This is a genomic window from Burkholderia sp. PvR073, assembly GCF_054055695.1.
This window is the reverse complement of sequence record NZ_JBSRXO010000001.1, coordinates 1091408-1319968: the sequence shown is the minus strand read 5'-3', so window position 1 is coordinate 1319968 and position 228561 is coordinate 1091408. Positions and strand designations below refer to the sequence as shown.

The 228561-nt window shown below is 66.2% G+C and carries 205 protein-coding genes and 2 pseudogenes (2 of these 207 only partly in view); 105 read left to right on the top strand and 102 right to left on the bottom strand.

Annotated features, from left to right (window positions below):
* Positions 1-518: the final stretch of a peptide MFS transporter gene (locus ACVK00_RS05875; protein ID WP_284893334.1), read on the top strand. 1006 nt of this gene lie to the left of the window's left edge; 518 of the gene's 1524 nt are visible here — the last part of the coding sequence; its start codon lies beyond the left edge, outside the window; the stop codon is at positions 516-518.
* Positions 519-638: 120 nt separating this feature from the next.
* Positions 639-845 carry a hypothetical protein gene (locus tag ACVK00_RS05870; RefSeq protein WP_105832592.1) on the top strand — a complete coding sequence of 69 codons (207 nt, stop codon included), beginning with the start codon at positions 639-641 and terminating at the stop codon, positions 843-845.
* Positions 846-900: 55 nt separating this feature from the next.
* Here ACVK00_RS05870 and ACVK00_RS05865 read toward each other — a convergent pair whose 3' ends face one another.
* The 3 genes from ACVK00_RS05865 to ACVK00_RS05855 form a co-directional block, all read right to left on the bottom strand.
* A complete protein-coding gene (locus tag ACVK00_RS05865; protein WP_284893331.1) occupies positions 901-2025 on the bottom strand; it encodes an OpgC domain-containing protein in 1125 nt (374 codons plus the stop codon).
* 397 nt (positions 2026-2422) lie between these two features.
* The gene (gene rarD, locus ACVK00_RS05860; protein ID WP_284893327.1) at positions 2423-3322 is read right to left on the bottom strand and encodes an EamA family transporter RarD; all 900 of its coding nucleotides are present in this window, start codon (positions 3320-3322) and stop codon (positions 2423-2425) included.
* A gap of 12 nt (positions 3323-3334) precedes the next feature.
* Entirely contained in the window at positions 3335-3631 is a 297-nt protein-coding gene (locus ACVK00_RS05855; protein ID WP_041491699.1) for an acylphosphatase, read from the bottom strand.
* 199 nt (positions 3632-3830) lie between these two features.
* Between ACVK00_RS05855 and hpnA the strand changes: the two genes are divergently transcribed.
* Entirely contained in the window at positions 3831-4838 is a 1008-nt protein-coding gene (hpnA, locus tag ACVK00_RS05850; RefSeq protein WP_284893322.1) for a hopanoid-associated sugar epimerase, read from the top strand.
* Positions 4839-4946: 108 nt separating this feature from the next.
* Positions 4947-6347 (top strand): phage tail protein, encoded by a 1401-nt coding sequence (locus ACVK00_RS05845; protein WP_284893319.1) that lies wholly within the window; start codon positions 4947-4949, stop codon positions 6345-6347.
* A gap of 102 nt (positions 6348-6449) precedes the next feature.
* Here ACVK00_RS05845 and ACVK00_RS05840 read toward each other — a convergent pair whose 3' ends face one another.
* Positions 6450-7637, bottom strand: coding sequence for a glycosyltransferase (locus ACVK00_RS05840; protein ID WP_175671704.1), 1188 nt, complete (start codon positions 7635-7637; stop codon positions 6450-6452).
* Between the two features lie 432 nt (positions 7638-8069).
* Here ACVK00_RS05840 and ispH point away from each other — a divergent pair, with 432 nt between their 5' ends.
* On the top strand, positions 8070-9011 hold the full coding sequence (ispH, locus tag ACVK00_RS05835; RefSeq protein ID WP_011659818.1) for a 4-hydroxy-3-methylbut-2-enyl diphosphate reductase: 942 nt from the start codon (positions 8070-8072) through the stop codon (positions 9009-9011).
* A 12-nt stretch (positions 9012-9023) separates the two neighbouring features.
* Positions 9024-10184, top strand: coding sequence for an adenosyl-hopene transferase HpnH (gene hpnH, locus ACVK00_RS05830; RefSeq protein WP_011659819.1), 1161 nt, complete (start codon positions 9024-9026; stop codon positions 10182-10184).
* Between the two features lie 157 nt (positions 10185-10341).
* Here hpnH and ACVK00_RS05825 read toward each other — a convergent pair whose 3' ends face one another.
* The 3 genes from ACVK00_RS05825 to ACVK00_RS05815 all read right to left on the bottom strand — a co-directional run bounded on the left by ACVK00_RS05825 (position 10342) and on the right by ACVK00_RS05815 (position 11864).
* Positions 10342-10602: a hypothetical protein gene (locus ACVK00_RS05825; protein ID WP_166723231.1), complete on the bottom strand. Its 261-nt coding sequence runs from the start codon at positions 10600-10602 to the stop codon at positions 10342-10344.
* Positions 10603-10783: 181 nt separating this feature from the next.
* Entirely contained in the window at positions 10784-11263 is a 480-nt protein-coding gene (locus ACVK00_RS05820; protein ID WP_284893309.1) for a hypothetical protein, read from the bottom strand.
* A gap of 223 nt (positions 11264-11486) precedes the next feature.
* Complete coding sequence (locus ACVK00_RS05815) at positions 11487-11864, bottom strand: hypothetical protein (protein ID WP_228910028.1); 378 nt, start codon at positions 11862-11864, stop codon at positions 11487-11489.
* A gap of 493 nt (positions 11865-12357) precedes the next feature.
* Between ACVK00_RS05815 and ACVK00_RS05810 the strand changes: the two genes are divergently transcribed.
* A complete protein-coding gene (locus ACVK00_RS05810; protein WP_175784171.1) occupies positions 12358-12711 on the top strand; it encodes a DOPA 4,5-dioxygenase family protein in 354 nt (117 codons plus the stop codon).
* 101 nt (positions 12712-12812) lie between these two features.
* Positions 12813-13244 carry a nuclear transport factor 2 family protein gene (locus ACVK00_RS05805; RefSeq protein WP_228908614.1) on the top strand — a complete coding sequence of 144 codons (432 nt, stop codon included), beginning with the start codon at positions 12813-12815 and terminating at the stop codon, positions 13242-13244.
* Positions 13245-13271: 27 nt separating this feature from the next.
* Here the strand turns inward: ACVK00_RS05805 and trhA are convergent, their stop codons facing one another.
* The 5 genes from trhA to ACVK00_RS05780 all read right to left on the bottom strand — a co-directional run bounded on the left by trhA (position 13272) and on the right by ACVK00_RS05780 (position 18642).
* Positions 13272-13892 carry a PAQR family membrane homeostasis protein TrhA gene (trhA, locus tag ACVK00_RS05800; RefSeq protein WP_006761278.1) on the bottom strand — a complete coding sequence of 207 codons (621 nt, stop codon included), beginning with the start codon at positions 13890-13892 and terminating at the stop codon, positions 13272-13274.
* 213 nt (positions 13893-14105) lie between these two features.
* Complete coding sequence (locus ACVK00_RS05795; protein WP_006761279.1) at positions 14106-14312, bottom strand: YbdD/YjiX family protein; 207 nt, start codon at positions 14310-14312, stop codon at positions 14106-14108.
* A 12-nt stretch (positions 14313-14324) separates the two neighbouring features.
* Entirely contained in the window at positions 14325-16403 is a 2079-nt protein-coding gene (locus ACVK00_RS05790) for a carbon starvation CstA family protein (protein ID WP_284893297.1), read from the bottom strand.
* Between the two features lie 279 nt (positions 16404-16682).
* Positions 16683-17111, bottom strand: coding sequence for a PRC-barrel domain-containing protein (locus ACVK00_RS05785; protein WP_228908616.1), 429 nt, complete (start codon positions 17109-17111; stop codon positions 16683-16685).
* Positions 17112-17511: 400 nt separating this feature from the next.
* Positions 17512-18642 carry a 3-deoxy-7-phosphoheptulonate synthase gene (locus ACVK00_RS05780; protein WP_012367089.1) on the bottom strand — a complete coding sequence of 377 codons (1131 nt, stop codon included), beginning with the start codon at positions 18640-18642 and terminating at the stop codon, positions 17512-17514.
* Positions 18643-18904: 262 nt separating this feature from the next.
* Between ACVK00_RS05780 and ACVK00_RS05775 the strand changes: the two genes are divergently transcribed.
* Positions 18905-19459, top strand: a complete 555-nt coding sequence (locus ACVK00_RS05775; protein WP_284893290.1) for a hypothetical protein — start codon at positions 18905-18907, stop codon at positions 19457-19459.
* A gap of 28 nt (positions 19460-19487) precedes the next feature.
* A complete protein-coding gene (locus ACVK00_RS05770; protein WP_284893287.1) occupies positions 19488-19910 on the top strand; it encodes a hypothetical protein in 423 nt (140 codons plus the stop codon).
* Positions 19911-19994: 84 nt separating this feature from the next.
* On the opposite strand, the gene ACVK00_RS05765 is transcribed toward ACVK00_RS05770, so the two are convergent.
* Positions 19995-20705: a YceH family protein gene (locus ACVK00_RS05765; protein ID WP_228908618.1), complete on the bottom strand. Its 711-nt coding sequence runs from the start codon at positions 20703-20705 to the stop codon at positions 19995-19997.
* Between the two features lie 411 nt (positions 20706-21116).
* On the opposite strand from ACVK00_RS05765, the gene ACVK00_RS05760 reads away from it, so the two are divergent.
* Positions 21117-21881, top strand: coding sequence for an SDR family oxidoreductase (locus ACVK00_RS05760; protein ID WP_284893284.1), 765 nt, complete (start codon positions 21117-21119; stop codon positions 21879-21881).
* A gap of 17 nt (positions 21882-21898) precedes the next feature.
* Here the strand turns inward: ACVK00_RS05760 and ACVK00_RS05755 are convergent, their stop codons facing one another.
* The 3 genes and pseudogenes from ACVK00_RS05755 to ACVK00_RS05745 form a co-directional block, all read right to left on the bottom strand.
* Positions 21899-22603: an MOSC domain-containing protein gene (locus tag ACVK00_RS05755; RefSeq protein ID WP_284893281.1), complete on the bottom strand. Its 705-nt coding sequence runs from the start codon at positions 22601-22603 to the stop codon at positions 21899-21901.
* Positions 22600-23495, bottom strand: a pseudogene (locus tag ACVK00_RS05750) (dihydrodipicolinate synthase family protein). The gene ACVK00_RS05755 and the pseudogene ACVK00_RS05750 overlap by 4 nt, the downstream one beginning before the upstream one ends.
* 50 nt (positions 23496-23545) lie before the next feature.
* On the bottom strand, positions 23546-24328 hold the full coding sequence (locus tag ACVK00_RS05745; RefSeq protein WP_284893278.1) for an aldolase: 783 nt from the start codon (positions 24326-24328) through the stop codon (positions 23546-23548).
* 134 nt (positions 24329-24462) lie between these two features.
* Here ACVK00_RS05745 and ACVK00_RS05740 point away from each other — a divergent pair, with 134 nt between their 5' ends.
* The gene (locus ACVK00_RS05740; protein WP_228908623.1) at positions 24463-25005 is read left to right on the top strand and encodes a helix-turn-helix domain-containing protein; all 543 of its coding nucleotides are present in this window, start codon (positions 24463-24465) and stop codon (positions 25003-25005) included.
* Between the two features lie 31 nt (positions 25006-25036).
* The gene (gene hutC, locus ACVK00_RS05735; RefSeq protein WP_165754016.1) at positions 25037-25774 is read left to right on the top strand and encodes a histidine utilization repressor; all 738 of its coding nucleotides are present in this window, start codon (positions 25037-25039) and stop codon (positions 25772-25774) included.
* 100 nt (positions 25775-25874) lie between these two features.
* Here the strand turns inward: hutC and ACVK00_RS05730 are convergent, their stop codons facing one another.
* Positions 25875-26723, bottom strand: a complete 849-nt coding sequence (locus tag ACVK00_RS05730) for a phytanoyl-CoA dioxygenase family protein (protein WP_284893274.1) — start codon at positions 26721-26723, stop codon at positions 25875-25877.
* A gap of 48 nt (positions 26724-26771) precedes the next feature.
* The gene (locus ACVK00_RS05725; RefSeq protein WP_284893271.1) at positions 26772-27575 is read right to left on the bottom strand and encodes an ABC transporter substrate-binding protein; all 804 of its coding nucleotides are present in this window, start codon (positions 27573-27575) and stop codon (positions 26772-26774) included.
* 467 nt (positions 27576-28042) lie between these two features.
* Here ACVK00_RS05725 and ACVK00_RS05720 point away from each other — a divergent pair, with 467 nt between their 5' ends.
* From ACVK00_RS05720 to ACVK00_RS05710, 3 genes are all read left to right on the top strand, one after another.
* Complete coding sequence (locus ACVK00_RS05720; protein WP_165754018.1) at positions 28043-28522, top strand: helix-turn-helix domain-containing protein; 480 nt, start codon at positions 28043-28045, stop codon at positions 28520-28522.
* A gap of 200 nt (positions 28523-28722) precedes the next feature.
* The gene (locus ACVK00_RS05715) at positions 28723-29208 is read left to right on the top strand and encodes a nucleotidyl transferase AbiEii/AbiGii toxin family protein (protein ID WP_284893267.1); all 486 of its coding nucleotides are present in this window, start codon (positions 28723-28725) and stop codon (positions 29206-29208) included.
* A 117-nt stretch (positions 29209-29325) separates the two neighbouring features.
* On the top strand, positions 29326-30192 hold the full coding sequence (locus tag ACVK00_RS05710; protein WP_228908628.1) for a LysR family transcriptional regulator: 867 nt from the start codon (positions 29326-29328) through the stop codon (positions 30190-30192).
* A 66-nt stretch (positions 30193-30258) separates the two neighbouring features.
* Here ACVK00_RS05710 and ACVK00_RS05705 read toward each other — a convergent pair whose 3' ends face one another.
* Both ACVK00_RS05705 and ACVK00_RS05700 read right to left on the bottom strand, forming a co-directional pair.
* On the bottom strand, positions 30259-30747 hold the full coding sequence (locus ACVK00_RS05705; RefSeq protein ID WP_228908629.1) for a nuclear transport factor 2 family protein: 489 nt from the start codon (positions 30745-30747) through the stop codon (positions 30259-30261).
* A gap of 64 nt (positions 30748-30811) precedes the next feature.
* Positions 30812-31996 (bottom strand): amidohydrolase family protein, encoded by a 1185-nt coding sequence (locus tag ACVK00_RS05700; RefSeq protein ID WP_284893261.1) that lies wholly within the window; start codon positions 31994-31996, stop codon positions 30812-30814.
* A gap of 629 nt (positions 31997-32625) precedes the next feature.
* Between ACVK00_RS05700 and ACVK00_RS05695 the strand changes: the two genes are divergently transcribed.
* A complete protein-coding gene (locus tag ACVK00_RS05695) occupies positions 32626-33240 on the top strand; it encodes a glycine zipper 2TM domain-containing protein (protein ID WP_284893259.1) in 615 nt (204 codons plus the stop codon).
* Positions 33241-33506: 266 nt separating this feature from the next.
* Positions 33507-34013, top strand: a complete 507-nt coding sequence (locus ACVK00_RS05690; RefSeq protein WP_228908632.1) for a GNAT family N-acetyltransferase — start codon at positions 33507-33509, stop codon at positions 34011-34013.
* A 52-nt stretch (positions 34014-34065) separates the two neighbouring features.
* Here ACVK00_RS05690 and ACVK00_RS05685 read toward each other — a convergent pair whose 3' ends face one another.
* Positions 34066-36060, bottom strand: coding sequence for a glycoside hydrolase family 28 protein (locus ACVK00_RS05685; RefSeq protein WP_284893257.1), 1995 nt, complete (start codon positions 36058-36060; stop codon positions 34066-34068).
* A gap of 325 nt (positions 36061-36385) precedes the next feature.
* On the opposite strand from ACVK00_RS05685, the gene ACVK00_RS05680 reads away from it, so the two are divergent.
* Positions 36386-37744 carry an aspartate aminotransferase family protein gene (locus ACVK00_RS05680; protein WP_354123228.1) on the top strand — a complete coding sequence of 453 codons (1359 nt, stop codon included), beginning with the start codon at positions 36386-36388 and terminating at the stop codon, positions 37742-37744.
* A gap of 58 nt (positions 37745-37802) precedes the next feature.
* Here the strand turns inward: ACVK00_RS05680 and ACVK00_RS05675 are convergent, their stop codons facing one another.
* From ACVK00_RS05675 to ACVK00_RS05650, 6 genes are all read right to left on the bottom strand, one after another.
* Complete coding sequence (locus ACVK00_RS05675; RefSeq protein WP_354123227.1) at positions 37803-38813, bottom strand: serine hydrolase domain-containing protein; 1011 nt, start codon at positions 38811-38813, stop codon at positions 37803-37805.
* Entirely contained in the window at positions 38792-39088 is a 297-nt protein-coding gene (locus ACVK00_RS05670) for a hypothetical protein (protein WP_354123226.1), read from the bottom strand. The genes ACVK00_RS05675 and ACVK00_RS05670 overlap by 22 nt, the downstream gene beginning before the upstream one ends.
* Entirely contained in the window at positions 39088-40284 is a 1197-nt protein-coding gene (locus tag ACVK00_RS05665) for a serine hydrolase domain-containing protein (protein ID WP_284893250.1), read from the bottom strand. Before ACVK00_RS05665 ends, ACVK00_RS05670 begins: the two co-directional genes overlap by 1 nt.
* Before the next feature lie 64 nt (positions 40285-40348).
* A complete protein-coding gene (hydA, locus tag ACVK00_RS05660; RefSeq protein ID WP_284893247.1) occupies positions 40349-41764 on the bottom strand; it encodes a dihydropyrimidinase in 1416 nt (471 codons plus the stop codon).
* A gap of 10 nt (positions 41765-41774) precedes the next feature.
* Positions 41775-42503 (bottom strand): maleate cis-trans isomerase family protein, encoded by a 729-nt coding sequence (locus ACVK00_RS05655; RefSeq protein ID WP_284893246.1) that lies wholly within the window; start codon positions 42501-42503, stop codon positions 41775-41777.
* A gap of 63 nt (positions 42504-42566) precedes the next feature.
* The gene (locus tag ACVK00_RS05650; RefSeq protein WP_228908639.1) at positions 42567-43865 is read right to left on the bottom strand and encodes an MFS transporter; all 1299 of its coding nucleotides are present in this window, start codon (positions 43863-43865) and stop codon (positions 42567-42569) included.
* Positions 43866-44037: 172 nt separating this feature from the next.
* Between ACVK00_RS05650 and ACVK00_RS05645 the strand changes: the two genes are divergently transcribed.
* Positions 44038-44751: a GntR family transcriptional regulator gene (locus ACVK00_RS05645; RefSeq protein WP_175714230.1), complete on the top strand. Its 714-nt coding sequence runs from the start codon at positions 44038-44040 to the stop codon at positions 44749-44751.
* A gap of 66 nt (positions 44752-44817) precedes the next feature.
* Here ACVK00_RS05645 and ACVK00_RS05640 read toward each other — a convergent pair whose 3' ends face one another.
* Together ACVK00_RS05640 and ACVK00_RS05635 are read right to left on the bottom strand one after the other, a co-directional pair.
* Complete coding sequence (locus ACVK00_RS05640) at positions 44818-46002, bottom strand: M20 aminoacylase family protein (RefSeq protein ID WP_284893243.1); 1185 nt, start codon at positions 46000-46002, stop codon at positions 44818-44820.
* A gap of 38 nt (positions 46003-46040) precedes the next feature.
* The gene (locus ACVK00_RS05635) at positions 46041-47285 is read right to left on the bottom strand and encodes a diaminopropionate ammonia-lyase (protein WP_284893240.1); all 1245 of its coding nucleotides are present in this window, start codon (positions 47283-47285) and stop codon (positions 46041-46043) included.
* A gap of 182 nt (positions 47286-47467) precedes the next feature.
* Here ACVK00_RS05635 and ACVK00_RS05630 point away from each other — a divergent pair, with 182 nt between their 5' ends.
* Positions 47468-47944 (top strand): Lrp/AsnC family transcriptional regulator, encoded by a 477-nt coding sequence (locus ACVK00_RS05630; protein ID WP_284893237.1) that lies wholly within the window; start codon positions 47468-47470, stop codon positions 47942-47944.
* A 2-nt stretch (positions 47945-47946) separates the two neighbouring features.
* On the opposite strand, the gene ACVK00_RS05625 is transcribed toward ACVK00_RS05630, so the two are convergent.
* From ACVK00_RS05625 to ACVK00_RS05590, 8 genes are all read right to left on the bottom strand, one after another.
* The gene (locus tag ACVK00_RS05625; protein WP_175741035.1) at positions 47947-48564 is read right to left on the bottom strand and encodes a 3'-5' exonuclease; all 618 of its coding nucleotides are present in this window, start codon (positions 48562-48564) and stop codon (positions 47947-47949) included.
* Positions 48565-48795: 231 nt separating this feature from the next.
* On the bottom strand, positions 48796-50517 hold the full coding sequence (locus ACVK00_RS05620) for a tannase/feruloyl esterase family alpha/beta hydrolase (protein ID WP_284893234.1): 1722 nt from the start codon (positions 50515-50517) through the stop codon (positions 48796-48798).
* A 28-nt stretch (positions 50518-50545) separates the two neighbouring features.
* Positions 50546-51694 (bottom strand): porin, encoded by a 1149-nt coding sequence (locus tag ACVK00_RS05615; protein ID WP_284893232.1) that lies wholly within the window; start codon positions 51692-51694, stop codon positions 50546-50548.
* Between the two features lie 63 nt (positions 51695-51757).
* Positions 51758-52963 (bottom strand): 3-(3-hydroxy-phenyl)propionate transporter MhpT, encoded by a 1206-nt coding sequence (mhpT, locus tag ACVK00_RS05610; protein WP_284893230.1) that lies wholly within the window; start codon positions 52961-52963, stop codon positions 51758-51760.
* 229 nt (positions 52964-53192) lie between these two features.
* Positions 53193-55100: a feruloyl-CoA synthase gene (locus ACVK00_RS05605; protein WP_284893227.1), complete on the bottom strand. Its 1908-nt coding sequence runs from the start codon at positions 55098-55100 to the stop codon at positions 53193-53195.
* A complete protein-coding gene (locus ACVK00_RS05600; RefSeq protein WP_284893225.1) occupies positions 55097-56545 on the bottom strand; it encodes an aldehyde dehydrogenase in 1449 nt (482 codons plus the stop codon). Before ACVK00_RS05600 ends, ACVK00_RS05605 begins: the two co-directional genes overlap by 4 nt.
* Positions 56546-56592: 47 nt before the next feature.
* Complete coding sequence (locus ACVK00_RS05595; protein ID WP_105832604.1) at positions 56593-57423, bottom strand: p-hydroxycinnamoyl CoA hydratase/lyase; 831 nt, start codon at positions 57421-57423, stop codon at positions 56593-56595.
* A 222-nt stretch (positions 57424-57645) separates the two neighbouring features.
* Entirely contained in the window at positions 57646-58149 is a 504-nt protein-coding gene (locus ACVK00_RS05590; protein WP_175656803.1) for a MarR family winged helix-turn-helix transcriptional regulator, read from the bottom strand.
* A gap of 334 nt (positions 58150-58483) precedes the next feature.
* Here ACVK00_RS05590 and ACVK00_RS05585 point away from each other — a divergent pair, with 334 nt between their 5' ends.
* Both ACVK00_RS05585 and ACVK00_RS05580 read left to right on the top strand, forming a co-directional pair.
* Positions 58484-59710, top strand: a complete 1227-nt coding sequence (locus tag ACVK00_RS05585; protein ID WP_354123225.1) for a DUF6402 family protein — start codon at positions 58484-58486, stop codon at positions 59708-59710.
* On the top strand, positions 59677-60081 hold the full coding sequence (locus ACVK00_RS05580) for a hypothetical protein (protein WP_284893219.1): 405 nt from the start codon (positions 59677-59679) through the stop codon (positions 60079-60081). The genes ACVK00_RS05585 and ACVK00_RS05580 overlap by 34 nt, the downstream gene beginning before the upstream one ends.
* Before the next feature lie 276 nt (positions 60082-60357).
* Here ACVK00_RS05580 and ACVK00_RS05575 read toward each other — a convergent pair whose 3' ends face one another.
* From ACVK00_RS05575 to ACVK00_RS05540, 8 genes are all read right to left on the bottom strand, one after another.
* Positions 60358-61257, bottom strand: a complete 900-nt coding sequence (locus ACVK00_RS05575) for an SMP-30/gluconolactonase/LRE family protein (RefSeq protein ID WP_284893217.1) — start codon at positions 61255-61257, stop codon at positions 60358-60360.
* Between the two features lie 56 nt (positions 61258-61313).
* Positions 61314-62333, bottom strand: a complete 1020-nt coding sequence (araH, locus tag ACVK00_RS05570) for an L-arabinose ABC transporter permease AraH (protein WP_011659859.1) — start codon at positions 62331-62333, stop codon at positions 61314-61316.
* 35 nt (positions 62334-62368) lie between these two features.
* Positions 62369-63931: an L-arabinose ABC transporter ATP-binding protein AraG gene (gene araG / locus ACVK00_RS05565; RefSeq protein WP_228908649.1), complete on the bottom strand. Its 1563-nt coding sequence runs from the start codon at positions 63929-63931 to the stop codon at positions 62369-62371.
* 20 nt (positions 63932-63951) lie between these two features.
* Entirely contained in the window at positions 63952-64956 is a 1005-nt protein-coding gene (locus tag ACVK00_RS05560) for an arabinose ABC transporter substrate-binding protein (protein WP_284893210.1), read from the bottom strand.
* A gap of 81 nt (positions 64957-65037) precedes the next feature.
* Positions 65038-65967, bottom strand: a complete 930-nt coding sequence (locus ACVK00_RS05555) for a Gfo/Idh/MocA family protein (protein WP_284893208.1) — start codon at positions 65965-65967, stop codon at positions 65038-65040.
* Positions 65968-65991: 24 nt separating this feature from the next.
* On the bottom strand, positions 65992-66921 hold the full coding sequence (locus ACVK00_RS05550) for a dihydrodipicolinate synthase family protein (RefSeq protein ID WP_354123224.1): 930 nt from the start codon (positions 66919-66921) through the stop codon (positions 65992-65994).
* A gap of 52 nt (positions 66922-66973) precedes the next feature.
* Positions 66974-68332: an MFS transporter gene (locus tag ACVK00_RS05545; protein ID WP_228908653.1), complete on the bottom strand. Its 1359-nt coding sequence runs from the start codon at positions 68330-68332 to the stop codon at positions 66974-66976.
* Positions 68333-68662: 330 nt separating this feature from the next.
* Positions 68663-70414: an IlvD/Edd family dehydratase gene (locus tag ACVK00_RS05540; protein ID WP_284901642.1), complete on the bottom strand. Its 1752-nt coding sequence runs from the start codon at positions 70412-70414 to the stop codon at positions 68663-68665.
* Positions 70415-70528: 114 nt separating this feature from the next.
* On the opposite strand from ACVK00_RS05540, the gene ACVK00_RS05535 reads away from it, so the two are divergent.
* Positions 70529-71479, top strand: a complete 951-nt coding sequence (locus tag ACVK00_RS05535; protein WP_105784726.1) for a LysR family transcriptional regulator — start codon at positions 70529-70531, stop codon at positions 71477-71479.
* A 115-nt stretch (positions 71480-71594) separates the two neighbouring features.
* Here the strand turns inward: ACVK00_RS05535 and ACVK00_RS05530 are convergent, their stop codons facing one another.
* A complete protein-coding gene (locus ACVK00_RS05530) occupies positions 71595-72071 on the bottom strand; it encodes an OsmC family protein (protein WP_284901640.1) in 477 nt (158 codons plus the stop codon).
* Positions 72072-72162: 91 nt separating this feature from the next.
* On the opposite strand from ACVK00_RS05530, the gene ACVK00_RS05525 reads away from it, so the two are divergent.
* The 3 genes and pseudogenes from ACVK00_RS05525 to ACVK00_RS05515 all read left to right on the top strand — a co-directional run bounded on the left by ACVK00_RS05525 (position 72163) and on the right by ACVK00_RS05515 (position 75256).
* Entirely contained in the window at positions 72163-72804 is a 642-nt protein-coding gene (locus ACVK00_RS05525) for a GntR family transcriptional regulator (protein ID WP_284901638.1), read from the top strand.
* A gap of 155 nt (positions 72805-72959) precedes the next feature.
* Positions 72960-73058, top strand: a pseudogene (locus ACVK00_RS05520) (hypothetical protein); the annotation flags it as partial.
* Between the two features lie 92 nt (positions 73059-73150).
* Positions 73151-75256, top strand: coding sequence for a TonB-dependent siderophore receptor (locus ACVK00_RS05515; protein WP_284901636.1), 2106 nt, complete (start codon positions 73151-73153; stop codon positions 75254-75256).
* A gap of 137 nt (positions 75257-75393) precedes the next feature.
* Here the strand turns inward: ACVK00_RS05515 and ACVK00_RS05510 are convergent, their stop codons facing one another.
* Positions 75394-76413: a LacI family DNA-binding transcriptional regulator gene (locus ACVK00_RS05510; protein ID WP_284901634.1), complete on the bottom strand. Its 1020-nt coding sequence runs from the start codon at positions 76411-76413 to the stop codon at positions 75394-75396.
* Between the two features lie 190 nt (positions 76414-76603).
* On the opposite strand from ACVK00_RS05510, the gene ACVK00_RS05505 reads away from it, so the two are divergent.
* The 5 genes from ACVK00_RS05505 to ACVK00_RS05485 all read left to right on the top strand — a co-directional run bounded on the left by ACVK00_RS05505 (position 76604) and on the right by ACVK00_RS05485 (position 82967).
* On the top strand, positions 76604-77752 hold the full coding sequence (locus ACVK00_RS05505; protein ID WP_284901632.1) for an ABC transporter ATP-binding protein: 1149 nt from the start codon (positions 76604-76606) through the stop codon (positions 77750-77752).
* Between the two features lie 8 nt (positions 77753-77760).
* A complete protein-coding gene (locus ACVK00_RS05500; protein ID WP_354123223.1) occupies positions 77761-79752 on the top strand; it encodes a beta-galactosidase in 1992 nt (663 codons plus the stop codon).
* 62 nt (positions 79753-79814) lie between these two features.
* Positions 79815-81074 carry an ABC transporter substrate-binding protein gene (locus tag ACVK00_RS05495; protein WP_284901628.1) on the top strand — a complete coding sequence of 420 codons (1260 nt, stop codon included), beginning with the start codon at positions 79815-79817 and terminating at the stop codon, positions 81072-81074.
* Between the two features lie 60 nt (positions 81075-81134).
* Complete coding sequence (locus ACVK00_RS05490) at positions 81135-82094, top strand: carbohydrate ABC transporter permease (RefSeq protein ID WP_284901626.1); 960 nt, start codon at positions 81135-81137, stop codon at positions 82092-82094.
* Between the two features lie 21 nt (positions 82095-82115).
* Complete coding sequence (locus tag ACVK00_RS05485; RefSeq protein ID WP_006753189.1) at positions 82116-82967, top strand: carbohydrate ABC transporter permease; 852 nt, start codon at positions 82116-82118, stop codon at positions 82965-82967.
* A 400-nt stretch (positions 82968-83367) separates the two neighbouring features.
* On the opposite strand, the gene glcC is transcribed toward ACVK00_RS05485, so the two are convergent.
* Entirely contained in the window at positions 83368-84138 is a 771-nt protein-coding gene (gene glcC / locus ACVK00_RS05480; RefSeq protein ID WP_284901624.1) for a transcriptional regulator GlcC, read from the bottom strand.
* A 223-nt stretch (positions 84139-84361) separates the two neighbouring features.
* Between glcC and glcD the strand changes: the two genes are divergently transcribed.
* The 11 genes from glcD (at position 84362) to ACVK00_RS05425 (ending at position 96664) form a co-directional block, all read left to right on the top strand.
* Complete coding sequence (gene glcD, locus ACVK00_RS05475; protein ID WP_354123222.1) at positions 84362-85861, top strand: glycolate oxidase subunit GlcD; 1500 nt, start codon at positions 84362-84364, stop codon at positions 85859-85861.
* Positions 85861-86949, top strand: coding sequence for a glycolate oxidase subunit GlcE (gene glcE, locus ACVK00_RS05470; protein ID WP_284901620.1), 1089 nt, complete (start codon positions 85861-85863; stop codon positions 86947-86949). The genes glcD and glcE overlap by 1 nt, the downstream gene beginning before the upstream one ends.
* 24 nt (positions 86950-86973) lie before the next feature.
* A complete protein-coding gene (gene glcF / locus ACVK00_RS05465; protein WP_284901618.1) occupies positions 86974-88194 on the top strand; it encodes a glycolate oxidase subunit GlcF in 1221 nt (406 codons plus the stop codon).
* A 22-nt stretch (positions 88195-88216) separates the two neighbouring features.
* A complete protein-coding gene (locus ACVK00_RS05460) occupies positions 88217-88621 on the top strand; it encodes a GlcG/HbpS family heme-binding protein (RefSeq protein WP_228908666.1) in 405 nt (134 codons plus the stop codon).
* Between the two features lie 36 nt (positions 88622-88657).
* The gene (locus ACVK00_RS05455) at positions 88658-90832 is read left to right on the top strand and encodes a malate synthase G (RefSeq protein WP_284901616.1); all 2175 of its coding nucleotides are present in this window, start codon (positions 88658-88660) and stop codon (positions 90830-90832) included.
* 485 nt (positions 90833-91317) lie between these two features.
* Complete coding sequence (locus ACVK00_RS05450; RefSeq protein ID WP_284901615.1) at positions 91318-92880, top strand: sensor domain-containing diguanylate cyclase; 1563 nt, start codon at positions 91318-91320, stop codon at positions 92878-92880.
* A 130-nt stretch (positions 92881-93010) separates the two neighbouring features.
* Complete coding sequence (locus ACVK00_RS05445; protein WP_284901613.1) at positions 93011-94390, top strand: cache domain-containing protein; 1380 nt, start codon at positions 93011-93013, stop codon at positions 94388-94390.
* Positions 94391-94418: 28 nt separating this feature from the next.
* Positions 94419-95063, top strand: coding sequence for a response regulator (locus ACVK00_RS05440; RefSeq protein WP_284901611.1), 645 nt, complete (start codon positions 94419-94421; stop codon positions 95061-95063).
* 205 nt (positions 95064-95268) lie between these two features.
* Positions 95269-95832 (top strand): PAAR domain-containing protein, encoded by a 564-nt coding sequence (locus tag ACVK00_RS05435; protein ID WP_284901609.1) that lies wholly within the window; start codon positions 95269-95271, stop codon positions 95830-95832.
* Complete coding sequence (locus tag ACVK00_RS05430; protein ID WP_284901608.1) at positions 95832-96425, top strand: type VI secretion system amidase effector protein Tae4; 594 nt, start codon at positions 95832-95834, stop codon at positions 96423-96425. The genes ACVK00_RS05435 and ACVK00_RS05430 overlap by 1 nt, the downstream gene beginning before the upstream one ends.
* 50 nt (positions 96426-96475) lie before the next feature.
* Positions 96476-96664, top strand: coding sequence for a hypothetical protein (locus tag ACVK00_RS05425; protein ID WP_006753204.1), 189 nt, complete (start codon positions 96476-96478; stop codon positions 96662-96664).
* A gap of 418 nt (positions 96665-97082) precedes the next feature.
* On the opposite strand, the gene ACVK00_RS05420 is transcribed toward ACVK00_RS05425, so the two are convergent.
* Positions 97083-97679, bottom strand: a complete 597-nt coding sequence (locus ACVK00_RS05420) for an MlaC/ttg2D family ABC transporter substrate-binding protein (protein ID WP_284901606.1) — start codon at positions 97677-97679, stop codon at positions 97083-97085.
* A 330-nt stretch (positions 97680-98009) separates the two neighbouring features.
* Here ACVK00_RS05420 and hpnN point away from each other — a divergent pair, with 330 nt between their 5' ends.
* Together hpnN and ACVK00_RS05410 are read left to right on the top strand one after the other, a co-directional pair.
* Positions 98010-100643, top strand: a complete 2634-nt coding sequence (hpnN, locus tag ACVK00_RS05415) for a hopanoid transporter HpnN (RefSeq protein WP_284901604.1) — start codon at positions 98010-98012, stop codon at positions 100641-100643.
* The gene (locus ACVK00_RS05410; RefSeq protein ID WP_284901602.1) at positions 100636-101652 is read left to right on the top strand and encodes an MlaA family lipoprotein; all 1017 of its coding nucleotides are present in this window, start codon (positions 100636-100638) and stop codon (positions 101650-101652) included. The genes hpnN and ACVK00_RS05410 overlap by 8 nt, the downstream gene beginning before the upstream one ends.
* A 109-nt stretch (positions 101653-101761) precedes the next feature.
* Here the strand turns inward: ACVK00_RS05410 and ACVK00_RS05405 are convergent, their stop codons facing one another.
* The 5 genes from ACVK00_RS05405 to ACVK00_RS05385 all read right to left on the bottom strand — a co-directional run bounded on the left by ACVK00_RS05405 (position 101762) and on the right by ACVK00_RS05385 (position 107161).
* Positions 101762-102469 (bottom strand): phosphorylase, encoded by a 708-nt coding sequence (locus tag ACVK00_RS05405; RefSeq protein WP_284901600.1) that lies wholly within the window; start codon positions 102467-102469, stop codon positions 101762-101764.
* 3 nt (positions 102470-102472) lie between these two features.
* Entirely contained in the window at positions 102473-104446 is a 1974-nt protein-coding gene (shc, locus tag ACVK00_RS05400) for a squalene--hopene cyclase (RefSeq protein ID WP_228908677.1), read from the bottom strand.
* Positions 104447-104461: 15 nt separating this feature from the next.
* On the bottom strand, positions 104462-105715 hold the full coding sequence (gene hpnE / locus ACVK00_RS05395) for a hydroxysqualene dehydroxylase HpnE (RefSeq protein ID WP_228908678.1): 1254 nt from the start codon (positions 105713-105715) through the stop codon (positions 104462-104464).
* Between the two features lie 4 nt (positions 105716-105719).
* Positions 105720-106568 (bottom strand): presqualene diphosphate synthase HpnD, encoded by an 849-nt coding sequence (hpnD, locus tag ACVK00_RS05390; RefSeq protein WP_006751673.1) that lies wholly within the window; start codon positions 106566-106568, stop codon positions 105720-105722.
* A 260-nt stretch (positions 106569-106828) separates the two neighbouring features.
* Positions 106829-107161 (bottom strand): hypothetical protein, encoded by a 333-nt coding sequence (locus ACVK00_RS05385; RefSeq protein ID WP_166726255.1) that lies wholly within the window; start codon positions 107159-107161, stop codon positions 106829-106831.
* 217 nt (positions 107162-107378) lie between these two features.
* Here ACVK00_RS05385 and ACVK00_RS05380 point away from each other — a divergent pair, with 217 nt between their 5' ends.
* A complete protein-coding gene (locus tag ACVK00_RS05380) occupies positions 107379-108263 on the top strand; it encodes an alpha/beta fold hydrolase (RefSeq protein ID WP_284901596.1) in 885 nt (294 codons plus the stop codon).
* A gap of 44 nt (positions 108264-108307) precedes the next feature.
* On the opposite strand, the gene ACVK00_RS05375 is transcribed toward ACVK00_RS05380, so the two are convergent.
* From ACVK00_RS05375 to ACVK00_RS05365, 3 genes are read right to left on the bottom strand one after another with little or no spacing between them, the layout of a single operon-like run.
* Positions 108308-109270, bottom strand: a complete 963-nt coding sequence (locus ACVK00_RS05375) for a GGDEF domain-containing protein (protein WP_284901594.1) — start codon at positions 109268-109270, stop codon at positions 108308-108310.
* Positions 109267-109893: a chemotaxis protein CheC gene (locus ACVK00_RS05370; protein ID WP_166726258.1), complete on the bottom strand. Its 627-nt coding sequence runs from the start codon at positions 109891-109893 to the stop codon at positions 109267-109269. The genes ACVK00_RS05375 and ACVK00_RS05370 overlap by 4 nt, the downstream gene beginning before the upstream one ends.
* Positions 109886-110254, bottom strand: coding sequence for a response regulator (locus ACVK00_RS05365; RefSeq protein ID WP_040138947.1), 369 nt, complete (start codon positions 110252-110254; stop codon positions 109886-109888). Before ACVK00_RS05365 ends, ACVK00_RS05370 begins: the two co-directional genes overlap by 8 nt.
* A gap of 466 nt (positions 110255-110720) precedes the next feature.
* Here ACVK00_RS05365 and ACVK00_RS05360 point away from each other — a divergent pair, with 466 nt between their 5' ends.
* Positions 110721-112961, top strand: a complete 2241-nt coding sequence (locus tag ACVK00_RS05360; protein WP_284901585.1) for a hybrid sensor histidine kinase/response regulator — start codon at positions 110721-110723, stop codon at positions 112959-112961.
* A gap of 45 nt (positions 112962-113006) precedes the next feature.
* On the opposite strand, the gene ACVK00_RS05355 is transcribed toward ACVK00_RS05360, so the two are convergent.
* Positions 113007-113561, bottom strand: a complete 555-nt coding sequence (locus tag ACVK00_RS05355; RefSeq protein WP_228908683.1) for an NADPH-dependent FMN reductase — start codon at positions 113559-113561, stop codon at positions 113007-113009.
* 366 nt (positions 113562-113927) lie between these two features.
* Between ACVK00_RS05355 and ACVK00_RS05350 the strand changes: the two genes are divergently transcribed.
* Positions 113928-114524: an RNA polymerase factor sigma-70 gene (locus ACVK00_RS05350; protein ID WP_354123221.1), complete on the top strand. Its 597-nt coding sequence runs from the start codon at positions 113928-113930 to the stop codon at positions 114522-114524.
* Positions 114505-114744, top strand: a complete 240-nt coding sequence (locus tag ACVK00_RS05345; RefSeq protein WP_228908684.1) for a zf-HC2 domain-containing protein — start codon at positions 114505-114507, stop codon at positions 114742-114744. Before ACVK00_RS05350 ends, ACVK00_RS05345 begins: the two co-directional genes overlap by 20 nt.
* A 508-nt stretch (positions 114745-115252) precedes the next feature.
* Here ACVK00_RS05345 and arsC read toward each other — a convergent pair.
* The gene (gene arsC, locus ACVK00_RS05340; RefSeq protein ID WP_175660153.1) at positions 115253-115609 is read right to left on the bottom strand and encodes an arsenate reductase (glutaredoxin); all 357 of its coding nucleotides are present in this window, start codon (positions 115607-115609) and stop codon (positions 115253-115255) included.
* A 1020-nt stretch (positions 115610-116629) separates the two neighbouring features.
* Here arsC and parA point away from each other — a divergent pair.
* A complete protein-coding gene (gene parA, locus ACVK00_RS05335) occupies positions 116630-117292 on the top strand; it encodes a ParA family partition ATPase (protein WP_006751663.1) in 663 nt (220 codons plus the stop codon).
* A 23-nt stretch (positions 117293-117315) separates the two neighbouring features.
* Positions 117316-118377, top strand: a complete 1062-nt coding sequence (locus ACVK00_RS05330; protein WP_228908687.1) for a ParB/RepB/Spo0J family partition protein — start codon at positions 117316-117318, stop codon at positions 118375-118377.
* 90 nt (positions 118378-118467) lie between these two features.
* Here ACVK00_RS05330 and ACVK00_RS05325 read toward each other — a convergent pair whose 3' ends face one another.
* The gene (locus tag ACVK00_RS05325; RefSeq protein ID WP_012365031.1) at positions 118468-119832 is read right to left on the bottom strand and encodes a replication initiation protein; all 1365 of its coding nucleotides are present in this window, start codon (positions 119830-119832) and stop codon (positions 118468-118470) included.
* Between the two features lie 1823 nt (positions 119833-121655).
* On the opposite strand from ACVK00_RS05325, the gene ACVK00_RS05320 reads away from it, so the two are divergent.
* Entirely contained in the window at positions 121656-122837 is a 1182-nt protein-coding gene (locus ACVK00_RS05320; protein ID WP_228910030.1) for a DNA-binding protein, read from the top strand.
* Positions 122838-122976: 139 nt separating this feature from the next.
* Here ACVK00_RS05320 and ACVK00_RS05315 read toward each other — a convergent pair whose 3' ends face one another.
* The 3 genes from ACVK00_RS05315 to ACVK00_RS05305 form a co-directional block, all read right to left on the bottom strand.
* Positions 122977-123990 (bottom strand): tyrosine-type recombinase/integrase, encoded by a 1014-nt coding sequence (locus tag ACVK00_RS05315; protein WP_228908688.1) that lies wholly within the window; start codon positions 123988-123990, stop codon positions 122977-122979.
* 102 nt (positions 123991-124092) lie between these two features.
* On the bottom strand, positions 124093-124470 hold the full coding sequence (locus tag ACVK00_RS05310) for a DUF2471 family protein (protein ID WP_284901576.1): 378 nt from the start codon (positions 124468-124470) through the stop codon (positions 124093-124095).
* A gap of 129 nt (positions 124471-124599) precedes the next feature.
* Positions 124600-125211: a helix-turn-helix domain-containing protein gene (locus tag ACVK00_RS05305; protein ID WP_284901574.1), complete on the bottom strand. Its 612-nt coding sequence runs from the start codon at positions 125209-125211 to the stop codon at positions 124600-124602.
* Positions 125212-125372: 161 nt separating this feature from the next.
* Between ACVK00_RS05305 and ACVK00_RS05300 the strand changes: the two genes are divergently transcribed.
* The 4 genes from ACVK00_RS05300 (at position 125373) to ACVK00_RS05285 (ending at position 129463) form a co-directional block, all read left to right on the top strand.
* On the top strand, positions 125373-126572 hold the full coding sequence (locus ACVK00_RS05300; RefSeq protein ID WP_284901572.1) for a glycine C-acetyltransferase: 1200 nt from the start codon (positions 125373-125375) through the stop codon (positions 126570-126572).
* A 13-nt stretch (positions 126573-126585) separates the two neighbouring features.
* A complete protein-coding gene (gene tdh / locus ACVK00_RS05295) occupies positions 126586-127614 on the top strand; it encodes an L-threonine 3-dehydrogenase (protein ID WP_228908692.1) in 1029 nt (342 codons plus the stop codon).
* A 699-nt stretch (positions 127615-128313) separates the two neighbouring features.
* Positions 128314-128928, top strand: a complete 615-nt coding sequence (locus ACVK00_RS05290; protein ID WP_354123220.1) for a TetR/AcrR family transcriptional regulator — start codon at positions 128314-128316, stop codon at positions 128926-128928.
* A 55-nt stretch (positions 128929-128983) separates the two neighbouring features.
* Complete coding sequence (locus tag ACVK00_RS05285; RefSeq protein WP_011659911.1) at positions 128984-129463, top strand: nuclear transport factor 2 family protein; 480 nt, start codon at positions 128984-128986, stop codon at positions 129461-129463.
* Positions 129464-129978: 515 nt separating this feature from the next.
* Here the strand turns inward: ACVK00_RS05285 and ACVK00_RS05280 are convergent.
* Positions 129979-131064 (bottom strand): tartrate dehydrogenase, encoded by a 1086-nt coding sequence (locus ACVK00_RS05280; RefSeq protein WP_284901566.1) that lies wholly within the window; start codon positions 131062-131064, stop codon positions 129979-129981.
* Between the two features lie 117 nt (positions 131065-131181).
* Between ACVK00_RS05280 and ACVK00_RS05275 the strand changes: the two genes are divergently transcribed.
* Positions 131182-132105 (top strand): LysR substrate-binding domain-containing protein, encoded by a 924-nt coding sequence (locus ACVK00_RS05275; RefSeq protein WP_228908695.1) that lies wholly within the window; start codon positions 131182-131184, stop codon positions 132103-132105.
* 159 nt (positions 132106-132264) lie between these two features.
* Here ACVK00_RS05275 and argC read toward each other — a convergent pair whose 3' ends face one another.
* Positions 132265-133212 (bottom strand): N-acetyl-gamma-glutamyl-phosphate reductase, encoded by a 948-nt coding sequence (gene argC, locus ACVK00_RS05270; RefSeq protein ID WP_284901563.1) that lies wholly within the window; start codon positions 133210-133212, stop codon positions 132265-132267.
* Positions 133213-133331: 119 nt separating this feature from the next.
* Here argC and ACVK00_RS05265 point away from each other — a divergent pair, with 119 nt between their 5' ends.
* Entirely contained in the window at positions 133332-134216 is an 885-nt protein-coding gene (locus ACVK00_RS05265; RefSeq protein WP_012365043.1) for a LysR family transcriptional regulator, read from the top strand.
* A gap of 144 nt (positions 134217-134360) precedes the next feature.
* Here the strand turns inward: ACVK00_RS05265 and ACVK00_RS05260 are convergent, their stop codons facing one another.
* The 4 genes from ACVK00_RS05260 to ACVK00_RS05245 form a co-directional block, all read right to left on the bottom strand.
* Positions 134361-134825 carry a signal peptide protein gene (locus ACVK00_RS05260; RefSeq protein ID WP_284901560.1) on the bottom strand — a complete coding sequence of 155 codons (465 nt, stop codon included), beginning with the start codon at positions 134823-134825 and terminating at the stop codon, positions 134361-134363.
* A gap of 60 nt (positions 134826-134885) precedes the next feature.
* Positions 134886-136103, bottom strand: a complete 1218-nt coding sequence (locus ACVK00_RS05255) for a patatin-like phospholipase family protein (RefSeq protein WP_166725198.1) — start codon at positions 136101-136103, stop codon at positions 134886-134888.
* Between the two features lie 129 nt (positions 136104-136232).
* Positions 136233-137018: a 3-hydroxybutyrate dehydrogenase gene (locus tag ACVK00_RS05250; protein WP_105788036.1), complete on the bottom strand. Its 786-nt coding sequence runs from the start codon at positions 137016-137018 to the stop codon at positions 136233-136235.
* Positions 137019-137070: 52 nt separating this feature from the next.
* Positions 137071-137811 carry an acetoacetate decarboxylase gene (locus ACVK00_RS05245; protein ID WP_006755415.1) on the bottom strand — a complete coding sequence of 247 codons (741 nt, stop codon included), beginning with the start codon at positions 137809-137811 and terminating at the stop codon, positions 137071-137073.
* 448 nt (positions 137812-138259) lie between these two features.
* On the opposite strand from ACVK00_RS05245, the gene ACVK00_RS05240 reads away from it, so the two are divergent.
* On the top strand, positions 138260-138841 hold the full coding sequence (locus ACVK00_RS05240) for an undecaprenyl-diphosphatase (RefSeq protein ID WP_166726439.1): 582 nt from the start codon (positions 138260-138262) through the stop codon (positions 138839-138841).
* 35 nt (positions 138842-138876) lie between these two features.
* On the opposite strand, the gene ACVK00_RS05235 is transcribed toward ACVK00_RS05240, so the two are convergent.
* The 3 genes from ACVK00_RS05235 to ACVK00_RS05225 all read right to left on the bottom strand — a co-directional run bounded on the left by ACVK00_RS05235 (position 138877) and on the right by ACVK00_RS05225 (position 140794).
* A complete protein-coding gene (locus tag ACVK00_RS05235; RefSeq protein ID WP_228908701.1) occupies positions 138877-139101 on the bottom strand; it encodes a hypothetical protein in 225 nt (74 codons plus the stop codon).
* 119 nt (positions 139102-139220) lie between these two features.
* Positions 139221-140042, bottom strand: coding sequence for a siderophore-interacting protein (locus ACVK00_RS05230; protein WP_228908702.1), 822 nt, complete (start codon positions 140040-140042; stop codon positions 139221-139223).
* A gap of 38 nt (positions 140043-140080) precedes the next feature.
* Complete coding sequence (locus ACVK00_RS05225; protein ID WP_228908703.1) at positions 140081-140794, bottom strand: PadR family transcriptional regulator; 714 nt, start codon at positions 140792-140794, stop codon at positions 140081-140083.
* 957 nt (positions 140795-141751) lie between these two features.
* Here ACVK00_RS05225 and ACVK00_RS05220 point away from each other — a divergent pair.
* From ACVK00_RS05220 to ACVK00_RS05205, 4 genes are all read left to right on the top strand, one after another.
* Positions 141752-144535 (top strand): type VI secretion system Vgr family protein, encoded by a 2784-nt coding sequence (locus ACVK00_RS05220; RefSeq protein ID WP_228908704.1) that lies wholly within the window; start codon positions 141752-141754, stop codon positions 144533-144535.
* An 11-nt stretch (positions 144536-144546) separates the two neighbouring features.
* Positions 144547-146721 (top strand): T6SS effector phospholipase Tle3 domain-containing protein, encoded by a 2175-nt coding sequence (locus tag ACVK00_RS05215; RefSeq protein WP_228908705.1) that lies wholly within the window; start codon positions 144547-144549, stop codon positions 146719-146721.
* A 149-nt stretch (positions 146722-146870) separates the two neighbouring features.
* Entirely contained in the window at positions 146871-148355 is a 1485-nt protein-coding gene (locus tag ACVK00_RS05210) for a type VI lipase adapter Tla3 domain-containing protein (RefSeq protein ID WP_228908706.1), read from the top strand.
* A 19-nt stretch (positions 148356-148374) separates the two neighbouring features.
* Positions 148375-148635: a PAAR domain-containing protein gene (locus ACVK00_RS05205; RefSeq protein WP_027790130.1), complete on the top strand. Its 261-nt coding sequence runs from the start codon at positions 148375-148377 to the stop codon at positions 148633-148635.
* A gap of 71 nt (positions 148636-148706) precedes the next feature.
* On the opposite strand, the gene ACVK00_RS05200 is transcribed toward ACVK00_RS05205, so the two are convergent.
* The 3 genes from ACVK00_RS05200 to ACVK00_RS05190 are packed head-to-tail and all read right to left on the bottom strand — an operon-like array spanning position 148707 to position 152414.
* The gene (locus ACVK00_RS05200) at positions 148707-149828 is read right to left on the bottom strand and encodes an aromatic ring-hydroxylating oxygenase subunit alpha (protein WP_284888523.1); all 1122 of its coding nucleotides are present in this window, start codon (positions 149826-149828) and stop codon (positions 148707-148709) included.
* A complete protein-coding gene (locus ACVK00_RS05195; RefSeq protein WP_228908708.1) occupies positions 149822-151402 on the bottom strand; it encodes a GH3 family domain-containing protein in 1581 nt (526 codons plus the stop codon). Before ACVK00_RS05195 ends, ACVK00_RS05200 begins: the two co-directional genes overlap by 7 nt.
* Positions 151403-151415: 13 nt before the next feature.
* Positions 151416-152414, bottom strand: a complete 999-nt coding sequence (locus tag ACVK00_RS05190; RefSeq protein WP_229050617.1) for a fatty acid desaturase family protein — start codon at positions 152412-152414, stop codon at positions 151416-151418.
* Between the two features lie 50 nt (positions 152415-152464).
* Between ACVK00_RS05190 and ACVK00_RS05185 the strand changes: the two genes are divergently transcribed.
* Together ACVK00_RS05185 and ACVK00_RS05180 are read left to right on the top strand one after the other, a co-directional pair.
* Complete coding sequence (locus ACVK00_RS05185; protein WP_228908710.1) at positions 152465-153349, top strand: metal-dependent hydrolase; 885 nt, start codon at positions 152465-152467, stop codon at positions 153347-153349.
* On the top strand, positions 153346-154266 hold the full coding sequence (locus ACVK00_RS05180; RefSeq protein ID WP_228908711.1) for a hypothetical protein: 921 nt from the start codon (positions 153346-153348) through the stop codon (positions 154264-154266). The genes ACVK00_RS05185 and ACVK00_RS05180 overlap by 4 nt, the downstream gene beginning before the upstream one ends.
* Here the strand turns inward: ACVK00_RS05180 and ACVK00_RS05175 are convergent.
* Together ACVK00_RS05175 and ACVK00_RS05170 are read right to left on the bottom strand one after the other, a co-directional pair.
* The gene (locus ACVK00_RS05175) at positions 154254-155360 is read right to left on the bottom strand and encodes a hypothetical protein (RefSeq protein WP_228908712.1); all 1107 of its coding nucleotides are present in this window, start codon (positions 155358-155360) and stop codon (positions 154254-154256) included. The genes ACVK00_RS05180 and ACVK00_RS05175 overlap by 13 nt on opposite strands.
* Positions 155361-155364: 4 nt before the next feature.
* Positions 155365-156054 (bottom strand): hypothetical protein, encoded by a 690-nt coding sequence (locus tag ACVK00_RS05170; RefSeq protein ID WP_228908713.1) that lies wholly within the window; start codon positions 156052-156054, stop codon positions 155365-155367.
* Here ACVK00_RS05170 and ACVK00_RS05165 point away from each other — a divergent pair.
* The 7 genes from ACVK00_RS05165 (at position 156053) to ACVK00_RS05135 (ending at position 166866) form a co-directional block, all read left to right on the top strand.
* A complete protein-coding gene (locus ACVK00_RS05165) occupies positions 156053-157612 on the top strand; it encodes a fatty acid desaturase family protein (protein WP_284888525.1) in 1560 nt (519 codons plus the stop codon). The genes ACVK00_RS05170 and ACVK00_RS05165 overlap by 2 nt on opposite strands.
* Positions 157613-158298: 686 nt before the next feature.
* A complete protein-coding gene (locus ACVK00_RS05160) occupies positions 158299-158532 on the top strand; it encodes a hypothetical protein (RefSeq protein WP_228908715.1) in 234 nt (77 codons plus the stop codon).
* 200 nt (positions 158533-158732) lie between these two features.
* The gene (locus ACVK00_RS05155; RefSeq protein ID WP_228908716.1) at positions 158733-159734 is read left to right on the top strand and encodes an FHA domain-containing protein; all 1002 of its coding nucleotides are present in this window, start codon (positions 158733-158735) and stop codon (positions 159732-159734) included.
* Entirely contained in the window at positions 159731-163780 is a 4050-nt protein-coding gene (locus tag ACVK00_RS05150) for a TOMM system kinase/cyclase fusion protein (RefSeq protein ID WP_284888526.1), read from the top strand. Before ACVK00_RS05155 ends, ACVK00_RS05150 begins: the two co-directional genes overlap by 4 nt.
* Positions 163781-163813: 33 nt before the next feature.
* Positions 163814-164158 carry a BMA_0021/BMA_0022 family TOMM bacteriocin gene (locus ACVK00_RS05145; RefSeq protein ID WP_006749244.1) on the top strand — a complete coding sequence of 115 codons (345 nt, stop codon included), beginning with the start codon at positions 163814-163816 and terminating at the stop codon, positions 164156-164158.
* Positions 164159-164174: 16 nt separating this feature from the next.
* Positions 164175-164537: a BMA_0021/BMA_0022 family TOMM bacteriocin gene (locus tag ACVK00_RS05140; protein ID WP_228908719.1), complete on the top strand. Its 363-nt coding sequence runs from the start codon at positions 164175-164177 to the stop codon at positions 164535-164537.
* Between the two features lie 91 nt (positions 164538-164628).
* Positions 164629-166866 carry a TOMM precursor leader peptide-binding protein gene (locus ACVK00_RS05135; protein WP_284888527.1) on the top strand — a complete coding sequence of 746 codons (2238 nt, stop codon included), beginning with the start codon at positions 164629-164631 and terminating at the stop codon, positions 166864-166866.
* A gap of 120 nt (positions 166867-166986) precedes the next feature.
* Here ACVK00_RS05135 and ACVK00_RS05130 read toward each other — a convergent pair whose 3' ends face one another.
* Positions 166987-167562: an AidA/PixA family protein gene (locus ACVK00_RS05130; protein ID WP_284888528.1), complete on the bottom strand. Its 576-nt coding sequence runs from the start codon at positions 167560-167562 to the stop codon at positions 166987-166989.
* A gap of 281 nt (positions 167563-167843) precedes the next feature.
* Between ACVK00_RS05130 and ACVK00_RS05125 the strand changes: the two genes are divergently transcribed.
* Positions 167844-167975 (top strand): betaine-aldehyde dehydrogenase, encoded by a 132-nt coding sequence (locus ACVK00_RS05125; protein ID WP_284888529.1) that lies wholly within the window; start codon positions 167844-167846, stop codon positions 167973-167975.
* Positions 167976-168161: 186 nt separating this feature from the next.
* Here the strand turns inward: ACVK00_RS05125 and ACVK00_RS05120 are convergent, their stop codons facing one another.
* Positions 168162-169112: a helix-turn-helix domain-containing protein gene (locus ACVK00_RS05120; RefSeq protein ID WP_284888530.1), complete on the bottom strand. Its 951-nt coding sequence runs from the start codon at positions 169110-169112 to the stop codon at positions 168162-168164.
* A gap of 425 nt (positions 169113-169537) precedes the next feature.
* On the opposite strand from ACVK00_RS05120, the gene ACVK00_RS05115 reads away from it, so the two are divergent.
* A complete protein-coding gene (locus ACVK00_RS05115; protein WP_284888531.1) occupies positions 169538-171136 on the top strand; it encodes a GMC family oxidoreductase in 1599 nt (532 codons plus the stop codon).
* Between the two features lie 41 nt (positions 171137-171177).
* The gene (locus tag ACVK00_RS05110) at positions 171178-172665 is read left to right on the top strand and encodes an NAD-dependent phenylacetaldehyde dehydrogenase (protein ID WP_284888532.1); all 1488 of its coding nucleotides are present in this window, start codon (positions 171178-171180) and stop codon (positions 172663-172665) included.
* A gap of 69 nt (positions 172666-172734) precedes the next feature.
* Here the strand turns inward: ACVK00_RS05110 and ACVK00_RS05105 are convergent, their stop codons facing one another.
* The 5 genes from ACVK00_RS05105 to ACVK00_RS05085 form a co-directional block, all read right to left on the bottom strand.
* Entirely contained in the window at positions 172735-173826 is a 1092-nt protein-coding gene (locus ACVK00_RS05105; RefSeq protein WP_284888533.1) for a porin, read from the bottom strand.
* Positions 173827-174009: 183 nt separating this feature from the next.
* Positions 174010-174732 carry an SDR family NAD(P)-dependent oxidoreductase gene (locus ACVK00_RS05100; protein ID WP_284888534.1) on the bottom strand — a complete coding sequence of 241 codons (723 nt, stop codon included), beginning with the start codon at positions 174730-174732 and terminating at the stop codon, positions 174010-174012.
* Positions 174710-175831, bottom strand: a complete 1122-nt coding sequence (locus ACVK00_RS05095) for a 2,3-butanediol dehydrogenase (protein ID WP_228908728.1) — start codon at positions 175829-175831, stop codon at positions 174710-174712. The genes ACVK00_RS05100 and ACVK00_RS05095 overlap by 23 nt, the downstream gene beginning before the upstream one ends.
* 1 nt (position 175832) lies before the next feature.
* The gene (locus tag ACVK00_RS05090) at positions 175833-177134 is read right to left on the bottom strand and encodes an MFS transporter (protein ID WP_284888535.1); all 1302 of its coding nucleotides are present in this window, start codon (positions 177132-177134) and stop codon (positions 175833-175835) included.
* Positions 177135-177152: 18 nt separating this feature from the next.
* The gene (locus ACVK00_RS05085; RefSeq protein ID WP_228908730.1) at positions 177153-177686 is read right to left on the bottom strand and encodes a 2,4'-dihydroxyacetophenone dioxygenase family protein; all 534 of its coding nucleotides are present in this window, start codon (positions 177684-177686) and stop codon (positions 177153-177155) included.
* A gap of 186 nt (positions 177687-177872) precedes the next feature.
* Between ACVK00_RS05085 and ACVK00_RS05080 the strand changes: the two genes are divergently transcribed.
* Positions 177873-178838 carry a helix-turn-helix domain-containing protein gene (locus ACVK00_RS05080; RefSeq protein ID WP_284888536.1) on the top strand — a complete coding sequence of 322 codons (966 nt, stop codon included), beginning with the start codon at positions 177873-177875 and terminating at the stop codon, positions 178836-178838.
* A gap of 204 nt (positions 178839-179042) precedes the next feature.
* On the opposite strand, the gene ACVK00_RS05075 is transcribed toward ACVK00_RS05080, so the two are convergent.
* On the bottom strand, positions 179043-179990 hold the full coding sequence (locus tag ACVK00_RS05075) for an aldo/keto reductase (RefSeq protein ID WP_284888537.1): 948 nt from the start codon (positions 179988-179990) through the stop codon (positions 179043-179045).
* A gap of 356 nt (positions 179991-180346) precedes the next feature.
* Here ACVK00_RS05075 and ACVK00_RS05070 point away from each other — a divergent pair, with 356 nt between their 5' ends.
* The 4 genes from ACVK00_RS05070 to ACVK00_RS05055 all read left to right on the top strand — a co-directional run bounded on the left by ACVK00_RS05070 (position 180347) and on the right by ACVK00_RS05055 (position 186298).
* The gene (locus ACVK00_RS05070) at positions 180347-182851 is read left to right on the top strand and encodes a type VI secretion system Vgr family protein (RefSeq protein ID WP_354123219.1); all 2505 of its coding nucleotides are present in this window, start codon (positions 180347-180349) and stop codon (positions 182849-182851) included.
* Positions 182852-182864: 13 nt separating this feature from the next.
* The gene (locus tag ACVK00_RS05065; RefSeq protein WP_354123218.1) at positions 182865-183767 is read left to right on the top strand and encodes a DUF4123 domain-containing protein; all 903 of its coding nucleotides are present in this window, start codon (positions 182865-182867) and stop codon (positions 183765-183767) included.
* A gap of 83 nt (positions 183768-183850) precedes the next feature.
* The gene (locus ACVK00_RS05060; protein ID WP_284888540.1) at positions 183851-184537 is read left to right on the top strand and encodes a DUF3304 domain-containing protein; all 687 of its coding nucleotides are present in this window, start codon (positions 183851-183853) and stop codon (positions 184535-184537) included.
* Positions 184538-184573: 36 nt separating this feature from the next.
* Positions 184574-186298 carry a T6SS phospholipase effector Tle1-like catalytic domain-containing protein gene (locus ACVK00_RS05055; RefSeq protein WP_228908736.1) on the top strand — a complete coding sequence of 575 codons (1725 nt, stop codon included), beginning with the start codon at positions 184574-184576 and terminating at the stop codon, positions 186296-186298.
* 88 nt (positions 186299-186386) lie between these two features.
* Here the strand turns inward: ACVK00_RS05055 and ACVK00_RS05050 are convergent, their stop codons facing one another.
* Positions 186387-187007: a LysE/ArgO family amino acid transporter gene (locus ACVK00_RS05050; RefSeq protein ID WP_011659942.1), complete on the bottom strand. Its 621-nt coding sequence runs from the start codon at positions 187005-187007 to the stop codon at positions 186387-186389.
* Between the two features lie 106 nt (positions 187008-187113).
* Between ACVK00_RS05050 and ACVK00_RS05045 the strand changes: the two genes are divergently transcribed.
* Positions 187114-188007 (top strand): LysR family transcriptional regulator ArgP, encoded by an 894-nt coding sequence (locus tag ACVK00_RS05045; protein WP_228908737.1) that lies wholly within the window; start codon positions 187114-187116, stop codon positions 188005-188007.
* Between the two features lie 140 nt (positions 188008-188147).
* Here the strand turns inward: ACVK00_RS05045 and fnr are convergent, their stop codons facing one another.
* The 3 genes from fnr to ACVK00_RS05030 all read right to left on the bottom strand — a co-directional run bounded on the left by fnr (position 188148) and on the right by ACVK00_RS05030 (position 190557).
* Positions 188148-188897 (bottom strand): fumarate/nitrate reduction transcriptional regulator Fnr, encoded by a 750-nt coding sequence (gene fnr, locus ACVK00_RS05040; protein WP_284888541.1) that lies wholly within the window; start codon positions 188895-188897, stop codon positions 188148-188150.
* Positions 188898-189054: 157 nt separating this feature from the next.
* Positions 189055-189522, bottom strand: a complete 468-nt coding sequence (locus ACVK00_RS05035; RefSeq protein ID WP_228908739.1) for a universal stress protein — start codon at positions 189520-189522, stop codon at positions 189055-189057.
* 624 nt (positions 189523-190146) lie between these two features.
* Positions 190147-190557 (bottom strand): DUF3005 domain-containing protein, encoded by a 411-nt coding sequence (locus tag ACVK00_RS05030; RefSeq protein WP_284888542.1) that lies wholly within the window; start codon positions 190555-190557, stop codon positions 190147-190149.
* Positions 190558-190835: 278 nt separating this feature from the next.
* Between ACVK00_RS05030 and ACVK00_RS05025 the strand changes: the two genes are divergently transcribed.
* Positions 190836-191069, top strand: coding sequence for a hypothetical protein (locus tag ACVK00_RS05025; RefSeq protein ID WP_011659947.1), 234 nt, complete (start codon positions 190836-190838; stop codon positions 191067-191069).
* Positions 191070-191207: 138 nt separating this feature from the next.
* Complete coding sequence (gene epsC, locus ACVK00_RS05020) at positions 191208-192128, top strand: serine O-acetyltransferase EpsC (RefSeq protein ID WP_284888543.1); 921 nt, start codon at positions 191208-191210, stop codon at positions 192126-192128.
* A gap of 32 nt (positions 192129-192160) precedes the next feature.
* Here the strand turns inward: epsC and ACVK00_RS05015 are convergent, their stop codons facing one another.
* The 3 genes from ACVK00_RS05015 to ACVK00_RS05005 all read right to left on the bottom strand — a co-directional run bounded on the left by ACVK00_RS05015 (position 192161) and on the right by ACVK00_RS05005 (position 194621).
* Entirely contained in the window at positions 192161-192964 is an 804-nt protein-coding gene (locus ACVK00_RS05015) for an SDR family oxidoreductase (protein ID WP_166722100.1), read from the bottom strand.
* Entirely contained in the window at positions 192964-193593 is a 630-nt protein-coding gene (gene folE / locus ACVK00_RS05010; protein ID WP_006749275.1) for a GTP cyclohydrolase I FolE, read from the bottom strand. Before folE ends, ACVK00_RS05015 begins: the two co-directional genes overlap by 1 nt.
* A gap of 101 nt (positions 193594-193694) precedes the next feature.
* On the bottom strand, positions 193695-194621 hold the full coding sequence (locus ACVK00_RS05005; RefSeq protein WP_284888544.1) for a LysR family transcriptional regulator: 927 nt from the start codon (positions 194619-194621) through the stop codon (positions 193695-193697).
* Positions 194622-194737: 116 nt separating this feature from the next.
* On the opposite strand from ACVK00_RS05005, the gene pobA reads away from it, so the two are divergent.
* The 7 genes from pobA (at position 194738) to ACVK00_RS04970 (ending at position 201741) form a co-directional block, all read left to right on the top strand.
* A complete protein-coding gene (gene pobA, locus ACVK00_RS05000; RefSeq protein ID WP_175659896.1) occupies positions 194738-195970 on the top strand; it encodes a 4-hydroxybenzoate 3-monooxygenase in 1233 nt (410 codons plus the stop codon).
* 144 nt (positions 195971-196114) lie between these two features.
* A complete protein-coding gene (locus tag ACVK00_RS04995) occupies positions 196115-196831 on the top strand; it encodes a 3-oxoacid CoA-transferase subunit A (RefSeq protein ID WP_228908743.1) in 717 nt (238 codons plus the stop codon).
* Positions 196832-196850: 19 nt separating this feature from the next.
* The gene (locus ACVK00_RS04990; RefSeq protein WP_012365076.1) at positions 196851-197507 is read left to right on the top strand and encodes a CoA transferase subunit B; all 657 of its coding nucleotides are present in this window, start codon (positions 196851-196853) and stop codon (positions 197505-197507) included.
* A gap of 88 nt (positions 197508-197595) precedes the next feature.
* Positions 197596-198978, top strand: a complete 1383-nt coding sequence (locus ACVK00_RS04985) for a 3-carboxy-cis,cis-muconate cycloisomerase (protein WP_284888545.1) — start codon at positions 197596-197598, stop codon at positions 198976-198978.
* Positions 198978-199763 (top strand): 3-oxoadipate enol-lactonase, encoded by a 786-nt coding sequence (gene pcaD / locus ACVK00_RS04980; RefSeq protein WP_284888546.1) that lies wholly within the window; start codon positions 198978-198980, stop codon positions 199761-199763. The genes ACVK00_RS04985 and pcaD overlap by 1 nt, the downstream gene beginning before the upstream one ends.
* 10 nt (positions 199764-199773) lie before the next feature.
* On the top strand, positions 199774-200160 hold the full coding sequence (gene pcaC, locus ACVK00_RS04975; RefSeq protein ID WP_006749282.1) for a 4-carboxymuconolactone decarboxylase: 387 nt from the start codon (positions 199774-199776) through the stop codon (positions 200158-200160).
* A gap of 222 nt (positions 200161-200382) precedes the next feature.
* The gene (locus ACVK00_RS04970; RefSeq protein WP_284888547.1) at positions 200383-201741 is read left to right on the top strand and encodes an MFS transporter; all 1359 of its coding nucleotides are present in this window, start codon (positions 200383-200385) and stop codon (positions 201739-201741) included.
* A gap of 124 nt (positions 201742-201865) precedes the next feature.
* Here the strand turns inward: ACVK00_RS04970 and ACVK00_RS04965 are convergent, their stop codons facing one another.
* From ACVK00_RS04965 to ACVK00_RS04950, 4 genes are all read right to left on the bottom strand, one after another.
* The gene (locus tag ACVK00_RS04965; RefSeq protein ID WP_006749284.1) at positions 201866-202114 is read right to left on the bottom strand and encodes a hypothetical protein; all 249 of its coding nucleotides are present in this window, start codon (positions 202112-202114) and stop codon (positions 201866-201868) included.
* Positions 202115-202221: 107 nt separating this feature from the next.
* Positions 202222-202839 (bottom strand): LysE family translocator, encoded by a 618-nt coding sequence (locus ACVK00_RS04960; protein WP_011659957.1) that lies wholly within the window; start codon positions 202837-202839, stop codon positions 202222-202224.
* 153 nt (positions 202840-202992) lie between these two features.
* The gene (locus ACVK00_RS04955; protein ID WP_435521281.1) at positions 202993-203853 is read right to left on the bottom strand and encodes an alpha/beta fold hydrolase; all 861 of its coding nucleotides are present in this window, start codon (positions 203851-203853) and stop codon (positions 202993-202995) included.
* Between the two features lie 344 nt (positions 203854-204197).
* Positions 204198-205850: a GMC family oxidoreductase gene (locus ACVK00_RS04950; protein ID WP_284888549.1), complete on the bottom strand. Its 1653-nt coding sequence runs from the start codon at positions 205848-205850 to the stop codon at positions 204198-204200.
* Positions 205851-206591: 741 nt separating this feature from the next.
* Here ACVK00_RS04950 and ACVK00_RS04945 point away from each other — a divergent pair.
* Entirely contained in the window at positions 206592-207305 is a 714-nt protein-coding gene (locus ACVK00_RS04945) for a winged helix-turn-helix transcriptional regulator (protein WP_284888550.1), read from the top strand.
* 373 nt (positions 207306-207678) lie between these two features.
* On the opposite strand, the gene ACVK00_RS04940 is transcribed toward ACVK00_RS04945, so the two are convergent.
* Positions 207679-208587 carry a LysR family transcriptional regulator gene (locus ACVK00_RS04940; protein WP_284888551.1) on the bottom strand — a complete coding sequence of 303 codons (909 nt, stop codon included), beginning with the start codon at positions 208585-208587 and terminating at the stop codon, positions 207679-207681.
* Between the two features lie 121 nt (positions 208588-208708).
* Between ACVK00_RS04940 and ACVK00_RS04935 the strand changes: the two genes are divergently transcribed.
* The 7 genes from ACVK00_RS04935 (at position 208709) to ACVK00_RS04905 (ending at position 214783) form a co-directional block, all read left to right on the top strand.
* Positions 208709-209422 carry a type 1 glutamine amidotransferase domain-containing protein gene (locus ACVK00_RS04935; protein WP_284888552.1) on the top strand — a complete coding sequence of 238 codons (714 nt, stop codon included), beginning with the start codon at positions 208709-208711 and terminating at the stop codon, positions 209420-209422.
* Positions 209423-209431: 9 nt separating this feature from the next.
* A complete protein-coding gene (locus ACVK00_RS04930; RefSeq protein WP_354123217.1) occupies positions 209432-210286 on the top strand; it encodes a type 1 glutamine amidotransferase domain-containing protein in 855 nt (284 codons plus the stop codon).
* A 57-nt stretch (positions 210287-210343) separates the two neighbouring features.
* Positions 210344-211138 carry an SDR family NAD(P)-dependent oxidoreductase gene (locus ACVK00_RS04925; protein WP_284888554.1) on the top strand — a complete coding sequence of 265 codons (795 nt, stop codon included), beginning with the start codon at positions 210344-210346 and terminating at the stop codon, positions 211136-211138.
* Between the two features lie 428 nt (positions 211139-211566).
* Complete coding sequence (thrS, locus tag ACVK00_RS04920) at positions 211567-212775, top strand: threonine--tRNA ligase (protein WP_284888555.1); 1209 nt, start codon at positions 211567-211569, stop codon at positions 212773-212775.
* 409 nt (positions 212776-213184) lie between these two features.
* Positions 213185-213736 (top strand): DUF4142 domain-containing protein, encoded by a 552-nt coding sequence (locus ACVK00_RS04915; RefSeq protein WP_284888556.1) that lies wholly within the window; start codon positions 213185-213187, stop codon positions 213734-213736.
* On the top strand, positions 213681-214082 hold the full coding sequence (locus tag ACVK00_RS04910) for a cupredoxin domain-containing protein (protein ID WP_435521261.1): 402 nt from the start codon (positions 213681-213683) through the stop codon (positions 214080-214082). Before ACVK00_RS04915 ends, ACVK00_RS04910 begins: the two co-directional genes overlap by 56 nt.
* Positions 214079-214783, top strand: coding sequence for an RNA polymerase sigma factor (locus tag ACVK00_RS04905; protein WP_284888558.1), 705 nt, complete (start codon positions 214079-214081; stop codon positions 214781-214783). Before ACVK00_RS04910 ends, ACVK00_RS04905 begins: the two co-directional genes overlap by 4 nt.
* Positions 214784-214829: 46 nt before the next feature.
* Here the strand turns inward: ACVK00_RS04905 and ACVK00_RS04900 are convergent, their stop codons facing one another.
* Together ACVK00_RS04900 and ACVK00_RS04895 are read right to left on the bottom strand one after the other, a co-directional pair.
* Positions 214830-215609: an alpha/beta hydrolase family protein gene (locus ACVK00_RS04900; RefSeq protein ID WP_228908756.1), complete on the bottom strand. Its 780-nt coding sequence runs from the start codon at positions 215607-215609 to the stop codon at positions 214830-214832.
* Positions 215606-216706, bottom strand: coding sequence for a DUF3182 family protein (locus ACVK00_RS04895; protein ID WP_354123307.1), 1101 nt, complete (start codon positions 216704-216706; stop codon positions 215606-215608). The genes ACVK00_RS04900 and ACVK00_RS04895 overlap by 4 nt, the downstream gene beginning before the upstream one ends.
* Between ACVK00_RS04895 and ACVK00_RS04890 the strand changes: the two genes are divergently transcribed.
* Positions 216593-216850, top strand: a complete 258-nt coding sequence (locus ACVK00_RS04890) for a hypothetical protein (protein ID WP_284888700.1) — start codon at positions 216593-216595, stop codon at positions 216848-216850. The two genes, ACVK00_RS04895 and ACVK00_RS04890, sit on opposite strands and share 114 nt — an antisense overlap.
* A gap of 98 nt (positions 216851-216948) precedes the next feature.
* On the opposite strand, the gene ACVK00_RS04885 is transcribed toward ACVK00_RS04890, so the two are convergent.
* The gene (locus ACVK00_RS04885) at positions 216949-218127 is read right to left on the bottom strand and encodes a chromate transporter (protein WP_284888559.1); all 1179 of its coding nucleotides are present in this window, start codon (positions 218125-218127) and stop codon (positions 216949-216951) included.
* Positions 218124-219101 (bottom strand): chromate resistance protein ChrB domain-containing protein, encoded by a 978-nt coding sequence (locus tag ACVK00_RS04880; protein WP_284888560.1) that lies wholly within the window; start codon positions 219099-219101, stop codon positions 218124-218126. Before ACVK00_RS04880 ends, ACVK00_RS04885 begins: the two co-directional genes overlap by 4 nt.
* Positions 219102-219275: 174 nt before the next feature.
* Here ACVK00_RS04880 and ACVK00_RS04875 point away from each other — a divergent pair, with 174 nt between their 5' ends.
* From ACVK00_RS04875 to ACVK00_RS04865, 3 genes are read left to right on the top strand one after another with little or no spacing between them, the layout of a single operon-like run.
* Positions 219276-219548, top strand: coding sequence for a metal/formaldehyde-sensitive transcriptional repressor (locus tag ACVK00_RS04875; RefSeq protein ID WP_011659988.1), 273 nt, complete (start codon positions 219276-219278; stop codon positions 219546-219548).
* Between the two features lie 11 nt (positions 219549-219559).
* Positions 219560-220825 (top strand): CDF family Co(II)/Ni(II) efflux transporter DmeF, encoded by a 1266-nt coding sequence (gene dmeF / locus ACVK00_RS04870; RefSeq protein WP_354123216.1) that lies wholly within the window; start codon positions 219560-219562, stop codon positions 220823-220825.
* 2 nt (positions 220826-220827) lie between these two features.
* Positions 220828-221013, top strand: coding sequence for a DUF1289 domain-containing protein (locus tag ACVK00_RS04865; protein ID WP_228908760.1), 186 nt, complete (start codon positions 220828-220830; stop codon positions 221011-221013).
* A 120-nt stretch (positions 221014-221133) separates the two neighbouring features.
* Here the strand turns inward: ACVK00_RS04865 and ACVK00_RS04860 are convergent, their stop codons facing one another.
* Complete coding sequence (locus tag ACVK00_RS04860) at positions 221134-223281, bottom strand: TonB-dependent receptor (protein WP_284888562.1); 2148 nt, start codon at positions 223279-223281, stop codon at positions 221134-221136.
* Between the two features lie 153 nt (positions 223282-223434).
* Between ACVK00_RS04860 and ACVK00_RS04855 the strand changes: the two genes are divergently transcribed.
* From ACVK00_RS04855 to ACVK00_RS04845, 3 genes are all read left to right on the top strand, one after another.
* The gene (locus ACVK00_RS04855) at positions 223435-224640 is read left to right on the top strand and encodes an MFS transporter (protein ID WP_284888563.1); all 1206 of its coding nucleotides are present in this window, start codon (positions 223435-223437) and stop codon (positions 224638-224640) included.
* 334 nt (positions 224641-224974) lie between these two features.
* Positions 224975-226282 carry a dicarboxylate/amino acid:cation symporter gene (locus ACVK00_RS04850; RefSeq protein WP_228908763.1) on the top strand — a complete coding sequence of 436 codons (1308 nt, stop codon included), beginning with the start codon at positions 224975-224977 and terminating at the stop codon, positions 226280-226282.
* Between the two features lie 436 nt (positions 226283-226718).
* On the top strand, positions 226719-228561 hold the 5' portion of the coding sequence (locus ACVK00_RS04845; RefSeq protein WP_284888564.1) for an NHL repeat-containing protein. It continues 92 nt past the right edge of the window; 1843 of the gene's 1935 nt are visible here — the first part of the coding sequence; it begins with the start codon at positions 226719-226721; its stop codon lies beyond the right edge, outside the window.

Genomic DNA, 228561 nt, shown 5'->3' with positions numbered 1-228561 from the left:
CGTTCTCGAAGAGCGGCCGTGACCTGCCGGTCGCGGCGAAGTACGCCTTCGGCTTCGGCGCGGTGGCGGCCGGCTACCTGGTGTTCACGATCAGCGGCCGCTACGCGGTGGACGGTCGCGTGTCGTCGTGGTTCATGGTGTGGGGCTACGGCCTCTACTCGCTCGGCGAACTGCTGGTGAGCGGCCTCGGCCTCGCGATGATCGCCCGCTACGTGCCGGCGCGCATGAGCGGCTTCATGATGGGCGCGTATTTCGTCGCGACGGGTGTGTCGCAGTATCTCGGCAGCGTCGTCGCGAACTTCGCGCAGATGCCGTCGCACGACCTGCCGGCCACCGACTCGCTGCCGCTCTACCTGTCGCTGTTCGAGAAGCTCGGCTGGCTCGCCGCGATCGGCATGCTGCTGGCGCTGCTGCTGCTGCCGATGATGAACCGCCTGTCGCGCCAGCATCAGCGCTGCACGGACGAGCGCCGCGAGGAAGAAGCGGTGCAGGCGCAGGCGATGGCCTCGGCTCAGTAAGTACTATCCCTCGGCGTGCGGCGTGCACGCCACATTCTCCCGCCGGCGCGGCCAGCACGTCCTACACTGGTTGCAACGGCGCAACCGTTCCATCGCGGTGCGCACTGGCGGGAGAAGATCATGAAAAGCAAAACGACTCGGCTCTTGAGGATACTGTCGGACATCCGGCACGCGCAGCGCTGCACCGCATTGCGCGCGGCCCGGGCCGCGGCCGAAGCCGACGCCGTACTCGCGCAGGAGGACGATCCGAAGTCCGACGAACGCGACGACGCCGAATCCGACGACGCGACGGCGGCCCCCCGCTCCCGCATCGGCTCACCTCACTGAGCGCCCCGACGCCGCGCGGCCCCTTGCGAGCCGCCTGCGCGCGCTCCCGCGCCGCTCATGCGGCCGCGCCGCGCCAGCGCGCGAACCACGATCCCGACCCGGCCACGGCCATCATCAGCCCGACCGCGCACGCGTCGGCCGCGAGGCCCACGCCGATATGCCGCAGCTCGGCGCCGTTCGCGACCGGATGCAGCAGCGAATCGATCACGAGCGAGATCGCCGCGCCCGCGACGAAGCAGATCAAGCCGCGCCGGCCGATCGCGACCACGGGCTGCACGGCGTGCGCAATGCGCGCGATCCAGCCGTAGCGCACGCAATCGGCCATCAGCCACGCGAGCGCCGCGAAGCTCACGATGCGCGGCAGCGCGAGATCGCGCTTGAGCACGCCTTCCGGCACCGGCAGCCCCGAGAACAGCTTGTAGCTCGCGCAGCCGAGCACGATCGCGCACGCGACGCCGGTCGCCGCGGCGCTCCAGCGCCCGAGCGCGACGTGCCGATAGAACGGCTGGCTGCGCGCGAGCACACCGCCGACGAACATCAGCTGCCACGCGAACGGGTTGAAGCTCCAGCGGAACGCATCGGTGTCCAGCAGTTCGGGGCCGAGCCAGCCGGCCGCGAGCCACGACGCCGCGCTGAACGCGACGAGCAGCCACGGGTGGCGGCGCGCGAACGGCACGACGACCGGCGACGCGAGCGCGAACAGCACGTACATCGGCAGCACCGACGCGAGATACGGCTGGCGCTGGAACGTGAGCAGCTCGGCCGCGCCGGTGAGCGGCGACGCGAGCATCACGCTGACGTCGTCGAGCGCGAGGTTCGGCGCGTCGATCCCGTAATGGTCGAGCACGGCGGACACGACGAGCATCAGCGTCGACGTCGCGAGAAACGCGCGATAGATCTGCATCGCGCGGTGCACGAACCGCCGCTGCGCGGCGCGCGCGCCGTGCCGGTCGGCGATCGCGCCGTAGGCGCTCGCGGTCGCGAAGCCGCCGAGGAACACGAACACCTCGGCCGCGTCGCACACCGCGAACGCGTGCAGCGTCACGCGCGACAGCACGCTCGCACTGATGTGATCGACGACGATCATCAGCAGCACGATCCCGCGGAAGAAATCGACTTCGATCAGGCGGCCGCCGCGCGCCGGCGCAGCCGGGGTGGCGGGCGACATGCTCAGCGACATGGCCGCACCTGCGCGAGGACGGCGCGGCATGCACCGGTGGAGGATTCGGAAGGGAGAAGGCGCAGCCGATCAGCAGCGATACGCGTATGCTCGCATCGCGCCAACCCGGCCGGCCCGGCACGGAGATGACCGTTCATGGAAAAGCCGCATACGAAGAGAAGACGGTCAGGTCAGTCTAGCGGCCGGTCGGGGGATACCCTAAGTAACAAAATGCAACGGAATCTTCTATTCGATTACACGCGTGACAGCGACGAGTCGAAGCTGGCGACGCGGCCAGCGTGACGTCAGTGCGTCGCCAGTTCGACGCCAGGATCGCGGGATTCGACGCGACGAACGCGCAAGGCGCAGCCCGTTTCCGCGCGGCCGTCGTGCCGCGGGAGATGACGCTGAGCGACGCTCAGCGACGCGCGGGCAGGCGCCGCATCAGCATCGCGCTGTGCCACGCGGTCAGCGCGACGGCGACCCAGATCGGCCCGTACGTCGCGAGCTGCGCGACGCTCAGCGTCTCGCCGAGCAGCAGCAGCGACACCGCGACGAGCAGCACGGGCTCGACGTAGCCGAGGATGCCGAACAGCGCCATCGGCAGCATCCGGCTCGCCTTCAGGTAGCTCGCGAGCGCGAGCGTGCTGAGCACGCCGAGCCCGGGCAGCAGCACGGCCCACAGCAGCGGATGGCTGGCGACCGGCGTCGGACTCGTCGACACCATCGCGAGCGCGACCGGACACAGCAGCACGATCTCGACCGCGAACGCGGCCAGCGAATCGGCGTTGATCCGGCGGCGCAGCACGAAATACGGCGGATAACCGAGTGCGACGACGAGCGTCGGCCACGCGAATGCGCGCGTCGCCCACACTTCGTGCGCGACGCCGAGCGCCGCGAACGCGACCGCCGCCCATTGCAGCGGATCGAGCCGTTCGTGATAGTAGAAGCGGCCGACGAGCACCATCGTCAGCGGCAGCAGGAAATAGCCGAGCGACACTTCGAGCATGCGCCCGTGCAGCGGCGCCCACAGGAACAGCCACAGCTGCAGGCCGAGCAGCGCCGCGCTCACCGGCAGCGCGATCAGCAGGCGCCAGTCGCGCACGCTGCGTCGGACGAGCTCGACGAGCGCGGGCCAGCGGCCGCGCAGCGCGATCAGCGCGAGCGCGCCCGGCGCGGTCCACACGATGCGCCACGCGAAGATGTCGAGCCCCGTGAACGGCGCGAGCAGTTTCGCGTAAGCGGACATCAGCGCGAACAGCGTCGACGCCATCACCGACAGCACGATGCCGCGCCCGGCCTCCGGATACCCCGTCATGTTGTTTTCGCCTTACTGCTGCTGGAAGCGATCGAAGCGCCTTTCGATCAGACGTTCCTCGAACGTGACCTCGGTCACGCGTGCGGCCGGCGGCCCGTGGCGCAGCCACGCGAGCATCCGGTCGATCTGCGCGCCGGGGCCCTGGATCATCGCCTCGACACTGCCGTCCTCGAGATTCGCGACCCAACCGCGCAGCTTCAGCGCATGCGCCTCGCGCACCGTCGCGTGACGGAAGCCGACGCCCTGCACGACGCCGCGCACCCGCACGTAGTAGGTCTCGATCCGTTCGTCCAGTTCATTACGGCTCATCGCGTCGCCCTCCCGTTGCATTCAAGCCCGGCATTGTAGTCGCGTCGGCCGCTTCCTACACGCGCCCGGCAGGCCGGCCATCGGCCGCCGCCCGGAGCCGCCGCCCGCGCGGCGCTCGCGTCGCCGGGCGCGCCGACCACGTACAATCTCGCCGACGCACAACCGCCGCGCCGCCCGCGCGCGGCCCTGAAGGAAACGCATGACTGATACCTCCCGCGATCTCGTTCTCGTCACCGGCGCGTCCGGTTTCGTCGGCTCGGCCGTCGCACGCATCGCGCAGCAGAAAGGCTATGCGGTGCGCGTGCTGGTGCGCCCGACCAGCCCGCGCACGAACGTCGCGGATCTCGACGCCGAGATCGTCACCGGCGACATGCGCGACGAGACGTCGATGCGCGCCGCGCTACGCGGCGTGCGCTACCTGCTGCACGTCGCGGCCGACTACCGGCTGTGGGCGCCGGATCCGGACGAGATCGAGCGCGCGAACCTCGAAGGCGCGGTCGCGACGATGCGCGCGGCGCGTGCCGAAGGCGTCGAGCGGATCGTCTACACGAGCAGCGTCGCGACGCTGAAGGTCACGAGCGCCGGCGATCCGTCCGACGAAAACCGGCCGCTGACCGCCGAGCAGGCGATCGGCGTGTACAAGCGCAGCAAGGTGCTGGCCGAGCGCGCGGTCGAGCGGATGATCGCCGACGAAGGGCTGCCGGCCGTGATCGTCAACCCGTCGACGCCGATCGGCCCGCGCGACGTGAAGCCGACGCCGACCGGCCGCATCATCGTCGAGGCCGCGCTCGGCAAGATTCCCGCGTTCGTCGATACCGGCCTGAACCTGGTGCACGTCGACGACGTCGCGCACGGCCACTTCCTCGCGCTCGAGCGCGGCCGGATCGGCGAGCGCTACATCCTCGGCGGCGAGAACCTGCCGCTGCAGCAGATGCTGGCCGACATCGCGCAGATGACGGGCCGCAAGGCGCCGACGATCGCGCTGCCGCGCTGGCCGCTCTACCCGCTCGCGCTCGGCGCGGAGGCCGTCGCGAAGTTCACGAAGAAGGAACCGTTCGTGACCGTCGACGGGCTGCGGATGTCGAAGAACAAGATGTATTTCACGTCCGCGAAGGCCGAGCGCGAGCTCGGCTACCGCGCGCGTCCGTACCGCGAAGGGCTGCGCGACGCGCTCGACTGGTTCCGCTCGGCGGGCTACCTGAAATAGCACAGCGCGGCGTGTTTCACGCCGCTTTGCGCACTTTGTTACACGTCGCTGACGGACCGGCACCGGCGCAGCGGTTAAAATCGCGGGTCTTACGCAGAGAAGACACGCATGAACCTGAACGATCAGATCGATTCGCTCAACGCGGGCGTCGATCAGCTGCTCCACGATCACCATGCCGCGCAGCAGGCGGCACGCAGCGCGGAAGCGTTCGCGCGCGCCGCCGCGGCGGAAGCCCAGGCCGCCGCCGAGCGTCACGCCGCGGCGGAGACCGAAGCACTGGCCGCCGCGCAGCGCCACACGGCCGCAACCGCCGACGCCACAGCCGCGCAGCAGCGCCACGCCGATGCCACCGCCGCGGCCGAAGCCGCCGCTCAACGCCACAACGAAGCCGCCGCGCAGGCCGAAGCCGCCGTCCAGCGGCACACCGAAGCGACCGCGCTGACCGAAGCGCTCGCGCAGCGTCACGCGGATGCGGAAGCCGCGTCGCAGCGCCATGCGGCCGCGATCGCAGAAGCCGAGGCGGCCGCGCAACGTCATCACGCCGCCGCGACCGAAGCGGAAGCCGCCGCGCAGCGCCATGCCGCCGCCACCGCGGAGGCCGCGGCCGCCGCGAAACGCCACGCGGATGCGACCGCCGAAGCCGAGGCCGCGACGCAACGTCACGCGGCCGCGATCGCCGAGGCCGAAGCGCTCGCGCAGCGTCACATGCAAGCGATTGCTGAAGCGGAAGCCGCCGCGCAGCGCCACGCCGATGCGACCGCCGAAGCGCAAGCCATCACGCAGCGCCATACCGAAGCCATCGCGCAAGCCGACGCGGCCGCGCAACGCCACGCGCAGGCAACTGCCGAGGCCGAGGCCGTCACGCAACGCCACAGCGAAGCGATCGCGCAGGCCGAAGCGGCCGCCGAACGTCACGCGAAGGCGATCGCCGACGCGGAAGCGCTCGTCGAAGCCGTCGTGAAGGACGCCGCGACGAGCCCGGCGGCGTCCGATACCGCGACGGTAGTCGCGGCCGAAGTCGTCGAACCGGCCGTCGAACCGGCCGTCGAACCCGCTGCCGCGCCAGTTGCCGCCGATGAAGGCGCTGCGGCGCCGGCCGACGCGAGCACCGCCGTCGTCGCGACGAACGCCGCCGACAGCGCGATCGAAGTCGTCCCCGTCGAAGCAGCGGACGCGCCCGCGGACAAGGCGACGCTGCACGTCGCACGCCCGTCGCAGAACGAACTGACGCTGACCGTCAACGGCCAGTCGATCACGCTGCACCCGGAGCAGCTGGGCCAGCTGATCGAGGAACTCGCGCAAGCGCGCGCGTCGATGCAACCGGAACCGCCGCCCGGCATCCCGGCCGGCTGGCGCTTCGTGACGACGAAGAACCCGATGATGGCCGTGCAGAAGCAGTCGAACGGCGACCGCCTGCTGGTCGCGCGCCACACCGGCTACGGCTGGGTGCCGTTCACGTTCTCGCCGGACGTCGTGATCCAGATGTACATGATGCTGACGCAGCGGTAAGCGCCGCCGCCGCAAACAAAACAGCCCGATCGGTTCGCACCGATCGGGCTGTCTGCTTTTTGAAGTCCGGAGGTCAGCCGGCACACGCCGGCGTCATTCAGTTCAACGCTCCACCGGCGCCTGCACCCGCGCCTTCCACTGGCCGCCCTTGCCGCGCCAGTAGCGCCACGCGGACGCGAACGTCGCACCGACGTAGAACAGCGCGACGAGCGGCAGCGCGGGCGCCCACAGCGGCGAGCGCCGGTAGTAGCGCAGCATCGGCGCATACGCGGTGCACATCGACGCCCACGCGAGCCACGCCGGCCATGCGCGCGCGCCGTAGACCAGCGCGGCGACGGGCGGCACGAGGTAGATGATCGTCATCCCGAGCAGCGTGCCGGCGAGCAGCAGCGGCGAATAATGGAGCTGCGTGAACGCGGTGCGCGCGATCATGTTCCAGATGTCGCGCCAGCTGTCGTACGGACGCAGCGACACGCTGCGCTCGGCCAGATCGAGCCGGATCGGATGCCGGCCGCTGCCGCGATGCTTGATCTGCGCGGCGAGGCTGCAGTCGTCGATCAGCGCGCCGCGGATCGATTCGATGCCGCCCGCCTCCTCGAGCGCGCTGCGCTTGACCAGCATGCAACCGCCCGCGGCGCCGGCCGTCCGGTTGCGCGGATTGTTGATCCACGAGAACGGATAGAGCTTCGCGAAGAAGAACACGAACGCCGGGATCAGCGCCTTCTCCCAGAACGAATCGCAGCGCAGCCGCACCATCAGCGACACGAGATCGCGCTGCTCGGCCTGCGCGCGCGTGACGAGCTGGGCGACGGCGTCGGGCGGATGGCCGATGTCGGCATCCGTCAGCAGCAGGTAGTCGGCCGGCAGCCCGAGCGTGCGCACCGCCGCGATGCCCTGCGACTGCGCCCATACCTTGCCCGACCAGCCGGACGGCAGCGGCTTCGCGGCCAGCACCGTCAGGCGCTCGGCGCGGTTGATCGCGAGCGCGGCCGCACGGGCCGCGTCGGCGGTGCCGTCGTCGCTGTGGTCGTCGACGATGATCAGATGAAAATCGCCCGGATAGTCCTGCTCGAGCAACGACGTCGCCGCCTGGGCGATCACGTCGACCTCGTTACGCGCCGGCACGACGGCGACGACGGCCGGCCAGCCGGCCTCGGCCGCGGCGCCGCGCGCCTGCGGCGGCAGCGCCCGCGCGGGCCGCGCACGCCAGAAGCCACCGCGCGCGACGAGCAGCACGATCCAGATCAGCAGCGACAGGCCGGACACCAGGAAGGTAATCGCCAGCATCATCGGCAAGCCTCCTGCCGGACACCGGCGCGAACGGCCCGGCCGCCCGCGGCGCATGAGCGGTCGAGCATATTGAGGGTCGGAGTAAAAACGCCCATGACCGCACAGGCGGCAGGGCGATACGCGTAAGAATCGACGGTCATCGAATGGCCTTGAAATGAGCGCGACGCCGGGCAGCCGGTCCGGCTGCCCGCGAAAGCGCGCAGTTTACCGGGTTCCGCGCGCGCCAGCGCCGACGCGGCTCTGCTATGGATGCAACACGGTGGATACAGCACCAGAGCACGGACGGCCCGATAGGGTTAAAATGCGCGATTAATTCGGGGTTCCGGGGCCTGGCCTGGCCGGTTCGTTCCTGCCTTCATAACATCAAGCCGGGGCGAGCGAGCCGTGCCAGCTCCTCGAACCCCGGCGTCTGTCGTCGGAGTTCGCTCATATATGCGAGTCATCCTTGCCCAGCCCCGCGGCTTCTGTGCGGGGGTTGTCCGCGCAATCGAGATCGTCGATCGCGCGCTGCAACAGCACGGCGCGCCGGTCTATGTGCGTCATGAGATCGTGCATAACCGGCATGTCGTCGAAAATCTGCGTAATAAAGGGGCACGATTCGTTGAGGAGCTCGACGAGGTGCCGCACGGCGCCGTGGCGATCTTCAGCGCACACGGTGTCGCCCAGACGGTCGAGCGCGACGCCGAAACGCGCGGGCTCGACGTGCTGGACGCCACCTGCCCGCTCGTCACGAAGGTGCACGTGCAGGGCCGCCAGTACGTCGCGGCGGGCCGCCGGCTGATCCTGATCGGCCACGCGGGCCATCCGGAAGTCGAAGGCACGATCGGCCAGATTCCGGCCGAGGTGATCCTCGTGCAGAGCGAGGCAGAAGTCGATACGCTGACGCTGCCGGTCGATACGCCGGTCGCGTACGTCACGCAGACTACATTGTCGGTCGACGACACGCGCGGCATCATCGAAGCGCTGCAGCGCCGGTTCACCGACATCGTCGGCCCGGACACGCGCGACATCTGCTACGCGACGCAGAACCGCCAGGCCGCCGTGCGCGAACTGAGCGGCCAGGTCGATGTGCTGCTGGTCGTCGGTGCGACGAACAGCTCGAACTCGAACCGCCTGCGCGAGATCGGCACCGAAAGCGGCGTGCCGAGCTATCTCGTCGCCGACGGCTCGGAAGTGAAGCCCGAATGGTTCGCGGGCGTGCAGACGGTCGGCCTGACCGCCGGCGCGTCGGCACCCGAGGAAATGGTTGAGGATGTAATCGGCGCGCTGCGCGCGCTGGGGCCCGTCGATGTCACGACGATGGCGGGCCGTGAAGAAAAAGTCGAATTCAAGTTGCCGGCGAAGCTTACGCAAGCTGTCGCCCGCGAAGTTTAAGGAGGACAACTCTTGTCTATTCCGCTGCTCCAGCAAGTCCGCGTCGGCGCATACATCATGCGTCAACACCTGTCCGGCAACAAACGCTATCCGCTCGCGCTGATGCTCGAGCCGCTGTTCCGCTGCAACCTCGCGTGCAACGGCTGCGGCAAGATCGACTATCCGGACCCGATCCTGAACCAGCGCCTGTCCGTCGAGGAATGCCTGGGAGCCGTCGACGAGTGCGGCGCGCCCATCGTGTCGATCGCCGGCGGCGAGCCGCTGCTCCACAAGGAGATGCCGGAGATCGTCAAGGGCATCATGAAGCGCAAGAAATTCGTGTACCTGTGCACGAACGCGCTCCTGATGGAAAAGAAGATGGACGACTACGAGCCGAATCCGTACTTCGTCTGGTCGGTCCACCTCGACGGCGACAAGGAGATGCACGACCATTCCGTGTCGCAGGAAGGCGTGTACGACAAGGCGGTCGCGGCCATCAAGGAAGCGAAGCGCCGCGGCTTCCGCGTGAACATCAACTGCACGCTGTTCAACGATGCGATCCCCGAGCGCGTCGCGAAGTTCTTCGACACGCTCGAGCCGATCGGCGTCGACGGCATCACCGTGTCGCCGGGCTACGCCTACGAGCGCGCGCCGGATCAGCAGCACTTCCTGAACCGCGACAAGACGAAGAACCTGTTCCGCGAGATCCTGAAGCGCGGCGAAGGCGGCAAGCGCTGGTCGTTCAGCCAGTCGTCGCTGTTCCTCGACTTCCTGGCCGGCAACCAGACGTACAAGTGCACGCCGTGGGGCAACCCCGCACGCACCGTGTTCGGCTGGCAGAAGCCGTGCTATCTGGTCGGCGAAGGTTACGTGAAGACCTTCAAGGAACTGATGGAAGACACGAACTGGGACAACTACGGCGTCGGCAACTACGAGAAGTGCGCGGACTGCATGGTTCACTGCGGCTTCGAAGCCACGGCCGTGATGGACACGATCTCGCATCCGCTGAAGGCGCTGCGCGTGAGCAAGAAGGGCATCAAGACGGACGGCCCGTTCGCACCGGACATCTCGATCGCGAAGCAGCGTCCGGCCGAGTACGTGTTCTCGCGCCACGTCGAGATCAAGCTCGACGAAATCCAGCGCGCCGGCAAGGGCAAGCTGCAGAAGCCGGCGAAGTCGGCAACGGCGGCTTAAGCGCGTGTCGCTGCGCGGGGGCTGACGCCTCCGCACGGGCAGGCGGCAAGGAAGCGCCACGGAGTTCGCTCCGTGGCGCTTTTGTTTTGTCGGGCCTCGTCAAGGGGACCGCCGGGCATCCGCGCACGCATCGGAATGCGCACGCCGCTCGCCCAGGCTAGTGTCGCGACTCCGCCGCCGCGATCAGCTGCCATGCGGTCGGGCCGGGATCGAGCAGCGGGTCGGACGGCGGATCGAGATCGTGCCGATGGGTTTCCTCGGACGGCAGCGTCTGCCACTTCGCAATGCCGATCTCGTCGCCGCACACGGTGCATCGATAGATGCCCGCGATCTTCACTTCGCTACCCGGCGGCAGGTTCTCGCGGAATGCGCGGCCGATTCCGCACGTGAAGTAGCCGCCGATCCTGTATAGCGCCATCGCTCCTCCTGGCCGAAACGAATGCGTTCGCGCCGACACGCACGATCGTCGCAAACGCGAGGATGGATCGTCATCGACCGAACCCGTTCGGCTCCTGTCGTGACATTAGACGGCGAGCGTCAGCCCCCGTGAATGGGACTCGTACGAAACACGGCCCGGGCGTCGGTCGCGTTGCCGCCGCTCAATGCAGAACGGCCGGCTCCCGCATCTTCGCCGCCGCGTGCGCGACCAGTGCCGGCTGTTCGGCCGACGCAAACGTGCAGACGTGATTCCATAGCTCGGCGAGCCGATGTCGCGTGAGCGTCGCGACGCACGCGTCGTTCGCGGCGAGCACGCGCTCGAGCACCGCGCATTCGTCGTCGCGCAGCGTCCATGCACCGCTTTGCGCGGCGCGCGCCACGCTCGCGTCGAGCACGCGCTCCGCCTCGACGCAGAGGTCGATGCTCGCATCGGGGGATACCGCATCGTCGAGCGCGAGGAACACCAGATAGACGCTCGTGCGCAGCCGCATCAGCAACGTTTCGCTGCCGTGCTCGCCGCGCAGCGCGACGAGCGCCATGTGGCATTTCAGCGAAATGTCGCGCACATGCGCGGGCGGCAGCGGCAGCAGCCACTCGCGCGTCAACGGCGGGCGGCGACGGCCTTTCCGGACGGCCTTCATGATTCGTCCTCGCTTGCGGCAACGTCGTCCGCATCGAATGCCGGCCACCCGGTGCGGCACGCGACCGCACCGCGGCTTGCGTCGCGATTGCCGCTCGCGCGGCGCCGTGCGCCGTACACGTCGTCCCGCCGCCGCGTCGCGCACGCCGCTGGCAGCCGGCGAATCAGCGACGCGCGCAACGCAGCGGGGAGTCGGTTCGCGCATGCCATGCTCGTCTCCCGCATCAGAACGTGTTCTCGCCCTTCAGGTAGTACGCGGTCTTCACGAAGAACGCCTTCACCGGATGGCCGCTCTGCGCGTCGCGCGCCGCACGCAGTTGCATCGCCGCCTTCTCTTCCTGCGAGCGGTCGGGCAACGGGTTGCGCACACGTTCGAGCGCACGCTGCATCGCGAGCGGATAGTTCTGGTTGCCAGCTGTCGTCGCACGATAGCCGGCGCGCGTCATCTGCATCAGCTGCACGTCGGTCTCGGCACGCGCCGCCTTCCAGTTCAACGGTGCGGCGTTCGACTGCGACTCGGTGTCGACGGACTGCGCGAAGCTCGCGACGGGCAGCACGGCAAGCGCGCCGGACAGGACAGCAAGGGAAACAAGGGATCGCATCATGGCCTCCAGATGGTTGCTTCCGCATCGATCTTGATGATCGATGCGGTGCAATCATCGTATGACGCGTGGCCATGCGCTTGAATAGCCGATTCCGCAATTGATATTTTCGGCACCGGCACCCGGGGCGCGATCCGCGCATTTCGCCACTGCCGCCTGACCGGAATTTCTTTATTTCATTCAACTACCTGATCGCGTTTTCGCAGACGATTCGAAGCGGCACGTGAATCGCCGTTGCAGTTTTCGAAATGACATATTGCCGTCGAGATTTCGGCCGAAGCTTGGCCCGGCAAGGCTTTCGGCGCGATGCAGGATGCGTGAACTCACGCGAGAAAAGTCTCGTCGAACGAGCCGGTTTCCCTGACGCGCGACAAATCCTCCGCGCCGATTTACCGCTCCGCGACAAGACGTGTCCGACAAGTAAGCGCGATAATTGAGCATTGGCCGTATGTCACGGCTCTCATGCCTTCCCTATTCTTCATTCGAGTCCGCCATGTCCGCCATCGACACCACCGCCATCGACAGTTGGCACGCACACGTCTACTTCGACGCCGCGAGTCGCGACGCGGCCTGGGCGTTTCGCCTCGTCGTCGAAGAACGGTTCGGCGCGATCATCGAGCTCGGCCGCTTTCACGAACGCCTCGTCGGCCCGCATCCGGCGTGGTCGTACCAGATCGCGTTCGACGCCGCGCGGTTCGACACCATCGTGCCGTGGCTCGTGCTGAATCACGGCGCGCTCGACATCTTCCTGCATCCGAACACGAACGACGAACTGCGCGACCACCGCGACAGCGCGGTGTGGATCGGCAAGTCGCATGAACTGAATCTCGGCGCGCTGGGGGGCTGACGGGCGGCTTGCGCGACATCCACGTTTCGGTTCGCGCTGAAACGTCCGGGGGTGTTGCCTCAATACAGTGGTTCCGTTATCCACGCTTGCCGGAACCCGTCATGACACACGCCGACACCGATGCGCAACGCATCCATCAAGACTGGCACGCCGCCGTCGTCGCACGCGACCTCGACGCGCTGATGTCGCTGTACGCGGACGACGCGATCCTCGAAACGCCGCTGATCGTCGTCACGCTGCCCGATCAGGGCACGGGCGTGCTGCACGGCAAGGCCGCGATCGGCGCGTTCTTCGCGGCGGGCCTGCGCAATCCGGGCAACAAGCTCGGACGCTGGCACCGCACGGGCCTGTTCTTCTCGAACGGGCGGCAACTCATATGGGAATATCCGCGCGAAACGCCGGAAGGCGATCAGGTCGATCTCGTCGAGGTGATGGATCTGCGCGACGGGCTGATCGCGCATCACCGCGTCTACTGGGGATGGGTCGGGTTCATGGCGCTGCGCGGCGCGGCACAAGCGGCCGGGCGCGAATGACGCGCACCGTGCCGTCCGCGCTCGCGCTCACGCAACGTACATCGCGACACTGACGAACTGGCACAGGCTGCCGGCCAGCACGAAAAGGTGCCAGATGCCGTGCCCGTGGCGGATGCGCTCGTCGTTGATGAAGAAGTAGATGCCCGCGCTGTAGATGACGCCGCCGGCCACGAGCCATGCGGTACCCACCGGCGGCAACGCATGGATCAGCGGGCGGATCGCGACGAGCGCGAGCCAGCCCATCAGCACGTACAGCACCATCGACACGATGCGCGTGCGCCGTCCGAGCGTGAGCTCCTGCGCGATCCCGAATGCGGCGAGCCCCCAGCTCACGCCGAACAGCGACCAGCCCCACGGGCCGCGCAGCGTGACGAGCGCGAAGGGCGTGTAGCTGCCCGCGATCAGCAGATATATGGCCGAATGGTCGCACTTCTGCAGGATCGCCTTGAGCCGCGGGTTGCGCACGCTGTGGTACAGCGTCGAGATCGCGTACAGCAGGATCAGCATCGCGCCGTACACGCTGAAGCTCACGATCTTGTAGGGATCGCGATCGAGCGCGCCCATCGTCACCAGCGCGACCAGCCCTGCCACCGACAACACCGCGCCGACGAGATGGGAAATGCTGTTGAAACGCTCACCGACATGCACGACGGATTCTCCTGCGCGGATTCATCGGAAAAAGCAAAAACCCTATGATACCGGCGCGGCGAGCGAGCCATGCTGAAGCCGGTCAAACGCCGCGGCGACGGCGGCGCCCGCGCGCGCCGCCCGGCCCCAAAAGAAAAAAGCGCCGCGAATGCCTTCGCGGCGCCTCCTGGTCCGTCACCGGACCGCCCTACCGGGCGGCTTCACCGGCCCGGTTCAGCAACACTTCCCCGCCCCCGACCCGTACCGCGCATTCTGACGCTCGCGGAAGAATTCCTCGTACGTCATCGGCTCGCGGTCCGGATGGGTTTCGCGCATGTGCGCGACGTAGGTGTCGTAGTCGGGCAGGCCGACCATCAGCCGCAACGCCTGCCCGAGGTAACGCCCCGCGCTGCGCAGGTCGCCGCCGAGATCGCTGAACATCGCGGCCTCCCGTTATCGTCCGCTGCCGAGCGCCTGCGCGGCCGGCATCGACTCGTACGGCGTCTCGCGCACGGTCGGCTTCGACTCGCGGCGCGCGCGCAGCACGGCGAGCAGCCCGTACACAGCGATCGCCACGACGACGAAGATGAACAGGCCGGCCAGCGCCGCATCGATGTAGTCATTGAAGATGATCCGCTGCATCTGCGCGATCGACTTCGCCGGTGCGAGCACCTTGCCTTCGTCCACCGCGGCCTGCAGCTTCGCGGCGTGCGCGAGGAAGCTGACCTTCGGATTCGAATCGAAAATCTTCTGCCAGCCGGCCGTCAGCGTGCAGATCAGCAGCCACGCGGTCGGCACGATCGTCACCCAGGCGTAGCGCTCACGCTTCATCTTGAACAGCACGACGGTGCCGAGCACCAGCGCGATCGCGGCGAGCATCTGGTTCGAGATGCCGAACAGCGGCCACAGCGTGTTGATGCCGCCGAGCGGATCGACCACGCCCTGGTACAGGAAGTAGCCCCACGCGGCCACGCACAGCGCGGTGGCGACCAGGTTCGCGGGCAGCGACTCGGTGCGCTTGAGCGCCGGATGGAACGTGCCGAGCAGGTCCTGCAGCATGAAGCGGCCCGCGCGCGTGCCGGCGTCGACGGCCGTCAGGATGAACAGCGCCTCGAACAGGATCGCGAAGTGATACCAGAACGCCATCATCGCTTCGCCGCCGATCACCTGGTGCAGGATGTGCGCCATGCCGACGGCCAGCGTCGGTGCGCCGCCCGCGCGCGCGATGATCGTCGTCTCGCCGACGGCCTTCGCGGTCTGCGTCAGCATGTCGGGCGTCAGCACGAAGCCCCACTGCGTGACCGTGTTCGCGACGGCTTCCGGCGTCGAGCCGAGCACGGCCGCCGGCGCGTTCATCGCGAAGTAGATGCCCGGCTCGATCACGCACGCGGCGACGAGCGCCATGATCGCGACGAACGATTCCATCAGCATCGCGCCGTAACCGATGAAGCGCGCGTTGGATTCGTTGTCGATCAGCTTCGGCGTCGTGCCCGACGAGATCAGCGCGTGGAAACCCGACACCGCGCCGCACGCGATCGTGATGAACAGGAACGGGAACAGGTTGCCCGACCACACCGGGCCGGTGCCGTCGACGAACTTCGTCAGCGCGGGCATCTTCAGTTCCGGTGCGACGACCAGGATGCCGATCGCGAGGCCGAGGATCGTGCCGATCTTCAGGAACGTCGACAGGTAGTCGCGCGGCGCGAGCAGCAGCCACACCGGCAGCACCGATGCGACGAAGCCGTAACCGATCAGGATCCACGTGAGCTGCGTGCCGTTGAACGTGAACCACGCGGCGAGCGTCGGCGAATCATGCACGTGCTGGCCGAACGCGATCGATGCCATCAACAGCACGAAGCCGATGATCGACACTTCGCCGATGCGGCCCGGACGGATGTAGCGCGTGTAGACGCCCATGAACAGCGCGATCGGAATCGTCGCGGCGACGGTGAACGTGCCCCACGGCGAATTCGTCAGCGCCTTCACGACGATCAGCGCGAGCACCGCGAGGATGATCACCATGATCAGGAACGCGCCGAACAGCGCGATCACGCCGGGCACCGTGCCGAGCTCCATCTTGACGAGGTCGCCGAGCGAGCGGCCGTCGCGACGCGTCGAGATGAACAGCACGATGAAGTCCTGCACCGCGCCGGCGAACACGACGCCGGCCAGGATCCACAGCATGCCGGGCGTGTAGCCCATCTGCGCGGCGAGCACGGGGCCGACGAGCGGCCCGGCGCCGGCGATCGCGGCGAAGTGATGGCCGAACAGCACGTACTTGTTGGTCGGTACGTAGTCGAGGCCGTCGTTGTACTTGACCGCCGGGGTCATCCGCAGCCCGTCGAGCTGCATGACCTTGCTGGCGATGAAGCGGCTGTAGAAGCGATATGCGATCAGATACACGCAGACTGCGGCGATCACGATCCATAGCGCGCTGACACGTTCGCCGTGCCCAAGTGCGATCGTCCCGAACGCGAATGCGCCGAGCAGCGCGATCGCGATCCAGAGCAGGGTACTGGAAGCCCGATTCATGGCGTCTCCTGGTCTCCAATGTGTTTTTGAGTGGATGCGGCGTGGTGCCGAACCCGCGTGACGTCGATGCGTCGTGCCGCGTCTTGTGAAAGCCGCGGCGGTGGGCCGTAGTATTCCGCGCGATGGGGGCGGCTTACAAGCGCACAACTACGTATGCGGGGCTACGTAGAATTACGTAGACAGGGGGGATGAGGGTGCGCGGCGGTGCTGGATCGCCGCGCGGCACGACGTGACACTCGGCCGGCCCGGCACATCGCGCACCGGGCCGGGCCGCTTGCATCAGTGCTTGTCGTCGACCTTCTTCGGCTTCGGCGGCGACGGCACCTTCGCATACTGGAACGCCGGCGTCGCCTTCAGCGCATCCTTCGTCGCGCCCGGCAGGTAGATGTTGCCGTTGCGCACGTCGAGCGACCCGATCGGCACCGCGACGTCATGCGCGGCCACGCCGAGGAAGCCGCCGGCCGACACGATCGCCGCCGACACCGAGCCGTCCGGCGCGACGATCAGGTCGCGCACCGTGCCGACTTTCTGGTTCGCGTCGTTGTACACGACCTTGCCGAGCACGCTCTTCTTCACGCTCCAGCCTTCGAGCAGCGCCTGCGATTGCTCGACGGTCACGCTGAGCGGCTGCGCGCCGGCGATCTGCGCGTGCGCGCTGACGCTCGATGCGAGGATGGTTGCTGCGATGAGGGTCTTGTAGAACTTCATGTAATTTGCACTCCGGTTCGGTTGTTGTTGATTCCGGGAGCGAAGCGACGCGGGCGCAACGGCTGATCGGTGAGCACCCCGCGCTTCGTCGGTCGCGTGGCGGTCGGCCGCGCCGCCACTGCGTGTGTGCATGACGGACCGGCATGGCCGGGCCGCAGCGTGCAGCACGGCTTCATGGTAGCGACATTCGCCGGATCGTGCGTCCAGCGTGCAACGCGGCAGGCGGAGCGAGCCGGAGCCAGATCAATGACCCTGCGGATAGTTGGTGCGCGCGGCGCGGAAAAAGCGACGTCGCGGCCTGTCGATCAGGAGAACATGGCAAACAGTCAACCGGCGTCACCGGTGCATCGAACTGCGCGGCCGGCGCCACCCCGCCGCCCTGCCCCGCAGCCACGCCGCGTCACGCGTTACGCGAATACACCCGGCGATGCCGCACCGCCTCGGCCAGCACGTCGAGCACCGGCTCGGTCTGAGACCAGCTCAGGCATGCATCGGTGATCGACACGCCGTACTGCAGCGGCACACCCGGCTTCAGGTCCTGACGCCCGGCCTCGAGATGGCTCTCCACCATCACGCCGACGATCCGGTGCTCGCCCTGCCCCAACTGTCGCGCGAGATCCTGCGCGACGTCGATCTGCCGTTCATGCGACTTGTTCGAGTTCGCATGCGAGCAATCGACCATCACCTGCTCGCGCAACCCGCTCTTGCGCAGCACCGCGCAGCTCGCCTCGACATGCTCGGCGTCGTAGTTCGGCCCGTTCTTGCCGCCGCGCAGGATCACGTGCGCGTCGTCGTTGCCGCGCGTCTCGAAGATCGCGGCCATCCCCATCTTCGTCATCCCCATGAACGCGTGGCTCGCGCGCGCGGCGACGATCGCGTCCGACGCCACCTGCACGCCGCCGTCGGTGCCGTTCTTGAAGCCGATCGGGCAGCTCAGCCCCGACGCGAGCTGGCGATGGCTCTGGCTCTCGGTCGTGCGCGCACCGATCGCGCCCCACGCGATCAGGTCGGCAATGTATTGCGGGCTCAACAGGTCGAGGAATTCGGTCGACGCCGGCAGGCCCAGCGCGTTGATGTCGAGCAGCAGCTGCCGCGCGGCGCGCAGCCCTTCGTTGATGCGGAAACTGCCGTCCAGGCGCGGATCGTTGATGTACCCCTTCCAGCCGACCGTCGTGCGCGGCTTCTCGAAGTACACGCGCATCGTGATCAGCAGGTCGTCCTTCAGCGCATCGGCGGCGGCCTTCAGGCGGCGTGCGTAGTCGAGCGCCTGGTCGTGGTCGTGGATCGAGCACGGGCCGACGACGAGCAGCAGCCGGTCGTCGCGGCCGTGCAGGATGTCGCCGATCGCGCGGCGCGTGTCCTCGACGAGCGTCTGCGTGGCGGCCGGCACCGGCAGTTCGTCCTGCAGCAGCGCGGGGGAAATCAGCGGACGCACGGCGCCGATGCGGACGTCGTCGATGCGCGTGGTGTCCTGCGTCGCGTCGGCGCTGCCTACCTCGCGATCGTGGGAAGGATTGTCGAGGTTCTGCATGGGAATTCTCCGGGGGACGTCTGGAATGATTGGCAGCCTCGATTATGGCACTCGCGCAAGGCGGCGCGCCGCTCGCGCAGCACTTCCGCGCGAGCGCGCACCTCGCGACGCGAGCCGGCCGTTCGGCCGAGTGGTCGCACGTCACCGAAGTACCGTACGATCATCGCTGTCCGCTGCCGATTCGGGCCCTCGTTCGACGTAGGCGGCACGACGCCCCATCCGTCCGTGATTGATCGTTCGCAACTTGACCCGACCCGCGAAGATGACCGTATCCGAACTGCTCAGCGCCATCCGCCAGCCCTACGCCGACCTGCTCGCGCAAACGGCGGCGCAACCGGCGGCCGTCGTCGAACCGGCCTACCGTAAAGCCGACGGCACGCTGGCCACCGAAGGCCCGCTCGCGCTGCCATGCCGCGCCGACCTCGTTCACACCGGAGGCGAATCGGCCGGCCAGCCGGCGATGGTCGACTCGACCGCGCAACTGGATTTCGAGCCCTTCGCGTTCGAACTCGAAACGGCGGCCGTGTCGATCCGGCCGTTCGTGTGGGACTGGGTGACGGTCGAAGCCGACGGTCTCGACGAAGCCGCGGCCACCGACGCGTTCAAGGCATGGTTCTTCGCGTGGTTCGACACCGACGACGCGCGCGTGCCGGCCGAGGACGGCCTGCACGGCGTCGTTCACTATCTGTCGGAGCCGGCGCGCACGGAGCACGGATGGCGGGTCAACGCGGATCTCGGTTCGGCGCCGGGCGCGGCCGTGGAAGACCTGCTGTTCCGGCTCGTCGACGCAGGCGCCACGCGAATCAGCATCGGCTGAATCGCCTCTCCCTCACTCACCTGCCAACATGAAAAAAACATTCGCCGCGTTGCTGCTGTGCATCGCATTGCCCGCGTCGGCCGAGGTCAGCACGGAAGTGCTGTGCTTCAGGACGACCGGCGACAAACCCGTGCGATTCGAGCTGCGCACGTATTACGACGACGTGGCCAAGTGGCAAGGCGGCGTCGTCCGGTATGCGAAATCGAAGTCGGCCATTCCGCTGCTGTTCAAGCACGAGGATCACGAAGAACTCGCGGAAGGCCGCCCGTACCAGTACACGACAACGTGGTGGGAAATGGTCGACGGCAAGATCAACGGCGAATATGAAATGATGAGCCAGGGTGCGATCGTCTATTCGATGACGTACACCAATGCGCGTACCGGCAAGAAGACCGATTTCGCGTGGGCGCAGGACGTCGATGCGTCCGCGAAGACGGGGTGCCGCTGGTGATCCGGATCGGGCGGTATCGCGACGCGAGGCTGTCAACCGGCGCGCCCGCTTGCGCGCCGGCGCGAGGTTGACTCGAGCAGCCCGTCAGCCCGCGTCGCCCGGCGCGTCGACGTCGATCCCGAGTTCGGTCGCCATCCGCTGAACGAGCGCGTTCAGCCGCGCCACTTCATCCGCAAGCCGCTTCTGCTCGGCCTTCAGCGCCTCGAACTCGGACGGCGGAACGGAATCCGTGCCGCCACCGGTATCCGGACCGGCGAAGTCGGCGATGTTCACCTCGCCGCACATCAGGTGCATCCAGCGGTTCTCGCGCGCACCGGCCGCACGCGGCAGCCGGATGACGAGCGGCTGCGCACGCGCCGCGAGTTCGTCGAGGAAGGCCTCGACCGACGAGATGTCCGCGAAGCCGTGCAGGCGCGCGCTGTTCAGGCGCAGTTCGGCGGCCGTCTGCGGGCCGCGCAGCAGCAGGATCGTCAGCAGCGCGATCGCCTGGCTCGGGATGCCGAGCACGCGATTCATGTTGTGCTCGAAACGCGGCACGCGGCTGCTGCTGCCCTCCATCACGAGGCTCAGGTGCTTGAGACTGTCGAGCGCGGCCGTGACTTCGTCGTCGCTGACGTTCATCACCGGCGAGCGTGCGGTTTTCTGGTTGCAGCCCGCGGTCAGCGCATTCAGCGACAGCGGATAGGTGTCCGGCACCGTGTGCTGCTTCTCGACGAGCACCCCGAGAATGCGGGCCTCGAGAGGCGTGAGTTCGCGCAGGGCGCGTGGCGTGGGCATATCCGGCGTGGTGTTCATGGATGGCGTCGCAGCGTGCAGCAGGTGAAGGGAAACGTCGCGGCCCGTCCGGCGTCGCGAACGGGCGAGCCATATGATAGCTCGCGACGTGGGGGCCGGCGCCACTTGCCGCCGCGCCGCGCGCACTTGCCGCAGACGGCTTTCGTCCAACGTATCGGGCGTGCGGCGGCGCGCGACGATGCGTGCATTCGGCGCCGCGCATTCACGCCGCGCGGCCGCGCCTGGCATCGCTGCGCGTTTGCGCGTCGTGCAAGCCGGCGCTACGATACGCGTTCAGCCGGAGAGGCGCCGCCGCACGCGGCCGCCTTCGCACGCCACGCCGGCACCGCGCATCGCCCGTCCCCGCACGCCGGGTTGCCGCGCATGCGCGTCACTCGTCAACACGGTTCAACCGTTCACTCGCTCACCACCATGACCACATCCTCTTCAGCGCCGAACGTGCGCGCCATCGTCACCGGACACACGCGCGGCCTCGGCGCGTCGCTCGCGGAACAACTGCTGCAGGAAGGCATCGCCGTGCTCGGCGTGTCGCGCAGCCGTCATCCGTCGCTCGCCACGCAGGCCGGCGACCGATTCGCCGAAATCGAACTCGACCTGTCGGATACGTCGGCCGTCGCGGCGTGGCTGGCCGGCGACACGCTGCGCAGCTTCGTCGACGGCGCGTCGATCGTGCTGCTCTTCAACAACGCGGGCATCGTCGATCCGATCGGGCCGCTCGACGCGCAGGACCCGGCGCTCGTCGCACGCGCGGTCGGCCTGAACGTCGCGGCGCCGCTGATGCTGTCGGCCGCGCTCGTGCAGGCGGTATCGGCGCGAACCGAATGCCGGATCCTGCACGTGTCGAGCGGCGCCGCGCGCAACGCATACGCGGGCTGGAGCGTCTATTGCGCGACCAAGGCCGCGCTCGATCATCACGCACGCGCCGTCGCGCTCGACGCGAACCGCGCGCTGCGGATCTGCAGCGTCGCGCCGGGCGTCGTCGATACGGGGATGCAGGCGACGATCCGCTCGACCGGCGAAGCGAACTTCCCGATGCGCGAGAAATTCGACCAGTTGAAGGCGAGCGGCGCGCTGTCGACGCCCGAGGCCGCCGCGCGGCACCTGATCGGCCATGCGCTGAGCGACGCGTTCGGCGCCGAGCCGACGACCGACGTGCGGAACCTGCCGGCCGGCTGAGCCGCGCACGCGGCGCGTCAGCCTTCGAGCCGCTTCGTCCAGTCTTCGACCTGCCGCTCCGTCCGGCGCTTGTCGAGCATCTTGCGCCAGCCGGGCGGCAATACCGGAACGCCGCACAGCGCATCGAGCGCGGCCATGTCGAGCGTGCGCCGGTACAGCACGTCGAGCACCGTCGACAGCGGCCATTGCGGATACCGGCGCTCGTGCAGCGCCAGCACATCGCCCGGCGCCACCCAGCCTTCGTCCAGCACACGGTAGTACCAGCCGGTCCGGCCGCTTTGCTGCACGAGCGCCGCCATGCGCGGATGGTCGAAGCGCGCATTGAGCTTCCAGCACGGCTGCCGCGACTGCGACACCTGCAGCACGGCGCCGCCCAGCGTGAACACGTCGCCGAGACACACGTCGTGCTCGGTCACGCCGTGCGTCGACAGGTTCTCGCCAAATGCGCCCGGCCGCCCGAGCACGTCGCGCGCCCCGATCTGCTCGGACCACCACGCATAGTGATCGTACGCATAGTGATGGACCGCCTTGTCGGGGCCGCCGTGATGCCGCGCATCGGCCTGCCCGTCGCCCGCAAAGCCGAGCGCGCCGAGCCACAGACGCGCGTCGACCGGCTGCTTGTCGATCGCACTCAGGTGCGGCGTGCCGGCCAGCGGCCGGCTCGTGCCGACCCGCACCGCGGCGATGGCGACCGCGATCGCCGGCCGCGCGTCGCCGCTCATGCCGGCACACCGTCCGGCAGCGCCGCAAGCAGGCGTTCGAGCTCGCGCGTACGCACGTCGCCGAGCGGCAACAACGGCCGCCTCGGGTCGCCCGCGTCGAAGCCGCGCAGCCGCAACCCGGCCTTCACGGTCACCGGCAGGCCGCCGTCGACGATGAACCGCAGCAGCGGCAACTGCGCATGAAAAACCGTCCTGGCGCGCGCCAGGTCGCCCACGCGCATCGCGTCGACCAGCGCAATCGGCAACGCGGCATTCAGGTTCGGCGCGGCCGTGCACCATCCGGCCGCGCCCGCGGCCAGCGCGGCGAGCGCCATCGGATTGCTGCCGTTGTAGAACGGGATCGTCCCGTCGCTCAACTGCGCGAGCCGGTGCATCCGCCCGATGTCGCCGGTGCTCTCCTTGACCATCGTCACGTTGTCGACGGTCCTGCAGATCGTCGCGATCAGGTCGGGCGACATGTCGACGCCGCTCGTCGCGGGTTGTTGTACAGCATGATCGGGATGCCGATGGCGTCGCCGATCGCGCGGTAATGCGCGACGATCTCGTCGTTGCCGAGCTTCCAGTACGACACGGGCAGCACCATCACGGCATCGGCGCCGGCCTGCTCGGCGAAGCGCGCGCGGCGCACCGCACCGGCCGTCGTGAGATCGGAAATGCCAACGACGGTCGGCACGCGCCGGCGCACCGCGCGAATCGACGCGGTGGCGACCGTCTCCCATTCGGCGTCGGACAGGTACGCACTCTCGCCGGTACTGCCTAGCGGCGCGATCGCGTGGACGCCATCGGCGATCAGGCGCTCGATCAGCGCATCGAGCGCCGGCAGGTCGATGCCGCCGTCGGCAGAGAACGGCGTAACCGGATAGGCGATGACGCCTTGCAGCAGGATGGACACGATGTGGATTCCTCAATGATGGATGGACGAGACGGAAGCCATGCGCCCGCTCATGCAATACAGTCCCGATGCGTGCGCAATGCGCGACGCGCGTAGTAATCGAACGTCACGGCATCGCGCTTCGGCTTCGAAATCCAGTCGTGCGCTTCCTGCGCGAGCGCCGGCGGAACCGGCTTGATCTCGCCGGCCGACATCGCCAGCAGTTGCAGCTTCGCGGCCCGCTCGATCAGCAGCGCGAGGATGCAGGCTTCCTCGATCGTCCTGCCGACCACGAGCTGGCCGTGATGCGACAGCAGGATCGCGCGCTTGCCGCCGAGCGCCTTCGAAATGATCTCGCCTTCCTCGTTGCCGACCGGCACGCCGGGCCAGTCCTTCAGGAACGCGCAATCGTCGTACAGCGGGCAGGTGTCCATGTGCGACACGACGAGCGGCTGCTCGAGCATCGACAGCGCCGCGACATGCGCCGGATGGGTATGGATGATGCAGTTCACGTCCGGGCGCTCGCGATAGATCCACGTATGGAACCGGTTGGCCGGGTTCGGAATGCCTTCGCCGTCGACGACGTCGAGATCCTCGTTGACGCGCAGCAGGTTCGCGGCCGAGATCTCGTCGAAGCCGAGCCCCAGCCGCTGCGTGTAGTACGTGCCGGCGTCGCCTCCGCGGCAGGTGATCTGCCCGGCCAGGCCCGAATCGTGACCGGCGTCGAACAGGATCCGGCACGTGAGCGCGAGCTTTTGCCGCGCGGACCAGCCGCTGTCGCCCACCTCGTTCTCGAGACGCCGCTCCGCCAGCGCGACCAGCGCCTCCTTCGTCAAATTCAGCGTTTCCGCCATGTTCACCTCCTGAATGGATCGGATCTGCCGCGCCGTCCGCGGCCGTGTCCGTGGACACGCAAGACACACGATACACCACAGGACACTTTGTGTCATGCGTTACAATCGATTTTTCGAAGAACACCCGGCGCCCCATGACGATTCGCCTGAAGCTGCTCAGAAAACAGAAGGGCTGGACGCTCGATGTGCTGGCCGACGAGACCGGCCTGACCAAGAGCTACCTGTCGAAAGTCGAGCGCGGCCTGAGCGTGCCGTCGATCGCGGTCGCGCTGAAGCTGTCGAAGGCGCTGAACATCGACGTCGAGCAGCTGTTCTCGGAAAGCCACAACCGCGAGCTGATCACGGTCACGCGCGCCGGCGAGCGCACGGCGATGGGTGCGACGGCCGACAGCCACGCGCACCGCTTCGAAAGCATCGCGGCCGGCGTCGCGCCGAAGAAGATGCTGCCGTTCGTCGTGCATCCGCCGCACGAATTCGTCGCGTCGACGTTCCGCGAGCACGAAGGCGAGGAATTCCTGTTCGTGCACAAGGGGCGCGTCGAAATCGAATTCCCGAACGAGACGGTGCAACTCAAGACCGGCGATTCAGTCTATTTCAACGCACTCATCCCGCACCGCACGCGCAGCCTCGGCGCCGCGCAGGCGGAGATCCTGGTCATCGTCAGTCACGACGACTAGCCTCGTCACTTCTTCGCGCAAGGATCTTCCGATGGTCACCAAGGCCACCGCACCGTTCCAGCAGATCAAGACGCTCGTTCGCCAGAATGTCGATGCGGGCGACTGGCGCCCGGGCGACCGCATTCCGTCCGAACTCGATCTCGCCGCGCAATTCGGCGTCGCGCGCATGACGGTCAACCGCGCGCTGCGCGAGCTGACCGAGGAAGGCGTGCTGAAGCGCATCGCGGGCGTCGGCACCTTCGTCGCCGAAGTCAAGCCGCAGTCGAACCTGCTGATGATCGCGCACATCCGCGACGAGATCCGCGCGCGTGGACACGAATATCGCTGCCGCGTGCTCAGCCAGTCGCGCGAGCCCGCGTCGTTCGACGTCGCGGCCGCGTTCGGGCTGGCGGTCAACACACCGGTCTTTCACGTGGTGTGCGTGCACGAGGAAAACGGCCGCCCGATCCAGCTCGAGGATCGCTACGTGAATCCGGCCGCCGCGCCCGAATTCATCGATCAGGACTTCCAGGCCGAGCCGCCGTCCGAATACCTGTTCAACAACGTGTCGCACTACGAACTGGAGATCGAGCACGTCGTCGACGCGGCGCTGCCGACGAGCGAACAGGCGCGGCTGCTCGACATGCGCGCCGACGAACCGTGTCTCACCCTCACCCGCCGCACCTGGACGAACGGGCTGCCCGTCACGTTCGTACACTTCCTGCATCCGGGCAACCGCTACCGGCTCGGCTCACGCTTCAAGCCGGGCGCCGGACGTCACCAGACCTGAACCTGCTTCGGCACCTGAAAACGACCACGCGCGGCGACCGCTTCATCGCGAAACGGCCGCCGCGCGTGTGACGTCGCTCGATGTCGTCGATATTCGCCGCTCAGATCGTCCCGACCTGCCCCGCGTCGCGCGTCCACACGACCGGAAACAGCGGATGCTCGAGCGGCACGCCCTCCGGCAGTTCGTCGGCCAGCCCCGGGAAATCGGGCGACGTCTTCCAGCGGCGCGGCGCGTGACGGATGTCGTCGCCGACGAAGCGGATCGAGAACGCGCGCCGGCGGTTCTGCGTACCGCCCGACGCATGCAGCGTCAGCATCCGGAAGCACACCATGTCGCCGGGCTCGAGCGCCCAGTGGCGAATCGGGAATGCCGAGCGGTCGGCCTCGATGTCGGGCAGGTCGGCGAGGCTGCCTTCGGGGAACCACTTCGCCTCCTTGTCCATGAACGTGCGCGGCATCAGCCATGGCCCCTGGTGCGAACCCGCGACGAATTCCAGCGTCGATTCGAGCGGCACCGGGTCGACCGGAATCCACATGCTGACGTTGTCGTCGCCTTCGATGTTGTAGTACGGCTGGTCCTGGTGCCACGGCGTGCGCTGCCGCGTGCCGGGCTCCTTCACGAGCAGATGGTCGTGATGCAGGCGAACAGTCTTCGTGCCCATTAGCGCGGCGGCCACCGACGGCGCGGGCGACCGCACGATGAAGTCGCGGTATGCATCGTTGTGCCGCCAGTTGCAGAAGTCCTCGAAGAACCAGCCCGGATCGTCGGGTCGGCTCGCGACCTTCGCACGCTCGCTCGGCTGCGCGAGGTTCGCGTCGATGCCGGCGCGCAGCGCGGCCACTTCGTCGGGCGAGAAAATGCCCTTGATGCACACCGCGCCTTCGTCGCGGAAGGCGGCGATCAGTTCGGACGTCACGGCTTTCGCGACGCGGTCCTGGATACTCGTCATGGCTTGCCTGTCGATTGAATGAAGCACGGGATCACGGGGGGCATGGGGTCACGGCGCGCTGGTCAACTGCTGCTTCGCCCCGTAGATGTCGAAGTCGAAGTATTTCGCGGCGATCTTCTGGTACGTGCCGTTCGCGCGGATCGCGGCGATCGCGTCGTTCAGCCGCTTCTTCATGTCGGCGTCGCCCTTGCGCACGCCCATCGCGACGCCGTAGCCGGTGATGCGCGCGTCGGTCACGTCGGGGCCCGCGAACGCGTAGCCCTTGCCGCGCGGCGTCTTCAGGAACGAATAGCCGGCCTGCGTCTTGTCCTGGAAGGTCGCGTCGAGACGGCCATTCACCAGATCCTGATACACCTGGTCCTGGTTCTGGTACGACACGATCGTCACGCCCTTGGTCGCCCATTCGGCCTTCGCGTACGCCTCCTGCGTCGTGCCCTGATCGATCCCGATGCGCTTGCCGGCGAGCGACGCCGCGGTCGGCAGCAGCTTCGAGCCGGCCGGCGCGACGAGCGCACCCGGCGACGCGTACAGCTTGTTCGAGAAGTCGATCTGCTTGAGCCGCTCGTCGGTGGCCGTCATCGCGGACATGATCACGTCGAACTTGCGCGCGCGCAGCGCCGGAATCATCCCGTCGAAGCCCTGCTCGACCCACACGCACTTCGCGCGCAGCTGCTCGCAGATCGCATTGCGCAGGTCGATGTCGAAGCCGGCGAGCGAGCCGTCGGGCTGCTTCGCCTCGAACGGCGGATAGGTGGGATCGATGCCCCAGCGAATCGTTGCCGTGTCCTGCGCGAACGAGACGAGCGGCGCGAACGCCAGCGCGGAAACGATCAGCTTTGCAGTGCGGTTCATGGTGTGTCCTTGTGGTCTCGACGCGGCGGGCAAGCGCCGGGCGTCCGTTGGGGAGCGTCGTGCCGGCAGGCCCGGCGCGGTACGCGAAAGACTGGGACTTCGATGAAACTGCGATGCAGTCTAGACCGCTCAATTTTTGAGCGCAAGCGGGGAGAGCGGGTTGGCGGAGGCTCCAGGGTTAAATCAGGACGAAGGGCTGGATTGATGATCGAGAAATAGCCGAATTCGCGGGATTTTCCTTGTGTTTCTAGTGTTTACCCGGCGTGATGTTTGGCTGCCACAGAACGAGTTTTCGCGGATATCCGCCGGAGGCGAATGTCTATACAGCGCGGTTCATCGAGACATTTTTCACCTGCGCCGCCCATGCACCCTATACCGCACCACCAACCATGGGTGGCGACGAGCCTCGTCGAGATGTAAGATATACTTTACATTCACGCGCGATAAACCTGCGTCCGGAGGTCAACATGCAACTCTATGAAATCGGCCAGGCCGTTGCAAAACGGAGGGCCGAACTCGACCTCACACAGGCCCAGCTTGCGAAACTCGCCGGATTGTCTCGCCTCACGGTGAACCAGCTTGAAACCGGCAAGATCAAGGATCTTGGCGTCAACAAGCTGATCCCGCTGCTCGGCGTGCTCGGCATCGAACTCCAGGCACAGCCAAGGCCGGCCCAAAGCGGCCTCTACAAGGCGGTTGTGAGCTCAAACGTCAGCTATAGAGGTGAATTGACCGAGCGACTGCTGGCCGACGCGTTGACCACGGGACAGATTCCCGCAGGATACGAATCGCAGATCTCCGTGATCCTCGACGAAGTGCCGTTGCCGGTGGTGGTGAAGGCCGCCGAAGAAGCTGCCGCACGCTCCGGCACGCCGCTTCGCGCCATCTGGAAGAACCTTGCCGCATGGTCGAAGGATCTTCATCTGTACCGGGAGGTATGGGCATGATTGCACCAGCCGCTTTGCCCGACGGCCCGTGGCAAGGCCTTTTCCGTCACGCACTGACACTCATCGACGAGATACGGAAGCACGGCACGTCCCGTCCGTTCTGGACCTTCGGCGGTGGCACCGTCCTCATGCTGCGTCACTGACATCGTGTCAGCAAGGACATCGACATCTTCGTACCCGACCCGCAGTATCTCGGGTACGTGAACCCGCGCATCAGCGACGCCGCATCGGACATCACGAGCGAATACGAGGAACACGCCGGCTTCGTGAAACTGGTGTTGCCCGACGGCGAGATCGACTTCGTGGTTTCCCGCAACCTGATGTCCCCCGGTTATGACGAATGGACGCTGATGGACCACGTCGTCAAGGTCGAGACTTCAGCGGAAATCGTCGCCAAGAAAATGTGGCATCGCGGAGATCGGCCCACCGCGCGAGACCTGTTCGATCTCTGTCTGGTCATCGAGCGGGAACCGGAGAGCTTGATGGACGCAAGCGCATTTCTCGTTCGTCATCGCGAGACCTTCCTGAGTCTGCTCGACGAGCGCCGTGCATTCGTGCAGTCGCGTTTCGACGATATCCGGACCCTCGGCTATACGCCGTCGTTCGACTACTGCGTGAATCTGGCCAGCGAGTTCCTCAGACAGCTTCCCGACACCAGCACCGCCCGCAAATCGCCCCGGCGCTGACCCTACCTCCAGCAGCCCCGTGTCCGGCGAACCCACGATTGCCCGCGGTCCCTGGCCATGCTAAAAGTCGTCGCACGCATTTGGAAATGAAATGCTCGAATCCAGAAAAGTGCAGAAATGAATCGACCTTTGTTCGACCTCGACCTGTTGCGCGCACTCGTGATGGTCGCCGATTGCGGCAGCTTCACGACCGCGTCCGCGCGCCTGCATTCGACGCAGTCGACGGTCAGCCAGAAGGTGCGGCGGCTCGAGGAGATCGCCGGGCATCGCCTGCTCGACCGCGGCACGCGCGACGTGCGGCCGACCGATGCCGGCGTGACGGTGCTCAGCTACGCGCGGCGCATGATCGCGCTGAACGACGAGATGCTGGAAGCGCTGTCGGGCGCGACCGTCGCGCTCACGATCCGGCTCGGCGTGCCCGACGATTTCGCGGCGGGCCGCACGACCCATGCGCTCGCCGCGTTCAAGCGCGATCATCCGCAGGTGAAACTCGAAGTGACGTGCGGGCTGAGCCGCGACATCTGCGCGGCCTACGATCGCGGCGAGCTCGATCTCGTGCTGATCAAGCAGCGGCGCGACAGCCGCGAGGCGGTGGTGCGCTGGCCGGAGAAGCTGCGCTGGATCGACAGCGCGCGGCATCCGACGATCGAACTCGACCCGGTGCCGCTCGTCGTGTTTCCGCCGCGCGGGCTCTATCGCGACGACATGATCAAGGCGATCGAGGAACGCGGCCGCCGCTGGCGAATCAGCTTCACGACGTCGAGCCTGAGCGGCATCCAGGCGGCCGTCGCGGACGGGCTCGGCATCAGCGTGCTGCCCGCGCGCGTGGTGACCGACGAACACGTGGTGCTGACCGACGAGCACGGCGGCTTCGCGCCGATCGAGAACATGGACATCGCGATCCTGCATCGGCCGACGGCCGATCCGATGGTCAGCGAACTGACGAAAGCGCTCGCGGCGATGCTCGAACACGAGCCGGAATAAGCGCAGCCGTCGCGATGCGGATCGGCGTCGACGGAGCAGCGGCGTAACCGTGGAAGACCGCGCCCGTCAGAACATCGTGTTCCCGTTCGCCGCATGTTCGGGCACCGGCTGGTTCACGTCCCAGTGCTCGACGATCTTGCCGTGCTCCAGCCGGAAGATGTCCATGATCGCGCTACCGCGCGTGCCGGGCTCGCGCACCGCATGCACGTGCAGGATCACGTAGTCGCCGTCGACGAACGCGCGCTTGATCTCGCTGTGCGACTGCGGATATTTGTCGCGCAGGAACGCGACGAACTTGCGGAAACCGTCGCGGCCGTCGGCCGCGTTCGGGTTGTGCTGCACGTACTGGTCGCCGACATACGCGAGCGCGGCATCGGCATCCTTCTCGTTCAGGCCTTTCTCGTAGAACGCCAGCACCGTGCGGCGATTCGCTTCCTGCTGCGCTTGATCCGGTCCGGCCGCCGCCGCGTGCGCGGCCGTCACCGCGAACGTCGCCGCGGCCATCCATCGCGTCCATCGCGCGGCGCGTGCCGCCATCGTGCGTGTGTGTCGCATCGTCGTCTCCCGCAGGATCAGGCTGAAAGAGCCCGATCATACCCGGCGCGATGCGGCACCGGGCTCAGACCAGCACGCCGTCGCGCGCGACGATCCGCCCCGACGACACGACGAGCCGGCGCGTCGGCCGCGCGACGACGGCCTCGGCGAACGTCAGCGCATCGACGAGCACGACGTCCGCACGCTTGCCCGCCTCCAGCCCGTAGTCGGCGAAGCCGCAACCGCGCGCCGCGCTGTGCGTCACGCAGTCGAGTGCGACTTCGAGCGCGTCGTCGCGACGGAAATCGTTGCGCATGCCGATCAGCATCGCGCGCTCCAGCATGTCGGGCGAACCGTACGGCGTCCACGTATCGCGCACGCCGTCGTTGCCGCCGATGACGGTCACGCCGGCCGCGCGGCAGGCGACGACCGACGGCACGGGTACCGCGGCCGGCGCGGTCGTGACGATCGCGACGCCGAGTTCGGCCATCCGCGCGAGCAGCGCGTCGCGCTCGCGGTCGGCAACGTCGCCGAGGCAGAAGCCGTGGCTGATCGTGACCTTGCCCTGCATGCCGAGCGCGGCCGTGCGCTGCAGGATCAGGTCGAGCGAGTACGCGCCCATCGACCCGCGCTCGTGCAAGTGCAGGTCGAGCCCGCGGCCGTGGTGCTCGGCGATTCCGAACAGCACGTCCACCGCTTCGACCGGATCGCCTTCGATCGCGCACGGGTCGAGGCCGCCGAGCAGGTCGGCGCCCGCGCCGAGCGCGTCGGACAGCAGCGCGGCGGTGCCGGGCCGCTTGAGCACGCCCGACTGCGGAAACGCGACGATCTGGATGTCCACCTGGCCGCGCAGCGTCTCGCGCGTCGCGAGCACGCCGTGCAGATGCCGCAGCCCGGCATCGGTATCGACGTCGACGTGCGTGCGGATGCGCGTCGTGCCGGCCGCGAGGAACGCGCGTGCCAGCGCGAGCGACGCGGCGCCCGCATCGTGACCACTCGTCGCGCGGTAGTTGCGCTCGTTCTCGATGCGGTCGACGAGGCGCGGCCCCACCGCGTTGCGATACCACGGCATGCCCCAGTGGGTCTTGTCGAGATGCGTGTGGCCTTCGACGAGGCCGGGCAGCGCAAGCGCGAGCGCGCCGTCCTCGATCGCGCAGCCCGCGGGCGCGTCGAGCGACGGGCCGACGCGCGCGATGCGCTCGCCTTCGATCAGGATGTCGAGCGCTTCGTCGGCGTGCGTGCGGACGTTGCGGATCAGCAGGTTCGTCATGTCGGTTCCGGGGTGGTCGGTCAGAGCAGGGCCGTCACGATGCACGCACCATGACGGCGGTCAGGTCGTGATCGCGTGAAACGCAGCGCCGGCGCGGACAGGGGAAGCAACCGCGGCCGGCGCAGCGCGACCGGTGGCAGGGAATGCGGTCACGATATCGGACGGGGCCGACCGAGGCCAATTAAATGTCGCGATGCCGCGCATTCGATTTCGCGATGCGCGGCGCGCATGCTCGGCTGACCGGGCGCGACGATGGGGCGGGATCGCGGCGGAAGCGGCGGAAGCGGCGGAAGCGGTGGAAGCGGTGGAAGCGGCGGTAGCGGTGGAAGCGGTGGAAGCGGTGGAAACGGCGGAAACGGCGGAAGCAGTGGAAGCGGCGGAAGCGGCGAAAAGGCCAACCGTCGCGCAGCGCGCCGCGTCACCGGAATATGAGCGCCGGGAGGCCACGTCGCGCCGTGTCGGGCGCCCACTTCAACGCCCCGCCGTGCCGGCGAGTTGCTCGGCAACAGACTTTACACGTTGTTACCCGGCCGCACCGGACGCGCATCCGCCCATTCCTTATACTCACGCCGAGTTCGCCACCCGTCCCGGAATCTGTCGGCGAACACGTTGCCGATGCAGGAACCATCATGATGCGCATGCCTTCCACGAAGACCGTTCTGTTCGCCTCGCTCGTCGCCGTGGCGGCGCTCCCGCTGACCGCCTGCGTCGCACCTGGCTACTATGGTGCGCAACCAGGCTATCCGCAGCAGCAATACGCGACGCCCGGCTACGCGCAGCCCGCGTATTCGCAACCCGGCTACGTGCAGCCGCAGCAGCCGGCCTATCCGAATCAGGCGCCGCAGTACGACCAATACGGCAACCCGCAGCCTTACGGCGGCCAGTACGGCAACGGCTACGGCGCGCAATACGGCACGGTCGCGAACATCCAGCCGGTCAACGGCTCGGTCGGCACGTCAGGCGTGGCCGGCACCGTCGTCGGGGCGCTGGTCGGCGGCGTGCTGGGCAACCAGTTCGGCCGCGGCCACGGCCGCGATGCGGCTACCGTGATCGGCGCGCTGGGCGGCGCCGTCGCCGGCAACCAGATCGGCCAGCAGATGGGCGCGGCCCAACCGCCGAGCAGCTACCGGATCGACGTGCGGGTCAGCGACGGCTCGACGCGCTCGTTCGACGTGCAGTCGCCCGGCGACCTGCGCCCGGGCGATCGCGTGCAGATCAACGGCAATCAGTTGTCGCGTTATTGATCCAGACCGCATGCGCCTGACCTGATCGGGCGCATCGCGCGGATTGCGCGCCCTCGACGCCGCGCGCCGCCGCGGCGCGCCAGCGAGCGCGCTCCACTTCATCTCCTTCCTTCTGTCTGCGCAGCACGCTTGCCGCGCAGACACGTCACCGCCAGCTTCCGCACACCGCCGATACTCGCGCGCGCAACCCGTTTGCGCTTAGCATTGTCGATGCCCTGCCGCGCATCGCGCAGCAGATTCCGACACCCCAACAAGAACCGCATCCGATGATCACGATCCGCCTGCTCGACGCCGCCGATGCGGCGCAGTTTCAGTCCGTGCGCCTGCGCGCAATCGACACGTCGCCGACCTCGTTCCTGCCGACCCGCGACGAAGAAGCCGGCATCACGGTCGACGAATTCGCGACGCGCATCACGCCGAGCGGCGTGCGGGCCGTGTTCGGCGCGTTCGACGGCGCAACGCTCGTCGGCATCACGGGCGTGCGCCGCGATCCACGGGCGAAGGTCGCGCACAAGGCGGTGATCTGGGGCGTGTTCGTCGATCCTGCGTATCGCGGGCGCGGCATCGCGCAATCGCTGCTCGACAGCGCGACCGCGCATGCATCGCAAGCCTGGCAATGCAGGCAACTGATGCTGTGCGTCAACGAGATCAACGGCACCGCCGAACGCCTGTACGCATCGCAAGGGTTCGTGCGGTTCGGCACGGAACCGCGCGCGCTGCTCATCGACGGCCGCTTCTACGACGAGCACCACATGGTCAAGACGCTGGCGTAACGCGTTCGCATGCATCGACCGGCCGCACGCGAACGCGTGCTCGCGCGTTACCTCACCGCGTGTCGGTAACCGTCATGTTGACGGCCTGCCCGGCGATCGTCACGTTCGTCAGCGTCATCGCGCTCACGTTGAACGCGTAGATCGGCCCCGGCGACGTGACGGTCGGCGTGCCCGACGCGACCGGCGTGCCGAAGTCGCAGTTGCTGATCGTCACGCCGGAGATCGGCTGCACGGCCGGCGTCGGCGGCGTGCCGTTGTAGTCGAACGCGACCGGCCCCTGCGCGACGATCGCCTGGAAGCACGACGCGGTCACGCCGTTCAGCGTCACGTTGCTCGCTTTCACGTCGGAGATCGTCACGTTCTGCACGACCGGCGGCCGCGTGCGCACGGCGTCGTTCGCGGGCTGGTAGTCGCAGTCGAACGTGACGATGCCGCCCTGCGCGGCCGACGGATTGCCTGCCGACGGCGTCACCACGCCGAGCGGCACGCTCGCGTTGACCGGGCTGCCCGCGAGCAGCGCGCTACCGTAGCCCCCGCCCTTCAGCGTCACGCCGTTCGGCAGCGTGACGCCCTTCACGTGGAAGTCCTTCACGTAGCCGCCCCGGTTCATGTTCGTCTTCACGCGAATCGCGATGTTCAGCGGGTTGGTCTGCCAGTTCGCGTTCAGCATCGACAGGTTGGTCGCGTAGATCTGCTCGACGCCGCCGCCCATCTCGCTGCCGAGCGTGATGCCGCCGTGCCCGCTGTTCATCGTGCAGTTGCGGATCAGGTGCCGCTTCGCGGGGCCGTATTCCGTGTCGCGGTCCTTGCCCGACTTGATCGCGATGCAGTCGTCGCCGGTGTTGAACGTGCAGCCTTCGCACAGCACGTCGGTGCACGCGTCCGGATCGAAGCCGTCGTTGTTCGGGCCGATGCTGTTCGTCGTCACGCCGCGCATCACGACGTTGCGGCTCGCGGTCGGATGGTGCTGCCAGAACGGCGTGTTCTGCGTCTGGTAGTGCTCCATCAGCACGTTGGTGCAACCGATGAATTCGACCATGCACGGCCGCAGGTAGTGACCGAGGCCGAAGATGCGCTGCTCGACCGGCACGCCGGCCTCGGACAGCGCGGGCAGGTAGTTCTGATCCTGCTGCCACGGCGTGACGGGCGACGTGAGCAGCGCATAGAGCGCGTCGGGGATCGCGGGCGCGACGATCCGCAGGTCGACGTTGTTCGGATTCGCATAGTTCTGGGCCGGCACCGTCGCGCCGGCACCGTATGCACCCGACGAACCCTTGTAAGTCCACCAGCACACGCTGCTGCTGCCGGCGCCGGCGAACGGCGTCATCGCCTGTCCGTTCAGCACCGACGTCGGCCCTTCGCCGGTCAGCGCGATGTTCGTCGCGTTGCGCGCATAGACGGGTGCGCCGTAGTTCAGGCAGTCGTTCGCCTGCCAGCGGCTGTAGTACAGGCGGCCGTTCGCGCCGCAGTCGACCGGGCCGTCCTTCGCGTAGTCGGCCGGGTTCGGGCTGAAGTAGATCGTGCAGTTCGCGCTGAGGTGGAAATTCACGTTGCTCTGCAGCACGATCGGCCCCGCGCAGTACCAGTTGCCGGGCGGCACGACCACGCGGCGGCCGCCTGCGCGCACGCACGCGTCGATCGCCGCGAGAAACGCCGGACGCGAGTCGAACGCGCCGGGCGCGGTCGTCAGTTCGGAACCGGGGCTGACCGGAGATTTCGCCGCCGGGTAAGGCGACGTCTGCGCGACGGTCGCGCACGCGCGTGCGCCGTAGTGCGTGACGTCGAAGTCGTGCCTGCGGAACGCGAGACGCGACACATGCGCGAGCGATGCCGCGATGCGCGCCGCCGCACCGTGCTCGCCCCAGATCAGGTCGACCGCCGCATGGGGCGACGTGCCGGCCGCAAACGCGCGGGTCGCCGCGAGCGGTCCGCCGAGTGCGGCGCCGCCAGCGAGCGCGCCGGTCCAGCCGATGAAGTCGCGACGCGATACACGCCGCGACGCGGGCGATCGGACAGACGAAGACGAACGGCGACGGTTTGCGGCCATGGGCACTCCTTCAATGGTGGGGGGATCGATGCGCCGGACGGCGGATCACGATTCATACGTCGTCGCACTACATCGCGCAGTCTAGACGCGATCGAAGCCGCGGATGTATCTGTCGTTTACCCTGTTTTTACCGGCTTAACATCGAATATGTGAGCACACACTCACTTCTTGATCCGCACACAAAGATATATGTTGTCGTATCTTTATGCGCAAAAACTCGATGTCTGACGGCGACGCGGTCGAGCCCGAATCGACCGCGTGCGTGGAATATGACAAGCTCGCGGAGGCCTCACCCGTCCATTCCAACCCGTCACAGGAGCCTCAATTGCAGACCCGACACGGCGTCGACCTCATCCGCGCCCGCGCGCTGTTCGATCGCGAGCGGCGTGCATTCACCGAAGCCATGCCGACCTCCCGCGCGTTGTCCGCGGAAGCCGCCGAGCATTTGCTGTTCGGCGTGCCGTTGCACTGGATGCAGGACTGGTCGACCCCGTTCTCGCTGGTCGTGAAGGAGGCGCGCGGCGCGACCTTCACCGACGTCGACGGTCATCGCTACGCGGACTTCTGCCTCGGCGACACCGGCGCGATGTTCGGCCATGCGCCCGAGCCGGTCGCGCGCGCGCTCGCCGACCAGGCGACCCGCGGCTACACGACGATGCTGCCGAGCGAGGACGCCGCCTGGGTGTCGCGCGAACTCGCGCGCCGCTTCCGGCTGCCGGTCTGGCAGTTCGCGCTGAGCGCGAGCGACGCGAACCGCTTCGTGCTGCGCTGGGTGCGCGCGGCCACCGGCCGCAACACGATCGTCGTGTTCAACGGCTGCTATCACGGGACCGTCGACGACGTGTTCGTCGATCTCGTCAACGGCCGCCCCATGCAGCGCGACAGCCTGCTCGGGCAATCCTACGACCTGCTCGCGAACACGCGCGTCGTCGAGTTCAACGATCTCGACGCGCTCGAAGCGGCGCTGAAGGACGGCGACGTCGCATGCGTGCTCGCCGAGCCCGCGATGACGAACATCGGGATGGTGCTGCCGGAGCCGGGCTTCTGGGAGGCGGCGCGCGCGCTGACGCGCCGCTACGGCACGCTGCTCGTGATCGACGAAACGCATACGATCAGCAGCGGCCCGGGCGGCTACGCTGCCGCGCACGGCCTGGAGGCGGACGCGCTGGTGGTCGGCAAGCCGATCGCCGGCGGCGTGCCGTGCGCGGTGTACGGTTTCAGCGCCGAATTCGCGGAACGCGCGAAGCAGGCGAAGCTGAACGCGCCGCCCGGCCATTCCGGGATCGGTACGACGCTCACCGCGAACATGCTCGCGATGCGAGCGATGCGCGCGACGCTCGCCGAAGTCGCGACCGACGCCGCGTATGCGCACATGTTCGAACTGGCCGCGCGACTCGCCACCGGGCTCGAACAGGCGATCGCGAAACACGGTCTGCCGTGGTGCGTGACACGCATCGGCGCGCGCACCGAGTTCCAGTTCTCGCCCACGCCGCCGCGCAACGGCACGATCGCGGGCGAACAGCTCGACAGCGAACTCGAGCACATCGTGCATCTGTACCTGCTGAACCGCGGCGTGCTGATCACGCCGTTCCACAACATGATGCTCGTGTGCCCGCAGACGACGGCCGACGACGTCGACACGCTCGTCGCGCAATTCGACGCGTGTCTGGGCGAGCTGGCGTGATGTGACGACCGGCGCGTCGAGCTCGCCGGCATGCGCGAGCCCGACGCCTGCACCCAAGCTACTTCGGCAGATCCGTCGGATCGACCTGCGTGCCCGGCACGCCTGCAGTGCGTGCGCTCACTTCAAGCTCGTCGCGCAACGCCGCGCGCGTATCGCCGCCGCCCGGACCCTGCGCCGACGCAGCGCCACCGTCGAGCGCCGGCAGGATGTAGCCGTTCACCATCCGGCGGAACAGCTTCACGTTCTCCGCGTCGCGCAGGCCGCCGTCCACCGGCAGCACGCCGGTCATCACGATCACCGTATTGCGCTTCGGCAGCACCGTGATGAATTGCCCCTTGAAACCCATCGCGTCGAATTCGGGCTCGCGCTCGACGATGTTGTTGATCCACCAGTAGTAGCCGAAATGCGGCGACACGCGCGGCGCCGTCATCTGTGCGATCCACGCTTGCGGCACCACCTGCCGCCCCTGCCAGCGCCCGCCGTCGAGCACGAGCATGCCGATCTTCGCCATGTCGACCGCGCGCAGCCGCAAGCCCCAGCCGGCCGACACGAGCCCCGTGCGGTCCGCGCGTTCCCATGCGGCCCGCTTCATGTCCAGCGGGCCGAACAGATGCGTCTGCGCATAGCGCTCGACGGGCTCGCCGGCCGCCGCGCTCAACATCGCCGATGCGAGGATCGGGTTCACGTCGGTGTACTCGAACGCGGTGCCGGGCGCGACCTTCGGTGCGGCCGACGCGGCGAGCTTCAGCCGGTCCGGCGCGGTGTAGTAGATCGGATCGTCCTTCGGGCTGAAGTCGTAATGCAGCCCGCTCGACATCGACAGCACGTGCGTCAGCGCGATGCCGCGCTTGTCCGCGAGCGCGCCGCCGAGGTCGGGGCGCCATGCGGCGAGCCGCGCGGCCACCGGCTCGTCGAGATGCACGGCCCCGCGATCGACCAGGATGCCGGCGACGAGCGACGTCACGGCCTTCGTCACCGAGTACAGCTCGTAGGTCGAATCGCGCGACGCATTCGCACCGTAGCGCTCGAAGATCAGCTTGCCGTCCTTCACGACGAGCAGGCTGTACACGTCGAGCTTCTGCTCGCGGATCCAGCGCGACAGGTCGACGAGCTTGCGCGAATCGACGCCGGCGTCTTCGGTGCGGCCGCCGCGAGGCCGGTTTCATGCAGCGGCGGCAGCGCGTCGGCCGCGTGCGCCGCAGACAGCATCGGCACCGGCGAAAGCGCACCGCCGCCGATCAGCAGCGCCGCGAGCCGCGCGAGCAGCCGGCGCACGAGAGGCGCTGCGGGCCGCCGCGCATCGGGCCACGCGGGTAATTGGCCAATGACGTTCGTGATCCTCATCAAATCTCCGGTGCATCGTTGAACGCGGCGGCGGTACCGGGCACGCCCTTCGTCTGCCGGCTGCGCGCCAGTTCGTCGCGCAGCGCCTGCGTGGCCTGCGCGCTTTCGACCGGCGGCCGCGCCGGCGTGAGCGCCGGCAGGATGTAGTCGCCGACCATCCGCCGATACAGGTTCAGATAGGTCGCATCGCGCAGGCCGCCGTCCGTCGGCAGCAGGCTCGTCATCACGACGACCGCGCGCTGCGCGGGCAGCACCGTGATGAACTGCCCCTTGAAGCCCATCGCGCCGAATTCCGGCGTGCCGTGCTCGACGACATGACTGATCCAGCAGTAATAGCCGTAATCGGCCGCGGCAGGCGACGGCGTCGTCATCTGCCGGACCCAGCCGGCCGGCACGATCGGCTTGCCGTTCCAGCGGCCCTGGTCGAGCAGCAGCATGCCGATCTTCGCCATGTCGATCGCGCGCAGCCGCAGGCCCCAACCGCCCGCCACCGCGCCGGTACCGTCGGCGCCACTCCAGCGGTAGTGCGCGAAGCCGAGCGGCGCGAACAGCCGCTTGCGCGCGAAGTCGTCCTCGCGCTCGCCCGCGGCGATCGACACGGCCGTGCCGACCAGCACCGGGTTCACGTCGATGTAGTCGAAATGCGCGCCGGGCGGCTGCTCGGCACGGCTCGTCACCGCGACGCGCAGCCGGTCGGGCGCGTCGTAGTACAGCGGGTCGGTGCCTTCGCGCGTCGTGTAGCGCAAGCCGCTCGACATCGACATCAGGTGCCGCAGTTCGATGTGCTGCTTGTCCGCGAGTTCGCTCGCGAGATCGGGCCGCGCGGCGCCGATCAGCGGCGCGACCTTCGTCGACGGGCCGAGCTTGCCCTCGCCGTCGAGGATGCCGGCGAGCAGCGCGGTGATCGTCTTCGTCACCGAATAGAGCTCGTAGTTGTTGTCGCGCGTGAGGCCGTCGCCGTAGCGCTCGAACACGATCTTGCCGTCCTTCACGACGACGAGGCTGCGCACGTCCATCCGGTCGCGGCGCAGCCATTCGGACATCCGCACGAGCGGCGCCGAATCGACGCCGACCGCTTCGGGCACCACGCTCGGCGGATCCTGCGGCGCGCCACCGGCGGCCAGCGCCGGGCCGCCGCACGATCCGGCGACGATCGCGACGGCCGCGATGCCGCGCATTGCTTGGGAAACGCTCATCGTTGCTCCTGTTGAAATGCGCAACCGCCGTCTCCGGCGGCACGTCACATCACGTGCCGTGACGTCAGTCGAGACACGGTTTGCCGGCCGGCAGGAACTGTCCGCGCCCCGGCTCCGCCGCGAGCAGCCGGCCGTCCTCCACGAGCAGCTCGCCACGCGACAGGCAATGACGCGGCCAGCCCGTCACCTCGATCCCTTCATAAGGCGTGTAGTCGACCGCATGATGAAGCGACGCATTCGCGATCCGCACGCGCTTGTCCGGATCCCAGACGACGATATCCGCATCGGCGCCGACCGCGATCGTCCCCTTGCGCGGATACAGCCCGTACAGCTTCGCGGGCCGCAGCGACGTCAGCTCGACGAACTGGTGCAGCGATAGCCGCCCGTGGCGCACGCCGTCGAACAGCAGCGGCAAGCGCGTCTCGAGCCCCGGAATGCCGTTCGGAATATGGTCGAACGAAACGGCATGGCCGCCCGGATGCTTGCCGCACGGATCGTCATAGTTGAACGGCGCATGGTCGGACGAAAACACCGAAAACACGCCCTGCTTCAGCGCCTTCCACACGGCCTGCTGGTTCGCCGGGTCGCGCGGCGGCGGACTGCACACGCACTTTGCGCCTTCGTAGCCGTCGTGACCGCCGTGACCGAGATCGTCGGCCGTCAGGTACAGGTACTGCGGGCAGGTTTCGGCCAGGATCGGCAACCCGCGCGACTGCCCCCAGCGGATCTGCTCGATCGCTTCCGCACCCGACACGTGCACGATCAGGATCGGCACGTCGACCAGTTCCGCGAACGCGATCGCGCGATGCGTCGCCTCGCGCTCGACCACGGCCGGCCGCGCATGCGCATGGAAATGCGGCGCGACGTGGCCGTCGCCGAGCAGCCGCTCGGTCAGCCAGCCGATGCAGTCCGAGTTCTCCGCATGCACCATCACGAGCGCGCCGTGCTCACGCGCGACCGACAACACGTCGAGCATCTGCCGGTCGTTCAGCTTCAGGTCGTCGTAGGTCATGTACACCTTGAACGACGTATAGCCGTTCGCGATCAGCCGCGGCAGCTCCTCGGCCAGCACATGCGGCGTCGGATCGGCGACGATCAGGTGAAAGCCGTAGTCGATCAGCGCGCGCCCTTGCGCGCGCCGGTGATAGTCGTCGACGGCCGCCTGCAGCGACTGCCCCTTCGCCTGCGCGGCGAACGGAACCACGGTGGTCGTGCCGCCGCACAGCGCGGAGCGCGTGCCGGACAGGAAGTCGTCGGCCATCTTCAGTCCGTCGGGCATCGGCTGGTCGAGATGGCAGTGCGCATCGACGCCGCCCGGCATCACGAGCATCCCGCTCGCATCGAGCTCGCGCGGCGCGCGCGGCAGCCCGTGGCCGAGCATGGCCACGCGCCCCGCGCGGATGCCGATGTCGCACGAGAACCGGTCCGCCGCCGTCACGACGTCCGCGTGACGGATTACGAAATCGAGATCGTTCGACATGACGCGCGCCTCAGATCACGTCGCTGAAGAGACGCCCCCAGCCCTTCACTTGCCGCGTGTCGTAGTCGGCGAGCTGCAGCGACTTCCACACGACGGTCGAGATCGTGTCGTAGATCGGGATGCCCGTCTCTTCCTCGAGCGCGGGCACCAGGTGCGCGGCGTTCAGGTTCGTGCAGAAGATCGAGATCGCGCGCGGGCCGGCCTTCGCGACTTCGCGCACCATTGCGCCGATCTGGTCGCCCGTCACTTCGGAGAACGAGAAATTGACCTTCAGGTTCAGGTGGCGCTCAGCGATGCAGTCCAGGCCCGAGCGGCGATAGTTGTCGACGATCTTCGCCTGCACGTCGTCGAGATACGGCGTGACGAGGCCGAACTCGTGCGCGCGGGTCTTCTTCAGGATCTCGTTGAGCGCGAGCACCGAGGTCGTGGCCGGAATGCCGGTCGCTTCGGTGATGCGCTCGCACAGCCGCTCGTCGGCCTCGAAGCCGAGCCAGCCGGACGACGTGCCGTTCCACGCGATCACGTCGACCTTCGCATCGGCGAGCAGCATCGCGGCTTGGATGATCTTGTCGTCGTCGAACTGGCCGAGCGCCTGGCCCGTCAGCGAGATCTCGGTGACCGGAAAGCGCGCGAAGTGCGCGGACACGCCCGGCAGCCCGGCGACCATCGCGCTCGTCAGCGGCTCGAGCGACGTGTTGGAGGAAGGCGTGAGCATGCCGAGCAGGGTACGTTTCTTCATGATGAGGTTCTCTCTACCAGTGAATGCAATCAATGCGGTGAAAAGGGTCGGTCAAGGGGTCGGTCAGACCGGGAGCTTGTTTTCGTAGTCGATCGCGCTGGAGCACACGAGCAGGCCGACGCCGGCCGCCGCGAACACCATCAGCGCAAGGAAGTAGGAACCGGTGAACTGCACAATCGCGCCGACGAGGATCGGCACGGTGACGCCGCCGAGGTTGCCGCCGAGGTTCATGAGGCCGCCGAGGAAGCCGATCTTGTTACGCGTGCCGAGCGACGACGGGATGCACCAGTACAGGCCGCACCAGCGCAGGAAGAACAGCGTCGACGACAGCAGCGCGACGCACACCACCGGGCTCTTCACATAGGCGACGGAAAAGATCGACACGGTCGCGATCACCGCGGCGATGCCGAACAGCGTGCGCATCACGACGTTCGGGCGGCCGCCCGCGGCTTTCCACTTGTCGGCGATCCAGCCGCCGAGCAGCTCGCCGATGAAGCCGCAGAAAAAGATGATGAAAGTCGAGCCGCCCATCTGCTTGATGTCGAAGCCGTGCACCTTGTGCAGGTAGTTCGGCATCCACGTGAGCAGCCCGTAGAACACGCTGTTGAAGCACATCCAGCCGAAGAACATGCACCACACCGAGCGGTACTTGAAGAAGTCGCGCGAGCGACCCGACGCACCGGCCGGCTCGGCCGCGAGATCGCTCGCGTGCGACGCCTCGATGTAGTCGGCTTCGAGGTCGTTGACGCCCGGATGCTCGCGCGGCGTATTGCGGATGTAGTGCCACGCGAGGAAACCGGCGAGCACCGTGCCAACTCCGGCCACCGCGAACGCGAGCCGCCACGACCCGAGCAGCGCGATCAGGCCGGCGATCAGCACCGCGCCCAGGGCCGCACCGAGCGGCGCGCCGCCGTCGAGCAGCGTGGCGCCGCGGCCGCGCTCGGTCTGCGTCATCCAGATCGCGTTGAGCTTGCCGCCAGCCGGGTAGATCGGCGCTTCGGACGCACCGAGGCCGAGGCGGGTGAGCAAGAGCGACGGTGCGTTCGTGCACAGCGCGGCGATCGCCTGGAAGAAGCCCCAGAACACGGTCGCCATCGCGATCACGATGCGCGGCTTGAACCGGTCGGCCAGCATCCCGCCCGGGATCTGCATCACCGCATAGGTCCAGAAAAACGAACTGAGGATCAGACCCTCCATCGCCGGCCCGATGTGGAACTCCTGCGAGATGTAAGGCATGGCGACGGACAGCGACGCGCGATCGACGTAGTTGATCGCGATGAGGCTCAGCATGACGACGAATATCTTCCAGCGGACGGCGGACTTGCCGACCGTCATGGCAGCGACACCGGAGGTTGAAGACATGGACGGACTCCAGGGATGGACGAGGATGATCAGGACGTCGCGCAACGTTGAGCCGAGTATAGGATTAGAAATTTATAATTACAGTTATCGTAAACGATTGGTTTTATTGAATTTGTTTTGTCACTACGATGGTGCAGGGTAAGCCCCGATATCGTGATAAGCTCGCACCATCATGAGCCAGACACCCCGCAATCCCCTCCTTCTGCGCACCCGCGGCATGGCCGCGGAGATCGCCGCGCGCCTGCGCGTGATGATCGACGAGGGCGAATTGCCGCCCGGCGCGCGCATCGACGAAAAAGAGCTGAGCCTCGCGTTCGACGTGTCGAAGACGCCGCTGCGCGAGGCGCTGAAGGTGCTCGTCGCGGAAGGCGCCGTCACGCATCGCCAGTACATCGGCTATCGGGTCGCGTCGATCGACGTCGACGATCTCGTCTCGACGTTCGAGCTGCTGCACGGGCTCGAGGCGATGGCGGGAGAATTGCTGCGCAAGCGCATCGGCGCGTCCGCGCTCGCCGCGCTGCAGGCGAAGCACCGGCGGATGGTCGAGTGCCACGAGGCCGGCAAGCGGGTCGAATATTTCCGGCTGAACCAGCAGATCCATCAGATGATCATCGACGCGGCGGGCAACCCGGTGCTGTCGGGCATCTATGCGTCGCTGATGTCGAAGGTGCACCGCGCGCGCGGCGCCGCGAACGCCGACACGCTGCGCTGGGCCGAATCGCTGAACGAGCACGAGGAAATCATGGCCGCGCTCGCCGATCCCGACCATGCGGTGCTGCCGCAGGTGCTGCGCCGCCATTCGGAGAACACCGCGCGCGAAGTGCTGGCGATCCTCGATCGCACCGGCACCGCCGACGCGCCGGGCAAGCGGGCGGCCCGCGCGTAGCCGCCTGCCGAACGAACGCACAAACGCACGACCGAACCGGCCGCGTGGCGGCCCACCAGCGGCGCGCTACGCGGCCTTCAACGCGCGCCGCGCCACTTCCGCGAAATAGCGCGCGCCGACCGGCAGGATCTCGTCGTTGAAATCGTACGTCGCGTTGTGCAGCGGCACGCCGCCATGCCCGGCCGCTTCGCCGTTGCCGATGAACACGAAGTTGCCCGGCACCACCTGCAAGAACGCGCCGAAGTCTTCCGAGATCATCATCGGCTGCACGTCGGCGTTCACCGCGTCGGCGCCCGCGACCTGCGCGGCGGCCTGCACGGCCGTGTCGACCCATTCCGGAGAATTCACCGTCGGCGCGAACTCGTGCGTGTACTCGAACGTGCAGGTCGCGCCGTACGTGCGGCAGATTCCGTCGCTGATCTCGCGCATCCGCGTTTCCAGCAGCGCCTGCACGTCGCGCGAATAGCTGCGCGTGTCGCCCTTGATCGTCACCGTCGACGGAATCACATTGCGCAGCCCGTCGGTGATGAACTCCGTGCACGAGATCACGGCCGGCTGGCCCGGATCGAGATTGCGCGACACGATCGTCTGCAGCGCGAGCACGATCTGCGAGCCGATCACGATCGGATCGATGCCCATGTGCGGGCGCGCCGCATGCGTGCCGCACCCGTCGATCCGGATCACGAAGTTGTCCTCGCTTGCCATGATGCCGCCCGCACGCGTCGAGAACGTGCCGGCGCGCATGCCCGGCATGTTGTGCGCACCGAAGATCGCGTCCACCGGAAAGCGCTCGAACAGGCCGTCGGCCATCATCGCCTTCGCGCCGCGCCCATGCTCCTCGGCCGGTTGAAAGATGAAGCGCACCGTGCCGTCGAAGCCCTTGCGCTCGGCCAGCAGCCGCGCGGCGCCGAGCACCATCGACATGTGGCCGTCGTGCCCGCACGCGTGCATCTTGCCCGGCGTGCGCGACGCATGTTCGCGGCCCGGCGCGTGCTCGGCGATGTTCAGCGCGTCCATGTCCGCGCGGATGCCGATCGCGCGCGTGCCGGTGCCGACCGTCAGGTTCGCGACGACGCCCGTGCCGCCGATCCCGCGATGCACATCGAGCCCGAGCGTCGTCAGGATCCGTGCGACGTAGTCCGACGTGTTCACTTCCTCGAAGCCCGTCTCCGGGTGCTGGTGCAGATGCCGGCGCCAGGTCTTCAACTGCCCCTGCAGCGTGCTTTCTTCGGTTGCGTCGATTGCGTCCATCGTGTTTGCCTCGTCGATCGTCAGGTCGTTCGGTTCGCTCAGGCCATCGCGGCCGCGTGGTTCAGCCAGTCGCGCTGGCGCGCGAGCACCGCGTCGGCCGTGTCGCCGACGCACTGCCGGTAGACGGATGGCGCGGTCGCGCCTTCCGTGTTGATCGCCAGCACGCGCGAATGGGCATCGAGCCCCGCCTGACGCGCCAGCGCCGGGTCGTGCATCAGCACGGTCAGCCCCGCGATGCCCGCCGCGCCCGACTCGCCGGACACGAACGGCACGTCGCGCGCGCTGCCGGCGGCCAGCGCACGCATCGCCCGCACTGCGTCGTCGTCGTCGATCAGCATGAAGTGGTCGATGCTCGGCTCGAGGAAGTCCCATGCGAGCGGCGACGCCTCGCCGCACGCGAGCCCGGCCATCACCGAGTCGACGCTGCCGGTCGCCTTCGTCGCGCGCCCGGCGAGCGCGCTCTGGTACAGGCAATCGGCCTGGCGCGGCTCGACGACGATGAAATGCGGCCGCCGCACGCCAGCGTGCTCCCAGAGATAGCTCGCGATGCCGGCCGCCAGACCGCCGACGCCGCCCTGCAGGAACACGTGCGTGAACGGCCGGCCGCCATCGTCGGGATCGTCCGCCCGCTGCTGCGCGAGCGCTTCGGCCGCGATCACGCCGTAGCCCTGCATCACGTCGCGCGGAATCGCTTCGTAGCCGTCGTACGACGTATCCGACACCACGTGCCAGCCGTTCTCGTGCGCGAGCCGCGCGGCGTGCACGACCGATTCGTCGTAGTTGCCGGCGATCCGCACGATCCGCGCGCCGTGCGCGGCGATCGCGTGCTCGCGCTCCGCGTCGACGTGCGCATGCAGCACGATCACGCAGCGGCAACCGATCGCGCGCGCAGCGGCGGCCAGCGCGCGGCCGTGATTGCCGTCGGTCGCGCTGATCACCGTGAGGTCGGCCAGCGACGCCGCGTAGCGGCCCGTGACGAGCCCCTGCGGATCGAGTTCCTCGCGGGGCCGCAGCCGCTTCACGAGCCGCATCAGCGCGATCGGTGCGCCGAGCGCCTTGAAGCTGCCGAGCGGCGAACGGCACGCCTCGTCCTTCACGCTGACGCTCGCGACGCCGAGCCGCGCGGCGAGATCCGGCAGCATGCGCAACGGCGTGCGCGCGGCGCCGACGAGCGGCCAGTGCGACAGCCACGCGCCGCTCTCGTCGGCCGCCGCGATGTTCATGACACGGCGCAGCGTATCGGGATAGTCGGTGCGCGACGCGCGGGGGTTGGCGATCAGCATGGCGGGAAGGGCTCCGGGAAAAGGGCCGCGCGGGCGGCCCGTCGGTGGGTGCGGTGCGGGCGCATACGGGTTGCGCTCGCCGTCGGTCCGAAAAATAATATTGCGCGGACCGGTCAAAAAAATCGCCAAATCGACGGGCCGGACGCAAAAATTTCTCATTCTTTCGAGGTTGCCACGCCATCATGCCCACCCCACTCGATGCGTTCGATCGCAAGCTGCTGAGGGAAGTCCAGCGCGACGCGCACACGCCGCAGAACGAACTCGGCGCCCGCGTGAACCTGTCGACCGCCGCCGTGAACCGCCGCCTGCGGCGGCTCGCGGACGACGGCGTGATCGAGCGCTACACGGCGGTGGTCGCGCCGGACAAGGTCGATCATCCGCTGACGATCGTCGTGAACGTGGAGGTCGAGAGCGAGCAGATCGACCTGCTCGACGCGATGAAGCGGACCTTCGAGCGCTGCCCGCAGATCCAGCAGTGCTACTACGTGACCGGGGAATGGGATTTCGTGCTGATCCTGGCCGTGCGCAACATGGATCAGTACAGCGCGCTCACGCGTGAGCTGTTCTTCGCGAACAACAACGTGAAGCGGTTCAAGACGCTGGTGAGCATGAGCCGCGTGAAGGTCGGGTTCGAGGTGCCGGTGGACCTTGGCGAGTAATGTCAGCGCCCGTCGGCGGCCAATGACCCGAAAAACGTCGCGACCTTGGCCTTGCTCGTCGTCTGCAAGCGCGACATGAGCCCGTGATCGATGTGCCGCAGGCCGTAAGTCGCGCCGATGTCGCGCTGCAACCGGCACCACAGATGGCTCGCGATCTCCGCGTCGACCATCGCCCGGTGAGCGCGGCCCGTCTGCGGCAAGCGCAGCATGTCCGCCAGGCTCGACAGGCGGTGACTCCGCGCGTGCGGATAGATGCGCCGCGCGACGAGCATCGTGCACGCAAACGCATGCTCGGCCGCCATGCCGAGCATCCCGAGCTCGGCCTGCCAGAACCGCTTGTCGAAGCCGGCGTTGTGCGCGACGACCGGATGGTTTCCGACGAACGCGGCGGCTTCCTTCATGACCGTCGACACCGGGGGCGCCGACGCAATCATCTCGTTCGTGATTCCGGTGAGCGCGACGACGTCGGACGGAATGCGGCGTCCCGCGTTCATCAGGCTCTGGTAACGGTCGACGATCTCGCCGTCGCGCAGAAGGATCACGGCGATCTCGGTCGCCCTGTCGCCCAGGTTCGGAGAAAGCCCGGTGGTTTCGAAGTCCAGTACCGCTACGGTTTGCATGGTTGAATCGGAGGAAAGATACCTGGCGAGGAACGTCGGTCAGCACGCATCGCGCCGACAAGAAAGCGCCATAGTATCCCGGGACGCCGCCTGCGGCGGCAAACGCCCTCGTCACGCGCGGCTCACCGCCGGCCGTTTCCATGCGCACAGGCTCGCTCGCCATTGCCGCTGCGGAACCACGGCGGATGTTCCGATCCACGCACCCATCGGCACATCCGCACACCCGCTACGTCAGCGACAACTGAAGCTCGCCGCGGAATTCACGTCGCCCGAGCCGTTGTAGCGCGCGACCTGCGGATACGGGCACAGCGGACGCGTGCGGCCGGCCCCCCACGAGCTCGGCACGTCCGCATTCGGCACCGCGTTCGTCGCGTCGCGCGCGGTGGCAACGACGGCGGCGGGCGCCTGCCCCTGCTCGACCCACGCCACGAGCGGCGTCAGCATGTCGAACTGGTCGGCCGCCGGCCCGCCCGCGCAGTGGTTCATCCCCGGCACCGGATAGAAGCGCGCGAAGCTCGACGCATCGCCGCCGTTTGCCTGGGCGACCTGCGCATACCAGTCGCGCGTATCGTTGAACGAGAACACCGGATCGCCGGTACCGTGATAGACGAGCAGCTTCGCGCCGCGCGACTTCAGCGCGGACAGGTTGGTCTCGTCGGGCGGCGTCATGAACGACCACGACGATTGCGTGTACACGCCGTTCGTCGCGAAGATCGCCGGCGCGTCGTTGTCCATGTCGAAGCCGAGCGCGAAGCCGGCGAGGTTCGCGAGCGTCGCGGCGGTTTTCGGCGGCGTCATGAACGTGAACGCCATCGCGGCCGGGTCGAGCGTGATCGAATTCGACTGCTTCCAGCCGGCCCAGCCGGCGGCGGCCACACCCGGATCGTACGGAAAGCTCGCGTAGAGCGCCGTGCCCGCGCTGTTGCGCGCCCCCGCGAACACGTTCTCGAGCGCGCTCTTCTGCGCGGTCGTCAGGCAGGCGCCGGTGCGCGTGCCGTTCGCGCAGGCCGGGATGTCCGTCTCGACGCTGAAGTGCGCCTGACACGCGGCGACGTCCTGCACCATGCCGTCCGTCGCGCCGTCGAGCGCATCGCACTTGTCGAGAATCTTCGCGCCGACGAACTGGCGCTCCGCGTCGTTGAAGCCGCTGCGGATGTCCGGCAGCCCGTTCGAGCCGGTGGCCGACGCGATCTTCGCGAACTGCTGCGCGCCGTACATCTCGCCGATCGCCGCCTTCGGCAGGTGAAAGCCCGGGTCGCCGGCGATGATCCCGTCGTAGTCGGCCGGGTTGCGCACGGCCGTGACCATCGCGTGACGGCCGCCGTTCGAGCAGCCGCCGAAATAGCTGCGGTCGGGCGCCTTCCCGTACGCGAGCCGGATCACCTGCTTGGCCATCGGCGTGAGCGCATCGACCGCGCCGTAGCCGTAGTCGAGCCGCGCCTGCGGATCGAGGCCGAACAACGGGTTCTGCGCGGCGCTGTGCCCGGAATCCGAGCTGATCACCGCGAAACCCATGTTCAGCGCGTCGGTCAGCGGCCCGCCGCCGCCGATCTCGCCGGTCGCGGTTACGACGTTGCCGTCGAGGCCGCCGTTCGCCTGGTAGAAGAAGCGGCCGTTCCACGCCTTCGGCAAGCGCATCTGGAAGCCGATCGCGTAGGTGTTGCCGTCCACCGCGCTCACGCGCTCGTTCATCTTGCCGGCGATCACGCAGTGCTCGGCGATCGGCTTGCCGGCCACCGTCAGCGCGCCGGCGGCCGCGGTCGTCACCGATGTGAACGACGTGTTCGCATACGCGAGCTTCGCGGCGAGCGCGTCGCAGGTCTGCGTCATCGCGGCCGGCGTCGCGGCGCTCAGATGCGTCGGCGCGGAGCTGACCGAATCGTCGCCGCCGCAACCGGCGAGCATGGCCGCCGACAGCGGCGCGATACAGAGGAATGCAGATTTTCTCTTCACGATATCTCCCGTTCGTCAGGCTGCCGAATCAGAACATGTGCCGGACGCCGACCATCGCGCCGAGCTGACCCATCCCCTGGCCGGGCGTCGTGCCGGCACCGCCGCCGCTGACCGCGTAGCGCGCATGCGCGCTGTTCCACAGATACGACGATTGCGCGTAGACGGCCGTGCGCTTGGTCAGCAGATAGGTCGCGCGCAGCGTGGCCATCGTCGCGCGCGTGTCGTGCGCACTGTTGACGATCCGGTAGCCTTCGCCGTCGACGACGAAGTCGGGCTTGATCGCATACGACGCGCCGAGAAAGAACAGGTCCGAATGCGCGCCGGCCGCGGCCGGCGAACCGGTCGACACGCGCCGCCCGATCCAGCCCGCGCCGATGCGCGCGCCCGCCGCCTGCGCGTAGGCGCTCACGTGCGTGCGTGCATCCTTGCCGCCGCTGCTGGTGAAGGCGACCGGCGCGACGCCGTCGAAGAAGTTCGCGGCGGCGCCCGTGCCGCCGCGCTGCTCCTCGTACGACGCCGCCGCACCGAAATACGCGCTGTCGTACTTGAGCATCACCGACCAGTTGCGGCATTGCACCGCGTCGCCCGGCACCTGCCCCGCGCACGTGCCCTGCCCCGGCGAGTTGCCGGTGCCCGCGCCGTCGCGACCGAACGAATACGCGGCGCCGAGCGTCACGCCGCGATACGTGCCGACGTAGGTCACCGCGTTGTCGGCGCGGCCGTTCGGCACGTACGCGTCGAACGAGCCGAGCCCGTAGATGTCGGGGCCGATGATGTCCGCGCCCTGCAGCGCGAGATACGTCATCGTGTACTGGCGGCCGAACGCGAGCGTGCCGAAGCCGCTCTTCAGCCCGACGAACGCCTGCCGCCCGAACAGCCGCCCGCCCTGCCCGAGATCGCCGCCGCGCACGTTGAACCCGCTTTCGAGCGTGAACACCGCCTGGTAGCCGCCGCCGAGATCCTCGGTGCCGCGCAGGCCCCAGCGTGACGGCAGCTCGCCCGTCACGCCCGGCATGCGCACCACGTGGTCGCCCGCCGCGTTCGCGTGCGACACGAACTCGACGCCCGTGTCGATGATTCCGTACAGCGTCACGCTCGACTGCGCGTGCGCGCCGGGCGCGGCGAGCGCGCAGCAGGCGCCGGCGGCCAGCAGGCCGTTCCTGGTTTTCGTGTTCATTCGTTGTGTCTCCAGACCTTGAGTAGGCGCGCTCTGACGGCGCGCATCGAAAAACCGTGAAAGTCAGTCGCCTGCTTGCGGGCGGCGAATCAGCACCAGCGCGGCGACGGCCGCGACGAGCGTGACGGGGATGCTCGCGCCGATCACGACCGGCGCGCTGCGACCGGCGGCCAGCAGCGTCGCGGCCGCGAGCGGCCCGACGACGGAACCGAGCCGCCCGACCGCCACCGCCGCGCCGACGCCCGTGCCGCGCATCGCGGTCGGGTAATAGATCGCCGCGAGCGCATACAGCACCGACTGCCCGCCGACCACGAACATCCCGGCGGCAAACGCGGCCGCCGCGAGCGACGCGAAGCCGGGCGCGGCCGCGAGCGCGGCAAGCGACAGCACGATCCCGACATACATGCCGCCGACCACGCGCGACGCGCGCATCCGGTCGAGCGCCGCGCCGATGCCGAGCGCGCCGAGCCCCGCGCCGACGTTGAACGCGATCTGCACGAGGCCGACATGCTCGCGGTCGAGCCCGCGCGCGGCCATCAGCGACGGCAGCCAGTTCAGCAGGAAGTAGAGGACGATCAGCGTGCAGAAGTAGCTGATCCACAGCGCGAATGTCGACGTCGTGCGGCCGTCGCCGAACAGCGTGTGCGCGACGCTGGTACGCGCGGCCGGCGTGCCGGCGACGTCGAGATACGCGCGCGATTCCGGCAGGCACCACGCGAGCAGCGGCACGAGCAGCAGCGGCCCGGCGCCGCCGACGTAGAAGATGTGCCGCCATTCGGTGTCGCCGGCAAGCAGCACGCCGATCAGCGACGCGATCACGCCGCCGAACGGAATGCCGCAATACATCGTCGCCACCGCGCTGCTGCGCGAGCGCGGCTCGACCGCTTCGGACGACAGCGCGATCAGGTTCGGCATCGCGCCGCCGAGGCCGATGCCGGTCAGCACGCGCACGACGACGAGCATCCAGAAGCTCGACACCTGCGCGGTCGCGATCGACAGCAGCCCGAACAGCACGGCCGACGCGATCAGCACGCGCTTGCGGCCGATCCGGTCGGCGAGCCGCCCGCCGAGCATCGCGCCCGGCAGCAGCCCGAAGGTGCCCGCGCTGAACGCGATACCCATCTGCGACACGGTCAGCCCGAATTCACGCGCCATGCGCGGCGCGGCGACCCCGACCGACTGCAGGTCGAGCCCTTCGAGGAGTGCAACCGCGAAACACAGCGCGAGCGTGGTCGCGACCGTGGATTTTTCGGCAACGTAAGTGTTCATCCTGTCTCCAATCCCATGTCTTGTCGTCGGTCGGCCCTGCAACGGCCGCCGCGCGCCGCCGCCGGCCAGTGGCGGATCGGCGCGCGAGGTGTGTCCGAACGGCCGCCTTTATCAGGCAACCTGATTCGCTGGCCGCAAGAATGCCTGCCGGTGTCGTGACCGGCCGGTCGTTATGCCTGCTTGGTCCTGCGTGGCCCTGCTCGTTCCTGCTTGTGCCTGCTCGTGCTCCCTACGCGTAAATCACGTCGGGATCGCGCCGCGCCGGGTCGTACAGCGCGTCGATCGTCGCCGCGCGATGCTGCTGCACGGCCGCCTGGTTCAGCGAACCCTTGTCGGTCACTTCGCCGAGATCGAGCGACGGCGGCGTGTCGATCAGCCGGATGCGCGCGACGAACGTCGAACCGCCGCTGGCATGCCGGTTCAGCGCGGCAAGCCACGTCGTGAACGCCGCGCGCACGGCCGGTGCGCGCAGCACGTCGGACACCGGCGCGTCGGCGGCGAGCCCCGCCAGCGCGCGGCACGCGTCGACGCGCGGAAACACGAGCAGCCCGATGTCGTCGCGATTGATCCCGGTGACGACCACGTCCTGCACGTACGGCGCGCCGCTCGACACCGCGTTCGCGCGCAACGGCCCGACGCTGACGAAGGTGCCGCTGCTCAGCTTGAAGTCCTCGGTCAGCCGCCCGTCGAACTGCAGGCCGAGTTCCGGCCGCTGCGGATCGGCAAAGACGCCCGCGTCGCCGCTGCGGTAATACCCTTCGTCGTCGAACACGTCGCGCGGATCGACGTCCGCGTGCCAGTAGCCGCGCATCACGTTCGGCCCCTTGAAACGCAGTTCGAGCTTGCCGCCGCACGGCACCAGCTTCGCGTCGCAGCCGGGCGCGGGCAGCCCGATGTAGCCTGCGCGCATCAGCGGCCCCGTCGTGAACAGGCACGACGGCGACGCCTCCGTCATCCCGAGGCCGGCCATGATCCGGATGCGCTCGCCGCAATGTGCGTAGGTCACGCGGTCGAGCCGGTCCCACGCGGCCTGCGACAGCCCCGCGCCGCCGAAGAAATACAGCTTCACGCGCGAGAAGAACGTGTCGCGCAGCGCGGCATCGCGTTCGAGCGCGACGGTCAGCTCTTCCCAGCCCTTCGGCACGTTGAAGTAGATCGTCGGCGCGATCTCGCGGAGGTTGCGCACGGTTTCGTCGAAGCGGCCCGGCATCGGGCGGCCGTCGTCGATGTACAGCGTGCCGCCGTTGTACAGCGCGATGCCGAGGTTGTGACTGCCGCCGAACGTGTGATTCCACGGCAGCCAGTCGACCAGCACCGGCGGCTCGCGCGTGAGCTCGGGCATCGTCTGGCGCAGCATCTGCTGGTTGCTGCACAGCATCCGGTGCGTGGTCGGCACCGCCTTCGGCTGCTTCGTCGAACCGGACGTGAACAGGATCTTCGCCAAATGATCGGGGCCGACCGCCGCGTGGATCGCGTCGATCGTGCGCGGGACGGTGGCGAGCAAGCGCGAGAGCGGCACCGCGCGGCCCTTTCCGTGCGCGCCGGCATCGTCGTCGCGTGCGACGATCAGCGCCGCATCGGCCGGCAACGTGGCGTCGAGCGCACGCGTGAACGGCGCGCGTTCGGCGACGAAGACCGCACCCGGGCGCAGCACGCCGAGCGTGTGGCGCAGCTTGCCGTAGTCGGTCGACACGAGCGAATACGCGGGCGAGATCGGCGCGTACGGCACGCCGGCCAGCATGGCCGCGAACATCAGTTGCAGATGCTCGAGATCGTTGCCGGACAGCACCGCGAGCGGACGCTCGGCCGACAGCCCGAGATCGACGAGACCCTGGCCGAGCGCGCGAGCGCGTTCGAGCATCTGCGCGTAGGTGATCTCGATCCAACGGCCGTCGGCGCCGCGCCGCGCGGCCAGCACGCGGTCGGGGTGCGCTTGCGCGCCGCGCACGAGGCAGTCGGTCAGGCGCGTCGGGTAGTCGCCGAGCGGTTCGCGCGAACGCAGGTACCACGTGCCGTTTTCCGCACGGCGAATCTCGGCCGCGCCGACGGCGACGGCCGCCGCGCGATAGCGCACGCCGCCCGTGTCGCTCACCGGCCCGCTTTCGGGCGTCGCTACATTCATCGTCGGCTCGCTCATATGGGGTAGTGACGCGGCGTGGTCTGCACGGTGATCCAGCGCAGCTCGGTGAATTCGGCGATCGACGCACGGCTGCCGAAGCGGCCGTAACCGCTCGCCTTGGTGCCGCCGAACGGCATCTGCGCCTCGTCATGCACCGTCGGCCCGTTGATGTGGCAGATCCCCGACTCGATCCGTCGCGCGAGCGTCATCGCCCGTGCGATATCGCGACTGAACACGCTCGCCGACAACCCGAACTCGCTGTCGTTCGCGAGCGCGACCGCTTCGTCGTCGCTGTCCGCGCGCAGGATCGCAACCACCGGCGCGAACGATTCCTCGCGATAGAGCCGCATGTCGCGCGTGACGCCGTCGACGATCGCCGGCTGCATCGTCGCGCCGTCGATCCGGCAGCCGAGCGGCAAGCGCGCGCCGTGCGCACGGGCATCCTCGACGAGCGACGCCGCGCGCGCGGCGGCCGCCGCGTCGACCATCGTGCCGAGCGGATGGCCGGCCAGCGGATCGCCGGCGACCAGCGTGCGCGCCTTCTCGGCCAGCCGTTCGACGAGCGCATCGGCGATCGGCCGCGCGGCGATCACGCGCTCGGTCGACATGCAGATCTGCCCCTGGTTGAAGAACGCGCCGAATGCGATCGCGTCGACGGCTGCGTCGACATCCGCATCGTCGAGCACGAGCACCGGCGCCTTGCCGCCGAGTTCGAGCAGCACAGGTTTGAGGTGCGCGGCCGCGTGGCGCGCGATGATGCGCCCGACATGCGTCGACCCGGTGAAGTTGATCCGCTTCACGTGCGGATGCGCGATCAGCCGCTCAACGAGTTCCGGCGCGTCGGCCGCCGCGTGCGTGATCACATTGACGACGCCCGCGCCGAGCCCGGCGTCATCCAGCACCGCGCCGATCAGCGCGTGCACGCCCGGGCACGCTTCGGACGCCTTCAGCACGACCGTGTTGCCGCACGCAAGCGGCATCGCCAGCGCGCGCGTGCCGAGGATCACCGGTGCATTCCACGGCGCGATGCCGAGCACCACGCCGCACGGCACGCGCATCGCGAGCGCGAGATTGCCGGGCACGTCGGACGGGATCACGTCGCCGTCGATCTGGGTGGTCATCGACGCGGCCTCGCGCAGCATGTTCGCCGCGAGCGTCACGTTGAAGCCGAGCCAGCCGGGCGTCGCGCCGGTTTCGGCGACGCCGGTCGCGATGATTTCGTCGAGGCGCGCGTCCATCAGGTCGGCCGCCTTCAGCAGCCGGCGGCGCCGCTCGGTCGGCGCGAGCGCCGCCCAGGCGGGGAACGCGCGGTGCGCGGCGTCGATCGCCGCGTCGGCGTCGGCCAGGCCGGCCGCCGGCGCGCGCGACGCAAGCGCGCCCGTCGCGGGGTTGAATCGGTCGAAGGTTCGCCCGTCGCGGGCGGTGCACCACTCGCCCCCGATCAGCATCCGTCTGTCGGTCATGTCGTCTCCTGCCTTGCCTGTCTCTTGCGGTTGCGTCGGCGGTGATATCAGCGCTTGTATGCCTGCAGGCCCGGCTTGATCGCCTTGTCGTCGAGGAACTGCTTCAGCCCCTGCTCGCGGCCGCGCTCCGGGTCGCGCAACTGCGCCTGGTCGAGCTTCGCATACAGATAATCCTCGCACTGCTCCCACGTCAGTTCGCGCGAACGCTTGAAGCCATGCTTCGCCGCGCGCAGCACGACCGGGTTCTTGTCCATCAGCCGCGCGGCGAGCGCGATCGTCGCGTCGCGCAGCCCGGCCAGCGGCACGCTGCTGTTCACGAGGCCCATTTCCGCCGCTTCGACGCCGGTGAACGTGTCGCCGGTCATGATGTAGTGCAGCGCGCGGCGATGCCCGACCGTGTCGGCCATCGCCTTGCTGACGAGGTTGCCCGGCGGGATGCCCCAGTTGATCTCCGACAGCCCGAACACCGCTTCGTCCGCCGCGATCGCGAGGTCGCACGCGACGAGCGGCGAGAATCCGCCGCCGAAGCACCAGCCGTTCACCATCGCGATCGTCGGCTTGTTGTACATCCGCAGACGGCGCCACTGCCATTCCGATGCGTCGCGCCGCACCTTTTCCTGCAACGCGTCGGAGCCGCCGTCGATCTCGCGGAAATATTCCTTCAGATCCATGCCGGCCGTCCATGCGCTGCCCGCGCCGGTCAGCACCAGCACCTTCGCGTCGTCGTCGAACTCGACCGCGTCGAGTACCTGCAGCATCTCCTGATTCAGCGTCGGGCTCATCGCATTGCGCTTGTCCGGACGGTTCAGCGTCACCCACGCGATGCCGGCCTCCACGTTCACTTCAACGGTCTGCCAGCGGTTGTCGTACTTGCTCATGTCTGTTCCTGTCGTTCGTTCCTGTGCGATTCGGTGCGCAACATTCCTGCTGCGGACGGCTTCATTTAATATCAGGCTACCTGATATTGCAAGCGACACGAGCGCCGGTGTAAACCCGGAGCGCATGGCGCGGGAAGCGACGGAATCGGGGAACGGTCAGGCGACCGGCAACGCGAGCGCGGGCCGAGCGGCCCGCGCCGTGAAGGTTCGAAAGGGGGTCGGTCAGCCGCGCAGGTTGCGCGAGAACAGTTCGAGCGCGCGCTGCACGTGCGCGGCATCGTCGGCGGAGATGTCGCCGAGCATGCGCGTCTCGAGCGGGCGCAGCACGGCTTCACATTCACGCAGCATCGCAGCGCCTGCGTCGGTCAGCGTCAGCAGGATGATGCGGCCGTGCGACGGGTCGGCTTCGCGCGTGACGAAACCGCGGGCGGCCATCACGCTCATCACTTCGTTCGCCGATTGCGGCGTGATCCATGAGCGCTCGGCCAGTTGCGCATTCGACGACGCGCCACGCGCCTCCAGCACCGACAGCGCCGTGTATTGCGCAAGCGTGATGCCCAGCGGTGCGAGCGCGTCGGTCATATGCCGGCGCAGCAGCCGGTCGAGACCGCCGATCACGTAGGTCAGGCGCTGCGGCGCGCGCGCCTTCGGCTTGTCGCCCGTCGCGCGGGCGGCGTTCTTCGCGGTGTTCTTCGGCTGCGCGGGCTTGGTCGGTGCGGAACTCATGGTGCGGGCGGGATGGAATTGCGGGCCATCTTACCAGCACGTCGACGGGGGCGAACGCATAGTCGCGACATCACTCTCAGCGTACCTCCATATTCTCAGTTACCTCGTATAAGTACGAAATTATCGGTCGGCATGCTAATTAAATTACCAAAAACAATCAATTCTCATCTTGAAAATGGTTCGACACTTTGTGACAGGGTAAAAGAACAGCTTCACTCCAATCTACACATGGTTCGAGTGGCCTCGATACTGGAACCGACAAGGGTTAATACGGGACCGGTTTTTTTGTTAATTACCCTGAAACAATCTATCAATCTATTGGCGAAACCTATTTATGGCCAACGTAAAAAAGATATCTTACTATAAACCGCAAAAAGGTTTGCTAGGGCCGGAGTTGAAGAAGTACGAGGGCGCACAAGGGTGCATCCCGCTTGAGACTCAAAAAACTGTATCAATCGACAGATTAGCTCCGGGCGAAAAACCGCCGCCTCCTCCTACACTGCCACCAAAGCCGGTAGTGGAGCCTCCCAAAACTCAGAAGCAAGCAGAAGCACCGCAGCCGAAGCAACAGCCGAAGACCAAAGAACCACCAAAGCAAGAAGAGGCCGAAGTTTGCGAGAATCCCCCGCCCTTTGATTTGCAAGATGTAACTATTGCGATGGATAACTTGGGCTGGAGGGTATCGGCTAAACTCGCACGCATTTGGTTCGCGAGTTCCGAGCACATTTATAATGATAACGCCAAGTCAATTCAACCAATAGACAGTGATAGCGTAACCCTTGACTGGACGTTGCAATTTGGAAGTGTTCGAAGGAAATATGAAAAGCTTCTTGCTGACGATATTTATCGAGACCCCGCCATAGTCGAAGCAAAAACAAAAATTCTTGCAAAAATTAACAAAATGTTCTCAGAAGACCGAAGAGCAAATCTCAATATCAATACGGCTCAATTCTTGTCTGACATCCGTCAATTCCATATCGATTGGCAATTTCAGCTTGCTTCGATCAGCAATTGGGACACGCTCGAAAATCTCACACCAACCGACCTCACGGGAGCTTTGGCGAATTTTAATATATACGCAGCCATAGGCAATCTTGAAATTTCTGGTGAAAAATATTATAGATACGAGAAAATGAGCAATTTTTATTGCCTGAACGCCATCGCAAAAATTACGCATGTGTATGTTTACGTAAAAGACAACTACTCATTTAATGGAATTCAATATTTGGGACATTGGAACAAGCGTGGCGTGATCATCGCACCGGGGCCCGTGATAAGTGGGTCTGCGTCTAGTTCGCCAAAGCATGCTACTGATGTGGATATCTGGGTAAAAAGCATCAACAAGCCCGTGGACACGAGAAAAAGCCTTTTCGGGAAGTTCAAAGAGCCTGACGTGTTCTATCCGGTCTACAACTCAGACTACAGTCGGTGGCGCGCCAAGCATCATAGGGGCGGGGACTTTATGATATATTCAAAACCCGTCTATCTGAAATTGAAGAAACCTGTTGAAATAAAACTTGGTGAAATATGCAGATTAGCGCCGTCAGAATCACTGGGCTAGCCGTTCTTGTGTTTTTGCTGATTGGCTTTTCCATTAATATGACCAGGCCAAATTATGGTCGGTGTGATTTTTTTGAAAAAGAACTAAATGGAGGGAAGAAAGAATTTGGAGGTGTGGAATATTACGCAAAGCTGTGTGGTGCGAATATTCGAAATGGGCATGAAGTGAGATTTCAGCTTTTTGATGGGGCTGGAGAATTGCGCGCTCAACGCTATTTCTCATACTACGTAAATTCGGCAACTGAGCGAGAATTGATAGATGGTGTTGGCGGGATCGTATATTACGATAGTTCAAGCAGTGATGTGATGCAGTTGCTTGCGATTCCACCTACCAAATGGGATTGGATTCGCGCCAGACTACCTTTGTTTTAATTGTGGTGATTGTGTGTAAAAGAAAAGCCCCCGAACCTTCACAAGCCAGGGGCTTTCGTTTTTCTGCGTCACTTCGAGTCGTGCCGCTGCTTCGTCCACGAAGGTAGCCGCGTCATTCCGCGATCATGTTTTCCGCGCGGCATTCATATCGCGGATGCGGCGCGCGTGAATTCCTCTGAGAAAGACGAGGGCTGATCAGCCTCGTTCAAGGCACATCTTTCGTAAATCCGGCTCTTTGCCTGCCAGCCGATAGAACCTGCCGTCCACACCCGCCATTCATCCGGTACGTGTCCCCGCAAACCGCGCAGTCGGCAGCCCCGCATGGCGCGTCTGCGCGACGAACACGCCGCCGGCATCGGCATCGCTCGCCAGCGCGTCGTCACTCAGCCCGACGCGCGCACTCGTCACGTACAGCCGGCCTTCGCCGTCGAGCGTCACGCAGCTCGGCTGCGCGGTCGGCACCGCCACGCGGTCCGTCTCGACGCCGTCCGGCCCGTAGCGCACGACCCGCCGGCCGCCCCACTGCGCGTTCCACAGGCCGCCGTCGCGATCCATCGTCGAGCCGTCCGGGTCGCCGTCCGCATCGGTCAGCCGCGCGAACGGCCGCACGTTCGCGACGTCGCCGTCCGCGCGGTAATCGCACACGAGGATCTCGCGCACCATCGAATCGCAGAACGTCATCTTCGTGCCGTCCGGCGAGAACGCGATGCTGTTCGCGATCGCGGCCGCCGGCAATGCAAGCCGTTCGAGCGTGAGGTCGGGATTGAGCCGATAGAACCCGCCGACCGCGCGCGGCGGGTCGCCGCCTTCGTCCTTCATCCCAAACACGAATGCGCCGAACGGATCGCAGCGGCCGTCGTTCAGCCGCGTCGGCAGATCGGGCTCGACGTCGACGATGCGCGTGAACGCCCCGCTGCGCAGATCGAAGAACGCGAGATGCGTCGCGAGCCCGACGAGCAGCACGTCCGGCGCATTCGTCAGCGCGAAGCACGCGAGCCGCTCGGGCATCGGCCACTGCGCGAGGCCCGAGCCGTCCGCGCGACAACGCCACAGCCGCGCGCCTTCGATGTCCGTCCAGTACAGCGTGTGCGTCGCGTCGCACCACGTCGCGCCTTCGCCGAGCGTGTTGCGGCTGTCGACCAGCAGCGCCGCCGCGCCCGGATGAATCTGTTGCATGCCGTCTCCCGATATCTGTCGCATTCGCTGGCGGCCGCGCGTTCACTTCGCCTGGGTCAGATCTTCATCGCGCGCCGCTGGTTGCGACGATACTGGTCGAACAGCACCGCGAGCAACAGAATTCCGCCGCGTATCAGATATTGGTAAAAGGTCGGCACGTTCAAGAGGCTCATCGCGTCCTGCACGGAGCCCATGATCAGCACGCCGACCAGCACGCCGGAGATCGTCGCGACGCCGCCCGTCAGCGACACGCCGCCGAGCACGCATGCGGAGATCACGCCGAGCTCGAGGCCGACCGACGTCTTCGGGTCGCCAAGGCTCATCCGCGACGCGAGCATCACGCCCGCGAAGCCGGTCACGAGCCCCTGCAGCACGAACACCGCGATCTTGATGCGCATCACCGGCAGCCCGGCAAGCAACGCGGCCTCGCCGTTGCCGCCGACGGCCAGCACGTTCTTGCCGAACACCGTCTTGCGCAGCAGGAAGCCGAACACGACGAAGCCGACGATGTTGCTCCAGATCGGATACGAGATGCCGAGGAACGAGCCGGCGCCGAGCTCGAAGAAGCGTTCCTCGGAGATCATCACAGCGTCGCCGTTCGACGTGATGAACGCGAGTCCGCGCACGACTTCCATCATCGCGAGCGTGACGATCAGCGAATTGATCCGCCAGCGCGCGATCAGCACGCCGTTGACGAGCCCGACCGCGCCGCCCGCGAGGATGCCGGCCACGGTGCCGAACACCACGCTGTGCGTCGCGGTGATCAGCGTCGACGCGACGACGCCCGAGAACGCGACGATCGACGCGACCGACAGGTCGACTTCGCCGAGCGCGAGCACGAACATCATCGTCACCGCGATCGAACCGATCAGCGTGACCGACAGCAAGAGGCCCTGGATGTTGCGCGGCGTGAGGAAGTCCGGCACGGTCAGCGACAGCGTCGCGAACAGCACGAGAAACACCATCACGATGCCGGAGCGGTTGATCAGTTGCCACACGCCGCCGCGCGCTCGCGCGGGCGCGGCCGTGGCATCCGGGGACGGGGAAGTGCGTTGGGGTTGCATTGCCTGGCTCATATCAGTTCAGTTGCTTTCCGGTTGACTGCACGGCGCTAACGCGGCAGCGCGAGCTTGATCAGCGCGTCGGGCGTCGCCTGCGCCTTCGCGACTTCGCCCGCGATCCGTCCTTCCTTCATCACGATGATCCGGTCCGACACGCCGATCACCTCGGCCAGGTCGCTCGACACGAGGATCACCGTGCGGCCCGCTTCCGCGAGTTCGTAGAACAGGTTGTAGATTTCCGCGCGCGCACCGACGTCGATGCCGCGCGTCGGCTCGTCCATCAGGAACACGTCGATGCGCTCGGCCAGCCAGCGCGCGAGCACGACCTTCTGCTGGTTGCCGCCCGACAGCGCGCCGATCGGCGTGTCGCCGTCGGGCGTCTTGATCGCGAGCCGCTCGATGTAGCGTTGCGCGAGCTCGCGTTCGCGCCGCGCGTCGAGCAGCACGCGCGCCGGGCTGAAATGACGGCGCGCGCTGATGTTCAGGTTGTCGGCCACCGACGCGATCGCGACGATGCCTTCCTGCTTGCGATCCTCCGGGCACAGCGCGATGCCGGCGCGCACCGCGTGGCGCGGGCTCGAAAACGCGACGCGCTTGCCGCCCAGTTCGACGTGGCCGCCGCTCGGGCGCGTCGCGCCGTACAGCAGCTTCATCAGTTCCGAGCGGCCCGCGCCGACGAGCCCGAAGAAGCCGACGATCTCGCCGCGGCGCGCGGCGAACGACACCGGCTCGGACAAGCCGGGCCCGGTCAGCCCCTGCGCCTCGATCATCACGTCGCCGGCCGCGCGCGGCCGGTAGCCGTACACGTCCTCGATCGAGCGGCCGACCATGCAGCCGATCAGCTGGTCGCGATCGAGATCGGCAACCGATTCGAACGTCTCGATCCGGCGGCCGTCGCGGAACACCGTCACGCGGTCGCACAGCGCGTCGACTTCCTCCATCCGGTGCGTGACGTAGATGATCGCGCGCCCTTCCGCGCGCAGCGAACGGATGATCCGGAACAGCTGCGTCGTCTCACGCGCGGACAGCGAACTCGTCGGTTCGTCGAACGCGATCACGCGCGCGTCGCGCATCAGCGCCTTGCCGATCTCGATCATCTGGCGCTGGCCGATCGACAAATACTTTACCGGGATGTCCGGATCGATGTGCTCGCCGAGGCGCTCCAGCGCATCGAGCGCACGCACCGCGAGCGCGCGCTCGTCGACCACGCCGAGCCGGCTCGGCAGCTGCCCGAGCATCAGGTTCTCCGCGACCGTCAGCTCCGGCACCAGATGCAGCTCCTGGTAGATGATCGCGATGCCGGCCTCGAGCGCGGCACGCGTCGACGCGAAGCGCTGCACCGTGCCGTTCAGCGTCAGCGTGCCGGCCTGCGGCTGGTTCACGCCGGACAACACTTTCAACAGCGTCGACTTGCCCGCGCCGTTCTCGCCCATCAGCCCGTGCACTTCGCCCGCGCGCACCGACAGCGACACGGCATCGAGCGCGCGCACGCCCGGAAACGTCACCGTGATCCCGTCGAGCGCGAGCAACGCGCCGCCGGGCGGCGGCGCGGCGGCGCCGCGCGTGGCCGCGTCATCGTTGCCGGACACGGCCGTCATCGTCTGCATCGTCATCGCGTCGTCGCCTCGCACGCTCAGATGCCGAGCTCAGTGCGCACGGCCTGCCAGTTCGCGCGCGTCATCAGCTTGCCGCTCGTCTGCGTGTCGGCCGGCGGCGCCTTGCCGTTGCGGATCCAGTCGACGAGGTTCTGCGTGCTGTCCTTGCCGTGGTTCGTCGAGCTGACCGCGATCGTCCCGTAGAAGCCGGTCGGCTCCTTCTTCTGGAATTCGGCGAACGCCTCGCCCGCGCCGTTGATGCCGACGCCGATCACGTCGGCCGCCGGGATGTGCAGCTGTTCGGTCGCGCGCACCGCGCCGAGCACGGTTTCCTCGTTCAGCGCGTAGACCACCCACTTCTTCACGTTCGGATGGCGTGCGAGCACGGGCGCGGCGGCGCTGAAGCCGCCTTCGTCGTCGGTCGTCTTCTGCGGCGCGTCGAAGATGTTCTCCTTGCGGAAGCCGTTCGCGAGCAGCGCCTGCGTCGCGCCGTCGGTGCGCAGCTTCGCGGTCGGCAGCTCGTAGTTGGTGATGCGCAGCGCGCCGACTTCCTCCGGCTTCCAGCCGCGCCGCTTCATCTCGTCGGCGATCGCCTGGCCGACCTGGTTGCCGATCTTGATCGCCGACATCCCGAGATGCGGCACGTTCGACAGCGGCTTGCCGGTCGAGTCGACGAGCTGGTCGTCGACGGTCACGAACTTCATGTTGTAGCGCTTCGCGCGCGCGGCGATCGCCGGCCCGAGGCGTACGTCGGGCGCGCAGATCACGAAGCCCTGCGCGCCTTGCGAGCCGAGGTTGTCGATCGCGGCGAGCACCTTCTCGCCGTCCGGCGTGCCGATCTTCACGACCGAGAAGTTCTCCTTCTGGCCGAGCGTGGCGGCCGCGTTCTGCTCGTTGATGAACCATGCCTGCTCGGGCATCTTCACCAGGAAGCCGATCTTCAGCGGCGCGTCGGCGTGCGCGGCGCCCTGCATCCCGAGCGGCGCGAGGCAAAGCGCGGCCAACAGTGCGCGCAGGGTGTGTCGGCGAGTCGTGCGGTTCATGCGGTGTCTCCTTGTATTGGCTTGGGTCTTCAACATCCGTCGTACGCGGTCGCGCTCGCGATGGTGCGCGCCGGCACGTTTTCAGCGGCCGAACGCGTCGGTCCCGACGCGCCGCCCGAACAGGAACGCATCGGCGACGAGCCGCAACGGCCGTACGTCGACGTCGCTTTCGCCGCGCGCGATCAGCGCGCGGAAGTGAGCATACAGCGCCGGATACTCGCGCTGCGGGCCGATCTCGACCGGCTCGCCGGCGATCGACAGTTGCGCGCCGCCGCGGCTGATCGCGAGCACGCCGTCCGACGTGTCGACCGCGATCTCCCATTGCTCGACGGGGCCGTGCCGCCAGTCGAATTCCGCGTGCACGGGCACGCCGTCCGTATCGGCGCAATCGAGTTCGGCCGCGATCGGCGTCTGCACGTCGCTCGGCACGTAGAGCGTCGCTTCGCGCAGCACGAGCTCGCGCGGCAGGATCCGCGTGACGATCGACAGCGCGTTGATGCCGGGATCGAACACGCCGAGGCCGCCCGGCTCCCAGATCCACTGCTGCCCCGGATGCCAGCGCCGCACGTCTTCCTTCCAGCGCACCTGCACCGCGCGGATCGTGCGCGTCGCGAGCCATGCGCGCGCCGGTTCCACCGCGCTCGCGCAGCGCGAATGCCAGGTCGCGAACAGCGTGAGGCCGCGTTCGCGCGCGAGCGCGTCCAGCGCGGCCACTTCGCCCAGCGTCGCGCCCGGCGGTTTCTCGAGCATCACGTGCTTGCCGGCTTCGAGCGCCGCGCGTGCCTGCGCGTAGCGCACCTGCGGCGGCGCGCACAGCGACACCGCCTCGAGCGCGGGCTCGGCGGCCAGCAGCGCACCCAGCTCCGGATAATTGCGCACGCCGTTGACTTCTGCGTGACGGCTCGCGCAGGCGGTCAGCGCGAAGCCCGGTTCGGCGGCGATCGCCGGCAAATGCTGGTCACGCGCGATCTTGCCGATCCCGATCACGCCCAGCGAAATCACCTTGCTCATCTGCGTTCCTCCTTCGCTACTCGGTCAGTGCGCCCAGCGCAGCACGAGCGGATCGAGCCGACGCGCGATCGCGAGCAGCTCCGCGCGCGTGTCCGGATGCAGTTCCGGCATCGGATGCCGCGGCCGCTCGCATGCGATCACACCGCCTTCGCGCATCAGCGCCTTCGCGGTGAGAATGCCGGACTGGCGGTTCTCGTGATTGATCAGCGGCAGCCACGCCTGGTAGCGTGCGTACGCATCGTCCTGCCGCCCTTCGCGCCACGCTTCGAGGATCGGCCGGATGCCGTCCGGATATGCGCCGCCCGTCATCGCGCCGGTCGCGCCGGCATGCAGGTCGGCGAGCAGCGTGATCGCCTCCTCGCCGTCCCACGGCCCTTCGATCGCGTCGCCGCCGAGCCGGATCAGCTCGCGCAGCTTGTTCGCGGCGCCGGGCGTCTCGATCTTGAAGTACGCGACCTGCTCGATCTCGCGCGCCATCCGCGCAAGCAACGGCGCGGACAGCGCGGTGCCGCTCGCGGGCGCATCCTGGATCATGATCGGGATGTCGATCGCATCCGACACGCGCGCAAAGAAGTCGACGATCTGCGCTTCGGGCACGCGGAACGTCGCGCCGTGATACGGCGGCATCGTCATCACCATCGCCGCGCCGAGCTGCTGCGCGCGCAGGCTGCGCGCCGCGCACACCTGTGTGCTGTAGTGCGACGTCGTGACGATCACCGGCACGCGGCCGGCGACGTGTTCGAGGATCGTGCGCGTGAGCACGTCGCGTTCGTCGTCGGTGATCGCGAATTGCTCGGAGAAGTTCGCGAGGATGCACAGCCCGTCCGAGCCCGCATCGATCATGAAATCGACCGCGCGATTCTGGCTCGCGAGGTCGAGCTCGCCGGTGTCGGAAAACGTCGTCGGGACGACGGGGAAGATGCCGCGATAGCGCGGTGTGCCGCTCGATGTCATGGTTCGGGTCCTGCGTCGGTCGAATCGGCGTTCAGCCGGAAAAACAAGGCGTTCAGGATTCGCGGGCGAATGCGCCCGCGGCCGGCTCGGGCGCACGCAGCGCGGCCCGGACCACGAACGTCATCAGCACCGCGAACAACAGCGTCGCCGCGAGAAAGTACAGGCCGGCCGCGAGACTGCCGGTCGATGCCTTGATCAGGCCGATGCCGTACGGCCCGAAGTAGCCGCCGAGATTCGCGAGCGAATTGATCGCGGCGATGCCGACCGCCGCACTCGTGCCGGTCAGGAATTCGCCGGGCAGCGCCCACACGACGGCCTGGATCGAATAGAGCGAGAACGCGGTGAGGCAGATGAATGCGAACTGCAGCGCGGGCTGCCGCACCCATGCGCTCGCGGCCATCGTCACGGCGGCCGCCGCCGACACGACGACAATGTGCCAGTAGCGCTCGCGCTTGCGGTCCGAATGGCGCGGCACGACGAGCAGGCCGACCACCGCGAACAGATACGGCACCGCGGACAGCAGCCCGGTCGCCGCGTCGCCGGCGCCGAATGCGTGGATGATCGTCGGCAGCCAGAGCGACAGCCCGTAGATGCACAGCGGAAACGGCAGGAACAGCGCGGCGAGCAGCAGCACGCGGCGGTCGCGCAGTGCGGCGAGCGGATTGCCGTGCGAAGCGGGTCGATACGTGTCGCGGTCGGCGGCGAGCTGCCGCGCGATCCAGCGGCGTTGGTCGTCGTTCAGCCAGCGCGCATGCGCGGGCGACTCGGGCAACAACCGAAGCGTGGGCCATGCGAGCAGCACGGCCGGCAAGCCGCTGACGACGAACAACGTCTGCCAGTCCGACAGGCCGAACCAACCGTGCGTCGACAGCAGCCACCCGGCGAGCGGGCCCGTCACGATGCCGGCGAGCGGCTGCGCGAGCACGAGCAGGCCGATCACGCGGGCACGGTCGCGCATCGGGAACCATTGCGTGAGGAAGTACAGGATGCCGGGATAGAGGCCGGCTTCGGCCGCGCCGAGCAGGAAGCGCAGCACGTAGAAACTGGCCGGCCCCTGCACGAGCGCCATCGCGATCGTGATCACGCCCCACGTGGCGAGGATGCGCGCGAACCAGACGCGTGCGCCGAAGCGTCCGAGCGCGAGGTTGCTCGGCACTTCGCACAGGAAGTAGCCGATGAAGAATAGTCCGGCGCCGAGGCCGTAGGCGGCGTCGCCGAGGCCGATCGCCGCGTTCATGTGCAGCTTCGCGAAGCCGACCACGGTACGGTCGACGTAGGCGACCACGTAGATCAGCGCGAGGAACGGCACCAGCTTGCGCGTGAGCAGGCGGGTCAGTTGCCGTTCGTCGACGGCTGCCGGCGAATCGGACTGTTCCGCCACGGCGTGTGCGGGCGTGTACTGCGTCGTCATCTTGTCTCCTGTCGGCCCCCGTTAGCGCTTTAGCGCTTACGGGGGTCCCATGCTTCGCGGTCGGCCCCCGTTAGCGCTTTAGCGCTTACGGAGGTCCCATGCTTCGCGGTCGGCCCCCGTTAGCGCTTTAGCGCTTACGGAGGTCCCATGCTTCGCGGTCGGCCTCGGTTGGCGTCTTGGCGCTTACGAGGGCCCCATGCTTCGCGGTCAACGTACGCTGGCGCTTCAGCGCTTACGTACATCCCATGCTTTGCGGCCGGCCGGATGATCACCCCGCCGTGGCCGCCGCTTCCCCCTACTTCCCTCAGGCCCCGCCGCGATCCGTTTGTCTCAATGCGAATGGCTCGGCACGTCCGCGCCGCGCATGCCGACCAGGAAGTCGAGGTCGCACCCCTCGTCGGCCTGCAGCACGTGATCGATATACAGCCGCGCGTAGCCGCCCTTGCCAAGCTGCGCGGCCACGCCCGGCGCCGCGGTCGGATCGACGTCCGACAGGCGGCGCTGCAGTTCGTCGTCCGGAATGTCCAGGTGCAGCGAGCCGGCCTCGCAGTCGAGCTCGATCCAGTCGCCGTTACGCACGGCGGCCAGCGGCCCGCCCGCGGCCGCTTCCGGCGCGACGTGCAGCACGACCGTGCCGTACGCGGTGCCGCTCATCCGCGCGTCCGAGATCCGCACCATGTCCTTCACGCCCTGGCGCAGCAGCTTCGGCGGCAGCCCCATGTTGCCGACCTCGGCCATCCCCGGATAACCGCGCGGCCCGCAGTTCTTCAGCACCAGCACCGAACTCGCATCGACGTCGAGCGCTTCGTCGTTGATCGTGGCCTTGTAGTGATCGAGGTTCTCGAACACCACCGCGCGGCCGCGATGCTTCAGCAACTCGGGGCTCGCCGCCGACGGCTTCAGCACCGCGCCGCGAGGCGCGAGATTGCCGCGCAGGATGCAAATCCCGCCGTCGGCGATCAGCGGCCGGTCGAGTGGGCGGATCACCTCGTCGTCGTAGTTCGGCGCTTCGCGCACGTTGTCCCACAGCGACTTGCCGTTCACCGTCAGCGCGTCGGGGTGCGGCAGCAGCCCGCCTTCGCCGAGCCGGCGCAGCACGGCCGGCAGGCCGCCCGCGTAATAGAACTCCTCCATCAGGAAGCGCCCGGACGGCATCAGGTCGACGATCGTCGGCGTGTCGCGGCCGATGCGCATCCAGTCCTCGAGTTCGAGCGGCACGCCGATGCGGCCCGCGATCGCCTTCAGGTGGATCACCGCATTGGTCGAGCCGCCGATCGCCGCGTTCGCGCGGATCGCGTTCTCGAACGCCGCGCGCGTCAGCACCTTCGACAGCACGAGCCCTTCGAGCGCCATCTCGACGATCCGGATGCCGGACATGTGCGCGAGCACGTAGCGGCGCGAATCGACGGCCGGGATCGCCGCATTGTGCGGCAGCGCCACGCCGAGCGCCTCGGCCATGCACGCCATCGTCGACGCGGTGCCCATCGTGTTGCAGGTGCCGGCCGAGCGCGACATGCCGGCTTCGGCCGACAGGAAGTGATGCAGGTCGATCTCGCCCGCCTTCAGCGATTCGTGCAGTTGCCACACGGCGGTACCCGAACCGATGTTCTTGCCCTCGAGCTTGCCGTTCAGCATCGGGCCGCCCGACACGACGATCGCCGGCACGTCGCAGCTCGCCGCGCCCATCAGCAGCGCGGGGGTCGTCTTGTCGCAGCCGGCGAGCAGCACGACCGCGTCGATCGGATTGCCGCGGATCGCTTCCTCGACGTCCATCGACGCCAGGTTGCGCGTGAGCATCGCCGACGGCCGCAGGTTCGATTCACCGTTCGAGAACACCGGGAACTCGACCGGGAACCCGCCCGCCTCGAAGATCCCGCGCTTCACGTGCTCGGCGAGCTTGCGGAAGTGCGCATTGCACGGCGTCAGTTCGGACCACGTGTTGCAGATGCCGATGATCGGCCGACCGTCGAACTCATGATCGGGGATGCCCTGGTTCTTCATCCAGCTTCGGTACATGAAGCCGTTCTTGTCGTTCGTGCCGAACCATTGGGTGGAGCGCAGCCTGGGTTTTGTTGCCGACATCGTCAGTCCTGTGGTGACGGGATACCGGCGCAGTCTAGGCAGAATTTTGATAACTCGCTAATGACGTTTTAGGCGATTACGATATCGATTCCGATATCGATATAAACCCGTACCATGCTCGAAGCCAGCCCATGGGGAAACCGCAGCCGCCTGAAGACGCGCCAGCTCCTGCTGGTCGTCGCGCTCGCCGACGAAGGCAGCATTCACCGCGCGGCGGCCGCGCTGAACATGACGCAGCCGGCCGCGTCGAAGCTGCTGCGCGAGCTCGAGGAATCGATCGGCGCGGTGCTGTTCGAGCGCCTGCCGCGCGGGATGCGGCCGACGCTGTACGGCGACGCGCTGATCCGCCACGCGCGCGCGGCGCTCGGCAGCCTCGACCAGGCGCGCGAGGAGCTGGCCGCGCTGAAGGCCGGCCATCTCGGGCATGTGGCGGTGGGCGCGATCACGTCGCCGGGGTTGCGGCTGGTGCCGCCGGCCGTCGCCGCGGTGAAGGGCACGCATGCGAACGTGCGCGTGTCCGTCGCGATCGACACGAGCAATGTGCTGCTCGAACACCTCGCGCAGGACAAGCTCGACATCGTGCTCGGCCGGCTGTCAGTCGAACACGACAAGCTGCACCTGCGCTATGAGCCGCTGACCGGCGAGCCGGTCGCGGCGGTCGTGCGGCCCGGCCATCCGCTGCTCGCGCAGGCGCCGCTGTCGCTTGCCGACGTGCAGCGTGCCGCGTGGGTCATGCCGCCGGCCGGCAGCGTGCTGCGCCACCGCTTCGAGCTGGTGTTCCAGCGCGCGAGCCTCGCGCCGCCCGCGAACGTCGTCGAGACGGCCGCGCTGCTGTTCATCACGCAGTTGATCGAGCAGAGCGACATGATCGCGGTGCTCGCGGAGGACGTCGCGCTGTACTACGCGCGACATGGCATCGTGTCGGTGCTGCCGCTGGAGATGGATTGCCGGATGGACGATTTCGGGATCATCACGCGCACCGACCGGCTGCATTCGCCGGCCGTCGCGGTGATGGCCGACGCGATCCGCGCGGCCGCGCGGGAGGTTTACGGGATCGCGTTGTAACGCGGGGATCGGGTGCCGCGCGGAGCGCCCGCCCGCTGAAGCGCACGAAAATGGGGCGCCATGCGCGTGTTGCCCGGGGAGGGGAGAAGCTTCAACGTCTTCTCCACGGTGCACGTCACGCCGCCGCGAACTCGATCACCGGTTCGCACCGGATCGGGAAGTTCACGGAGTTCGCGATATAGCACTTCGCATGCGCATCATGATGCAGCCGCTCGGCCAGCTCGCGATCGTCGCCCGCACGGATCATCACGCGCGGGTGCAGCACGATTTCGGTGAAGCGCCCCGGCTCGGACGTGTCGACCATCGTCCCTTCGGCGTCGTCGACATACGCAAGCACGCGGATGCCCGCATCGGAACACAGATGCAGATACCAGAGCTTGTGGCACGCCGATGCCGACGCCAACAGCAGATCCTCCGGATTCCAGCGCGCCGCATCGCCGCGAAACGCCGCGTCCGACGAGCCCGGAATGTCCGGCTTCGAACCCGCGTGGATCACATGATCGCGGCCATATTCGCGATACCCCGACGTGCCGGTTCCGCGGTTGCCGGTCCACTCCACTGCCACGCGGTATTTGTGTTCGCCATGCGCCATCTCGCTCTCCTCTGCCATCGGATGTGATGGCCGCATTGTGTCACCGCGATGCCGTTTGGTATACCATTATTCCAAAATGAGGACTCAAGGCATGGAAGCCAGACTCGATTCCACGGCGGACGCCGTGGCCGCATCGCTGCGGGAAATGATCATCAACGGCGAGTTGCAGGCCGGCGAGCGGCTCGTCGAGCGCGACCTCGCCGAGCACTTCGGGATCAGCCGGATTCCGATGCGTGAGGCGATCCAGCGCCTGGAGCGCGAAGGGCTGCTAGACATTTTCCGCAATCGCGGCGCGGTCGTGCGGATGCTCGGCACGTCCGACGTGCAGGAAATCTACGACATGCGCGTGCTGCTCGAAGGCGACGCCATCTACCGCAGCGTGAAGCGGCTCGACGACGAAACGCTGACGCGCGCCGAACTCGTGCATCGGTTGCTCGGCGAATCGAGCGTGGCGCGCCGCCAAGGCGAGCTGAACCGTGAATTCCACGTGCTGCTGTATTCGTGCTGCGGCAACGCGCGCCAGTTGAAGGCGATCGCGGAATTGCGCAGCCAGGTCGAGCGGTACGAGCGGCTGCAGGCGACGCTGCTCGCGGATACGCCGTCGTTCCAGGTCGAGCACGAAGAAATTCTGCAAGCATGCCGCGAACGCAATGCTCGCGGCGCCCGCGCGATGACCGTCGCGCATCTGGACTCGGCCCGGCGCATCGTGATGCGGCTCGTCGAAGGCGACTGAGGCCGGCCGGCGGCCGAGCGCGGTCTCGCGCGTTTCCGGCCACCATCACGCGGCAAGCCATTCGATCGGCCTCGCCGGCTGGAAACGCTCACTCCCGTGCATATCCAGCGGTCGCAGGCGCAGCGTGCCCCACGACCCGATAGTTCGCCCGGCGGGCCTCCGAACACAACCCGGCAGCTCTTCGTTCTCCCGCTCCCTATCCCCCCATGCAACAAGGTCAACTTACGATTGCAAATACATCTCATTTGCATTAGATTTCGGCCCGCAAATGGACTGTTTGGAACACGGATGCCGGCGCGAGACGGCCCGCGGTGCCCGAACGCGGACCAATCTCTGAGGACGGGGTATGAGCAGGAAGAACTGGGCGGCCGCACCGATGGCCATCGTCGTCGGCACGGCCGGGCTGAGCGCCGCCGACGCGCAGGAGCTGTCGCTGCCCGCGATCGAAGTCTCCGGGCAGCGCACGACGGCGCCGTTTCGCGCGCCCGAATCGACGAGCGCGACGCGCACCGAGACGGACGTGATGGAGATTCCGTTCGCGGTCAGCAGCGTCGACAAGAAACTGATTCAGACGGTGGCCGCCACACGCGGCGAAGACCTGTACGACTGGGTCGCCGGCGTCGCGCGGCAAAACAACTTCGGCGGGCTGTGGGACAACTACGCGGTGCGCGGCTTTGCCGGCGACGGCAACACGTCCGGCACCGACTACCTCGTCAACGGCTTCTCGTGGAATCGCGGCATCAGCGTGCCGCGCGACACCGCCACGCTCGAGCGCATGGAAGTCCTCAAGGGGCCCGCGTCCGCGCTGTACGGCCGCGGCGACCCGGGCGGCCTCATCAGCTACACGACCAAGCAGCCGCAGTTCGCGCGCTCGAACACGATCGGCGTATCGGCCGGCAGCTACGGCGCGCTGCGCGAGACGCTCGATTCGACCGGCCCCGTCACGAAGTCGCTCGCGTACCGCTTCATCGCGATGAACGAGGACAACGGCAGCTTCCGCGATACCGTGTCGAGCACGCGCTACCTGTTCGCGCCGTCGTTCACGTGGGACATCAGCGCGGACACGACGCTCCACTACGAATTCGAGACCGCCCGCCAGCGCGCGCCGCTCGATCGCGGCGTGGTCGCGGTCAATGGGCAACTCGGCGTGGTGCCGGCGTCGAGGTTCATGGGTGAGCCGCGCGACGGCGACTACGACGTGCGCAACTCGGGCCACCAGTTCACGCTCGAACATCGCTTCAATGCCGACTGGTCGGTCAACGCCGGCTTCGCGCAGCGCGACACCGACCTGTCCGGCCGCTCGTCCGAAGCGTTCGCGCTGCAGTCGGACGGGCGTACGCTATGGCGCCGCTACCGGCAGGTCGCGTTTCACTCGAACGAGGTGCAAGGGCGCGTCGAGGTGGCCGGCAAGGCCCGCACGGCCGGCATCGGCCACACGTTCGTGATGGGCGTCGACGCGTATCGCTTCAACTACGACCAGTTCGTCGCGCGCTCGACGCCGACGGCCGCGGCGCCGTATGCGATCGACATCTTCGATCCGGTCTACGGCCAGCCGGCGCCCGTGCCGCGCACCGCGACGAATCTGCTCGAACGCGACGACGGCCAGGGCCTGTATGCGCAGGACACGCTCGCGTTCGGGCCGCACTGGAAAGTGCTCGCCGGGCTGCGCTGGGACCGCTTTCACCAGTCGGTCGACAACCGCCTGAAGGGCGTGACGACGAGCCAGCTGCAAACGGCGCTGAGCCCGCGGCTCGGCATCGTGTACGAGGCCAGCCCCGCGCTGTCGCTCTACGCGAACACCGCGTATTCGTTCCGGCCGAACAACGGCGCCGACGTGAACGGCCGCGCGTTCGATCCGGAGAAGGGGCACGGCTACGAGGCCGGCGTGAAATGGGCCGGCACGCGCTGGCTCGCGACCGTCGCCGCGTTCTACGTGAACAAGCGCAACGTGCTGAGCGCCGATCCGGCGAATGCCGGGTTCTCGCGTGCGGCCGGCGAAGTACGCAGCCGCGGCGTCGAATTCGAATGGAACGGCGAACTCGGCCACGGGGTGCGCGGCATCGTCAACCTCGCGTACGTCGATGCGCAGGTCACGCACGACAGCGTGCTGACGCCGGGCGCACGCCTCGTCGACATTCCGCGCCTGAGCGGGAGCGCGCTGCTGATGTACGAAACCGCACTGCCGCTCGTCGACAAGGCCGGCGCGGGCGCGGGCGTGATCTACGTCGGACGCCGCGCGGGCAACACCGCGAACACGCAGGATGGCTTCGACCTGCCCGCTTATGCGACCGTGCAGCTCAACGGCTACGTGCAGGTCAACAAGCATCTGCGCGCGTCGGTCGTGCTGAACAACCTGTTCAATCGCACGTACTACGTCAGCTCGTACAACAACCTGTGGGTCACGCCGGGCGCGCCGCGCAGCCTGTTCGCGTCGCTCGCGTACTCGTTCTAGAACGGCTGGTCGACGGGCATTGCGCGCCGGACGCAAACCGTGCGTGCGGTCCGCGGAAAGCCACGACGCCGCAGACATCACGGGCATGTCCACCATTGCCGCAAGGTGCGCGTCGGCCCTCGCTACATAGCCGAGCGTCACCCCGACACCGCCCCCGTCGTGCCACGCACCACCAGCCGCGGCAACGACGCCGTGCGCACGCGCGACGCATCGTCGATCCGGCCGCCCGCCTCGCGCAACGCGTTGAGCAGTTCGACCGCGAGCCCGGCGGCCTCGGCGGTCGGGATCGCGACCGTCGTCAACGTGGGACGCGTGTCGCTGGCCAGATGAATATCGGTAATGCCGACGATCGACAGGTCGTCGGGTACGCGCCGGCCGCGATCGGCCGCCGCGTGCAGCGCACCGATCGCGGGCAGGTCGTTGGTCGCGACCAGCGCGGTCAGCCCGGGATGCGCATCGAGCAGCCTGCCCGCCGCGCGCACGCCGCCTTCGATCGAATCGGGCTCGGCCGCGACGATCGATGCGTCGAGCCCCGCTTCGCGCATCACGTCGACGAAGCCGTCATAGCGCGCCGCCTGCACGCCGCTCGCCGAGCCGCCGACGATCACGCCGATCGTCCGGTGCCCGAGTTCGAGCAGATGCCGCGTCGCGATCCGCCCGGCTTCGCGGAAATCCACCGCCACGCACGGCAACCCTTCGGGCGGCGCATCGGGCCGCTCCCACAGACACAGCACGACCGGCACGCCGCGCCGCGCGACGTCCGCCAGATCCGGCAGGTGCAGGTTCGCGTTGGTCACGAGAATGCCTTCGGAAATCGTGCCGGCGATCTGGTCGAGATACGCTCTGCCCTGCAACGGGTCTTCGTTCGTATTGCAGACGATCAGGAACTGCCCGTTGCGGCGCACCGCGCGCTCGACCGCGAGCGCGAACTCCGGATAGAACGGGTTCGCGATGCTCGATACCATCAGCGCGACCGTCGGCGCGCGCCCTTCCGCGAGGGCCCGCGCCGCGAGATGCGGTCGGTACCCGAGCGCCTGCACGGCTTCGAGCACGCGCGCGCGGGTGGCTTCGCCGACCCGGCCGCGGTTGCGCAGCACGTTCGAGACCGTCGCGGCCGTCACGCCGGCGCGGCGGGCCACTTCATCGAGTGTCGCCATGACTTGCCCACTATATGAGACGTTGATCCAGTATTTGCTTCGCTCACCGAAGCGGCGCACTATCGCCGCACACCCTGCCGCCCGACCGACGGGCGCGACTCGGCCGCGATCGCTATCGGCTCTTTTTTTGATCGCGATGATTAAGCGCTTAAGCATTGATGAAAGCGCATTAGAACATGGAGCGGAGACAATGGCGAGCATCTCGATGCGGCGCGTGCAGAAAGCCTATGGTGAGCACGCGCCGGTCATTCGCGACGTTGATCTGGAGATCGGCGCGCACGAGTTCTGCGTGTTCCTCGGGCCGTCCGGCTGCGGCAAGTCGACCCTGCTGCGGATGATCGCGGGCCTCGAGGATCTGAGCGACGGCGAGCTGTCGATCGACGGCCGCCGCGTCGACCACGTGCCGGCCGCCGAGCGCGGCGTCGCGATGGTGTTCCAGAGCTACGCGCTGTTTCCGCACATGACGGTCTACGAGAACATGGCGTTCGGGCTGAAGCTCGCGCGCGTGCCGAAGGCCGAGATCGACCGGAAGGTGCGCGACGCTGCGCGGATCCTGCAGCTCGATACGCTGCTCGAGCGCAAGCCGAAGGCGCTGTCCGGCGGCCAGCGGCAGCGCGTCGCGATCGGCCGCGCGATCGTGCGTGAGCCCGGCGTGTTCCTGTTCGACGAACCGCTGTCGAACCTCGACGCGGCACTGCGCGGCCAGACGCGCATCGAAATCGCGAAGCTGCACCGGCAGTTCGAACGCGCGAGCGTCGTCTACGTGACGCACGACCAGACCGAAGCGATGACGCTCGCCGACAAGATCGTGCTGCTGCACGCCGGCGCCGACACCGCGCAGCATGGCAGCATCGCGCAGATCGGCGCGCCGCTCGACCTCTATCACCATCCCGCCAGCCGCTTCGTCGCCGGCTTCATCGGCTCGCCGCGGATGAACTTCCTGCCGGCCGTCGTCGTCGCCTGCGACGCGCAGCGCACGACCGTCACCGTCGTGCCGTCCGGCGAAACCTTCACGCTGCCGCGCGACGGCGCCGCGCTCGCGCCGGGCGCGACCGTCACGCTCGGCATCCGCCCCGAACACCTGACGCTCGGCGCCGCGCACGACGCGACGACGCTCGCGCGCGACGTCGCGCTCGTCGAACGCCTCGGCGAGCAGACCTACGTGCACCTCGACCAGCCCGGCGGCACGCCGCTGATCGCGAAAGTGCCCGGCGACGCGCCGCTGCGCATCGGCGAGCGCGTGCACGCGCAGGCGCCGGCCGCGGCCTGTCACCTCTTCACCGAAGACGGCCGCGCGGTGCCCGCGCGCGCCGACATTCCCGTCCACCACTACGCATAAGGATCGGCATGCGCCTCGGAGTCTGTTACTACCCGGAACACTGGCCGGAATCGATGTGGGCCGACGACGCCCGCCGGATGAAGGCGCTCGGCATCGCGCAGGTACGAATCGCCGAATTCGCGTGGAGCCGCATCGAGCCGTCGCCGGGCGAATACGACTGGGGCTGGCTCGACCGCGCGGTCGACGTGCTCGGCGCGGCCGGCCTCGAGATCGTGATGTGCACACCGACCGCGACGCCGCCGAAATGGCTCGTCGACCGCCACCCCGACATCCTCGCGATCGGTGCGGACGGCCGGCCGCGCGGGTTCGGTTCGCGCCGCCACTACGACTTCTCGTCGCCGACCTATCTGGAAGCCTCGCGCCGCATCTGCACGGCGGTCGCCGAACGCTACGGCCGCCATCCGGCCGTCCACTACTGGCAGACCGACAACGAGCTCGGTTGCCACCAGACGGTGGTCAGCTATTCGCCCGCCGCGCTCGTGCGCTTTCGCGAATGGCTGAAGGCGCGCTACGGCACGATCGACGCGCTGAACCGCGCGTGGGGCACCGTGTTCTGGAGCATGGAGTACCGGCATTTCGACGAAGTCGACGCGCCGGTCGGCACCGTGACCGAAGCGCATCCGTCGCATCGCCTCGACTACCGGCGCTTCGCGTCCGACGAGGTCGCGCGCTATCACCGGATGCAGGTCGACGTGATCCGCGCGCATTCGCCGGGCCGGCCCGTCGCGCACAACTTCATGCAGCTGTTCACCGAGTTCGATCATTACGAAGTGGCGCGCGACCTCGACATCGCGACGTGGGACAGCTATCCGCTCGGCGCGCTCGAGGAGCAATGGTTCGCGCCCGAGCTGAAGGCGCGCTGGCTGCGCACCGGCCATCCGGATTTCGCGTCGTTCAATCACGATCTCTATCGCGGGATGTCGAAGCTGCCGTTCTGGGTGATGGAGCAGCAACCGGGGCCCGTGAACTGGGCGCAGTGGAACCCCGCGCCGCTGCCGAGCATGGTGCGCCTGTGGAGCTGGGAAGCGTTCGCGCACGGCGCCGGCTGCGTGTCGTACTTCCGCTGGCGGCAGGCGCCGTTCGCGCAGGAGCAGATGCATGCGGGCCTGCACACGCCGGACGACCAGCTCGACGAAGGCGGCCGCGAAGCGCAGCGCGTCGCGCACGAAATCGCGGCCGTGCTCGACGCCGGCGCCGATGCCGACGCGAACGGCGCGGTGCGCGCCCCCGTCGCGCTGGTGTTCGACTATGAAGCGAAGTGGCTGTTCGAAGTGCAGCCGCAAGGCGCCGATTTCCACTACCCGCGCTTCGCGTTCGAGTACTACTCGGCGCTGCGTTCGCTCGGCCTCGACGTCGACGTGATCTCCGCGCATGCGCCGCTCGACGGCTACCGGCTCGTCGTCGTGCCGCCGCTGCCGATCGTGCCGGACGACTTCGCGGCCCGGCTCGCCGCATCGGGCGCGCATGCGGTGTTCGGCCCGCGCACCGGTTCGAAAACCGCCGACCTGCAGATTCCGCCGACGCTGCCGCCCGGCCCGCTCGCATCGATCCTGCCGCTGCGCGTGTGGCGCGTCGAGTCGCTGCGGCCGAACGTGACCGAGCGGGTCGACGGCACGTTGCGCGACGGCTCGGCGTTCACCGGCGACGCACGCCGATGGCGCGACCTCGTCGAGCTGCACGACGACGCACCCAGCGTCGTGCGTGCGCGCTTCGCCGACGGTCATCCGGCCTGCGTGTCGCACGGCGCGCTGCACTACTGGGCCGCGCTGTTCGACGACGCGACCACCGCGCGCCTGTTCGCCGACGTCGCGGCCGAAGCCGGCCTGACACCGTCGCCGCTCGGCGACGGCGTGCGCGTGAGCCGACGCGGCGGCCTGACCTACGTATTCAACTACGGCAGCACGCCGCACACGCTCGATGCGGTGCCGCCGTCCGCGTTCGTGATCGGCGCCGCGCAGGTCGAGCCGCAAGGCGTCGCCGTGTATCGAAGCCGTTCGTAGCAACCGCCCCGGCGCCGCGACGCGCCGGTCACGCACAACGACACACAGGACTGGAGACACACATGACACATCGCCCCCTTCGCGTCGCCGCCCGGCTTGCGACCGCCGCCGCCATCGCGTTCGCTTCGCTCGGCGCCGCGGCGCCGGCCGACGCGGGCACGCTGACGATCAACATCGCGTTCAAGGGCGCCAGCCAGCGCGCGGTCTGGCAGTCGACGATCGAGGCGTTCCACAAGGCCCATCCCGACATCGACGTGAAGCCCACCTTCGTCGACGAGGAAGCGTACAAGGTGCAGCTCCCCGCGTGGCTCACGACCGTTGCGCCCGACGTGGTCAACTGGCACGCGGGCGAGCGCATGGCGTACTACGCGAAGCGCGGGCTGTTCGAGGACCTGAGCGGCGACTGGGCGAAGAACGGCTGGGACGCGATGTACGCGTCGACGCGCAGCGCATCGTCGTACCACGGCAAGCAGTACGCGGCGCCGACCGTCTATTACTCGTGGGGGCTGTTCTACCGCAAGGACCTGTTCCGCAAGGTCGGCATCGCCGACGAGCCGAAGACCTGGGATCAGTTTCTCGATGCGTGCAAGAAGCTGAAGGCGGCCGGCATCACGCCGATCGCGGTCGGCGGCCGCGACGCGTGGACGCTCGCCGGCTGGTTCGACTATCTCGACCTGCGCCTGAACGGCAACGCGTTCCACCAGCAGCTGATGGCCGGCGACGTGCCGTACACCGACCCGCGCGTGAAGAAGGTCTACACGACGTGGAAATCGCTGATCGACTCGGGCTACTTCATCGACAACGCGCTGTCCTACGATCTCGACGGCGCGCAGCCGTTCCTGTTCCAGGGCAAGGCCGCGATGATGCTGATGGGCACCTTCATCGCGGCCGGCTTTCCGCCGAACGTGAAGCAGGAAATGGGCTATTACCGCTTCCCGATCATCGACCCGAAGGTGCCGACCGCCGAGGACGGCCCGGTCGAATCGCTGCACATCCCGACCAAGGCGAAGAACAAGGCCGACGCGCACACGTTCCTCGCGTTCGTCGAAACGCCCGAGATGGGTGCGAAGCTCGCGGAAGGGCTTGGCTCGCTGTCGGCCAACAGCAAGTCGCCGGAGCCGGCCGATCCGATTTCGCGGATCGGCTTCCGGATCCTCGCCGACACCAAGGGCGGCGTCGCGCAGTTCTACGACCGCGACATGACCAAGGAGATGGCCGACGAAGGGATGAAGGGGATGCAGCAGTTCCTCGCGAATCCCGCGCAGCTCGATACCGTGCTCGCGCAACTCGAACAGACCCGCAAGCGGATCTACAAGAAGTAACCGCGTGACCCATGCGGCGGCCGCGTGTGCGTGCCGCCGTGTCCGCCCAGGAGGCTTGCCGTGTCCCGTCCGATCACGTCCACCCCGCCCGCCGGCGCCGGCGCCAACGCCACGCCGCCGCCGCGCGGCGCATCCGCTGCCACCGCGCTGCCCGCGCGCCGTCCGTCGCCCGCCGTGCGGCGGCAACAGCGCGCCGCGTGGCTCTTTCTCGCGCCCGCGTGCGCGATGGTTGCCGTCTATGTGATCTGGCCGATCCTGTCGACGCTGTGGCTGAGCCTCTGCAACTGGGACGGGATGACCGAGCGCACGTTCGTCGGTCTCGCGAACTACGTCGAGCTGCTGCACGCGCCGACCTTCTACACCGCGCTGCGCAACAACGTGATCTGGCTTGCGCTGTTCATGCTCGCGCCGCCGCTCGGCCTCGCGCTCGCGCTGTACCTGAACCAGGCGGTGGCCGGCATCCGGCTCGTGAAGTCGCTGTTCTTCGCGCCGTTCGTGCTGTCCGGCGTGGTCGTCGGCCTGATCTTCTCGTGGTTCTACGATCCGACCTTCGGGCTGCTCGCGCTGATCGCCGGACACGGGATCCCGGTGCTCGGCGATGCGCGCTATGCGACCTTCGGCATCGTGTTCGCCGCGCTGTGGCCGCAGACCGCGTACTGCATGATCCTGTACCTGACCGGCCTCACGTCGGTCAATCCGGAGCAGATCGAAGCGGCGCGGATGGAAGGCGCGCGCGGCTTCGCGCTGCTGTGGCACGTCGTGCTGCCGCAGTTGCGCCCGACCACGTTCATGGCGATCGTCGTCACGGTGATCGGCGCGCTGCGCAGCTTCGACCTGATTTCGGTGATGACGGGCGGCGGCCCGTTCGAGAGCTCGACCGTGCTCGCGTATTACATGTACGACCAGGCGATCAAGTACTACCGGCTTGGCTATTCCGCGTCGATCGCGGTCGTGCTGTTCGTGATCATGCTCGTCTACATCGTGTTCCAGTTGCGCCGCATGCTGCGCAACGAGCAGTGACCTACCGGGAGTTCACTCATCATGTTTCCGACACCCGTTGCCCACTGGAAGCCGGTCTCGCGCCGGCTGTACAAGCTGTCGCTGCCCGTCGCGCTCGTGATCTGGCTGCTGCCGATGATCGCCGTGTTCGTCACGTCGGTGCGCTCGACCGAGGAACTGGTCGAAGGTCACTACTGGGGCTGGCCGCGGCACTTCTCGATGATCAGCAACTATCGCGACGCGCTGACCACGTCGCCGATGCTGCATTACTTCTGGAACAGTGTGCAGATCACGGTGCCGTCGGTGATCGGGTCGATCGCGCTGGCGGCGATGGCGGGCTTTGCGCTCGCCACCTACAAGTTTCGCGGGAGTACCGCGCTGTTCGGGACGTTCGTCGCGGGGAATTTCGTGCCGGTGCAGGTGTTGATGATTCCGGTGCGGGACTTGTCGCTGCGGCTCGGTGTGTTCAATACCGTCGAGGCGCTGATCCTGTTTCATGTCGCGTTTCAGACGGGGTTCTGCACGCTGTTTCTGCGCAACTTCATCAAGCAGTTGCCGTTCGAATTGATCGAGGCCGCGCGGATTGAAGGTGCGGGCGAATGGACGGTGTTCTGGCGGATCGTGTTGCCGCTGATCCGGCCTGCGTTGGCCGCGCTCGCGATTCTCGTGTTCACGTTCGTGTGGAACGACTACTTCTGGGCGCTGTGTCTCACGCAAGGCGATGAGGCCGCGCCGATCACTGCGGGCGTTGCCGCGTTGAAGGGGCAATGGACAACGTCGTGGAACCTCGTGTCGGCCGGGTCGATTCTCGCAGCGTTGCCGTCGGTAGCGATGTTCTTCGCGATGCAGAAGCATTTTGTGGCAGGGCTGACGTTCGGGGCGACGAAAGGTTGACCCGGCACTGATCACTGATCGCGAATTCAGATCTCCTCCTCTTCATCGAGAGGTTGCCCGCTTCGGCGGGCTTTTTTTGGTTCCGCCGGGTTTGACGGCGCGGTGAATAGAGCGGCTATTCTCCGCATAATTTGCGGCGAATATTGAATCGCAGGATCTGGATGGCGCGGGCCACGGGCCCGTCGTCACGCATTGGAATCGACATGCAGCGTCCTCCTTCAACGATCGGCGGCGCGTCACGGTCAACGGCCAGCGCGCGTGTCGCGCAAAGGCGAAACGGGTCGTGTCGGGCCACGCATCGAATAGCTCACATTGCGACATAGTCGACCGCCAGGCCGCACCGCCAGCCCGACATGCTTGATACACGTCATGGCGGCAACGCCCGCTCCGCTCGTCCGGTTCAGGTCCACCCTTCGAGCCGCAACGTCGAGCGCACGAGCCGCTGCTCTTCCTGCTCGATCTCGCGCAGATAGTCGACGCACTGCCGGATATGATCGCTCGCAGCCTTGCGCGCCTGATCAGGGAGCCGCCCTGTCACCGCGTTATAAAGCCGCGCATGCTGCCGATCGATCTGCTTCTTCAACGGCTCGCGGTGATAGAGGTTGTTCACCGACGCGAACACGGAACTGAGCAGCAGGTCGGTCAGCGACTGCAGCGTGTTGACGAGCACCGGATTGTGCGACGCCTCGCAAATCGCGAGATGAAACGCATGATCGAGCTTCGCCCGTGCCGCCGGATCGAGATCCTGCGCATCGGCCGCCGTCATCTCCTCATAGCGACGCTTGATCAGGATGAAATCGGCCGGCGTACCGCGCAGCGCAGCAAGCCGCGCGGCTTCGGTCTCGAGCATCCCGCGTACCTCGAACAGGTCGTACAGCGTGCGCGGCTGCGAGCCGAGCAGATGCATCATCGGTGAGACTTCGCGCTGCGGGGTCAGGCTCGCGACGAACGAACCCTTGCCGTGCGTCGTGTCGATGATCCCGCGCGCACGTAGCAGCTTCATGCCTTCGCGCACGGCCGTGCGCGACACGCCGAGCTTCTCGGTCAGCCGCCGCTCGGACGGCAGCGCCTGTCCGGCCTTCAGCACGCCGTCGACGATCAGTTGCTCGATCCGCTCGGCGACGACGTCGGCGACATTGCGCGCCGGCGCTTGTCGAACTTGCCTTTCCATACTGGTATGACCACTTCGGGAGAATATCGCCTATTTTCTCACAAACCCTTGTATCAATTGGGTTACCTGTCACGTCGAACCCCACCCGCCAGGCCCGTTTAGAAAAACTGGTACGACCACGTTCGCGACGTCTGGACACGCACCGGCCGGCCGCCAAGAATGCCGTTCATCCGGTGCGCCGCGCATCCCGCGGCCGCCTGCATGGTGGAGACGGAGACACACGATGAGTTTCATCTACGACGAACGGATCGACGGCCCGCTGGCGACCGTCGACCGCGACACGCTCGTCGCCGCGCTCGGAGCGGCGGCGCCCGGCCTCGACGTGCTGCACGAGCGCGAGGCGCTGAAGCCGTTCGAATGCGACGGCCTCGCCGCGTACCGCACGGTGCCGCTCGCGGTCGTGCTGCCCGACACGGTCGAGCAGGTGCGCGCGGTGCTGCGCGTCGCGGCCGCGCACGGCGTGCCGGTCGTCGCGCGCGGCGCGGGCACCGGCCTGTCGGGCGGCGCGATGCCGCTCGAAAAAGGCATCCTGCTCGTGATGGCGAAGTTCAACCGGATTCTCGAGATCGACGCCGACGCCGGCATCGCGCGCGTGCAGCCCGGCGTGCGCAACCTCGCGATCTCGCAGGCCGCCGCACCCTACGATCTCTACTACGCGCCGGACCCGTCGTCGCAGATCGCATGCTCGATCGGCGGCAACGTCGCCGAAAACGCGGGCGGCGTGCACTGCCTGAAATACGGGCTGACGGTGCACAACATCCTGAAGGTCGAGATCCTGACGATCGACGGCGACCTGCTGACACTCGGCGCCGACGCGCTCGACGCACCCGGCTTCGACCTGCTCGCGCTGTTCACCGGCTCCGAAGGCATGCTCGGCATCATCACCGAAGTGACGGTGAAGCTGCTGCCGAAACCGCCGAGCGTGAAGGTGCTGATGGCGAGCTTCGACGACGTCGCCGAAGCCGGCGCGGCGGTCGCGCGAATCATCGGCGCGGGCGTGATCCCGGGCGGGCTCGAAATGATGGACAACCTCGCGATCCGCGCGGCCGAGGACTTCATCCACGCAGGCTATCCGGTCGATGCGCAGGCGATCCTGCTGTGCGAACTCGACGGCGCGGCGACCGATGTCGAAGCGGACGCCGAACGCGTCGCCGCGCTGCTGCGCGACGCCGGCGCGTCGGAGATCCGCGTCGCACGCGACGAGGCCGAGCGGCAGCGCTTCTGGGCCGGCCGCAAGAACGCGTTTCCGGCGGTCGGCCGCATGTCGCCCGACTACTACTGCATGGACGGCACGATCCCGCGCCGCGAGCTGCCGCGCGTGCTCGAAGGGATCGCCGCGTTGTCCGCGCAATACGCGCTGCCGGTCGCGAACGTGTTCCATGCGGGCGACGGCAACATGCATCCGCTGATCCTGTTCGATGCGAACCGTCCCGGCGAACTCGACCGCGCGGAAGCGCTCGGCGGCAAGATCCTCGAGCTGTGCGTCGCGGTGGGCGGCAGCATCACCGGCGAACACGGCGTCGGGCGCGAGAAGATCAACCAGATGTGCGTGCAGTTCAACGCCGACGAGATCACGTTCTTCCACGCGGTGAAGGCCGCGTTCGATCCGCGCGGCCTGCTCAATCCCGGCAAGAACATCCCGACGCTGCACCGTTGCGCTGAATTCGGCGCGATGCACGTCCATCACGGCAAGCTGCCGTTCCCCGAACTGGAGCGCTTCTGATGCGACGCGAACGCGAACGCGAACCCGAATCGATCGACGACAGCGCGGCGCTCGTCGCGCAGGTCGACGCCGCGATCCACGCTCGCCAGCCGCTGCTCATCCGCGGCGCGGGCACCAAGTCCTTTCTCGGCCGTGCCGTCGAAGGCCGCACGCTCGACGTGCGCACGCACCGCGGCATCGTCGCGTACGACCCGACCGAACTCGTGATCACCGCGCGCGCGGGCACGCCGCTCGCCGAACTCGAGGCGATGCTCGACGCGGCCGGCCAGATGCTGCCGTGCGAGCCGCCCACGTTCGGCGGCGCGGCCACGGTCGGCGGGATGTTCTCGGCCGCGCTGTCGGGGCCGCGCCGCCCGTGGGCCGGCGCGGTGCGCGATTTCGTGCTCGGCTGCCGCGTGATCACCGGCCACGCGAAGCACCTGCGCTTCGGCGGCGAGGTGATGAAGAACGTCGCGGGCTACGACGTATCGCGGCTGCTCGCGGGCAGCTTCGGCTGCCTCGGCGTCGTGACGGAGGTCTCGCTGAAGGTGCTGCCGAAGCCGCGCGCGAGCCGCGATCTCGCGTTGCCGCTCACGGCAGGCGAAGCCGTGCAGCGCGTCGCCGGATGGCGTCGCGCGGGGCTGCCGCTCGCGGGCGCCTGCCACGCGGACGGCGTGCTGCGCGTGCGGCTCGAAGGCGGCGAGGGCTCGGTGAAGGCCGCGCGCGACACGATCGGCGGCGAGAGCATGGACGATCGCACCGACGGCTTCTGGGCCCGGCTGCGCGACCTGTCGCTGCCGTTCTTCGACGATCCGCGCCCGCTGTGGCGCGTGTCGGTGCCGGCCGCCGCGCCGCTCGATGCGCTGCCCGGCGCGCTGCTGGTCGACTGGGGCGGCGCGCAGCGCTGGCTGAAGAGCGACACCGCGCCGGCCGACGTGCAACGGTTCGCCGCGCAGTGGGGCGGCCACGCGACCTGCTTCACGCCCGGCACGACGCACGAGCCGTTCCAGCCGCTGCCGCCCGCGCTACTGCGCGTGCACCGGCAGTTGAAGGCGCAACTCGATCCGCATGCGATCTTCAATCCCGGCCGCCTGTACGCGGACCTCTGACGCCCACCCGACTGCGAACCGCCGATGCAAACCAATCTCAGCGAAGCAAGCAAGGCCCTCGACCGGGCCGACGAAGCGGAAGCGATCCTGCGCGCCTGCGTGCACTGCGGCTTCTGCAACGCGACCTGCCCGACCTACCAGGTGCTCGGCAACGAGCTCGACGGGCCGCGCGGACGCATCTACCTGATCAAGCAAATGCTCGAAGGCGAGCCGTGCGGCGAGCGCACGCAGCAGCATCTCGACCGCTGCCTGACCTGCCGCAACTGCGAAACGACCTGCCCGTCCGGCGTGCGCTATCACACGCTGCTCGACATCGGCCGCGCGGAAGCCGAGAAGCGTGCGCGGCGTCCGGCGCGCGAGCGCCTGCTGCGCGCCGGCCTGCGTCACGTCGTACCGCGGCCGGCGACGTTCGCCGCGCTGCTGAAGGCCGGCCGCGCGCTGCGCCCGCTGCTGCCCGGCACGCTGCAGGACAAGATCCCGGCCAGCGTGCCGGCGGCCGCGCCGCGCCCGCCGGTGCGCCATGCACGACGCGTGCTGATGCTCGAAGGCTGCGTGCAGCCGTCGCTGTCGCCGAACACCAACGCGGCCGCGGCACGCGTGCTCGACCGGCTCGGCATCAGCGTGACGCCGGCCCGCGAAGCCGGCTGCTGCGGCGCGACCGAATATCACCTGAACGCGCAGGAGGCCGGGCTCGCACGCGCACGCCGCAACATCGATGCGTGGTGGCCGGCGATCGAGGCCGGTGCGGAAGCGATCGTTCTGACGGCGAGCGGCTGCGGCGCGTTCGTGAAGGAATATGGCGACCTGCTGCGGTCCGACCCCGGCTATGTGGACAAGGCGCGGCGCGTCAGCGCACTCGCGCGCGACCTCGCGGAAGTGATCGCGGCCGAGCCGCTCGACGCGCTGGCCGATGGGATGCCGCGCCGCGTCGCGGTGCACTGCCCGTGCACGCTGCAGCATGCGCAGCGGCTCGGCGGCGCGGTGGAAAGCATCCTCAGGCGGCTCGGCTTCGATCTGACGAATGTCGCCGACGGCCACCTGTGCTGCGGGTCGGCCGGCACCTATTCGCTGACGCAGCCCGAACTCGCGACCCAACTGCGCGACAACAAGCTCGACGCGCTCGAAGCCGCGCGGCCGGACCTGATTGTCACGGCCAACATCGGCTGCCAGACTCACCTGAACGGCGCGGGCCGTACGTCCGTGCGCCACTGGATCGAGCTCGTCGACAACCGATTGGTCAACTGACCGCTGATTCCGGAGAACTTCCATGCAAACGAAACCCGAACTCGAACTCGCCGACGTCGAGCGCATGCTCGCCGCCGCCCGCGCGGAAGCGGAGCACCACGGCTGGGCCGTGTCGATCGCCATCGTCGACGACGGCGGCCACCTGCTCGCGTTCGCGCGTCTCGATGGCGCATCGGCGGCCAGCGGCTACATCGCGCAGGACAAGGCGCGCGCGGCGGCGCTCGGCCGTCGCGAGACGAAGGCGTATGAGGATATGATCAACGGTGGCCGCACCGCGTTTCTGAGCGTGCCGCTGACGGGCTTGCTCGAAGGCGGCGTGCCGGTCACGGTGGACGGCCGCATTGCGGGCGCGATCGGTGTGTCTGGCGTAAAGTCCGAACAGGACGCGCAGATCGCTCGCGCCGGCACACAAAGCGTCGCGGCCTGATCCGCGCGCGTTTTTCATTCCCCGGGAGGAATCACGATGATCGACCAAGCAGGACTGCAAGTCGCGCCAGCGCTGAGCCAGTTCATTGAAAACGAAGCACTGCCGGGCACCGGTATCGACAAGGCCGCGTTCTGGAGCGGTTTCTCGGCCCTGGTGCACGACCTCGCGCCGCGCAACCGCGAACTGCTCGCGGAACGCGACCGCCTCCAGCACGAACTCGACACGTGGCATCGCGCGCATCCCGGCCCGGTGCGCGACCATGCCGCGTTTCGCGCGTTCCTCGAACAAATCGGCTATCTCGTGCCGGTCCCGTCGAACGTCGCGGCAGCCACCGCAAACGTCGACAGCGAGATCGCGACGCAGGCCGGCCCGCAGCTCGTCGTGCCGCTGTCGAACGCGCGCTATGCGCTGAACGCCGCGAACGCACGCTGGGGCAGCCTGTACGACGCGCTGTACGGCACCGATGCGCTGCCCGAGGACGGCGGCGCCGAACGCACGTCGGCCTACAACCCGACACGCGGCCAGCGCGTGATCGACTACGCGCGCAACGTGCTCGACAACGCGGCGCCGCTCGCGAGCGGCTCGCACCGCGACGCGCTGCGCTACCGCGTGGAGGACGGCCAGCTCGCCGTCGAGACCGGCAAGGGCGTCGTGCACCTCGCGCAGCCGGCGCAATTCGTCGGCTACCAGGGCGCGGCGGGCGCGCCATCGGCGATCCTGCTGAAAAACAACGGCCTGCACATCGAGATCCAGATCGACGCGTCGACCCCCATCGGTCGCGCCGATCTCGCGAACGTGAAGGACGTCGTGCTCGAAGCCGCGGTCAGCACGATCATCGACTGCGAGGATTCGGTCGCGGCGGTCGACGCCGACGACAAGGTCCAGCTGTACCGCAACTGGCTCGGGCTGATGCAGGGCACGCTGGTCGAGGAAGTCGCGAAGGGCGGCAAAAGCTTCACGCGCCGCCTGAACGCCGATCGCGAGTACACCACGCCCGCCGGCGGCACGCTGTCGCTGCACGGCCGCTCGCTGCTGTTCGTGCGCAACGTCGGCCACCTGATGACCAACGGCGCGGTGCTCGACCGCGACGGCAACGAGATTCCGGAAGGGATTCTCGACGGCGTCGTCACGACGCTGTGCGCGCTGCACGACCTGAAGGCCAAGCGCAATTCGCGCACGGGCTCGATCTACATCGTGAAGCCGAAGATGCACGGCCCCGTCGAAGTCGCGTTCGCCGACACGCTGTTCGCGCGCATCGAGGATCTGTACGGCCTGCCGCGCAACACGCTGAAGATGGGCATCATGGACGAGGAGCGCCGCACCAGCGTGAACCTCGCCGCGTGTATCGCGGCCGCCGCCGCGCGCGTCGCGTTCATCAACACCGGCTTCCTCGATCGCACCGGCGACGAGATGCACACCGCGATGGAAGCGGGCCCGATGATCCGCAAGGGCGAGATGAAGTCGTCGGCGTGGATCACCGCATACGAGCGCAACAACGTGCTCGCGGGCCTGTCGGCCGGCTTGCGCGGCCGCGCGCAGATCGGCAAGGGCATGTGGGCGATGCCGGACCTGATGCACGCGATGCTCGAGCAGAAGATCGCGCACCCGCGCGCCGGCGCGAACACCGCGTGGGTGCCGTCGCCGACCGCCGCGACGCTGCATGCGCTGCACTACCACCTCGTCGATGTACAGGCCGTCCAGCAGGAGCTGGAGAAGACGCCCTACGCGAGCGAACGCGATGCGCTGCTCGAAGGGCTGCTGACCGTGCCGGTCGTCGAGCGCGCCGCCTGGAGCGAAAGCGAGATCCTGAGCGAGGTCGAGAACAACGCGCAGGGCATCCTCGGCTACGTCGTGCGCTGGGTCGAACAGGGCGTCGGCTGCTCGAAGGTGCCCGACATCCACGACGTCGGCCTGATGGAAGACCGCGCGACGCTGCGCATCTCGAGCCAGCACATCGCGAACTGGCTGCGCCACGGCGTGATCACCGAGGCGTTCGTGCTCGACGTGTTCAAGCGGATGGCGCGCGTCGTCGACCAGCAGAACGCGGGCGACCCGAACTACCGCCCGATGGCGCCTAACTACGACCAGTCAACCGCGTTCAAGGCCGCGTGCGCGCTGACGCTGCAGGGCACGTCGCAGCCGAGCGGTTATACCGAGCCGCTGCTGCATCGGTTCCGGCTCGCGTTCAAGGCGCAACAGCACGGCGCCTGAGCGTTCGCATGCGGGCTTTCCCGCATGCGGTTTCACGAAACGGGCGGCCCATCTCGGCCGCCCGTTTTCATATACGGATTCACCCGGACGCTGAAAACGGATAATCGGTGCGTATCGCTCGACTTCGGCGCAAAGCCTTGCGCTGCAACGCTTCCGCGCGCGATCGGCAAGCCTCGGCCGCCGCGATAATTTGATCCGGATCAACGGTCTGCAACATTTTTCGCGCTCGATAATGCGCGCGTTATACTCGGACCATTGCGCGTCGCGCGATTCGTCGGATCGTCGAATCGCGGCAGATCTATCTTGCCGGTGCGAGGGTAATCCGGCGCCTTATCCGGGCGCAATTACGATGATCGGCGCCCGCTTTTCCAGTCGGTCGGGCGGAATGCATATCGGGGCCGCGTACCGGATCGCCGCCAGCCAATCAATACGAACATAATCGCATCGGCCCGCCGCCCGGCGGCGATGCCCTCGATCCACGGACCATGGCAGAAACCGACTACGCAATGCCCAGCGAATCCGGCCTGACGGGCCGTGTCGCCGCTCATGTGCGCCGGCTCCTGCTGCCGCACCTGATCTTCTATTCCGGGCTGCTGCTCGGTCTGCTCCTGCTGCTGCTGTGCGCAATCGTGCTGTACGAGGCACGCATCGACGCGCGCGACCGTGCGCGCATCACGCAGCAGAACATCGCGTTGATGGCGTCGTGGGACATCGAGCGCAACATCGAGTTCTATGCGCTGTCGCTGCAGGCAGTCGTCGAAGGCGAAAATGATCCGGCGGTCGTCGCGTTGCCGATGCCGATGCGCCGCCAGGTGCTGTTCGATCGCGCGACGACGGCCAAGTATCTTGGCGGCATCTACGTGCTCGACGCGAACGGCGACATTGCGGTCGACGGCAAGAGCGACGTGCCGCGCAAGGCCAATTTCGGCAACGAACGGTATTTCACCGTGCATCGCGACCACCCGGACGTCGGCCTGTACGTCAGCGACCCGTACTATTCGCGGCTGCGCGCCGGCTCGCCGAGCATCGCGCTCAGCCGGCGCATCACGCGGCCCGACGGGTCGTTCGGCGGCGTCGCCGTGATATCGATCCGGCTCGAATATTTCCAGAACCTGTTCTCGCGCCTCGCGCTCGGCGATCGCGGGTCGATGGCGCTGATCAATACATCCGGCCTGATGCTCGCGCGCCAGCCGTACGAACCGGCGATCGTCGGGCGCAACATCAGCAAGGCCAGCACGTTCCGGCACTTCATGACCGCCAGCGAAGGCAGCTTCGCCGACACCGCGTCGATCGACGGCGTGCGGCGCCTGTACGTGTTCCGGCACCTCGAGAACCTGCCGCTGATCATCATGGTCGCGCGCTCGGAAGCCGACACCTACGCCGCGTGGTACGACCGAGCGATCCCGATCGGCTCGGCGATGGCCGTGCTCGCGCTCGGCTTCGTCTGCCTGTCGCTGCTGCTCGACGTGCAGTTGCGCAAGCGTCACCGCGCGGAAACCGAACTGCAGGCGCTCGCGCGCACCGACGGCCTCACCGGCCTCGACAACCGCCGGATGCTCGACGTCACGCTCGCACGCGAATGGCGCCGCGCGGCGCGTTCGCAGCACGCGCTGTCGCTGCTGTTCGTCGACGTCGACCACTTCAAGCGCTACAACGACACGCAGGGCCACCAGGCCGGCGACGACGCGCTCGCCGCGGTCGCCCGCTGCATCGCCGGCTGCCTGCGCCGTCCGGCCGACTATGCGGCCCGTTACGGCGGCGAGGAGTTCGTCGTGGTCCTGCCCAATGTCGATACGAACGGCGCGGTGACGATCGCCGAGTCGATCCGCACCGGCATCCTCGATCTGGGCATCCGGCACGACGCGGGCACGTCCGGCCGCCTGACCGCGAGCATCGGCGTGACGACCTGCTATCCGGAACACGACGACAGCATCCAGGCCGCGCTGAAGCTCGCCGACGACGCGCTGTACCACGCGAAGGAATCCGGGCGCAACCAGGTCGTCGTGCAGACGTCTTCGTCTGTCGAACCCATACCGCGGCGCGCCTGACCCCGGCGTCGGCCGGCCATCCGTGCGGCCCTCCATACCGCCGCCTCCGGGCAAAATCGCCGACAATGTCGGCTCGCCGGGCCGCCGCGCGACGCACGCGGCCGCCGGCCCGCGCATGCTTCGCACCACCATGAGACTCAAGGCAAAGATTTTCCTTCTGGCCATCGTGCCGTTCCTGCTCGCGATCGCCGGCATCGGCTTCGGCGTGCGTCAGCAGGCGACGTCGCTCGCGCGCACGCAGCACGCGACGATCCAGGCCGCCTACCTGTCGAGCAAGGAAGTCGAGCTGAAGCATTACGTCGAACTGGCGACGAGCGCGATCATGCCGCTGTACGACGCGAGCGGCCGCAATGCGCGCGACGACGGGCTGCTGCGCACGCAGGCGCTCGCGATGCTGCAGAAGATGGATTTCGGCCCCGACGGCTATTTCTTCGTATACGACCTGCACGGCAATTCGCTGATGCATCCGCGCGAGCCCGAGCGCGTCGGCCACAACTTCTGGTCGATGCGCGACCCGCAGGGCGCGCTGACGATCCAGCAGCTGATCGGCGCCGCATCGCACGGCGGCGGCTACGTGCGCTACGCGTGGCAGCGGCCGTCGACGGGCAAGGTCGCGCCGAAGCTCGGCTACGTCGTCGCGCTCGAACGCTGGGGCTGGATGGTCGGCACCGGCATCTATCTCGACGACGTCGACACCGCGCTGCAACGCATCGACGCGCGCGCGTCCGCGAACATCGAGCGCACGATGAGCTGGCTCACCGCAATCGCGCTGACCGGCGCGGCAGTGATCGCCGTCTGCGCGCTGGTGCTGAACGTCAGCGAATCGCGCAGCGCCGATGCGAAGCTCAAGCAGCTCGCGCAGCGTGTCGTCGAGTCACAGGAGCAGGAGCGCGAGCGGCTGTCGCGCGAGCTGCATGACGGGATCAGCCAGATGATGGTGTCCGCGAAGCTGATGCTCGAGTCCGCGCTCGCGCGGTTCGAGCGCGGCGCGACGCGCATGCCCGAAGCCGAGCAGGCGCTCGCGACGGGTGTCGGACGGCTCGGCGACACGCTGCGCGAAGTGCGGCGCATCTCGCATGCGCTGCGCCCGGCGATGCTCGACGATCTCGGCCTCGCGGCCGCGCTCGAGCAGCTCGTGCGCGAACTCGGCGCGGAGAGCGACATCGACATCGGCTATACGCAGGTTGCGCACAGCGGCGCGCGGCCGTTGCCCGCGCCGGTCAATACGGCGCTGTTCCGGATCGCACAGGAAGCGCTCAGCAACATCGTGCATCATGCGCAGGCGTCGCGCGCGGCCGTCACGCTCGACGTCGGCGCGCATGCCGTCAGGCTGACCATCGCCGACAACGGCTGCGGGTTCGACGCCGAGCGGACCCAGACCGATGCGCGCCGCGGCATCGGGCTGCGTAACATGCGCGAGCGCCTCGACGCGCTCGGCGGCACGCTGACGATCGCGTCGCAGGTCGGCCACACCGTCGTGGCTGCGCGCGTGCCGCTGCGCGCCGCCTGACGCCCCCCCTAACCGGAGACCTTTGCCCATGAGCGCCCCCGACACTGACCGGCCCGCCGCCCGACTGCTGCTCGTCGACGACCACCCGCTGGTGCGCGACGGCCTGCGGATGCGGCTCGAGGCGGCCGACCTGTCCGTGGTCGGCGAAGCCGGCAACGCCGACGAAGCGCTCGCGCTTGCCGCGTCGCTCGAGCCCGATCTCGCGCTGATGGACGTCGGCATGAACGGGATGAACGGCATCACGCTCGCCGGCGTGTTCCACGAGCGCTTTCCGGGGATTCGCGTGCTGATGCTGTCGATGCACGACAACATCGAGTACGTGACGCAGGCCGTGCGCGCCGGCGCGAGCGGCTACCTGCTAAAGGATTCGCCGGCGAGCGAGATCGTCCGTGCGATCGGCGCGGTGCTGGTCGGGCAGACGTTCTTCAGCGAAGGGCTCGCCGCGCGGATGATCCAGGCGAGCGCGACCGCGTCGCCGCTCGACCGCTTGACGCCGCGCGAACGCGACATCCTCGACGCGCTGGCCGAGGGGCTGTCGAGCAAGCAGATCGCGCAGCAGACGGGGCTGTCGGTCCGCACGGTGGAAACCCATCGGCTGAATCTGAAGCGCAAGCTCGAGATCGAGGGGCAGGCGGAGCTGATCAAGTTCGCGGTCGAGCATCGGCGGCGATAGGGCAGTCTCCTGATTGCTCGCGCCGGACGCAATTCACCTTCCAATTTCATACTTGTCCAATCGACCTCACCCCGAGGGTAATGGAATCCTTTCGCTTGCCGAAACGAGCATCGTGCTCGTGATTCGCATGACACGTGCGTGAACTCGTCTTGCGGCAGTCGGCATCACCTGCAGATATCGGTGACGCGAATCGAGGAGCGAAATCATGATGCGCCGCATCGCCGTTGTCGGCGACGAGCTGGAGACCGGGGGACACATCCTTGCGTACGCGGGGCCGACATTCACGTTCGGCGACGCCGGGCATCAGGTTGCGCTGATCGGCGGCCTCGCATTCTGCGCAGCGTGCGAGAGCACCGGGCAGATCGCCAAGACCGGCGGTCCGAAGCGCATCGAATTCATGGGCGAAACGGCGGCCGATGGCGACATCGTTCGATGTCGATGCTCGACACCGCCACGCATCGTCGCGGTGCTCTCCGGCAATTCATGGTGCGACGACCTAGCGGAAGCGGCGAGCGTCGTTTCCTCCGGAATGAATCGGGAAGGCAACGTCAAGACCGTGGCTGCGTGCGTCTACGACGAATGCGTTCGCGCCACCGGAAACGGCGCCTCTCCTGACTATTCCTACATCATCGAAACCGCGGACGGGCGCGTTCACTCCGGCCGACTCGACAGCACCGGATACCTGCCGCGCATCCATACGAGCGGCAAGGACGAGTACGCGATCTATTGGGGCGACGAAGCGCTCGCAAGATCGAACGGGGACGTGTAATGCCGAATGGAAAAACAGTCGTGACGACAACCGCCGTGCAAAACTCGCACAAGGAGGTCGAACTGAAGTCGGTGACATTTTCCGAGCTATGGAACAACTACGCGCAAGGAAACCCATACGACGATCCGAACGGACAGTACAAGAACCAGTGCGCGATCCGGATGAGTGTGACGCTTCACAAGGTCGGCATCGCAATGAAGTCGTTTTCGCGGAAGCGGGTTCGGCCGATGCCGGGCAAACCGACGCTGGGTCGTCTTCTGCTCGCGGGCAAACCGACCGCCACGCGCGCATACGAGTTCGCTGAGTGGTTGAAACTGCGGCCGATCGCGGGCGTACTGGCTCCCGAGAATATAACGGGACCGAATTGGGCGAGTAAGGTATCCGGTCGGACCGGAATCGTATTCTTTGACGGCTATTGGCTGCAGGACGGCGACTCACCTGACAACTTGAGCGGCGGTCACGTCGACCTCTGGAACGGGAGCAAACTCACGGGCTTCGGATCAGGCGTGCGAATTTCATGGAATATAGTCCTGCCGGGCATCTGGTCGGATTTCCGAAATTCGAAAACCATCTTGTTTTTTCCCGTCAAATGAAACTCGTGACTATAGTAGTAGGCGCACTTGTCGGTGGAGCGCTCGCGACAATGATCTGCTGGGGAGCACTCTACGTTTACGGTGCATTCGTCCTGCGTGGCGAGGGAAGCCTTTTCGATACGAATCCCGAGATCGCGAATCTATTTTTTCTCGGATGGGGCGGGCTGATTGCAATTTTTGCGACGGCCGGCGCGATTATCGTGACTCGCAGGAAATCCGCTCGCTACCCGACCAAATGAGACGCGTCGGCTTTCCGCTTCTGTACTGGATCGCTGGCCTGATCACGACTTGGCTCGCATGCTGGATCGGCTTGCGACTGCCTTCCGGGGGCGATGGTTGTCATGAGATCGATCTCTGCTCACCGCCGTGGCCGCTTGCTGCACTGCTAATCGGTTTTCTGCTTGGGCCATCGCTTGGATTTGCCTTCGCCGGCTGGCGTATGGGACGCCGACGCGCGACACGGCAAACGGTGCTGTGCTCGCTGAGCACGTTGGTTACTCCAACGATGCTGTTTTTTTCTCGCCTCGTATGTGATTCGCTGAGTCACCGTCGCACAGTCGCGGACGCCGCTCTATCGCTCGACTGACCTACGAATGGAAAAGGCGCCCCGAGGGCGCCCGCCATGCATGCCGATCCAAATGGGGCAGCGAGCGACCGTCAGTTCGTCCGCGAGTTGTGTTTCTGCAGATACGCGATCAGGCCGTCGATGCCGCCCGTTGCGAGCTGGCTCTTGAACTGCCCCTGGTAGACCTGGATCAGCCACGCGCCCGACATGTCGATGTCGTAGATCTTCCAGTCGCTGCCGACCTTGCCGAGCCGGTAGCCGACCGACTGGCTGTCGCCCGGCGTCGTGACCGTCGACTGCACCAGCGCATCGGCACCCGACGCGCCGCCGGCCTTGAACGAGAACTTCGCGTCCTGGGTGCCGAGCTGCGCGAGCGACGCGGCATAGGTGCGCGTCATCAGCACCCTGAACTGCTTGTAGAGTTCCTGCTGCTGTTGCGGCGTCGCCTGCTTCCAGGCATCGCCGACCGCGATGCGGGTCGTGCGCTCGAAGTTCGTCACCGGCAGGAAGCGCTGCTCGACGACTTGCGTGATTTTCGCCATGTCGCCGCCGCGTGCAGCCGGATCGGCCTTCATCGCGTTGACGGTGCCCTCGACCGCATTGCGGACGATGTCGACCGGCGCGCTCTGCGCGAAAGCGGAAACCGACACGGCGGCCGCCGCGACGAAAGCAAACAGATGACGTTTCATACGGATATCGCACTCGATGAGAAAAAAACGGCCGGCGGTTTGCCTCGATTGCATCGGCCGGTGGGTCGAAGTATAGCGGCCCGCACGCCCGCCTGCCGCGCGGTGACCGACTGTTACCTTTGAGCCCCTTTTGTCACAGGAGCGCCGCCGCGGCACGATCCGGGCCGATTATGTAAATATCCGCTTACCAATGGTCCGATCATTCGGGCCGATTCCTTCGCCACCGAGCAAATATCCTTCCCGCCCCTTCATGCTCCAACGTTGCGACCGACGTCACGCGGCGCCGGTATACTCGTTGTTTTGCCCTTGCCAGCCCCATCCCACCGCCACATGGTGACATCTCTCATCGTCCGACTCGTCGCATTGTCGGTACGCCGCCCCGTCTGGGTCGTCGTGCTGTCGCTCGTCATTGCCGTCTTCAGCGGCGTCTATGTCGCGCAGCACTTCAAGATCAACACGGACATCAGCAAACTGGTCGACGCGGAACCGCAGTGGGCCGCGCTCGGCAAGGCCGTCGACAAGGCCTTCCCGCAACGCAACGGCACGATCCTCGCGGTGGTCGAGGCGCCCGCCCCCGAATTCGCGACGGCCGCCGCGCATGCGCTCACCGAAGCGCTGCAGAAGCAGGCCGACGCCGGCCGGATCGGTCAGGTCGCCGAACCCGGCGGCGGCCCGTTCTTCGAGCACAACGGGCTGCTGTTCCTGTCGCCGCAGGAAGTGTCGGACACCACCTCGCAGCTCGCGAGCGCGCGTCCGCTCGTCAACGAACTCGCGAAGAACCCGAGCCTCACCGGGCTCGCGACCACGCTGTCCACCACGCTCGGCCAGCCGCTCCTCACCGGCCAGGTGAAGCTGCCCGCGATGGCGAAGCTGCTCGCACGCAGCGCCGCGACGGTCGACGACGTGCTGGCCGGCAAGCCGGCCGCGTTCTCGTGGCGCGGGCTGGTCGACAGCGATGCCGCGCGCCAGCCCGCCCGCGCGTTCGTCACCGTGCAGCCGGTCGTGAACTACGGCGCGCTGAAGGCCGGTGCGGAAACGACCCAGGTGATCCGCGACACCGCACAAGCGCTCGGCCTCGAGCAACGCTACGGCGCGGTCGTGCGCCTGACCGGCGAACAGCCGCTCGCCGACGACGAATTCGCATCTGTGGAAGACGGCGCCGCGCTCAACGGCGCGCTCACGCTGCTCGCCGTGCTCGTCATCCTGTGGCTCGCGCTGCGCTCGAAGCGGATGATCGGCTCGGTGCTCGTCACGCTGTTCGTCGGCCTCGTCGTGACGGCCGCGCTGGGCCTCGCGATGGTCGGTTCGCTGAACATGATCTCGGTCGCGTTCATGGTGCTGTTCGTCGGCCTCGGCGTCGACTTCTCGATCCAGTACGGCGTGAAGTACCGTGAGGAACGCTTCCGCGATCAACGCATCGATCACGCGCTGATCGGTGCCGCGCACTCGATGGGCATGCCGCTCGCGCTCGCCACCGCGGCGGTCGCGGCGAGCTTCTTCTCGTTCATCCCCACCGCCTATCGCGGCGTATCCGAGCTCGGCCTGATCGCGGGCGTCGGGATGTTCGTCGCGCTGCTGACCACGCTCACGCTGCTGCCCGCGCTGCTGCGCCTGTTCGCGCCGCCGGGCGAATCGAAGACGCCGGGCTTTCCGTGGCTCGCACCGGTCGACGACTTCCTCGATCGCCATCGCAAGCCGATCCTGATCGGCACGCTCGCGGTCGTGATCGGCGCGCTGCCGCTGCTCGCGTTCCTGCACTTCGACTTCAACCCGCTGCACCTGAAGGATCCGCACAGCGAATCGATGGCGACGCTGCTCGCGCTGAAGGATTCGCCCGAAGCGGCCGTCAACGACGTCACGCTGCTCGCGCCGTCGCTCGCCGAGGCCGACGCGGCCGCGAAGCGCCTCGACGCGCTGCCGGAAGTCGGCCGCACGACGACGCTCACGACCTTCGTCCCGGCCGACCAGCCGGCCAAGCGCGCGGCAATCGCCGCGGCCGCGAGCGAGCTGCTGCCTGCGCTGACGCAGCCGGCCGCGCCGAACGCGACCGACGCGCAGCGCGTCGCCGCGCTCAAGCGCGTGTCCAACTTGCTGGGCTACGCGGCGGAAGATCACCCGGGCCCGGGCGCGGCCGCCGCCCAGCATCTGTCGGCATCGCTCGCGAAGCTCGCCGCCGCCGACAGCGCGACGCGCGATCGCGCCGAACGCGCGTTCTCCGACACGCTGCGCATCGCGCTGAACCAGCTCGCGACGCTGCTGCAGCCGCAGGACGTCACGCGCGAATCGCTGCCGCCGCAGATCGTGCGCGACTGGGTCGCGCCGGACGGCCATGCGCTCGTGCAGATTTCGCCGAAGGTGCCGAAGGGCGTCGACCCGAACGACGACACGATGCTGCGCCGCTTCGCGAAGGCGGTGAAGGCCGCGGAGCCGGGCGCGACCGGCGGTCCGATCTCGATCCTGCATTCGGCCGACACGATCATCAACGCATTCCTGCATGCGGCGCTGTGGTCGATCATCTCGATCACGATCCTGCTGTGGATCACGCTGCGTCGCTTCGGCGACGTGCTGCGCACGCTGGTGCCGCTGCTCGTGTCGGGCCTCGTGACGCTCGAGATGTGCGTCCTGCTCGGCATGTCGCTGAACTTCGCGAACATCATCGCGCTGCCGCTGATGCTCGGCGTCGGCGTCGCGTTCAAGGTGTACTTCGTGATGGCGTGGCGCGCGGGGCAGACCGGCCTGCTGCACTCGAGCCTCACGCACGCGGTGCTGTTCAGCGCCGCGACGACGGCAACCGCCTTCGGCAGCCTGTGGCTGTCGCATCATCCGGGCACGTCGAGCATGGGCAAGCTGCTCGCGCTGGCGTTGACCTGCACCCTGATCGGCGCCGTGGTGTTTCAGCCCGTCCTGATGGGCAAACCGCGCGTCAAACGCGCCCAGAACCAATCGCAAGGAAATAATGAATAAGGTGCGAATCATTGCGGCGACCGTCGCTGCCAGCGCGGTGCTGAGCGGCTGCGCGACGGGCCCGAACCGCAACCCCAACGACCCGCTCGAGCCGATGAACCGGGCGATGTACAAGTTCAACGACACGGTCGACACGAACATCGCCGTGCCGATCGCGAAGGGTTACCAGAAGATCACACCGACGCCGATGCGCACGGCGATCAGCAACTTCTTCTCGAACCTCGGCGATCTCGGCAACATGGCGAACAACCTGCTGCAGTTGCGCATCACCGATGCGACGCAGGATCTGATGCGCGTGGCGATGAACTCGCTGTTCGGCGTCGCCGGCCTGATCGACATCGCGACGCCGGCCGGGCTGCCGAAGCATCACCAGGATTTCGGGCTGACGATGGCGCGCTGGGGCATGCCGTCCGGCCCGTACCTCGTACTGCCCGTGTTCGGGCCGAGCACGATCCGCGACGGTGTCGGCCGCGCGGTGGACGTCCGCTTCAACCTGCTCAACTACATCGAGCCGGCCGCGCGCAATCCGATGTACATCGCGCAGTTCATCAGCGCGCGCTCGGATCTGCTCGGCGCGACCGACCTGCTGAAGCAGGCGGCGCTCGATCCGTACTCGTTCGTCCGCGACGCGTATCTGCAGCAGCGCAAGTCGCTGACGTATCGCGGCCAGTCGGCCTCGGCCGCGCCGCCGAACTACACCGAGCCGGGCGAGTCGGGTGCGGTGCCGGCGGCCACGCCGGCCGTGCCGGGCTTGCCGAACTACGAGGATCCGGGTGAGGCGGGCGGCGCATCGGGCATGGCGCCGAACACCACGCCGGCCGCGCCGGGGTTGCCGCAGTACGACGATCCGGGTGCCGACGGCGCGACGCCCGCAAGCGCGCCTGCTGCCGCACCGGCGGCAGCCCCTGCGGCTGCATCGGCTGGTGCGACGACGGCGCCGGCCGCCAACGGCGCGCCGATCGCGCCGGCGATGCCGACCCTGCCCGCGAGCAGTCCGGCCGCGCAGTAACGCGACCCGGAATCCGCCGGAAAGCCGAAGAGCGCTGCATCATGCAGCGCTCTTTTTTTGCGTCCGCGGACGAGAAAAGAAGGGGAAGAGGAGAAGCGGCGAACGCCGCTCAGACGATCCGCATCGCGCCCGCACGCTCGAATGCGTGCCGCGCCTGGATCAGCGTCGTGCGCGCCGCACGTGCGTCGCCCGCGACCTGCAGCAGCGGGCCGAGCTGCGACGGCTGCTTCAGCAGTTCGCGCAGGATCGGCAGGATCGCGGTGCTGCCGTCGTCGCGCAGGCCGGCCGTCGCCGCGCGCGGCAGCGTGCGCCACGCCGGGTCGACGATCGCGCGGCACACTGCGAACGGCACGCCGCGCGACGCCGCGAAGGCCGCGGCGATATGCGATTCCATGTCGACGGCGAGCGCGCCCTTCGCGCGATGCAGCGAAGTCTTTTCCTGCTCGCTGATCACCGGCGCGCTGACCGCCGCCATCGTGCCGCGCGTGACGCGCGCCCACACCGGCGTGTCGTGCAGCGCGGCGACGAGCCGCGCGCTCCAGGCCGGATCGGTCTGCACGCGGCCGAACGGCCCGTCGATCGCGTCCGCGATCACGAGCGCGCCAGGCGCGAGATCGGGCGCGAGCCCGCCCGCCGTGCCGAAGCTCACGATGCCCGCGCAACCGCGCGCGGTCGCCTCGGCCAGCGCGCGCTCGAGCCGGTCGGCGCGCGCGGCGAACACGGCCTCGACGCCTTGACCGCGCGCGATGCGTGCCTCGAACGCCATCCCCGTGACGGCGATGACGGGCAACGTGCCGTTATGCTGCGTCGGCGCCACGCGTTACAGCCCGAACGTCACGCGCGTGGCGTTGTCGCGCTTCAGGTTGCGATAGCGCGCGAGCGCCCACAGCGGGAAGAACTTGCGATAGCCGTGGTAGCGCAGGTAGAACACGCGCGGGAAGCCCGTCGCCGTGAAGCGCGTCTCGTCCCACAGCCCGTGTTCCTTCTGCTCGGCGATCAGGTACTCGACGCCGCGCGCGACGGCCGGGTTGTTCACCTCCCCGGCCGCCATCAGCCCGAGCAGCGCCCAGGCCGTTTGCGACGCGGTGCTCGGCGCCTGCTCGAAGCCGCGGTAGTTCAGCTTGTAGCTGTCGCCGTCCTCGCCCCAGCCGCCGTCCTTGTTCTGGATCGACAGCAGCCACTGCGCGCCGCGCTTCACGCGCGGATCGTCCGGCGTCAGGCCCGCGGCGTTCAACGCGCACAGGGCCGTCCACGTGCCGTACACGTAGTTCATCCCCCAGCGGCCGTACCAGCTGCCGTCCGGCTCCTGCTCCTTCAGCATGTAGTCGAGCGCTCGGCGCGCCGGCTCGCTGTTCAGCGGCGTCTCGCCGAGCTGCGCCAGCATCGACAGGCAGCGGCCCGACACGTCGGCCGTCGGCGGATCGAGCAACGCGCCGTGATCCGAGAACGGAATGTTGTTCAAGTAGTACTGCGTGTTTTCCGGTTCGAACGCGCCCCAGCCGCCGTCGCTGCTCTGCATCCCGACGACCCACTCGCGCGCACGCGCGATCGAATCGCGAAACGCGTCGTCGTGCTTGAGTTTCTGCACGCGGTCCATCGCCACCGCGACCACCGCCGTATCGTCGACATCCGGGTAGTGCGGGTTCGCATACTGGAACGCCCAGCCGCCGGGTCGCACGTGCGGGCGGCGCGAGATCCAGTCGCCGCGCACGTCGAGGATCTGCAGCGGGCGCAGCCATTCGAGGCCGCGGATCACGGCCTCCTCGGCGCGCGCCTCGCCGGTCTCGAGCAGCGCATGCGCGGCGAGCGACGTGTCCCACACCGGCGACAGGCACGGCTGGCAATACGCTTCGTCCTCCTGCACGACGAGCAGCTTCTCGATCGACTTGCGCGCGATCGCGCGGTTCGGATGATCTTCCGCATAGCCGAGCACGTCGTACATCATCACCGCGTTGGCCATCGCCGGATAGATCGCGCCGAGGCCGTCCTCGCCGTTCAGGCGCTCGTCGACGAACGACACGGCCTGACGGATCGCGCGTTCGCGCGTGTAGCTCGGGAACAGGCCGTCGGCCGCGCGCAGCGCATGGTCGACCACGCGGAAGAACGCGAACCAGCCGGGGCTCTGGTGGCCCTGGCGCGGCAGCAGCCCTGCGTTGACGGGCGGGTCGACGAACAGCTCGTCGATGCGCACGCCGCGCGGGTTCTTCGCGATCGGACGCTTCGCGTTGAGCACCAGCAGCGGCACGATCACGGTACGCGCCCAGTACGACACCTTCGACAGGTGGAACGGGAACCACTGCGGCAGCAGCATGATCTCGACCGGCATCATCGGCACCGCGCGCCACGGAATCGCACCGTACAGCGCGAGCTGGATCCGCGTGAACACGTTCGACATCTCGGCGCCGCCCATCGCGTGGATCGCACGGCGCGCGCGCTGCATGTGCTCGGCGTTCTCGTCGTCGCCGATCACCTTCAGCGCGAAATACGCCTTCACGCTCGCGCTGATGTTCGGCGCGCCGTCGGTGAACAGCGGCCAGCCGCCGTCGGCCTGCTGGACGCGGCGCAGATAGCGGCCGATCTTCTGTTCGAGCTCGAGGTTCGGCGTCTCGCCGAGATAGTGGACGAGCAGCACGTATTCGGCGGGAATCGTCGAGTCGGCCTCGAGTTCGTAGACCCAGTGTCCGTCCGCGTTCTGCGCGGCCAGCAGCGCGTCGGTCGCGCTGGCGACGGCGGCGTCGAGCCCGGCCGGCACGGTGCCGGCGGACAGGGTAGCCATTTCGGTGAGATCGTTCATCGGTCCCTCTGTTACTTACTGTGTCTGGAGCACGTCCGCGGCCAGCTGGCCGGAACGGATCGCGCCCTCGATCGTGGCGGGCAAGCCGGTGGCAATCCAGTCACCCGCCAGCACGAGATTGGTCCAGCGCGTACGCGCGGCCGGACGTTTCATTTCCTGCGACGGCACCGCCGCAAAGCCTGCGCGGGGCTCGACGACGAGCTGCCACGCGGGAATCGTTTCCGGGTTCGCGCCGCTCACGCGCGCGACGTCTTCCCAGATGCGCCGCGCGAGCGCGTCGCGCGGCATGTCGAGCCAGCGGCCCGCGTCGCGGATCGTCGCCGCGAGCATGCCGCCGCCGGCGCGCACCGCATCGACGACGCCGTTGACGACGGTCGTCTGCGGCGGGCCGCCGGCCGGTGCGTCGACCGCGAAGTACGCGGTCACGACCGCGCTGAACGTGTCGGGCGCGGTGAGATCCGGGACGAGCGGCTGCGCGACCTCGGGCGGCACGGCGAGCACGATCGCGTCGCCCGGCGCGAGATCCACGCGCTCGCCGCCGACCGTGACCGCATCGACCGCATTGCCGTGCGCGCCGAATTCGAACGCGTCGAGCCGCGAGTTCAGCCGGATCTGCGCGCCGCCGTGCTGCAGCATCCGCAGCGCCGGTTCGACGAACGCGCTGCCGAGCCCGTGGCGCGCGACGAGCGGGCGGCAGCCCGGGCCGCCCGCGGCAAACGTGCCGCACAGCACCGCGCGCGCGAGCTCGGCGCTCGCGTGGCGCGGCTCGACGTTCAGCACCCCGAGGAAATAGGGGCGCAGCCAACGATCCCACAGCACGCCGTCGCATCGCATCGTCTGTGCGAGCGAGCGGCCGGTGCGCGCGAACGCGAGCGAGGCCAGCGCGAGGTAGTCGAGCGGCGTGGTGCCCGGCGCGCGCGACGCGGCGTCGAACAGCCACGACGGCCAGCGCCCGTTGCCGAAGCGCAGCGTCCAGCGCTGCTGCGACGCGACGTCGGCCACCGGACATTCAGGCAGCGCGGGCCCCGTGAGCTGATCGGCCGCGCCGATCGCACGCAGGTAGCGCTGCGTCGCGGGCTGCCCCGCGAAAACCTGATGCAGCCCGCTGTCGAGCGTCGTGTTCAGTGTCCCGTCGAACCACGAGCGGCAGCGGCCGCCCGCGTGCGCATGCGCGTCGTGCAGCACGATGCGCCGCCCGCGACGTTGCAGCTCGACGGCGGCCGACAGGCCCGCGAGTCCTGCACCGATCACGTGGACGGTTCTGGGCATCGGCTCAGAACAGCGCGTAACGCGCGGCAATCATCAGCATGCGCGCCTTCGGCTTGCGCAGCGGCGCGCGCGGAGCGGCGAAGCCACGCGCGATCGCGGCCTCCAGAATGCAGCGATACGCGCCCGACATGATGCGCGGCGCCTTCACCTGCGCACGCGTGCAGGTATCCATCACGGCGTCCGCCGCGCGGAAATGCTCGAGCGCGCGCTCGACGAGCGTCGCGCAGACGCGCGGCAGCGCCGGGTCGCGCACGATCGTCGCCGGATCGGTGATCGCGATGCCTTCGCGCGCGAGCAGCTCGCGCGGCAGGTAGCAGCGGTTGATCGCCGCGTCATCGTCGATGTCGCGCAGGATGTTCGTCAGCTGCAATGCGCGGCCGAGGTGGTGCGACAGCGCGATGCCTTCCGCTTCCGGGATCCCGAAAATCCTCACCGACAGACGGCCGGCCGCGCTCGCCACGCGATCGCAAAACAGGTCGAGCGTCGGTTCGTCCGGCGCGCAGATGTCTTCGGCGGCGTCCATCGCCATTCCGTCGATCATCGCGTGGAAATCCTCGCGCTTCAGGTCGAACGCGCGGATCTCGCGCTCGAGCGCGACCAGATGGCGCGGCGGCTGGCCGGCGAAGCACGCGTCGATGTCCGCGCGCCAGCGATCGAGGCCCGCGTTGCGCTCGGCGCGCGGCAGGTCGCTGTCGGCGATGTCGTCGACCGCGCGGCAGAACGCGTAGACCTGGAACATCGCGTCGCGCTGCACCGCCGGCAGGATGCGCATCGCCAAATAGAAAGAACTGCCCGATGTGACGGCAGCGGCGTCGGTTTCTTGTTCGTCCACGACGAGATTGGAAACGGCCAAGACGAGCTCCACGGAGACGCCCACGCGGGGCGATTGAAGAAGCCATGCCCGGCTGGGTTGGTCAGGGCGTCAAATGCGTGCGAGATATGCGAACGATCGACGCAGACAGGCACAAATTACCGGCCGGAAGCCGGAATTGGGCGAAAGTATAGCAATCTTTGAAGTTCGATGGCGGACCCGTGCCGCGCCCGGCGGGCCGCGCAAAGGCTGGCGGGAGCTGGTGCGACCGGCCCCGGCGGGGAACGGCGTCGCGCCACGCGTCAGCCGTAGACGATGTCGCGCTGCAGATCGAGGGCGATGAGCCCCATTTCGCGGGTCAGCTGCAGCACCGAGCGGCGTTCGAGCCGCGAGCCCATGAAGCTCGTCACGCAGCCGTCGGGCTCCGCCGTGAACTGGAACGACGGGCCGCCGGTGCCGAACCACGCGCCCGGGACATCGGGCGACTCGTGCCAGTCGAGCTGGTCGAACACGCGGGTGATGCCCGCGCGCACCACGTCGCTCGGGCCGATCGGCGGCGCGATCTCGCCCAGGTCGTCGAGGGAATAGGGGCCAGGCTTGTCAGGCCGCCGGTAGAAAAGGTAGTCGACGTTCATGGGGCGCCATCGGAAGCAAAGCGCCAAATTAGCGCGCTTCGGTGCAAATTCAAATCAGATCGGAACGAAATGTGGCCTGTACGAGACAAAAGGGCCTCGTCGCGGCGACCGGTGCGAGCGCGCGCACGGTCGGCCTGCGCGTGCCACTTTGCCGCGCGCGGTTTCGGCCACGCGGCTTCGTCTAAGATGAACATCTTTCTCGAAAAAGACGGACACCATGGAGACGAACGTAACCGCCACCGCGCCATCCGACCATCCCGTTTTCGTGCTGGTGCACGGCGCGTGGCACGGTGCATGGTGCTACGCGCACGTCGCGGCCGCGCTGGCCGAGCGCGGCTACCTGTCGATCGCGCGCGACCTGCCCGCACACGGCATCAACGCCCGCTTTCCCGCGTCCTATCTCGAACGGCCGCTCGACAAGGACGCCTTCGGCGCCGAGCCGTCGCCGGTCGCGAATACCACGCTCGACGATTACGCGACGCAGGTGATGCAGGCCGTCGACGACGCGTACGCGCTCGGCTGCGGCAAGGTCGTGCTCGTCGGCCACAGCATGGGCGGCCTCGCGATCACGGCCGCGGCGGAACGCGCGCCGGAGAAGATCGCGAAGATCGTCTATCTCGCCGCGTTCATGCCCGCGTCGGGCGTGCCGGGCCTCGACTACGTGCGCGCACCCGAGAACAAGGGCGAAATGCTGGCCCCGCTGATGCTCGCGAGCCCGCGCGTCGCCGGCGCGCTGCGGATCGATCCGCGCAGCAGCGATGCCGCGTATCGCGCGCTGGCGAAGCGCGCGCTGTACGACGACGCGGCGCAGGCCGACTTCGAGGCGATGGCGAACCTGATGACCTGCGACGTGCCGGCCGCGCCGTTCGCGACCGCGATCCCGACGACCACCGCGCGCTGGGGCGCGATCGACCGTCACTACATCAAGTGCCTGGAGGATCGCGTGATCCTGCCCGCGCTGCAGCAGCGCTTCATCGACGAAGCCGACGCGTTCGTGCCCGGCAATCCGACGCACGTGCACCAGCTCGACAGCAGTCATTCGCCGTTCGTGTCGCAGCCGGCCGTGCTGGCGGGCGTGCTGGTGGATATCGCGAAAAGCTGAACGACGCGCGGCGCCGACAAGGCGACGCAACGGTCACGCAGCGCTCACGTATACGCGATCGACCGGTCGCGCCCGAGCCGCTTCGCGCGATAGAGCGCGGTGTCGGCCTCGTTGACGAGCACGTCGGGCGCCGTCGCGCCCACCGTCGCGCTCGCGCCGCCGACGCTCGCCGTCACCGGCACGCTGACGCCTTCCGCGTCGACCGGCGTGCTGCCGATCGCGTCGCGCACCTTGTCGGCCACCCGCATCGCCTCGTCGAGATTCGTGCACGGCAGCAGCAGCGCGAATTCCTCGCCGCCGAAGCGGCCGAACGTATCCTGTGCGCGCACGATCGACGCGACGCGGCGCGCCGTCTCGCGCAATACCGCATCGCCGGCCGCATGCCCGAACCGGTCGTTGATCGTCTTGAAGTGGTCGAGGTCGAACAGCAGCATCGACAGGTCGCCGCCGTAGCGCTGCCAGCGTGCGAACTCGTCGCCGAGCCGCGCTTCGAAGAAGCGCCGGTTCGCGATGCCGGTGAGGCCATCGCGATTCGCATGCTCGCGCAGCTTCGCGACCGCTTCCTCGCGCTCGCGCTGCATCACGCTCACGTGCGTGACGTCCGAGATCGTCACGCAGACGGCCTCGACTTCGCGGCCGCGCGTGAGCGGCATGAACGTGCAGTCCTGCTGCATGTAGTCGACGCCGCCGGTGATCGGCCGGTCGTGCTCGAAGCGAAACAGGTAGGGCCGCTGCTCCCACGAGCTGAACGCGAAGCTGCCGAGCTGGAACACGCTCTCCAGTTTGCGTTCGAGCCACGCGCGCGGCAGCTCCGGAAAGCAGTCGAACAGGTTGCGGCCGATCACGTCGGCAGCCGGGATGCCGGTGTGGTCCTGCATGAAGCGATTCCACATCAGCACGGTCATCGAGCGGTCGAGCACGAACAGGCCGAAGCCCACCCGTTCGATCACGAGGTCGCTCAACGCCGCGGCGGTGGCGGTGGTGGGGCGGGTAGTAGTAGCGGTCATAGCGCGGACAGCAACGCGTCGAGTGCGTCGCCCATCAGCCGGATCGAATCCTCGGCCATCAGCATCACGAAATGTGCGCGGAACGCGTGATCCTCGAGTCCGAAATTCACTTCGAGCAGCAACGCGACGCTCCATGCGAGCGCGTTCGGCTGGAACACGTCATCGAACGACACGTTCGCGCCGAGCAGCCCCGGCGGGAAAAACACGGGCTTGCGGCCGAGCTCGTCGAGGATCGACGAGACGCACGCGCTCATCAGCACGTTCGCGACATCGAACACGATCTCGTCCTGCGTCGCCATGCCGGCATACACGCCGTCGCCGAACGTGCGGTCCATCAGCGACATGAGCCGCGCGACGCCCGCGCTGCGACACAGCACGATCGCCTCGCCCTTGATGTCGGAACGAAAGCCCTGGCGCACGGCCGTCACGTTTTCGCGGATGCCCGTCATCTCGCGCAGCGCGTCGCCCGCATCGGCGGCCTTCACGACGCGCACGCGCGGTACCGACAATTCGATGAAATGTCCGAGCAGCAGCGCGAGCCGTGCGGCGGCGCGGCCCATCGCGAGGTTGGCGATCTCCTGCAACGCGTCGCGTTGCTCCGCCGTGAACACCGATTCAGGCATACAACCCATACTCCTTGAGAATGGGCAGCAACGCCTCCGACGTCACGGGCTTGGCAACGAATGCGATCGCGCCCAACTCGCGCACGCGTGCTTGCGCCTGCGGCTGGATATCGGCGGATACCACGATCACGAACGTGTTCAGATCTTCGTGGCGCAGTGTCTCCAGCACCTGATAGCCGTTCATGTCGGGCATCGTCAGGTCCAGAAACATTACGGAAGCTTTGCCGTCACGATAGAGCGCCAGCGCCTCGCGACCATTCGCCGCATACGCGACATCGACGTCCCAGTCTCCCGGCAGTGCCTTTGTCAGAAGTTTGCGAGCGAGCAAAGAGTCGTCGGCGATCACGATCGGCAAAGGCATGGCAGCGAAGCGGTATTCGGAATGGTCTCTCTCGCGTTAACGACCGCGCGGCGCGCTTCTTGAGGCGCCATGCAATCAGGCGCTGGCAGCCACCGTGCGGCCGCGCGCGGGCGCCGCGCACGAGGCACGCGACACACCGCGCCGCAAACGCCGGCGGGCGCATATATCTGTCATAGGGAAAGCAAGGCGCGATTCTCTGAGTAAACCGGAGGCGGTGCAACTCGCCATATTCACCATTTCGAACAAAATCGATCCAATCCCCCGGCATTCCGAAAACAGGCGCGACCATTTTCGAGATAAGCACGCAAAATTTTTCTTTGTGTACGTTTGCGCTGCCGGATTCATAGCGTTTTCAATCTTTCGGTTTACCCCTGTCGGAATCACCAGGTTGCCCCACCGCGCCGGGTACGGCGTGCGGGCGCAACTCGTTTATGATTGAACACCGCAGCTTGACCCGCTTTCTTCAATGACGTCCAAACGTCCCGCCGACTCCCATCCGCCCGCCTCCACACCTGCCGACGACTGGCAGGATGGCGGCAGCTATTCGGCCGGCGCGCCCGAGCACGATTTCGCGGTCCGGCGCGTGACGCTGATCGTGCTGCTGGTCGCGGCGATCGTGCTGCCGTGCATCTACGTGTCGGTCATGGCGTACAACGACCTGAAGGCACGCGAAGCCGCGGCGAGCGACGTGACGATGCGCACCGTGCGGGTCGCCGAGGAGCATGCGCTCAAGGTGTTCGACCTCACCGAGACGCTCGATGCGCGCATCGTCGACCTCGTGCAGGACATGGACGACGTCGCCGTGCGCCGCCAGGAATCCGACATCCACGAAGCGCTGAACACGATCGGCGGCGGCTATCCGCAGGTGGCCGCGGTGTCGATCTTCGGCGCGAGCGGCATGTTGCTCGCGAACAGCCTCTACTATCCGGCGCCCTATGCGTCGATCGCGAACCGCGACGACTTCGCCGGCATTCGCGACGGCAAGGTCATCGAACATATCTCGCGGCTGATGATGGGGCCGCTCAAGCTCGAGAACATCCCCGTGTTCAACACGGGCGTCGCGCGACGGCATAGCGACGGCTCGTTCGCCGGGATGGTGTCGATCGCGCTGAAATCGTCGTACTTCAATTCGTTCTACCGCGAGCTCCTCGGCGGCGCGGCCACGCCGATGACGATGGCGCTCGCGCGCTCCGACGGCGCGGTGATCGCGTCGTATCCGCCGCCGCCATCACTTGCGCATACCGATCTCACGACCACGTTCGGCAACGAACGCAACGATCCGCGCGCGGGCATCGTACGCGTGCGCCACGGCGGCGCCAGCGAGATCGTCGCGTACCGCCAGGTCGGCAGCTATCCCGTGTACGTGACCTGCGCGTACCGCACGTCGGCGATCCGGCGCGAATGGTACGAACACCTGAGCGTGCTGTTCATCTCGATGTTCGCGCCGTCGATCGCGCTGTGGTCGGTGATCTGGCTGTCGCTGAAGCGGCTGAAGGCGGAAGAGGAGGCCTGGGATCGCTGGCAGGCGGAAGCGTCGATGCGGCGCTCGATCGAATCCGCGTACCGGCAGTCGCGCAAGATGCAGGCGCTCGGCAACCTGGTCGGCAGCGTCGCGCACGATTTCAACAACCTGCTGATGATCATCTCGAGCAACGTGCAGATCGCGCGGCGGCGCGGCGTCCAGCATCTCGACAAGGAACTCGGCGCGATCGAACGCGCGCTGAAGAACGGCCAGTCGCTCACGCGCCAGTTGCTCGGCGTCGCGCGCAAGCAGCCGCTGCACAACGAAACGATCGACATCGGCCAATGGGTCGGCACGTGCCGCGAACTGCTGAAGACGTCGCTCGGGTCGAAGTCGTCGCTGGTCGTCGCGATCGAACCGGGTGTGTGGCCGATCCGGGTCGATGTCGCCGAGCTCGAACTCGCGGTGATCAATCTCGCCGTCAACGCGCGCGACGCGATGACGATCGGCGGCCGCTTCACGGTCGGCGCGCGCAACGTGACGCTGCGCCGCGAGGACGGCTTTCCGCTGACCGGCGACTTCGTGCAGATCTCGCTCGACGATACGGGCTCGGGCATGGCGCCCGAGGTGCTCGCGCGCGCGTTCGAGCCGCTGTTCACGACCAAGGCGCAGGGGATGGGAACGGGGCTCGGGCTGCCGCAGGTGTTCGCGTTCTGCGAGCGCTCGGGCGGCCTGGCGACGATCGACAGCGCGGTCGGCGCCGGGACGTCGGTGCGCCTCTACCTGCCGCGCGCACGCGTCGAGGACATCGTCGCGCGGCCGCCGGCCGTCGCGCACGACACGGGCGCGCTCGCGGGCCTGCACGTGCTGCTGGTCGAAGACAACAGCGAAGTCGCCGCCGGCACCGAAGCGCTGCTCACGCTGCTCGGGCACCGCGTGACCTATGCGCCCACCGCCGACGACGCGTTGCGCCTGATCGAGGGTGCGGCCGCGAACGACGCGTTCGACCTGGTCATCTCGGATATCCATATGCCGGGCCGCCTGAACGGCATCGATCTCGCCGAAGCGATCGACAAGCGGCCGGGGAAGCTGCCCGTGATCCTGGTCACGGGTTACGCGGAGGAACTCGACCGCACGCGCACCGTCAACGTGCGTGTGCTGTCGAAGCCGTTCGACATCGCGCTGCTCGACGAGATCCTGCTCGGCATCCGCGAAGCGCGCGATGCGCGCCACACCAACACCTGACCCGCGGCACGCGGGCCGGTGCCGGCAGCGCGAACGGTGCGGCGATCAGGCCGCCTTCAGCATGCGCACCCAGTCGACGTAGCGGTCGACGAAGCTCTGCAGGAACTTGCGGGTGTCCTCGCTGACGATCTGGCCCTGATCGTCGATGCGCGCCGGGTCGTGCTTGATGAACATTTCCGGCTGCGCGAGCGTCTTCACGTCGAGATACGCGAGCACGTTGCGCAGGTGCTGCTGCGCGAGCGCGGTGCCGGTCGCACCCGGCGACGTGCCGAGCACGGCACCCGGCTTGCCGGACCACGAGTTGTGCCCCCATGGGCGCGAGCCCCAGTCGATCGCGTTCTTCAGCACGCCCGGAATCGAGCGGTTGTACTCGGGCGTGACGAACAGCAGCGCGTCGGCCGCTTCGATCGACTCCTTGAAGCGCTTCGCGACTTCCGGAAAATCCGTGTCGTAGTCCTGGCTGTACAGCGGCAGCTCGCCGATCTCGACGAATTCGAACGAGAAATCGGCGGGGGCGAGCGAGATCACGGCGTGCGCGAGCGCGCGATTCCAGGAACCGCGACGCAGACTGCCGACGACGACGGCAACACGATAGGACATGACTTTCTCCTTCCGGTGAGTGAGAAATCGGATCGATTGATTCGAAACAGGCGACAAAGGTCTGTTTATAGGCAAGCCAGCCCGTGAACCGTCCCACGGGGCCGACCGGCCGACTTTCCACAAGGTTTTCCACAGAAATTGTGGATAACTCGACCGTTATGGTCTGATGTTACAAACCGCCCGCATCTCGATTTCGCGCCACGCGATGCAAGGTTCCGGCAAGCATAGCGCAGCGCGTCGGCCGGCTTCATGAAATCGTGACGGAACATGCGTTGCAGCGCGGCGTCGCGCCCAGTAAGCTGCTCGCAACGCGCCCGCCCGGTGGCGCACGCGATTGCTTCCGCTTCGTAAGGCTCCCGACCCGCCATGCCGTCCGCGTACGACGATCCTCCCTATCTCACGCAACTGCGGCGCGATCTGCTGCGCTTCGCGCGACTCCAGCTGCGCGATGCCGATGCGGCCGAGGATGCCGTGCAGGAAGCGCTGACCGCCGCGTGGTCGCACGCGGTCGAGTTCGCGGGACGGTCCGCGCACAAGACCTGGGTGTTCGGGATCCTGCGCAACAAGCTGATCGACATCCTGCGCGCGCGGCAGCGGACGGTGAGCCTGTCCGCGCTCGATGCGGAGCTCGACGGCGAATCCGCGCTCGATCGGGAGCTGTTCAAGGAAAACGGGCACTGGGCCGCGCATACGAAGCCGCGGCCGTGGCCGCGCCCCGAGACGCTATTGCAGCAACAGCAGTTCTGGACGCTGTTCCAGGTCTGCCTCGATCATCTTCCGGAACACATCGGGCGCGTGTTCATGATGCGCGAATTCCTCGATGTCGAGATCAACGACATCTGCACCGAACTGACATTGACGACGAACCATTGCAGCGTGCTGCTGTATCGGGCGCGCACGCGCCTGCGCACCTGCCTCAGCGAAAAAGGACTGACGACCGAAGATGCTGCCGGGGAAATGTAGGGATGTGACGCGACTGCTGTCGGATGCGCTCGACCGGTCCTTGACGCTGTATGAGCGCCTGCAGGTGCGCGTGCATCTGCCGGCTTGCGGCGGGTGCCGCGCGTATCGCGGGCAGATCGCGGTGCTGCGGACGGCGGCACAGGCGGCGGCGGGGCGGGGTGTGGGGGATGGGGCGGGTGACGATCGGGATGGGTCGTCGTCGGGAGATGGTCGGGGGTGAGTCGGCTGGGTCTGGGTCGTTTGCGGTCACGCGTTGCGACGGCTGCCGGGGGATGTTCTTGTCGACGTTGATGGGTTGACGCTCGGGTCGCTCGGGTCGCTCGGGTCGCTCGGGTCGCTCGGGTCGCTCGGGTCGCTCGGGTCGCTCGGGTCGCTCGGGTCGCTCGGGTCGCTCGGGTCGCTGGCGGTCGCTGGCGGTCGCTGGCGGTCGCTGGCGGTCGCTGGCGGTCGCTGGCGGTCGCTGGCGGTCGCTGGCGGTCGCTCGCGGTCGCTCGCGGTCGCTCGCGGTCATCGAGTGCGGTGGCGGTGGCGGTGGCGGTGGCGGTGGCGGTGGCGGTGGCGGTGGCGGTGGCGGCGATGCGCGTGAGGTCGGCGGGTGTGTGTAATTCGGCGAGGAGATCCGCGACGCTAGGTGATTGTCGCTGCGAGCCGCGGCACGAGAATTCGGTTGGTCAATCCGGCACGCTCGCGCCGGACTGACGCAATAAGAAAAATACGCCGAACAACAATTACTCGAACAGCACACGCACCGACTCGGGCGGCCGGCCGATGGCTGCCTTGCCTCGATACACGACGATCGGACGCTGCAGCAGAATCGGATGAGCGGCAATCGCTTCGTAGGCCTCCGCATCGGTCAGACTCCCGCGGGCCAGATCCAGCGTCTTGTACGGCTCCTCGCCATCGCGAAGCATGTCGCGCACCGGGCAACCAAGCTGACGATGCAGCGTTTCCAGTTCCTCGACCGTCGGCGGCGTCTTCAGATACTCGACGACATTCACCGGCGTGCCGGTGGTGTTCAGCGCCTCGACTAGCGCGAGCGTCTCGCGGGACTTCGAGCAACGGGGGTTGTGATAGATCGTGATCATCATTCAGGCCAGGATGGGAGAGGCCCGTATTGTAGCCAGTCTGGTTGGGGGCGTTTCGGTGAGGTCCCCGCGCACGTGAGGGAGGGGGAACTGAATACTCGGGTGACGTGTGGAGCGTCGGTAATGCCGCGGAGCCCGTGATGCCCGTGATGCCCGTGATGCCCGTGATGCCCGTGATGCCCGTGATGCCCGTGATGCCCGTGATGCCCGTGATGCCCGTGATGCGTTTATGCGCATAAAGTGCATTGCGCGGGCGATACCTGACCCGTCTTCGCGGGCAAATAGCGCGGGTGAATGGCATGGCGCATCGCTATGGCCTGCTGCACGCTACAACCCGGAGGACCGCCGTCCGGTTTATCTGTCGCTGGGTTTATGCGCATAAAGCTGTCGCTTCCCGGGGCGGGGCGATCCACTGATATCCGCAGCCGGCTCATGCACATCGATGCGTCGAGTGATCAGCGAGGCGATACGCGATGGCGTTCGAGTCATCGTCGTGAGTTCGACTTTTATGCGCGCGTTCCGATGTGCGCCCGCTAATGGCCGCAGATCCTTGCGATGGTTTATGCGCATAAAGGCAGGGGAGACAGTCAATGCTGCGGCCCTGCACACGACGCGTATTCCGTCGCCCCGAGCAGCGCAGAGTTCATCGTTCAGGCTCGCGCTCGAGCGAGGACACCGACTCGTAGATCCTCTCCGGTACCGCGGAAGTTTATGCGCACAAACTCAGCCGCCATCTCGGCAGCGCCTTCCCTCAACAAGCGGAAGGGCAGGTCCTGATACATCTCAACGATCGGCATCTCGATGCGCGTCCCGAAACGTCAGCCTGCGCGAAGCTCGCTCCGCTCATCATCGACGCCCGGCAATCTTGCTTCTCGCCACTGCCGCCATCCGGCATCTCTCCTTCGTTTATGCGCATAAACCGATAGCCCAAATGGCCAATGCGTAGTTGGTGAACGACAATTTCATTGAAATATAAATATCGTCCTGTAGAATTCCAACGACCAAAAACAGGAGTGAAAATTGGCCGCGGAAATCATTGCAGTCACTCAACAAAAAGGTGGCGTCGGCAAAAGCACGATTGCCATGCATCTCGGCGCGGCATTCCATGAGAAAGGGAAGCGCGTCCTCGTCATCGACGCCGACGGTCAAAACACACTGATTCATTGGTCGAGCGCATCGGGTGACAGCGACGCCGGCATCCCTTTCCCGGTCGTCAACCTCGCTGAAGCTGGCGGCCAAATCCATCGCGAGATCAAGAAGTTCATCAACGACTACGACATCATCGTCGTCGATTGCCCGCCGTCGATCACCGAGAAGGTCTCCGGCGTCGTGCTGCTGGCCGCATCGATCGCCGTGATCCCGACTTCGTCGTCGCCGGCCGACTACTGGTCGAGCGTCGGGCTGGTCAAGCTGATCCAGCAGGCGCAGGTGATGAACGAAGACCTCCGTGCCGTCTTTCTGCTGAACAAGACGGAAGAGAAGCGCATGCTGACCCGCGAACTCAAGCGCGCGCTCGAGGAACTCGGCTTCCCGTTGTTGAAGACGCAAATCCCGACCCGGGAAGCGTACAAGCAAGCGATGGCGCTCGGTCAGACCGTGCTGCAGATGAACGACCGCGGCGCCAAGCTGGCCGCTGCGGAAATCCGCGCATGTGCCGACGAAATCGTCGCCATGCTGCCCTGACTTTATGCGCATAAAGGAGTCACATGAAACCTTCCCAATTTGCAAAAGGATTCCAAGCGCGCCCGGATATCACGACGAGCGAGAAGCGCACGGCGCTTGATCGGCTCAATGCCATCGACGGCATCGTCAAGTCCGAGACGGCCACGCCGGCCCCGACGAAGTCCGCCAAGAAGGACATCACGCCGCCGCCGGTTATGGAGGTCCTGCTCGATCCGTCTGTCGACGAGTCGCTGCAATATCGCGCGTGGCGGCTCGAGAATCGCTATGCGCCCGGCCAGGTGATCGAGCTGCCGCTGAAGGCAATCAAGCATAGCCCGTTCAACCCGCGGCACTTCTATCTGAAGTCGTCGATTGCCGAACTCGCGGTCAATCTCGCGAAGCAGGGGCAGCAGCAGGCGATCCACGTGATTCCGGACTACGACAATCCGGGTACGTATTTCGTCAGCGACGGCGGCCGTCGCGTCCGCGCGCTGAAGGAAGCAAACAAGGAGTCGGTGAAGGCGATCGTGATCGACGTGCCGATCGGGATCCAGAGCTACAAGCTCGGCTACGACCTGAACGTGCAACGCGATTCGCAGACGGTGTTCGACAACGCCGTCGTGTGGCGCCGCTTCCTCGACGACAAGCACTTCCAGAGTCAGAAGGAACTGTCCGAACATCTCGGCCTCGACGAGTCGACGGTCGCGGTTGCGCTGTCGATCGGCAAGCTGCCGGAAACCGTGATGCAGGAGATGGTCGCGCGCCCCGATCGCTTCGGTTCGAACATGGCGTATCAGGTCGGCCGTTATCACAATGCGCGCGGTACCGAGGCGACGCTGCGGCTGATCAACAAGATCGTGTCCGACGATCTCAGCACGCGCCAGGTATCGGACATCGTCAAGGGCCGCGTCGCGGCGCAGGAGACGCCGAAGCCGGCGGGCCGCCAGCGCTATGCGCAGCGTCTCGAGATCAAGCTCGGCGGCAAGTCGGTCGGCGACCTGAAGTCGTATGGCGAAGACCGCATCGAACTGCGCCTGCGCGGCCTCCCGAAGGACAAGCGCGACGCGATCCTCGAGCAGCTCGAGCGGATGCTGTTGTCGGAGTGAGGGAAACGGCCGGCAGGGCCTGGCGATGCGCCGGGCCCGCCGGTTGGGCGGGTGCCCGGCGGCGGCCCGTCAGAGGGGCCTGAACGGGCCTCAGGCGGCCCGCGATTGATTCAGGGTGAACGACAGCAGGTCGCCGTCGGTCGGCTCGCCCCAGGTCTTCTGGGCCAGCCAGTCGAAAAACGCCGTCTCGGCGAGCTTCGAATCGAGACCGCGCTTGCGCCAGTCGTCACGCAGGTGCGAGCCCATCGTCGGCAACACTTCCGACTCGAACGACTCGCGCGCCACTTCGCGCTCCGCGTCGCCCTGCTCCTCGTACAGCACCTTCGCTTCCTTGCGGCGGAACGCCGAGAATTCGCTCAACAGGCGCGCCTTCAGATCATCCGGCTGCGCCGCGACGGCTTTCGCGGCGGGCATGCCGGAAGGCAGCGTGTCGACGGACTCGACCGGCGGCGCATAACCCTTCTTCAGCGCATCCTTGAACAACGCGGGCGCACTGCGCACCGGCGGCAGCGTCGTGCTGCGCATCCGCTGTTCGGTCATCTGCAGCGCGGCGCGAATCCGGTTTTCCTCGCTGTCCGCGTAGAGCGTCTGCGCTTCCTTGAGCGGAATCCCGAGCTTCACCATCCGGTCGACCAGCGTGCTGTCGAACACATTCGGATGCTCGTCGAGCGCGAGCATCGGCTGCTTGCGTTCGGTCACGCGGAACTGGATCTCCGCGACCCGCCGCCCTTCGCGATGCTCGATCAGCTCGACGAAGATGTTGGTCACCGCATTGACCTCGGCGATCGCCGGACGCAGATAGTCGCGCTTGAAGTACTTGTACTCGCGCTTCGCCTCGTCGCCGGCCTCCGTATCGGGGGTACCCGACAGGATCGGCCGCCACCATTCCCACGGCTCGCGCATCGTCAGGTGGCTCGGGTTCGTCAGGTAGCGCACGCAGATCTCGTAGAGCGCGAGACCGGCGCTGCTGCGCAGCTGGCTCTGGAACTGCAGGCTCAGACGCGCGTACTGGACCGGGTCGAGCAGCTTCTTCTTGATCTTCGGTGCGAACGAGAATTCGACCCACACGCGGCGGGTGGCCGGATCCTCGAGAATTTCGGCATCGGCGATCAGCGTCGAGATCCCCCACTTGCGGCCCGGCTTCTGGCTCGACGTCCCCGTGCTCCATTCGACCTGGACCGACACCATGCGGCGCAGGTGTTCCTTCACCAGGGCGGTGTCGTTCGAATCGAAGGCGGAGTTGGCGACGATATCCGACAGCAGCGCGCGGTAGGTGTCGCCCGAGTCGTCGGCCTGCTGCGCGACGGCGAGCAGGACGTTGAACAGCTTGCGGGTCAGGAGGGTGATCTTGCCGCTTTTCGGCTGAATTGCGATCGCCTCGACGGCCTTACGCAATTCGGCTGAACTGGCACTCACCACATCCACATCGGTTTTCTTGGCGCGCTTCGTGGCCATGCGTCGGGTCGGAGGGAGAAGTTTCACGGAAGGATAGCGCCTGTGGTGATGTGCGTCCAGAACGACATGCTCACCATAGCCGGTGAAGTGCGTGCACAAACCGGCACTCACCCGAACCCTCTCCCGAAAACCCTCACCGGTCCGGATTTACAGCGTTTCTGACTCGTCCAGACGTGTCGCGGGATGCGCGGATTCACAGATTTTTGCCTGTGCTCGACACGTGCGAAACTTGCTCCCGTATCGGCTCACCTTTCGATTTGTCGTAATTTTACGACTGCGCTTCCGGGTCCTCGTCACAGGGTCGCTACTGGGTGTGACGAAGGCGGGCGGATGGACCCGCACCGGCCTGTATGCATGTACAGGCTTGGCTGACCGGGAGACCACGATTCGCTCCCGAATCCGGAAATCCGCGCCAGAAAGGCGCTCCGCGACGTCGCTCGAAGCCGTTTCACAGGCCCGGGCGCGCATTGTACAGCGCACAAAAACCGTTCGGTCCCGAAAATTCTCACCTCACCAGCTCGGAATTCTGTGACCGGGATGCCGAGGAATCCCCGACACACGCGGGATCAGCCGCGAGGACCTCCCGAAAAGCCTCACCTTATTGAAAAAAGCGGCGCTCCAGCGGATGCGAAAGCAGCTCCCGAAAAACCTCACCGTAACCGCGGCGGTATCAAAAATCTCAATGGCATCCGATACTTATGTGCGGCAGGCGTTCCGCTGTGCCCAGCGATCACCCCCCGAAAAACCTCACCTTTCGGGCATCCGGGCGAATGCGACAGCTGCGTGTCGACTCCTGAAAATTCTCACCTGTGCCAAAAAGTGGCACAGCAAAAATCAGATTTCGGCCAGTCCCGGCGGGCTTTTCAGCGAATTCGCCCTGTGATGGCCCCCGAAAAGCCTCACCTTTGACCACTTTTTAAGCAAATAGCGCTCCCGAAAATGCTCACCCATATGGCGCATGACAGCCTGTGATTGATGCCCCGAAAAAGCTCACCTCAACGGGTTCCGCCCAGGAAAACCCGGGTTTCGCTCCCGAAAAGCCTCACCTTTGGGGCTTCACAGGCTCCACAGGGCACCTTTGCGGTGCAAAATGACGGTCGTTTCCCGGAAACCCTCACAGCAAATCCCTGTGGCGTCCCGTGAAACCTCACCTTTCACGAAAATTGCCCAAAAGATGGGCAGAATGAGGGCGCGAAGAAGGTCCTGCAAATTCTCACCTGTGTCTGCACAGGCAGAAAACTGTGCGCTCAGGCACAGCGCGGGTTCTGCGGCTGTGTGGCCCCGAAAAACCTCACCTTTGGGAAATCTCGTGTTTCACTGTGATCCCGAATCCGCTCACGACCTTTCCTGCATCGGCTCACGCAGTTCCCTGAACCCCATCACTTCAGCTCCCGCAGAACATCACCTTGGTTCCCGTAAAACTTCACCTTGTCGGCCGGAAAGCCTTGGTACATAAGGCTGTGCCGTGGCGTTAACGTTTTTAACTAAGGGTTCAAGGGTGTTTACTTCTAATACTCTCAAGACATCGGCCGCCGAGTTTTCCACAGAGACCCCAAACCCTGAACACCGACGGGCTACGATGACGCTCGGCATGTGAAACAAATGCACTTTTTCGGGGTCTGCTCCAAAACGCTTTCAGTACAAGGACTTGGCTCGTTTTCTTCGCTTTGTTTCACGGAATTGGAGAGCTGCTTCGACCGAATCGGCTCACAGCCCCGATTTCTGTGCACAGCGACGTAAATTCGCCACGGTCGACCAAAACAAGTATCAAAAAATACGTATTTCGTTATGATCGCAACATCTCAATGTCCGTGAGCCTTGTCATGACGCTGGATGAAATGCGTGAAGCCATTCGGGAAGAACTGGAATCGCTCCGCGCGAGCGGCGCACGCCGCCAGGAGTTGTCGCTGCATGCGTGCAAGCGCCTGTTCTTCGATCTTGGCATCCGGCCGTCGGCCGCCAACGTCCGTGATCTGACCCAGACCGGCAGTGCCAGCGACATTCCGAAGGACATCGACCATTTCTGGGAACGGATCCGTTCCGCGTCGAAAGTCCGGCTCGACGGCGCGGCGATTCCGAAAGCGGTCGAGGAAAAGGCCGGCGCATTGCTCGGCGCACTATATGAAGAAGCATTGAAGGCGGCGAGGGAAAGCCTCGACGTCGACCGCGAACAGATTCGCGCCGGCGTGAGCGATGCGGAACAGCGGCTGCGCGACGCCGCTGTTCGCCAGGAAACACTCGAAGGCGCGCTGACGCGTAGTGAAACCCGCAACGACCAGCTGCAGGCGCGCGTGACCGAGCTCGAAGTGCAGCTAGCCTCGCAATCGACGCACGGTTCGGCAAACGAAGCGACGCTGCTCACCACGATCGCCCGACTCGAAAAGGAACTGGCCGCGATGGCCGCCCGCGTCGACGCCGAACAGACGCAGAACGCCGCGCTGCGCGACCGCATCGATACGCTGCAAGCAGAATTGCAGCAGCGCACCGAACACTATGCGCAGCAGATCAAGGATGCGGTGGCCGAAGCCGAGCGGCGCGTCAAACCGATGCTGGTCGAGCTGGACTCGCTGCGCAGCATGGCGTCGACCTACCAGAGCGGTTTGCGCGACGTGCAGCGCAAGGAATTCGATTTCCTTCAGCAATTGAGTTCGGCCAAGGCCCGTGCCGACCGGCTCGAGGAGCAGTTGCGCAGCCAGGGCGATGAACTGGAACGCGCGACGCGCGACGCGAATATGCTGCGTGCGAGCCAAGGGATGAATCCGGAAATTGCCGCGCTGATCCGGCGCTTGGCCGCTGCGGGTCAACTGGATGCGGACGCGTATGCCGCGATCGGTACGTCGCTGGACCACGAAGTTCCGGTGCCGAGCCAGTGCCCGCATTGCGACGGTGAACCGGAACTGGCGCAAGGCGACGACGGGTTCGAAGTATCGTGCCCCGAATGCGAACATGCGTCGGGGCCGTGGCCTTCCCGATTCGAAGCGATCGCGCGTTTTGCACGCGACTGATGCGTCAGCCGGCACAGCGATCGCACAGGTGAGGTAATCCGGGACGCGTGAGGTGAGGTTTTTCGGGAGCTGTGAAACGGTGAGGCTACGCCGCACAAGGCTGCTCACGGATCATGTCGCGTGAGCAGCGGGCTCGGCATCAGTGAGTTTCGTCGTGGTCGGACGCGTCACCATTCACGAGATCATCGCGCCAGTTTTTCCACGCGCGATGCAGGCGGTTCGACGAGATCGGCCGCATGAAGCCGAGCCATTTGCCGACCCGCTCGGGCGGCACGTCGTGTTCGAACAGTTCGGCCGCATACGTGTTGCGCAGCGTTTGCGGACTCGCGCGCGCGGTGCGCGACGACGTGAGCCCCGCCGATTCGACGATCGCATCGATCGCGCGCAGCATCGTCGCCTTGTGCATCGGCCGCCCGGCGTGCGACGCCGGAAACACGAGCTCGCCGGGAATCTCCTGACGCTTGCGCTCCACGAGCCACGCTTCGAGCAACGCGATTGCGAACGACGCCAGATGGGTTTCGCGCGCGAAATCCGGATGCGTCGACGGGATCTGCAGCGACGTTCCGCTCGTGTTGATGCAACTAATGGTGAGCGCACGTGCTTCGCCGGTCTTCACGCCGGCACCGAGAAACGCAGCGACGAGCGCGCGGTCGCGCCGCTCTTTCCAGTAGGCGGAGCCCGATACACCGATCGGCGAAAACAGGTAGGCCAGCAACTTCGCGCGTTCGGCCGGCGTCAGGAAACCGGTCGGCTCGTTGTCGCGTGCCTGGCGCCAGTTCGCTTCGCCATCCTGAGCAATGAAGCGGGCTGGGTTGGTGGACGCGAGCTCGGTGCGCCGGATGTGGTCGAGCACGCGCTCGATCAGCCGCAGGTAGCGCATCCGCTGCGTTTTCCGGATAGGCAGCTCGCCGACGAAGTTCGCGATCGATGCGGTATCGACCGTCGCCAGGTTTTTCTGGTGTGCACGCAGCCACGTGAGAAAGGCACCCCATTGTGCGCGATAGACGTCGGCTGACGAACGGCGGTAGTCCTGCATGGCAAGCCATGCGTCGAATGCGGTTTCGGGCGACAGGATCCAGTCGGATGCGCCGCGGTCGAACAGATCCTTTTCTTCCGGGCGTGCTGGGGTGTCGGAGGGCGTGGGAAGGGACATGTTATTTATTCCGTTAGTTGCGTATATGGTAGCCCTTTGCGCAACATCGCGGGCAGCAGGATGCAGAAGCCGGCCGCCGTGTCGGACGATCCGGGCGGGGCGTCAGTCGCCCCATGCCTTGGACGGACGTTGAACGCGCTCGTGGGGCGCGGCTTCCTGCGACCGCGCCGCGGCTTCATATGCGAGGACCGCGAACGAGAAGACGGCGGGCAGCGCATTCGACCGGCCGAAGTCGATCGGATCGTCCGTTTCGGGAAAGGTCATGTCCGACGGCCGTTCGAACAGTTGACGCATGCCGGCGTCGTGCCGGCTGGCAAAGCCGAGATCGGCGAGCGCCTCGGCTTCGATGGCGTGCAGCAGGCGCCACGACAGCGGGACGCGCTGACGGATGTAGCGCGCGGCTATATGGCGGACGATCAGCTCGAGGTCGTGCGCGGCAGCCTTGAAGCTGAGCGCGGCCAAATCTTGTTCTTCTGTCATCGCAGGCTCCTGTCGACCGGCGCGGGCGCCTCGGTGCGCCGACCCCGGCCATGCATGGCGGAATGTCCGTATACTGTACAAACATACAGTATTTTCCGCAACTGGCCTTTCGGCCAGCTATCCGCATTTTCAGCGATGAATCACGATCAGTAATGCGCGCGCCTCGGCCTTGCCGGGGTTGCGGATCGCATGCGGCGTGTCGGCCGCGTAGCGTGCGGTGTCCCCCGACTTCAGGCGCCGGCTCGCGGCCGCGGCTTCGATTTCCATCACGCCCTGCAGCACGGTGAGGTGCTCGCGCGTGCCGGGTTCATGCGCATTCGACACGAGCGCGCCGCCGCCCGGCAGCGTCAGTTCGTACCACTCGAACTTGCCGGCCAGGTCGATCGGGCCCCATACGCGCAACTGATAGCGGCCGTCGTGACCGGCGAGCGTCGGAATGTCGTGCGGGCCGTCCACGCGGATCGTCTCCGCCGCCTTCGGTTGCGAGAACAGTTCGTCGAGCGTGATGCCGAGCGCGTTGGTGAGCCGCCACGCTACCGCGATCGTCGGATTGGCCTTGTCGCGCTCGATCTCGGAGAGCATCGACTTCGATACGCCGGCCGCGCGCGACAGGTCGTCGAGCGTCAGCTTGCGCTCGTTGCGCAGGCGCTGGATTTGCTCGCCGACTCGCGGCGGCGTCACGCCCGGCGACTGCGGTGCGGCGGCGGCAGGCGTGCGCCGCGACGCGGAGGAACTTGCCATTTGGTTTCCGTTCGCTTAGAGTTGTTCGGTATTTCGAATTCTAGTTCGGAATATTGGATAAATGCGGTCAACCGAACGACCGACTATAACAGTAGCAGGCCGTTGCGCCTCCGCCACGAGCGGGGCACTGCGGAATGCGAATCCCTGTCAGGAGCTTTGCGATGCGTGATGCCTTTCTCGCCCAGGTGCGCGGGACGCTCGACCAGATCCGCGCGGACGGTTTTTACAAGACCGAGCGCGAGATCGCGAGTCCCCAGGCGGCGGCCGTGCGGCTTGCCGGCGGTGCCGGCGTGCTGAATTTCTGCGCGAACAACTATCTGGGCCTGGCGAACGATCCGCGCCTGATCGCCGCGGCGCAGGCCGGTCTCGACCAGGACGGCTTCGGCATGGCATCGGTGCGCTTCATCTGCGGCACGCAAACCGTGCACAAGCAGCTCGAAAGCGCGCTGGCGTCGTTTCTCGGCACCGAGGACAGCATCCTCTATTCGAGCTGCTTCGATGCGAACGGCGGCCTGTTCGAGACGCTGCTCGACGAGAACGACGCGGTGATCAGCGACGAGCTGAACCATGCGAGCATCATCGACGGCATCCGCCTCTGCAAGGCGAAGCGTTTCCGTTACAAGAACAATGACCTGTCGGACCTCGAGGCGAAGCTGAAGGAAGCCGACGCAGCGGGCGCGCGTCACAAGCTGATCGCGACCGACGGCGTGTTCTCGATGGACGGCATCATCGCCGACCTGAAAGGCATCTGCGACCTCGCCGATCGTTATGGCGCACTCGTGATGGTCGACGACTCGCACGCGGTCGGCTTCATCGGCGCGCACGGCCGCGGCACGCCCGAGCACTGCGGCGTCGACGGTCGCGTCGACATCATCACCGGCACGCTCGGCAAGGCGCTGGGCGGCGCATCGGGCGGCTATGTCGCCGCGCGTCGCGAGGTGATCGAGCTGCTGCGCCAGCGTTCGCGCCCGTACCTGTTCTCGAACACGCTGACGCCGAGCATCGCCGCGGCATCGCTGAAGGTGCTGGAGCTGCTCGGCAGCGACGAAGGCGCGAAGTTGCGCGAGCGCGTGCGCGAGAACGGCGTGCGGTTCCGCGAGCAGATGACCGCCGCGGGTTTCACGCTCGTGCCGGGCGCGCATCCGATCATCCCGGTGATGCTCGGCGACGCGCAGCTCGCGACGAACATGGCCGACAAGTTGCTCGCCGAAGGCGTCTATGTGATCGGCTTCTCGTTCCCGGTCGTGCCGCGCGGTCGCGCGCGCATCCGCACGCAGATGAGCGCCGCGCATACCCCCGAACAGATCGATCAGACGGTCGCCGCGTTCGTGCGCGTCGGCAAGTCGCTCGGCATCATCTGACGGAGGCGCGACCATGAAAGCACTGGCAAAGCTCGAACGCGGCCCGGGCCTCACGCTCACCCGCGTGAAGCGCCCCGAAGTCGGACACAACGACGTGCTGATCAAGATTCGCCGCACGGCGATCTGCGGCACCGACATCCATATCTGGAAGTGGGACGACTGGGCGCAGAAGACGATTCCCGTGCCGATGCACGTCGGTCACGAATACGTCGGCGAGATCGTAGAGATGGGACAGGAAGTGCGCGGCTTCGCGATCGGCGATCGCGTGTCCGGCGAAGGCCACATCACGTGCGGTTTCTGCCGCAACTGTCGCGCGGGGCGCCGGCATCTGTGCCGCAACACCGTCGGCGTCGGCGTGAATCGCGAGGGCGCGTTCGCCGAGTATCTGGCGATTCCCGCGTTCAACGCGTTCAAGATCCCGCCCGAGATTTCCGACGATCTCGCGTCGATCTTCGATCCGTTCGGCAACGCGACGCACACGGCGCTGTCGTTCAATCTCGTCGGCGAGGACGTGCTGATCACCGGCGCGGGCCCGATCGGCGTCATGGCCGTCGCGATCGCGAAGCATGTCGGCGCACGCAACGTCGTGATCACCGACATCAACGACTATCGGCTCGAACTCGCGCGCAAGATGGGTGCGACGCGCGCGGTCAACGTCGCGCGCGAGTCGCTGCGCGACGTGATGGCCGACCTGCGCATGACGGAAGGCTTCGACGTCGGCCTCGAGATGTCGGGCGTGCCGAGCGCGTTCACGAGCATGCTCGAGGCGATGAATCACGGCGGCAAGGTCGCGCTGCTCGGCATTCCGCCCGCACAGACGGCGATCGACTGGAACCAGGTGATCTTCAAGGGGCTCGAGATCAAGGGCATCTACGGTCGCGAGATGTTCGAGACCTGGTACAAGATGGTCGCGATGCTGCAAAGCGGTCTCGATCTGTCGCCGATCATCACGCATCACTTTGCGGCCGACGATTACGAGAAAGGCTTCGCCGCGATGCTGTCCGGCGAAAGCGGCAAGGTGATTCTCGACTGGACGGTCTGAGTGCCAGTGGGGCAGCGCGGCGCGTTTGCCGGCTGCCCCGCGCGTGTCGGCACGAGCGTTTGCGGGGCCGTTCGGCTTCGACAAACGCGTAAGGTGAGATTATTCGGGAGCTGTGCTCGCGTGCCGAATGGCGGCTCGATCGCGCTTTGATGGCGCGTTTGGGCGCGTAATGCCGCGGGTGGCACGCACCTTCTCGTTTGCGAAACGAGGGCGATCACGCGTCGATTCCGCTGGACGCATCGGTGACATGCAATCGCGCGCACCTCACCCATCGAGGCCGCACGCTCGTCCCTTCTGTCGCGTCGTCTGGCGCGTATCTTTCTTCCTGCCCTTCCGTTTTTCGCTTGCCGCGCTTGAATCGCGAGCCCCAGCCGCATCATCCGCTTGCGACGGCTTTGCTTTGTTCCCGCCGCGACACATCGGCAGCACATCACCACGCAGTGCAATCTCACCGCAGCCTCGATGCGTGAGGCGATCAATGACGTGCGAACTCACCCGTCAGGCTGCCGGTCGACATCGATCGGTGCGCTGCCCGCTATTTGATCCCCTCACCGTTCAACCATCGCGGTTCGAACTGCACACTCGACACGACGAACCACCGCCGCCCGCGATCGGAACCAGGCGCGTCCGGCCCTCCCGCCGACAAGGCCATTTCGCACGGGTATTGATGCAGGAGAACGATCGTTCTACCGTAAACCCATGAACACACATGATGACCTCTCCGGCGAACCGGCCGTTCGCGACCGGTTGCTCGACGCGGCCGAAGCGCTGATCTACTCGGGCGGCATCCACGCCACGGGTGTCGACGCGATCGTGAAGCGGTCCGGCGCCGCGCGAAAGAGCTTTTATTCGCATTTCGAATCGAAGGAGGCGCTGGTCGTCGCCGCGCTCGAGCGCCGTGACGAACGCTGGATGCGCTGGTTCGTCGATGCCACGCTCTCGCGCGGCAAGTCGCCGCGCGCGCACTTGCTCGGCATGTTCGATGTGCTGCGCGACTGGTTCGCGCAACCCGATTTTCACGGCTACGCGTTCCTGAACGCATCCGGCGAGATTGCCGACGCCGACGATCCCGTGCGCGTCGTCGCGCGTATGCACAAGGCGCGCCTGCTGGCGTTCGTGCGCGAGCGTTTCGACGCGTACGCCGACGACGCCGAGATCGAACGTCGCAGGCTGGCCCGCCTCGCGCGTCAATGGCTGGTGCTGATCGACGGGGCGATCGGCGTGGCGCTCGTCAGTGGCGATGCGACCGCCGCGCGCGATGCGCGCGCAACGGCAGAACTCTTGCTCGATACGGTGTCTCGAGCGTCGAAGTAGTGCATCCCAACCGGTTGCGTTCGTGCGCAGCCAGAACCTTGAACAGGAGCATTCCATGTCCGCTTCCCCCGAAGTTCGTCCCCCCGTTCCGCCGTTCACGCTCGACACGGCGCGCCAGAAAGTGCGCGCCGCCGAAGATGCGTGGAACACGCGCGACCCGCAGCGCGTCTCGCTCGCCTATACGCCCCAGAGCCAGTGGCGCAATCGCGCGGAGTTCGTGACGGGCCGCGACGAGATCGTCGGCCTGCTGCAGCGGAAATGGACGCGCGAGCTCGACTATCGGTTGATCAAGGAGCTGTGGGCGTTCGGCGGCAATCGCATTGCGGTGCGTTTCGCATACGAATGGCATGACGACGCGGGTAACTGGTTCCGCTCATACGGGAACGAGAACTGGGAGTTCGACGAAAACGGATTGATGGCGCATCGCCACGCGAGCATCAACGACCTGCCGATTCGCGAAGCGGATCGCCTGTACCACTGGCCGCTCGGCCGCCGTCCGGACGATCATCCCAGCCTGTCCGATCTCGGGCTGTGACGCAGCACGATGACGACGCGTGGACGTGCTCGATCATGCATCGAGCGTGTCTCCTGTGCTCAATGGTGAGGAAATACGGGAGCTGCGTACTGAGGTGAGTGTTTACGGGAGATGGAGCATTTTGTGCGGAACGGTGTGATTCTTCCCGCTCTGCATCTCACCGATCAATCGTCGCAGGGAAGGGGTGCGAATGCGCTGACGGAAGTACCGCACGCATTGACGTGCGTGATCGGTTGCCGTTCGCATGCGAAGCGCACGTGATTCGAACGCGGTATCCGCGGCACCTTCGCAAACGCACGGTGAGATTCAATCGGTGTGCGTCGATGTGCGACGCAACTCACCGCTCGAAATCGACAACGGCACACGCACACGCACACGCACACGCACACGCACACGCACACGCACACGCACACGCACGCATCGGAATTGACAAAGGTGCGCGGCAGTCAGTCGTGTTGCTCACCCTCGAACACGACATCCATCGACCACCTGGCGCACCCCTTCACATCGTTCCGTCAGCCGGCGATGCGCGCCGCGATCGCCTCACCGACTTCCCGCGTTCCTGCCTGGCCGCCCAGATCGCGCGTGCGCGGCCCGGTGCGCAGCACGTCCTCGATCGCCGCGACGATCGTGTCGTGCGCTTCGCGCTCGCGCCCGGCGCCGTTGCCGAGGAAGTCGAGCATCAGCGCCGCCGACCAGATCATGGCAATCGGGTTCGCGATGTACTGGCCCGTGATGTCCGGTGCGGAGCCGTGCACCGGTTCGAACAGCGACGGAAAGGTGCGATCGGGGTTGAGGTTCGCCGACGGCGCGATACCGATCGTGCCCGTGCAGGCCGGCCCGAGATCGGAAAGGATGTCGCCGAACAGGTTCGACGCGACGACGACGTCGAAGCGGTCGGGCTGCAGCACGAAGCGCGCGCACAGGATGTCGATGTGCTGCTTGTCCACGGCGATCTCGGGATAACGCTCGCCCATTTCGGCCGCGCGCGCGTCCCACCACGGCATGCTGATCGCGATGCCGTTGCTCTTCGTCGCGACGGTCAGCCGCTTCGCGCGGCGCTGGGCGAGCTCGAACGCGAACTTCAGCACGCGCTCGGTGCCGTGGCGCGTGAAGATCGACTGCTGCATGACCACTTCGCGCTCGGTGCCTTCGAACATCGTGCCGCCGACGGACGAATATTCGCCCTCGGTGTTCTCGCGCACGATCATGAAGTCGATGTCGCCCGCCTTGCGGCCGGCCAGCGGCGACGGCACGCCGTCGAACAGGCGCGCGGGCCGCAGGTTGATGTACTGGTCGAACTCGCGGCGGAACTTCAGCAGCGAACCCCACAGCGAAATGTGATCGGGCACCGTCGCGGGCCAGCCGACCGCGCCGAACAGGATCGCGTCCATGCCCGACAGCTGCGCCTTCCAGTCGTCCGGCATCATCTTGCCGTGCTGCGCGTAGTAATCGCAGCTCGCCCAGTCGATCTGCTCGAACTGGAAGCGGATGCCGAAGCGCGCGGCCACGGCGTCGAGTGCGCGCAGGCCCTCGGGCATCACTTCACGGCCGATGCCGTCACCGGGGATGACGGCAATCCTGTACGTCTTGTCGCTCATGCAAGCCTCCTTGGCTGGTCGGCCCGCCGGCAGCATGCGCGGCGGAACATGACGCCATTTTATTTATTTCCAATCAGATTAAAATCACGCGAAAGGTTAATCGACTTTACACGAATCGTGAATAAATCGCCGAATCTCGACGACCTGCGCGTGTTCAGCCTGGTCGTCCGCCTGACGAGCTTCAGCGCGGCCGCCGAGCAGCTCGCGGTATCGCCCGCGTACGTGAGCAAGCGCATCGCGCTGCTCGAGGCGCAGCTCGGCACGCGCCTGCTGCATCGCTCGACGCGTCGCGTGACGGTCACGGAAGCCGGCGAGCGCGTGTTCGCGCGTGCCGAGAAGATTCTCGACGACGTCGATCATCTCGTCGAGGACGTGTCGACCACGCGCACGGTGCCGCGCGGCACGCTGCGCATCTCGAGCAGCTTCGGCTTCGGCCGCCATGTCGTCGCGCCGGCGCTGCTCGACTTCTCCGCGCGCTATCCGCAGCTCAACGTGCGGCTCGATCTGTTCGACCGGCTCGTCGACGTCGCGGGCGAAGGCTACGACCTCGACGTGCGTATCGGCGACGAGATCGCCGATCACCTGATCGCGCGCCGCCTTGCCACCAACCATCGCGTGCTGTGCGCGTCGCCCGACTATCTCGCCCGGCGCGGCACGCCGCGCACGCTCGCGGATCTCGCGTCGCACGACTGTCTCGCAATCAAGGAGCGCGACCATCCGTTCGGCGTCTGGCGGTTGAACGTGCGCGGGGAAACGGCAACAGTGAAGGTCGGCGGCGCGCTGTCGACGAACCACGGCGAGGTGGCCGTGCAATGGGCGCTGGCCGGACGCGGGATCGTGCTGCGTTCGATCTGGGAAGCGGCGCCGCTGATCAAGCGCGGCGAGCTCTGTCGCGTGCTGCCGGACGCGATTCAGCCGGCGAACATCTGGGCCGTGTATCCGGAACGCGTCGCGGCGTCGGCGAAGGTGCGCGTGTGCGTCGATTTTCTGGTGGAGGCGCTCGCCGGGTTGAATGCCGCGGCGAGCGACGATGCGGGCTGAAATCGGCCAAAGGTGAGCTTTTACGGGGGCATGTGCGGCGCATCGGCAAGCACCCGTTTACGGCATACAGCCGCGTCGCGAGCCGCTGCGTTCAGCAGGCACCGACGCATCGGCGACCGCGATGCGTCGGGCCGGCCGACGATGGTGCCCGCGCGCGGTTTATGCCGCTTTCGCCGCGCTCGCCGCACCGAGCATCAGGTCGAGATTCTGCACGGCCGCGCCGGAGGCCCCTTTGCCCAGATTGTCGAACACGGCGGCCAGCAGCACCTGACCGTGATCGGCATTGACGAACACGCTGAGCCGCAGGTCGTTCGAGCCGTTCAGCGCTTGCGGATCGAGATGCGTGATCGCGCGCGTGTCCGCGAGCGGCGTGACCTCGACGTGGCGCGCGCCGGCGTAATGGTGCGCGAGACACGCGTGCAGCGCCTCACCGGTCACGCCGGCCGGCAGCAGCCGCAGCTCGATCGGCACGGTCAGCACGATGCCCTGCCGATAGGCGCCGTAAGCCGGCACGAACAGCGGACGGTGTGCGAGCCCGGCATGCAGCTGGATCTCGGGCACATGCTTGTGCGCGAGCGCGAGGCCGTAGACCTGAAGCGGTTGCGCGCGTGCGGCGTCGTTCGATTCGAACGCGTCGACGGCGGTCCGCCCGCCGCCCGAGTAACCGGACACCGCATGGATGCTCACCGGGTAATCGCGCGGCAGCAGGCCCGCCTGTTGCAGCGGCCGAAGGAGACCAATCGCGCCGGTCGGATAGCAGCCCGGATTGGTGACGCGCCGCGCGTGCGCGATTGTCTGCGCGTGTCCGTCGACCATCTCGGGAAAACCGTAGACCCAATCCGGTTCGGTGCGATGGGCCGAACTCGAGTCGATCACGCGTACCGCCGGATTCCGGATGAAGCCGACCGCTTCGCGCGCCGCGGCGTCCGGCAGGCACAGAATCGCGATATCGGATGCGTTGATGGCTTCGGCGCGCCGTGCGGGGTCCTTGCGTTCGGCATCCGGCAGCGTGACGAGCCGCAGGTCGGTGCGATCCCGCAGGCGCTCGTGGATCTGCAATCCGGTCGTACCTTGGTCGCCGTCGATGTAGACAATGGGGAGGCTCATGATGGTCGCGTTCCTCGTTTCGGGCATCGGGAAAGCCGTATCGTCCGCCGAACGCCTAGAATAGGAAAAGTTGAATTTCCTGATTGCTGGATTCAGTTTTCCTGAACGAGAGGAGGCGCATGCGCGAGATCAGCCTGGACCGATTGCGTACGCTGGTCGCGATTGCCGACCAGGGATCGTTCGTGGCCGCCGCGCAACTGCTTCATCTGGCGCCGCCGACGGTCAGTCTTCATGTCGCCGAACTCGAAAGTCGCATCGGCGCGCCGTTGCTGTCGCGCACGCGCGGCAACGTGCAGCCGTCGACCATCGGTGCCGTGCTGGTGGAGCGGGCGCGCCGTCTGCTGGCCGAGGTCGAGTCGACGCTCGACGACGTGGAGCGGCAAGTGCAGGGGCTGACCGGGCGTGTGCGCCTCGGCGCGTCGACCGGGGCGATCGCCCATCTGTTGCCGCAGGCGGTGGCCCGGTTGCGCGAGCGGCATCCGGATATCGACGTCCAGATCGCGGTGCTCACGTCGCAAGACACGCTGGCGCGCATTGCGCAGGGCACGCTCGACGTCGGGCTGGTCGCGTTGCCGCAGCCGGCGGTCGCGGGGCTGTCGATCCGCGCGTGGCGGCGCGATCCGGTGCTGGCTTTCCTGCCCGCGGACTGGCGACTGCCGGCGCGTGTGACGCCGGCCTATCTGGCCACGCGTCCGCTGATTCTCAACGATGCGACCACCCGCCTGTCGCGGCTCACGACGGAATGGTTCGCGCTCGGCGGCCATCGGCCCGAGCCGCGCATCGAACTCAACTACAACGATGCGATCAAGAGTCTGGTCGCCGCGGGTTACGGCGCGACGCTGCTGCCGCACGAGGCGGGCGCCCCGCCGCCCGACGCACGCATCGTCATGCGGCCGCTGCGTCCGGCGTTGTGGCGGGAACTGGGTATCGCGCATCGGGTCGGCCCGGTCGAGCGCTCGACACAGCACGTGCTCGACGCGTTATGGGCGCTCGGCGCGCGATAGGGAATCGCGCCGCCGCTCGGGACGCACGCCGCGGTGCCGACTCGAGCGGACGCGGCATGCGCGAGGCCGAACGCTTCAGCCTGTCGCCCGGTGCGGCCACATGCGGGCCGGCTTGTGCCGGCGCCGGCACGCGGCTCGGGCCCGTTACAGGCGGTTGTCCTTCGCGAGCATCAGCACGCGCGCCCAGCGTCGCGCATCGCGCTTGTCCATCATCGGCAGCTTCCATTCGCCGCGCACCGCGTCGCGCACGCGCACGACCAGATGCCAGCGGCCGTCGATCGGCGCGGCCTCGCAGCCATCGAGCTGCGACAGCGTATAGCGGCCGTCCGCGCCGTCTTGCGACAGCCACAGCAGCCCCTGCGACGCGGACACGCGCACCTCGCCCCATGCGCGATGCACGATGTGGGTCCAGCCTTGTTCTTTCGTGTTCGGCGCGATGTCGCGGCGGCGTTTGATCCACCACACGATCAGCGCGATCAGGATGGCGCCGGCGAGCACGGCGGCCGCGATCGCGACCGGCTGGCCGAACTGCGCGGCGATGACGTGAAACAGGTGAACCGCGCCCCAGCCAATGGCGATGAGCGCGAACAGCGCAATGAAAATCGGCATGTCGAATCGGAAAAGAGGACGGACCGGCGCAGGCAGCGCGCCGGTCCGCCGCACACGGCATTACCGGCGGCGGTGAATGTCGTGCGTGACGAAGCCCGCGTCGTTGACGGGCAGCGCGAGGCCGTCCTTGACCGCGAGCGTCTTGCGGATGTCGTCGAGACCCGCGGACCAGTGGTCGCGCATCGTCGACAGACCGAACTGATAGTCCTTGTAGTGGTGCTCGTATGCCTTCTGCTGATAGATCAGGTGCTGGATGTTGTACTTCTTCCCGCTCGACATCGCGTCAGCCTCGACGCACCACGGGTCGTTCTTGCGCTGCTCTTCCGGCACCTGCTCGAGCACGTGGCGCAGCACGTTGCGGTAGCGCTGTTCGCGCTGCAGCGTGTCGGTGACGAAACGCGTGCGGCTCGAATACTGCACGTCCTTCGTGCGTTCCGCGACATCGGCCATCGTGCGCGGCAGCGGCCCGCGTGCGCTCCACAGATCGACCTGGAACGCGAGCGTGTCGCGGCGCGGACGCGCGCGCAGCACTTCCATCAGCGGCGTGTTCGACACGACGCCGCCGTCCCAGTAGTACTCGCCGTCGATCTCGACGGGCGGGAACGCGGGCGGCAGCGCGCCGGATGCCATGAAGTGCTCGGGCGTGAGGCGAATGCGCGAGTTGTCGAAGTACACGAAGTTGCCGGTGCCGACGTTGACCGCGCCGACCGACACGCGCGTCTCGCCCGAATTGATCCGGTCGAAATCGCACAGCTTCAGCAGCGTCGCGCGCAACGCCGACGTGTCGTACCAGCTGATCTTTTCCGGATGATCGGACACGCCCGGCATCGGCGGCGGGAAACGCGGCACGAAGAAACCCTGCTGGCCCTGCATCATCGCGCTCGCGGCCTGCGACGCGGTGAAGAACGTGCGGATCTGGTCGATGCTGTTGAACAGCGCGAATTCGAACGCGGCCGGCATCGCGGGAAAGAACGCCGGCTGGCAGATCGTTTCCCAGAATTCGCGCAGCCGCTCGACGCGATGTTCGGGCGCGTTGCCGGCGATCAGCGCGGTGTTGAGCGCGCCGATCGAGATGCCTGCGATCCAGTCGAGCGGAACGTTCGCTTCGTGCAGCCCTTCGAACACGCCGGCCTGATACGCGCCGAGCGCGCCGCCGCCTTGCAGGACGAGCGCGATCGTTTCGTATGGCAGCGACCGCGCAGCGGCCGGTGCGCCGGCCTCGTGATGCAGGTCCGCCGCATCGACGGCCTGCTTTTCTGTACGCGCGTGCGGTTTCATCAGTTGCTCCGAGAAATCCGCCGTTGATGGCGGAGACGGATGGCGTGACGTCGATCGACGTCATGCCATCGTGAGTCTTGAGAATGGGCGGTGGTGCGGGAATCGCCTCCCGTCAGGGAGGCGAAGACATTACTGCATGAACCAGCCGTGGCTGACGATGAACGACTGCCCCGTGAGCGCGGCGCTCGGGAACGCCGACAGGAACAGCACCGTCTGCGCGACGTCCTGCACCGTCGTGAACACGCCGTCGACCGTGTTGCCGAGCATCACCTTCTTGATCACTTCCTCTTCGCTGATCCCGAGCTCCTTCGCCTGCTCCGGAATCTGCTTGTCGACGAGCGGCGTGCGCACGAAGCCCGGACACACGACGTGCGAGCGCACGTTGTGCTTCGCGCCTTCCTTCGCCAGCACGCGCGCCAGGCCGAGCAGACCGTGCTTGGCCGTCACGTAGGCCGACTTCAGCGGCGACGCTTCGTGCGAGTGCACCGAACCCATGTAGATCACGACGCCGCCGCGATCATCCTTGTACATGTGCTTGAGCGCGGCCTTCGTCGTCAGGAACGCGCCGTCGACGTGGATCGCCTGCATCTTCTTCCAGTCGGAGAACGAGTAATTCTCGATCGGATTGACGATCTGGATGCCGGCATTCGACACGAGGATGTCGATCGAGCCGAACGCTTCGGCGACCTTGTCGATGCCGCTATTTACGGCGTCCTCGTTGGTCACGTCCATCGCGACGCCGATCGCCTTGCCGCCTGCCTTGTTGATCTCGTCGGCAACCGCGTTCGCGCCGTCCTGGTTCAGGTCGGCGATCGCGACGGCCGCGCCCGCCTTGGCGAGCTCCAGTGCGATTTCCTTGCCGATGCCGCTTGCGGCGCCCGTGACGACTGCGGTCTTGCCATTCAGGTTGCTCATTTCGAATTTCCCGTGGTGAAAGGATTGACAGGGAGAAAGGACTGCGGACGTGTTACTGAGCCAGATAATCGTAGACGACTTCGCCGAGGCCGAGTGTCAAATCCGCGACGATGTGGCGGGCTTCGACGATCTCGAGCACCGGCAGGTCGGCCACCGGCGCAAGTGCGTGCGGTGCCAGCTCGAGCGACGCGGGGCCCGTCCACGCGCCCTTCATCTTGATGTCCTGCATGTAGTAGCGCACCAGTTCGCACACGCGTGCGGTGCCGTCGACGTGCGGGATGATCTTCAGCAGGAAGTTCGGGCCGGCGAGGCGTTTCGCCTGCTCTTCGATGTCGAGTTCCTTGTGCTTGTAGCCCATTGTGCCGGTCGCGACGCGCACCTTGCCGTAGTCGAGCGTGCCCAGGATGTGATCGGTGTTCACGTGCAGCGTGGGCGACGCGAGCTTCTTCGGGAAGCCCCACAGCTCGCGGCCGCCGGCGATCGGCGGGTGATCGTCGAGATACATCGCGAGCGTGTAGCCGCCGGCCTGGCCGTTGTATTCGACGGGGATCACCTGGCCGCTTTCGGTGTAGTCGCCGAAGCCGGTCGAATCGGCCATGCGAATGAATTCGTAATGCACGAGCGGCTCGGTGATCTGCAGCGGCTCGGGGACAATCTCGCGCAGACGGTCCGGATCGGTGCGATACGTGATGATCAAAAACTCACGATCGACGAAACGGTACGGCCCCATCGGGAAAGCAGGGCTGGTCAACGGCATCGCAAACGCGTTCGATCGGACATCGCTGATTTTCATGCGGACTCCTTGGTGTTGATCGCTTCGTGGATGATTGGTCGTAATCGTATGCCTGTGCGTCGCCGTTGTGCGATGCCGCATATGGAATTAATTGTTGCCGATTTCGATTCATTTGCCGCCTAAATATTGAGGCGGGCGGCACAAACGGGGGTGGATGGCGCCCGGCGGCCCGAAGTTCGCACGCATCAATGACACCACGATGTGAAACAGGTGAGGCTTTACGGGAGGGTTGGTGAGTTTTTACGGGAGACGGTCGCGCGCGGATGTGTCAATTGTGTGAACTTGTGTTGCAGTGCGGGCTCTAAGTGCGTTCGCGCGCGGCGCACGGGCCGACCCTGATCACCGGTAGGCCGACGCATTAAGCAACGCTTAAGCGGGTGCGCCCTAGCATCGTTTGCCTCCGACCGGCACGGCCGGTCCACTCATTACGCCCCACGCAACCGGATTCATGCAGAACCTCAATCTCACCCTGTTTTCCGCCATCAATGCCGGCGCCGCGCCGCACCCCGGCGTTGCCCGCCTCGCGATCTTCGCCGCCGACTGGCTCGTCTATGCGCTGCCTGCGATGCTGCTGCTGACCTGGATCTTCGGCGAGCGCCCGACGCGGCGCCAGGCGATCGAAGCCGGCGTCGGCACATGCGTGGCGCTGGCGCTCGCGCAGGTGCTCGGGCATTTCTGGTTCTCGCCGCGGCCGTTCATGGCCGGCGTCGGCACGCAACTGATTCCGCATGCGCCGGACAGCTCGTTTCCGAGCGATCACATGACGTTCGCGTGGAGTCTCGCCGTCGGCATGATGCTCGCCGGCACCACGCGGCTGACCGGGTTCGTGATGGCTGCGATGGCCGTCGCGATTGCATGGGGTCGGGTGTATGCGGGCGTGCACTGGCCGTTCGACATGGCCGGTGGCGTGCTGGTCGGCACGGCCGGCGCGCTGGCCGCGCACCTGTACGGGCAACGCGTGGTCGAGCTGCTCGAACGGATCGGCGACGTGGTGCACGCGGTGATGATGGGGCGCGAGCGCACGCCCTGAGAGAACCAAGCGGGAGAAGTGCGGGCCGGACGCCATCAACCGGGCGTCTTGACCGCGTCGGCCGATGCCGGCGTGCCGTCGCCTGCTTCGTGCAGTTCGGGCGTTTCGCCCGGGTGCCGGGCGGCGTCGCGTTCGAGAGAACTTTCCTTCAGGATCGCGCACATCGCGACGAACAGCGCGAGCACGACGGCCGCCAGGCTGCAATAGCCGGCGATCTTCAGGTGGCGAAGGAAAGGCGAAGCGTGGCTTTCTCTTGTCATGACCGGGCGCTCCTGGGCGGGCTGCGGCGGCTGTCGCCCGACAGCGGCGTCGCAGACATACATATATACCAGCCGCCCCGCCGATGCCAAGCCCGCCGATGCGCGGGCGCCCGTTCGCGTCAGTCTTCCAGCGTTTCGTGCACGGCCGCCGCACCGCGCTTCCAGTATGCCGCCGCGCGGATGCGCGACTTGTCGATGCCGCGCTCGCCGGTCAGGTGCAGACGCACCGCGCGCATCGACTGCGCTTCACCCGCCGCCCAGACATAACCGTCGCCGGAGGACGGCAGCGGCAGTTCGCGCACCGCATTCAGCAGGGCGTCGCCGTCCGCCGCGTCGGCTTCGGCGCGAAAGCGCCAGATTTCATGCACGTCGGCGCGCGTATCGAACGAGATCTGCGCGGTGCGATCCGCGACTTCCAGCACGACCGCCGCACGGGCGCCGGCCGGCAGCTGCTCGAGACGCCGCGCGATCGCCGGCAGCGCCGTATCGTCGCCGATCAGCAGATGCCAGTCGAAATCGATCGGGACCACGAACGAACCGCGCGGGCCGCCGATGCCGAGCCATTGGCCGACGCGAGCCTGCGCCGCCCACTGCGATGCGGGGCCCGGATGATTCAGCACGAATTCCAGATCGAGTTCGCAGGCGGCGCGGTCGAAGCGGCGCGGCGTGAAGTCGCGCGCGACCGGCTTCGGTTCGCCTTCGGGAAACTCGGGGCCGTTCGCGCCGAGCGTCGGCATCGCGGGCTGCTCGGCGCCGGGCGGCGGGAAAAACACCTTCACGTGGTCGTCGAACGACGACGATTCGAAATCAGCGAGGTCGGGGCCGCTGAGCGTGACGCGCAGCAGATGCGGCGTCACGGCGTGCACGCGCACGACCTGCAGCAGGCGGAACTTGAGGGTATGGCGCACGCGGGTCACGGTGCGCTCGGATGTGTTCTGCATCAATCCGTACTCCTTAGGTTTTGACGAGGCGGCGCGGATTACGCGCCGGTGCCGCCTTCGATTTCGGCCGTCGCGCGGCGCATGATCGCCGCGATGCGCCGCTGTTCGTCGGCATCGGCGGCGCTCTTGTGCAGCAGCGCCCGCTTGAGCGCGAGACGCGCGTCGACGAACTCAGGAAGCCAGCCGGGCTGTGCGTCGTCCGGTGCTTCGCTGCCCGCCGATTCACCGGCGAACGCGCGGCGCATGAATTCCATCTTGCGGGCGAGGTGCGTGAGGCGCGCGAACAGCGTGTCGACGCGTTCGCGCTGCGCGTCGAGATGCGCGCGGCCGGCATCGGTCAGTGCATAGCGCTTGCGATTGCCTTCCGCCTGCGACGCGACGAAGCCCACTTCCTCGAGATACGTGAGCGCCGGATACACCATGCCGGGGCTCGGGCTGTAGAAGCCGTTCGAGCGCGTGTCGAGCGCCTTGATCAGCTCGTAGCCGTGGCTCGGCTGCTCGGCGACGAGCGCGAGCAGCAGCAACTGGAGATCGTCGGAGCTGAACTGGCGGCCGCGCGGCATGCCGTCGTCGCCGAAATCGCCAAAGCCGCCGCGTCCGCCACGGCCGCCGAACGGACCGCCGCCGCCAAACGGGTCGTGGCCGCGACGGTGGCGGCCGATCGCGTGCCAGAGGCCGGCGAACCAGTCAGGGCCGGCATGCGCACCATGACCGTCGCATCGGGCATGGCCGCGGGAGGGGTTGTGTCGCATGATCGTGTCCTATATATCGTAAAACATATCTAAAGATATATATCGAAAGATAGGGTGTCAAGGGAGATTATTGGAGTCAGACGAGTGCCGGTGACGCGGAGGAGAGGGAGCAATACGACAACGAGATGCCGTTTTGCCCGCCGGCATGCAGGCTCATGCCGCTTGCGACGACCGTGTCCCCGCAACGCGCCGGTGCGGTTACGCGTTTGATGAATTGGATAACTGAACGAACGAAGCGCGGCTGCTCGAACGGATTGCCGCCCAGCCTCGCCGTAATCGATATCGATATGGCGTCGTCGATATAGGCACGCGCGGCTGCATCGACCGGGCGCCTCGACAATGACTGCAAGGGGAGCGTGACTACGCCGAGTGCGTATGAAGCTCGCTTGGCTGTTGATAAGACACCATACGCACGTCTATAGCACTTGAGAATGTACTTTCGGTCCGTGTACCTCGACCCGGCAGAGCATCGAAGCTGGGATGCGGCTTAGCGGAACCGTCTCGCCGTATGGCATTCCCCTGTCTCGGATTGTGGAGTTATTGGATTCTCCTTTTTCAGAGGTCGACTTTTCTGTCACTTCCTCGCAAGGGAATTCGCAGAAAAGTAACCAAGCCATTGATTTGCATGGACCGTCGAGATGACTTTTTTGCGAACTTACATGAGGATCGGTGCTGTGATACGGCAGCGAGGGATCGACGTCGCAGACTCGACGGGTATGGTTACGGGTTCGGCGCCGACTGAGTGCACCAGGTCTCGCGAAGTGATGTGAGGGCGCGCCCAACGCGGACCGGCGCGGCCGAAATTAGTGTTCTTCGTCGAATAATGTAAAAAATTGCCAATGGGGTTATGACATTGTTACCTTCGTGTGATGTTTTGGTAAAATCGCGCGGAACTGCCAGCCTTCTATAGAGAAGCAACATTCGGCGGCCGATAACGAATCAAACTGAGAGACCGTCGTGAATATCCGAGAGTCGTTTCGCAATTTCGTATCGGGAATCGATGCGAATCAGCGGCCCGTCGTGCTGAATTGGGGCAAGGCGCAGCATGCGCTGGAGTCGAAAATCGCGTTGCAGCACGCGAGCATCCACGAAAGCATGATGACCGGCATCAACGGTTACCTGACCTGCATTTCGCAACAGAGTGATCTGTCTCCGAAGCTTTTCATCGGTACGCCGGTTTCAGTCGGTATAGTTACCGATCGCGGGCAAGTGCATGCCATCAATGCAATCGTCAGCGCCGTACAGATCGGGCGGACCGACGGGGAACTGACGGTTTACCAGTTCACCGTGATCGACGCGGTGAACCTGCTGCAAAAGCGCACCAACTCTCGCATCTTCCGTCACGTGAGCGTTGTCGATGTACTCGGGATCGTCCTGAGCGAATGGCGACAGCGCAGCGTGGCTCTCGCACAGGCGTTCGAGTTCGACCTGTCCCAACTCGACAGATCACGCTATCCAAGTCGGTCCTTCGTACGCCAGGTCAACGAAACCGACGCCCGTTTCATCTCCCGAATCGCGCGCCGCGACGGCATCACGATGTTCGTGCGCGCCGGACGGGCAAGCGGCGAGACGAAAGACGGCGATCCTCCCGTGCATACGTTGGTGTTCTGCGACGACCCGCAAAAACTGAGCGAGTGCACCGCAGGTACGGTCCGCGTTCATCCGCGTGATGCCGGAACGGAACAGCGCGACACCATCACCGCGCTGACCATGCGCCAGCAACTGATTTCAGGGGAATCGGCTCGACCTTCGTGGGACTACCGCTATGCCCGCGTGGACCAGTCGAGCGCATCGACGAAAATCGATCAGGGCGAATCGGCTAACGATCTCGCGAAATTGCTGACGGACATCGTGATCGACGTCCCGCATATGGCGGATTCTTGGGCGGACCACGAGCGGATGACGGAAGACCGCATTCTGGCTCACGAAGCGCAGGCGGTCCGATACGACGGCGTAAGCGGCATTCGCGACCTCGCAGTCGGGTCGTGGATCACGATTGCCGGAGATGACGAGTGGGGCATGCTCTCGTCCGACACGCAGCAATTCGTGATCACGTCGCTGCACCACGAGGTCTGGAACAATCTGCCCAAAGGGTTGAACGAGCGTGCGCAGGCGTTGTTCGCCGCTAGTCATACGCTTGAACGGCCGCGAACGATGACCGATGGCGACCCGTCCGGGCAGGATACGCGCTACGAGAATGCATTCTCGTGCGTGCCGCGCGGCACGCCGCTCACGCCGCTTTATGATCCGAAGATCGATCTCCCGCCGACGCCGCTGATCACCGGACGCGTGGTCGGGGTCGAGGGGGAGGAGGTCAGTTGCGACGAGAATGGCTGCGTGTTCGTGCAGATTCTCGGTCAGGATTCCCGCGATCATGCGCATGCGCAGGGTGCCGGAACGAACAGCAACGAGAGCGATAGCGCACCGATCCGCGTGGCATCCAGTCTGGCCGGGCCGAATTTCGGCGAGACTTTCTTGCCGCGGGTGGGCACTGAAGTTCTGCTCGGGAGCCTCGGCGGGGATCCGGACAGGCTGGTCATCATCGGCGTGCTGGCAAACGGCGCGAACATGCCGGCGAGCTTCACTCATACGGGCAGTCTGCCGGGCAATCGCTTTCTGTCCGGTATCAAGACGAAGGAAATCAAGGGGCAGCGCTACAACCAGCTTCGTCTCGACGACACACCGCAGCAAATCAGCGCGCAGCTTGCATCGGAGCATGCGCATAGCCAGTTGAATCTCGGCTACCTGACGCAACCACGCGACGACGGACGGGGTGCAGACCGCGGCCAAGGCGCCGAATTGCGCACGGACGCGGCAGCCGCGTTGCGCGCGGCGCAAGGGATGCTTCTGACGACTTACGCGCGTACACAGGCGAGCGGCGGACAGCTTGACCGCGATGAACTCGTCGAGTTGCTCGGCGAATGCGCGGAGCTGTTCAAGGCGTTGGGAGATTACGCCGGACAGCACGGCGGCACGGCGACCGATGCGACGGGGCAGCAAGCTGTCGTGACCGCCTTCAAGGGATGGACGCCGGGCGGCCACGCTTCAGGCGACGATCGTGCGTCGAACGCCGACGCAGGCGACTCTCAGGCGCTGATGGCATTCGGCGCAAAGGCGGGTGCGCTCAATATCACCCCGAAGACTTACGTGACCTACGCCGGCGAGAACATCGATCAGATCGCGCGGCAGAACCTGCAATTCGCCGGTGGTCAGCGCGTGATCACGACGGCTGGCCAGGGCATCCACCTGTTCGGGCGCGGAGAAGGCGTCCGCGCGATTGCCGGTGAAGGCCCAGTGGTCTTGCAGGCGCAACAGGACACGCTTTCGGCGACTGCCCAGAAGGGCATCCAGATCATGTCGGTCGGCGACGAGGTGTTGATCTCGGGCAAGTCGATCCGGCTCGTCGCGGAAGACGGAAGCTACGTGAAAGTCGGTGGCGGTGTCGAGGTCGGTTCCGACGGTGCGTTCACCGCGCACACGGCGGGACATGATTTCGTCGGCCCGAACACGGACCACGTTGCGCCGCCGGCCTTCAATCGCGCCGGTGCCGATCAGAAGTTCCGCTTGCGGTACCCCGGCACCGACGGTGACGACGGCACGCATCCCGTGCCGAATCGCCCGTACAAGATCACGCTGCGCAATGGCCAGGTCATTAACGGGGTCTCGGATGCACACGGGATGACGGAGCTGGCATCGAGCGACGCGATGCACATAGCACACATTCAGGTTTTCGACGTTTAAGGCAGGCGATCATGTCCGATACTACAACCTCGTCGTCCCGGATCGTCGGCGAACATCAGGCGATTCTCAATTGCAACCGGCCGCAGGATGCGTTCGTCAATACCGACGTACAAAATCGCTTCCCGTGCACGACGATCCTGATCCATGGCGTGAATGACCTTGGAACGGATTTCGGCACGGTCGAAGGCGGACTGTGCGAGGGATTGAACGACCGCCTCGGTCGCACCGATTTCAAGGGCGCGGAGTACTCGCACGGCCGCATGGCGAACGACCCGAGCCAGGTGAGCGTTGCCGACATGATGAAGAACATGGACGACGTCATCTATCGTCGGCAGGAAAGCGAAGAGACAAGGAGCCCGTTGATTCCGTTTTATTGGGGGTTACGCGTCGGGAAGGAAGATTTGCCCCGGGACCCCAATAAGGAAACCGTCAACGGCCAGTACGTCGACCGGTTCGGCAACCGCCTCGATGAGCACCGCGCGCGCAACGGCGGATTCTTCGCCAATGCGACCAACAACATCCCCGACATGTTCGACTCGAATTTCAAAGGGGGAATGACGACGAAAATTCTCGACCGGATGCAGGGCGACCCGACGCACCCGCTTCGCGAGGCGGAAAATCGGCATTACATGTTGCTGGCAGCTCGGCGGCTCGCGGCATTGGTGCGGCAAATCCGCCTTATCGACCCGGACGGGACGGTCAACATCATTGCGCACAGTCAGGGCACGCTGATATCGCTGCTCGCCCAGGCCTATCTCGTCGAGGGGCTGATTCCAAACCAGTGTGGCCCGGCTGACCGTCCTGCTGACACGTTGGTCCTGATCGACTCGCCCTACAGCTTGAGCGAGGAGTTCATGGATCGGCTGCTGCAACGCGGGGACCAGCAGCAGACGGCTTACGCGCGTGCAAAGACCCTGGCAAACCTGGCCGGGCATGTGGCGAGCGGCAAATATCCGACGCCGCCACTCGATCAATTGAAGTTCGAGCCAGGACGGGACAATTTTGGCATCGTCGGCCCAACGTGGGATCCCGCGCAGGCGACGCGCCTGAGCGGGCCGCAAGGTAACGAATGTGTCGTGTTTGCCGAACGCGACAATCGCGGAAAAATCTACATGTACTTCAGCCCGGAGGATGCGACCGTCGGTCTGCGCGGCGTCAATGGCATGGGGTGTTCCGGTTTGCCCGACTCCATTGACGTGCGTGCAGCGCAGCCGGGAAGCAAACCTGAAAAAATCAACCTGTTGTCGGCGGCTTTCCGGCAGCGTGTCTTTACCCGGCGTCTGCGGCAGGGCAAGCCAGTTCAGGTTGGTACGCCGCCGGGAAACTTTACGATGCGGGAAAAGGGCGAAACATCCCATGGCTTGCCCGGCGGCTTCACGACATGGGTGAAGTCGACGCAGGTAAGCGTCGGTACCGAGCGCAATATCAATGGTGAAGCATTGACGCCACCGTTCGATCCCGAAATGGAAGGCAATGTGCTGCCTGGAACGGAGGCAACGCCGCTCTCGAAGAAAAATGCCGGCGAGCATGCTCCCGGCAAACAATCCATTGACCAGCTCGAAGCGGAAATTGCCTTGAGCACGAACAGTGGCGAAGGTGCGTTGCAGCCATTGCCCGCACAAATCATCGACTGGCCAACGAGCGGGGATGGGAAGCTGCCCACGCCCGCAGAGGTGGAGGCCTCGTTGAATGCGGGCAAGGGTCCCGACGATCAGTGCAAGGTAGGTCGGATCGTACCGACGGTACCGCCGTCGCCGGGACACATCGTCGTTTATCGGCAGGAGACGCTAAACGAAGCCAAGGTTCGGCTGATGAATAAGCATCCGGGAGAAAGCTCATATCACTCGGCGGTCATGAGCGGTCGTAGAAATCACCGATGTGCGACCGCGTACGATGTGTCAATCGGCCAGGCGCGTGTGTTGGACGATCCGGACTGGGCAAAACTCCTGCGGGCTATTGCTGATTGGAGACTTCCGGAGAGTGATATAGTAAAAGCCGAGAGAAAACTCGGCAAAAAACTCGACTCCGTAACGTCCGACATAGTAAAAGCCAATTGCAGCTATTACGAAAGCGGAGTTTTCCCGGAAAATGATATTGTGCCCAAGGATTTTCCTGACGGTGTGGTCAGTGAAACCAGGAAAGATCGAAATAGTGAAGATGCAAAAGAAGCACGATCGGTACATTGACAAATTGATGCGCCATGATTACGACAAACGTCACACGACCACCGGCTTCACGAATATTTCTGATTGCACTCGCAATCATAACTCTCTTATGGATTGCAGTCTTTGAATTTGTTGTTAGAAGGGAGGGATTTTTGGGAGGGAATATTGCAATGTATCGACGCTTGTCGCTGTTGATCTTGCCGCCGCTATTGTTGGCGGCAGGCGTCAGTATCGCCTATGGTGCCTCGTTGCGTAGAGACTCGCCGCCTCAAGACACGCCGGCTGCTGCTCGTCCCTCCAGCGCAAATGAAGCGGTCATTGCAGGGGACGGATCCCGGGACGCACGGTTCACATTGGAGATACGACGCTTTGGCGTCGCCGTTGACCGGTTTCGCCAGCGTGCGCTATTGATGCGGCTGGACGAGGCAGGGGCCAATGGAACGTTGCTCCTGCAAGATCCCAAACAATATCCGTGGTCGAGTAGTGATCGAAGCTTTGCGGGACATAAGCGCGAGAACAACGTTTTCGGCTATACGTTGCGCGGATGGGTCGATTATTGGCCGATTCCCGTGATAGTGGCCGGGCCGCCGCGAAACGAGAGTGATCCGGATGCGGACCGCATGGCAACCCACATCAGCAGTGCGGATAACGGGGCGGGGATTGGTAATACCCTTTATATGAGACTCGATGAAATACACACTGCGCACGGGGACGATGTGGTCTCTAGAGCGTTTGATATTTTTGACCGCGAGCCGGACTTGCCAGCAGTAGTGTTGCTGGTTGAGGATGGAATCAACACGCGATCCTATTTGGGTACTCCGGGTGCCGATTACCTGGGTTTGTCCACAAAAGATGGAAACTTCGTACCAAAGAATCCGGACAGTTACGTTGCGTTGCTCGTGACGAGAAAGGATCGCGTTGACCGACTGATTCGTCCATATGTGGTGGACGCACCAGAGGCAATCGACAACACCCAGACCCGATATGACGTGATCAAGCTGTGGAATTATTTCTGGCAGCTTCAGAAAGCCTACTGGAAGAAGGGTGCAAAGGAGATGCCGGTGGACTACTGGCAGGCGAAGCTCCCCGAGTTCTGGAAGACCGCGTCGCTGAAGATGCCGGACGGCTTCAAGCCGAACCCGTGGGTGCCAGTTCCTTGGACCACGTGGCAGTTGAAGGAATACGACAGATGGCCGGTCCTGGCCAATCTGCATCGACCGGTGCGAGTCGACCTGAGCAACGGGCACGGGACGCCGTTGAAGAAGGGCGAGCGAATCGAAAAGATCCGCGCCGGCTGGCAGCAGGCAGTAGGCACGCTTGCGCCCGGCGAGCAGCCGGGACGGATGTTCTACGACACCGGCACCTCGACCGCCAATCTCGCGTTGCTGGTGCAGTCGCTGCACGACAACCCGCAGCACGTCGATATTGACGATCCGAAAGACGCATTCGACATGCAACGCCGTATCGGCGGCGACACCGGAACGAGCTCGATCTGGGTCCAGACCGCGCTGGCGCTGATGATGGGTTATGGCGACGGGAAGACGAGCGCACTGATCAACCTGCGGGATCCGCTGCATGCCACGATCGTCATGCTGACGCCGCCAGACGCCGCGTCGCGGCAGGCGCATCCGCAGACGTTCAGCTGGGATTTCTGACGGACCGGATCGACATGTCATGGGTCAAAAGCGATACATCATCGAGGGCGATGTGCACAGCCACGGCGGACGCGTTGTGTCCGGGGCGCCGAACTCGCGAATCAACGGGCGCGCGATTGCACGCTTGCACGATCCCGCGATTTGCGAGATTCACGGCCTGACCTTCATTGCGACGGTGTCGGGCCACGCCCGGTTCGACGGGCAAGTCGCCGCATGCGATGGCGACTTGCTGGCATGCGGAGCACGCCTGATCGCGAGCCAGGACCAGACGGGAGGCTAACGGAAATACGGGGCACGTGGGCGGTGCGCCGGTCGAGCCGGGCGGGCCTAGCCCGATCGCGCCGATGACGTTCAGATCACGAATTCCATCGGCTTCGTGCCGCATTGCGCATCGGACAACGGCTCGCCACGCTGCGTCGCGGCTAACAACCGGCCGATCGCAATGTGGACCACATCGGCGCGCACGCTCGACGGCGTGAAGCCTGCGGCGTTGTCGAGTCCCTCGCGGTGCGCACGCATGATTCGCACGTCTTGCTGGATCACGGAATGCGTGTAGAGGTGCAGCAGCGGTTTCAGCGCGCGCAGCACCGCGGACGGCAAGGCAAAGCGATAGGCGATGTACGTATAGACACGCGATCGACGCGTGTCGAGCGGCGTGATCTGGCTGATGATCAGAAAACTCGAGCGGCTACCCCAGTGATAGTCGCACCGCGTGACGTTCGGTACATAAAAATGATCGGTATGCCGAAGCGGTTCCCTGGACGGATTGGTCAGCCAGTCCAGCATGCCGATCTTGTCGCCGTCATCGTGATACGTGACCTCGACGCTCTGCTGCTTCAGTTCGACGGTCGCCCGTAGCCGCCGCCCAGTGGATGAGCGAAAGATCCGGTCGTGCACGAACACCGTATGCGGGACGTCCATGAAGTTCTCGACCAGCGCACCGAGATCGCCATCGAACGTATTGACCATGTAGTACGACTGCCACGGCCGTTCGCCGTGGTGCGGCATGTCGAACGGCCGCTTCAGCGCTGGATCGCCTCGCCCGCGATAGACCCAGACGAGGCCGTGCCGAGTCAGCACCGGCAACCTGCGCTGACGATATGGGTAGGTCGTACCGGTCGGTTCGGCGCTTGCGCCGTCGATGCTGGGAATTCGGGTGACGCTGCCGTGCTGGTCGTAATGCCAGCCGTGATACGGACAGACGAGGCAGCCGTCGATGACTTTCCCGGCCGACAACCGGGTGCCGCGATGCACGCATTGATCGACGAGCGCGACGATCTCGCCGTCGGCCGCCCGGAATAGCACGATGCCGAGGCCGAGTACGCGCGTGCCGAACGGTTTGTCCCGCTTGACCTCGGCTTCGGTGCCCGCGACGTACCATTGCTCGACGAGCGCGCCGAAGGCTTCACCATCGGCGTCCGGCGCGAATTCGTCGCACGGGGAACACGTTGATGCGATCGATATGTTCAACATGAGCACGCGTCCTCGATGAATGCGCGGAGTGCGTCCGCCACAGCGGGCTTGGCCACCAGTGCGCGGGGTTTGACATCGCCAGCCCGGATGCCTGCACGCTCGTGGGCTCGCTGGACGAGATCCGCCAGCTGGGCGGCGCCCCCGGGTATGCGAACCGCGCGCAACGGGCCAAGCTGGCCGACCGTGCGCGCGTGCCGGTAGTGAAAAGCGCGGGCGAGAGCCCGTTCCAGCGCATCGCGCAGGGCGGCGACGTCCTGCGTACCGCTTGCAAGCAACAGCAGGTAATGGGGCGGATCCGCGTCCGCGCACGGAATCATGCAACCTTCATCGCCCGGTTGCAGCACCTCGGAAAGTGACGCAGCAAGATAGGCTTCGTCCAGCTTTTCACCGACCAGATCGCTTTGCGTGCCCGTCCGCCCGACGAAGGCCACGCATGGCGTTCGTCCCGCATATCCGGTCACACGGACCCGATCGCCGAGCCGATAGCGGTACAGGCCGCCTCCGGTCGTCACGACGACCTCGACCGTATCGCCCGGCTTCAGTTCTTCCACGCCTATCGCGGTTCCGTCGTCGAGCAGGAACTCCAGGAAGTGGCTGCAGACGGCGAGGGGACAGCCGGCCGTATCGCCGAACGGCAGGCTGACCACCGCCTCGGTGGAAAACAAGCCTTTCGGAAGCCACGCGGCCTGCGGAAACCAGGTGCGGGCATGTGCGGCGTAGTGTTTGCTTGGGCCGTCCATCCAGCAACTCACTGCAGCGAGTTGCGGCCACACCCGGCCGCAGTGGCCATCGTCGAGTGCGCGCCGCAGCGCTGCCGTACGGTTCGACGGCAGCGAATCGAACAGGAAGGTGAGCGTATCGCGGCGTTGCGGTTCGGCGTCGCCGAATAGCGGACGAAGCAGACTGGTCAGGAAGGTCGGGCTCCATACGCTGATGAAGGCCAGATCATCAGCGGCGATCAGCGCGCGCAACGTTTCGTTGCGCCACGACCGACCATCACCCGACAGCGATGGTGCGACGAGCGTCGGCAGCAGATCGACGAGCGGACTGTCGGCCAGGTAATCGAGATCGCTGTCCGATCCGATCATGATGCCGTTGGGAGCGCGTTCGCGCGCTTGCAGTGGAGGTGACATCGACCAGTACGCGCGCCCGGCCGCGACGCCGGGCACGGCGCGATGCAGATCGGAGAGCCAGACGATCAGCGCGAACTGCAATTCTTCGAGAAAGGCCGGCGTATAGGGAATGAGCTTTTGCTGCTCGCTGCCGCCGCTCGTACGCTCGAAGAAGCGTGGCGCTTGCGCGGTCAGGATCGGAGCGGACTCCTGGAGTGCACGATCGATCCATCGGGACATGCCGGCGTAGGGGGCCACCGGCACGCGCTCGCGAAATTGTGCCGGATCTGCGATATCGGCAAACCCGTTGGCAATGCCGAACGTCGTGTTCCGATTCGCGGCGAGCAAGCGTGACAGATAGGCCGCCTGCGCGTCGCCCGGCGCATCGAGCGCGGTGAGCCACGCGCGACGGAAGGGTTCTGCAGCAGCGCCAAACGCGGCCCACGCATCCTGTGCACGCACGTGCGTCCTCTCGTCAGAAATAGGTCTTTTCGAGCTGTGTCGGATCGCTGGGCAAACGCCGGGGCGCCTCGAACACATGCAGCCAACCGTACCACAGCGGTCGCGTCTCCGCCGCGTCGGAGCATGCATGAAGCTCCTGCCAGCGCAGGCTCGGATGCCGGTGATGCGTCAGGTTGTAGTTGAAGTTGAGGAACGCCCAGCGGATCATTGTGGGGGCACGCATGTTGTATGTGCCCTCGACAACGTCGAGCGGCGTGTGCATGTGATACACCCACTGGAGCGACGACCACGAAAACGCGAATGCGAGGTAGGCAAGCGCGATGTCGAGCACGCGCCAGTCCAGCAATGCACCCAGTGCAATCCACGCGGCCACGCCTGCGAGGGTTTCGTATCGAATTCGTCGAAATTCGGCCTGGTCGAAGTCTCTGAACGCAGCCGCATACGTGTTGTCGTGTCCGTACTTCGCCCAACCATGCGGGATGCGACTCGGAAGCACGGCCAGGACGAAGCTGCCCGCGAAACTCGCGAACCAGATGCCGCCGACGATCGCCGCGTAGTATTCGATTCGCTTGCGCCACAGCGAAGCGTCCGGCTCGACGAAGTCCACCCGCTCCGCAGGTGTTCGATTCCGCACGTGGTGACCGAGATGATTCACGTGGATCAGCGTTGCCGCGGCGCCGAACATCGTCGATGCCCACCACATCATCAAGTAGTTGACTTCTCCGCGCCGATGCCCGAAACCGTGGAATGTTTCGTGCATCATCGAAAACACACCTTGCATGATCAGGCAGAACGGTACGAGCGACACCCAGCGCAAGGGGCTCGTACCGTGCGACAGCCACGTCAGGATGCCGGCCCATACAACGCTCTGTAGCGCGAGCACGCAGAGATTCAGCCGGTCGAACCGTCGCGAACGATTATCTATGGCGCTTGCATTGGCAACGAACATACAATTCGGACATGGATGGTGGCGGCGACGCAGAGCATACCTTCGATCGCCATCATCGAACAATACGCCCGCCTGCGCTGACCCTGCGCGTTACGCCACGATCGGCCACGACCATGTACGCCAAACGAACCGACGATTCAATGCATGAACGCTGCAACGACGCGGCAGACATCCGTCGGCGCAATCCGCGTTTTTGTTTTGCCGACCACATTCCTCGCTATTGGTATCGTGACAACCGCCGCGTGACGCGCTTTTTCGACGCGTTCTCGATCATGTTTCCGCTTGGCGAGAAGTTCTTTGTCGATAGCGTGAGGCAGTACTGCGACGCGCTGCCGGCCGACGGCACGCTCGCCGCGCAAGTGGATGCTTTCCTGTACCAGGAAGCCGCTCACATCCGCGAGCACCGCGCGTATAACCGGCGCCTGGCTCGCCAGGGCATGCCGGTCGACGCACTCGAGGCGCTCATGCGGAGACGGCAGCAACAATGCCGGCGTGTCGCGTCGCCGTTGCTTCAATTGACCTTCACAGCATGTCTTGAGCACTACACGGCCATTCTGGCCGATCTGCTATTGCGCGATCCGGCCATTCTCGACGGCGTCGACCCGTCGATGGCCGCGATCTGGCGGTGGCATGCGATAGAGGAAACCGAACACAAGGCCGTCGCGTTCGACGTATTTCGCGCTTGCGGCGGCGGCGCGATCAAGCGCTATTTCATGCGGACGGCGGCGATGCTCGGCGTCACGGCATGCTTCATCGTCGATCTGGGCTATTTTATCGTCCGTCTCGCGCGTGCCGACCGCGACGCCGGCAATTGGCGAAGCTGGGCACAGCTTGGCTGGTGGCTATTCGGTGCGCCGGGCATCGTTACCCGCGTGCTGCCCGCGTGGCTGGCATGGTTCTCGCCGCGTTTTCACCCTGCCCGAATCGGGAATCCGGCCACGCTGGCTGCTGCCCGCGCGGCGCTCGCTGCCGATGGCGTGACAACGGAGCCGGCATGAGCGCACGGTGTCCGGCATGGTCGCCGTCCGGCTTCGACGAGTGGCGGCAACACTACCCATCGACGCCGTTCGAACCGGCACCCGCAGCACTCGACTGGACCCGGCGCTTCATCGAATGTTGGCACGCGCATGGCGCCCACGCATCCCGGGACACGGTCATCGTGCTAATTGCGGGACTCTATTCCGAGTGGATACCTGCCTGCTTCCGGCATGCTGCGCGGGCGTTGCGTGCCGCGCGGTACCCAATCCTGCGTGTGCCGGTCCGCTCGTCGCGCGCGGTTGCCGAGCAGGGCGCGCATATCGTGCGCAACCTGTATGCGCGCCTGCCCGCTGATCGCCGCTTTATCGTCCTTACCCATAGCAAGGGCGGGCTCGATGCATTGGCGGCGCTGCATGCGGATTCAGGGCTTCGTGCTCGCTGCGACGGTATCGCACTCGTTCAGCCGCCCGTCGGCCCCAGTGCGATCGTCGACGGCCTGCTCGAGCAACGGGGGGCGCGCATCGATCCTGCATGGTTGGGTCGAGCCGCCGGGAGATTGCTGCGCACACGCTGGCTGCATGCAGGCTCGCGCGATATCGGCAGCGGGCGCGACGCGGGCATCGCGAATCTGTTGTCTGCGGTGCCCGGTGGCCTGCACTGTGTGCATGTCGTGAGCTGGTCGATAGAACGCACGTCCCGGTTCGACGCACATCACTCACGCCTGGACCGCTACCGTCCCGGTTGTGCGCATGACGGACAGTTCTACCTCGACCACCAGACGATTCGCGGCATGCCCCAAGTGTGCGTGCCGCATCTCGACCATGGCCAGCCTGTACTCGGAGGCGCCGGCTTCGATGCGGGGCGTTTCTGGCTTGCACTCGTTGCGCTCCTGAACGACACGCGAGCGGCAGCGGTCGCGAGCGGTCAGACGAGATAAATCTCGAATCCCGGGATCGCTTCGGTGCCGGCCGGATCGAGTGCGCTCGCGCCGGGCGTGGATAGCGTGTATAGATCCATCGGCAGTGCGGTGTACCGATAGCCGCGCAAGGCGGGCCATAGAGGATCGTGATCGTACAGGCAAAGCTGCAGCAAGGCGTAGCGGCTCCGCTCTCGTTGCCAGACCGCATCGAGCAGTGCCTGTGCGATGTCCGGGTCGCGTCCGCTCACATGCAGATGAGTCAGGTAGATGTCCTGAAGCGGCTGGCCGGGTGCTGCGATGGGAGGGCGTCCGAGCAACGGCGCGATGGCGTTGAAGCCGTGACGCAGCGCACCGAGCGAGCGCGGCAGACGTTCCAGGACGATGCGCTTGATACGTCCTGCATCCCACGGAGCAACGCAGCCCACGATACGCCGCTGCGCGTTACGTGCAACCAGAAAGCGCTCGATTCCGAAGTCGGGCCAGGTGTTCAGGCGGCGCGCGAATTCGTCCGCCGTAAAGACGCAACCGAAGGGGTGGGAACGCGACTCCTGGTCCAGGAACGCGCGGAGCGCGTCGGCATCGGCGGCCGACGCGTTCGTGATCCTGACGGAGCCGGCACTCCGCGCAGCAATACGCCGCGCATAGATCGATACGTTACTGTAGCCGCGCCAATGTCGAAATCCGAGCCGGGTTCGCTTGCCTGTCTTGAATAGCGATTGCGTTGCGATCCGGTTGTCACGAATGACGCAGCAGTACGTATGCTGTACATCTTCGTGCCGGGCGAGATCGGCGAGGCGATCGACGACATAGTCGACCCACGTGTGCGCTAGTTCGCGATCGGGTGCGATGCGCAAGTCGCCGAGGTAAGCGATGCGCTGTTTCTCGCTGGCGACGTAGCCGTCGCGAACGACCATGCTGGCTATTCCTTTGACGCGCCCGGCGCTGTCCTCCGCGAGCCAGGTTCGATAGTCGTTCGAATGACACCGATGCAATGCGAAGTAATCCGGTGAGCGATCGAAGCGAAGCGGCATCCCGCTGAGCATCGCGTAACGTGTTTGAAACGCGAGGAGCCGTTCGTTGTCGACCGCTGTGGCTAGCCGGATCCGCGTCATTGGCTCATTCACCGGTGAAGATTCGTCTTGCCATCGGGCGTAGGTTTTCCGGCGTCAGTTCACACAGGCAGACGAGCTCGTTGCCGCACGCGTATTCTGGATTGCGTTCCAGAAAATAGGCGACATCCGGCAGCCGTCGATGCACGTCCGGCACTTCGGCGAGGGCTGGGGCGAGGCGGCCTTGCGGTACCGGAAAATTGAGCACGCCGGACGCGGCGTCGTATGCGTGACCGAAGCGCTCAACTGCCAGATGATCGAGCAGTGCCTGATTCACGGGTTCAGTCGGTCGGTCGAATCGCGGGGTGAAGTCATGCGCGAATGCTCGCAAGTAGCGGTACGTACGATGCCCTTTGCAGATCAGAAACCAGTATAGTGCCACGTCAGGCGAGTTGCGTTTGAGCTCACCGGCGAGTCGAATCCAGCAAAACGCGAGTTGCTGGCTGCCCCAGCAGGCCGGATCCACGATCGTGTCGCCGGAAAACAGGATGCGCAGTGTGGTGTCGCACCACTGCTGTTCATATAGTTTCAACGTGGAGAAGCCGCGCAGCCTGCCGGTGTCATCGCGCATGATGACGCAATGTGTCTTGTCGTCGAGATCGTGTTCGAAGCGTGCCTGTTCCGTATCCCGGTAACAGGTCGAGTAGAGCGCGTACATATGTGCAATGTCGACGTCGCGCAGCTGCGCACGTGTCATGGAACTGGCTCGAAGCGGCATAGCGTCGTTATTCATGCGAGCTGAAACGATTTATGATGATACGCGATTGAGCCGCTCCTTTTTTCACATGCGCGCCATACCTCCTGTTTCCGTCTCCTATATACCGTCGGCGTTCGACGCGTGGCGCTGGCTGGCAATCTATGTCGTCGTGTCGGGTGCACTGTACTTCTGGGTCACACACGCGCCGATGGCACCCGTGGCGCTGTTGCGTCCGGGGCCGTACGATGCGGTCATTCCGCGTGTGTCCGCCAGCGTGCCGCTTTATTTGAGTTACGCGCTCGTGATGCCGTCGATTGTCTGGTTCGGCCGATGCCGAAATTGGCTGCTGCCCGCGTTTTTCGCAGGTGCGCTTGCCGCAGGCCTGTGCATCGTCAGTCATCTGTTATGGCCGACTGCCGTGAGCCGGTCGCCGGCTGCGACAGGATGGATCGCGTGGCTGTATCGGATCGACGCGCCACTCGCCGCGAGTCCATGCGGGCATGTTGCGCTGCCTGTGGCTGTAACCGTGGTATTGGCTGCGCTACGTGTCCGTGCAGCGCGCTATTACGCTGCGTGGAGCGCAATGCTGGCGCTCACGGTCTTGACGACCGGACAGCATCTGCTCGCGGACATGCTCGCGGGACTCGCACTCGGCATTGGCGTTGGCGGTGCGACGACCGTGCTCATTCGTCTCGACGTTGACCTGCGTACGGCCGCCGCATTGCTGCTTGAATGGCTATGTATCGTAGTTACGCTGCGAGTTGCGTTATCGGTGGGGCATTGGGGAGGCTACCTCGTCGCTGCCGTTGTTGTCGCGACCCGGCAACACGCGTTGTTCATTTTGTATCACGACGCGACACACTATCATTTGACCCGCCGCCGTTTCGCGAACGACTTTCTGATCAACTTGGCAATCGGCGTACCGGGACTCGTGCCCATCGAATTTTATCGCCCGCTGCATCTCGCACACCATCGACACGTCGGGACTGCGGAAGATCCCGAGCGGAATTATCTGTACCACGCGCAGCCATGGAAATTCGAGCCACTCGACACACTCCCGCTCGTCCGGCAACTGCTCGGTGATTTGCTCCTGGTCAACATGGTGAAAAACATGCGCGCATACCGGCGTGCGAACGGGCGTGGTGCGTCCATGTCACTGCCGCTGCTTACGGCGATAGCGACATGGGGCATCCTGCTCGTGCCGCTCGTGCATGCATGCACAGTACGCGAACTGTTGACGCTTGCGGCGCTTTGGTTCGTTCCTCTCGTGACAATCGGGGCGCTGGTGCAGAAGATCCGTAGTATTGCAGAGCACAGCGGCGGGCCGGGTGTCACGGCTGGCTGGAATGACTGGACTTATTCGTGGCGCGTCGGGTTACTGGGCCGCTTCTTTATCTGGCCGTACAACATCAACTATCACCAACAGCATCATCGCGAACCCGCCGTGGCGTGGCATCGCTTGCCCGGATTGCGTGCGTCTGACGAGCCGGTTCTGTCTTCGCGGCAATTGCTTGCATTGCTCTGGTCGTGTGCCTCGCGCCGTGGTAGTCAAAGATAGAAAAAATCCCTTCCACGACGCGATGAAGTTTCCCATCGGTCCTGGAGCGAAAGATCGGCACGACCCGTTGCGATCCGTCTGACGCGTGCCGCGCAACCATTGCACGCGGATCGCGTCATTCGACGGGCGCATTTCGATGCACGACCCGATCGTGAGTTGAGCGCAGCCATTGTCTTGACGCGCCATGGATTCATCAACCGTAGTGCGAGGCTTTGTCCAGAACGACGGGGTCAACTCCACACCAATGCGCCGCGGCCATCACCAGCCCTTTACGGGATTGACGTTGGCGTGACAGAGCAAGGAAAGCATGGATGCTGCGCGGATGGAGCGGATTCGATCTGCAGGCGGCATTGAGATTGCGCGGCCCAACGGAAGCGCAAATCTTTCCTGTCGGCGCGTTCCGTCGATATTGTCGTCGCCCCGCTCCCCGCTCCCCGCTCCCCGCTCCCGGCGCCCGGCGCCCGGCGCCCGGCGCCCGGCGCCCGGACGACCGGTGCCGGATCCGGCGTGGCGGTCATTCAATCAATTGATCGTGACGCACGCGCTTGCCGATGAGATCTCCCGAAACATCCGAGTGGCGCAGCAGAATTTATGAATAAATTAATCAATGTCGATTATAAGAACATAGATGACCATTGTTTGAATTCAGGAAATTATCTAATTTAATTATCGCCCGATCAAACAAATTGTCCGCGACAGCAAAGGTTGTCGAATTCACCTCGTCATTCAATGACGTCGTACCGTTGCAGCGCTTGTCTGGTGGTCATTTGCGCGGCGATGAAGAATTTCGACCCTTTATTTGCGACCCTGAAAATTCGTCGAAATGTGAAGCATTGCAATATAAAGCCCCCGCGCTGGGTATTCCGGTTGCGATGCGTGATTTAATTTGGCAGGATTTTCATCAGGTTTTCCGGTTTTAAAACAACAAAGCGCTCGACAATTCAATTTGCCGAAATAACGCGCGGCGCGCCGGGCAACGATTGGAAAGGACGCTGACCAGAAAAATCAGGTAACGAGGCGGCGAACGGTCGGCACCGTTCGCGATCATTGAATCAATCGCTTGTCCGGTCGCGTCGATGCGTCACGCGAGCGATCCGGGCGAATCCGACACGGGGCGGCCATGGCGACACTCAAGAACGATTCTTCCGGAGAAGCATGCCTGCTCCGCGCGTATCACGTGTTCGGCCGCGACGACGCGCGCTGCGACACGGTCATCCGGGATGGGTCGGTGTCGCGTGTCCATGCCCATATCCGCTGGGTCGGCGGGCTCTGGGAGCTTCACGATCACAGCAGCAACGGCACGTCGGTATCGGGCGTGGCGTTGCGCGACGGCGAGCACGCGGTGCTGCAGCGAGGCGACGTGATCCGGTTCGGCAGGGCCGGCATTGCACCCTGGCGTGTCGATACGCTCGACGATCCGGCCGATACGCTATGGCCGATACGAGGTGCCGCGGCCCCGATCGTGCTCGCACCGCGCCAGATCCTGCCTGCGCCGGCCGCGCAGCCGGTCACGATCGTCCGTTCGCCGGCCGGTGAATGGCTGTGCGACGACACGTTGCCGCCGCGCGCGCTCCACGACGGCGATGAAGTGTCGACCGGCGACTTCGCGTGGCGCCTCGCCCTCGTGCGCCACGGCTCGACGGTGATGCTTGCCGCACCTGCCGATCCGGCCGGGCCGGCGCAATTGCTCGAATTCTTCGTCAGCCGGAACGAGGAGCACGTGCGCATGCTGCTGCATGTCCGCGGCGGCGTGGTCGACCTCGGCGAGCGTGCCCATCACTACAGCCTCGTCACGCTCGCCCGCGCACGCTCGGCCGACATGCAGGCCGGCTACGACGCCGCCACGCAGGGATGGATCGAACTCGACCGGCTGGCACGCATGCTCGGCATCGATACGTCCCATGTCAACGTGCAGATTCACCGCGCCCGGAGCCAGTTCGCGGCCTTGCCGGGCCTGGGCGCGAGCCAGCTCGTCGAGCGCCGGCGCGGCAGCGTCCGTTTCGGCGATTTTTCGTTCCGCATCATGCGCGGCGAGCACCTCGAATGCCAGTCGGTGCCGGCCGTCGGGCCGCGTATCGGCGTGCAGCGCGCGGCGCCGGCCCCGGTTGTCCATTGCCCGTGAACGCGCGCGAACCGGCCGTGTTGCCGACCGCATTTCGCCCGCCAGCCGGGCCGGACGCCGTTGCGCCGCACCAGCATGCCGCGCCTTTCGCGGCGCTTGCCGGCAAATGGCATTACCGGCTCGGCGCGCTGCTCGGCGAAGGCGGCAACGGCGTGGTGTTTCGCGCGACCTGCAACGAGACGGGCCAAGATGTCGCGATCAAGCTGATGCGGGACGATGCCGCGCTGAGCGCGGCGGAGCGCGCGCGCCGGCGTGCGCGCTTCCGGCGCGAGACGAGCCTGTGCGAGGCGCTGCGGCATCCGAACATCGTGGCCCTGCTGGACCAGGGGGAAGCGCCCGACGGGCGGCTGTTCGCCGTATTCGAGCTGGTGCAGGGCAGCACCGTGCGCGACCGGCTCGCGGCACAAGGGCCGCTGTCGGCCGTCGACACGGGGGGGCTGATGACGGAGGTGCTCGACGCGCTCGCGGCCGCCCATCGGTGCGGCATCGTGCATCGGGATCTGAAGCCGCAGAACATCGTGATCACGATGGCCGATGACGGGCCGCACGCGAAGCTCCTCGATTTCGGCATCGGTGCGTTGCTGCCCGGTACCGAAGACGTCGCGCGCGACACCGCGACGCTGGCGACCGAGGTGCTTGGCTCGCCGCCCTATTGCGCGCCGGAGCAATTGCGCAACGAGCCGCCGACACCCGCAAGCGATCTTTATGCGTGGGGCCTGATCGTGATCGAATGCCTGACGGGCGATGTCGTCATGCAAGGCGCAAGCGTGGCCGACATTCTCTACCAGCAGCTGAGCCCCGTGGATGTCGCGCTCCCGCCGTCGATCGCGTCGCATCCGCTCGGCGCAGTACTGCGACACGCACTGAACAAGAATCCGCAGCAGCGCGCCGCGTCGGCCGACGCGCTCGCGGCGCAGTTTCGCGCGCTCAACTTCGCCGCGCTCGTCGGCCAGTTCGATGCCGGTCGCGCGGGCCGGCAGATGCATCCGCGCCCGCTTGCACCGCACGGCGAGACGATCCCCGCGCTCGGCGAGTTCCGACAGATCACCACCCTGTGCTGTTGCGTGACGATCGCCGGAGAGGGGCGGCAACGCCATGCTGGAACCGAGCACGGCAATGCGCTCGACGGCTACGAGGAACAGTGGCTGACGAAGTGCGCCGATATCGCCATCGGTTACGGCGCGCACGCAGGCGGACGGCTCGGCGACACGCTGCTGTTCCATTTCGGCCTGCAAGGCGATATCGACCGGCCCGCGCGCCGCGCGGTGCGTGCGGCGCTCGACATGGTGCGGGTAGCCGGGCGTGCGCTGCTGCCGGTGCCGGCGGCGGCCGGCGGACGCGTTGCCGGGGCAGGAGACAACTGGCGGGTCGAAGTGGCGGCCGCGATTCACGTCGGGCAGGCGCTCGCGCATGCGTCGCACATGTCGGGCGGCTCGACGCCCGCCGCGGCGTCGCGGCTGCTGCGGCTGGCCGGGCCCGGACAGATTCTGATCAGCGACGATGCGCGGCTCGCGCTCGAACGGCATGCCGATGTCCGGCCGACCGCGTTGCGGCTGGCGCGGGCGGGCCTCGTGCCGCAGCCGGTTCACGAGTTGCTCGGCGAGCGGCACGCCGATACGCCGTTCGATTCGCTCGACGCCGGCCTGCGTGCGCCCATGGTCGGCCGCGCGCGCGAGCTCGACGCGCTGCTGCGCGCGTGGCGGGAAACGCAAGGGCGCCTTCGTCGTGCGATGCGCGGCGAGCCGGCGCCGCACGGTGTGCCGCGGCTCGTCGTCGGCGACGCGGGGCTCGGCAAGTCGCGGCTCGTGCACGCGCTGTGCGAGGCCGTCCAGGCCCGGGGCCACGCCTTCGCGCATTGCGGGTGCCTGCCCGAGCGGGAGAACCACGCGCTGTTTCCGGTCCTGCGGTTCATCGGCGCGCATTGGCATATCGATGCCGATAGCCCGCCCGGCATCGCGCTCGCGGCGATCGACGCGATGATCGCGCCGCTCGATTGCGATCATGCGGCCGCCCGTGTCGCGCTCGCGACCTGGCTGGGGCTGCCCTGCGATGCGAAGGGGCTCCTGTGGTCGAGCGTGCGCGAGCAGCACGCGTTGTTCGATGTCCTCGAGCAACTGATCGTGTCGCTCGGCAACGGCGCGCCGGTCTTGCTCGTGATCGAGGACGTTCAATGGATCGATCGCTCGACCGAGGACTTTCTCGCGTATCTGCAGCGCTCGCCGCGCGCGGCGGCCCTGTGCATCGTGCTCACGTCGCGCCCCGACAAGCTCGCTCGCTGGCGCGGCGCGACCGACCGCGTGGTGTTGCGCCGCCTGCCGCGCGACGATGCGCAGCGCCTGCTGTCGGCGCATCTGGGCGAGGGTACGTTCGATCCGGCGTGGCTCGACCAGCTTGCCGATCGCACGGCGGGCATCCCGCTGTTTATCGAGGCTGTCGCGCGCGAGTTGACGATGAGCGGCGCGGACGGCTCGCCCGCGGGGCCGGGGGCAACGGACCCTTATCCGCTTCCGCTCAGTCTCGGCGGCATGCTCGGTCTTGCATTCGACCGGATCGACGGCGCGCGCGACACGGCGCAGCTCGCCGCGACCATCGGGCTCGAGGTGGATGCGCAACTGCTCGCCGACGCATCGCCGCACGACCGGGCCACGCTCGACGCGCATCTGCGGCTGCTGCTCGAAGAGCGGATCGTGTATGCGCAGCATCGGCGCGATCGCGTGTTCTATTCGTTCCGCCATGCGCTGATTCGCGATGCCGCGTATGAATCGATGCCGCCGGCCGTGCGGCGCGGCAATCACGCGCGCGTCGGCCGTGCGCTGGTCGCGCAAGCCGATCGCGGCGCCGGTGCGCATGCGTTCGGCGTCGCCGGGCACTTCGCGCGCGCAGGCGCTTGCGCGGAGGCGATCGCGCACGGCATCGACGCGGCGCGCCGCGCACTCGAACGTTCCCGGTACGACGACGCGATCCGCTACGGGCAGACCGTGTTCGAGTGGCTCGGCACGGCCGACTACGCGCAGCGCGAGCATGACAGTGCGCGTATCCGCGTCACGTTGACGCACGCGACGATGGCGCGATTCGGCTGGGCGGATCCGCAGGTACGCGAGCATGCGGAGCAGTTGCTGCGGCACATGCAGACGCTCGACGATCCGGAACTCGAGATCAGCGCGTTATGGACGCTGTCGACCTACTACCACGTCGCAGGCGATCGTCCCACCGTGCGCGGGATCGGCCTGCGGCTCGACGCGCTCGCGACCGAGCGCGGCGATGCCGGCGTTCAAGTCGCGGCGGACGCAATGCGCGGCATGAGCCTGTGGGTCGACGGCCACTATGCGCGCGCCCGCGCCGCGTTCGACGCGGTGCTGGCCGGCTATGACGTGCGGCGCGACGCGGGCCACCGGCGCATCCTGGGGCTCGATACGCGCGCGTGGACGATGGCATCGCTCGCGAGCGTGCGCTGGTGCATGGACGACGACCCGCAGGCCTCGCTCGCGATGGCGCGCGAAGCCGTATATTGCGCGACCTGCCTCGACCATCTGCCGACGCTCGGCGTCACGATGCTGTACCTCGCACGCACGTACCAGCTCGCGGGCGATCGCGACGCGGCGCGATCGTTGTCGGCAGCGCTGCTTCGCCTGTCGGAGGCGCACCGGCTGCGCGCGGTCGGGCACTACGCCGCGATCATCCATGCGTGGACGCAAGCGGATCGCGCGGGCGTCGTCGCGCACCTCGATGCGCAGCGGCAGTCGGGCGGCCTGCTCGGGCTGACCTACTACGCGTCGCTGCTCGCCGAGCTGGATGCCGGGCGCGGCGACTACGACGCCGCGCTCGCGCAGATCCGGCAATGCCTCGCATGGTGCGAGTCGACCGGGGAACGGTATTACGAAGCCCAGCTGTTGCTGAAGCAGTGCGAGTACCTGCGCCGGGCCGATCCGCGCTGCGGCGGCGTGGCCGCGCTGGACACGTGCCGGCGCGCAGTCGAAATTGCAACGACGGCGGGCATGGGCCGGATCGCCAGGCTCGCCGAAGCGACGTTGCAGTCGTTGCCGTAAGCAGTTCCATTCGTCATTCAGGAGAACAGACCGATGAGCAAGGATCTTCGATTACCGACGTACGAGCAGTTTCTCGAATACCGCGCGACCGTCATCCGGGCAATCGCCCTCGCATGGCATTCGCCGGCATTTCTCGACGAACTCGAGAACGATCCGGTCCACGCATTGCGCGAGCATTTCGACTATCACTTTCCGTTCAAGCTCGACCTGAAGGTGCAGATCAAATCGTCGGCGTGGACACCGACCGTCAACGGCGACTGGACGGCCGGCCACAAAAACAAGCTCACCCTGTATCTGCCGCCCGCGCCGGCGGACGAGGCGCAATTCGCGCAGGCGCTGGCCGCGTACAACGCGAACCACATCACCATCATGGAATGACCTCGGGGAAACCGACATGGCAAAGGACAACGCTAATCCGACGCTCGAATCGATGCTGGAGTTTCAGAAGGTCTATCTGCGTGCGATCGCGCTTTCATGGCGGGACCCGGCATTCAAGCGCGAACTGCTGGACCAGCCGCTGGATACGCTCGCGAAATACTTCGGTTACCAGTGTCCGTGGATCCTCGACATCGAGATCGAGAAGACGCACGGTGATCATGGCTGGACGAGCGACGGGAAAGGCGGCGGGAGCTGGAACCTGCCGCGCAACGTGATGACGGTCGGCATACCGGAGCAACCGACGAACCTGGACGAAGAGGCCGTCGCGCTCGCGGCCTACTGCGACGCCGGGCCGAGCTACCTGTTCACCTGCTGCTGACCTGGTGCGGCCGAGCCGCACCCCATCGCGCGACCCGGGCCGGTTGCCCGGGTCGAGCGATGTTTGTTGATCCTTCGCACGGAATCCGACGATGCTTGATGACCTTTCGCGCGTGTTGCGCTTCAAACCGCATTTGCTCGTGCTCGATGCGGGCCCCGAGACGCTGTTCGTCGTCGACGAATTCAAACGCGTAATGCTGTCGGGCGCGATCTTCGTGCGGATCGCCGCCTGCTTGCGGGCGCGGATGACGATCGCCGAGATCGTGACATCGCTTGCCGACACGTTTGGAGAATGGGACGTGCTCGCGCGGCTCGATCACCTGGTGCGTCGCGGGTACGTGCGCGCCGACTCGCCGCACTACGACGATGCCGCGCGCGGCTTCTTCGAGCGTGCCGGGCTCGACGGTGACGCGGCTTGCGCGCGCGTCGTTCAACTGCGCGTCGCGGTCGAGGCGTTTGGCGCCGACGATGCGGCGCTCCGGTGCGCGCTCGACACGGCCGGCATCGATGTCGTGCCGGACGCCGAATTGACCGTCGCGATCGCCGATACGCACGACCGCGACGATCTCGCCGCGTGCGCCGCCCGCGTGGCGGCGCGCGGCGGGGCATTGCTCCTTGTGGCGGCCGGTGGCGTGCAGACGCTGATCGGGCCGTTGCTGGCCGGCGGCGGCGCGCTGGCCGATGCGCCATGCATCGAATGCGTGCGGTACTGGATTCGCATCAACCGGCCGGTCGAGGCGCTGCTTGCGCGCCATCACGGCAGCGCGGCAACGCGTCTGCCGCCGGCCGCGTCGCGTGCCGGCGCCGCTGCCGCCGCGGCGCTCGTTGCGGCGACGGTCGAGCAGATCGCGGTCAACCGCACGATAGCGGAACGTTCGCAAACGCATATCGTGGCGCAGCGCATCGACACGTTGGCCGCTGAACGGCATCGCGTGCTGAAGCGTCCGCAATGCCCGTGCTGCGGCAATCCCGCATGGATGCGCGAGCAGGCGGCGCATGCGCCGCGGCTCGCCGATCATGCGCCGTTGACGCGTGCCGACGGCGGCTACCGTACCGCCGACCCGCAACAGGTGTTCGAGCGTTATGCTCATCTGATCTCGCCGGTCAGTGGCGCGATCGCCTATCTGCACCCGATGCCGAAGCGGCACGCGGGGCTGCGCAAGGTCTATGCGTCGGGCTTTCTGGTGTGCCCGGCCGCCGTACCGGGCAGCAACCGGTTCGACAGGATCTGCTCCGGCAAAGGCCGCACCGACGAGCAAGCCCGCGTGAGCGCGCTATGCGAAGCGCTCGAACGATACAGCAGCGTGTATCAGGGCGACGAGGCGAGGCTGACCGGCAGCATGGAAAGCCTGCTCGCCGATCCGGCTTGCGACGCCGAGCCCATCCACGTGAACGATCTTCAGCAGTTCAGCGAACGGCAATTCGATGCGCGCGACGCGATCAATGCATTGACCCGCGATGTCCGCAAGCAGGTGCCGCCGCGCTTCACGTCGCGCGACGTGATCGACTGGACGCCTGCATGGTCGCTCGTGAGCGGCAGGCGCCGCCTCGTGCCGCTGAGCTACTGCTATGCGGAAACGCCGGACAGTGCGCAGGCGCCGGCCGCGTGCGTGCACAACCCCAACGGCTGCGCGGCGGGTTCGAGCATCGACGAGGCGATTCTGCAAGGCATGCTCGAGTTGATCGAGCGCGATGCGGTCGCGATCTGGTGGTACAACCGGCTTGCACGCCCCGGCATCGATCTCGCGAGTTTCGATGATCCGTATTTCGACGCGCTCGTGCACGAATACGCGACGCTCGGGTGGCGTTTGTGGGCACTGGACATCACCACCGATCTCGCGGTGCCGACCGTGGCCGCGCTGGCGGAAAATCCGCAAGACGGGCGCTTCTCGATCGGCTTCGGCTGTCATCCGGACGGCCGGATCGCGGTGCAGCGGGCACTGACCGAAGTCAACCAGTTGCTCGATGTCGCCGCGGATGCGCCGCATCCGTGGGATCGCGACAAGCTCCCGGCAACCGGATTTCTGTATCCGGCGGCGGGCGCGCGCGCGACGACGCGTTCGACGTGGCAACCGGTCGAGGCCGCGTCGCTACCGGCAGCGCTCGCGCATTGCACCGAGCGCATCGCGGCGGCAGGCATGGACGTGCTCGTCGTCGACAAGACGCGGCCCGACATCGGCTTGTCCGTGGTGCAGGTCATCGCGCCGGGGCTGTGTCATTTCTGGCCGCGGTTCGGCGCGCGACGGTTGTATTCGGTGCCGGTCGAACGGGGTTGGCGCGCGCAGCCGTGCGACGAGACGGAGCTGAATCCGGCGCTGCTGTTTCTGTGACATGACCGCAGGCGCGTCAGCGGCGGCGGAACGCGCCGGGCGGACCGATTCGGTCCGCCCGGTGCCGCCGGGCACCGCGTGCGGATCATGCCCCGGCCATGTCGAGGTGCCCGTTCGGCATCACTGGTTGCTGATGGTGAGGTACGCATCCCAGGTGACGTAGCCCTTCAGTTGCGCGTGCCGGTCGTAAATGGCTGCGACGAACGAATACGTTTCGTTGTTGCCGGGGCGGACCACGGTCGCTTTCGCGTAGTAGTCCGCGCGTGCTTCCTCGTTCACGCTGTTGTTCTCGGGCCAGCCCCGCGCCGGATAGGGCTCCGTGCTGTTGTCGGTGAGGTACGAAACGTAGCCCAGCAGATTGGTGGTCTTCGGAACGAAGTTATACAAGAAGCACTTGTAGTCGGCCGTGCCGGTCAGCGACACGGTGCGCCAGCGGATCACGTCGTCGACCTCGGCCTTGATCCGCAAATTGCTACCTCCTTCGCCCTCGTTCTGTCCCTGCGTCGTGCCCTGGCCGTAGCCGTACGCCGCATTCGCCAGCGTGGTGATCATGTACACGGTATCGGGATTGTTCCCGAGCGACGTCGGCTGGTCCGGATGCTGGCTGAGCGAGTTGTTGTTGCTCTTCAGGATCTCGTCGACATCGAACGCGATCAGCACATCGACGATTTTGAAGATATCCAAGATTTTGGGCATGGCAGTTCCTTTCACGCTTTCTCGTTGAAAAACACTCTGCTGAGTGACGACGCCCGTGGCATCTGCATCTCTCCCATCCTGCGAAGCGGCGCTTGCGGAGAAGGCGGCGCGCGGAAGAGTATCGACAGCGTACGAAGGATCGATCCGCGAATCGATTACACACGCTTACAGCACGCGTGCATATGAATCCTGCATCCGGTGCACGGATGTCCCGGCGTCGCCGGAACCCGCGTCCTGCAGTGGGCCGGATATGTCGATGCTTCGTACCCCGGGATCTGCCGATGTCGTTCCACACGCTGCGCTGTTTCGCCGGCTGGGCAGACAAACCCGAAAGCCGGCAGATTCCGACCGGCGGCTTCATGGGGCGCCCGACGGTCAACTACACCGTCGCAGTGCCGCGATATGGGATATGAGGGGAGCAGAGCCGCGGTAGTCGCCGTCGAGCGAGATGAAAGCAGCGACCCGAACCGGCGCGGCGCCTTCGTCGTCGGCGGTCCGGATTCGCGAAAATATTGGGCTCGTGGGGGCTGCGAAAAGCCTTGCAGCAGGACGCTGCGATCCATCCGACCGATCAGCGGATTCGCACCATGCGGATCACGTCACTCGCTCGGAGCACTCCGATACGCATCCCGATACACCCCGGGACTACACCCGAACCGTGCCTTGAACGCCCGCCCGAAATGCGTGATGTCCGAAAACCCGCACGCGATCGCGAGTTCCAGCAGCGTGCGGTTGGTATCGGCCGGATCTTCCAGCGCGCGCCGACTCGCCTGCAGCCGATACTCCTGAATCAGGCTCTGCGGTGTCCGCTCGGTCGCGGCCAGCGCGCTATATAACGTGCGCCGCGACACGTTCAGCGCGCTCGCCAGCTTGTCCGGCGACAAGTCGGGATCGCTGTAGTGATGCGACAGGTAGATTTCCGCGTTCATGCGCAGGGCAGCGCTGCGTGCATCCGTACCGGTCAGCGAATCGCTCGCCTCGCGTCGAATCACCGAATCGAGCAGCATCAGCGTCGATTGCTCGAAGCCGAACAGGCTCTCCGGATCGTTCGGCACCTGCCCGTCCATCAGGTAATGGATCGATTGAAGGGCCAGTTGCGCATTGCCGACGGTTCGGCGCACCTGCACGCCCGCGCGCTCGACGAACCAGCGCCACATCGTGCCGCTTCTCGGCGGCGTCAGCGCGGCGACGAAGCGTGATGCGTTCGTCGATTCGATCATGTACGGCTGCGTCGCATCGTAGATCACCCACTCGCCGGGATTGACGGTCGACGTCGCGTTGCGCTGCGTGACGCGGCTTTGCCCGGCGATCTGGAACAGGATCTTGTAGCAATCGCTGTCCGCGCGCGATGCGAGCGAGCGGTCGCGATCGACGCGGATCGCGGTGGTGTCGACCTCCGCCATCCGCAGGCCGCCCACCGTCGCAACACGCACCGACATCCGGAACTGCGAGCCGGTGTCGTGAAAGACCAGCGGCAGGAAGCTGTCCGCGATCAGGTCGCGCAGATTCGCGCTGCTGTTGCTGGCGTCGACGACGAGTTCGTGTGCCATTGCCGGAAGAGGAAGTGGGCCGGGGAACGCGTCAAGGTTAATGCAAACGATCGGGACGCGCATTCAAACGCCGCCATTGTCGGCAGCGCTGCCCCGCGGCGTCAATCGTGGTTTCTCCACGTTATCCAGGGCCGCCGTCGCGCGACGGCATCGATCTGCACGCTGAAGCCAAAAGTGTGCACGCATCGCCGAACGGCGCCCGCGGCGCATCCCTAGAATCGGAAAGCGGTCGGCAAGCTGTCCTGTCGAATCGGGCGCGTGCTCGCACGCAGCCGGTCGGCGCGTCGAATCGCACGGGCTGGCTCGCGCCATGAGAAACAACCACCGATTTTCAAGGAGACGCCGCCGCAGGCCGGGCGACGGACGCATGCGGCGGCAGCGCGCGCCGGTGAACGTCGCGCGCACGACAGCGGGCGCATACCAGGATGTCCGATAGAACTTTCGATTACATCGTCATTGGCGCCGGCTCGGCGGGCTGCACGATCGCGACCCATCTCGTCGAGCGCGGCCTCGGCACCGTGCTGCTGCTGGAAGCGGGCGGCCACGACAAGGATCTGTTCATCCACATGCCGGGCGGGCTGGCGAAGGCGATTCCGCGCTACACGTGGCCCTATGCGGCCGAGCCGTCGGACGACGTGAAGGGCCGCTCGATCGCGGTGCCGCAGGGGCGCGTGCTCGGCGGCTCCAGTTCGGTCAACGGAATGCTGTACGTGCGCGGGCACCGCAACGACTACGACCGCTGGGAGACCGAATTCGGCTGCAACGGCTGGGGCGCGGACGACATGCTGCGCTACTTCGCGAAGGCCGAGAACAACGAATCGCTGACGACGCCCTATCACGGCAACAAGGGACATCTGCAGGTCACCGAGATCCGCTATCGCCATCCGCTGTCGCAGGCGTTCGTGCGGGCGGGCCAGCAGATGGGGCTCGACTACCTGGTCGACTACAACGGCGAGCGGCAGCAGGGCGTCGGGTTCTATCAGGCGACGATCTTCAACGGCGAGCGCGGCTCCACGGCGGCGACCTACCTGAGCGCGATCCGCAACCGTCCGGAACTCAGCCTCGAAGTCGATGCGCTGGTCGAACGCGTGGAAATCGAAGGCGGCCGCGCGACCGGCGTCACGTATCGGCAGGGCAACCGTCGCGTGACGGCGCGCGCCCGGGCCGAAATCATCGTGTCGGCCGGCGCGATCGGCTCGCCGAAGATCCTGCAGTTGTCCGGCATCGGGCCGCAAAAGGTGCTCGAGGACGCCGGCGTGCAGGTCAGGCACGTGCTGCCGGTGGGCGAGAACTTCCACGATCACATGCACATGTCGGTCAATGCGACGATCCGCACGCCGGTGTCGCTCTACGGCCAGGACAAGGGATGGCGCGCGCTGAAGCACGGCATCCAGTGGAAGTGGTTCCGCTCCGGGATCCTGACGTCGCCGGTGCTCGAAGGGTTCGCGTTCGTCGATACCTGCGGGCAGGGGCAGCCGGACGTCCAGTTCCATTTCCTGCCGACGATCGACTCGTTCGACGATCCGATCGGCGTGACGGCGGGTCGCACGCACGGCATCACGATCAAGACCGGTCATCTGCAACCGTATTCGCGCGGCCGCGTGACGATCCGCTCGTCGAACCCGCATGAACTGCCGCGCATCGACGGCCGCTATCTGTCCGACCGCCGCGACGTCGACGGCCAGATCCGGGCGGCGAAGCTCGCGCTGAAGATCCTGCGCCAGCCGGCGCTCGCGGAGCACGTCGACGAGATCTTCTCGCCGGACTGTGCGCCCGACGACGACGCGGGGATCGAGGACTGGGTGCGCGGCGCGGCGAAGACGGTCTATCACCCGGTCGGCACCTGTCGGATGGGCACGGATGCGGCGTCGTCCGTCGTCGATCCGCAACTGCGCGTGCACGGTATCGCGGGGCTGCGCGTGGCCGACAGCTCGACGATGCCGAGCATCCCGAGCGGCAACACGAACGCGCCGACCATCGCACTCGCCGAAAAGGCGTCGGACCTGATCGCCCACGCGGCTTGATCGGGCCTTTCACACTCAATTGGATTTCCGGAGGAATACAGATGGCACTGGTTCGGATGCTGGACGAAGTCAGGGCGTTTCTCGCGCGCGAACACGGTCATTACATCGACGGCCGCGCGGTGGCCGGCCGCGGCGAACGGATCGTCGTGCACGATCCGGCCACGTGCGCGGTGATCGGCTCGGTCGCGCAGGCGACCGACGACGACGTCGAAGCCGCGCTCGCGTCGTCGCATCGCGCGTTTCGCGGCGAGTGGGCAAACCTGACGCCGGCCGACCGCGAGCGCATCCTGCTGCGCTTCGCGGACCTGATCGAAGCCCATGGCGAAGAGATCGCGCAGATCGAAACCGCGCAGTCGGGCAAGCTGATCGGGCTGTCGCGCGTGATCGAGGTCGGCTGGTCTGCCCGCTGGCTGCGCTATTACGCGGGCTGGGCCACGAAGATCGCGGGCGAAACGCTCGCCCCGTCGTTTCCCAGCATGAACGGCGAGCGCTACACGTCGTTCACGCTGCGCGAACCGCTGGGCGTCGTGTTCGGGATCATTCCGTGGAATTTCCCGGTGATGATCCCGGTGTGGAAATTCGGCGCGGCGCTCGCGACCGGCAACACGGTGCTCATCAAGTCGTCGGAGTTCACGCCGCTCACGATGCTGCGCATCGCGGAGCTGGCGACCGAAGCCGGTTTGCCCCCCGGCACGCTCAACGTGATCAACGGCACCGGCCAGGTCGGCGCGAAGGTGATCCGCGATCCGCGCGTGGCGAAGGTGTCGTTCACGGGTTCGGTGCCGACCGGTCGCATCATCGGCGAGCAAGCCGTCAACGCGAACTTCACACGCTTCACGCTCGAGCTGGGCGGCAAGAACGCGGCGGCTTTCCTGGCCGATACGCCGGTCGACAAGATTCTCGACGGCATCGTCGAGGCCGGGTTCCTGCATAGCGGGCAGGTGTGCGCGTCGGCCGAACGCTTCTTCGTGCATCGTTCGAAGTTCGACGAGGTGGTCGAAAAGATGAAGGCGCGCCTGGACGGCTTTCAGCCGGCCGATCCGATGGACGACGCCGGGATGATCGGCCCCGTCTGCAACGAACCGCAGTTCCGCAAGTGCGTCGACGCGTTCGACCTTGCGCGCTCGGAAGGCGACACGATCGTCACGGGCGGCGGCGCGTACGCGCGCGACGGCTTCTACGTGAAGCCGACGATCGTGCTGCCGCGTTCGCTGGAATCGGCTTCGTACCGCAAGGAGATCTTCGGGCCGGTCGGCGCGTTCGTGCCGTTCGACGACGAGGAAGAGCTGATCGCGATGATGAACGATACGCCGTTCGGGCTGACCGCGAGCCTGTGGACGAACGATCTGTCGAAGGCGCTGCGCTACGTGCCGCGCATCGAAGCCGGCACCGTGTGGGTGAACATGCATACGCTGGTCGACCCGGCCGTTCCGTTCGGCGGCGCGAAGGGGTCCGGCATCGGCCGCGAATATGGTTCGTCGTTCATCGACGCTTATACCGAGCCGAAAGCGGTGACCATTCGCTTCTGACGAAGCCACCTCCCGCGCAACCCGCCCGGGCAGAACCGGGCGGGCGTTTCAGTCACAAGCGGTTACCGCTCAGAACCGCGTACTGAACCCGATCCGCGCGACCGACTGCAGCGCGCCGCTCGACGCGCCGTTCGCGTCCATCACGCCGTTGATCTGCGCGTGGCTGCCGTGGCTCGCGCGCTGATGCACGCCCGCGACGTACACCATCGTGCGTTTCGACAGCCAGTACTGGACGGCGGCCAGGAACTGGTGCGCATGCGCGTTCTCGAGCGTGTCATTGCCCTTCATGTACGTGTAGCTCGCCCCGATCACCCAGACCGGCGACGGATGCCAAGCGGCGCCGGCCTCCGCCGACCACACGCCCGCACCATTCCACGCGTTGTGCACGGTCGTGAAAAGCGCCTTCGCCGTCACCGTGCCGAGCGTGTAGTGCGCGCCGGCGCCCCAGTTGCGCACGGTGGTGGCTGGCCGCCCATCCGCCGCGCCGTACTTCTGGTTCGTATAGGCCGCGCCCGCGCCGAACGGGCCGTTGTCGTAGCTCGCACCGACGCTGACCGTGTTGTTCGCGCCGACCGACCCCGCGACGTTCCCGAAGCCGTACAGCGCGCCGAAGGTCAGGCCCGAGATCGACGCGCTCGTGTACTTGACCGAATTCGCGACGCGATTGCTGCCCGCGACGCGGTCCCAGTCGAATGCGCCGGTCGGGTTGTTCGGCAGCGCGAGCGTGTCGAACGGCCCGTTGCGAAAGCCGTACAGCCCGACGAGATCCTGCGCGATCTCGTTGCCGCTCGCGGCCAGCGAATCGACCATGAATTCGTACTGGTTGCCGAGCGTCAGCGTGCCGTAGCGGTCGTTCTGCAGCCCGACATAGGCCGTGCGCGCGAACAACCCGCCGCCGATCATCGAGCCGTTCGCGAGCGAGAATTGATTGACGAGCCGGAAGATAGCGCGCGTGCCGGCGCCGAGATCTTCCTTGCCTTCGAAGCCGAGCAGGTTCGGGAAGAATATGTTGTCGTCGAATTTCGCGTTGCCGTGGCCGCCTTCGTTGCTGACATAGCTGATGCCGGCATCCAGCAGCCCGAACATCGTCACGCTGCTCTGCGCGCATGCCGCGGCCGGAATCGTGCAGGCCGCGAGGGCCAGCAGGGTCATTTTCGTCATCTCCAAATGCTCCTCACATGTTTCCGGTCTTGCCGGAATATTTTTGATTGGACTACTGATTGATATGAAGGTAGTGAATCGTTCGGCCGCCGATTCGGTCGTGCCGGGAACGGGATCGGAGCTGGATCGCGCACGCGGGCACCGGCGCGCAGCGCCTGCGCCAATGCCTGCGTGCGCCGGCCGCTATACCGTCGAATACCCGCCGTCCACCGGCACGATCGCGCCGGTGACGAACGACGCGCCGGGCGAGCACAGGAACAGGATCACTTCCGCGACCTCGTCGGCCGTGCCCCAGCGCGCGAGCGGCGTGCGCTCGAGAATTCGCCGCGACGCGTGCGTGTCGGCCATCAGCCCGCTGCTGAGCGGCGTGTCGATCCAGCCGGGCGCCACTGCATTCACGCGGATGCCGCGCTCGGCCCACGCCTGCGCGAGCGAGCGCGTGAGCTGCGCGATGCCGCCCTTGCTCGCGCTGTAGGCCGGGCGGTCCTTGCTGCCGAAGTACGTGTACATCGACGCGACATTGACGATGCTGCCGCCGCTCGCCGACAGCGCCGGCAGCGCGGCGTCGGATGCCCGCATCACCGACGTCAGGTTCACGTTCAGCACGAGCTCGAACTGGTCCAGCCTGTACTCGTCGGCGTGCCGGCTGATGCCCACGCCGTTGACGAGTGCGTCGACGCGCGGCAGCGCGCGGATCCTGCGCGTCAAGGCTTCGCTGTCGGTCACGTCGACCTCCACGCAGCGGATCCCGGGATGCGCCGGCGCATGCGGGCCGGCGGCCTCGAGCCCGAGCGCGACGACCGACGCGCCCGCGTCCGCGAAACGCCACGCGGTGCGCGCGCCGATGCCCGACGTGCCACCCGTCACGACGACGGTCTTGCCGTCAAACGACCAGGGGCGGCTCATGCTCGATGCTCCCGACGGTGTGAAGACGGCGCGCATGCCGGCGCGGCGGCGCAACCAGGATCTTGATCTGCGCGCGATCGGCGAGCAGCGCGTCGAAGCCGTCGGCGACGGCATCTTCGAGCGCGACCGTGCGCGTGACGATCGACGTGAGATCGAGCGCGCCCGACCCGATCAGCCGCAGCAGGTCTTCGTACACGTGCCGGTAGCCGACGCTCGCCGTGAAGGTCAGCTCGTCGTTGACCGCGCGGAACGCATCGAAACCTGCATGCGGCATCAGGCCGACCATCACGAGGCGGCCGCCCTTGCGTAGCCCCTGCATCGCGGCCTCGAACGTGGCCGGCAGGCCGGCCGCCTCGAAGCTCACGTCGACGCCGAGCCCGCCCGCCGCTTCGCGGATCGCATCGCGCAGCACCGGCGCGTCGAGCGAGCGCGCGTCGAACGCGTGCGTCGCGCCGAAGCGCGCGGCCGCGGCGAGCCGCTCGGGCGACACGTCGACCGCGACGATGGTCGTCGCGCCCTGCAGCTTCGCGAGCATGATCAGCAGCAGGCCGATCGGCCCGAGCCCGAACACCGCGCAGGTGTCGCCGAGCCGCAACTCGCCACGCCGCAGCGCATGCAACGCGACGGCCGCCGGTTCCATCACCGCGGCCTGTTCGAGACTGACGTCGTCGGGGAGTCGATGCAGCATGTAGGCCGGCACGACCGCGAAGTCGGCCATCCCGCCATCGCCCATCAGGCCGGCGAAGCCCATCGATACGCACAGGTTGTACGAGCCCGAGCGGCAGTACGCGCACTGGTGGCAGTGATACTCGGGCTCGACCGCGACGCGGTCGCCCGGGGTCAGCGTCGTCACGCCCGCGCCGACTTCGACGACGGTGCCGCAGAACTCGTGACCGAGTGTGAGCGGGGCGGTGCGGCCGGACAGCGGATGCGGCGTGTCGACAGGAATCGCGTGCGGGCCGTCTGCATATTCGTGCAGGTCGCTGCCGCAGATGCCGCAATACGCGACCGCGATGCGGACCTGGCCGGGCCCGGCGCGCGGCGTGTCGAGATCGACCACGCGGAGGTCGCGCGGGCCGTGCCATTGAAGTGCACGCATGTCAGCGTCCTCCGAGGTTCTGGGTATCGAGACGGGGGGTAGCGTCGGCGAGCGCGCGCTTGCGCAGCACGGCGGGCGCGGTTTCGACCAGGCCGAACGACAGCACGCACGCGAGAATCGCGCCGGCGGCCGACGTCCACATCGCGAACTGCAGGCCGTACTTGTCGGCCGCGAAGCCCGCGACGGTCGGCGCGACGAAGCCGCCGATCAGCTCGCCCGCGCCCATGATCAGGCCGAGCGCGCTGGCGATCGCGCGGGGCGGCACGGTTTCGGCCGGGATCGTCGCCATGAACAGCGTGAAGCAGCCGAGGCCCGTGTACGTGACGAACACGAGTGCGCCGAGCGCCCAGACCGAGCCGACATGGATCATCACGACCGGGCACGCGGCCGCGACCAGCGCGAACGCGATCATCGTCGGCTTGCGGCCGATGCGGTCGGAGATCGCCGGCACCGCGAAGCCCCAGAACACCCACGCGGCGCCGAGGCAGGTCATCACGACGCCCATGTCGGCCGGCGACAGATGGCGGCTTTCCACGAGGAAGACCGGCGCGAACGAGATGATCACGACGAACCACGTGAGGAAGAAGCAGCTGATCAGCACGCAGAGCAGGATGTTGCGTTCCTTCAGCAGTGCCCAGCGGTTGATCGCCGCGCCGCTCGCGGCCGGCGCGCCGGCGCCGACGGCCGGTGCATGCCGTACGCCGCCGGGCGGCACTTCACGCACCCAGCGCCAGATGCAGAACGCGATCAGGAAGCCCGGAATGCACGATACGTAGAACGCCTCGCGCCAGCCGTAGGCGGTCGCGATCCCGATCACGACCGGCGGGCCGATCATCGCGCCGAGCAGGCCGGCAGCCGAGCCCTGCAGCAGACCCATGTTCAGTCCGCGGCGGCTCGGCGTCGAGCTCTCGACCATCAGCGATTGCGACAGCGGCAGCACGGGCCCTTCGGCGATGCCCATCAGCGCACGGAACGCGATCAGGCTCGCGAAGCCGCCGACGAGCCCCGACAGCGCCGAGCACACGGAGAAGCCGAGCACCGCGGCGATCAGCAGCGGCTTGCGCGTGCCGCGCGCATCGGACCAAGCGCCGGTCGCGGCACCCGACAGCGCCCACGTGAGCGCGAGCGCGGACGACACCATGCCGAGCTGCGTATTCGACAGATGCAGCTCGGCCGACATGAACGGGAACAGGAACGACAGCGCGAGGCGGTCGAAGAACACGAAGCCGAACGTCATGAACAGGATCAGCAGCAGCCTGTTCTCATACGTCCATGCCGGTTTGAAGGAGGGGTGGGATGTCATGAGCGGCCTCGTCGCGCGTCAGCGGAACAGCTTCTCGATCGCTTGGGCGCCGAGGCCGACCTTCTCGTAATGGGCCTTGCACATCGCGATGTACGAATGCACGTCGAAGTAGCCGTCGGGGTTGCCTTCGTCGTCGAGCCAGATCAGCGGGCCCTTGACGATGAAGAACGCGCGCATCGGTTCCGGGTGGTCGAACGCGACGAGCGTATGGCCTTCGCCGGGCGTTTCATACACGAAATCGCCGCGCGTCGCGGTCCATTCGTGCTCCAGGTAGCCCCACTTGCCCGACAGCGTGTAAGCGAACACCTCGTGCGGGTGATAGTGGCGGTTCACGAGCCCCGCTTCCTTCGCCATCAGGATGTCACACCATTTGTTCTGCGACGGCGAGATCCACAACGGCCGCGATGAAACCGTTTCGGTGAACGGAACGTAAAGGCGCTCGTCGTCGGTGGCCGCATTCGGAATGTAAGCTTCCGGCAGCGCATCGGGCTTGAACGGATTGGCAATCGGCGCGATGTTTTGCCAGAATTCGGATACGGCTTTGTCGACCACGGTGTGTCTCCTTGTCGTTGGGTGTCGTGGGGTCGACTGTAGCCAGCCGGTGTGCGGCGCTCTTGACTGGGCTGGACGAATTGCTTGATCGGGCCGGACATCGCACCGCACCGCACTGCACCAATAACCTACGCACCATCCCCCAATCCGTGCCGCTCCGCACGACAGGCGACTCCAGGAGGCGACGTGACGAATTCGACCGTTCTTTCATGCACGCGAGGCTCGACGGCCGACGTGCCGGCGCGCGACCGGATGGCGTACTGGGATGCGTTCAACGCCGCGACGCTGGTCGGCCTGCGCTGCTCGTCGCTGTCGCTGGCGGGGCTCGAGGTCGAGAAAACCGATCTCGCGCTGCCGGGGCTCGGCGTCGCCGACATCAGCGGCCGCGATCACGTGATCGAGCGCAGCCCCGCGCTGGTGCGTCAACTGCCGAAGGAGTCGCTGTTCGCGTGCCAGATCCTGAGCGGTCGTGCGTATTTCATCCAGCGCGACCGGTGCCTGCTCGCGGAAGCCGGCGATGTCGTCGTGTACGACACGCGCGTGCCCTACCTGTTCGGATTCCTGACGCCGATGCGGCAGCTGCTGGTCGACATCCCGATCACCACGTTCGACGACCGCTTCGACGCGGAGCTGGCGGCGCTGCCGCTGCGGATCGCGCCGAAACCGGGCGCCGGCGCGATGCTCGGCGCGACGCTGCGCGCGAGCGTCGAGCGGTTCATGAGGGATCCGGTCGAAGAAGACGCCGCGCGCTTCGTCGAACATACGCGCACGCTGGTCGCGGAGCTCATCGGCGCGGAAGTGAACGGCGCGGGCGCATCGCGCGCGTCGCTGTCGTACCTGCTGACCGCGAAGCAATACATCGCGACGCATCTCGGCGACCCGGAGCTCGGGCCGCAGGCGGTCGCCGATGCGGTCGGGCTGTCGTTGCGGCACCTGAGCCGGCTCTTTGCCGCCGAGGGCGACTCGATCACGCAGCACATCTGGTCCGAGCGGCTGTCGCATGCGCATCGCGAACTGGTCGATGCGCGCCTGCGCAAGACGAGCATCGGCGAGATCGCGTTTCGCTGGGGGTTCTCGAGCCAGGCGCACTTCAGCCGCGCGATTCGCGAACGCTACGGTGCGTCGCCGATGGCGCTGCGCAGCGCCTGTTGAAACAGCGGAACCGATGTTGAAGCGGCGCGTGGCTCACGCGCCGTTTTCGTTTTCATTGCGCTTTCGTCGCGGCGGGGGCTCGCTTCCTCAACCCACGATCATGCTCGCCGGCGCGGTATCGCCAACGCATCGCAGATCCGCAATCCGTCGATCCGTTGAACCGCGAACCCCTGCGGTCCAAGCAACCGCCCGCCGCGAACGCCCTCAGACCGCGCTGGCCTCGTCGATCTTGCGGATATCTTCGTCATCGAGCTTCACGCGGATCGCTTCGCCGAGCAGCGCGAGCTGCGACAGCGACGTCGCGCTCGCGATCGGCGCGGTGATCGTCGGCCGCGCGATCTGCCACGCGAGCGCGATCGCGGCCGGTTGCGTGCCGTGCTTCGCCGACACGTCGTCGAGCGCCGCGAGAATGCGCAAGCCGCGCGCATCGAGATAGCCGGCGACGCGATCGCCGCGCACGCTCTTCTTCAGGTCGGCGTCGCTGCGGTACTTGCCCGACAGGAAGCCGCTCGCGAGTGCGTAGTAGTTGACGACGCCGAGCTTCAGGTCGCGCACGACCGGTTCGAGATCACGCTCGTATTCGGCGCGGTCGATCAGGTTGTATTCCGGCTGGATCACCTGGTAAGCCGGCAGGCCGGCGCGCTTGCTGATGTCGGCGGCTTCGCGCAGGCGCGCGCCGCTGTAGTTCGACGCGCCGATGATGCGCACCTTGCCCGCGTCGATCAGCGTCTGGTAGGCGGCGAGCGTTTCCTCGAGCGGTGCCGTGTCGGCGAGATCGCGGTGCGAGAAATACAGGTCGATGTAGTCGGTCTGCAGGCGGCGCAGCGAATCGTCGGCGGCCTTCAGGATGTTGTCCTTCGTCAGGCCCGCGCGCGCCTCGAGCAGGCCGACCTTGGTCGCGATCACGACCTGGTCGCGCTTGCCGGAACGCTTGAGCCACTTGCCGATGATCGTTTCCGATTCGCCGCCGCTGTTGCCGGGCGCCCACGCCGAATAGACGTCGGCCGTGTCGATGAAGTTGATGCCGGTGTCGGCGAGCGCGTCGAGCAGCACAAACGATGCGTTCTCGTCGACGGTCCAGCCGAAGACGTTGCCGCCGAAGGCGAGCGGTGAAACCTGGATGTCCGACGTGCCGAGGGTGCGTAGTGCCATGTTGCTCTCCTGATGCTGCGGGGTGACGGGATTGAACGACGGAGATGAAGCAGGTCGCGTTGAGACGGCGAAGCGCATCGCGAGGTTCCGCCGCGCGCGCACAAACCGGTGTGTTTCGCGACGGCATGCCGGGATGCCGGACAGGGCGCCGTCATCGCGGCGATGCTGTCCGTTCGGGCGCCGCCCGGATCGTGCAGGGATGCTGTATTTATTACCGATTTGCCGCGTCGGACTGGGGAATTGCCGGAGTGCGTGAGCGTTGTCGCGGCCCGTTGTCTACGATATCCTTTCATCCCAAAATTAAGGGAGGCAGCGGGCCGCTGCCCATACGAACGAAAAATCATTCTGAGGCGGTCATGGCTGACCTGGCGGCATTCATTCGCACCCCGTTTTTCCTGCAAGACAAGCGCCTGCTCGCGCTGTCTTTTCCTCACGACGACGCACCCTCCGTCACCGATTCGTACGGCCGGCAACGTCCGGCGCGACTGGTCGTCGAGCGGCTCGTCGCGCACGAGGGGCTCGGAATCGATTTCACGTTTGAACTGACGCTGCTGTCCGGCGAGGCGGGCGTCACGCTGGCCGACATGCTGGGCAGGCTGCTCGCGGTGTCGATGGTGCGGCCCGATGGCGGCCTTCGTCATTTCACCGGTTATTGCACGGAGTTCTCGCTCGTCCGCAACGACGATTCGATCGCGGAATATCGCGCGGTGTTGCGCCCGTGGAGCCACTTCCTGCGCACGCGCGTGAACAACCGCCTGTTCCTCGGGCAATCGCTCCAGCAGCAGATCGGCACGTTGCTCGCCGATTACCAGGGGCTCGCTCCGTCCTGGGAGTGGCGCGTGCGCCGCGACGATCCGGCGCGCACCATGAACGTTCAGGGCGCAGGGCTCGGCGAAAGCGACTGGAACTACATCGTCCGCCACCTGGAAGCCGCCGGGTTCCTGTACTGGTGGGAGCACGACGAGAAAGGGCTGAAGCTGGTTATCGGCGACGACAGCACGGTGCAGTGCCCGGCCATCGACGGCCGCTCGCCCGAGATCCGTTTCCAGACGCACGACGGCTCGATGGCCGCGGACGCCATTTCGCAATGGTCGGCCGTGCGGTCGCTGACCGCGGGAAGCTACAGCGCGACGGCGTTCGATTTCAAGGCGCCGCATGCCGCCAGTGCGCAGATACCGACGCTTCATCCGCCGGGTGTCGCGCCCCAGGTCGAGCACCATGAATACGTGGGGCACTACGGTTTCGCGAAGGAAACGCGTTCCGGCGATGCGCTGGCGCGCGTGCGGATGGAGGAGATCGAGGCCGCGGCGGCGCGTTTCGACGCGGCCGGCAACCATCACGGCATCGTGCCGGGCCGCTGGTTCCAGCTCTCCGATCACTTCAGCACGGCGTCGGGCAGCCCGGAGGACCATCGGTACCTGATTCTCGAAGCCCGTCACGAGGCGGCGAACAACTATCTGCAGGCCGACGGCAAGCCCGAGTATCGCAACCGCTTCGTCGCGGGCCACCGGCATGCGCCGTGGCGCCCGGGCCGTGGGTTCAACAGCGAACCCGTGCGGGTGCTTGCGCCGCAGACCGCGACCGTCGCGGGCGCGAAAGGCGCCGGCAGCGTCGACGTCGACGAGTACGGCCGGGTCTGCATCGTGTACCACTGGGATCGCGCGGCGCAGACCAGCGCGCGGATTCGCGTGGCGGCCGGCTGGGCCGGTGGCGAGAAGGGCATGATCGCGCATCCCCGCGTGGGCAGCGAGGTGCTCGTGATGTGCCTCGACGGCAATCCCGACCGGCCCGTCGTGTCGGGTACCACGTACAACGCGGAACGGATGCCGCCGTGGGCGCTTCCCGACCAGCAGGTGCTGACGGGGCTGCGCAGCCGCGAGCTGTCGGGCGACGGCGGCAATGCGGCGGGCGGCCGTTCGAATCACGTGCTGCTCGACGATACGCCGCAGCAGCTCCAGCTGAAGCTGCGCAGCGATACCGACGCCAGCGAACTGACGCTGGGGCACAACGTCCGCATCGACAATACGCAGGGGCGCACCGACCAGCGCGCGCGCGGTTTCGAATTGCGGACCGACGCGCACGGTGCCGTCCGGGCGGCCAAGGGCCTGCTGGTGACGAGCGAAGCGCGCTACGAAGCACGCGCCCATGCGACGGACCTCGGCGAGACCGTCGCGCGCCTCGAGAAGGCGCACGACCTGCATGAAACGCTGTCGGGCTCCGCGCATGACGTGAAGGCGCAGGAGTCGGGCGACCAGGATGCCGTCCATCAGGCGATCCGGACGCAGAACGACGGCCTCAAGGGCAGCGGCGGCAATCCGCAGCAGGGCGAATTCCCGGAATTCGCGCAGCCGTTCCTGGCGCTCGCCAGCCCGGCGGGGATCCTGGCCACCACGACGGGATCGACCCATGTTGCGAGCGACCAGCACGTCGCACTGACGAGCGGTGCCCACACGAGCATCGGCGCGGGCAAGAGCATGCTGGTCAGCGCGCAGGAGGCCGTGCGCGTCGCCGCGTTCGAGAAAGGCATCCGGCTTGTCGCGGCCGCCGCCGACATCGACATCCAGGCGCTGAAGGACAGCATCAATGTGCTGGCCAAGCTGGACGTGAAGGTCGATGCGAACCGCATCACGATCACCGCAAAGGAAGAGGTCCTGATCAACGGCGGTACCAGCTACACGCGCTGGAACGGTAGCGGCATCGTCCATGGGACCAAGGGCGAATGGACCGCGCATGCCGCGTCGCATGCGTTCATCGGGCCGGACAACCTGCCCGTGCCCGCCCGGGCGTTCCCGGGCACGGCCTGCGCGCCGTGCATGGTCAATGCGGCATCGATGGCGTCGCCGTTCGCGGCCAAGGCGTGAAGCAGGGTACCGAATGACGAATGACCCGATGGCCGCACAGGCGGCCGATGCGCTCCAGGCCGTGCTGTCGTCGCAGGACGGGCTGCGTGCCTACGTACTGGTCGACGGCGCGTTGCTGGATACGTTGCCGGACGACGAAAAGGCGCCGTGGCCGGCGTTTGTCGCGGCGTCGCTGCTCGACAACGCCGATGACGATGCGAGGCGCGTCGGGCCGTTGCTGTTCGAATGGCAGCCTGCCGATGACAGAGCCGATGCCGAGGGCGAGACCGATCCGCGCAGCATTCCGTGGCCGGCGGCAAGCGTGCTCGTGTCGCCGCTGACGCTCGCGCAGTTGGCTGCGCATCTCGCGCCGATGGTGGATGTCCAGCTCGAGCAGATGGAGAGCGCGATGCTGATGCGCTTTTTCGATCCGCGCGTGTTGCCGTTCTGGCTCGACATGCTGCCTGCGGCGCATCGCGCGTACCTGGCGCAGGGCGTGCGGCACTGGATTCATCGGGATACCGAACTGCAGATCCGGATGGCGGACATCGCCGCGCCCGCCCACGTCGCGCGTGCCGCCGAATTTCCGCTGCAGTTGTCTCAGGCGCAGGAAGACGGCCTGCTGGCTGCCTGCTATCCGTACACGATGATCGAGCGGCTGCGGGCCGAGAAGCCGGCGCTGCTGGCCTCGTTGCCGGCCGCGCGGCACTACGGTTTCGTGCGCGAGCAGCTCGAGCGATGCCAGGCGCATGGCGCCGAGAGCGCGGCGTCGCTGCTGATCTATTGCGAACTGGCGCTGCGGTACGGCGGGCGTTTCGACGAGCATCCGGAGATGGCCGCCGTGTTCGACGCGGTCGCGCAAGGGCAGGATTTTCCGCAGGCGCTGGCGCTTGTGCCGGCGGAAGGTTGGCAGCGGATGCAGGAAGCGGCGGAGTGACGGGCGCGCGCGATGAGTCGTCCCGACCGGACAAGCGTTCCGGATGTCACGGACGACCCGAAGAAATCGACTGGAAAAGAAGGATGTTCAATATGAACCGCTGCTGGATGACCTTGCTGTCTGTGATGGTTTTCTCCACGGCTGCATGCAGCAAGACCACGGGCGACACCGAAAAGAACAGCCTCGCGCCCGGCGAAGTGAACAAATGGAACGACCCGAACTACGACATCATTACCGCCGGGTCCTTCAACTATACGGATTACGACATCTACCGCGTCTATCTCCTGCCGCCCGACGGGAACAGCCTTGACGACGCGGCAAGCGCCGACGGTGCGCGCGCCACGCCGAGGAGTGCGAAGTACTGGTCCGGCGGCGGCGGATCGCGCGCCAGTCTCGCCTGGGATTTCCGCTGGAAGACACCGAAGACGTTCAAGGTGTGGTGGGAGCGTGTGGTCGACAAGCGCGCGATGGAAGCGTCGTCCGCGAATTACGACCTCTACACCCATCGTGAAACCCAGCCTGGGATGGCATGGTGCGAAGGCGAGATCACGGTCACGCGCCCGCCCGTCAAGGACAAGAGCGGCGGCATCGTGCTGCACTTCTTCCCCGACGGCCGAGTGGAAGGCGACATGGATTTCGACGCCGACGGTCCGGACCCGAAGGTGGCGCTTGCCAAGCGCGACGAGCAGCGCAAGCTGACCGGCCGCGCGTGCGTGAAGGAAATTTCCAATCCGTTTTATGGGCGAAAGAAGCCGGCCCAGTGGAATTGACGCTGGACGCATAGCCGGAACAGGAGCGTAACTGCCATGAGCAATCCCCCCCTCATTCGACGCATCACCGATATCACGCCGGTCGAGGACGCCATCCGGAACGGGTATCGCGAGGCGCTCGATCCGCTGCGTGTCGAGCAATGCAAGGAGTGCCCGAAACCCGTGTGGTTCACGGCGTTCTTCGATGGCACGGGCAACAATTTCGGCGTGGACGGCAACGGTTCGACGGACGTCGCGAAGACCAAGTACAGCAATATCGCCAAGCTCGCGATGTTTGCCCACGTCCCGTTCAACAAGGCCAATCCGCGCACGATGGGCCGGTATGTCGAGGGTGTCGGCACGCCGTGCAGCAAGGTCGGCGATTCGGGGGACGGTCTCGACGGCGCGCTGGGCATGGCGTCCGCGAGAAAGGGGGAGGCACGCATTCGCTGGATGCTCGGCGAACTCGACAAGCACGTCGCGAGCCACATGCCGGCCGTGAGCCAGATCAACGTGGCCGCGTTCGGCTTCTCGCGCGGTGCCACGGAGGCGCGGGCGTTCGTTCGCATGCTGACCGAGCGACTGGCCGAGAACATCGGCGGCAGGCTCTGGTGGAACAGGAAGAACATGAAGGGGATGCGTCCCGAAGTGGTCGTCTACTTCCTGGGCATCCTGGACACGGTGGCGTCGACGGGCTTCGGCGGCAGTCGCCTGGAGAAGGCGGCGCCCTACATCGTCGGCGGGGTCCTCGGGCCGGTCGCCGGCGGCCTGCTCAGCAGCATCGACAAGGGCGGCCACGCGGAGTGGGCGAACGACATCCGCATTCCGGACTACGTACGGCAATGCGTTCACTATGTTGCTTCGCATGAAGTCCGCGAGAAATTCCCCAGCGACTCGGTGCGGGAGGACCAGAAGCTTCCGTCGAACTGCCGCGAGGTGTACTACCCGGGCATGCACTCGGACGTGGGCGGCGGGTACGAGCGCAACTACCAGGAAGGGCGAACCAACGAACTGGCCAACATCCCGCTGAACAATCTCTACATCGAGGCCTGGAAGGCCGGTGTGCCGTTGCGCCCGCCGAAGGAGGTGATGGACGATGCCGGCGGGCTGTTCGCGATTTCCAGGGAACTGGAGACGGCCTGGAACGTGTACATGGGCCAGGGCAACGAACGACGCGCGGGCGTGGCGCCGAACAGCGACAGGCTCGAGCCGCAGGTCATCTGGCACATGAACCGCTATTACCATTGGCGTGCCAGCCGCAGCCGGCGCCTGCACGACGGCCGGCTGAAGCCGCCGGGCGGCGTGAATTCCTACATGGCCATTACCGACAGCGAATGGAACGACGATGCCGAAAGCATCCGCGAGGACAGCGGGGGCTACGTGACGAGCTACGTGTCGGAGCAGCACAAGGCTATCGATGCGGCCACGCGGGTCAAGGGCAACTGGCTGGGCGGTATCGACGCGGATGCGCGCGCGACGTTCGATCGTTTCTTCGATCACTACGTGCACGACTCGATTGCCGGTTTCAAGAAGCAGATGGAAGACGGTCACGTCGGCTTTGCCGAATCGAGCCGCTGGTCGGTCAACCGCCAGTACTTCATGGGCAAGCGCGGCAAGAAGTTCCTGTACTGGCGCTATGAAGGCGACAAGGCCGAGCATGCCGCCACGCAACTGGCCAAGGCCGATCCGGCCAAGCAGCGGGACCCGATGGCGGTCAACGAGCCTCAGCTTGCCGACAACCAGCCCGCGACGACCGGCGGCGATGCGACGTCGACCGCCTGACGCCTGACGCCGTACGCGGCACCGCTCGCGACAGCGAGCGGAAAACCTGACGTCGCGGCAGACCGGATCTGCCGCGACGCTCCCTTCCTCACCGCAACTGCACGGCTGCGAGAAACAGCACCATGCTGCCGATCGCGCCATCCAGCACGCGCCACGCAACGGCCTTGCGGAACCACGGCGCGAGCAGTCGCGCCCCGTATCCCAGCCCGAGGAACCACACGACGCTGACCGCCATCGCGCCGATCGCGAACGCGAGGCGCGCGCCTTCCGGCTCGCGCGCACCGGCCGTGCCGATCAGCAGGAACGTATCGAGATACACGTGCGGGTTGAGCCACGTGAACGCGAGCGTCATCAGCACGATCGCGACCGTGCTCTGCGGCGGCGGCGCGACGGCGTCGCCGCGGACGTCGAGCGTTTCGTGTCCCGGCTTGAATGCCCGGCGCAGCGCGTTGAAGCCGAACCATGCGAGATACGCGAGGCCGACGTACAGCACCACATGGACGAAGGTCGGATAGCGTTCGACCAGCACCGACGCGCCGCCGACGCCCGCGCCGATCAGGATCATGTCGGACAGCGCGCACAGCAGCACGATCTTGCCGACATGCGAGCGCATGATGCCTTGCCGGAGCACGAATGCGTTCTGCGCGCCGATGGTGACGATGAGCGAGCCGCACAGGGCCGCGCCGTGGGAAAAAGCGATCCAGTTCATGATGGGGAAAGGTGAAGCGGTAGACGGGGGAATCGGTTGGCGCTAGTCTGCGGTTAGCCGGAACATAAGAGAAGCTAATTCACCTAATGCTGATTAAGGAAATCTAATGCTCGACTATGCGTTGCTCGACGCCCTTGCGGCGGTGATCCGGCACGGTTCGTTCGAACGGGCGGCCAAGGAGCTGAACGTCACGCCGTCGGCGGTATCGCAGCGCGTGAAGCTGCTGGAGGAGCGCGTCGGCAGCGTGCTCGTCAAGCGCGGGCAGCCGTGCGTCGCGACGACGTCCGGCGCACTGCTGTGCCGGCATACGGAGCGCGTGCAGTTGCTCGAGGCCGAACTGGGCGGCCGGATGCCCGCGTTGCCGGGCCAGATCGCGAGCGCGTGGCCGACGTTGCGCGTGGCCGTCAACGACGACAGCGTCGCGACCTGGTTCATCGACGCGGTCGGGCCGTTCTGTACCGAGCGCGAGACCTTGCTCGATCTCGTGATCGACGACCAGGACTACACGGCCGCGCGCATTCGCGACGGCAGCGTGCAGGGCGCGGTGACCGCGCAGGCCGAGCCGATCCAGGGATGCCGGTCGACGCGGCTCGGGCGCATTCGCTATCGCGCGGTGTGTTCGCCGGCGTTTTACGACCGCTATTTCGGCGCGGGCATCACGCGCGATGCGCTGCGCCGCGCGCCATGCGTGATGTTCAATCCGAAAGATGGCCTGCAGGCACGCTTCATCCGGCGCGTGACGCGTGCGGATCTCGATCCGCCGCAACACTGGATCCCGCACGTCGCGGGCTACCTGCGCGCATGCGAAACGGGGCTGGGATGGGGAATGTGCCCGGACCGGATGGTCGATCGCCAACTGCAGGCGGGCGAACTGGTCGACATGTCGCGCGGGCGGACCGTCGATATCGAGCTGTACTGGCAGAGCTGGCGCCTGTCGATCGGCTGGCTCGACGACTTCAGCGCGGCGCTCAAGACGCGTGCCGCGCTGTTTCTCGACTGATCGAAGCGGGAGGGGTGGGAGAAGCGGGAGGGGCGGGAGAAGCGGGAGAAGCGGGAGAAGCGGGAGAAGCGGGAGAAGCGGGAGAAGCGGGAGAAGCGGGAGAAGCGGGCGGCGGCGCGCAGGTCGCGCGCCGCGCGGGGTCAGACTTGATGGAGGCCGTCGAAATCGACGATCTGCACGAGGCGGCCCTGCATTTCGATCAGGCCGCGCTTCTGGAACTTCGACAGCGTGCGGCTGACCGTTTCGAGGGTCATGCCGAGATAGCTGCCGATGTCTTCGCGCGTCATCCGCAGGTTGAATTCCGACGGCGAATAGCCGCGCTTCAGGTAGCGTGACGACACGTCGAGCAGGAACGCGGCGACGCGCTCTTCTGCGTTCAGCGAACCGAGCAGCATGGTTTGCGACGTTTCGCGCACGATCTGCTCGCTCATCAGCTTGTGCATGCGCAGTTGCATCGTGCCGGCCTCCGAGCAGAGCGACTTGAGCGCGCTGTACGGAATCACGCAGACCGAGCTGTCTTCCAGCGCGACCGCGGTGCGCGGGTGGGTATCGTCGCAGATGCCGTCGAGGCCGAGCGCTTCGCCCGCGAGGTGCAGGCCGGTGACCTGTTCACGGCCGTCGTGGCGCGTGGCGACGGTTTTCAGCGAACCCGAGCGCACGGCGTACAGGTTGTCGAACGTGTCGCCTTCGCGGAACAGCGCTTCGCCGCGCTTGACCGGGCGCGCCGCGCAGATGACCGATTCGAGGCGGCTGAGCGCTTCGGGTGCGAGGCCCTGCGGCATGCACAGGTGTCGCATGGCGCACGACGAGCAGTGCGGGGCCTGGCGGGGAGCCGCCCGGCTGCCTGCATGAAACGGGGCCGCGGGGCGTGTGGCGACGGGCGTCAGCATGATCGTTTACTCCGGCGTTGAATCGACGAAATCATTGTCCCACCGCAACTTGCCGCTGTCGGGTGACAAAACGTCGCGACCGCGCGCGCATGCCGCAGGCATCGCAACGGCATGCAGGCACGCATGCCGTTGCACGTGCGCGCTGCGCCGCCAACGCTCAGCCATCCTGATCGTCGGTATGCGCGGCGGCCGGGATCAGCAGCACGGGCAGCGTCGCATGCCGCACGCACTGTTCGGCGATGCTGCCGAGCACGAGGCGACGGAACCCGCGGCGGCCATGCGTGCCGAGCACGAGGAGATCGGCGCCGAACGCTTTCGCACCATCGAGGATCAGCGTCGACACGTCGTTGATCGACGACGCCTCGCTCATCACCGTCGCGCCCTTCACGCCTGCCGCCTGCATCAGCTTCGTGAAATCCGCCGCGAGCGTGTTGCCTTGCGCGACGAGCTGGTCGCGCAGCACGGACGGGTCATAGCCTGGCACGTTGTAGTAGATCGCGGCGTTCTCGACGACGTAGAACGGTTGCAGTTCGGCACCGTGCTCCTTCGCGAGCACGAGGGCGGCATCGAACGCGTGGCGGGACGTGTCGCTGCCGTCGATGGCAACCAGAATGCGCTTGTACATAGTGTCTCCGAGTGGCGGGTTGGACGAAAGTCGGCCGAACGGCCGAGCGGGTCGTGCGTTGCTGCGAGGCAGAGTAAACCAACGGCAGGGACTCTGCAGCGACGTGCCGGCCGTCGCGATCGCGGCGCTTCGGCCGTCGCGGCGGCGCGCAGCGATCGCGGGCCATGCACGCGCTGCATGCTGTGTTTCGCGATAGGCGCGACGGTTCGCGACGGTTGGCCGCGCGCAATGACAGCGCGCGAGCGTCGCGTGGATGTCGGCTCGTCACCGGTCGCGGTTGCACGGGCAGCGTGCGACGGCGCGGCGTGCGAGCGCGTCCGACCCGCACACCGGCGTCGTCGACGCATGCCGACGATCACCTGACAAACCGCTACCCTCGCCCTCCATTGGACCGCATCCGCAGCCGCGACGGCGTGACTTCGATCAACGCCCGTGCATCGGCGTCGCTCGGGATTCGACGCCCGACGTCGCGAAACCGAGAATGCCGAATCCGGCGCTGATATCGATACCAGCGCCGATCCGAAAGATCGCGCCGTCGACACACCGACCGGACGACCGGCACGCATCGGCCGCCGGCCCCGCTTCGACCCCGCACTCGAACGACCGATTCAAACGCCGCGCGCGCTACTCCGGCACCGTCGTGATTTCGATCACCCGTTCCGGCCGGCGTCCGTGGCCGGGCCAATACGCGCTGCCGTACATCCGATGAATCGGGCCGTACGGCTCGTCGACTGGGTGCGACGGCGCGTCGAACCCCTTCTCGATCACCATGTAGCCGGCACGCAGCGCGAACGCAGGATGATTGCCGCCGGGCCGGCTGTCGAAGCCGGCGAACCCGTCAGCGGCCTCCGGCATCGCGTTGACGAGCGATGCGTTGCTGCGCGTGATCTGGTCGGGCGAGAACGCGAGGCCGCTCGCGAGTCGGGCGGCCTCGCGATTCTTGCCGTCGGTGTCGACGGTGCTGTCGTGCGTGTCATCGTTGTCGAGTTCGATGCTGCGCGGGTGCACGGCGTGCCCTTGAGCTGACGTTTCCATCGCGGCTCTCCTGGCGGCGAAGCGCTCCGGATCGAAGCAAGTCCCGTTCCGGGCAAGACGGGAAAACGGCGCGCGGGCGATCGCCGCGATCGCCAGGCGCGCGCTGATTTGTCATGATTTATTTCAGCTAGAACCGCCGTTTTCTACAGAGTATGATTCTTTTCCTGCGAAGCGGCGACAGGGGATGCGGTCTCGCCGCCTCTGCCCGCACGGGGACGTCGCAGCACCCTAGAGACGGGTAGTGAACAACAAAGCAAGGGACTAGAGGTGGTGGATTCATGCAAGCGACTACTGCTTTCACGCACCGCGGTTATCTGTTGAATTGCGCGCCCGCGCGCGCCAGTGACGGGTCGTTCAAGCCCTACGTCGTGATCTCCCGATCGAGCGACGGGGAGCTCGTCGCCAACCGTTTTTTCCCGACCGAGCTCCAGTTCAACGACGAAGGCGACGCAATCGCGCACGCGCGCGACTGGGCCGTGCGCTGGATCGACGCGAGCAGCATCACGATCTGACGCCGTCGCGCGGCGCCGACGTTGGCCGTCCGGCCGATCCCCCCGGCGTGCCGCTGCCGGACAAAAACGCGGTAATCTTGCGGAACCCGTCACTTTATTAGCGGCCGTGCGATCGAGCGCGGCTGCCTGCATTGGCATATGTCGACATCACCCGTCCGTCAGTGGGGCCTCGAGGAAATCGTCGCCGGCTTGCGCGAGTCGCGCGAGGAACTCCATCGCACACGTCATCCGCGCGGCATCCGCGAGTTGCCGTCGCGCGACGCGATCTGCAAGATTGTCACCGGCCTGCGCGCGTCGATGTTTCCGACGCACTACGGCGCGCCGGATCTGACCGACGAAAGCGTCGACTACTACGTCGGCCACACGCTCGAAAGCACGCTGCGGATTCTGTCCGAGCAGGTTCGCCGCGCGCTGCCGTTCCTGCCCGAGCATGTGGACACGCCGTTCGCCGAGCTCGACGAACGCGCGTTCGAGATCGCGCGCGAGTTCGGCCGGCAGTTGCCGTCGATTCGCGCGCTGCTGGTCAGCGACATCCAGGCCGCGTATGCGGGCGATCCGGCCGCGCAGCACATCACCGAGATCCTGCTGTGCTATCCCGGCGTGCTCGCGATGATGCACCATCGGCTCGCGCATGCGTTGCACCAACTCGGTGTGCCGCTGCTCGCACGATTCATCAATGAAATCGCGCACTCGGCCACCGGCATCGACATTCACCCGGGCGCGCAGATCGGCCCGAGCTTCTTCATCGACCACGGCACCGGTGTCGTGATCGGCGAAACCGCGATCATCGGCGAGCGCGTGCGCGTGTATCAGGCCGTCACGCTCGGCGCGAAGAGCTTCCCGGCCGATGGCGAAGGCACGCTGGTGAAGGGCAATGCGCGCCATCCGATCGTCGAGGACGACGTGGTGATCTACGCGGGCGCGACGATTCTCGGCCGCGTGACGATCGGGCGCGGCTCGGTGATCGGCGGCAATGTGTGGCTCACGCACAGCGTGCCGCCCGGCACGAGCGTCGCACAGGGCAAGGTTCGCGAAGGCGGCAGCGCCGAGAAGCCGTAACGCGGCGCGCGAACGGCGCCGCTCATCCGGGGTCAGTGCTTGCCGGCAGGCGAGCGATGCTTGTACAGCACGTCCTGGTCGACGCGAATCAGGTTCTGCCCCGCGTCGACGACGAAATCCACGCCGTTGTAGGCGCTGCCCGTCAGCAGCAGGATCGCGCTCGCGACGTCGTCGGGGCCGGCGATGCGCGCGAGCGGCGTCGACGCGCGGCTCGCGTGTTCGAAGTCGGCTTGCGTCTGGTCGTCGCTCGGCAGCATCAGCCCGGGGAACACCGCATTCACGCGCAGCACCGGCGACGACGACAGCGCGAGCATCTGCGTGAGGTTGCCGAGCGCGGCCTTCGCGACCGTGTAGCTGAAATGGTCGCGGTGGAAGTTTTCCTTGATCTTCTGGTCGACCACGTTTACGACGACGCCCTGCGTGCCGGCCGCGCGGGCCCGTTCGTAGAACGCGCGCGTGAGCAGGATCGGTGCGCGGCAGTTGACGGCCCACGCCTGGTCGAACGCTGCGAGGTCGAAGCTCGGAAAATGATCCTGCCAGAACACCGACGCATTGTTGACCAGCACGTCGAGGCGGCCGAAGCGCGCATACACCTGGTCGATCAACGCGGTGATCTGCGCGGCATCCGACAGGTCGGCCTGCAGCGCGACGGAGTCGTGCCCGCGTTCGGCGATCGTGCGGGCCGCCGCATGCGCGGCATCGGCTGAGCGGTCGTAGTGGACCGCGGTGCGATAGCCGTGCGCGGCGAAATACTCGGCGAACGCGCGCCCGGCCCGGCGCGCGGCGCCGGTCACGAGTACGACCGGCGCATTCGCCGCTTGCTTCGTGGACTGCATTACGTATTCGTCAGGTTGACTGAAGAAGGATTCGCGACGATCGACAGGAATTCGCGCCGCGTCGATGGGTCGGTGCGGAACGTGCCGAGCATGCGCGACGTGACCATCTCGACCCCCGGCTTGTGGATGCCGCGCGTCGAGATGCACTGGTGCGCGGCTTCGAGGATCACGCCGACACCTTTCGGCTGCAGCACGTCGAACAGCGTGTCGGCGATCTGCACGGTCATTTTTTCCTGGATCTGCAGGCGCTTCGCGAACGCGTCGACCAGACGCGCGAGCTTCGAGATGCCGACGACGCGATGATTCGGCAGATACGCGACGTGCGCGCGGCCGATGATCGGCACCATGTGGTGTTCGCAGTAGCTCTCGAAGCGGATGTCCTTCAGCACGATCATCTCGTCGTAGCCGTCGACTTCGCTGAACGTGCGCGCGAGGATCTCGCGCGGCTCCAGCGCATAGCCGGCGAAGAACTCCTCGTACGCGCGCACGACGCGTGCGGGCGTGTCGAGCAGGCCTTCGCGGGCGGGATCGTCGCCGGCCCAGCGCAGCAGCACGCGAACGGCTTCCTCGGCTTCTTTCCGGCTCGGGCGGGATGCGGCCGGCTCGGGTCGCACGGTTTTTTTACCCATCTAGTCGCTCCATCGAATGCGGCCGCCTGCGGCGGCGCGAATATCCGGTCATTGTTTCATGCTTTCGCGGCGCGTGTGTGCGGGCCGCCGCTCGCCTGGCTTCACTTCGGCCACTCGTCCTGCTCGTCGTTGAATAGCGACGCGACCACTCCGCGCAGCCACGCGGTACGCGGATCGTTGTGGAACTTGCGATGCCAGTGCTGCTTCAGGTCGAAGCGCGGCAGCGGCAGCGGCGGCTCGACCGGCACGATGAACGCGTGCTCGGCCGCGTACGCATAGCCGATCGCGTGCGGCACCGTCGCGATCAGGTCGGTGCGGCTCAGGATGAACGGCAGGCTCATGAAGTGCGGCGTCTCGAGCACCGCGCGCCGGTGCATGCGCTGCTTTGCGAGGTATTTCTCGAGCACTTCCTGGCTGCGTCCTTCGGCGCGCACGACCGCGTGCCCGCAACCGAGAAACTGCTCGACCGTGAACGGCGGCGCCTGTTCGAACGGATGGCCGCGTCGCATCAGGCAGACGAACCGGTGCGTGAACAGCCGCTGCTGGAAGAAGTTGTTGCCGTCGAGATCGGGGAAGTAGCCGACCGCCAGATCGATCGAGCCGGCTTCGAGGCCGCGGCCGACTTCGTCGTGCGCGGGCGAGACCGAGCGCAGGTTCGCATGCGGCGCGCGCGTCGCGAACGCCTGCAGCAGCTTCGGCAGGAACACGATCTCGCCGACGTCCGACAGCGCGATCGAGAACGTATGCGTGCTCGCCGCCGGATCGAAGTCGTGCGGCGCGACGAGGCCGCGCTCGATCTGCGCGAGCGCGTCACGCGCGGCCGGCAGCAGCGTGAGCGCGCGCGGCGTCGGCTCCATCCCGCGCGACGTGCGCACGAACAGCGGATCGCCGAAATACGCGCGCAGGCGGCCGAGCGCCGTGCTCACGCGCGGCTGGCTCACGCCGAGCAGGTCGCCGGCGCGGCTGACGTTGCGCGTGTCATCGAGCGCGACGAGGTAGGGAATGAGGTTCAGATCGAGCGTGTCCATCGTCAGGCGAGTATCTAGAAAGCGTATACAACATATCTCCTGAATCGCATTGCTGCATAGTCGGGAAAGCGCTCAAATGTGTTCGACGATTCGAATTACTGTTCAGGAGACGAACAATGCGCACCCAGGTCGCCATCATCGGCGCCGGCCCGTCCGGCCTTTTGCTTTCCCATCTGCTGCGCCTGCAAGGCGTCGATGCCATCCTCGTCGAAGCGCGTTCGCGCGAATATTGCGAGAACCGCATTCGGGCCGGCGTGCTGGAACAGGGCACCGTCGACACGCTGAACGAAGCCGGCCTCGGCGAGCGGATGCGCCGCGAAGGGCTCGAACATCACGGCATCGAGCTGCTGTTCTCCGGCCAGCGCCATCGCATCGATTTGAGCGCGCTTACCGGCGGGCGCGCGATCACCGTGTACAGCCAGCACGAAGTCGTGCGCGACCTGATCGCGGCCGGCGACGCGCATGGTCACGCGATGCACTTCGAAGTCACCGACGTCGCGCTGCACGATGTCGAGAGCGAGCATCCGTTCGTCACGTTCAAGCACGCGGACGGCCGCGCGGACCGCATCGACTGCGACTACATCGCCGGCTGCGACGGCTTCCACGGCATCGCGCGCCAGACGATTCCCGCCGAGCGGCTGAACACGTTCGAGCGCGTGTATCCGTTCGCATGGCTCGGCATCCTCGCCGACGCGGCGCCGTCGCTCGACGAACTCGTCTACGCGCATCACGAGAACGGCTTCGCGCTGTTCTCGATGCGCTCGCCGACGGTCACGCGCCTCTACCTGCAGTGCAAGCCCGACGAAAACCTCGCCGAATGGTCCGATGCGCGGATCTGGGACGAACTGCACACGCGCTTCTCGAACGACACCGGCTGGACGCCGACCGAGGGCCGGATTACGCAGAAGAGCGTGACGCCGATGCGCAGCTTCGTCTCGGAGACGATGCAGCACGGCCGCCTGTTCCTCGCCGGCGATGCCGCGCACATCGTGCCGCCGACCGGCGCGAAGGGGATGAACCTCGCGGTGGCCGACGTCCGCGCGCTGTCCCGTGCGCTCGGCGCCCGCTACCGCGACGGCGACGCGACGCCGCTCGAGCGCTATTCGGCGACCTGTCTCGAACGCGTGTGGCGCGCCGAGCATTTCTCGTACTTCATGACGAACATGCTGCATGCGTCGCCGGACGACTCGCCGTTCGTCAATCGCCTGAAGTTTGCCGAACTGAAATACGTGACGCGCTCGCGGGCCGCCGCGCAGTCGCTGGCCGAAAACTACGTCGGCCTGCCGTTCGACGACCAGCCGACCCCCGAGGGATCCCGCCTTGACAACGCGCTGTGCGCGACTCTATGATCGGCCATCGTTCGCTAATCGAATCTAGGTTCGAATAGCGAACAAATACCGAAGGTCGACAACGGCCTCCGGCGCGGCACGCGACACGCGCGTGTCCCCTCGACAGGCCGCGCATCGTGCCGCGGGTTCGTATCAGGAAGAGACATGGTCAACAAGATTTTCGAATCGCTTCAATCGGCGGTCGCGGACGTCCACGACGGCGCGACCATCATGATCGGCGGCTTCGGCACGGCAGGCATGCCGTCCGAGCTGATCGACGCGCTGATCGAGCAGGGCGCGCGCGGCCTGACGATCGTCAACAACAACGCGGGCAATGGCGAGACGGGCCTCGCGGCGCTGCTCAAGGCGAAGCGGGTGCGCAAGATCATCTGCTCGTTCCCGCGCCAGAGCGACTCGCAGGTGTTCGACGCGTTGTACCGCGCGGGCGAGCTCGAGCTCGAGCTCGTGCCGCAGGGCAACCTCGCGGAGCGGATCCGCGCGGCGGGTGCCGGCATCGGCGGCTTCTTCACGCCGACGGGCTTCGGCACGAAGCTCGCGGAAGGCAAGGAAACGCGCGTGATCGACGGCAAGTCGTATGTGTTCGAGACGCCGATCCACGCCGATTTCGCGCTGGTGAAGGCGTACAAGGGCGATCGCTGGGGCAATCTCGTGTATCGCAAGACCGCGCGCAACTTCGGGCCGATCATGGCGAGCGCCGCGAAGGTCGCGATCGTGCAGGTGTCGGAAGTCGTGCCGCTCGGCGGGCTGAACCCGGAACACATCGTGACGCCGGGCATTTTCGTGCAGCGTGTCGTCGAAGTGCCGCAGGCCGCGCATGCGGCCGAGCTGGCTGCCGAACGTGCCGCATCCCAAGCCGCCTGACTGCCCCGAGGAATTCGAAATGAAACGACTGACCCGCGATGAAATGGCCAAGCGCGTCGCCCAGGACATCCCCGAAGGCGCTTACGTGAACCTCGGCATCGGCGTGCCGACGCTGGTGGCGAACCACCTCGATCCGAGCAAGGAGATCTTCCTGCACAGCGAGAACGGCCTGCTCGGCATGGGCCCGGCGCCCGCGCCCGGCGAGGAAGACGACGAGCTGATCAACGCCGGCAAGCAGCACGTGACGCTGCTCACCGGCGGCGCCTATTTCCACCACTCGGATTCGTTCGCGATGATGCGCGGCGGCCATCTCGACTACTGCGTGCTCGGCGCGTTCCAGGTGTCGGCGAACGGCGACCTCGCGAACTGGCATACCGGCGCGCCCGATGCGATTCCGGCCGTCGGCGGCGCGATGGACCTCGCGATCGGCGCGAAGCAGGTGTTCGTGATGATGGAACATCTGACGAAACAGGGCGAGAGCAAGATCGTCGCGCAATGCTCGTATCCGGTCACCGGCGTGCAGTGCGTGAGCCGCATCTATACCGATCTCGCCGTGCTCGACGTGACGGCCGACGGCCTCGCGGTGAGCGAGATCTTCACCGACCTGTCGTTCGACGAACTGCAGAAGCTGACCGGCGTGCCGCTGATCGACGCGACGCGCAAGGCCGCGGCCTGAACGGCAAGCGTGCCGGCGCGCGCGATCCCGCGCACGTCGGCACGCTTGGGTAGACAATAGGCGCACGCCGTTTCCCCACTCTGATGCCATGCTCGAAGACAGCGCCCGCCTGACCTCCCTCATCTGCGGCACCGAGCCGCTCAACCGGATCTGGTCGCCCCGCGCGACGATCCAGCGGATGCTCGACGTCGAAGCCGCGCTCACGCGCGCGCTCGCCGCGCAGCAGGTGATTCCCGCCACCGCGGTCGCGCCCATCGAACGCGCGTGCGATGCCGATCGGCTCGACGCCGACGCGCTCGCGCACGGCGCGGCGCTCGGCGGCAATCTCGCGATTCCGCTCGTCAAGCAGCTCACCGCGCAAGTGAAGGCCGACGACCCCGAGGCCGCAAAGTTCGTGCACTGGGGCGCGACGAGCCAGGACATCATCGATACCGCGACCGTGCTGCAGTTGCGCGACACGCTCGACGTGCTCGAGCCGCTGCTCGACGAAGCGTGCGCGTCGCTCGCGACGCTCGCGCGCACGCATCGCGCGACACCGATGATCGGCCGCACGTGGCTGCAGCAGGCGCTGCCGATCACGCTCGGCCTGAAATTCGCGCAATGGCTCGATGCGCTGCTGCGCCATCGCGCGCGCTTCGCCGAATTGCGCGAGCGCGCGCTGGTGCTGCAGTTCGGCGGCGCGGCCGGCACGCTGGCGAGCCTGCGCGAGCAGGCGGCCGGCGTGAGCGCCGCGCTCGCGGCCGACCTGAAGCTCGCGGTGCCGGCCGTGCCGTGGCATACGCAGCGCGACCGCATCGCGGAAGCCGCCGCGTGCTTCGGGATGCTGACCGGCACGCTCGGCAAGATTGCGCGTGACGTGTCGCTGCAGATGCAGACCGAAGTCGGTGAGCTCGGCGAACCGGCGGCCGCCGGCAAGGGTGGCTCGTCGACGATGCCGCACAAGCGCAACCCGGTCGGTTGCGCGGCCGTGCTGACGGCCGCGGTGCGCGCGCCGAACCTCGTCGCGACCGTGTTCGCGGGGATGGTCCAGGAGCACGAGCGCGCGCTCGGCGGCTGGCAGGCCGAATGGGACGCGCTGCCCGACCTCGCGCGCCTGACCGGCGGCGCGCTCGCGCAGATCGCGCAGATCGTCGCGGGTCTCGACGTGAACACCGAACGCCTCGCCGCGAACCTCGACCTGACGCACGGGCTGATCCTCGGCGAAGCCGTGATGCTCGCGCTCGGCGACCGGATCGGCCGGCTCGATGCGCACCATGTCGTCGAGCATGCGTCGAAGGAGGCCGTGCGCACCGGCGCGACGCTGTTCGACGTACTCGCCGCCGACGCGACCGTATCGGCCCACCTGTCGCGCGACGCGCTCGCGCGGCTGCTCGATCCCGCACATTACGTCGGCGAGGCGCAGGCCTACGTCGACGCCGTGCTCGCGCTGCACGCCCAGCACGCGAGCCCGAAACAACCAGGAGAACATTGATGCCCTTCGCCACTGTCAACGGCGTGAAACTGCATTACCGGATCGACCGTGCCGCGCGCGACGACGCGCCGTGGCTCGTCTTCTCGAACTCGCTCGGCGCCGACCTGCAGATGTGGGCGCCGCAGATTCGCCCGCTCACGCAGCACTTCAACATCCTGCGCTACGACACGCGCGGCCACGGCCATTCCGATGCACCGGCCGGCTCGTACACGGTCGACCAGCTCGCGGGCGACGTGATCGGCCTGCTCGACCACGTCGGCATCGATCGCGCGCACTTCTGCGGGATCTCGATGGGCGGCCTGACCGGCGCCGCGCTCGCCGCGCGCTTCCCGTCGCGCATCGTGCGCGCCGTGCTGGCGAACACCGCCGCGAAGATCGGTTCGCCGGAAGTGTGGGCGCCGCGTGCGCAGAAGGCGCGTGCCGAAGGGATGCCCGCGCTCGCCGACGCCGTGCTGCCGCGCTGGTTCACCGACGCGTTCGTCGAGCGCGAGCCGCGCCTGTTCGATGCGATCCGCGACACCTTCGTGCATACCGACAAGGACGGTTACGCGGCGAACTGCGACGCGCTGAACGCGGCCGACCTGCGCGAGGAAGTGAAGGGCATCGCACTGCCGGTGCTGGTCGTGACCGGTGCGAAGGACATGTCGACGCCGCCCGACCAGGGCCGTGCGCTGGCTGCCGCGATTCCCGGCGCGCGCCACGTCGAATTCGACGTCGCGCACATTTCGAACATCGAGTGCACCGACGGTTTCAACCGCGCGCTGCTCGACTTCCTGACCGCGTGAGGCACTGACGATGGACGACCAGCAACGTTATGAAGCAGGGATGAAGGTGCGTCGCGCGGTGCTCGGCGACGCGCACGTCGACCGTTCGATCGAGAACCGCACCGAGGTGACCGACGAATTCCAGAACCTGATCACGCGCTATGCGTGGGGTGAGATCTGGACGCGCGACGGCCTGCCGCGCCATACGCGCAGCCTGCTGACCATCGCGATGATGGTCGCGCTGAACCGCGGCGAGGAACTCGCGCTGCATCTGCGCGCCGCGCGCAACAACGGCGTGACGCGCGACGAGATCAAGGAAGTGCTGCTGCAGACCGCGATCTACTGCGGCGTGCCGGCCGCGAACTCCGCGTTCCATCTCGCGGACAAGATCTTCAAGGAACAGGATGGGGCCGCCTAGGTGGGGCGGCCTAGGCGAGGCCGGCTGAGCGCCGGCAGTGATCCGATCGCACGGCCTGCCGATGCTGGCGAGCCGTGACGATCGACGAACGCGCCGGCGGCGAATCGGTGCGTGAATGAAGGCAAGGCGCGGCCACGAGGCCGCGCTTGTTGCATATATCAATGTTGGATGGGACCGAAGCGACCGCTTAAGCGCCAGTTTCGGCCGACAAGGAGACTAGCGATGAATCGCACACCCGTGGTCGATGTCCAGACCTTCATCAACGAGCAGCCGTTCGGCGGCTTTCAGTGGCTCGTATTCCTGATGTGTTTCGTGATCGTGCTGCTCGACGGCTTCGATACGGCCGCGATCGGCTTCATCGCGCCGTCGCTGCTCGGCGAATGGAACCTCACCAAACCCGATCTCGCGCCCGTGCTGAGCGCCGCGCTGTTCGGCCTCGCCTGCGGCGCGCTCGTGTCGGGCCCGTTGTCCGATCGCCTCGGGCGCCGCTCGCTGCTGCTCGGCTCGGTATTCCTGTTCGGCGTCGCGTGCCTCGTGTCCGCGTTCTCCACGACCATCGGGCACCTGACGATCCTGCGTTTCATCACCGGTGTCGGGCTCGGCGCGGCGATGCCGAACGCGGTCACGATGATGGGCGAGTTCTGCCCGGACAAGCGCCGCGCGACCGTGATCAACCTGATGTTCTGCGGCTTCCCGCTCGGCGCGGCGTTCGGCGGCTTCCTCGCCGCGTGGATGATTCCGCATTTCGGCTGGCGCAGCGTGCTGATGCTCGGCGGCGTGACGCCGCTGCTGCTCGGCGTGCTGTTGCTGCTGAAGATGCCCGAATCGGTGCGCTTCATGGTCGCGCACGGCCAGAGCGTCGACCGGATTCGCACGACGCTCGCGCGGATTTCGCGCGACGCGCTGAACGCCAGTTCGTTCGTGATGACCGAAACCGCGCCGCAGACGGGCAGCAAGGGGCTCGGCGTCGTGCTGTCGCGCTCGTACATCGTCGGTTCGGTGATGCTGTGGATCGCGTACTTCATGGGCCTCGTGATCTTCTACGCGTCGATCAACTGGATGCCGATCCTGCTGAAGGACGCCGGCCTCACGCCGAAGAGCGCGACCCTGATCTCCGCGCTGTTCCCGCTCGGCGGTGTCGGCGCGGTGCTGTGCGGCGTGCTGATGGACCGCTTCAACGCGAACCGTGTGATCGCCGTGTGCTATGCGCTGACCGCGATCAGCGTGTATGCGATCGGCCAGGCGGCGGGGAATGTGGGGCTGCTCGTGCTGGTCGTGTTCGTCGCCGGCGTGCTGATGAACACCGCGCAATCGTCGATGCCGGCGCTCGCCGCCGCGTTCTACCCGACCGAAGGGCGCGGCACGGGCGTGGCATGGATGCTGGGTGTCGGCCGCTTCGGCGGGATCGCCGGATCGTTCCTCGTTGCGGAGCTGACGCGCCGACACTTTTCGTTCGCGGGCGTGTTCGGGACGATCGCGGTCGCGGGCCTGCTCGCATGCCTCGCGTTGCTGATCAAGCAGATGGCGCGGCCGCATGGCGTTGCGCAGCCGGGCGGCAAGATCGAGTCGCTCGGGCATTGAGCGCAATCGGGGCCGGGGCGATGCGCCGGCTCCGCGTGGGTTGCGGTGGGTCGGAAGACGGCCGACGCGTAACAGCAGACCGGGCCGCGTCAGCGGCCCGTTGATTTTCACGGCCGCGGCGCCGTTACTCCTCCGCGTCGTGTTCCTTGACGAAGTTGCGCAGATACGCGCGCAGCGCGGCCTCCCGGCTGCGATGATCGGCGAGGTTCGCGGCGCCCATGTCTTCCTCTTCACCGAACATCGTCGGCGGCGCGCAGTAGATGCCGATCTCGATGTCTTCGCGCAGCACGCGGATCTCGTGCGTCAGCGGATGGTACTCGGCAATCCAGTGCATGCCCTCGATGTGCTCGCCGGCTTTCAGCATTGGCTTCACGGCAATCTCCATGCAGTTGCGCCGCAACCGCCGAAGCGGTTGCACGCGCCCGTACCGAAAGGGTACGCCTGCATGACGTGAAGCTCAACGGGTGCGCTGGTGCGCGTTTACTGCGGCAGCAGATGCGCGATGAGCGGATACAGCGACAGGATCAGCAGCACGGCCATCGTCACGTTGAAGATGCGCAACGCGCGGCGGTTCGACAGGAAGCGGCGCAGGCCGAGGCCGAACGCGGCCCACAGGCAGATGCACGGAAAGCCGATCAGGATGAACACGACGGCCATCCACGCGGCGTTCATCCCGTAGTCGGCGGACAGGCGGATCGTCGTCGCGGCGGTCAGCACCATCATCCACGCCTTCGGATTGACCCACTGGAACGCGGCGGCTTCGAGGAGCGTCATCGGGCGTGGCTTGGCGCCTTGCGCCTTCACCTCGCCGGACGTGCCGATCCGCCATGCGAGGTACAGCAGGTAGGCGACGCTCGCGATTTCGAGGATCGTGTACAGGACCGGCATGCGGCGGAACGCTTCGCCGAGACCGAAGCCGACGCACAGCATCAGGATCGCGACGCCGATGCTGATGCCGAACAGGTGCGGCATCGTGCGGCGGAACCCGAAGTTGACGCCGGAGGCGAGCAGCATCGTGTTGTTGGGGCCGGGCGTGATCGACGTGACGAGCGCGAACAGCATGCCGGCGGGCAACGCGCTCAGGGTGAGGAATTCCATCGTGGATTCTCCATTCGTGTTCGAGACAGGGATGGAGTCAGTGTAGCGACGGTTTTCTGTACAGTACCGGTACAGTTTTGTTGACGGATGCCGGTACGGGGGAGGGGGAGGGGTGCTCGGCGCTGGTCGCCCTTATGGGCGCTATCTTCAAACTTATTGGCCAAGGAACTCGAGCGTCTTCGGCACGAAGTCGGCATAGAACTGAAACACCCCGCCATGGCCCGCATCAGGGTAGATGATGAGCATGCTGTTCGGCAGGCGCCGCGCCAGATCTTCCGAGTTCTTGCTTGGGACCATCCGATCGCTATCGCCGTTGACAACTAACACCGGGTTCTGCACCAGTGATAGGTTCTCAGGCTCTTTCCGGCCCCATGCGCGAATCGCCTCCAATTGAGCCAGAAAAGCGGTCACGGAGATTTTCTTGTCGCGGTTTTCCGAACGCTCCGTCAAACGCGCCAGAAACGCCTTTCCAGCTTCGATACCGTTTGGCGTACGAGTGAAGAACAGATATTGCTTCGGATCCTGGCCGGTGAGGAAACCTCGAAGCATGTCGTAAAAGGTGACGCTGGTCACGGCACTGATGCCTTCCCCACCGGCAGGACCCGTTCCCGCGAGAATCATCTTGCGGACGAGTTGCGGCTGCTTCAGCACGACTTCCTGGGCAACCATGCCGCCCATCGAAAAGCCAAAAAGATCGACCTTCGTGAACCCCATGGCCTTGATGAAGTTGATGGCATCATCGGCCATCTGCTCAATCGAATTCGATGGTGCGCCACTGGAAGCTCCGACACCGCGATTGTCGAACGTGATCACATGATGCTCCGCCGCGAGGCCGTCCACCACTCGGGGGTCCCAATTGTCCAGCACGGCAGCCAAGTGGGTGAGGAAGATCACCGGTGTGCCAACATGTTCCTTCCCAAGCTCCCGATACGCGAAATCCACTCCGCCTGCAGTGATGGTCTGCGTTGGCACGTCCTTCCAGCTGACTTCGCGTTCCTGTTGCTGTATCGGCATACTCGCCTTCTCGTTATCTGACGATAACTCGACTGCCCGAACTGGCGAGGAAATGAGCGTTGCGGCCAGGGCTAGTCCGATGACACCTGACTTCAATAGATGTCGCATTGCATTAATCTCCATGATCATTCCTTGACGACGCCAATAGCGAAAAAATCGTGATCCGCGATCAAGCCCGTATGTACTTGGTGCGATACCTGAAGCCGCCCGGTGCCGATACTGTTCGACGGGTCTGCGCGTCAAATGGTTACGTACCCAGCGCCTCACTCATGGACGACTTGGCGAGACCGTTGTGGAGCGCGCTGCCATTGGGAAGGCTCAACGGCTGGTTCAACGGGGTGGCGTTAGTTGTATGCGGAGTGGTCATGGGAGACACTCGGACGCTGGGGAACGTGCGACGACTTCGCTGGAATGTGGGACATCGCGTGCTCAGTCAGCGCGGTGATAGTGAGACTGGGATTCACACCAAGGTTGGCACTGAGCATCGAGCCGTCACAGATCAGCAAATTTTGATAACCGAAGACGTGGTTCTGAGCGTCCATCACGCCGCGCTCGGGCGAGTCCGCCATTGCGCATCCGCCCATGCAATGCGCCGTGGTCGGAATGTTGAATAGAATTTCCGTCAGCAACGTCGTCGGGATGCCGCCCAGCGCCTTCGCCCCCTTTTCAACAAAGTTGTTGGCTTCAGGGATGAAGGTAGGGATCGGGCCGCCTTCAGTGCACAATTGCTTGCCAAACGGCCAATACCAGCGACGCTTGAACTGCATGTTGATAAAGGCGTCCACCGTCTGCATTACTACGAACAGTATGGTCTGGCGTGCAAATCCGAAGGGGTTATGCACGCGCATTGCTTTCACCGGATGTGTTATCAGCGTCCATAGCCAGGTAAAAATCCGCGTCCATCCGGCACGCCCGCCAGATAGTAAGGTCATCATCAGACCGGTAGCGTCCGAACCTTCCGGATAGCGCACCGCGCCGATGTGCGTCCGTTCGTCGATATAGACGCCGGCGCCACCGGCTACGCCGAGCGACATGCTCTTGTCTTTGGCCGGAAAGCGCACGCCAACGAGAGACTCGGCATTTGTGCGAACGCGCTTGCCGAGGTCATCACTGATGCGCGGTAGGGAGCCGCTCTGCTTGAGCCGGAACAACAATTCCATTGTGCCCAATGAGGACGCGGCAAATACCACCCCGCGGCAGCGGAAACTGCGTCGTGGCTTATTGAACCAGGTGGTCGAGCGCTCAGTGAAGACTTCGTAGCCGTTGCTTCCGTCTTCCTTGCCGTCGAGTGGGCGCACGTCCACCACCCTGGTTTCGGCAAAAACCTGCGCGCCACGTTTCTCAGCAAAATAAAGATAATTCTTGTCGAGCGTATTCTTGGCGTTGTGCTTGCAACCGACCATGCAGCCACCGCAACCGACGCACGTCCCGCGCTCCGGACCTTCGCCGTCGAAGTAGGGATCGGCATAGGTTTTGCCGCCGGTCTCACCTTTTGGCGCGAAGAACGTCGCCACACGGCCGTTGTGAAATGTATCGCCTACGCCCTGCATGTCCGCCATCTTCTTGAGCCGAAAATCGGCCTCGCCCAGAATTTGGTTCTCGGTTACGCCGAGCATTCGTTCCGCCATCGCGTAGTACTGGGGCATGACGCGTTTCCAGTCCTTCAGGCCAGCCCACGAGCCCTCGTCCCACACCTTGTCGGGCGGTACCAGCAAGGCGTTCGCGTATGTGATGGAACCACCACCGACTGCATTTCCGCTCAAGACCATGACGTGGCGGAACAAACGCATGTTGTAGAAACCGAACATTTTCAAACTAGGTCGCCACATCCAGCGGCGCGCGTCCCAGTTGGTCTTGGGAAAATCCTCTGCATTCCAACGCCGCCCCATCTCCATCACACCAACCGAATAGCCTTTTTCAGTGAGGCGGCAGGCGGACACGCTACCGCCAAAACCCGAACCGATGACGATGTAGTCAAAATCATATGAAGTACTCATCGGGGGCACCTCGAGCCTTCGTCGGTCGCGGTCTCCACGCGCACATTAGCGAATAAGACGTCCATGGGTTTGTCTCCGTTTTCCTGGTTCTAGTAGTCTGCAGCAGCGTAGTCGACGAAGGACCGCGATCCACAACGATCTCGTGGGGATCGAGCCGCACGAATGAAATCAGTGCCTCCAATCATTCAGGTATCCGTACTTATAAGCGAAGACCCCATTCAGTCCGCCAACCGTCACGCCGCGTTAGCTTGGGCGCAGTATCGGACCGTCCCGACCGGGGCGAAAAGCACAGATGCGGAACCGACGTTGCGACCACGGATAGCACTATACGCGTTGTATATCACAAATACTATACAAATAGTATAGTAGAGTGTGTATGCGCGCTCAGAACCCCAAGACTGGAGAAAACGCATGGGTCCGGTTACGACGCTGACATCGCGTGACCTCAAGGTCCCACTGCCGTTCGATCAGACCGCCGCGCGTGCCATGGCGTCTCTGCGCGAGAAGGCGCGACAATGAATACCCCTTTCGCCGCGGCAGCGGCCGTGAGGCCGGTCATCACCTTCTGGGGCGACCGGACGTGTGCACTGGGTGTGTTGCCCCGAGGAGACTGACGACGTGACTCAACGGATACCCAACACGGCAGCAGATTTGCGATGGCAAGGCGCGCCTTGTCTGGAAAATCGATTCCCTACGGATGCAGGTGTCCGCAAGGCCGTCCGTCAATTTCCTGAATGAGCCGTGACCATCACCTTCCAACCGGCTTTGCTTAAGCAGGGCCTTGTACAATGTGACATGCCAAACAAAACCTACGGTCAACTTTGCCCAATGGCTCGGGCATTAGACGTCCTCGGCGATCGTTGGACGCTTCTCGTGATCCGCGAACTCTTGCTGGGCCCGAAGCGGTTCAAGGATCTGCTGGCGATCTTACCGACCATGGGAGCAAATCGGCTGTCCGAGCGCTTGGCTATGCTGGTAGAGAACGATGTCATCCAACCGACCACATTGCCAACATCCGCGGCTACGCCAGCTTATGAACTGACGGAAATGGGTGAACAACTGCGCAAGCCTGTGATTGCACTCGGGCTCTGGGGGCTGCGCCTGCCGCTCGATGAACGCATCGATCCGTCCACGGCTCGTGCGGAGCTCATCGCACTGTGCTTGACGGGGTCGAGCGATCCTGCCGCGAGCGCAGGCTTACAAACATTGTATGAGTTCCATGTGGGCGCGGAGGTTTTCCATGTCCCGGTGAACCACGGAAAGGTGCTGATCCGCTCTGGTCCCAGCACTGAGCCCCCCGACGTCAAGATACAGTGCGACATGGGGACATTCATGGCTCTGGCTTTGCGCGAAGTCACTCCAACGCGTGCACTCCGCGAAGGGCGTGTATCCCTCCTGCACGGAAGCAAGCAGGCGTTCACACAGGTATTCAAGATTCTCGAATACAAGCCCTGATGTCTTGCCGAAGTTCGGCTGAGACTCACAAATATCCAAAGCTTCAGATACCCCACGAATTCCGACCATCCATTTGCGCAGCCTGCATCATCGCGCAGCGAATCCGGCTTGCCATGTAAGCAAGCTTGGTTGGCAACCGATGCGAGAAGACGCGCCATGAAGGCAACGGCGCAGAAATCTTTGGGTTCAAACGAGCTGCATGGCCGACCAGTATCGGCTTACAGTCGATGCTCCCGCGAAAGTCGACCGAACTGCGACGCATCCAGACGAATACCGTCGCTTCCCGGCGAGCGCACGGCCCCACGTCGCGCCGCGACGATCGGCGCGACACTTCTGCCCACAGGAGTCTATCCCCAACCCTTCTGTTTTCCCTTCAGTGATCGGCGGTAGACGCAACAATCATGTCGATCAAGGTCCGTGACGCCGCAGACAACCGCCGATGCGGCGCATAGATCACCGAAAACGGCCGTGAGCGGCCACGAAGATGAGGCAGCACTTCGACGAGATTCCCGGCCCGCACGCGATCCTGAACAATGAAGTCATAGGTCTGGCAGATGCCGGCGCCGCTCTGCGCCATCGAAACAACCCCGAGCACGTCGTCGGAAACCGCGACGTTCGACGGCGGGAGCCAATCGATGTCCTGCCCGCCGTCCCGGAACACCCAGGGCGCGATACGGCCGCTGCTGGGCAGCATGAAAGGCAAACAGAGATGGTGTGCCAGATCCGCCACGTTTTCCGGCATGCCTGCGCGCGCCACGTACTCCGGCGACGCGACAAGGCACAGCGCCGCGTCCTCGAGCTTGCGTGCGACCAGGCCGCTGTCCGGCAATTCACCGAGCCGGATCGCCAGATCGAACCCTTCGGCCACCAGATCCACGTTCCGGTTCGCGATGTTCAACTCCACGCGAACCTCCGGGTGTTGCTGCGTGAACTGCCGCAGCAGCGGCGGCAGACGATAGTGTCCGTACGTCGTCGGTACGCTGAGGCGGACATGGCCGGTTAACGTGCCGCCGTGCCCCTGAATGGCACGCTCGGCGTCGTCGATCAGCAAGAACGCCGCGCGCGATTGCTCCAGATAGAGCCTGCCTTGCTCCGTCAGGCTCAACCGTCGAGTCGAACGGCGCAGCAATTGCACGCCCAGTCGGGTCTCCAGACGTGTAATGGCGCGGCTGAGAACGGACGGTGTGCTGCCCAGCGCCACCGCACCCGCCGTCATCGAGCCTTTTTCGATCACCGTGACGAATGCTTCCACATCACCGAGATGGTCGAATCTTCGCGCCATCTTGTCCTCCAAAGAACAGAAGATTTACTTTTAACCGAGTTTATCTCCTTGATCGGTCCAAATAAAGTGAGCGCATCGTGACTGCGTCGTCCGGTCACTCACTGACATCAAGGAGCAAACCATGAATCGTGTCCCTCGCGACCGGCAGGGCCTGTCCGTGCTGTTCGTACTCACGAGCCACGCGACGAAAGGCGCGACCGGCGACCCGACCGGCTTTTACCTCGGCGAAGTGACGCATCCGCTTGCCGAACTCGACGCGGCGGGCATCCCGGTCGAATTCGCGTCGATTCAGGGCGGCGAGCCGCCCGTCGATGGTCTCGACCTGACGGATGAAGTCAACGCGCGCTACTGGAACGACAGTGCTTTCCGCGACGTGCTGCGCCACACGCAGCGACTGGGCGATGTCGACGCGTCGAAATATGCCGCTGTCTTCTTTGCGGGCGGCCACGGCGCGATGTGGGATTTTCCGGGCAATGCCGACGTGCAAAAGGTGACTCGAGCGGTTTACGACGCTGGGGGCGTGGTCGGAGCGGTATGTCATGGCCCCGCAGCGCTGGTCGACGTGACGCTCGGCGACGGTACTTACCTGGTCGCCGGCAAGAACCTCAGCGCATTCACGGATGAAGAGGAACGCGCGGTCCAGCTCGACCGCGTCGTGCCTTTCCTGCTGGCGAGCACGTTGACGCAGCGAGGTGCGCATCACCATCCGGTACCGAACTGGACGGCGAAGGTCGTCGTCGACGGGCGTCTCGTGACCGGCCAGAACCCGCAGTCGGCTGCTGGCGTGGGCGCGGCGATTCGTCACCTGTTACTGAACCGTTCAGGACAGGCCTGACATTCCCCGATGGAGAAAACCATGCATTCGATGCGCAAGCTCGCCGTAGCCGCGATGCTCGGCATTGCCGCGTACAGCGCTCACGCTGCCAACGTGCTCGTGGTGTTGTCGGATTCCGATCATCTCGATCTGAAGGACGGCAAGGTGTTCGCGACGGGCTTCTACCTGAACGAACTGATGCAGCCCGTGAAGGCCCTGCTTGATGCAGGCCATCAGGTGACCTTCGCCACACCCGAGGGGAAGGCGCCGACGATGGATGCCACGTCTGCCGACAAGATGTACTTCAACGGGGACGAAAAGGCGATGCGCGACTACCGGGCTTTGCTCGACAAGCTGCAGATCACATCGCGTTCGCACGCTCCCGTGATCAGTCTGTCGCGGGTCGAGCAGATCGGTTACGGCCACTTCGATGCCGTCTATGTTCCTGGCGGTCATGCGCCGATGCAGGATCTTCTGACCAGTCCCGCGGTGGGCAGGCTGCTGGCCGATTTTCATGCGCGCGGCAAGACCACGGCGCTCGTTTGCCATGGGCCGATTGCGCTGCTGTCGACGCTGCCCGATGCACAGGGCTTTGCACGGCAACTCGCCGCCGGGAAGGCGGGCGACGGCGATCCGAAATGGATCTACGCCGGTTATCGGATGACGGTGATCAGCAACGCGGAAGAAGAGCAGGCCAAAGCACTGCTCGGCGGCGGAGCGATGAAATTCTATCCGCAGACCGCGTTGCAACAAGCCGGCGGCATCTATAGCAGCAACGAGGTTCCGTTCACCCCGCACATGGTCACCGATCGCGAATTGATCACCGGACAGAACCCGGCGTCCGCACTCGACGTCGCCGATGAAATGCTGAAGCGGCTGAAGTAACGCCACGCAACGGACCGGCATCGCCGGTTCTTCGATGATGCAAAGGACAAACAACACATGGATCTGCAACTTGAAGGCAAAACCGCGATCGTCACGGGCGCTACCGCGGGCATCGGCATGGCTATCGCACGAACGTTGGTCGGCGAGGGCGTGTCGGTCACGATCACGGGGCGTCACCGCGACAAACTCGACGAAGCCGTCGCTCAGATCTCCGCGGCCGTCCCTGACGGCAGCGTGCGCGGAATCGTTGCCGACGTGAGCGGCGCGCGAGGCGTTGCCGAACTGATCGACGCACAGCCGGATACGGATATTCTCGTGAACAATCTCGGCTACTACGAAGCCAAGCCGTTTGCGGAAATCACCGATGACGACTGGCTGCGAATGATCGACGTCAACGTGATGTCGGGGGTGCGACTGTCGCGCCATTACTTTCCTCGCATGCTTGCGAAGAACTGGGGGCGTGTGATCTTCATGTCGAGCGAAGTCGGTGCGTTCACGCCGCCGGACATGGTGCACTACGGCGTCAGCAAATCGGCTCAGCTCGCGGTTTCGCGCGGCATGGCTGAACTGACGAAGGGTACGGGCGTGACCGTCAACAGCGTGCTGCCGTCCGCCACGCGTTCCGAAGGCATCGTCGCGTATTTGCGGCAGACCGCGCCGCGACCCGGCATGACCGATGCGGAAATCGAATCGCACTTCTTTGAGACCTATCGCCCGAGCTCCCTGATCGCCCGCATGATCGAAGCCGACGAGATCGCCGCCATGGTGGCGTTGCTGGCCAGTCCGTTGGGCGCGGCGTCCAACGGCGCGGCGGTGCGCGTCGAAGGCGGCACCTTTCGGTCGATTCTCTGAACAGGTGTCTCGATATGTCTGCCCACGTCATCGTCGCGCTCGTCGAAGCGAAGCAAGGTTGTGAGGCGGTGCTGGTGCAAGCCCAGCGGGAACTTGTCGAACAACTTCCAGCCCAGTAAGCCCCTTTCCCAGCCTTCTGTGGCTTTCATTTGTTTTGCTGTTTTGAGGATTCTTAATGAATCAGGAAGTGGCGTTGCTGAAGTTAGATTCGAACGCTCTATTGACAGACGTTAACAGGTTGCCTAGATTAGCCACATGAACGCACTTTTCGTTACGACTACCACGACCACCACCACGACCGCCAATGGCGGGCCCGGGGGAGGTTGCACGTCGTAAGTCAGTGCCTCAAACCATCCTCAAGCCCCGCCGGAAACGGACGGGGCTTTTTTGTGCTCCGTTCGGCCGTACCAACGTCAACGGAGAACATGATGGACGATTTCGATCACCGAGTGCTCGGCAACAAACTCGATCTGTTTCATCAGCAGGATGAAAGTCCGGGCGCCATCTTCTGGCATCCGCGCGGCATGGTTCTTTATCGGGTCGTCGAGGAATATATCCGGGTCCGGATGCGTCAGGCCGGCTTTGCCGAAGTTCGGACTCCTCAGATCGTCTCGCGCGATCTTTGGGAACAGAGCGGTCATTGGGAGAAGTTCGGGCGAAACATGTTTTCTCTCGAGAGTGACAACAACCCGTACTGTCTCAAACCGATGAGTTGCCCTTGCCATGTGCAGATTTTCAAAAAAGGCAGTCGGTCGTACCGTGATCTCCCGATCCGATATTCTGAATTTGGCGCGGTCCACCGGGCCGAACCGTCCGGGGCGCTACATGGTCTCATGCGTGCCCGTGCGTTCACGCAGGACGACGCTCATGTGCTTTGCATGCCGGATCAGGTCGAGGTTGAAGTCGCACGATTCTGTGTGTTGCTGAAGACGATCTACGCAGACTTCGGATTCGGCGAATTCGATGTGGCCTTGTCGACGAGGCCGGCGGTCCGCGCGGGTGGCGATGCCGTCTGGGATCGCTCGGAAGCGATGCTGGCATCCGCTGCGCGAGCGGCAGATCTGGATTTCGCGATCCAGGCAGGAGAAGGAGCATTCTATGGCCCCAAGCTCGAATTTCATCTGCTCGACCGTCAAGGACGGAAGTGGCAGTGCGGGACGATCCAGCTCGATTTCGTATTGCCGGAACGGCTCGGTGCGTCATATGTCGCAGCGGACGGTGGGAAGGCGACGCCCGTCATGTTGCACCACGCGGTGCTGGGAAGCCTCGAACGGTTCATCGGTATTCTTCTCGAACACTACGAGGGATGGTTGCCGACTTGGCTGGCACCGGACCAGATCGTCGTTGCGAACATTGGGAAGGATGATCGCGAATTTGCCGACAACACGGCGTTCGCCTTCGAAGACATCGGCTGTCGGGTGCTTCGGGATTTCCGTGCCGAGCGCCTGCCGCGCAAGATCTTCGATGCAAGGGAACTGGCCGCGCCGATCGTCGCGATAGCAGGACGCAAGGAGGCGCTGGCTGGCGAAGTGTCGTTACGGTTGAGGGACGGGGAGCAGCACGTGCTGACGATCAACGATGCGCTCGCGTACCTGAAGCAGCATGCGCGCGTTCCGTCTGCGACGCGGGTGTTCTGATCTGAAAACAGCAATGTTTTCGGAAACCGCGGGCGGATAGAGGGCGCGTGGCGGAGCAATCGAATCCGTAGACACGCATAATTCAATAAGTAATTCTAAAAAATCATGAGTGAAGCCAGGCGAGCGAGTAATTTAATGGCCCGGGGGGGTATTGTGAGTCTGCGCCGTATGTGAGGCCGTCCAGGCAAATGACGATCGCCCGTCATTCCGCCGGGGTGCGCGCCTCGAGCGCGTGAATCAGGGTAATTTCCCGGAGCCGTCGGAGCCCTCGACGGCGATGAAGGATTTCGCACCCTCACGTAGCCCCCCCGGAACGCAGCCGAACCTCACGACGTCTATCGCCACAGAGCCATCCAGCGTCGAGCGACATGGATGAGCGTCCCGTTTCCATTCGACTGGAGAAATCGACATGGCACTCATACACAAGCTATCCGTCGCGGCGGCCCTCCTTTCCGCGCTGCCGCTCCCCGCCTCGGCGCAAGCAATCCCACTGACGGACCCTCAGATCGCGGCGATCGTCGTGACGGCCAACCAGGTCGACATCGATGCCGGCAAGCTCGCGGAAAACATGACGCATACGAAACCGGTCAAGAACTTCGCCGCGTTGATGGTCACCGATCACACCAATGTGAACAAATCGGCGGTCGCGCTCGCGACCACGCTGAACCTGAAACCGGAAACCAACCCGACGAGCGACGCGTTGAAGAAGGAGGGCGATGACAACGTCGCCGCGCTCAAGGCGCTCAAGGGGCACGCATTCGACAAGGCCTATGTCGATCACGAGGTGACCTATCATCAACAGGTGATCGATGCGCTGGACAAGACGCTCATTCCGTCGGCGAAGAACGACGAACTGAAGGCGCTGCTCGTGAAGGTGCGGCCGGCATTCGTCGCACACCTCGAGCATGCTCGCGCGTTGCAATCGACGCTCGGCGGCGGCAGTGAGAAGAAGGCCTACTAAGCCTGCGCGCTCGACCGCGCGGCGGCGTGCCGCGTGGCGGATCGTCGTGGCGGCGGCCCTGACGTTCGTGGCCGCGGACGTCGTCGCCGCCACGACGCACCGGATCACCATCGAAGGCATGCGTTTCAACCCGGCCAGCGTGACGGTCGAGCGCGGCGATACGATCGTCTGGGTCAACAAGGATCTCGTCGCGCACACGGCCACGGCCGCGAGCCTGTTCGATTCGCATGAAATCCGACCCGATGCTTCGTGGACGTATGTCGCAAACACACCGGGCCGTTACGCATATATCTGCACGTTTCATCCTACGATGAAAGCGACACTGACCGTGAAGCGCAAACCATGACGCACCATGCGAGCCATCCCGAACCAAAGCCGTCGCCGCTTGCGGAAGAAGACGACCGTACGCTCGCCGCACGCGTCGCGAGCGGCGAGCGCGCTGCGTTCGAACAGCTGATGCGTCGCTACAACCGGCGGCTCTACCGGCTTGCACGGGCGACGTTGCGCGACGATGCCGAAGCCGAGGATGCGCTGCAGGAGGCTTACCTCGCGGCGTTCCGCGCAATTCCGCGTTTTCGCGGTGACGCGTCGCTGTCGACCTGGCTGTCGCGGCTCGTGCTCAACGAGTGCTTGACGCGTCAGCGCCGCGGCGCGCGGCGCGACACGATCGCGCCGATGGTCGGGCTGTCGTCAATTGCCGACTTCGAGCGGGAAACCATGGATGCAGACCAGAACGAATCGCCGGACCAGGCGCTGATGCGGACCGAATTGCGAACCTTGCTGGAGCGCAAGCTCGATGCGTTGCCCGAAGCGTTTCGCCTCGTGTTCGTAATGCGCTGCGTCGAGGAATTCAGCGTCGATGAAACCGCCGAGTGCCTCGGCATACCCGAGGCGACGGTGCGCTCGCGGCATTTCCGGGCAAGGAGCATGCTGCGCGAGTCGCTCGCACGGGACATCGATCTGGCCGAGCGCGACGTGTTTTCGTTCGACGGGGAACGGTGCGATCGCATCGTGCACGGTGTGCTGGCGAAAAGCGCTTCGCGTTGATCTCGACGGGGCCGACAGGGACGCTCGTCGAGCCGGTAGAGGCGCGCTATGCGTCCGTCGGGCCCGGTCCGGCGGATCCGCGCTCACCCGCACGCTGACCCGTGATCATCTCGACCAGCCACTTCTCGACGAGGGCGGTGTACGCGCGCTGGCTGGCAGCGTCCGAGAGCCCGTGATCGGCGCCTTCGAGAATCCGGTACGTCAGCGAATGCGCCGACAGGCATGCCTGCAGATAGCTGGCGATCGCCGTGTGCGGCACGATCTGATCGTGCTCCGATTCGACGAGCAACACGTCGCCGCGAAAGCGAGACGCCGCGCGCAGTGCGCGATTGTCGGACGCCGGCACGATGCGTTTGCGATACGCGACGAGATCGTGCTGGACGTGCAGCGCGCGCTTCGGCGTATTCCAGCCGTCGTCGAGATAGAGCGCCGGTACGCGCAGGCCGAGCCAGCGTACGGGGCGCAATTCGGTCAGGATGGTCGCGAGATAGCCGCCATAGCTGCTGCCGACCACGGCGATGGCATCGCGATCGATCAATGGGTGGTCAACGAGCGTATCGTAAGCGGCAAGCAAATCGCGAAGATGGGTTTCGCGCGTCACGTTTTGCTGTTCCTCCAGCGTACGTCCATGCCCGGTCAGATCGAACGTCAGACAGACGCAACCGAGCGCCGCCGCCTGCCGCGCCCGTTCGAGATACTGCTCCTGGTTGCCGCCCCAGCCGTGCACGAACAGAACGCCCGCCACGGTGGTCTTCGGCGCGAGCACGGTACCGTCGAGGTAGCCGTTCTCGACCTTGATGCGCACACGATAATGCTCCGCTGTCATGTCTCGCTGCTCCTTCGGAAGGGATGACGATCGACCGTGTAGTACTTGGTGAGGGCGCCGGCCTGGGCATCGACACCGCGATAGACGATCTGCGCGCCGGCCGGTATCACCGGGTCGTCGCCGTAAATCTCGTGCGTCGCGGCGGCCACTGCGTCCACCTCCAGGTCCGTCCTGAACATGCGCAACGCGCCGATTTCCGCGCCGGATGCGCCGCCGATCCGCCACGACTGCTCCAGTACGCCGCAGTGGCGCACGCCTTGTGCATCGGTGCCGAACGCGACGTCGTAGTTGCGCCGCGACGCAAAAAAGCCCGCGTAATCGCGTTGCACGGCGGCGTCGAATGCGCATGCCTTCGCGATCGCCTCACTGACCTCGGTCGTGACGTCGAGCCGCGCCAGCACGTCGAAGCCGCCGCGGACGACGACGAGGTCGGTGCCGCCATACACTTCATGGCCGTGGTTGTTGACGGTCAGATGCTGAACGCCCCAGTAGCTCGCCACCAGATCGTCGAGCGTGACCTGCCCGACGCTCAACGTCTCGATCGAATCGAGATGGCGCTCGACGACGATGCCGCCGGTGCGCAACGCCGCGTCGCCGAACGCGTCGAGCTCCGCTTCCAGTTCCGCCATGTCGGCCACGAGTGTCTGCCCCGTTCCGCCGATTCCGCAGGGCCGCTTGATCCGCACGCTGCCGTCCTGCCACAGGCGCTGCGCGGCATCGCACGCATCCTCGCGCGAGAACGCGGAGTAACCGGGCAGCGCGAGCGCCGCGGTGCGTTCCGCGAACGGGACGGACCAGCCGGGCGGCTTCACGCGGGCGCCGTCGACCAGACGATGGGCTATCACCTTGGTCGCGACGAACGGAAACGGCACGACGCCACCGAACAGGTCTCGTACCGATCGGACCCCGAGTTCGCGTGCCTGCGACACGGTGAGCGTATCGTTCGGGATCACGTAACGGTTTGCAGGGTATCGTTCCGTCCGATGGAACTCTCCCGCAAGCCGTGTTCCCTTCAGTTCGGCGATCTGCGCGCCGAGCTGCCGCAGCGTATCGGCTACATGACCGACGTGCGGCGTTCCATCCTCCCGGAAATGGATGAGGACGACCGGCAGTGCCGGCGTTGCGTGCGCCAGGTGGGCCCGTGGTTTCAAATCGCCCCCTTCGCGCCGACGGCGCGATTGTCAGGAATGCATCGTCGCGGGCGGTATCGCCTGTCGAATCCGCTCGTGGCGGTGATGTAGCAAGATTCATTCACCGACGCGCGCGGATCGGCATGCCGGAGGGGACGGAAGGCTCCGGACGATCAGCGCGGCACGCGTTCACCGCGCCGCAGCGCGAATCAATGATGGAGCAACGGATAGGCCACGAGCCCGAAGAGCGCAGCCGCGGTGACGATGACCGGCTCCTGCAGCTTCCTGAATCGCCACAGCAGCAGCACGGTTGCGACGGCGACCAGTGCGGTCGGTATGTCGACGATCGACCGTTTCGCGATCACCAGGACGGAGCCCGTGATCGCACCGACGGCTGCGGCGGTGATCCCGTCCACGAACGCCTTGACGTCCGGACGGTGCCCGTACTTCTTCATGTACGGCGCGGGAATGACGGTGAACAGATAGCAAGGCAGGAACGTGCCGAGTGCCGCGACGCACGCGCCGGGCAAGCCGGCCACGAGATACCCGATGAAGCCCACGGTGATCACGACCGGGCCGGGCGTGATCATCGCGACCGCGACGGCATCCACGAACTGCCTGTCGTTCAGCCAGTGATGTTCGGTGACGACGCCGCCGTAGAGGAACGGCACGATCGCGAGCCCGGAGCCGAACACGAACGCGCCCGCCTTGGTGAAGAACGCGCCGATCTGCACGAGCTGCGGCAGGTCGATGCCGCTCAGTATTCCGCTGGCGGCCGGCAGGTTGGCGGCGGCAATCGCATTCAGCCCGCCCCGATGCAGCCACTTGGGCGGGGCGCGCCACAGCCAGCCGATCAACCCGGCAGCGATGAAGAGCCATGCGATTTCCGATTCCGTGACGAACGTGACGACGGTGAGCGTCAGGAAGATCGCCCAAAGCAACTTGTCATTGCCGACGGTTTTGGTGGTCAGCTTGTACGCGCTCATCGCGATGATGCCGACCACCGCCGCGCCGACACCATAGAAAACCGCCTGCATCCACGACAGCCCGCCGAAGTGCGCGTAGGCGAATCCGAGCGCGAGCACCATCAGGAACGACGGCAGCACGAACGCGAATCCGACGAGCGTCGCGCCCAGGAGACGATAGTGGACGAAGCCGAGATAGATCGCGAGCTGCGCGGCCATCGGCCCGGGCGCGAGCTGGGCCAGCGTGAGTCCTTCCTTGTAGTCGGCTTCGGTGATCCAGCCGCGACGCTCGACCAGGTCGCGACGCATGTAGCCGGCGAGCGCAACCGGCCCGCCGAAACCGAACGTCCCGAGACGCAGCATGTAGGCGACGAGCTCGCCGAGCGAGTAGGTCGGTTCGGTCGCGGCGATGGCAGTGGTCATGACCTGGCTCCGGTCCCGTTCTTTCCGGTCGATGAAAAATGCGCATACAGGGCATCGAGCACGGCGCCCATGTGCTCGAGCAACTGGTCGTCGTTCTCCGCGCGCTGGCGCGTGCCGGCCATCACGGCCTCGAAGCCGATCGCTTCGGGCGCCGCGGGGCCGCCCACGTCGAGCGCATGCACGATCTCGCCGAGCCGCACGAGTGCGGCGTTCGTGTCGAGCCCGAAACTCGCGAGCAGGACTTCGAACGTGACGCGCTCGCCGACATGGGTGAATGCAGCGCCGTCGAAATCGAAGCCCAGCGCGTCAGCGGGACAATCCGCCGGCGACGCGAGCCAGATGAAGCGCGCGCGGGTGTCGATGAAGCGGCGGATCAGCCACGCGCTGGCGACCCGATCGACCCACATGCGCTGACGCGTCGCCCAGGTTCGTCCCTGGTACTCGTCCATTGCGAGCTGGCGGACGGGGCGCTCGGCAGCGTGCGGCTCGCCCGGCGACAGCACGGTATCGACCAGCGCGCCGAAGTCCTGCAGCGCGACTTCGGCGCGGGTCGCCGCGTCGTCCGGGAAGTAATCGATTGCCCGGATCGCGTCGAAGTCCTTGCGGACGCGCCGCAGCAAGCGCGTGAGTTCCGTGGCGGACTGTCCGGCGAAGGTCTTACGGGCTTGCGCGAGTGTTTGAATGAAGGCGGTGTAGTCGTCGCCTCGATCGAAGAGCGTCCGGAACTCCAGGTCCTGCGACGCGTCGAGACTCGGCGCGCGCAACAGGTGGGCGGTGCCGCCGCTCTCGGCAATCGCGTCCGCGAGCTCGCGCAGTGCCGTTTCATGCTCGTCCGAGTGCGGGAGCAGATAGATGCCGTCGCGCAACACCGCGCAGCCCTTCGCCTTGAGGGAACGCCAGAACCGCATGCGCGCCGTCGCGTTCTGCGTCGGAAGCGTCAGGATGAGGAGCGACCATGTCGTGAGCGCATTCATGTAGACAATGCTACTCAAGCGTTATCAGCTCTACAAGAAAACTTTGGCGAAGGCTGCCGTGGCGTGGCGGCCGGGCAATCCCTTCTTCGTCTGACGTTTGGCGCATATACCCCTCCCCCCTATATGGAAGATCGATTTGATATATAGTCCCCCCCGGTATATGAAGGGACTGCCATGAGCCACACCATCAAGGAAAAGCAGAAGCTGCTGAACCGTGTCCGCCGCATCAAGGGACAGGTCGAAGCGATCGAACGCGCGCTGGAGGACGAGCGCGGTTGCAACGAGATCCTGCGCCTCATCACGAGCGGTCGCGGCGCGATGAACGGCCTGCTCGCGGTCGTGCTGGAGGATCACATCCGCAGCCATCTGGTCGACGCCGAACATCACGCCGATGAAGGCAGCGCGACCGAACAACTGATCGAAGTCGTTCACAGCTACTTCAAGTAATCGAGGGCGAAATGAACGACTTCAGGAACGACGCCTTCGGCGCAGGGCACGACCACATCTTTCTCGGTGCGGCGCACGAGCAGAACGAACGCAGGACGTGGATGGTCATTGCGCTGTGCACGGCGATGATGGTGGCGGAGATCGTCGGCGGGTCGATGTTCGGCTCGCTGGCGCTCATTGCGGACGGCCTGCACATGTCGACACATGCGGGCGCGATGCTGATCGCCGCGCTCGCCTACACCTACGCTCGCAAGCATGCGAGCGACCCGCGCTTCGTGTTCGGCACGGGCAAGCTCGGCGATCTGGCGGGCTTCACGAGCGCGATCGTGCTCGCGATGATCGCGCTGCTGATCGGGTACGAGGCGGTTGCGCGCCTGCTCGCCCCGGTACCGATTCATTTCGGCGAGGCCATTCCGATCGCGGTTGCCGGCCTGCTCGTCAACGTCGCGAGCGTCTGGCTGCTGAGCGGCGATCATCATGGCCATGGTCACCACCACCACGGGCATGCTCACGACGCTCACGAACACGACGAGGACGCGCACCGGATCTTCGATCAGCAAGGCGTGTTTCTCGTATCGGTGTACGAGGACGGCGTCCCGCCGGTTTTCCGTGTAGCTCCCGCGACGAACGAGACGAAGCTCGTCGACGCGAGCGCCGTGTCGGTGACGACGATCCGCCCGGACGGCACGCGGCAGACGTTCGCGATGGAAAGCCGCGGCGCTTACCTGGAGTCGACCGACGACATTCCCGAGCCGCATGAATTCAAGGCGATCGTCCGCTTGAACGGCCGCGAGCACGCACTGGCGTTCGAGGAGCACGACCATGGCGCGTCCGCGGCGGCGGCGCGCGACCACAACATCCGTTCCGCGTATATCCACGTGATCGCCGATGCGGCCGTGTCCGTGCTGACGATCGTCGGGCTGCTGCTTGCGCGCGCGTTCGGCTGGGTGTGGATGGATCCGCTGGCCGGCATCATCGGCGCGCTGGTGATCGCGAACTGGTCGTACGGCCTGATGCGCGACACCGGTGGCATCCTGCTCGACATGAATTCGGACCGTCGTCTGACGGACAATGTGCGCGATGCAATCGAAGGCGTGGGCGACCGCGTCGGCGACCTGCATGTCTGGCGGCTCGGGCCGGGGCACATGAGCGCGGTCGTGTCGGTGGCGACGGCGGACCCGAAGCGGGATGCGCGCTTCTATCACGGCGTGCTCCAGCGTTTCAGGAACCTGTCGCATGTCACCGTCGAAGTAATGCCGGCGACGCGAGGGCAGTAGATATGGCGGTCAAATCCCCTTGCATCGACGTGTGTTCGTTCGACGGCCGGACCGGCTACTGCGTGGCATGCCTGCGCACGCGCGACGAAGCGCGCGGCTGGAAGAAGATGACGGACCACCGGCGTCACCAGATCGTGAACGACCGCGCGCGGCGGCACGCGAAGCTGACGCGGGACACGACCGACTGATTGCAGGCTTGCGCGGCCGGACAGCGACACGCCGCGCGACCGCATCCACATATTGCCGACGACGCACGCCGCGTGTGGTCGCCAGCGGGCCCGGCACGCGTCGTCGGCAACGCGCCGCTTCTACATCTCGTATCGCAACGTCGCCATGACGCTGCGCGGTGCCCCCGGCAGGTTGAGGTTCGCGTTCGAGCCGTGTGCCGAGACGATATAGCCCTTGTTGAACAGGTTGTAGAGGTTCAACTGAAGCGACATCGGGCCGCGCGCGTACCAGGCCATCATGTCGGCCGTCACGTAACCCGGCAAGGTCACGGTGTTCTGCGGATCGGCCATCCGCGCGCCGACGAAGTTCAGGCCGCCGCCAACGCCGAAGCCGCTGCCGAGATTCTTGGTCAGCCACAGATTGCCGGAGTGACGCGGCGTGAGCGTTGCCCGCTTGCCCTGCAATGCAGCGGTCGAGTTCGTGACGGTTGCATCCAGGTACGCGTAGCCTGCCAGCACGCGCCAGCCGTGGCTGAGCTCGGCTGCGCCGCTGAGTTCCACGCCGTCGGTCCGCTGCTCGCCGATCGGAATCAGCGCCGTATTGGTTGCATTGGCGATCTTGATGTTGCTGCGATCCAGCCGGAACACCGAGATCGTCGTGGTGGCCTTGCCGCCGAGCCAGTCGTACTTGGCACCGATCTCGGTATTGGTCGTGGTTTCCGGCGCGAGTTCCGCATTGTTGGCCGCGAGCGAGAACGCCTCGCCCGACGGCTGGAACGAGCGGCTCCACGACACGTAGTACGACTGCGTCCGGGTCGGCTGCCAGACCAGGCCCAGGCGCGGGCTCCATGCGGTGTCGGTACGCGACAGGCCCGGTTGTTGGGGACGGCGATCGAGCGTCTCCTGCTCGAAGCGATCGTAGCGGATGCCGACCAGCGCCTTCCACTGATCGTTGAAGCTGATCAGGTCCTGCGTGTAGAACCCGAGCGTCTTGAAGATGCCGAGGTTGTTGGCGGCTGGCGTGGTCGACGTGTGCAGCGGCAGCGTCGGCAGCGCCGGCGCGAACAGGTCGAAATTCATCGGCTTGCCGTTCGCGTCGGCGACGGGAGTCGAATAATTGACGAGATCCTTGTTCTGCTGGCCGAATTCCATCCCGTACAGCAACTCGTGCTTCATGCCGAACAGCGTGGCCCTTTGCGTGAGATCGGTCTGGTTGAACCAGCCGTGTTCCTCGCGATAGACGTTGCCGTGATTCAGCGTGAACGTCCGGTTCGCTTCGTTGACGCTGCCGACGAGCGTGTTGTTCCGGTCGAGCGAATAGTGATAGTAGCGAGTGGCATTACGGATCGACCACTGTTCGTTGAACTCGTGCTTGATCGTCGCGGTGCTCGAATAGACACGCGATCGCGAGTAGTCGACCTCGCCGGCGTTCGCCGCGCCGTAATAGGCGGAAGCCGGCACGTCGACCGGCCGTCCCTTGTAGGCCGGGATGCCGAAGTCCGTCACGCGGCGATCTTCGAGGTAGTCGGCCTGCAGCAACACCGTCGTCTTCGGCGCGATGCGGAATTCGAACGACGGCGCGACCGCCGTGCGATTCAGAAACTGCTGCGACCGATAGCTCTTGGCTTCCTCGTGCGCCCCGGTTATCCGGAACGCGGCCGCGCCGTTCGCGAGCACACGGCCGACGTCGGCTTCGACCCGACGATCGGCCCACGAACCGTAGCTGACACCCAGGTTGGTGACGTCGATTCCGGGTTTTTTCGTCACACGATTGATTAGTCCACCTGAAGAACCCCGGCCATAAAGAACGGCGGCAGGGCCCTTGACGACTTCTACCCGATCGACGTTCGACAGATCGCGGAAATAGAGCGCATCGTCGCGAATGCCGTCGACGAACTGGTCGGCAATCGCGGAGAAGCCGCGAATGGTGACCTGGTCGCGCTGACCGTCGCCGGTGGAAAACCCGACGCCCGCGACGTTCTTCAACACGTCTTGCAGGGAATTTGCGTGCTGATCACGCATCACTTCGGCCGTGATCACGTTCACCGTCTGCGGGATATCGCGCAGCGGCGCGTCGATCCGGGTGGCGCTGACCGCGTTCGTCGGGTTGTAACCTTCTCCCGGATCGCGAACGGCGCTCGCGCTCACCGACACGGCCGGCAACAGGTTGGTCGTCGTGCTCGTCGGCGCCGCGGTGTTTTCCTGCGCGAAGGCCGCGCCAACCATGATCGGCTGGCACGCAACGGCAGCCAGGACGGCTCGTCGTGCCGGGTGCAATACTCGTCTCATCTCCCAACCTATCGTGCGTAATGATTCGTAATTTCGTAACGCGACTCATTATCATTTGAAAGGAATGGAAGGTCAACAAGTGTTGCGTTGCACGGGATTGTTGATTTGTCTGATGTTTTCGTACACCGCCCCCAACCTTGATGTCGACCCGTCATGAGCGTTCCATCACCGATTGCCGGCAAGCCTGCGATTCCGCGGACCGTGTGGGCGCTGGGCCTCGTCAGCCTGTTCATGGACCTGTCGTCCGAGCTGATCCATGCGCTGTTGCCGATCTATCTGGTGTCGACGATGGGGATGAGCGTCGTCGCGCTCGGCATCCTCGAAGGGGCGGCCGAGGCGACCGCGATGATCGTGAAGGTGTTCTCCGGCGCGATCAGCGACTGGCTCGGGCGCCGCAAGGGACTGCTGCTGCTCGGCTACGGCCTCGCGGCGTTGACCAAGCCTTTGTTTCCGCTGGCGTCCACCCCGGCCCTGGTCGTGACGGCCCGCCTGCTCGATCGCGTCGGCAAGGGGATTCGCGGCGCGCCGCGCGACGCGCTGGTGGCCGACGTCGCACCGCCCGAAATCCGCGGCGCGTGCTTCGGCCTGCGGCAGTCGATGGATACCGTGGGCGCGTTTCTCGGACCAATGCTCGCCATCGCGCTGATGCTGTGGTTCGGGAACCATATCCGGACCGTGCTCTGGTTTGCCGTGGTGCCGGCTTTCGTCGCGATCGCGCTGATCGTCTTCGGCGTGCGGGAGCCCGATCGGGCGGCACCGCACCGGCGCTTCCGCTCGCCGCTGCGCTGGAGCGCCCTGCGCGAGTTTCCGCGCAGCTACTGGTTCGTCGTCGCGGCCGGCGCGACCTTTACGCTCGCGCGTTTCAGCGAGGCGTTCCTGGTGCTGCGCGCGCAGCAGACCGGGCTCGACGCCGCATGGATCCCGGCGGTGATGGTCGCGATGAGCGTCGCCTATTCGCTGTCCGCCTGGCCGGTCGGCATCCTGTCGGACCGGCTGGATCGCCGCGTGCTGCTTGCGGCCGGCATGGTGCTGTTGATCGCGGCCGACCTGCTGCTGGGCATCGGCACGTCGACGATCTCGATGTTCGTCGGCGTGGCCGTGTGGGGGCTGCACATGGGCTTTACGCAGGGCATCCTCGCCGCGATGGTGTCGGAAACCTCGCCGGCCACGCTGCGCGGCACCGCGTTCGGCGTATTCAATCTGGTGAGCGGAATCTGCATGCTGCTCGCGAGCAGCCTCGCCGGCGCGCTGTGGACGCATTTCGGCGCGTCGACCACGTTTCTCGCGGGCGCCGCGCTGGTCGTGGTGCCGCTGGGCCTGTGCCGGTTCATGCCGCGACCCGGCGCGTCGGCGGCGTGATGCGTCGCGTGGCGGTTTCGCGGATGTCCCGCGTACGACCAAGTGACCGCCTGGCGCCACGGTGCGCCTGTCCCAAACCGGCGGCGTTGCGCGTCCCGCTGCGGCAGAACGCTCCGGCACCTACACCTGCCTTGCCCCGCCATCCTCCCTTTCAGAATTGAAAGATCGTCCGGCGTTTGCGATAGAATGCCCCCCCCTGTTCGCCGTGGCCATGCCCCCGGACGGGCTCCGGCAGTCGAAGCGGCGCGCGCCGTGCTCGCGGAATTCCGTTCCCGTTTCGATGCCGGCGATCGACCTGCCGTTGGAAACACATGTTCCGTAATTTGGATTGCTAATGAAGAAGAAGCACAACATCACCCGGTACATCGTCATCGCGATGGCGCTGGGCATCGCCGTGGGCTACGCCTGTCATAGCGCGTTTCCCGACCCGAAAATGGCCAGGGAAGTCGCCGGCTACGTGTCGTTGCTGTCCGACGTGTTCCTGCGGCTGATCAAGATGATCATCGCGCCGCTGGTGTTCGCGACGCTGACGGTCGGCATCGCGCAGATGGGCGACAGCGGGTCGGTCGGCCGCGTGGGCGTGAAGGCGTTCGGCTGGTTCTTCATCGCGTCGTTCACGTCGCTGGTGCTCGGTCTCGTGACCGCGACGATCCTGAAGCCGGGAAGCCACCTGAGCCTGCCGCTGCCGGCCGCCGATGCGACGCTGAACCTGAAGACGGCCGCATTCACGCTGAAGGACTTCGTCGTTCACCTGGTGCCGAAGTCGATCGCCGAGGCGATGGCGAACAACGAGATCCTGCAGATCGTCGTGTTCTCGATCTTCTTCGGCACCGCGCTGTCCGCGCTCGGCGACGCCGGCAAGCGCCTGACCGGCGTGATCGACGATCTCGCGCAGGTCATGCTGAAAGTGACGGGCGCGGTGATGTGGTTCGCACCGGTCGCCGTGTTTGCCGCGCTGGCGTCGACGATCACGACGGAAGGGCTCGGCATCCTGCTCACATTCGCGAAGTTCATGGCGAGCTTCTATCTGGCGCTGGCGCTGCTGTGGGGCGTGCTGACGCTTGCGGGCGTCACGTTCCTCGGCAAGCGCGCGTTCACGCTGATCCGCCTGATTCGCGAGCCGTTCCTGCTGTCGTTTGCGACGGCGAGTTCCGAAGCCGCGTATCCGAAGCTGCTCGACGCGCTCGACCGGTTCGGCGTGAATCGCAAGATCTCGAGCTTCGTGCTGCCGATCGGGTATTCGTTCAACCTCGACGGCTCGATGATGTACTGCACGTTCGCGGTGTTGTTCATCTCGCAGGTGTACGGGATCGACCTGCCGCTCGGCACGCAGATCACGATGCTGCTGATGCTGATGGTGACGTCGAAGGGGATGGCCGGCGTGCCGCGCGCATCGCTCGTCGTGATCGCGGCGACGCTCAATCAGTTCCATCTGCCGGAATCCGGGCTGCTGCTGATCATGGGTGTCGACATGTTCCTCGACATGGGACGCTCGGCGACCAACGCCGTCGGCAACTCGATCGCGGCGGCCGTGGTCGCGAAGTGGGAGGGCCAGCTCGGCGATCCGCGCGACGACGCGGATTCGGGCGGCGGCGGCGAGATCAAGCAGGTGGAGGTGCGGGAGACGGCGACGTCCGCGTGATTTCCCTGTTGTCGTGATGTGCGCCTGCCTGGATTCGACCTGAATTCAGGCCGGTGCGATATCCGCCAGCGGTCATTCGTTTACCCGCATCCGGCGATTTTCCCGATTCGCCGAAAAACCCTCCGTTATTTCAATACGTCGCATTCGAGCCGGCGGCGATATTCCCGAAGGCGCAAGCCCGACTTCCCCGATATCAAGCGTGCACGCGTAAGTGATCATTCACTCTCGCGCAATTGCGCGCGCCGTCTGCGCGAGCGGTTCGCAATTTTTTTCGATTTATATACAGCTATTCTCGACGCTGCCGATTATCGAATGCACGCCCGATGTAATACCGACTGAACCGGATGATTTAGCGGAAGTATTTACGCATTGCCGAATTCAAACCATCCGGCTGCCCCTCGGGTAAATGATTCCACCATTCAGGAGAACCTCAGCCATGGTCGCCAGAAAATCGATTCGGGCCGTGCTGCTCGCCGCCGCGATCGCCGCGATTGCGCCGTCCGGATACGCGGGCAATACCACCGATTGGCTGGCGAACACGTATGGCACGCTCGCGGCGCACGTCGGCAACGTCGCGCGTTCGATGTGGGTCGCGCCCGAAGGCGTGATCTACACCGCGTCGATGTGGGACGAGGATGAGGGCGGCGTCGCGATCTACCAGAACGGCAAGAGCGTCGGCTCGATCGGCGCGCATTCCGAATTCCAGGGCAGCGCGATCACGGGCAACGCGACGTCGCTGTTCGTCGCGCTGCAGCCCGGCAGCAGCTACGGCAGCGGCGCGGTCGGGCGCTACAACCGCGCGACGCGCTTTCGCGACAAGCTGATTCAGGTCACCGCGGCGACGAACCAGCCGCGCATCGACGTCGTCACCGGGCTCGCCACGGCCGGCTCGCTGCTCTACGCGAGCGATTTCTACGGCAACCGCGTGCGGGTGTTTACGACCGACGGCGTCTGGCAGCGGGACATCGGCGTGTCAGCGCCGGGCGCGCTCGCGGTCGACGGCGCGGGGAACGTCTGGGTCGCGCAGAAAAGCGCCGGCGCGATCGTCGAATTCAGCCCGGCCGGTGCGCTGCTGAACACGATCCGGCTGGCGGCCGGGTCGCAGCCGTCGGCGCTCTATGTCGATGCGGCGGCAGGGGAGCTGCTGGTCGGCGACGAAGGCCCCGACATGAACATCAAGCGCTACACCGTATCGGGCCGGCCCGCGCTGGCCGGCACGTTCGGCGTGCGCGGCGGCTATCTCGACACGACGGCGGGCATCAAGGGGCAGGTCGGCGCGAAGCGCTTCACCCGGATCGTCGGGATCGGCAAGGACACGGGCGGCAACTTGTACGTGCTCAACAACCCGTGGGGCGGCAGCTGGGATCTCGGCCGCAACGGCGCGACCGACATTCATGCGTACAGCAGCACCGGCAGCCTGCGGTGGACGCTGCAGTCGCTCAACTTCGAAGGTATCGCCGCACCGGATCCGGTCACGGACGGCGCGCTGTTCTACAGCGGCACGCATATCTATGGCGGCACTGCGGGCGGCACCTTCGTCGCGAATACCGTCGATCCGTTCACGTATCCGTCGGATCCGCGCATCAATATGAGCGACACGCAGCGCGACGAGCACTTCGGGCTGCTGACGTCGGTCGGTGCGAACCGGATCCTCGTTGCAGCGGGGCAGAATCCGCCGGTTTACTACTTCTTCCACTTCAACGCTGCCAACGGCTATGTCGCGATTCCTGACGGATCGATCCCGGGGCCGGCGTTCAATACGACCCGGCGCGTGTCGGCCGGCTTCAGTCTCGACAGCAAGGGTGGCGTATGGGCCGGCCTCGACAAGACCGGCGCCATTTATCACTATCCGCTGACCGGCTTCGATGCGAGCGGCAAGCCTTCGTGGGGGCCGGGCGTGCCGACGCCAGTGCCGGCCAGCATCCAGCCGCTGACGCGCGTCGTCTATCTCGCCGACAGCGACACGATGGTGCTCGCGCAGGGCGTGGTCGGGAGTACGGACTGGACGTCGATCGGCACGCGCATCGAGGTGTATCACGGCTGGAGCGCGGGCAACACGACGAAGCCGAATCCGGTGATCACGCTGCCGCACAGCGGCGCGAAGTCGATCGACGCGGCCGGCAATCACTTGTTCGTCGGCTACTGGTTCAGCAGCAGCGGGCCGCTTTGGCCGAACATCGACGCATTCAACCTCGACACCGGCAACCTCGACACGACGCTCGTCAATGCAAGCCCGGCGACCGTGGATACCAGCAGCGCGATCGACGCGATGTACAGCG

Excerpts from the sequence above, each read along its gene's own strand:
- ACVK00_RS05870 (WP_105832592.1), top strand. The coding sequence starts at position 639 with ATGAAAAGCAAAACGACTCGGCTCTTGAGGATACTGTCGGACATCCGG.
- ACVK00_RS05865 (WP_284893331.1), bottom strand. The coding sequence starts at position 2,025 with ATGTCGCTGAGCATGTCGCCCGCCACCCCGGCTGCGCCGGCGCGCGGC.
- rarD (WP_284893327.1), bottom strand. The coding sequence starts at position 3,322 with ATGACGGGGTATCCGGAGGCCGGGCGCGGCATCGTGCTGTCGGTGATG.
- ACVK00_RS05855 (WP_041491699.1), bottom strand. The coding sequence starts at position 3,631 with ATGAGCCGTAATGAACTGGACGAACGGATCGAGACCTACTACGTGCGG.
- hpnA (WP_284893322.1), top strand. The coding sequence starts at position 3,831 with ATGACTGATACCTCCCGCGATCTCGTTCTCGTCACCGGCGCGTCCGGT.
- ACVK00_RS05845 (WP_284893319.1), top strand. The coding sequence starts at position 4,947 with ATGAACCTGAACGATCAGATCGATTCGCTCAACGCGGGCGTCGATCAG.
- ACVK00_RS05840 (WP_175671704.1), bottom strand. The coding sequence starts at position 7,637 with ATGATGCTGGCGATTACCTTCCTGGTGTCCGGCCTGTCGCTGCTGATC.
- ispH (WP_011659818.1), top strand. The coding sequence starts at position 8,070 with ATGCGAGTCATCCTTGCCCAGCCCCGCGGCTTCTGTGCGGGGGTTGTC.
- ACVK00_RS05825 (WP_166723231.1), bottom strand. The coding sequence starts at position 10,602 with ATGGCGCTATACAGGATCGGCGGCTACTTCACGTGCGGAATCGGCCGC.
- ACVK00_RS05820 (WP_284893309.1), bottom strand. The coding sequence starts at position 11,263 with ATGAAGGCCGTCCGGAAAGGCCGTCGCCGCCCGCCGTTGACGCGCGAG.
- ACVK00_RS05815 (WP_228910028.1), bottom strand. The coding sequence starts at position 11,864 with ATGCGATCCCTTGTTTCCCTTGCTGTCCTGTCCGGCGCGCTTGCCGTG.
- ACVK00_RS05810 (WP_175784171.1), top strand. The coding sequence starts at position 12,358 with ATGTCCGCCATCGACACCACCGCCATCGACAGTTGGCACGCACACGTC.
- ACVK00_RS05805 (WP_228908614.1), top strand. The coding sequence starts at position 12,813 with ATGACACACGCCGACACCGATGCGCAACGCATCCATCAAGACTGGCAC.
- ACVK00_RS05795 (WP_006761279.1), bottom strand. The coding sequence starts at position 14,312 with ATGTTCAGCGATCTCGGCGGCGACCTGCGCAGCGCGGGGCGTTACCTC.
- ACVK00_RS05790 (WP_284893297.1), bottom strand. The coding sequence starts at position 16,403 with ATGAATCGGGCTTCCAGTACCCTGCTCTGGATCGCGATCGCGCTGCTC.
- ACVK00_RS05785 (WP_228908616.1), bottom strand. The coding sequence starts at position 17,111 with ATGAAGTTCTACAAGACCCTCATCGCAGCAACCATCCTCGCATCGAGC.
- ACVK00_RS05780 (WP_012367089.1), bottom strand. The coding sequence starts at position 18,642 with ATGCAGAACCTCGACAATCCTTCCCACGATCGCGAGGTAGGCAGCGCC.
- ACVK00_RS05775 (WP_284893290.1), top strand. The coding sequence starts at position 18,905 with ATGACCGTATCCGAACTGCTCAGCGCCATCCGCCAGCCCTACGCCGAC.
- ACVK00_RS05770 (WP_284893287.1), top strand. The coding sequence starts at position 19,488 with ATGAAAAAAACATTCGCCGCGTTGCTGCTGTGCATCGCATTGCCCGCG.
- ACVK00_RS05765 (WP_228908618.1), bottom strand. The coding sequence starts at position 20,705 with ATGAACACCACGCCGGATATGCCCACGCCACGCGCCCTGCGCGAACTC.
- ACVK00_RS05760 (WP_284893284.1), top strand. The coding sequence starts at position 21,117 with ATGACCACATCCTCTTCAGCGCCGAACGTGCGCGCCATCGTCACCGGA.
- ACVK00_RS05755 (WP_284893281.1), bottom strand. The coding sequence starts at position 22,603 with ATGAGCGGCGACGCGCGGCCGGCGATCGCGGTCGCCATCGCCGCGGTG.
- ACVK00_RS05745 (WP_284893278.1), bottom strand. The coding sequence starts at position 24,328 with ATGGCGGAAACGCTGAATTTGACGAAGGAGGCGCTGGTCGCGCTGGCG.
- ACVK00_RS05740 (WP_228908623.1), top strand. The coding sequence starts at position 24,463 with ATGACGATTCGCCTGAAGCTGCTCAGAAAACAGAAGGGCTGGACGCTC.
- hutC (WP_165754016.1), top strand. The coding sequence starts at position 25,037 with ATGGTCACCAAGGCCACCGCACCGTTCCAGCAGATCAAGACGCTCGTT.
- ACVK00_RS05730 (WP_284893274.1), bottom strand. The coding sequence starts at position 26,723 with ATGACGAGTATCCAGGACCGCGTCGCGAAAGCCGTGACGTCCGAACTG.
- ACVK00_RS05725 (WP_284893271.1), bottom strand. The coding sequence starts at position 27,575 with ATGAACCGCACTGCAAAGCTGATCGTTTCCGCGCTGGCGTTCGCGCCG.
- ACVK00_RS05720 (WP_165754018.1), top strand. The coding sequence starts at position 28,043 with ATGCAACTCTATGAAATCGGCCAGGCCGTTGCAAAACGGAGGGCCGAA.
- ACVK00_RS05710 (WP_228908628.1), top strand. The coding sequence starts at position 29,326 with ATGAATCGACCTTTGTTCGACCTCGACCTGTTGCGCGCACTCGTGATG.
- ACVK00_RS05705 (WP_228908629.1), bottom strand. The coding sequence starts at position 30,747 with ATGCGACACACACGCACGATGGCGGCACGCGCCGCGCGATGGACGCGA.
- ACVK00_RS05700 (WP_284893261.1), bottom strand. The coding sequence starts at position 31,996 with ATGACGAACCTGCTGATCCGCAACGTCCGCACGCACGCCGACGAAGCG.
- ACVK00_RS05695 (WP_284893259.1), top strand. The coding sequence starts at position 32,626 with ATGATGCGCATGCCTTCCACGAAGACCGTTCTGTTCGCCTCGCTCGTC.
- ACVK00_RS05690 (WP_228908632.1), top strand. The coding sequence starts at position 33,507 with ATGATCACGATCCGCCTGCTCGACGCCGCCGATGCGGCGCAGTTTCAG.
- ACVK00_RS05685 (WP_284893257.1), bottom strand. The coding sequence starts at position 36,060 with ATGGCCGCAAACCGTCGCCGTTCGTCTTCGTCTGTCCGATCGCCCGCG.
- ACVK00_RS05670 (WP_354123226.1), bottom strand. The coding sequence starts at position 39,088 with ATGAGGATCACGAACGTCATTGGCCAATTACCCGCGTGGCCCGATGCG.
- ACVK00_RS05665 (WP_284893250.1), bottom strand. The coding sequence starts at position 40,284 with ATGAGCGTTTCCCAAGCAATGCGCGGCATCGCGGCCGTCGCGATCGTC.
- hydA (WP_284893247.1), bottom strand. The coding sequence starts at position 41,764 with ATGTCGAACGATCTCGATTTCGTAATCCGTCACGCGGACGTCGTGACG.
- ACVK00_RS05655 (WP_284893246.1), bottom strand. The coding sequence starts at position 42,503 with ATGAAGAAACGTACCCTGCTCGGCATGCTCACGCCTTCCTCCAACACG.
- ACVK00_RS05650 (WP_228908639.1), bottom strand. The coding sequence starts at position 43,865 with ATGTCTTCAACCTCCGGTGTCGCTGCCATGACGGTCGGCAAGTCCGCC.
- ACVK00_RS05645 (WP_175714230.1), top strand. The coding sequence starts at position 44,038 with ATGAGCCAGACACCCCGCAATCCCCTCCTTCTGCGCACCCGCGGCATG.
- ACVK00_RS05640 (WP_284893243.1), bottom strand. The coding sequence starts at position 46,002 with ATGGACGCAATCGACGCAACCGAAGAAAGCACGCTGCAGGGGCAGTTG.
- ACVK00_RS05635 (WP_284893240.1), bottom strand. The coding sequence starts at position 47,285 with ATGCTGATCGCCAACCCCCGCGCGTCGCGCACCGACTATCCCGATACG.
- ACVK00_RS05630 (WP_284893237.1), top strand. The coding sequence starts at position 47,468 with ATGCCCACCCCACTCGATGCGTTCGATCGCAAGCTGCTGAGGGAAGTC.
- ACVK00_RS05625 (WP_175741035.1), bottom strand. The coding sequence starts at position 48,564 with ATGCAAACCGTAGCGGTACTGGACTTCGAAACCACCGGGCTTTCTCCG.
- ACVK00_RS05615 (WP_284893232.1), bottom strand. The coding sequence starts at position 51,694 with ATGAACACGAAAACCAGGAACGGCCTGCTGGCCGCCGGCGCCTGCTGC.
- mhpT (WP_284893230.1), bottom strand. The coding sequence starts at position 52,963 with ATGAACACTTACGTTGCCGAAAAATCCACGGTCGCGACCACGCTCGCG.
- ACVK00_RS05605 (WP_284893227.1), bottom strand. The coding sequence starts at position 55,100 with ATGAGCGAGCCGACGATGAATGTAGCGACGCCCGAAAGCGGGCCGGTG.
- ACVK00_RS05600 (WP_284893225.1), bottom strand. The coding sequence starts at position 56,545 with ATGACCGACAGACGGATGCTGATCGGGGGCGAGTGGTGCACCGCCCGC.
- ACVK00_RS05595 (WP_105832604.1), bottom strand. The coding sequence starts at position 57,423 with ATGAGCAAGTACGACAACCGCTGGCAGACCGTTGAAGTGAACGTGGAG.
- ACVK00_RS05590 (WP_175656803.1), bottom strand. The coding sequence starts at position 58,149 with ATGAGTTCCGCACCGACCAAGCCCGCGCAGCCGAAGAACACCGCGAAG.
- ACVK00_RS05585 (WP_354123225.1), top strand. The coding sequence starts at position 58,484 with ATGGCCAACGTAAAAAAGATATCTTACTATAAACCGCAAAAAGGTTTG.
- ACVK00_RS05580 (WP_284893219.1), top strand. The coding sequence starts at position 59,677 with ATGCAGATTAGCGCCGTCAGAATCACTGGGCTAGCCGTTCTTGTGTTT.
- ACVK00_RS05575 (WP_284893217.1), bottom strand. The coding sequence starts at position 61,257 with ATGCAACAGATTCATCCGGGCGCGGCGGCGCTGCTGGTCGACAGCCGC.
- araH (WP_011659859.1), bottom strand. The coding sequence starts at position 62,333 with ATGAGCCAGGCAATGCAACCCCAACGCACTTCCCCGTCCCCGGATGCC.
- araG (WP_228908649.1), bottom strand. The coding sequence starts at position 63,931 with ATGACGATGCAGACGATGACGGCCGTGTCCGGCAACGATGACGCGGCC.
- ACVK00_RS05560 (WP_284893210.1), bottom strand. The coding sequence starts at position 64,956 with ATGAACCGCACGACTCGCCGACACACCCTGCGCGCACTGTTGGCCGCG.
- ACVK00_RS05555 (WP_284893208.1), bottom strand. The coding sequence starts at position 65,967 with ATGAGCAAGGTGATTTCGCTGGGCGTGATCGGGATCGGCAAGATCGCG.
- ACVK00_RS05550 (WP_354123224.1), bottom strand. The coding sequence starts at position 66,921 with ATGACATCGAGCGGCACACCGCGCTATCGCGGCATCTTCCCCGTCGTC.
- ACVK00_RS05545 (WP_228908653.1), bottom strand. The coding sequence starts at position 68,332 with ATGACGACGCAGTACACGCCCGCACACGCCGTGGCGGAACAGTCCGAT.
- ACVK00_RS05540 (WP_284901642.1), bottom strand. The coding sequence starts at position 70,414 with ATGTCGGCAACAAAACCCAGGCTGCGCTCCACCCAATGGTTCGGCACG.
- ACVK00_RS05535 (WP_105784726.1), top strand. The coding sequence starts at position 70,529 with ATGCTCGAAGCCAGCCCATGGGGAAACCGCAGCCGCCTGAAGACGCGC.
- ACVK00_RS05530 (WP_284901640.1), bottom strand. The coding sequence starts at position 72,071 with ATGGCGCATGGCGAACACAAATACCGCGTGGCAGTGGAGTGGACCGGC.
- ACVK00_RS05525 (WP_284901638.1), top strand. The coding sequence starts at position 72,163 with ATGGAAGCCAGACTCGATTCCACGGCGGACGCCGTGGCCGCATCGCTG.
- ACVK00_RS05515 (WP_284901636.1), top strand. The coding sequence starts at position 73,151 with ATGAGCAGGAAGAACTGGGCGGCCGCACCGATGGCCATCGTCGTCGGC.
- ACVK00_RS05510 (WP_284901634.1), bottom strand. The coding sequence starts at position 76,413 with ATGGCGACACTCGATGAAGTGGCCCGCCGCGCCGGCGTGACGGCCGCG.
- ACVK00_RS05505 (WP_284901632.1), top strand. The coding sequence starts at position 76,604 with ATGGCGAGCATCTCGATGCGGCGCGTGCAGAAAGCCTATGGTGAGCAC.
- ACVK00_RS05500 (WP_354123223.1), top strand. The coding sequence starts at position 77,761 with ATGCGCCTCGGAGTCTGTTACTACCCGGAACACTGGCCGGAATCGATG.
- ACVK00_RS05495 (WP_284901628.1), top strand. The coding sequence starts at position 79,815 with ATGACACATCGCCCCCTTCGCGTCGCCGCCCGGCTTGCGACCGCCGCC.
- ACVK00_RS05485 (WP_006753189.1), top strand. The coding sequence starts at position 82,116 with ATGTTTCCGACACCCGTTGCCCACTGGAAGCCGGTCTCGCGCCGGCTG.
- glcC (WP_284901624.1), bottom strand. The coding sequence starts at position 84,138 with ATGGAAAGGCAAGTTCGACAAGCGCCGGCGCGCAATGTCGCCGACGTC.
- glcD (WP_354123222.1), top strand. The coding sequence starts at position 84,362 with ATGAGTTTCATCTACGACGAACGGATCGACGGCCCGCTGGCGACCGTC.
- glcE (WP_284901620.1), top strand. The coding sequence starts at position 85,861 with ATGCGACGCGAACGCGAACGCGAACCCGAATCGATCGACGACAGCGCG.
- glcF (WP_284901618.1), top strand. The coding sequence starts at position 86,974 with ATGCAAACCAATCTCAGCGAAGCAAGCAAGGCCCTCGACCGGGCCGAC.
- ACVK00_RS05460 (WP_228908666.1), top strand. The coding sequence starts at position 88,217 with ATGCAAACGAAACCCGAACTCGAACTCGCCGACGTCGAGCGCATGCTC.
- ACVK00_RS05455 (WP_284901616.1), top strand. The coding sequence starts at position 88,658 with ATGATCGACCAAGCAGGACTGCAAGTCGCGCCAGCGCTGAGCCAGTTC.
- ACVK00_RS05450 (WP_284901615.1), top strand. The coding sequence starts at position 91,318 with ATGGCAGAAACCGACTACGCAATGCCCAGCGAATCCGGCCTGACGGGC.
- ACVK00_RS05445 (WP_284901613.1), top strand. The coding sequence starts at position 93,011 with ATGAGACTCAAGGCAAAGATTTTCCTTCTGGCCATCGTGCCGTTCCTG.
- ACVK00_RS05440 (WP_284901611.1), top strand. The coding sequence starts at position 94,419 with ATGAGCGCCCCCGACACTGACCGGCCCGCCGCCCGACTGCTGCTCGTC.
- ACVK00_RS05435 (WP_284901609.1), top strand. The coding sequence starts at position 95,269 with ATGATGCGCCGCATCGCCGTTGTCGGCGACGAGCTGGAGACCGGGGGA.
- ACVK00_RS05430 (WP_284901608.1), top strand. The coding sequence starts at position 95,832 with ATGCCGAATGGAAAAACAGTCGTGACGACAACCGCCGTGCAAAACTCG.
- ACVK00_RS05425 (WP_006753204.1), top strand. The coding sequence starts at position 96,476 with ATGATCTGCTGGGGAGCACTCTACGTTTACGGTGCATTCGTCCTGCGT.
- ACVK00_RS05420 (WP_284901606.1), bottom strand. The coding sequence starts at position 97,679 with ATGAAACGTCATCTGTTTGCTTTCGTCGCGGCGGCCGCCGTGTCGGTT.
- hpnN (WP_284901604.1), top strand. The coding sequence starts at position 98,010 with ATGGTGACATCTCTCATCGTCCGACTCGTCGCATTGTCGGTACGCCGC.
- ACVK00_RS05410 (WP_284901602.1), top strand. The coding sequence starts at position 100,636 with ATGAATAAGGTGCGAATCATTGCGGCGACCGTCGCTGCCAGCGCGGTG.
- shc (WP_228908677.1), bottom strand. The coding sequence starts at position 104,446 with ATGAACGATCTCACCGAAATGGCTACCCTGTCCGCCGGCACCGTGCCG.
- hpnE (WP_228908678.1), bottom strand. The coding sequence starts at position 105,715 with ATGCCCAGAACCGTCCACGTGATCGGTGCAGGACTCGCGGGCCTGTCG.
- ACVK00_RS05385 (WP_166726255.1), bottom strand. The coding sequence starts at position 107,161 with ATGAACGTCGACTACCTTTTCTACCGGCGGCCTGACAAGCCTGGCCCC.
- ACVK00_RS05380 (WP_284901596.1), top strand. The coding sequence starts at position 107,379 with ATGGAGACGAACGTAACCGCCACCGCGCCATCCGACCATCCCGTTTTC.
- ACVK00_RS05375 (WP_284901594.1), bottom strand. The coding sequence starts at position 109,270 with ATGACCGCTACTACTACCCGCCCCACCACCGCCACCGCCGCGGCGTTG.
- ACVK00_RS05370 (WP_166726258.1), bottom strand. The coding sequence starts at position 109,893 with ATGCCTGAATCGGTGTTCACGGCGGAGCAACGCGACGCGTTGCAGGAG.
- ACVK00_RS05365 (WP_040138947.1), bottom strand. The coding sequence starts at position 110,254 with ATGCCTTTGCCGATCGTGATCGCCGACGACTCTTTGCTCGCTCGCAAA.
- ACVK00_RS05360 (WP_284901585.1), top strand. The coding sequence starts at position 110,721 with ATGACGTCCAAACGTCCCGCCGACTCCCATCCGCCCGCCTCCACACCT.
- ACVK00_RS05355 (WP_228908683.1), bottom strand. The coding sequence starts at position 113,561 with ATGTCCTATCGTGTTGCCGTCGTCGTCGGCAGTCTGCGTCGCGGTTCC.
- ACVK00_RS05350 (WP_354123221.1), top strand. The coding sequence starts at position 113,928 with ATGCCGTCCGCGTACGACGATCCTCCCTATCTCACGCAACTGCGGCGC.
- ACVK00_RS05345 (WP_228908684.1), top strand. The coding sequence starts at position 114,505 with ATGCTGCCGGGGAAATGTAGGGATGTGACGCGACTGCTGTCGGATGCG.
- arsC (WP_175660153.1), bottom strand. The coding sequence starts at position 115,609 with ATGATCACGATCTATCACAACCCCCGTTGCTCGAAGTCCCGCGAGACG.
- ACVK00_RS05330 (WP_228908687.1), top strand. The coding sequence starts at position 117,316 with ATGAAACCTTCCCAATTTGCAAAAGGATTCCAAGCGCGCCCGGATATC.
- ACVK00_RS05325 (WP_012365031.1), bottom strand. The coding sequence starts at position 119,832 with ATGGCCACGAAGCGCGCCAAGAAAACCGATGTGGATGTGGTGAGTGCC.
- ACVK00_RS05320 (WP_228910030.1), top strand. The coding sequence starts at position 121,656 with ATGACGCTGGATGAAATGCGTGAAGCCATTCGGGAAGAACTGGAATCG.
- ACVK00_RS05315 (WP_228908688.1), bottom strand. The coding sequence starts at position 123,990 with ATGTCCCTTCCCACGCCCTCCGACACCCCAGCACGCCCGGAAGAAAAG.
- ACVK00_RS05310 (WP_284901576.1), bottom strand. The coding sequence starts at position 124,470 with ATGACAGAAGAACAAGATTTGGCCGCGCTCAGCTTCAAGGCTGCCGCG.
- ACVK00_RS05305 (WP_284901574.1), bottom strand. The coding sequence starts at position 125,211 with ATGGCAAGTTCCTCCGCGTCGCGGCGCACGCCTGCCGCCGCCGCACCG.
- ACVK00_RS05300 (WP_284901572.1), top strand. The coding sequence starts at position 125,373 with ATGCGTGATGCCTTTCTCGCCCAGGTGCGCGGGACGCTCGACCAGATC.
- tdh (WP_228908692.1), top strand. The coding sequence starts at position 126,586 with ATGAAAGCACTGGCAAAGCTCGAACGCGGCCCGGGCCTCACGCTCACC.
- ACVK00_RS05290 (WP_354123220.1), top strand. The coding sequence starts at position 128,314 with ATGAACACACATGATGACCTCTCCGGCGAACCGGCCGTTCGCGACCGG.
- ACVK00_RS05285 (WP_011659911.1), top strand. The coding sequence starts at position 128,984 with ATGTCCGCTTCCCCCGAAGTTCGTCCCCCCGTTCCGCCGTTCACGCTC.
- ACVK00_RS05280 (WP_284901566.1), bottom strand. The coding sequence starts at position 131,064 with ATGAGCGACAAGACGTACAGGATTGCCGTCATCCCCGGTGACGGCATC.
- argC (WP_284901563.1), bottom strand. The coding sequence starts at position 133,212 with ATGAGCCTCCCCATTGTCTACATCGACGGCGACCAAGGTACGACCGGA.
- ACVK00_RS05265 (WP_012365043.1), top strand. The coding sequence starts at position 133,332 with ATGCGCGAGATCAGCCTGGACCGATTGCGTACGCTGGTCGCGATTGCC.
- ACVK00_RS05260 (WP_284901560.1), bottom strand. The coding sequence starts at position 134,825 with ATGCCGATTTTCATTGCGCTGTTCGCGCTCATCGCCATTGGCTGGGGC.
- ACVK00_RS05255 (WP_166725198.1), bottom strand. The coding sequence starts at position 136,103 with ATGAAACCGCACGCGCGTACAGAAAAGCAGGCCGTCGATGCGGCGGAC.
- ACVK00_RS05250 (WP_105788036.1), bottom strand. The coding sequence starts at position 137,018 with ATGAGCAACCTGAATGGCAAGACCGCAGTCGTCACGGGCGCCGCAAGC.
- ACVK00_RS05245 (WP_006755415.1), bottom strand. The coding sequence starts at position 137,811 with ATGAAAATCAGCGATGTCCGATCGAACGCGTTTGCGATGCCGTTGACC.
- ACVK00_RS05240 (WP_166726439.1), top strand. The coding sequence starts at position 138,260 with ATGCAGAACCTCAATCTCACCCTGTTTTCCGCCATCAATGCCGGCGCC.
- ACVK00_RS05235 (WP_228908701.1), bottom strand. The coding sequence starts at position 139,101 with ATGACAAGAGAAAGCCACGCTTCGCCTTTCCTTCGCCACCTGAAGATC.
- ACVK00_RS05230 (WP_228908702.1), bottom strand. The coding sequence starts at position 140,042 with ATGCAGAACACATCCGAGCGCACCGTGACCCGCGTGCGCCATACCCTC.
- ACVK00_RS05225 (WP_228908703.1), bottom strand. The coding sequence starts at position 140,794 with ATGCGACACAACCCCTCCCGCGGCCATGCCCGATGCGACGGTCATGGT.
- ACVK00_RS05215 (WP_228908705.1), top strand. The coding sequence starts at position 144,547 with ATGTCCGATACTACAACCTCGTCGTCCCGGATCGTCGGCGAACATCAG.
- ACVK00_RS05210 (WP_228908706.1), top strand. The coding sequence starts at position 146,871 with ATGTATCGACGCTTGTCGCTGTTGATCTTGCCGCCGCTATTGTTGGCG.
- ACVK00_RS05205 (WP_027790130.1), top strand. The coding sequence starts at position 148,375 with ATGGGTCAAAAGCGATACATCATCGAGGGCGATGTGCACAGCCACGGC.
- ACVK00_RS05200 (WP_284888523.1), bottom strand. The coding sequence starts at position 149,828 with ATGTTGAACATATCGATCGCATCAACGTGTTCCCCGTGCGACGAATTC.
- ACVK00_RS05185 (WP_228908710.1), top strand. The coding sequence starts at position 152,465 with ATGTACGCCAAACGAACCGACGATTCAATGCATGAACGCTGCAACGAC.
- ACVK00_RS05180 (WP_228908711.1), top strand. The coding sequence starts at position 153,346 with ATGAGCGCACGGTGTCCGGCATGGTCGCCGTCCGGCTTCGACGAGTGG.
- ACVK00_RS05175 (WP_228908712.1), bottom strand. The coding sequence starts at position 155,360 with ATGACGCGGATCCGGCTAGCCACAGCGGTCGACAACGAACGGCTCCTC.
- ACVK00_RS05165 (WP_284888525.1), top strand. The coding sequence starts at position 156,053 with ATGGAACTGGCTCGAAGCGGCATAGCGTCGTTATTCATGCGAGCTGAA.
- ACVK00_RS05170 (WP_228908713.1), bottom strand. The coding sequence starts at position 156,054 with ATGACACGTGCGCAGCTGCGCGACGTCGACATTGCACATATGTACGCG.
- ACVK00_RS05155 (WP_228908716.1), top strand. The coding sequence starts at position 158,733 with ATGGCGACACTCAAGAACGATTCTTCCGGAGAAGCATGCCTGCTCCGC.
- ACVK00_RS05145 (WP_006749244.1), top strand. The coding sequence starts at position 163,814 with ATGAGCAAGGATCTTCGATTACCGACGTACGAGCAGTTTCTCGAATAC.
- ACVK00_RS05140 (WP_228908719.1), top strand. The coding sequence starts at position 164,175 with ATGGCAAAGGACAACGCTAATCCGACGCTCGAATCGATGCTGGAGTTT.
- ACVK00_RS05135 (WP_284888527.1), top strand. The coding sequence starts at position 164,629 with ATGCTTGATGACCTTTCGCGCGTGTTGCGCTTCAAACCGCATTTGCTC.
- ACVK00_RS05130 (WP_284888528.1), bottom strand. The coding sequence starts at position 167,562 with ATGCCCAAAATCTTGGATATCTTCAAAATCGTCGATGTGCTGATCGCG.
- ACVK00_RS05125 (WP_284888529.1), top strand. The coding sequence starts at position 167,844 with ATGTCGTTCCACACGCTGCGCTGTTTCGCCGGCTGGGCAGACAAACCC.
- ACVK00_RS05120 (WP_284888530.1), bottom strand. The coding sequence starts at position 169,112 with ATGGCACACGAACTCGTCGTCGACGCCAGCAACAGCAGCGCGAATCTG.
- ACVK00_RS05115 (WP_284888531.1), top strand. The coding sequence starts at position 169,538 with ATGTCCGATAGAACTTTCGATTACATCGTCATTGGCGCCGGCTCGGCG.
- ACVK00_RS05110 (WP_284888532.1), top strand. The coding sequence starts at position 171,178 with ATGGCACTGGTTCGGATGCTGGACGAAGTCAGGGCGTTTCTCGCGCGC.
- ACVK00_RS05105 (WP_284888533.1), bottom strand. The coding sequence starts at position 173,826 with ATGACGAAAATGACCCTGCTGGCCCTCGCGGCCTGCACGATTCCGGCC.
- ACVK00_RS05100 (WP_284888534.1), bottom strand. The coding sequence starts at position 174,732 with ATGAGCCGCCCCTGGTCGTTTGACGGCAAGACCGTCGTCGTGACGGGT.
- ACVK00_RS05095 (WP_228908728.1), bottom strand. The coding sequence starts at position 175,831 with ATGCGTGCACTTCAATGGCACGGCCCGCGCGACCTCCGCGTGGTCGAT.
- ACVK00_RS05090 (WP_284888535.1), bottom strand. The coding sequence starts at position 177,134 with ATGACATCCCACCCCTCCTTCAAACCGGCATGGACGTATGAGAACAGG.
- ACVK00_RS05075 (WP_284888537.1), bottom strand. The coding sequence starts at position 179,990 with ATGGCACTACGCACCCTCGGCACGTCGGACATCCAGGTTTCACCGCTC.
- ACVK00_RS05070 (WP_354123219.1), top strand. The coding sequence starts at position 180,347 with ATGGCTGACCTGGCGGCATTCATTCGCACCCCGTTTTTCCTGCAAGAC.
- ACVK00_RS05065 (WP_354123218.1), top strand. The coding sequence starts at position 182,865 with ATGACGAATGACCCGATGGCCGCACAGGCGGCCGATGCGCTCCAGGCC.
- ACVK00_RS05060 (WP_284888540.1), top strand. The coding sequence starts at position 183,851 with ATGTTCAATATGAACCGCTGCTGGATGACCTTGCTGTCTGTGATGGTT.
- ACVK00_RS05055 (WP_228908736.1), top strand. The coding sequence starts at position 184,574 with ATGAGCAATCCCCCCCTCATTCGACGCATCACCGATATCACGCCGGTC.
- ACVK00_RS05050 (WP_011659942.1), bottom strand. The coding sequence starts at position 187,007 with ATGAACTGGATCGCTTTTTCCCACGGCGCGGCCCTGTGCGGCTCGCTC.
- ACVK00_RS05045 (WP_228908737.1), top strand. The coding sequence starts at position 187,114 with ATGCTCGACTATGCGTTGCTCGACGCCCTTGCGGCGGTGATCCGGCAC.
- fnr (WP_284888541.1), bottom strand. The coding sequence starts at position 188,897 with ATGCTGACGCCCGTCGCCACACGCCCCGCGGCCCCGTTTCATGCAGGC.
- ACVK00_RS05035 (WP_228908739.1), bottom strand. The coding sequence starts at position 189,522 with ATGTACAAGCGCATTCTGGTTGCCATCGACGGCAGCGACACGTCCCGC.
- ACVK00_RS05030 (WP_284888542.1), bottom strand. The coding sequence starts at position 190,557 with ATGGAAACGTCAGCTCAAGGGCACGCCGTGCACCCGCGCAGCATCGAA.
- ACVK00_RS05025 (WP_011659947.1), top strand. The coding sequence starts at position 190,836 with ATGCAAGCGACTACTGCTTTCACGCACCGCGGTTATCTGTTGAATTGC.
- epsC (WP_284888543.1), top strand. The coding sequence starts at position 191,208 with ATGTCGACATCACCCGTCCGTCAGTGGGGCCTCGAGGAAATCGTCGCC.
- ACVK00_RS05015 (WP_166722100.1), bottom strand. The coding sequence starts at position 192,964 with ATGCAGTCCACGAAGCAAGCGGCGAATGCGCCGGTCGTACTCGTGACC.
- folE (WP_006749275.1), bottom strand. The coding sequence starts at position 193,593 with ATGGGTAAAAAAACCGTGCGACCCGAGCCGGCCGCATCCCGCCCGAGC.
- ACVK00_RS05005 (WP_284888544.1), bottom strand. The coding sequence starts at position 194,621 with ATGGACACGCTCGATCTGAACCTCATTCCCTACCTCGTCGCGCTCGAT.
- pobA (WP_175659896.1), top strand. The coding sequence starts at position 194,738 with ATGCGCACCCAGGTCGCCATCATCGGCGCCGGCCCGTCCGGCCTTTTG.
- ACVK00_RS04995 (WP_228908743.1), top strand. The coding sequence starts at position 196,115 with ATGGTCAACAAGATTTTCGAATCGCTTCAATCGGCGGTCGCGGACGTC.
- ACVK00_RS04990 (WP_012365076.1), top strand. The coding sequence starts at position 196,851 with ATGAAACGACTGACCCGCGATGAAATGGCCAAGCGCGTCGCCCAGGAC.
- ACVK00_RS04985 (WP_284888545.1), top strand. The coding sequence starts at position 197,596 with ATGCTCGAAGACAGCGCCCGCCTGACCTCCCTCATCTGCGGCACCGAG.
- pcaD (WP_284888546.1), top strand. The coding sequence starts at position 198,978 with ATGCCCTTCGCCACTGTCAACGGCGTGAAACTGCATTACCGGATCGAC.
- pcaC (WP_006749282.1), top strand. The coding sequence starts at position 199,774 with ATGGACGACCAGCAACGTTATGAAGCAGGGATGAAGGTGCGTCGCGCG.
- ACVK00_RS04970 (WP_284888547.1), top strand. The coding sequence starts at position 200,383 with ATGAATCGCACACCCGTGGTCGATGTCCAGACCTTCATCAACGAGCAG.
- ACVK00_RS04960 (WP_011659957.1), bottom strand. The coding sequence starts at position 202,839 with ATGGAATTCCTCACCCTGAGCGCGTTGCCCGCCGGCATGCTGTTCGCG.
- ACVK00_RS04955 (WP_435521281.1), bottom strand. The coding sequence starts at position 203,853 with ATGCCGATACAGCAACAGGAACGCGAAGTCAGCTGGAAGGACGTGCCA.
- ACVK00_RS04950 (WP_284888549.1), bottom strand. The coding sequence starts at position 205,850 with ATGAGTACTTCATATGATTTTGACTACATCGTCATCGGTTCGGGTTTT.
- ACVK00_RS04940 (WP_284888551.1), bottom strand. The coding sequence starts at position 208,587 with ATGGCGCGAAGATTCGACCATCTCGGTGATGTGGAAGCATTCGTCACG.
- ACVK00_RS04935 (WP_284888552.1), top strand. The coding sequence starts at position 208,709 with ATGAATCGTGTCCCTCGCGACCGGCAGGGCCTGTCCGTGCTGTTCGTA.
- ACVK00_RS04930 (WP_354123217.1), top strand. The coding sequence starts at position 209,432 with ATGGAGAAAACCATGCATTCGATGCGCAAGCTCGCCGTAGCCGCGATG.
- ACVK00_RS04925 (WP_284888554.1), top strand. The coding sequence starts at position 210,344 with ATGGATCTGCAACTTGAAGGCAAAACCGCGATCGTCACGGGCGCTACC.
- thrS (WP_284888555.1), top strand. The coding sequence starts at position 211,567 with ATGGACGATTTCGATCACCGAGTGCTCGGCAACAAACTCGATCTGTTT.
- ACVK00_RS04915 (WP_284888556.1), top strand. The coding sequence starts at position 213,185 with ATGGCACTCATACACAAGCTATCCGTCGCGGCGGCCCTCCTTTCCGCG.
- ACVK00_RS04910 (WP_435521261.1), top strand. The coding sequence starts at position 213,681 with ATGCTCGCGCGTTGCAATCGACGCTCGGCGGCGGCAGTGAGAAGAAGG.
- ACVK00_RS04905 (WP_284888558.1), top strand. The coding sequence starts at position 214,079 with ATGACGCACCATGCGAGCCATCCCGAACCAAAGCCGTCGCCGCTTGCG.
- ACVK00_RS04900 (WP_228908756.1), bottom strand. The coding sequence starts at position 215,609 with ATGACAGCGGAGCATTATCGTGTGCGCATCAAGGTCGAGAACGGCTAC.
- ACVK00_RS04890 (WP_284888700.1), top strand. The coding sequence starts at position 216,593 with ATGGAACTCTCCCGCAAGCCGTGTTCCCTTCAGTTCGGCGATCTGCGC.
- ACVK00_RS04885 (WP_284888559.1), bottom strand. The coding sequence starts at position 218,127 with ATGACCACTGCCATCGCCGCGACCGAACCGACCTACTCGCTCGGCGAG.
- ACVK00_RS04880 (WP_284888560.1), bottom strand. The coding sequence starts at position 219,101 with ATGAATGCGCTCACGACATGGTCGCTCCTCATCCTGACGCTTCCGACG.
- ACVK00_RS04875 (WP_011659988.1), top strand. The coding sequence starts at position 219,276 with ATGAGCCACACCATCAAGGAAAAGCAGAAGCTGCTGAACCGTGTCCGC.
- dmeF (WP_354123216.1), top strand. The coding sequence starts at position 219,560 with ATGAACGACTTCAGGAACGACGCCTTCGGCGCAGGGCACGACCACATC.
- ACVK00_RS04865 (WP_228908760.1), top strand. The coding sequence starts at position 220,828 with ATGGCGGTCAAATCCCCTTGCATCGACGTGTGTTCGTTCGACGGCCGG.
- ACVK00_RS04860 (WP_284888562.1), bottom strand. The coding sequence starts at position 223,281 with ATGAGACGAGTATTGCACCCGGCACGACGAGCCGTCCTGGCTGCCGTT.
- ACVK00_RS04855 (WP_284888563.1), top strand. The coding sequence starts at position 223,435 with ATGAGCGTTCCATCACCGATTGCCGGCAAGCCTGCGATTCCGCGGACC.
- ACVK00_RS04850 (WP_228908763.1), top strand. The coding sequence starts at position 224,975 with ATGAAGAAGAAGCACAACATCACCCGGTACATCGTCATCGCGATGGCG.